This is a genomic window from Pseudomonas sp. zfem005 (assembly GCF_032621735.1).
Taxonomy (GTDB): Bacteria; Pseudomonadota; Gammaproteobacteria; order Pseudomonadales; family Pseudomonadaceae; genus Metapseudomonas; species Metapseudomonas solani.
Map to the genome: position 1 here is coordinate 1 of NZ_JAVYJE010000008.1, position 222,047 is coordinate 222,047.

General features: G+C 65.1%; 210 protein-coding genes, 6 pseudogenes and 1 riboswitch (1 of these 217 running past the window's edge). Of the genes and pseudogenes, 90 read left to right on the forward strand and 126 right to left on the reverse strand.

The window, feature by feature from the left end; translation table 11 throughout:
• Positions 1-561 precede the first annotated feature (561 nt).
• The gene (locus RTW82_RS18025) at positions 562-1,770 is read left to right on the forward strand and encodes a sugar transporter (RefSeq protein ID WP_316925908.1); all 1,209 of its coding nucleotides are present in this window, start codon (positions 562-564) and stop codon (positions 1,768-1,770) included.
• Between the two features lie 95 nt (positions 1,771-1,865).
• Positions 1,866-2,213, forward strand: a complete 348-nt coding sequence (locus RTW82_RS18030; protein WP_271658114.1) for a hypothetical protein — start codon at positions 1,866-1,868, stop codon at positions 2,211-2,213.
• A gap of 437 nt (positions 2,214-2,650) precedes the next feature.
• Here the strand turns inward: RTW82_RS18030 and RTW82_RS18035 are convergent, their stop codons facing one another.
• Complete coding sequence (locus RTW82_RS18035; protein WP_316925909.1) at positions 2,651-3,301, reverse strand: sel1 repeat family protein; 651 nt, start codon at positions 3,299-3,301, stop codon at positions 2,651-2,653.
• A gap of 51 nt (positions 3,302-3,352) precedes the next feature.
• Positions 3,353-4,084 carry a carbon-nitrogen hydrolase family protein gene (locus RTW82_RS18040; protein ID WP_316925910.1) on the reverse strand — a complete coding sequence of 244 codons (732 nt, stop codon included), beginning with the start codon at positions 4,082-4,084 and terminating at the stop codon, positions 3,353-3,355.
• Between the two features lie 203 nt (positions 4,085-4,287).
• On the opposite strand from RTW82_RS18040, the gene RTW82_RS18045 reads away from it, so the two are divergent.
• Positions 4,288-5,391, forward strand: a complete 1,104-nt coding sequence (locus RTW82_RS18045; protein WP_316925911.1) for a DUF2855 family protein — start codon at positions 4,288-4,290, stop codon at positions 5,389-5,391.
• 125 nt (positions 5,392-5,516) lie between these two features.
• Positions 5,517-6,710 (forward strand): GGDEF domain-containing protein, encoded by a 1,194-nt coding sequence (locus RTW82_RS18050; RefSeq protein WP_316925912.1) that lies wholly within the window; start codon positions 5,517-5,519, stop codon positions 6,708-6,710.
• Between the two features lie 261 nt (positions 6,711-6,971).
• On the opposite strand, the gene RTW82_RS18055 is transcribed toward RTW82_RS18050, so the two are convergent.
• The gene (locus tag RTW82_RS18055) at positions 6,972-8,225 is read right to left on the reverse strand and encodes an OprD family porin (RefSeq protein WP_316925913.1); all 1,254 of its coding nucleotides are present in this window, start codon (positions 8,223-8,225) and stop codon (positions 6,972-6,974) included.
• A gap of 197 nt (positions 8,226-8,422) precedes the next feature.
• Here RTW82_RS18055 and RTW82_RS18060 point away from each other — a divergent pair, with 197 nt between their 5' ends.
• Positions 8,423-8,602, forward strand: a complete 180-nt coding sequence (locus tag RTW82_RS18060; RefSeq protein WP_316925914.1) for a hypothetical protein — start codon at positions 8,423-8,425, stop codon at positions 8,600-8,602.
• 529 nt (positions 8,603-9,131) lie between these two features.
• Positions 9,132-10,184, forward strand: a complete 1,053-nt coding sequence (locus RTW82_RS18065) for an NAD(P)-dependent alcohol dehydrogenase (protein WP_021220015.1) — start codon at positions 9,132-9,134, stop codon at positions 10,182-10,184.
• A 247-nt stretch (positions 10,185-10,431) separates the two neighbouring features.
• Here the strand turns inward: RTW82_RS18065 and RTW82_RS18070 are convergent, their stop codons facing one another.
• A complete protein-coding gene (locus tag RTW82_RS18070) occupies positions 10,432-11,874 on the reverse strand; it encodes a SulP family inorganic anion transporter (protein WP_316925915.1) in 1,443 nt (480 codons plus the stop codon).
• Positions 11,875-12,340: 466 nt separating this feature from the next.
• Positions 12,341-12,958, reverse strand: a pseudogene (locus RTW82_RS18075) (NAD(P)H-dependent oxidoreductase).
• A 95-nt stretch (positions 12,959-13,053) separates the two neighbouring features.
• Here RTW82_RS18075 and RTW82_RS18080 point away from each other — a divergent pair.
• Positions 13,054-13,677 carry a TetR/AcrR family transcriptional regulator gene (locus RTW82_RS18080; protein WP_316925916.1) on the forward strand — a complete coding sequence of 208 codons (624 nt, stop codon included), beginning with the start codon at positions 13,054-13,056 and terminating at the stop codon, positions 13,675-13,677.
• Here the strand turns inward: RTW82_RS18080 and RTW82_RS18085 are convergent, their stop codons facing one another.
• Positions 13,678-15,090, reverse strand: coding sequence for an MFS transporter (locus RTW82_RS18085; protein WP_316925917.1), 1,413 nt, complete (start codon positions 15,088-15,090; stop codon positions 13,678-13,680).
• 130 nt (positions 15,091-15,220) lie between these two features.
• On the opposite strand from RTW82_RS18085, the gene RTW82_RS18090 reads away from it, so the two are divergent.
• A complete protein-coding gene (locus RTW82_RS18090) occupies positions 15,221-16,129 on the forward strand; it encodes a LysR family transcriptional regulator (protein ID WP_316925918.1) in 909 nt (302 codons plus the stop codon).
• On the opposite strand, the gene RTW82_RS18095 is transcribed toward RTW82_RS18090, so the two are convergent.
• From RTW82_RS18095 to RTW82_RS18105, 3 genes are all read right to left on the reverse strand, one after another.
• A complete protein-coding gene (locus tag RTW82_RS18095; RefSeq protein ID WP_316925919.1) occupies positions 16,114-16,749 on the reverse strand; it encodes a hypothetical protein in 636 nt (211 codons plus the stop codon). The genes RTW82_RS18090 and RTW82_RS18095 overlap by 16 nt on opposite strands.
• Before the next feature lie 151 nt (positions 16,750-16,900).
• On the reverse strand, positions 16,901-17,113 hold the full coding sequence (locus RTW82_RS18100; RefSeq protein WP_021220022.1) for a hypothetical protein: 213 nt from the start codon (positions 17,111-17,113) through the stop codon (positions 16,901-16,903).
• A gap of 10 nt (positions 17,114-17,123) precedes the next feature.
• Positions 17,124-17,375, reverse strand: a complete 252-nt coding sequence (locus RTW82_RS18105; protein WP_316925920.1) for a hypothetical protein — start codon at positions 17,373-17,375, stop codon at positions 17,124-17,126.
• A 166-nt stretch (positions 17,376-17,541) separates the two neighbouring features.
• Between RTW82_RS18105 and RTW82_RS18110 the strand changes: the two genes are divergently transcribed.
• Positions 17,542-17,742: a hypothetical protein gene (locus tag RTW82_RS18110; RefSeq protein WP_316925921.1), complete on the forward strand. Its 201-nt coding sequence runs from the start codon at positions 17,542-17,544 to the stop codon at positions 17,740-17,742.
• 44 nt (positions 17,743-17,786) lie between these two features.
• Positions 17,787-18,338, forward strand: a complete 552-nt coding sequence (locus tag RTW82_RS18115) for an ATP-dependent Clp protease proteolytic subunit (protein WP_316925922.1) — start codon at positions 17,787-17,789, stop codon at positions 18,336-18,338.
• 189 nt (positions 18,339-18,527) lie between these two features.
• On the opposite strand, the gene RTW82_RS18120 is transcribed toward RTW82_RS18115, so the two are convergent.
• Positions 18,528-19,034 (reverse strand): DUF4142 domain-containing protein, encoded by a 507-nt coding sequence (locus RTW82_RS18120; RefSeq protein WP_081711470.1) that lies wholly within the window; start codon positions 19,032-19,034, stop codon positions 18,528-18,530.
• Between the two features lie 179 nt (positions 19,035-19,213).
• On the opposite strand from RTW82_RS18120, the gene RTW82_RS18125 reads away from it, so the two are divergent.
• Entirely contained in the window at positions 19,214-19,522 is a 309-nt protein-coding gene (locus RTW82_RS18125) for a DUF2061 domain-containing protein (RefSeq protein WP_316925923.1), read from the forward strand.
• A 29-nt stretch (positions 19,523-19,551) separates the two neighbouring features.
• A complete protein-coding gene (locus RTW82_RS18130; protein WP_316925924.1) occupies positions 19,552-19,899 on the forward strand; it encodes a DUF2892 domain-containing protein in 348 nt (115 codons plus the stop codon).
• Between the two features lie 5 nt (positions 19,900-19,904).
• Here the strand turns inward: RTW82_RS18130 and RTW82_RS18135 are convergent, their stop codons facing one another.
• The gene (locus tag RTW82_RS18135) at positions 19,905-20,366 is read right to left on the reverse strand and encodes a DNA methylase (RefSeq protein WP_316925925.1); all 462 of its coding nucleotides are present in this window, start codon (positions 20,364-20,366) and stop codon (positions 19,905-19,907) included.
• 161 nt (positions 20,367-20,527) lie between these two features.
• On the opposite strand from RTW82_RS18135, the gene RTW82_RS18140 reads away from it, so the two are divergent.
• Positions 20,528-20,833 (forward strand): hypothetical protein, encoded by a 306-nt coding sequence (locus RTW82_RS18140; RefSeq protein ID WP_316925926.1) that lies wholly within the window; start codon positions 20,528-20,530, stop codon positions 20,831-20,833.
• A 6-nt stretch (positions 20,834-20,839) separates the two neighbouring features.
• Here RTW82_RS18140 and RTW82_RS18145 read toward each other — a convergent pair whose 3' ends face one another.
• Both RTW82_RS18145 and RTW82_RS18150 read right to left on the reverse strand, forming a co-directional pair.
• The gene (locus RTW82_RS18145; RefSeq protein ID WP_316925927.1) at positions 20,840-21,154 is read right to left on the reverse strand and encodes a hypothetical protein; all 315 of its coding nucleotides are present in this window, start codon (positions 21,152-21,154) and stop codon (positions 20,840-20,842) included.
• 100 nt (positions 21,155-21,254) lie between these two features.
• On the reverse strand, positions 21,255-21,488 hold the full coding sequence (locus RTW82_RS18150; protein WP_316925928.1) for a hypothetical protein: 234 nt from the start codon (positions 21,486-21,488) through the stop codon (positions 21,255-21,257).
• Between the two features lie 124 nt (positions 21,489-21,612).
• Between RTW82_RS18150 and galU the strand changes: the two genes are divergently transcribed.
• Positions 21,613-22,509 (forward strand): UTP--glucose-1-phosphate uridylyltransferase GalU, encoded by an 897-nt coding sequence (galU, locus tag RTW82_RS18155; protein WP_316925929.1) that lies wholly within the window; start codon positions 21,613-21,615, stop codon positions 22,507-22,509.
• Positions 22,510-22,537: 28 nt separating this feature from the next.
• Here galU and RTW82_RS18160 read toward each other — a convergent pair whose 3' ends face one another.
• Genes RTW82_RS18160 through RTW82_RS18175 form a run of 4 tightly spaced genes read right to left on the reverse strand, consistent with a single transcriptional unit; the run spans position 22,538 to position 25,345 of the window.
• Positions 22,538-22,789 carry a carbon storage regulator gene (locus tag RTW82_RS18160; RefSeq protein ID WP_184490186.1) on the reverse strand — a complete coding sequence of 84 codons (252 nt, stop codon included), beginning with the start codon at positions 22,787-22,789 and terminating at the stop codon, positions 22,538-22,540.
• Positions 22,786-22,932: a hypothetical protein gene (locus RTW82_RS18165; protein WP_316925930.1), complete on the reverse strand. Its 147-nt coding sequence runs from the start codon at positions 22,930-22,932 to the stop codon at positions 22,786-22,788. Before RTW82_RS18165 ends, RTW82_RS18160 begins: the two co-directional genes overlap by 4 nt.
• Before the next feature lie 24 nt (positions 22,933-22,956).
• Positions 22,957-23,922 (reverse strand): class I SAM-dependent methyltransferase, encoded by a 966-nt coding sequence (locus RTW82_RS18170; protein ID WP_316925931.1) that lies wholly within the window; start codon positions 23,920-23,922, stop codon positions 22,957-22,959.
• 10 nt (positions 23,923-23,932) lie between these two features.
• The gene (locus tag RTW82_RS18175) at positions 23,933-25,345 is read right to left on the reverse strand and encodes an iron-containing redox enzyme family protein (protein ID WP_316925932.1); all 1,413 of its coding nucleotides are present in this window, start codon (positions 25,343-25,345) and stop codon (positions 23,933-23,935) included.
• 194 nt (positions 25,346-25,539) lie between these two features.
• Here RTW82_RS18175 and RTW82_RS18180 point away from each other — a divergent pair, with 194 nt between their 5' ends.
• Complete coding sequence (locus RTW82_RS18180; RefSeq protein ID WP_316925933.1) at positions 25,540-26,685, forward strand: carboxylate-amine ligase; 1,146 nt, start codon at positions 25,540-25,542, stop codon at positions 26,683-26,685.
• A 49-nt stretch (positions 26,686-26,734) separates the two neighbouring features.
• On the opposite strand, the pseudogene RTW82_RS18185 reads toward RTW82_RS18180, so the two are convergent.
• Positions 26,735-26,890, reverse strand: a pseudogene (locus RTW82_RS18185) (general stress protein); the annotation flags it as partial.
• A gap of 304 nt (positions 26,891-27,194) precedes the next feature.
• Here RTW82_RS18185 and RTW82_RS18190 point away from each other — a divergent pair.
• Positions 27,195-27,419 carry a PLD nuclease N-terminal domain-containing protein gene (locus RTW82_RS18190; protein WP_316925934.1) on the forward strand — a complete coding sequence of 75 codons (225 nt, stop codon included), beginning with the start codon at positions 27,195-27,197 and terminating at the stop codon, positions 27,417-27,419.
• Positions 27,420-27,736: 317 nt separating this feature from the next.
• On the opposite strand, the gene RTW82_RS18195 is transcribed toward RTW82_RS18190, so the two are convergent.
• Positions 27,737-28,234, reverse strand: a complete 498-nt coding sequence (locus RTW82_RS18195) for a Bro-N domain-containing protein (protein ID WP_316925935.1) — start codon at positions 28,232-28,234, stop codon at positions 27,737-27,739.
• A gap of 313 nt (positions 28,235-28,547) precedes the next feature.
• Complete coding sequence (locus RTW82_RS18200; protein ID WP_316925936.1) at positions 28,548-31,124, reverse strand: PAS domain S-box protein; 2,577 nt, start codon at positions 31,122-31,124, stop codon at positions 28,548-28,550.
• Positions 31,125-31,308: 184 nt separating this feature from the next.
• Between RTW82_RS18200 and RTW82_RS18205 the strand changes: the two genes are divergently transcribed.
• Entirely contained in the window at positions 31,309-31,521 is a 213-nt protein-coding gene (locus RTW82_RS18205; protein WP_316925937.1) for a hypothetical protein, read from the forward strand.
• 24 nt (positions 31,522-31,545) lie between these two features.
• Here RTW82_RS18205 and RTW82_RS18210 read toward each other — a convergent pair whose 3' ends face one another.
• Positions 31,546-32,586 (reverse strand): sensor domain-containing diguanylate cyclase, encoded by a 1,041-nt coding sequence (locus RTW82_RS18210; RefSeq protein WP_316925938.1) that lies wholly within the window; start codon positions 32,584-32,586, stop codon positions 31,546-31,548.
• Between the two features lie 559 nt (positions 32,587-33,145).
• The gene (locus tag RTW82_RS18215) at positions 33,146-33,808 is read right to left on the reverse strand and encodes a M24 family metallopeptidase (RefSeq protein WP_316925939.1); all 663 of its coding nucleotides are present in this window, start codon (positions 33,806-33,808) and stop codon (positions 33,146-33,148) included.
• Positions 33,809-34,016: 208 nt separating this feature from the next.
• On the opposite strand from RTW82_RS18215, the gene RTW82_RS18220 reads away from it, so the two are divergent.
• Positions 34,017-34,934, forward strand: a complete 918-nt coding sequence (locus RTW82_RS18220) for a bestrophin family protein (RefSeq protein ID WP_316925940.1) — start codon at positions 34,017-34,019, stop codon at positions 34,932-34,934.
• 25 nt (positions 34,935-34,959) lie between these two features.
• Here the strand turns inward: RTW82_RS18220 and RTW82_RS18225 are convergent, their stop codons facing one another.
• On the reverse strand, positions 34,960-35,298 hold the full coding sequence (locus tag RTW82_RS18225; RefSeq protein ID WP_316925941.1) for a carboxymuconolactone decarboxylase family protein: 339 nt from the start codon (positions 35,296-35,298) through the stop codon (positions 34,960-34,962).
• 113 nt (positions 35,299-35,411) lie between these two features.
• On the opposite strand from RTW82_RS18225, the gene RTW82_RS18230 reads away from it, so the two are divergent.
• The 3 genes from RTW82_RS18230 to katG all read left to right on the forward strand — a co-directional run bounded on the left by RTW82_RS18230 (position 35,412) and on the right by katG (position 40,032).
• Complete coding sequence (locus RTW82_RS18230; protein ID WP_316925942.1) at positions 35,412-36,323, forward strand: AraC family transcriptional regulator; 912 nt, start codon at positions 35,412-35,414, stop codon at positions 36,321-36,323.
• Between the two features lie 283 nt (positions 36,324-36,606).
• Positions 36,607-37,425 (forward strand): alpha/beta hydrolase, encoded by an 819-nt coding sequence (locus tag RTW82_RS18235; RefSeq protein ID WP_316925943.1) that lies wholly within the window; start codon positions 36,607-36,609, stop codon positions 37,423-37,425.
• Positions 37,426-37,767: 342 nt separating this feature from the next.
• On the forward strand, positions 37,768-40,032 hold the full coding sequence (gene katG, locus RTW82_RS18240; RefSeq protein WP_316925944.1) for a catalase/peroxidase HPI: 2,265 nt from the start codon (positions 37,768-37,770) through the stop codon (positions 40,030-40,032).
• A 268-nt stretch (positions 40,033-40,300) separates the two neighbouring features.
• Here katG and RTW82_RS18245 read toward each other — a convergent pair whose 3' ends face one another.
• A complete protein-coding gene (locus tag RTW82_RS18245) occupies positions 40,301-40,936 on the reverse strand; it encodes a TetR family transcriptional regulator (RefSeq protein WP_316925945.1) in 636 nt (211 codons plus the stop codon).
• Positions 40,937-41,031: 95 nt separating this feature from the next.
• Here RTW82_RS18245 and RTW82_RS18250 point away from each other — a divergent pair, with 95 nt between their 5' ends.
• Positions 41,032-41,703, forward strand: a complete 672-nt coding sequence (locus RTW82_RS18250) for an O-methyltransferase (RefSeq protein ID WP_043242110.1) — start codon at positions 41,032-41,034, stop codon at positions 41,701-41,703.
• A gap of 61 nt (positions 41,704-41,764) precedes the next feature.
• Here RTW82_RS18250 and RTW82_RS18255 read toward each other — a convergent pair whose 3' ends face one another.
• From RTW82_RS18255 to RTW82_RS18300, 10 genes are all read right to left on the reverse strand, one after another.
• Positions 41,765-42,151: a hypothetical protein gene (locus RTW82_RS18255; protein ID WP_316925946.1), complete on the reverse strand. Its 387-nt coding sequence runs from the start codon at positions 42,149-42,151 to the stop codon at positions 41,765-41,767.
• A 62-nt stretch (positions 42,152-42,213) separates the two neighbouring features.
• A complete protein-coding gene (locus RTW82_RS18260; RefSeq protein ID WP_316925947.1) occupies positions 42,214-43,323 on the reverse strand; it encodes a peptidase C39 family protein in 1,110 nt (369 codons plus the stop codon).
• 55 nt (positions 43,324-43,378) lie between these two features.
• The gene (locus RTW82_RS18265) at positions 43,379-43,525 is read right to left on the reverse strand and encodes a hypothetical protein (protein ID WP_021220067.1); all 147 of its coding nucleotides are present in this window, start codon (positions 43,523-43,525) and stop codon (positions 43,379-43,381) included.
• 71 nt (positions 43,526-43,596) lie between these two features.
• Positions 43,597-44,544 carry a magnesium transporter CorA family protein gene (locus tag RTW82_RS18270; RefSeq protein WP_316925948.1) on the reverse strand — a complete coding sequence of 316 codons (948 nt, stop codon included), beginning with the start codon at positions 44,542-44,544 and terminating at the stop codon, positions 43,597-43,599.
• 13 nt (positions 44,545-44,557) lie between these two features.
• On the reverse strand, positions 44,558-46,138 hold the full coding sequence (locus tag RTW82_RS18275) for a RimK family protein (RefSeq protein ID WP_316925949.1): 1,581 nt from the start codon (positions 46,136-46,138) through the stop codon (positions 44,558-44,560).
• Between the two features lie 299 nt (positions 46,139-46,437).
• On the reverse strand, positions 46,438-46,956 hold the full coding sequence (locus RTW82_RS18280; RefSeq protein WP_316925950.1) for a GNAT family N-acetyltransferase: 519 nt from the start codon (positions 46,954-46,956) through the stop codon (positions 46,438-46,440).
• On the reverse strand, positions 46,953-47,306 hold the full coding sequence (locus RTW82_RS18285; RefSeq protein WP_184490152.1) for a VOC family protein: 354 nt from the start codon (positions 47,304-47,306) through the stop codon (positions 46,953-46,955). The genes RTW82_RS18280 and RTW82_RS18285 overlap by 4 nt, the downstream gene beginning before the upstream one ends.
• A 65-nt stretch (positions 47,307-47,371) precedes the next feature.
• Positions 47,372-48,271, reverse strand: a complete 900-nt coding sequence (yddG, locus tag RTW82_RS18290; protein ID WP_316925951.1) for an aromatic amino acid DMT transporter YddG — start codon at positions 48,269-48,271, stop codon at positions 47,372-47,374.
• Between the two features lie 30 nt (positions 48,272-48,301).
• Positions 48,302-48,745 (reverse strand): NUDIX hydrolase, encoded by a 444-nt coding sequence (locus tag RTW82_RS18295; protein ID WP_316926199.1) that lies wholly within the window; start codon positions 48,743-48,745, stop codon positions 48,302-48,304.
• Positions 48,745-49,236 carry a GNAT family N-acetyltransferase gene (locus RTW82_RS18300; protein WP_263402390.1) on the reverse strand — a complete coding sequence of 164 codons (492 nt, stop codon included), beginning with the start codon at positions 49,234-49,236 and terminating at the stop codon, positions 48,745-48,747. Before RTW82_RS18300 ends, RTW82_RS18295 begins: the two co-directional genes overlap by 1 nt.
• A gap of 693 nt (positions 49,237-49,929) precedes the next feature.
• Between RTW82_RS18300 and RTW82_RS18305 the strand changes: the two genes are divergently transcribed.
• The 5 genes from RTW82_RS18305 (at position 49,930) to RTW82_RS18325 (ending at position 55,151) form a co-directional block, all read left to right on the forward strand.
• Positions 49,930-50,841, forward strand: coding sequence for a LysR family transcriptional regulator (locus RTW82_RS18305; protein WP_410478815.1), 912 nt, complete (start codon positions 49,930-49,932; stop codon positions 50,839-50,841).
• Complete coding sequence (locus RTW82_RS18310; protein WP_316925953.1) at positions 50,838-51,728, forward strand: LysR family transcriptional regulator; 891 nt, start codon at positions 50,838-50,840, stop codon at positions 51,726-51,728. Before RTW82_RS18305 ends, RTW82_RS18310 begins: the two co-directional genes overlap by 4 nt.
• A 467-nt stretch (positions 51,729-52,195) precedes the next feature.
• The gene (locus tag RTW82_RS18315) at positions 52,196-52,825 is read left to right on the forward strand and encodes a glutathione S-transferase (RefSeq protein ID WP_316925954.1); all 630 of its coding nucleotides are present in this window, start codon (positions 52,196-52,198) and stop codon (positions 52,823-52,825) included.
• A gap of 55 nt (positions 52,826-52,880) precedes the next feature.
• Positions 52,881-54,941, forward strand: a complete 2,061-nt coding sequence (locus RTW82_RS18320) for a pyridoxamine 5'-phosphate oxidase family protein (RefSeq protein ID WP_316925955.1) — start codon at positions 52,881-52,883, stop codon at positions 54,939-54,941.
• 12 nt (positions 54,942-54,953) lie between these two features.
• Positions 54,954-55,151 carry a hypothetical protein gene (locus RTW82_RS18325; RefSeq protein WP_316925956.1) on the forward strand — a complete coding sequence of 66 codons (198 nt, stop codon included), beginning with the start codon at positions 54,954-54,956 and terminating at the stop codon, positions 55,149-55,151.
• Between the two features lie 165 nt (positions 55,152-55,316).
• Here RTW82_RS18325 and RTW82_RS18330 read toward each other — a convergent pair whose 3' ends face one another.
• The 6 genes and pseudogenes from RTW82_RS18330 to RTW82_RS18350 form a co-directional block, all read right to left on the reverse strand.
• Positions 55,317-56,045 (reverse strand): GntR family transcriptional regulator, encoded by a 729-nt coding sequence (locus RTW82_RS18330; RefSeq protein WP_316925957.1) that lies wholly within the window; start codon positions 56,043-56,045, stop codon positions 55,317-55,319.
• Positions 56,046-56,054: 9 nt separating this feature from the next.
• Positions 56,055-59,678 carry an urea carboxylase gene (gene uca, locus RTW82_RS18335; protein WP_316925958.1) on the reverse strand — a complete coding sequence of 1,208 codons (3,624 nt, stop codon included), beginning with the start codon at positions 59,676-59,678 and terminating at the stop codon, positions 56,055-56,057.
• A gap of 18 nt (positions 59,679-59,696) precedes the next feature.
• Entirely contained in the window at positions 59,697-61,511 is a 1,815-nt protein-coding gene (gene atzF / locus RTW82_RS18340; protein ID WP_316925959.1) for an allophanate hydrolase, read from the reverse strand.
• Positions 61,512-61,709: 198 nt separating this feature from the next.
• Positions 61,710-62,573: a methyl-accepting chemotaxis protein gene (locus RTW82_RS32220; RefSeq protein ID WP_410478823.1), complete on the reverse strand. Its 864-nt coding sequence runs from the start codon at positions 62,571-62,573 to the stop codon at positions 61,710-61,712.
• Positions 62,565-63,329, reverse strand: a pseudogene (locus RTW82_RS32225) (MCP four helix bundle domain-containing protein); the annotation flags it as partial. The gene RTW82_RS32220 and the pseudogene RTW82_RS32225, both read right to left, overlap by 9 nt.
• Positions 63,330-63,459: 130 nt before the next feature.
• Positions 63,460-64,530, reverse strand: a complete 1,071-nt coding sequence (locus tag RTW82_RS18350) for an MASE2 domain-containing protein (protein ID WP_316925960.1) — start codon at positions 64,528-64,530, stop codon at positions 63,460-63,462.
• A gap of 248 nt (positions 64,531-64,778) precedes the next feature.
• Here RTW82_RS18350 and RTW82_RS18355 point away from each other — a divergent pair, with 248 nt between their 5' ends.
• From RTW82_RS18355 to RTW82_RS18365, 3 genes are all read left to right on the forward strand, one after another.
• Positions 64,779-65,333: a TetR/AcrR family transcriptional regulator gene (locus RTW82_RS18355; protein WP_316925961.1), complete on the forward strand. Its 555-nt coding sequence runs from the start codon at positions 64,779-64,781 to the stop codon at positions 65,331-65,333.
• A 161-nt stretch (positions 65,334-65,494) separates the two neighbouring features.
• Positions 65,495-65,980 (forward strand): DUF2165 family protein, encoded by a 486-nt coding sequence (locus RTW82_RS18360; RefSeq protein ID WP_316925962.1) that lies wholly within the window; start codon positions 65,495-65,497, stop codon positions 65,978-65,980.
• A 29-nt stretch (positions 65,981-66,009) separates the two neighbouring features.
• A complete protein-coding gene (locus tag RTW82_RS18365; RefSeq protein WP_316925963.1) occupies positions 66,010-66,726 on the forward strand; it encodes an SDR family NAD(P)-dependent oxidoreductase in 717 nt (238 codons plus the stop codon).
• Between the two features lie 48 nt (positions 66,727-66,774).
• Here the strand turns inward: RTW82_RS18365 and RTW82_RS18370 are convergent, their stop codons facing one another.
• The gene (locus tag RTW82_RS18370) at positions 66,775-67,725 is read right to left on the reverse strand and encodes an acetoacetate decarboxylase (ADC) (protein ID WP_316925964.1); all 951 of its coding nucleotides are present in this window, start codon (positions 67,723-67,725) and stop codon (positions 66,775-66,777) included.
• A 772-nt stretch (positions 67,726-68,497) separates the two neighbouring features.
• Between RTW82_RS18370 and RTW82_RS18375 the strand changes: the two genes are divergently transcribed.
• The gene (locus tag RTW82_RS18375) at positions 68,498-69,310 is read left to right on the forward strand and encodes a crotonase/enoyl-CoA hydratase family protein (RefSeq protein ID WP_316925965.1); all 813 of its coding nucleotides are present in this window, start codon (positions 68,498-68,500) and stop codon (positions 69,308-69,310) included.
• Positions 69,311-69,501: 191 nt separating this feature from the next.
• On the opposite strand, the gene RTW82_RS18380 is transcribed toward RTW82_RS18375, so the two are convergent.
• Genes RTW82_RS18380 through RTW82_RS18390 form a run of 3 tightly spaced genes read right to left on the reverse strand, consistent with a single transcriptional unit; the run spans position 69,502 to position 73,264 of the window.
• Positions 69,502-71,160, reverse strand: a complete 1,659-nt coding sequence (locus RTW82_RS18380) for an ABC transporter ATP-binding protein (RefSeq protein ID WP_316925966.1) — start codon at positions 71,158-71,160, stop codon at positions 69,502-69,504.
• A 12-nt stretch (positions 71,161-71,172) separates the two neighbouring features.
• Entirely contained in the window at positions 71,173-71,847 is a 675-nt protein-coding gene (locus tag RTW82_RS18385) for a lasso peptide biosynthesis B2 protein (RefSeq protein ID WP_316925967.1), read from the reverse strand.
• Between the two features lie 16 nt (positions 71,848-71,863).
• Positions 71,864-73,264: an asparagine synthase-related protein gene (locus tag RTW82_RS18390; protein WP_316925968.1), complete on the reverse strand. Its 1,401-nt coding sequence runs from the start codon at positions 73,262-73,264 to the stop codon at positions 71,864-71,866.
• A gap of 462 nt (positions 73,265-73,726) precedes the next feature.
• Here RTW82_RS18390 and RTW82_RS18395 point away from each other — a divergent pair, with 462 nt between their 5' ends.
• Positions 73,727-74,002 carry a hypothetical protein gene (locus RTW82_RS18395; RefSeq protein ID WP_316925969.1) on the forward strand — a complete coding sequence of 92 codons (276 nt, stop codon included), beginning with the start codon at positions 73,727-73,729 and terminating at the stop codon, positions 74,000-74,002.
• A 66-nt stretch (positions 74,003-74,068) separates the two neighbouring features.
• Here the strand turns inward: RTW82_RS18395 and RTW82_RS18400 are convergent, their stop codons facing one another.
• Complete coding sequence (locus RTW82_RS18400; protein ID WP_316925970.1) at positions 74,069-76,264, reverse strand: OsmC domain/YcaO domain-containing protein; 2,196 nt, start codon at positions 76,262-76,264, stop codon at positions 74,069-74,071.
• Positions 76,265-76,648: 384 nt separating this feature from the next.
• Here RTW82_RS18400 and cobF point away from each other — a divergent pair, with 384 nt between their 5' ends.
• Both cobF and RTW82_RS18410 read left to right on the forward strand, forming a co-directional pair.
• Complete coding sequence (gene cobF / locus RTW82_RS18405; protein ID WP_316925971.1) at positions 76,649-77,416, forward strand: precorrin-6A synthase (deacetylating); 768 nt, start codon at positions 76,649-76,651, stop codon at positions 77,414-77,416.
• Positions 77,417-77,584: 168 nt separating this feature from the next.
• Positions 77,585-78,757, forward strand: coding sequence for a hydroxymethylglutaryl-CoA reductase (locus RTW82_RS18410; RefSeq protein WP_021220097.1), 1,173 nt, complete (start codon positions 77,585-77,587; stop codon positions 78,755-78,757).
• Here RTW82_RS18410 and RTW82_RS18415 read toward each other — a convergent pair whose 3' ends face one another.
• Positions 78,758-79,258, reverse strand: coding sequence for a hypothetical protein (locus RTW82_RS18415; protein WP_316925972.1), 501 nt, complete (start codon positions 79,256-79,258; stop codon positions 78,758-78,760).
• A gap of 152 nt (positions 79,259-79,410) precedes the next feature.
• On the opposite strand from RTW82_RS18415, the gene RTW82_RS18420 reads away from it, so the two are divergent.
• A complete protein-coding gene (locus tag RTW82_RS18420; RefSeq protein ID WP_316925973.1) occupies positions 79,411-80,298 on the forward strand; it encodes an AraC family transcriptional regulator in 888 nt (295 codons plus the stop codon).
• A 55-nt stretch (positions 80,299-80,353) separates the two neighbouring features.
• Entirely contained in the window at positions 80,354-81,373 is a 1,020-nt protein-coding gene (locus tag RTW82_RS18425; RefSeq protein WP_316925974.1) for a hypothetical protein, read from the forward strand.
• A gap of 75 nt (positions 81,374-81,448) precedes the next feature.
• Here RTW82_RS18425 and RTW82_RS18430 read toward each other — a convergent pair whose 3' ends face one another.
• Both RTW82_RS18430 and RTW82_RS18435 read right to left on the reverse strand, forming a co-directional pair.
• The gene (locus RTW82_RS18430; RefSeq protein ID WP_271658044.1) at positions 81,449-81,700 is read right to left on the reverse strand and encodes a hypothetical protein; all 252 of its coding nucleotides are present in this window, start codon (positions 81,698-81,700) and stop codon (positions 81,449-81,451) included.
• The gene (locus tag RTW82_RS18435; protein ID WP_316925975.1) at positions 81,697-82,164 is read right to left on the reverse strand and encodes a Bro-N domain-containing protein; all 468 of its coding nucleotides are present in this window, start codon (positions 82,162-82,164) and stop codon (positions 81,697-81,699) included. Before RTW82_RS18435 ends, RTW82_RS18430 begins: the two co-directional genes overlap by 4 nt.
• A gap of 541 nt (positions 82,165-82,705) precedes the next feature.
• Here RTW82_RS18435 and RTW82_RS18440 point away from each other — a divergent pair.
• Positions 82,706-83,128, forward strand: a complete 423-nt coding sequence (locus RTW82_RS18440; RefSeq protein WP_316925976.1) for a GNAT family N-acetyltransferase — start codon at positions 82,706-82,708, stop codon at positions 83,126-83,128.
• A gap of 160 nt (positions 83,129-83,288) precedes the next feature.
• Here RTW82_RS18440 and RTW82_RS18445 read toward each other — a convergent pair whose 3' ends face one another.
• The 4 genes from RTW82_RS18445 to RTW82_RS18460 all read right to left on the reverse strand — a co-directional run bounded on the left by RTW82_RS18445 (position 83,289) and on the right by RTW82_RS18460 (position 88,137).
• Complete coding sequence (locus RTW82_RS18445) at positions 83,289-84,314, reverse strand: fumarylacetoacetate hydrolase family protein (protein WP_316925977.1); 1,026 nt, start codon at positions 84,312-84,314, stop codon at positions 83,289-83,291.
• A gap of 34 nt (positions 84,315-84,348) precedes the next feature.
• Positions 84,349-85,146 carry a cyclase family protein gene (locus RTW82_RS18450; protein WP_271658035.1) on the reverse strand — a complete coding sequence of 266 codons (798 nt, stop codon included), beginning with the start codon at positions 85,144-85,146 and terminating at the stop codon, positions 84,349-84,351.
• Between the two features lie 131 nt (positions 85,147-85,277).
• Positions 85,278-86,897, reverse strand: a complete 1,620-nt coding sequence (locus tag RTW82_RS18455) for an AMP-binding protein (protein ID WP_271658034.1) — start codon at positions 86,895-86,897, stop codon at positions 85,278-85,280.
• A gap of 1 nt (position 86,898) precedes the next feature.
• Positions 86,899-88,137 (reverse strand): thiolase family protein, encoded by a 1,239-nt coding sequence (locus tag RTW82_RS18460; protein WP_271658033.1) that lies wholly within the window; start codon positions 88,135-88,137, stop codon positions 86,899-86,901.
• A 383-nt stretch (positions 88,138-88,520) separates the two neighbouring features.
• On the opposite strand from RTW82_RS18460, the gene RTW82_RS18465 reads away from it, so the two are divergent.
• The 7 genes and pseudogenes from RTW82_RS18465 to RTW82_RS18495 form a co-directional block, all read left to right on the forward strand.
• Entirely contained in the window at positions 88,521-91,115 is a 2,595-nt protein-coding gene (locus RTW82_RS18465; RefSeq protein WP_316925978.1) for a LuxR C-terminal-related transcriptional regulator, read from the forward strand.
• Between the two features lie 95 nt (positions 91,116-91,210).
• Positions 91,211-92,455: a thiolase C-terminal domain-containing protein gene (locus tag RTW82_RS18470; RefSeq protein WP_316925979.1), complete on the forward strand. Its 1,245-nt coding sequence runs from the start codon at positions 91,211-91,213 to the stop codon at positions 92,453-92,455.
• 48 nt (positions 92,456-92,503) lie between these two features.
• The gene (locus tag RTW82_RS18475; protein ID WP_410478816.1) at positions 92,504-94,414 is read left to right on the forward strand and encodes a DUF1302 domain-containing protein; all 1,911 of its coding nucleotides are present in this window, start codon (positions 92,504-92,506) and stop codon (positions 94,412-94,414) included.
• Between the two features lie 20 nt (positions 94,415-94,434).
• A complete protein-coding gene (locus RTW82_RS18480; RefSeq protein ID WP_271658030.1) occupies positions 94,435-95,793 on the forward strand; it encodes a DUF1329 domain-containing protein in 1,359 nt (452 codons plus the stop codon).
• A gap of 102 nt (positions 95,794-95,895) precedes the next feature.
• The gene (locus RTW82_RS18485; protein ID WP_271658029.1) at positions 95,896-96,966 is read left to right on the forward strand and encodes a WD40/YVTN/BNR-like repeat-containing protein; all 1,071 of its coding nucleotides are present in this window, start codon (positions 95,896-95,898) and stop codon (positions 96,964-96,966) included.
• Between the two features lie 24 nt (positions 96,967-96,990).
• The gene (locus RTW82_RS18490) at positions 96,991-99,483 is read left to right on the forward strand and encodes an efflux RND transporter permease subunit (protein ID WP_316925980.1); all 2,493 of its coding nucleotides are present in this window, start codon (positions 96,991-96,993) and stop codon (positions 99,481-99,483) included.
• Positions 99,484-99,765 (forward strand): annotated as a pseudogene (locus RTW82_RS18495) (catalase); the annotation flags it as partial.
• 321 nt (positions 99,766-100,086) lie between these two features.
• Here RTW82_RS18495 and RTW82_RS18500 read toward each other — a convergent pair.
• Positions 100,087-101,040 carry a FecR family protein gene (locus RTW82_RS18500; RefSeq protein WP_316925981.1) on the reverse strand — a complete coding sequence of 318 codons (954 nt, stop codon included), beginning with the start codon at positions 101,038-101,040 and terminating at the stop codon, positions 100,087-100,089.
• Positions 101,033-101,572, reverse strand: coding sequence for a sigma-70 family RNA polymerase sigma factor (locus RTW82_RS18505; protein WP_316925982.1), 540 nt, complete (start codon positions 101,570-101,572; stop codon positions 101,033-101,035). The genes RTW82_RS18500 and RTW82_RS18505 overlap by 8 nt, the downstream gene beginning before the upstream one ends.
• A gap of 178 nt (positions 101,573-101,750) precedes the next feature.
• Between RTW82_RS18505 and RTW82_RS18510 the strand changes: the two genes are divergently transcribed.
• On the forward strand, positions 101,751-104,678 hold the full coding sequence (locus RTW82_RS18510; RefSeq protein ID WP_316925983.1) for a TonB-dependent receptor: 2,928 nt from the start codon (positions 101,751-101,753) through the stop codon (positions 104,676-104,678).
• Between the two features lie 145 nt (positions 104,679-104,823).
• Here the strand turns inward: RTW82_RS18510 and RTW82_RS18515 are convergent, their stop codons facing one another.
• Together RTW82_RS18515 and hchA are read right to left on the reverse strand one after the other, a co-directional pair.
• Positions 104,824-105,543, reverse strand: a complete 720-nt coding sequence (locus RTW82_RS18515) for a PA1136 family autoinducer-binding transcriptional regulator (protein WP_316925984.1) — start codon at positions 105,541-105,543, stop codon at positions 104,824-104,826.
• Positions 105,540-106,418: a glyoxalase III HchA gene (hchA, locus tag RTW82_RS18520; protein WP_316925985.1), complete on the reverse strand. Its 879-nt coding sequence runs from the start codon at positions 106,416-106,418 to the stop codon at positions 105,540-105,542. Before hchA ends, RTW82_RS18515 begins: the two co-directional genes overlap by 4 nt.
• 468 nt (positions 106,419-106,886) lie before the next feature.
• Here hchA and RTW82_RS18525 point away from each other — a divergent pair, with 468 nt between their 5' ends.
• Positions 106,887-107,429 (forward strand): ProQ/FinO family protein, encoded by a 543-nt coding sequence (locus RTW82_RS18525; RefSeq protein ID WP_021220113.1) that lies wholly within the window; start codon positions 106,887-106,889, stop codon positions 107,427-107,429.
• Between the two features lie 24 nt (positions 107,430-107,453).
• Here the strand turns inward: RTW82_RS18525 and RTW82_RS18530 are convergent, their stop codons facing one another.
• The gene (locus RTW82_RS18530) at positions 107,454-107,996 is read right to left on the reverse strand and encodes a GNAT family N-acetyltransferase (RefSeq protein WP_316925986.1); all 543 of its coding nucleotides are present in this window, start codon (positions 107,994-107,996) and stop codon (positions 107,454-107,456) included.
• 152 nt (positions 107,997-108,148) lie between these two features.
• Here RTW82_RS18530 and RTW82_RS18535 point away from each other — a divergent pair, with 152 nt between their 5' ends.
• Both RTW82_RS18535 and RTW82_RS18540 read left to right on the forward strand, forming a co-directional pair.
• Entirely contained in the window at positions 108,149-109,354 is a 1,206-nt protein-coding gene (locus tag RTW82_RS18535; RefSeq protein ID WP_316925987.1) for a hypothetical protein, read from the forward strand.
• A gap of 231 nt (positions 109,355-109,585) precedes the next feature.
• The gene (locus RTW82_RS18540; protein WP_316925988.1) at positions 109,586-110,758 is read left to right on the forward strand and encodes a GGDEF domain-containing protein; all 1,173 of its coding nucleotides are present in this window, start codon (positions 109,586-109,588) and stop codon (positions 110,756-110,758) included.
• A gap of 32 nt (positions 110,759-110,790) precedes the next feature.
• Here RTW82_RS18540 and RTW82_RS18545 read toward each other — a convergent pair.
• The 6 genes and pseudogenes from RTW82_RS18545 to RTW82_RS18570 form a co-directional block, all read right to left on the reverse strand.
• Positions 110,791-111,024, reverse strand: a pseudogene (locus RTW82_RS18545) (adenylate kinase); the annotation flags it as partial.
• A gap of 27 nt (positions 111,025-111,051) precedes the next feature.
• Positions 111,052-111,582 (reverse strand): M15 family metallopeptidase, encoded by a 531-nt coding sequence (locus RTW82_RS18550; RefSeq protein WP_316925990.1) that lies wholly within the window; start codon positions 111,580-111,582, stop codon positions 111,052-111,054.
• A gap of 210 nt (positions 111,583-111,792) precedes the next feature.
• Entirely contained in the window at positions 111,793-112,371 is a 579-nt protein-coding gene (locus RTW82_RS18555) for a hypothetical protein (RefSeq protein WP_316925991.1), read from the reverse strand.
• Positions 112,372-112,704: 333 nt separating this feature from the next.
• A complete protein-coding gene (locus RTW82_RS18560) occupies positions 112,705-113,649 on the reverse strand; it encodes an AraC family transcriptional regulator (protein ID WP_316925992.1) in 945 nt (314 codons plus the stop codon).
• A 28-nt stretch (positions 113,650-113,677) separates the two neighbouring features.
• Complete coding sequence (locus RTW82_RS18565; protein ID WP_316925993.1) at positions 113,678-114,511, reverse strand: oxidoreductase; 834 nt, start codon at positions 114,509-114,511, stop codon at positions 113,678-113,680.
• Positions 114,512-114,698: 187 nt separating this feature from the next.
• Positions 114,699-115,439, reverse strand: coding sequence for an SDR family oxidoreductase (locus tag RTW82_RS18570; protein WP_316925994.1), 741 nt, complete (start codon positions 115,437-115,439; stop codon positions 114,699-114,701).
• 98 nt (positions 115,440-115,537) lie between these two features.
• Between RTW82_RS18570 and RTW82_RS18575 the strand changes: the two genes are divergently transcribed.
• Positions 115,538-116,479 carry a LysR family transcriptional regulator gene (locus RTW82_RS18575; RefSeq protein ID WP_316925995.1) on the forward strand — a complete coding sequence of 314 codons (942 nt, stop codon included), beginning with the start codon at positions 115,538-115,540 and terminating at the stop codon, positions 116,477-116,479.
• Positions 116,480-116,604: 125 nt separating this feature from the next.
• Positions 116,605-117,048, forward strand: coding sequence for a hypothetical protein (locus tag RTW82_RS18580; RefSeq protein WP_316925996.1), 444 nt, complete (start codon positions 116,605-116,607; stop codon positions 117,046-117,048).
• A 126-nt stretch (positions 117,049-117,174) separates the two neighbouring features.
• On the opposite strand, the gene RTW82_RS18585 is transcribed toward RTW82_RS18580, so the two are convergent.
• A complete protein-coding gene (locus RTW82_RS18585) occupies positions 117,175-117,459 on the reverse strand; it encodes a hypothetical protein (protein WP_316925997.1) in 285 nt (94 codons plus the stop codon).
• Positions 117,460-117,493: 34 nt separating this feature from the next.
• Positions 117,494-117,793, reverse strand: coding sequence for a hypothetical protein (locus RTW82_RS18590; protein WP_316925998.1), 300 nt, complete (start codon positions 117,791-117,793; stop codon positions 117,494-117,496).
• 247 nt (positions 117,794-118,040) lie between these two features.
• Between RTW82_RS18590 and RTW82_RS18595 the strand changes: the two genes are divergently transcribed.
• Entirely contained in the window at positions 118,041-119,018 is a 978-nt protein-coding gene (locus RTW82_RS18595; RefSeq protein WP_271658013.1) for a lipid A deacylase LpxR family protein, read from the forward strand.
• Between the two features lie 30 nt (positions 119,019-119,048).
• On the opposite strand, the gene RTW82_RS18600 is transcribed toward RTW82_RS18595, so the two are convergent.
• On the reverse strand, positions 119,049-119,723 hold the full coding sequence (locus RTW82_RS18600; protein WP_316925999.1) for a TetR/AcrR family transcriptional regulator: 675 nt from the start codon (positions 119,721-119,723) through the stop codon (positions 119,049-119,051).
• A gap of 257 nt (positions 119,724-119,980) precedes the next feature.
• On the opposite strand from RTW82_RS18600, the gene RTW82_RS18605 reads away from it, so the two are divergent.
• The 3 genes from RTW82_RS18605 (at position 119,981) to RTW82_RS18615 (ending at position 123,795) form a co-directional block, all read left to right on the forward strand.
• A complete protein-coding gene (locus RTW82_RS18605) occupies positions 119,981-122,425 on the forward strand; it encodes a PAS domain-containing protein (protein WP_316926202.1) in 2,445 nt (814 codons plus the stop codon).
• A gap of 194 nt (positions 122,426-122,619) precedes the next feature.
• Entirely contained in the window at positions 122,620-123,171 is a 552-nt protein-coding gene (locus RTW82_RS18610; RefSeq protein WP_021220133.1) for a GNAT family N-acetyltransferase, read from the forward strand.
• A gap of 153 nt (positions 123,172-123,324) precedes the next feature.
• Positions 123,325-123,795 carry a hemerythrin domain-containing protein gene (locus RTW82_RS18615; protein ID WP_031287989.1) on the forward strand — a complete coding sequence of 157 codons (471 nt, stop codon included), beginning with the start codon at positions 123,325-123,327 and terminating at the stop codon, positions 123,793-123,795.
• 347 nt (positions 123,796-124,142) lie between these two features.
• Here RTW82_RS18615 and chrA read toward each other — a convergent pair whose 3' ends face one another.
• Together chrA and RTW82_RS18625 are read right to left on the reverse strand one after the other, a co-directional pair.
• A complete protein-coding gene (gene chrA / locus RTW82_RS18620) occupies positions 124,143-125,348 on the reverse strand; it encodes a chromate efflux transporter (protein WP_316926000.1) in 1,206 nt (401 codons plus the stop codon).
• 133 nt (positions 125,349-125,481) lie between these two features.
• Positions 125,482-127,320, reverse strand: a complete 1,839-nt coding sequence (locus tag RTW82_RS18625) for an ATP-binding protein (protein WP_316926001.1) — start codon at positions 127,318-127,320, stop codon at positions 125,482-125,484.
• Between the two features lie 408 nt (positions 127,321-127,728).
• Between RTW82_RS18625 and RTW82_RS18630 the strand changes: the two genes are divergently transcribed.
• The 4 genes from RTW82_RS18630 (at position 127,729) to RTW82_RS18645 (ending at position 130,795) form a co-directional block, all read left to right on the forward strand.
• Positions 127,729-128,712, forward strand: coding sequence for a DUF1852 domain-containing protein (locus RTW82_RS18630; RefSeq protein ID WP_316926002.1), 984 nt, complete (start codon positions 127,729-127,731; stop codon positions 128,710-128,712).
• Positions 128,713-128,738: 26 nt separating this feature from the next.
• Positions 128,739-129,767 carry a methionine synthase gene (locus RTW82_RS18635; RefSeq protein WP_316926003.1) on the forward strand — a complete coding sequence of 343 codons (1,029 nt, stop codon included), beginning with the start codon at positions 128,739-128,741 and terminating at the stop codon, positions 129,765-129,767.
• A gap of 102 nt (positions 129,768-129,869) precedes the next feature.
• Positions 129,870-130,379, forward strand: coding sequence for a flavin reductase family protein (locus RTW82_RS18640; protein ID WP_316926004.1), 510 nt, complete (start codon positions 129,870-129,872; stop codon positions 130,377-130,379).
• Positions 130,380-130,474: 95 nt separating this feature from the next.
• Positions 130,475-130,795 carry a hypothetical protein gene (locus tag RTW82_RS18645; RefSeq protein WP_316926005.1) on the forward strand — a complete coding sequence of 107 codons (321 nt, stop codon included), beginning with the start codon at positions 130,475-130,477 and terminating at the stop codon, positions 130,793-130,795.
• Between the two features lie 717 nt (positions 130,796-131,512).
• On the opposite strand, the gene RTW82_RS18650 is transcribed toward RTW82_RS18645, so the two are convergent.
• Positions 131,513-132,073, reverse strand: coding sequence for a type 1 glutamine amidotransferase domain-containing protein (locus RTW82_RS18650; RefSeq protein WP_021220141.1), 561 nt, complete (start codon positions 132,071-132,073; stop codon positions 131,513-131,515).
• Between the two features lie 259 nt (positions 132,074-132,332).
• Positions 132,333-133,088, reverse strand: coding sequence for a hypothetical protein (locus tag RTW82_RS18655; RefSeq protein WP_184490083.1), 756 nt, complete (start codon positions 133,086-133,088; stop codon positions 132,333-132,335).
• Between the two features lie 347 nt (positions 133,089-133,435).
• On the opposite strand from RTW82_RS18655, the gene RTW82_RS18660 reads away from it, so the two are divergent.
• Complete coding sequence (locus tag RTW82_RS18660) at positions 133,436-133,930, forward strand: hypothetical protein (protein WP_184490082.1); 495 nt, start codon at positions 133,436-133,438, stop codon at positions 133,928-133,930.
• Positions 133,931-134,011: 81 nt separating this feature from the next.
• Here the strand turns inward: RTW82_RS18660 and RTW82_RS18665 are convergent, their stop codons facing one another.
• The 15 genes from RTW82_RS18665 to RTW82_RS18735 form a co-directional block, all read right to left on the reverse strand.
• A complete protein-coding gene (locus RTW82_RS18665) occupies positions 134,012-134,257 on the reverse strand; it encodes a hypothetical protein (RefSeq protein WP_021220144.1) in 246 nt (81 codons plus the stop codon).
• Between the two features lie 1,320 nt (positions 134,258-135,577).
• Positions 135,578-136,132, reverse strand: a complete 555-nt coding sequence (locus tag RTW82_RS18670; RefSeq protein ID WP_184490080.1) for a putative natural product biosynthesis protein — start codon at positions 136,130-136,132, stop codon at positions 135,578-135,580.
• A gap of 159 nt (positions 136,133-136,291) precedes the next feature.
• Entirely contained in the window at positions 136,292-136,696 is a 405-nt protein-coding gene (locus tag RTW82_RS18675) for a DUF2946 family protein (protein WP_316926006.1), read from the reverse strand.
• A 9-nt stretch (positions 136,697-136,705) separates the two neighbouring features.
• Positions 136,706-137,065 carry a hypothetical protein gene (locus tag RTW82_RS18680; RefSeq protein WP_021220148.1) on the reverse strand — a complete coding sequence of 120 codons (360 nt, stop codon included), beginning with the start codon at positions 137,063-137,065 and terminating at the stop codon, positions 136,706-136,708.
• Between the two features lie 125 nt (positions 137,066-137,190).
• The gene (locus RTW82_RS18685) at positions 137,191-137,571 is read right to left on the reverse strand and encodes a DUF2946 family protein (RefSeq protein ID WP_316926007.1); all 381 of its coding nucleotides are present in this window, start codon (positions 137,569-137,571) and stop codon (positions 137,191-137,193) included.
• Positions 137,572-137,668: 97 nt separating this feature from the next.
• Positions 137,669-138,157 (reverse strand): copper chaperone PCu(A)C, encoded by a 489-nt coding sequence (locus RTW82_RS18690; RefSeq protein ID WP_316926008.1) that lies wholly within the window; start codon positions 138,155-138,157, stop codon positions 137,669-137,671.
• A gap of 55 nt (positions 138,158-138,212) precedes the next feature.
• Positions 138,213-140,252 carry a TonB-dependent receptor gene (locus RTW82_RS18695; RefSeq protein WP_316926009.1) on the reverse strand — a complete coding sequence of 680 codons (2,040 nt, stop codon included), beginning with the start codon at positions 140,250-140,252 and terminating at the stop codon, positions 138,213-138,215.
• 177 nt (positions 140,253-140,429) lie between these two features.
• A complete protein-coding gene (locus RTW82_RS18700; RefSeq protein WP_316926010.1) occupies positions 140,430-140,813 on the reverse strand; it encodes a DUF2946 domain-containing protein in 384 nt (127 codons plus the stop codon).
• 52 nt (positions 140,814-140,865) lie between these two features.
• Positions 140,866-142,146, reverse strand: coding sequence for a hypothetical protein (gene mbnM / locus RTW82_RS18705; protein ID WP_316926011.1), 1,281 nt, complete (start codon positions 142,144-142,146; stop codon positions 140,866-140,868).
• Positions 142,125-142,694, reverse strand: a complete 570-nt coding sequence (gene mbnC / locus RTW82_RS18710; RefSeq protein ID WP_316926012.1) for a methanobactin biosynthesis protein MbnC — start codon at positions 142,692-142,694, stop codon at positions 142,125-142,127. Before mbnC ends, mbnM begins: the two co-directional genes overlap by 22 nt.
• The gene (mbnB, locus tag RTW82_RS18715; RefSeq protein WP_316926013.1) at positions 142,687-143,499 is read right to left on the reverse strand and encodes a methanobactin biosynthesis protein MbnB; all 813 of its coding nucleotides are present in this window, start codon (positions 143,497-143,499) and stop codon (positions 142,687-142,689) included. The genes mbnC and mbnB overlap by 8 nt, the downstream gene beginning before the upstream one ends.
• A gap of 66 nt (positions 143,500-143,565) precedes the next feature.
• Positions 143,566-143,661, reverse strand: a complete 96-nt coding sequence (mbnA, locus tag RTW82_RS18720; protein ID WP_236234024.1) for a methanobactin — start codon at positions 143,659-143,661, stop codon at positions 143,566-143,568.
• Positions 143,662-143,712: 51 nt separating this feature from the next.
• Positions 143,713-144,912, reverse strand: coding sequence for a methanobactin export MATE transporter MbnM (locus RTW82_RS18725; protein ID WP_316926014.1), 1,200 nt, complete (start codon positions 144,910-144,912; stop codon positions 143,713-143,715).
• Positions 144,909-145,784, reverse strand: coding sequence for an MbnP family copper-binding protein (locus tag RTW82_RS18730; RefSeq protein ID WP_316926015.1), 876 nt, complete (start codon positions 145,782-145,784; stop codon positions 144,909-144,911). Before RTW82_RS18730 ends, RTW82_RS18725 begins: the two co-directional genes overlap by 4 nt.
• Before the next feature lie 11 nt (positions 145,785-145,795).
• Positions 145,796-147,856 (reverse strand): TonB-dependent hemoglobin/transferrin/lactoferrin family receptor, encoded by a 2,061-nt coding sequence (locus tag RTW82_RS18735; RefSeq protein WP_316926016.1) that lies wholly within the window; start codon positions 147,854-147,856, stop codon positions 145,796-145,798.
• A 347-nt stretch (positions 147,857-148,203) separates the two neighbouring features.
• Positions 148,204-148,400, forward strand: a riboswitch (cobalamin riboswitch).
• Positions 148,401-148,460: 60 nt separating this feature from the next.
• On the opposite strand from RTW82_RS18735, the gene RTW82_RS18740 reads away from it, so the two are divergent.
• A complete protein-coding gene (locus tag RTW82_RS18740) occupies positions 148,461-149,144 on the forward strand; it encodes an energy-coupling factor ABC transporter permease (protein ID WP_316926017.1) in 684 nt (227 codons plus the stop codon).
• Positions 149,145-149,186: 42 nt separating this feature from the next.
• On the opposite strand, the gene RTW82_RS18745 is transcribed toward RTW82_RS18740, so the two are convergent.
• The 6 genes from RTW82_RS18745 to RTW82_RS18770 form a co-directional block, all read right to left on the reverse strand.
• Positions 149,187-149,627, reverse strand: coding sequence for a copper uptake system-associated protein (locus tag RTW82_RS18745; RefSeq protein ID WP_316926018.1), 441 nt, complete (start codon positions 149,625-149,627; stop codon positions 149,187-149,189).
• A 35-nt stretch (positions 149,628-149,662) separates the two neighbouring features.
• Positions 149,663-151,585, reverse strand: a complete 1,923-nt coding sequence (locus RTW82_RS18750; RefSeq protein ID WP_316926019.1) for a TonB-dependent receptor plug domain-containing protein — start codon at positions 151,583-151,585, stop codon at positions 149,663-149,665.
• A gap of 136 nt (positions 151,586-151,721) precedes the next feature.
• Positions 151,722-152,129 (reverse strand): DUF2946 family protein, encoded by a 408-nt coding sequence (locus RTW82_RS18755; RefSeq protein ID WP_316926020.1) that lies wholly within the window; start codon positions 152,127-152,129, stop codon positions 151,722-151,724.
• Between the two features lie 54 nt (positions 152,130-152,183).
• A complete protein-coding gene (locus tag RTW82_RS18760) occupies positions 152,184-152,474 on the reverse strand; it encodes a c-type cytochrome (protein WP_043245594.1) in 291 nt (96 codons plus the stop codon).
• 85 nt (positions 152,475-152,559) lie between these two features.
• Complete coding sequence (locus RTW82_RS18765) at positions 152,560-154,662, reverse strand: TonB-dependent copper receptor (protein WP_410478817.1); 2,103 nt, start codon at positions 154,660-154,662, stop codon at positions 152,560-152,562.
• A gap of 59 nt (positions 154,663-154,721) precedes the next feature.
• Positions 154,722-155,093, reverse strand: coding sequence for a DUF2946 family protein (locus RTW82_RS18770; protein ID WP_271657989.1), 372 nt, complete (start codon positions 155,091-155,093; stop codon positions 154,722-154,724).
• 878 nt (positions 155,094-155,971) lie between these two features.
• On the opposite strand from RTW82_RS18770, the gene RTW82_RS18775 reads away from it, so the two are divergent.
• The 10 genes from RTW82_RS18775 (at position 155,972) to RTW82_RS18820 (ending at position 165,705) form a co-directional block, all read left to right on the forward strand.
• Positions 155,972-156,934, forward strand: coding sequence for a fimbrial protein (locus tag RTW82_RS18775; protein WP_316926021.1), 963 nt, complete (start codon positions 155,972-155,974; stop codon positions 156,932-156,934).
• Between the two features lie 214 nt (positions 156,935-157,148).
• A complete protein-coding gene (locus RTW82_RS18780; protein ID WP_316926022.1) occupies positions 157,149-157,703 on the forward strand; it encodes a fimbrial protein in 555 nt (184 codons plus the stop codon).
• Between the two features lie 88 nt (positions 157,704-157,791).
• Positions 157,792-158,310: a hypothetical protein gene (locus RTW82_RS18785; RefSeq protein ID WP_316926023.1), complete on the forward strand. Its 519-nt coding sequence runs from the start codon at positions 157,792-157,794 to the stop codon at positions 158,308-158,310.
• 109 nt (positions 158,311-158,419) lie between these two features.
• On the forward strand, positions 158,420-160,960 hold the full coding sequence (locus RTW82_RS18790; RefSeq protein WP_316926024.1) for an outer membrane usher protein: 2,541 nt from the start codon (positions 158,420-158,422) through the stop codon (positions 160,958-160,960).
• A 34-nt stretch (positions 160,961-160,994) separates the two neighbouring features.
• Positions 160,995-161,750, forward strand: coding sequence for a fimbria/pilus periplasmic chaperone (locus RTW82_RS18795; RefSeq protein WP_316926025.1), 756 nt, complete (start codon positions 160,995-160,997; stop codon positions 161,748-161,750).
• 33 nt (positions 161,751-161,783) lie between these two features.
• Positions 161,784-162,275, forward strand: coding sequence for a fimbrial protein (locus RTW82_RS18800; RefSeq protein WP_316926026.1), 492 nt, complete (start codon positions 161,784-161,786; stop codon positions 162,273-162,275).
• The gene (locus RTW82_RS18805) at positions 162,272-162,763 is read left to right on the forward strand and encodes a fimbrial protein (RefSeq protein ID WP_316926027.1); all 492 of its coding nucleotides are present in this window, start codon (positions 162,272-162,274) and stop codon (positions 162,761-162,763) included. Before RTW82_RS18800 ends, RTW82_RS18805 begins: the two co-directional genes overlap by 4 nt.
• Positions 162,764-163,059: 296 nt before the next feature.
• Complete coding sequence (locus tag RTW82_RS18810; RefSeq protein WP_316926028.1) at positions 163,060-164,022, forward strand: hypothetical protein; 963 nt, start codon at positions 163,060-163,062, stop codon at positions 164,020-164,022.
• A 29-nt stretch (positions 164,023-164,051) separates the two neighbouring features.
• Complete coding sequence (locus RTW82_RS18815; RefSeq protein ID WP_316926029.1) at positions 164,052-164,678, forward strand: response regulator transcription factor; 627 nt, start codon at positions 164,052-164,054, stop codon at positions 164,676-164,678.
• 157 nt (positions 164,679-164,835) lie between these two features.
• Positions 164,836-165,705: an alpha/beta hydrolase gene (locus tag RTW82_RS18820; protein WP_316926030.1), complete on the forward strand. Its 870-nt coding sequence runs from the start codon at positions 164,836-164,838 to the stop codon at positions 165,703-165,705.
• Positions 165,706-166,437: 732 nt separating this feature from the next.
• Here the strand turns inward: RTW82_RS18820 and RTW82_RS18825 are convergent.
• The 6 genes from RTW82_RS18825 to RTW82_RS18850 all read right to left on the reverse strand — a co-directional run bounded on the left by RTW82_RS18825 (position 166,438) and on the right by RTW82_RS18850 (position 174,608).
• A complete protein-coding gene (locus RTW82_RS18825; RefSeq protein ID WP_316926031.1) occupies positions 166,438-167,691 on the reverse strand; it encodes a methyltransferase in 1,254 nt (417 codons plus the stop codon).
• A complete protein-coding gene (locus RTW82_RS18830; RefSeq protein ID WP_316926032.1) occupies positions 167,688-168,308 on the reverse strand; it encodes a TetR/AcrR family transcriptional regulator in 621 nt (206 codons plus the stop codon). Before RTW82_RS18830 ends, RTW82_RS18825 begins: the two co-directional genes overlap by 4 nt.
• 914 nt (positions 168,309-169,222) lie before the next feature.
• Positions 169,223-172,834 (reverse strand): transporter substrate-binding domain-containing protein, encoded by a 3,612-nt coding sequence (locus RTW82_RS18835; RefSeq protein ID WP_316926033.1) that lies wholly within the window; start codon positions 172,832-172,834, stop codon positions 169,223-169,225.
• Positions 172,835-172,897: 63 nt separating this feature from the next.
• A complete protein-coding gene (locus tag RTW82_RS18840; RefSeq protein WP_316926034.1) occupies positions 172,898-173,305 on the reverse strand; it encodes a response regulator transcription factor in 408 nt (135 codons plus the stop codon).
• A 103-nt stretch (positions 173,306-173,408) separates the two neighbouring features.
• The gene (locus RTW82_RS18845) at positions 173,409-174,182 is read right to left on the reverse strand and encodes an OmpA family protein (RefSeq protein ID WP_316926035.1); all 774 of its coding nucleotides are present in this window, start codon (positions 174,180-174,182) and stop codon (positions 173,409-173,411) included.
• 9 nt (positions 174,183-174,191) lie between these two features.
• Complete coding sequence (locus tag RTW82_RS18850; protein ID WP_316926036.1) at positions 174,192-174,608, reverse strand: DUF4398 domain-containing protein; 417 nt, start codon at positions 174,606-174,608, stop codon at positions 174,192-174,194.
• Positions 174,609-175,209: 601 nt separating this feature from the next.
• Here RTW82_RS18850 and RTW82_RS18855 point away from each other — a divergent pair.
• From RTW82_RS18855 to RTW82_RS18875, 5 genes are all read left to right on the forward strand, one after another.
• The gene (locus RTW82_RS18855) at positions 175,210-175,557 is read left to right on the forward strand and encodes a metalloregulator ArsR/SmtB family transcription factor (RefSeq protein ID WP_021220155.1); all 348 of its coding nucleotides are present in this window, start codon (positions 175,210-175,212) and stop codon (positions 175,555-175,557) included.
• Positions 175,558-175,577: 20 nt separating this feature from the next.
• Positions 175,578-176,861 (forward strand): arsenic transporter, encoded by a 1,284-nt coding sequence (locus tag RTW82_RS18860; RefSeq protein ID WP_316926037.1) that lies wholly within the window; start codon positions 175,578-175,580, stop codon positions 176,859-176,861.
• Between the two features lie 28 nt (positions 176,862-176,889).
• Entirely contained in the window at positions 176,890-177,363 is a 474-nt protein-coding gene (locus RTW82_RS18865) for an arsenate reductase ArsC (RefSeq protein ID WP_316926038.1), read from the forward strand.
• An 84-nt stretch (positions 177,364-177,447) separates the two neighbouring features.
• A complete protein-coding gene (locus RTW82_RS18870) occupies positions 177,448-177,714 on the forward strand; it encodes a PepSY domain-containing protein (RefSeq protein WP_316926039.1) in 267 nt (88 codons plus the stop codon).
• Complete coding sequence (locus RTW82_RS18875; RefSeq protein ID WP_021220159.1) at positions 177,714-178,265, forward strand: cytochrome b/b6 domain-containing protein; 552 nt, start codon at positions 177,714-177,716, stop codon at positions 178,263-178,265. The genes RTW82_RS18870 and RTW82_RS18875 overlap by 1 nt, the downstream gene beginning before the upstream one ends.
• Here the strand turns inward: RTW82_RS18875 and RTW82_RS18880 are convergent.
• From RTW82_RS18880 to RTW82_RS18925, 10 genes are all read right to left on the reverse strand, one after another.
• A complete protein-coding gene (locus RTW82_RS18880; RefSeq protein WP_021220160.1) occupies positions 178,262-179,647 on the reverse strand; it encodes a sensor histidine kinase in 1,386 nt (461 codons plus the stop codon). The two genes, RTW82_RS18875 and RTW82_RS18880, sit on opposite strands and share 4 nt — an antisense overlap.
• Positions 179,644-180,306 (reverse strand): response regulator, encoded by a 663-nt coding sequence (locus tag RTW82_RS18885; protein WP_021220161.1) that lies wholly within the window; start codon positions 180,304-180,306, stop codon positions 179,644-179,646. Before RTW82_RS18885 ends, RTW82_RS18880 begins: the two co-directional genes overlap by 4 nt.
• 17 nt (positions 180,307-180,323) lie before the next feature.
• Positions 180,324-180,959, reverse strand: a complete 636-nt coding sequence (locus RTW82_RS18890) for a tetratricopeptide repeat protein (RefSeq protein WP_316926040.1) — start codon at positions 180,957-180,959, stop codon at positions 180,324-180,326.
• On the reverse strand, positions 180,956-181,762 hold the full coding sequence (locus RTW82_RS18895; RefSeq protein ID WP_184490055.1) for an SDR family oxidoreductase: 807 nt from the start codon (positions 181,760-181,762) through the stop codon (positions 180,956-180,958). The genes RTW82_RS18890 and RTW82_RS18895 overlap by 4 nt, the downstream gene beginning before the upstream one ends.
• Complete coding sequence (locus RTW82_RS18900; protein WP_021220164.1) at positions 181,749-182,420, reverse strand: TenA family transcriptional regulator; 672 nt, start codon at positions 182,418-182,420, stop codon at positions 181,749-181,751. Before RTW82_RS18900 ends, RTW82_RS18895 begins: the two co-directional genes overlap by 14 nt.
• Positions 182,421-182,428: 8 nt before the next feature.
• Positions 182,429-183,898: an AMP-binding protein gene (locus RTW82_RS18905; protein WP_316926041.1), complete on the reverse strand. Its 1,470-nt coding sequence runs from the start codon at positions 183,896-183,898 to the stop codon at positions 182,429-182,431.
• Positions 183,888-184,565, reverse strand: coding sequence for a thermostable hemolysin (locus tag RTW82_RS18910; RefSeq protein ID WP_184490053.1), 678 nt, complete (start codon positions 184,563-184,565; stop codon positions 183,888-183,890). Before RTW82_RS18910 ends, RTW82_RS18905 begins: the two co-directional genes overlap by 11 nt.
• 113 nt (positions 184,566-184,678) lie before the next feature.
• Entirely contained in the window at positions 184,679-185,752 is a 1,074-nt protein-coding gene (locus tag RTW82_RS18915; RefSeq protein ID WP_316926042.1) for an HD domain-containing phosphohydrolase, read from the reverse strand.
• Positions 185,742-188,609, reverse strand: a complete 2,868-nt coding sequence (locus RTW82_RS18920; RefSeq protein WP_316926043.1) for an ATP-binding protein — start codon at positions 188,607-188,609, stop codon at positions 185,742-185,744. Before RTW82_RS18920 ends, RTW82_RS18915 begins: the two co-directional genes overlap by 11 nt.
• Positions 188,610-188,647: 38 nt before the next feature.
• Positions 188,648-189,418 carry an MCP four helix bundle domain-containing protein gene (locus tag RTW82_RS18925; protein ID WP_316926044.1) on the reverse strand — a complete coding sequence of 257 codons (771 nt, stop codon included), beginning with the start codon at positions 189,416-189,418 and terminating at the stop codon, positions 188,648-188,650.
• Between the two features lie 685 nt (positions 189,419-190,103).
• Here RTW82_RS18925 and RTW82_RS18930 point away from each other — a divergent pair.
• Positions 190,104-190,640, forward strand: a complete 537-nt coding sequence (locus RTW82_RS18930; protein ID WP_031287997.1) for a hypothetical protein — start codon at positions 190,104-190,106, stop codon at positions 190,638-190,640.
• A 185-nt stretch (positions 190,641-190,825) separates the two neighbouring features.
• On the opposite strand, the gene RTW82_RS18935 is transcribed toward RTW82_RS18930, so the two are convergent.
• Positions 190,826-191,569 carry a class I SAM-dependent DNA methyltransferase gene (locus RTW82_RS18935; RefSeq protein WP_184490050.1) on the reverse strand — a complete coding sequence of 248 codons (744 nt, stop codon included), beginning with the start codon at positions 191,567-191,569 and terminating at the stop codon, positions 190,826-190,828.
• A gap of 200 nt (positions 191,570-191,769) precedes the next feature.
• Between RTW82_RS18935 and RTW82_RS18940 the strand changes: the two genes are divergently transcribed.
• The 6 genes from RTW82_RS18940 to RTW82_RS18965 all read left to right on the forward strand — a co-directional run bounded on the left by RTW82_RS18940 (position 191,770) and on the right by RTW82_RS18965 (position 196,352).
• Entirely contained in the window at positions 191,770-192,606 is an 837-nt protein-coding gene (locus RTW82_RS18940) for a TIGR02285 family protein (protein WP_158480982.1), read from the forward strand.
• 28 nt (positions 192,607-192,634) lie between these two features.
• Complete coding sequence (locus tag RTW82_RS18945) at positions 192,635-194,242, forward strand: diguanylate cyclase domain-containing protein (RefSeq protein WP_316926045.1); 1,608 nt, start codon at positions 192,635-192,637, stop codon at positions 194,240-194,242.
• Positions 194,243-194,358: 116 nt separating this feature from the next.
• Positions 194,359-194,784, forward strand: a complete 426-nt coding sequence (locus tag RTW82_RS18950; RefSeq protein WP_043245332.1) for a GNAT family N-acetyltransferase — start codon at positions 194,359-194,361, stop codon at positions 194,782-194,784.
• Positions 194,785-194,912: 128 nt separating this feature from the next.
• Positions 194,913-195,350, forward strand: a complete 438-nt coding sequence (locus RTW82_RS18955) for an HIT family protein (RefSeq protein ID WP_021220176.1) — start codon at positions 194,913-194,915, stop codon at positions 195,348-195,350.
• A gap of 117 nt (positions 195,351-195,467) precedes the next feature.
• The gene (locus RTW82_RS18960) at positions 195,468-195,863 is read left to right on the forward strand and encodes a hypothetical protein (protein WP_316926046.1); all 396 of its coding nucleotides are present in this window, start codon (positions 195,468-195,470) and stop codon (positions 195,861-195,863) included.
• Between the two features lie 294 nt (positions 195,864-196,157).
• Positions 196,158-196,352: a hypothetical protein gene (locus RTW82_RS18965; RefSeq protein ID WP_184490039.1), complete on the forward strand. Its 195-nt coding sequence runs from the start codon at positions 196,158-196,160 to the stop codon at positions 196,350-196,352.
• Positions 196,353-196,747: 395 nt separating this feature from the next.
• Here the strand turns inward: RTW82_RS18965 and RTW82_RS18970 are convergent, their stop codons facing one another.
• On the reverse strand, positions 196,748-197,206 hold the full coding sequence (locus RTW82_RS18970; RefSeq protein ID WP_316926047.1) for an anti-virulence regulator CigR family protein: 459 nt from the start codon (positions 197,204-197,206) through the stop codon (positions 196,748-196,750).
• 714 nt (positions 197,207-197,920) lie between these two features.
• Here RTW82_RS18970 and RTW82_RS18975 point away from each other — a divergent pair.
• Complete coding sequence (locus RTW82_RS18975; protein WP_316926048.1) at positions 197,921-199,999, forward strand: phosphocholine-specific phospholipase C; 2,079 nt, start codon at positions 197,921-197,923, stop codon at positions 199,997-199,999.
• Positions 200,000-200,689: 690 nt separating this feature from the next.
• Here the strand turns inward: RTW82_RS18975 and RTW82_RS18980 are convergent.
• The 10 genes and pseudogenes from RTW82_RS18980 to RTW82_RS19025 all read right to left on the reverse strand — a co-directional run bounded on the left by RTW82_RS18980 (position 200,690) and on the right by RTW82_RS19025 (position 209,446).
• Positions 200,690-201,343 (reverse strand): hypothetical protein, encoded by a 654-nt coding sequence (locus tag RTW82_RS18980; RefSeq protein WP_316926049.1) that lies wholly within the window; start codon positions 201,341-201,343, stop codon positions 200,690-200,692.
• Positions 201,344-201,584: 241 nt separating this feature from the next.
• Complete coding sequence (locus tag RTW82_RS18985; RefSeq protein ID WP_316926050.1) at positions 201,585-202,028, reverse strand: type II toxin-antitoxin system HicB family antitoxin; 444 nt, start codon at positions 202,026-202,028, stop codon at positions 201,585-201,587.
• A gap of 46 nt (positions 202,029-202,074) precedes the next feature.
• A pseudogene (locus tag RTW82_RS18990) lies at positions 202,075-202,261 on the reverse strand (type II toxin-antitoxin system HicA family toxin).
• A 334-nt stretch (positions 202,262-202,595) separates the two neighbouring features.
• Positions 202,596-202,901 carry a hypothetical protein gene (locus RTW82_RS18995; protein WP_316926051.1) on the reverse strand — a complete coding sequence of 102 codons (306 nt, stop codon included), beginning with the start codon at positions 202,899-202,901 and terminating at the stop codon, positions 202,596-202,598.
• Between the two features lie 413 nt (positions 202,902-203,314).
• Positions 203,315-204,208 (reverse strand): hypothetical protein, encoded by an 894-nt coding sequence (locus RTW82_RS19000; protein WP_316926052.1) that lies wholly within the window; start codon positions 204,206-204,208, stop codon positions 203,315-203,317.
• An 860-nt stretch (positions 204,209-205,068) separates the two neighbouring features.
• Positions 205,069-206,160, reverse strand: coding sequence for a hypothetical protein (locus tag RTW82_RS19005; RefSeq protein ID WP_316926053.1), 1,092 nt, complete (start codon positions 206,158-206,160; stop codon positions 205,069-205,071).
• A gap of 405 nt (positions 206,161-206,565) precedes the next feature.
• A complete protein-coding gene (locus RTW82_RS19010; RefSeq protein ID WP_316926054.1) occupies positions 206,566-206,985 on the reverse strand; it encodes a hypothetical protein in 420 nt (139 codons plus the stop codon).
• 272 nt (positions 206,986-207,257) lie between these two features.
• Entirely contained in the window at positions 207,258-208,616 is a 1,359-nt protein-coding gene (locus RTW82_RS19015) for a DUF4041 domain-containing protein (protein ID WP_316926055.1), read from the reverse strand.
• 270 nt (positions 208,617-208,886) lie between these two features.
• Entirely contained in the window at positions 208,887-209,135 is a 249-nt protein-coding gene (locus tag RTW82_RS19020; RefSeq protein ID WP_316926056.1) for a helix-turn-helix transcriptional regulator, read from the reverse strand.
• A 41-nt stretch (positions 209,136-209,176) separates the two neighbouring features.
• Entirely contained in the window at positions 209,177-209,446 is a 270-nt protein-coding gene (locus RTW82_RS19025; RefSeq protein ID WP_021220194.1) for a helix-turn-helix domain-containing protein, read from the reverse strand.
• 135 nt (positions 209,447-209,581) lie between these two features.
• Between RTW82_RS19025 and RTW82_RS19030 the strand changes: the two genes are divergently transcribed.
• Positions 209,582-210,400, forward strand: a complete 819-nt coding sequence (locus RTW82_RS19030; protein ID WP_316926057.1) for a helix-turn-helix transcriptional regulator — start codon at positions 209,582-209,584, stop codon at positions 210,398-210,400.
• Between the two features lie 492 nt (positions 210,401-210,892).
• Here RTW82_RS19030 and RTW82_RS19035 read toward each other — a convergent pair whose 3' ends face one another.
• From RTW82_RS19035 to RTW82_RS19045, 3 genes are all read right to left on the reverse strand, one after another.
• Complete coding sequence (locus RTW82_RS19035) at positions 210,893-211,339, reverse strand: GNAT family N-acetyltransferase (protein WP_316926058.1); 447 nt, start codon at positions 211,337-211,339, stop codon at positions 210,893-210,895.
• A 155-nt stretch (positions 211,340-211,494) separates the two neighbouring features.
• The gene (locus tag RTW82_RS19040; protein ID WP_316926059.1) at positions 211,495-212,184 is read right to left on the reverse strand and encodes a GNAT family N-acetyltransferase; all 690 of its coding nucleotides are present in this window, start codon (positions 212,182-212,184) and stop codon (positions 211,495-211,497) included.
• Positions 212,185-212,260: 76 nt separating this feature from the next.
• Entirely contained in the window at positions 212,261-213,034 is a 774-nt protein-coding gene (locus RTW82_RS19045; RefSeq protein WP_316926060.1) for a helix-turn-helix transcriptional regulator, read from the reverse strand.
• Positions 213,035-213,183: 149 nt separating this feature from the next.
• Here RTW82_RS19045 and RTW82_RS19050 point away from each other — a divergent pair, with 149 nt between their 5' ends.
• Positions 213,184-214,401, forward strand: a complete 1,218-nt coding sequence (locus tag RTW82_RS19050) for an MFS transporter (RefSeq protein WP_316926061.1) — start codon at positions 213,184-213,186, stop codon at positions 214,399-214,401.
• 21 nt (positions 214,402-214,422) lie between these two features.
• Here the strand turns inward: RTW82_RS19050 and RTW82_RS19055 are convergent, their stop codons facing one another.
• A complete protein-coding gene (locus RTW82_RS19055) occupies positions 214,423-214,884 on the reverse strand; it encodes a methyltransferase family protein (protein ID WP_184490017.1) in 462 nt (153 codons plus the stop codon).
• Between the two features lie 150 nt (positions 214,885-215,034).
• On the opposite strand from RTW82_RS19055, the gene RTW82_RS19060 reads away from it, so the two are divergent.
• Both RTW82_RS19060 and RTW82_RS19065 read left to right on the forward strand, forming a co-directional pair.
• Positions 215,035-215,238, forward strand: a complete 204-nt coding sequence (locus RTW82_RS19060) for a hypothetical protein (RefSeq protein WP_263401461.1) — start codon at positions 215,035-215,037, stop codon at positions 215,236-215,238.
• 34 nt (positions 215,239-215,272) lie between these two features.
• Complete coding sequence (locus RTW82_RS19065; protein WP_316926062.1) at positions 215,273-215,665, forward strand: GFA family protein; 393 nt, start codon at positions 215,273-215,275, stop codon at positions 215,663-215,665.
• A 62-nt stretch (positions 215,666-215,727) separates the two neighbouring features.
• Here RTW82_RS19065 and RTW82_RS19070 read toward each other — a convergent pair whose 3' ends face one another.
• Complete coding sequence (locus RTW82_RS19070) at positions 215,728-215,958, reverse strand: hypothetical protein (protein WP_316926063.1); 231 nt, start codon at positions 215,956-215,958, stop codon at positions 215,728-215,730.
• Between the two features lie 301 nt (positions 215,959-216,259).
• On the opposite strand from RTW82_RS19070, the gene RTW82_RS19075 reads away from it, so the two are divergent.
• Positions 216,260-217,582 (forward strand): OprD family porin, encoded by a 1,323-nt coding sequence (locus RTW82_RS19075; RefSeq protein WP_316926064.1) that lies wholly within the window; start codon positions 216,260-216,262, stop codon positions 217,580-217,582.
• Positions 217,583-217,982: 400 nt separating this feature from the next.
• Here RTW82_RS19075 and RTW82_RS19080 read toward each other — a convergent pair whose 3' ends face one another.
• Positions 217,983-219,371, reverse strand: a complete 1,389-nt coding sequence (locus tag RTW82_RS19080; protein ID WP_316926065.1) for a heavy metal sensor histidine kinase — start codon at positions 219,369-219,371, stop codon at positions 217,983-217,985.
• Positions 219,368-220,042 carry a heavy metal response regulator transcription factor gene (locus RTW82_RS19085; protein WP_043245376.1) on the reverse strand — a complete coding sequence of 225 codons (675 nt, stop codon included), beginning with the start codon at positions 220,040-220,042 and terminating at the stop codon, positions 219,368-219,370. Before RTW82_RS19085 ends, RTW82_RS19080 begins: the two co-directional genes overlap by 4 nt.
• A gap of 459 nt (positions 220,043-220,501) precedes the next feature.
• On the opposite strand from RTW82_RS19085, the gene RTW82_RS19090 reads away from it, so the two are divergent.
• Both RTW82_RS19090 and RTW82_RS19095 read left to right on the forward strand, forming a co-directional pair.
• Positions 220,502-221,758: a TolC family protein gene (locus RTW82_RS19090; RefSeq protein WP_410478824.1), complete on the forward strand. Its 1,257-nt coding sequence runs from the start codon at positions 220,502-220,504 to the stop codon at positions 221,756-221,758.
• A 67-nt stretch (positions 221,759-221,825) separates the two neighbouring features.
• On the forward strand, positions 221,826-222,047 hold the 5' end (the start) of the coding sequence (locus tag RTW82_RS19095; protein WP_410478818.1) for an efflux RND transporter periplasmic adaptor subunit. The gene runs 1,293 nt beyond the window's last position; 222 of the gene's 1,515 nt are visible here — the first part of the coding sequence; it begins with the start codon at positions 221,826-221,828; the stop codon falls past the right edge of the window.

The following is a 222,047-nucleotide window of genomic DNA, read 5'->3' on the forward strand; positions in this document are numbered from 1 at the left end:
CCCGGCGCAACGACTGCGTTCGGCCTCCTGGAGGGGCGTTGGCGGCTGCTCCAACTTTCTTCGTCCAGCGCATCGCCACGTGGTGCGCACGAGCTTTCGTAGGATGGTGTAGAGCGAAGCGAAACCCATGCGGTGGAGGTGGCAGAAATACTTCGGTGCCCGGAAAGCACCGTGCTTGAGAGCCTGCATCAAAATCACAACAGCTAACGCAGACAGAGCCAATTCATTCGCCCAGCAGACCGCAGGTCTGCCCCGCTCGTTGCCGCAGGCGACTTCACCGTGGGAGCGAATTCATTCGCGAAATATGCCGTGCCGGTCCTCGCGGTTGAAACCGCTCCCACCACTCGCCGGCCCACTCCGGCGACCCACCGGTCATTCGCCGTGGTGCCCCGGCCGCTGGAGGCGTAGAATCGCCGCTTCCAGGCCGTACCCCCTCCCATTCCAAGAACAAACCCTGCCGCAGCCGTCCGCCCCGTGCCTTGCTCCCCGGGTGGCCCCTGGCATGCGCGGTGGAGGCGCATCGACCCTGTCCCGACCCCAGCCTCAGCCCCGGAACAGCCCTTGAGCCCTGAACGCCCCACCCTCGACCCAACCCCCGAACCCCGCGCCGGCAGCTGGCTGAGCGTGATCGCCCTGGCCCTGGCCGCCTTCATCTTCAACACCACCGAATTCGTTCCGGTGGGGCTGCTCAGCGACATCGGCCGCAGCTTCGAGATGCCCACCGCCCAGGTCGGCCTGATGCTGACGCTCTACGCCTGGGTGGTGACCCTGGCCTCGCTGCCGCTGATGCTGCTCACCCGTAACATCGAGCGGCGCAAGCTGCTGGTGTGCGTCTTCCTGCTGTTCATCGTCAGCCACCTCCTGTCCAGCGTGGCCTGGAGCTTCGGCGTGCTGATGCTCAGCCGCATCGGCATCGCTTTCGCCCATGCGGTGTTCTGGTCCATCACCGCGTCGCTGGCGGTGCGCGTGGCGCCGCCGGGCAAGCAGGCCAAGGCCCTGGGGCTGCTGGCCACCGGCACCATCATGGCGATGGTCCTGGGCATTCCCCTCGGTCGCGTGGTGGGCGAGGCCCTGGGCTGGCGCACCACCTTCCTCGCCATCGCCGGGCTGGCGGTGCTCACGGCGCTGTGCCTGGCGCGCACCCTGCCGTTGTTGCCAAGCCAGAACTCCGGCTCCCTGCGCAGCCTGCCGATGCTGCTCAAGCGCCCGCCGCTGGTGGCGCTCTATGTACTCACCGTGCTGGTGATCACCGCGCAGTTCACCGCCTACAGCTACGTCGAGCCCTTCTCCCGGGACGTGGCCGGCATGAGCGGGCAGATGACCACCCTGTTGCTATTGCTCTCCGGCGGCGCCGGCATCTTCGGCTCGGTGCTTTTCAGTCGCTACAGCGACCGCTTCCCCCGGGGGCTGCTGCTGGTGGCGGTCAGTACCCTGGCGGCGAGCCTGCTGCTGCTCCTGCCGCTGGCCCAGCACCATGGCTGGCTGCTGGGCATGAGCATGCTCTGGGGCATGGCGATCATGTGCTTCGGCCTGGCCCAGCAATCCAGCGTGCTGCGCCTGGCGTCCGACGCCACGGACGTGGCCATGGCGCTGTTCTCCGGGCTGTACAACGTCGGCATCGGTGGTGGCGCGCTGCTGGGCAGCCTGGTCAGCCAGCACATCGCCCTGCAGCAGGTGGGCAATGCCGGTGCGGTGCTCGCCGTGACGGGTCTGGTGCTGGCGCTGTTCGCCTGCTGGAAGTTCGCCGATGCCCTGCGGGGTGGGCGCTGAGCAGAAGGGGACCGGCTTCACGGCAGCGGCGGGCGGCGCTTGCTAACGTGGCGCCGCTGGCACTCCGCCCCCCACCCCACCGAGAAGGATTTCCCATGGCGCTCCGTTCCCTGCTGCTGATCGGCTCCCTGCTGCTGCCCGTCGCTGTGCAAGCGACCACCCTCGACGCGGCCCAGTCGCGCTACCGGGGCGCGGTGTCCTGCATCGACCGGCTGTTCTACGACGGCGGCTATGACGTTGGCGATGCCAAGCGCGAGGCGCTGATCACCGAATTCCTCGCCCACTACCAGCTGCCCGCCTATGACGAGGCCCGCTACGCCGCCGGCGAAGGCGCGGACATCGACCGGGACGCCTACATGGCGGGCTACATGCTGTGTGACGAGGATGTGGACTACGTCGACAAGCTGGGTGCCAAGCACGGCCGGCATCTGCCCAGCGAGTAAGGGCTGAAGGCAGACGCGGTCTGCGTTAAATGTGGCTGGGAGATTCGAACTCGGTTGATTGCCGAGTTCTGCTGATGCTTCTGGTTTCGCCCACCCGGGCGAGTCCCTTTTGACAATCGCCTCAAAAGGAACCAAAAAGGCTTGCCCCTGCATACGGGTCTGGCTTCGCCAGACTTCCCTCGCTCCATCATCGTTCCAGGGGCACGCCGCGAAGGGCCATCCCTGGCCCATCGCGGCTCTCGCGACATCCATGTCGCTCAACCCCCTACACGACGATTCGCTCGGCCTCCTGAAAGGGGCGTTGGCGGCTGCTCCAACTTTCTTCGTCCAACGCATCACGACGTGGTGCGCACGGACTTTCGTAGGATGGTGTAGAGCGAAGCGAAACCCATGCTGTGGGTCCAGAACGGTGGGCTCAGGCATGGCGGGACGCGTCGTCAATCGGCCGGCTTGGCCTCATCCAGCGTCTTCCTGATGCTCGCGCCGAGCTGGAGGGCGTTGCTGCAGGCGGGGTCTTCCTCGCCGTGCTTGCAGGATTTCTTCATCACTTCCAGGGCCTTTGGCAGGTCCTTCTTCACGCCGATACCGCGAGCCAGGTACATGCCGAGCATGGTGCAGGCCCAGGGGTCGTCCTGGTCGCAGGCTTTGGTGAAGCTGCGGGCGGCGCAGGCCTGCACGCGCTTGTTCTGCATGTCGGCGCGGTACAGCCCGGCGGCGTGGTTGGTGCAGCCGGAGGCGGCGCCCAGCTTGCAGGCGCGCTGGTACAGGGGTTCGAAGCCGGCGGGGTCGCCGCCGAGTTGCTGCAGAGTCACGGCCGTGCGCAGGCAGGAGTAAGCGTCCCCGGCGGTGCAGAGCGTGAGGCAGCCATCCAGCTGGTCGGCGGTATTGCAGTCATGGACGTTGATTTCCAGTGCCCGGCGAGTGGGCATCAGGTCGGCCGGGCATTGTTCGGCCTCCTGGGTCCATTGCGCGTTGGCGCGGACCTGGGCGTCGATGCGCTCGACGATCTGCGCGTCCTCCTCGGCCACGGCGGTTTGCAGCAGCGAGAGTGAAACGGCGGCGAGAAGCATCAGCTTCCTGATGACCATGGGAATTCCTTTGCGTGAAAGAGGGTTGTTGCACGCCCCGCAGCGGGGGCGTCAGGGGCCGGGAATCAGCTCGACGCGCTCGCTTTCCAGGTCCAGCAGCATCAGGCCTTCCTGTCCGTCGGGGAGGGTGCCGAGGCAGTCGCCCTGGCGGTTCCAGGCGGCGGATTGGCCGGTGGTGAGGAAGTCTTCCACCGGGCCGATGCTGTTGCTCATCAGCAGCGGCATGCCATGGCGGCGGGCCATGGCGGGGTAGTGCTGTTGCCCGGCGGCGATGCCGTTGGCCGATTTGGCGACGCTGACCAGATAGAAGTCGGCACCCGCCGCGACGGCTTCGTCGGCGTGCTCGGGGAGCATGGATTCGTAGCAGATGGCCGGCGCCAGGTTGTGTTCGCCGAGGCGGATCAGCGCCTGGCCTTCGCCGGGGCTGAACCAGGGCAGCTCGTCGGCGTGCAGGCGCTGCTTGCAGTAGAGGCCGCGGGGCTGGTGGGACTGGAAGATGACCATGCCGATGCGCGGCAGCGGCGCGCCGGTCACCGGCAGGCCGGCGCAGATGATGATGCCGTGCACGTCGGCGAGGTGCTGCAGGGCGTCGAGGCGTGGGTCGTCGGGCGTGGTGGCCAGGCCCTGGGCCAGGGACGGCGCGTAGTGGGTCAGCGAGAGCTCGGGAAACAGGATCAAGGCGGCGCCCTGTTCCACCGCCCGCCGGATGAACGCGCAGTGCTTGCCGATATTGCCTTCGATGTCGCCCGTGATCGACGACAGTTGCGCGGCGCAAAGCTTCACGTGGTGTGCTCCTGCAGATGAGGCCGCCATGCTAAATCGCCGTGGCAGCCCCACGCCAGAGCCTTTTCGAGGGGTGGCCCATGCACCTGTACCGTGTGCACGTCATTCAGCGGCTGATTGATCCATGGCGGCATCTGGACGCGCTTCCGGCGCCTTTCTAGACTGGCTTTCCGCTGGCCGCCCACCCCACAAGGAACCGCCCCATGAGCACCTATCAGGAACTGCGGATCAACCGCACGCAGCTGGACGATTGCCAGTCCCACCGCCGCGAACTGGCCGTCGAGCTGGATGAGGGGCAGGTGCTGCTGGGCGTCGAGCGCTTCGCCTTCACCGCCAACAACATCAGCTATGCGGCGCTGGGCGATGCCATGGGCTACTGGCGCTTCTTCCCCACGGTGGAGGGCCAGGGGCTGATCCCGGTCTGGGGCTTCGCCGTGGTGCTGCAGTCGCGCTGCGAGGGTGTCGCCGAGGGTGAGCGCTTCTACGGTTACTACCCCATGGCCAGCCATGTGGTGATGGAGCCGGGGCGCGTCGATGCCCAGGGCTTCACCGACACCATCGCCCATCGCCAGGGCCTGCCGGCCATCTACAACCAATACCTGAACTGCGCCACCGACCCGCTCTACAGCGACGACAGCGAGGCCCCGCAGATGCTCCTGCGGCCGCTGTTCACCACGGCCTTCCTGCTCGACGAATTCGTCGCCGGCAACCAGGCGTTCGGCGCGCGCCAGGTGATCATCACCAGTGCCTCGTCCAAGACCGCCATCAGCCTGGCCTACCTGCTCAGCCGGCACCGTGCCGAGCGTGGCCAGGACTACGAGGTGATCGGCCTGTCCTCGACGGCCAACCGCGCCTTCGCCGCCGGGCTGGGTTGCTATGACCGGGTGCTGGAATACGGCGAGGTGGAATCCCTGGCCGGTGACGTGCCGTCGATGGTCATCGACCTGGCGGGCAACAGCCAGCTGCTCGCCCGCCTGCACGGCCATCTGCAGGCGGCGTTGCGCTACAGCTGCCAGGTCGGCGCTTCCCACTGGGACCAGCGCCAGGCGCTGCCGAACGGCCTGCCCGGGCCGAAACCGGTGTTCTTCTTCGCCCCCAACGAGGGCAAGCGCCTGCACCAGCTGTGGGGATCGGAGGCCTTCGCCCGCACGCTCGCCGAGCGCTGGCAGGCCTTCAACGGCTTCGCCCGCTCGTGGCTGATCTTCGAGTACGGCCACGGCGCCGAGGTGGTGCGCGAGCGCTATCTGGCGGCCTTGCAAGGGCAGCTGGAACCCCAGGTGGGTGTGGTGCTCTCCCTGGCCGAGTGAGCCGTGGGGCAGGGCGCGCGGTGAGGGCGGAATGATTCTCGTCCCAGTAGACGCGGCCCGCGCGCCTGCTTAGACTGGCCAACTGCTATGACCGCCGCCCCGGCGGCATCCCAGGCTAAGCGCCCATGACCCTTCCCGAGTCCCCGACAGTACCGGCCCGGCACCGCCGAGGGCGCATTCCCGACGTGTTGCAGCCGGCGTTCCGCGCCTATGTGCTGGAGCACCACCGGGGCTTCCTGCTGGCGATCAACTTCATCGCGATGATCGCCTACGACTCCTACGTGCTGGCCGACGCGGTGCTGATCCCGGACATGGCCATGGAGTCGCTGGTCACCCGTGGCCTGCTCAGCCTGCTCGGGCTGCTGAATATCTTCCTGGTGTTCCGCTACAGCCGCAGCGTGCTGCTGATGGACATGCTCATGCCGCTGCATGACATCGTCTCCACCGTCGCCTGGTTCGAGCTGCTCAAGCGCAGCGACTCGCCCGATGTGGCCACCTTCCTCTATGCCTCGGTGGTGTTCATCGTGCTGGGCAACCTGGGGGTGCGCTACTCGTTCCGAGGCATCCTGGCCTGCTCGCTGGTCATCTCCGGGGTGATCCTCTACAACGTCGCGCTGCTCCATCCCGGCGATACCAAGGCGCTGCTGATCTTCACCCTGGTCTACCTGCCGGTGCTGGTCTTCAGCCTGTTCATCAGCTGGACCAATATCCGTGGCGTGCGCCAGGCCTTCCTCGCCGACCAGGAGGGCCGCCGCCAGCGCGCCGAACTGGCCACGCTGAACAGCCGCCTGCACGAACTGGCCAGCACCGATGCGCTCACCGGCGTGGGCAACCGCCGCGCCTTCGATCGCGTGCTGGAGGAGTACTGGTACCAGATGAGCCTGCACGGCCGGCCCTTCGCGCTGCTGCTGGCGGACATCGACTACTTCAAGCCCTACAACGACCACTACGGCCACCTGGCCGGCGACCGCTGCCTGCGCGAGGTGGTGGACAGCCTGGTGCACACCCTGCGCGACGGCCAGGCGAAGGTCTTCCGCTATGGCGGCGAGGAATTCGTCGTGCTGTTGCAGGTGAGCTGCCAGGCCGAGCTGGAGCACATCACCGAGCGCCTGCGGGTGCAGGTGGCGGGCCTGGACATGGAGCACCTGCACCGCCCCGATGGCCTGCGCCACCACACCATCAGCCTGGGCGCCTCGCTCTCCAGCGGCGAGGGCCTGGTCCAGGCCCAGGACCTGCTGGCGCGCTGCGACCAGCTGCTCTACCAGGCCAAGCAGGAAGGCCGCAACCGTGCCTGCCTGGCGGCCATGACGCTCTGCTGAGCGGGTTAGGCAATGCCCGGGTGAAGCAGCGCTGTGTTGGGCCTCGCTGCACTTGGCGCCAACCTACGGGTACCGGGGCACGATCCCGTAGGAGCGAGCCCTGCTCGCGAAGCGCTTGCGGGAATCTGTAGGAGCGAATTCATTGGCGATGGAATAACCGGCCACCCGCAGCCTTGTGCCGGCGGCGAGTCTTTCGCGGCTGAAGCCGCTCCTACGGGGAACGCCTGAGCGCGCCGGATTGCCCGGCGCACATGCGGGTGATCAGAGGATGCTGATCGGGTACTCGACGAAGGCGCGGATTTCGTTCAGGTCCGGGCCCACGTTGTTGTCGGCGCGGTAGATCGAGTTGCGCAGCTTGAGGGACAGGTCCTTGGCCGGGCCGTCCTGCACCACGTACTTGAACTGGTTGAACAGCTCGCGCTCGGTGCCGTCGCTCTCGCCGCCGGCCTCGATGTTGCTGCCGCGCACGTAGGCGACCTTGTAGCTCAGGCCGGGTACGCCGTAGGTGGCGAAGTCCAGCTCGTAGCTCGCCTGCCAGGAGCGCTCGTTCTTCAGGTTGAAGTCGGAGTAGTAGGAGTTGGCTACGTAGATGGTGCTGCCGCCGTCGCCGTAGTCGTACGCATAGCCGGCGTCACCGGTGTTGCGCTGGTGAGCGATGATGAACGCGTGGGCGCCGACGCTGTACTTGGCGGCCAGGCTCCACAGTGTGTTCTTGTCGTTGTTGCCGTCACCGCCGAAGTCCAGCGCGGCATCGGAGTTGTCGTCGTAGTCGGTACGGTAGATGTTGAAGTCGAAGTTCAGGGCCTGTTCCGCGTTGAACGGAATGGTGTAGTTCACGTTGCCGTAGTACTTCTTGAAGGTGTCTTCGACATCGGAGTGGTACAGGGCCACGGACAGCGCATCGTTGACGACGTAGCTGCCGCCGATCACATCGATGCTCTTCAGGCGATTGGGGTCGCGTGCCGGGTCGCCCATGGGGCTGTCGGCGGTGAAGCGGCCGACGTTCAGTTCCAGGCCTTCGATTTCCTTGCTGGTCACCAGGGTGCCGGTGAAAGCTTGCGGCAGCAGGCGGCTGTCGTCATAGGCGAGCACGGGCAGGGAGGGGAACTGGTTGCCGTACTTGAGCACGGTGTTGGAGAAGCGCAGCTTCACCGCGCCGCCGGCTTCGGAGAGGTCATCCACCGGGTGGCCGTCGCTGTCGGTGTCGAAGAAGGCGCTGTAGTTACGGCCCCGGCCGCTGTCCAGCTTGATGCCGAGCAGGCCGTACGCGTCCACGCCGAAACCGATGGTGCCCTGGGTGAAACCGGACTCGAAGGTACCGATGAAGCCCTGGCCCCAGACCTTGGCGTCGTTGGTCTTGTCCTTGTAGTCACGGTTGAAATAGGCGTTGCGCAGCAGGACCTTGAGGCTGGCGTCTTCGACGAAGCCCTTGGCGTCGGACTGCTCGCTGGCGTGGGCCTGGGCGATGCTCAGGGCCAACAGCGTGCAGGCGGCTATATAGTTTCGGTTATGCATGGATGCTCCCAGATATTGGTTTTTTTGATGGCTTGGAGTCGGCAGGAAGAGACCGCTTATTCAATTGCCGATCGACCGGGAAACTGTAGATTCCCAACCGTGACAGTGCGAACTAATTGTTGCTTATAAGGTCCGCAGAATAAGTGGCGGGTAACAGTTAACACGCGCGCGCAAGTAATCCGTAACTGATGGGGTTGATGATTAATATCAATGAAATTAATAATTTGCGATTGGGTGTGGCGCGTATTCTGGCGGCGATGAATACCTCAGGGCGCTGCTCCAGTTCGTTGTCGGAGTGGCGCCTTGCTCCATTTCATCATCCTTTGGTTTATTTGCCGCTTCTCTTGAAGCGGCTTTTTTTTGGCCGCGATTTATAGGCGCGAGAAGAGGATTGCTGCACTCGCCAAGTTGCACTGTTGGACTATCGGGCAATTGGTTAAATATCGGTTCGAGCGAAACGCGTGCAATGCATCTTACATATATAAGTCTGGGCAGTTGATTGCTCATTCACTTCCGCCCTATGCGTCATGGCGCCGCACAAGCTAACCGCATGGCCAGGTTTTTCGCCGCCTGGCGGGCAGGGTGGGTCGATTCCCCGGAGAGCCGGTCCGGCGCTCCACAAACCTCGTATCAGAGCTTGGCAGAGGCCTCGCCGGGCTAATGCCCCATCATCGACACGGCGAATGGCCAAGCGCCCCGTTGCAGTATCAGGCAATGCGTCGAGCGCTCTGGAATGCACCTTTCAAGGCATTCGACGATTGGCAGGAATGGGCAATCACGCCGGAGTAGTCGGCTACCGGACAGACCCCGCCGACGCTTAATCTTCGCTCCTGGCCGGATTCCGGGCCCGTCTATCCCATCGAAGGCCGACGCGTCGGCTGATCCTCAACCCCTGGAGTACTGCTCATGTTCACAATCGGTTATGCCGCGCAAACCGCCGCTGCACCGCTCGCGCCCTTCAAGTTCGAGCGCCGCGAACTGCGCCCCAACGACGTGGCGATGGAAATCCTCTACTGCGGCGTTTGCCACTCCGACCTGCACCAGGCCCGCAACGACTGGGGCTTCAGCCTGTACCCCATCGTGCCCGGCCACGAGATCATCGGCCGGGTCATCGAGGTGGGTTCGGCGGTGACGCGCCACAAGGTCGGCGACAACGTGGCGGTGGGTTGCATGGTCGACTCCTGCATGCAGTGCGACCAGTGCCGCAAGGGCGAAGAGCAGCTGTGCCGCGAGCGCAACACCCAGACCTACAACAGCCGTGACCGCATCACCAAGGAAGTCACCCTGGGCGGCTACTCCAAGCACCTGGTGGTGCGCGAGGAGTTCGTCCTGCGCGTGCCGGAAGGCCTCGACCTGGCCAAGGCGGCCCCGCTGCTGTGCGCCGGCATCACCAGCTACTCGCCGCTGCGCACCTGGAACGTCGGCCCCGGCAGCCGCGTGGGCGTGATCGGCCTCGGCGGCCTCGGCCACATGGCAGTCAAGCTCGCCGTCGGCCTGGGTGCCGAAGTCACCGTGCTCAGCCGTAGCGCCGACAAGGCCGACGACGCCAAGGCCCTGGGCGCCGACCGCCTGCTGGTGTCCTCCGACAAGAAGGCGATGACCGCCGCGCAGTCCAGCTTCGACCTGATCATCGACACCGTGCCCTCGCGCCACGACGTCTCGCCCTACATGTCGCTGCTGGATATCGACGGCACCCTGGTGATAGTCGGGCAGATCGGCCCCATCGACGAACAGCTGACCATCCCCTTCGTCCTCGGCCGCCGTCGCCTCGCCGGCTCGCCCATCGGCGGCATCGCCGAGACTCAGGAGATGCTCGACTTCTGCGCCCGCAAGAACATCCTCCCGGACTGCGAAATGATCCGCATGGACCAGATCAACGAAGCCTTCGAGCGCATGGAGAAATCCGATGTGCGCTACCGCTTCGTGATCGACATGGCCTCGCTGTCCGAGGCGGGTTGATCGACGCCTAGCCCGGCCCGCAAGGGCTAAGGCACAAAAAAATGCCCGGCCATCGCATCAGCGGTGGCCGGGCATTTTCATGGGTGCAGTGGCTCCGCTGGTGGATGAAAAAGGCGTCATCCACCCTACGCAAGAACCACCCACGCAGCGCGGTCCCATCTGCGGCACCTGTAGGGTGGATGGTGCTCTTCCCATCCACCAAGCGGTGTCGATGCTTGCACCTCTATCCCAGGAAGAAACCTGCCACTCAGTGCTGCACACCTGCCCGCTTGAGCAACTGCTTGCAACGCTCGGATAGGTGCACCACGCGCAGGTGCTTGCCGGCCTTGGTGTAGCGCTCGCGCAGGGTCATCAGCGCGGTGAGGGCCGAGTAGTCGACGAAGCTCAAATGGCGGCAGTCCAGGGTCACCTGGGCCGGATCGCCCGCCGGGTCGAACTGGGCGAGGAAGGGCGTGGTGGAGGCGAAGAACAGCGTGCCGTGCACCTGGTACAGCTTGCTGCCGTCGGCTTCCAGGTGGCTGTCGGCGTAGAGCTCGCGGGCGTGCTGCCAGGCGAAGTTGATGGCGGCGATGACGATGCCCAGCATCACCGCGGTGGCCAGGTCGGTGAACACGGTGATCACGGTCACCGCGATGATCACCAGCATGTCGTTGACCGGCACCTTGTGCAGGACCCGCAGCGAGGCCCAGGCGAAGGTCTGCTGCGACACCACGAACATCACGCCCACCAGCGCGGCCAGGGGGATGCGCTCGATCAGCGGCGAGAGGAACAGCACGAAGAGCAGGATCATGCCCCCGGCCACCACGCCGGAGAGGCGGCCACGGCCGCCGGAGCTGAGGTTGATCACGGTCTGGCCGATCATCGCGCAGCCGCCCATGCCGCCGAACAGGCCCGAGGCCATGTTCGCCGCGCCCAGGGCCACGCACTCGCGGTCCGGGTAGCCCCGGCTCTCGGTGATCTCGTCGGTGAGGTTCAGGGTCAGCAGGGTTTCCAGCAGCCCGACCATCGCCATCAGCAGCGCATAGGGGGCGATGATGCGTAGCGTCTCCAGGCTCCACGGTACCTCGGGCAGCGCAAAGGCCGGCAGGCCGCCGGCGATATGCGCCATGTCGCCCAGGGTACGGGTGGGCAGGCCGATGAAGTACACCAGCAGGCCGACGCCAAGGATGGCCGCCAGGGCCGGCGGGATGGCGCGGGTCAGGCGCGGCAGCAGGTAGACGATGGCCATGGTCAGCGCCACCAGGCCGAGCATGGTCGCCAGGGGCATACCCGACAGCCAGGCTTCGCCGGCCTTGAAATGCTCCAGCTGGGCCAGGGCGATGATGATCGCCAGGCCGTTGACGAAGCCCAGCATCACCGGGTGCGGCACCATGCGCACCAGCTTGCCCAGGCGCAGCAGCCCGAAGGCCATCATGATCACCCCGCCCAGCAGCACCGTGGCCAGCAGGTACTGCACGCCGTGCTGAACCACCAGCGCCACGATCACCACCGCCATCGAGCCGGCCGCGCCGGACACCATGCCCGGCCGCCCGCCGAACAGCGCCGTCAGGGTGCAGATGATGATCGCGCCATACAGACCCATCAGCGGATTGAGCTGCGCCACCAGGGCAAAGGCGATGCACTCGGGCACCAGGGCGAAAGAAGTCGTCAGGCCGGCCAGGACGTCGGCGCGAATGCGGGCTGGTTTCATGGATTACCGGGGGAGGGCGGGACAAGGGAAGGGGCGGCGGATTCTACGGAAACTCCCCCGCCCGGGCCAGTTGCCCCGGTCGGCTGGCCCGAGCCGGACGTCCACCCCACAGCCCATCTCGTGGGAGCGAATTCATTCGCGATGGAATACCCGGCCGCTCGCAGCTGGGTGCCGGCGGCGAGTCTTTCGCGGCTGAAGCCGCTCCCACAGGGAGAGGCCGCCGCGAGACCGGACATGGCGGTGTTGGGCCTCGCTGCGCTCGGCGCCAACCTACGGCACCTTGCCCAATCCAAGCCAGGAAACCGACCGGTGGGTAGGGTGGATGACGCTCTTTTCATCCACCGAGCGGTGCTGCCTGGGAACACGATGCTGGGGCAGCCCTGCGGACTGCTTGGCGACTGAAGTCGCCCCTACAAGTCGCCCCTAGAGTCGCCTCGACAGGTGGGGGCCGCCTTGGGGGAGGGCTTCATGCCTCCACGGGGCGGGCTGCGGGTGCCTGGGCGAACAGCGATTGGCCGAGGCTGCGGGCTGCCCGAAGGTAGTCGCCCGGGTCGCGGCTTTACGATTCCAGCAGCAGTTCGGAGCTGAGCACCTGGGCGCCGCAGTAGTCAAAGATGCCGTGGTCGATCTGCGCCTTCATCGCCTCCAGGTAGCCGTGGCGTTCATAGGTGCCGGCGTCAGCGCCGCCGACCCCGATCAGGTGCACCTTGAGGTGGCCGAGCTTCTTCTCGAAGCGCTGGTCGAGGACGAAGTCGAAGGCCCAGCCGTTGCTGAACACCCGGTCGATCCAGCCCTTGAGCAGGCCCGGCATTGACCACCAGTACACCGGGTAGACCAGCACCAGGGCGTCGGCGCCGTCGATGCGTGCCTGCTCGGCGAGCACATCCGCCGGCGGCGTGGCCTGGTGGCGGTGCACGGCGTGGTCGGCGGGGTTGAAGCGGGGGTCGAAGCCTTCCTGGAAGAGGTCGGCGGTTTCACTGCCGTGGCCCGGCGCGGACTCGGCCACGCCACGGGCGACTTCGGCGGCGATGGCATGGGTGAGCGACTCGGGATCGTGATGGGCGACAACGATAAGGGCGTGCATGTCGGTGGCTCCTGTGGCTCGATTGCGGGAGAGCTGAAAACGCTTATATACTTTCAGTAAGTTACGATTGGTAAGTTACTTTTGGTAGGTTTCCCATGTCAAGCGATGAGAAGCAACAGGATTCCGCCGCGCAGCCGCGCCGTCGGTTGTCCCGCGAGGAACGGCAGAAACAACTGCTGGAAGCGGCCTGGCGCCTGGTGCGGGAGGAGGGCAGCGATGCGCTGACCCTGGGCCGCCTGGCCGAGCTGGCGGGTGTGACCAAGCCGGTGGTGTACGACCACTTCGGCACGCGACAGGGCTTGCTGGCGGTGCTCTACCAGGATTTCGACGCGCGGCAGACGGCGGTCATGGATGCGGCACTGGACACCGCCGAGCCAACGCTCGAGGGCATCGCCCGGGTCATCGCCTCGTCCTACGTCGCCTGCGTGCTGCAGCAGGGGCGCGAGATCCCCGGGGTCACCGCGGCCCTGGCCGGCTCGCCGGAGCTGGAGCGGATCAAGCGTGAATACGAGGCGATCTTCCTCGCCAAATGCCGCGCAGTGCTGAGCCCCTTCACCGGGCAGGGCGGCCTCGGCGCCCCTGGGTTGCGGGCCATGCTCGGCGCGGCGGAGGCGCTGTCCCACGCCGCCGCCGCCGAGGAGATCACCCCCGCCCAGGCCGAGGAAGAACTCTTCGTCACCCTCGTCGCGCTGGTGCAGCGCAGCCAGCGGGCGGGCTGATCAAGGCGCGCGACACGGGCGATCGGCGAGGGCCACCAGCAGGGCGATGAGCACCAGCCCCAGGGCGACGAAGAAGGTGCCGCGCATGCCGGCGGCGATCGCCTCGGGCGCCGCGCGGGTGATGTCGTCGCTCGCCGCGCCCAGGGCGAACACCGCGCCCAGGGCCGAGGCACCGGTGACCAGGCCCAGGTTGCGCGACAGGTTGAGCAGGCCGGAGACCAGGCCGCGCCGCTCCGACGGCACCTCCGCCATCACCCGGGTGTTGTTGGCCGCCTGGAACAGCGCATAGCCGGCCGTCAGCCCCGCCAGTGGCACGATATAGCCGAGCACGCCCAGGTGCGTCGGCAGCAGCGGCAGGGCCAGGGTGGCCAGCGCCATGCCCAGCAGGCCGATGCGCACCATGGGCGCAGCGCCGAGGCGATCCACCAGGCGCCCGGCGGGCACGCCCATCAGCGCCGACACCAGCGGCCCGCAGGACATGGCCAGCCCCACCTGGGCCGGCGCCAGATGCAGCGCGCCGGAGAGGTAGAAGGGGCCCAGCACCAGGGTCGCCATCAACACGCTGGTGACCAGCGCCCCCATGGCCAGCCCGGCGCGCAGCTGCGGGTCGCGGAACATCGCCAGGCGCAGCAGCGGCGAGGCGACGCGCCGTTCCACGCGGATGAACAGTGCCAGGCCCAGGCACGCCGCCAGCAGCAGGGCACCGTTGAGCGAGCCGAAGTGGCCGTGGCCCAGGGTCAGTCCCAGGGCATAGGCGGCCAGGGTCAGGGCCAGCAGCAGGGTGCCGGGGATGTCGAAGCGGGTGCCGCCGTCGTTCACCCGGTCGCGCGGCAGGTGGCGGTGGGCGAGGGCGAAGGCCAGCAGGCCCAGGGGCAGGCCGACCAGGAACAGCGCCCGCCAGCCGGGCCCGGCCAGCAGCAGCCCGCCGAGGGAGGGGCCCAGCGCGGTGCCGATGGCCGACAGGGTGCCGAGCAGGCCCATGGCACTGCCGGTCTTCGCGCGAGGCACCGTCTCGCCGATCAGCGCCATCGCCAGGGTCATCATCATCGCCGCGCCCAGGCCCTGCAGCGCGCGGGCGCCGATCAGCCAGCCGAGGGACGGCGCCAGGCCGCACAGGGTGGAGGCACCACTGAACAGCAGCAGGCCCGCCAGCAGCAGGCGACGGCGCCCCAGCAGGTCGCCGAGGCGGCCCGCACCCACGCTCAGTGTGGTGATGGCCAGCAGGTAGGCCAGCACCACCCACTGCACGTTCTGGAAGGGGGCGCCGAAGGCTTCGGCCAGGGTCGGCAGGCCGACGTTGGCGATGCTGGTGCCCAGGGAGGCGAGCAGGGTGGCCAGGGCAAGGCTGGCCAATGCCCATTTCGAGCCGCTCGCCTGTTCGGTGGTCGCTGGGTTGGCTGTGGGGGTCTGCATGGCGGGGCTCCGTGGGGTGGGTCGCCAGCACAGTCTGGGCGCGGTGCTGATAGGGCGGAAGGCGCAGCATTTGCACTTTATTCATGCACCAGACGCCATAGATAGGCTGGCCGTGCTAGTTTTTCCGTCCATGAGCCATCCCGATTTCAACCTGCTGATCACCCTCGACGTGCTGCTCGCCGAAGGCAGCGTCGCGCGTGCTGCCAAGCGCCTGCACCTGAGCCCCTCGGCCATGAGCCGGGCCCTGGCGCGGCTGCGGGAAACCCTCGGTGACCCGCTGCTGGTACGCGCCGGCCGCGGTCTGGTGCCCACGCCCCGGGCGCTGGAGCTGCGCGAGCAGGTCAGCCAACTGGTGCTGGGGGTGGAGGGCGTGCTGCGCCCGGTGGAGCACCTCGACCTGCAGCGCCTGGTGCGCACCTTCACCCTGCGCGTGGGTGATGGCTTCGTGGAGAACTTCGGCCCGGCACTGATCGGGCGCATCGCTGCCGAGGCGCCGGGCGTGCGCCTGCGCTTCGTGGCCAAGGCCGACAAGGACAGTGCGCCCCTGCGTGACGGCAGCGTCGATCTCGATACCGGCGTGGTAGGCGCCGACGCCGGCCCGGAGATCCGCACCCGTGCGTTGTTCCAGGACCGCTTCGTCGGCGTGGTGCGCGAAGGTCACCCGCTGACCCGTGGTGCCATCACCGCCGAACGCTATGCCGGCGGGCGCCATGTGCTGGTGTCGCGCCGTGGCAAGGACCGGGGCCCGGTGGACGACGCTCTCAAGGCTGCCGGCCTCGAACGGGATGTCGTCACCCTGGTGGGCGGCTTCTCAGCCGCCCTGGCGCTGGCCCGCGCCACCGACCTCATCGCCACCGTGCCCGAGCGCCACAGCGGCAGCCTGCGCGCGGGGCTGTTCAGCTTCCCGCTGCCGCTGGATGTAGAGCCCATCAAGGTCTCCATGCTCTGGCACCCACGGATGGATGCCGACCCCGCACACCGCTGGCTGCGCGAGTGCGTGCGGGGCGCCTGTGGGGAGGGCGGTCAGCCCAGCGGGTAGACGCGGCTGCTGCCGTCGGCGTTGTACACCGTCAGCACCGGGGAGGCGCACTCGCTGCGCCGTTGTGGCGGGGTGCCGGCCTGGCGGCCGATCTTGCCGGGGCTGTTGCGCAGTGTGTGCAGGGTGGTGCAGACCATCACCTCGTTGAAGGCCCGGGCCAGCGGCCCACTCCGGGGCGCGACGAGCTGGCGGCCGCTGAACTGCCGGGCGCTGTCTTCCAGCCCCTGCAGCACCACCACGCAGAGCAGGCGCTCGACGTTGCGGGGGATGCGCCGGCGGTGCGTCGGGTTGACCCCGAGCAGGTCCAGCAAGCGGGGCGTGTCCAGCTCGTCCAGCACCTGCGGTTCGTTGGCGATCAGCAGCTGGCCGGTGGAGCGCAGCAGCGCCTGGTAGGAGGCCAGGTGCGCGTGCTGGGCGGCTTCGAGTTCCTTGAGGGTATGGCGGGTGAAGGGCAGGTGCTCGCGCATGCGGCGGCGCTGGTCCCACAGCTTGCCCTGCTGCAGGTCGTGCTGCTGCGCTGCCTTGCGGATCGCCATGCGCGTCGCGGCCAGGCGGTTGGCCCAGCCCCGTTGCGGGTCATTGGCGATGCTCAGCAGCTTCTCGAAATATCCAGGTACCACGCTTCGGCTCTCCGCCTACTGACTTCAACCTCACCTCGGGCACCATCCGGGTGCCCGTTTCAGCCGCATAGACACCACGATCCAGGCCTTGCGCTCAAGGAGTTTATTGGCACCGAGTCAATTGCGCAGGGGGACATTGGTCGATAGGGGCTCAGGGGCGTTGCCCGATGTGCCGGCGCAAGGCGGCCTGGGCGATCAGCGACGCAGCCTGGTCGGAGCCGCTCTTCAGCGCCGAGGTGGCGATGCCCCGGGCGGCGGCGAGCAGGTCTTCGCGATCCACACCGGCTTCTTCCGCGGCCGCCAGGGTGGCCTCCAGCGCTATCCACAACGCTTCCTGCAGGGCTGCCGTCCGCACTGGGTTCATGTCCCGCTCCTCAGTTCAGGGTGACGATATTGAGCGTGCGCCCATCCTGGTAGGTGATCAGCCCCTCCACGCTGAGGCCGTTGGGCAGGGTGATGCGCAGCGAGTCGGCATCGCCCAGGTCCAGGTCGCAGGTGAGGCTGAAGATGCCGGGGATGGTTTCGTCGAGCACGACGGTGGTGCTGCAGGCGGTCGGCATGGTCGACCTGCCCTGGTGGCCGGGCGCGTAGACGAGGGTGGCCTGGCCTTCATAGTGGGTGTGCATGGTGCGGTCCTCCGAGGGTCATGCTGGAGTGACTGCGGCGGCTTCGACGGAGTTCAGGCAATGGGATGGCCGGGGCTGCCGAGGGCCGCCACCGGCCGACGGATTGACGGAACGACAAGCGGCGCGAGCGGCTCCACCGAACCTGAGCCATCCACTGGAGACGACCATGAACGACCTTTCCCGCACTCCTGATAACCAGAGCGTCGAATCGAGCCCGGGCAGCGACCGCGAGGCGCCCGCCCGCGAGCGCGAAGGCATTCCGCCCGAACTGCACCCGGAGTGGCAGGCCCCGCGCAACCCCTCCACCGAGGATCGCCCCGGCAGCAGCGACGCGCCCGACCGCCCGCGCCAGGCAGGCGCGAGCTGACCTGACAGAGGCCACCACCCAGACAAAAAAGGAGGAGGGCAGCCATGGCCAGCCACATCGTGCATTTCACCGCGCCGATCAACTCCACCACCAGCGGCCAGCTTATCGAGCGCTGCACCCAGGCCGTGCAGCAGGGCGCGGACGAACTGGTGATCAAGATCGCCACCATGGGCGGGGAGTGCAGCTACGGCTTCTCCCTCTACAACTTCCTCATCTCGCTGCCCATCCCCGTGCGCACCCACAACCTGGGCACGGTGGAATCCATGGGCAACATCATTTTCCTCGCCGGGCAGCGACGCAGCGCCTGCCAGCACAGCAAGTTCCTCTTCCACCCCTTTCACTGGAACCTCAACGGCTCGGTGGACCACGCGCGGATGTCGGAATACGCCATGAGCCTGGACTACGACCTGCACCTCTATGCGCGCATCGTCGCCGAACGCACCCCAGCCGGCGCCGAACCGCTGGACATCCTCGACTACCTCAAGGCCGCGCCGCGCATCCTCGACGCCGAGGCGGCGCTGGCCACCGGGATGATCCACGAGATCGACTGCCTGGGCATGGCCGCCGACGCCGTTACCTCGTCTATCCATGCCTGAGGGAGTGGTCGCTGGGCCTGTCAGGTTGCACCCGATCTACAGGCTCGAGACGCCCTATCGCCTGCATGACTGCGGAGCGGCTTTTCGAAGGGTGGACAACGCTCTTTTTGTCCACCAGCGGAGCCCCGGTTGGAGCAGCGGAGGTGGACGCCACTACCTGCATCCACCCAGGTCGCTGCTGCCGCTGCATCAGGGCTTCTTGTGGGTGGCGGCGAGGTCGCGGGCCATCTGCAGGTGATGCTCGAGCTTGGGCAGGGTCTTGGTGGCCCAGGCGGCGATTTCCTTGTCATCCGAAGCGGCGGCTTCCTTGAACAGCTCGATGGTCTTCTCGTGGGCCGCCACCTGGTTGTTGGCATAGGCCTCGTCGAAGTTCTCACCGTCACGCAGCTTGAGGATCAGGGCCTTGGCCTTGCTCATCAGCTCGGCTTCGGTGGCCACCTCCAGCTTCTTCTCGCGGGCCAGTACCGCCAGCTCGCGGTTGGCCGCGCCGTGGTCGTCGATCATCTGCTGGGCGAAGGTCTTGACGCTGGCCGAGGAGGATTTCTCCAGTGCCAGCTTGCCGCCCTCGATCTCGGCGATGCCGCCGGCACTGGCTTCGTCGACGAAGTCGTCCGCGTCGATCGTGTCGGCGGCGAACAGCGGGGCGCTGAGGGAGGCGCAGAGCAGGGCGGGTAGAGCGAGTCGGGCGAATCTCATGGCGATCTCCTGGGATCGTGGGTGCATGGCAGTAGAAGCGGCGCCCCGGCGGAAAGTTGCAGCAATCGGATGGGCGTCGCGCCCGTGCCCAACCGGGCACCACCCGCCCGATTCCCTGAACCTCGACCGGGCCCTTGCCCTTCCAATCCATAGCGACCGACAGAACCAGGAGAAGGCCCATGGCGATACGCAACGAACGCTCGACGAACACGGCACCGCCCCGGGCGACGCCGCCCCAGCGCCGCCAGCCGCTGGCCAAGACGCTGAGCTTCGCCGTGCTGCACTTCACCATCGCCTTCACCGTGGCCTACCTGCTCACTGGGAGCCTGCTGACCGGCGGCCTGATCGCCCTGATCGAACCGGCCTGCAACACCATCGCCTTCTATTTCCACGAGCGTGTATGGGAGCGTTTCGGCGTGCGCGCCGCACCGCAGAAGGGGCACGGCCACGGCAACCTTTCCCATGACTTGCGGCGCGCCTCGCGCTAGCGCCGCCTCAACCTTCAGGAGACAGCCTCATGTACCCACAACCCCATAACGTCCATGGCGTCGAGCGCGCCTTCTCGGTCGCCGCCGGCTTGGTTTCCATCGCGTCCGGTGTTTACCGCGGCGGTGCTCCGGGGGTGATCAAGGCCCTTAGCGGTGCCGCATTGCTGCTGCGCGGGGTCAGCGGCCACTGCAGCATGAAGGGACTGGTGTTCGACCCCGATACGGAGCTGGAGTACCTGCGCCAGCGCGTGGCCGCTTTGCGCGCTGCACTGCCGCGCATCGAAGACCACCCGCTGCGCAGCCAGCGGGCCCTGGAGGCCAAGGTCGATAACGCCGTGGAAGAGACCTTCCCTGCAAGCGACCCCATCTCGCCCTGAGCGGCTCAACCGTGCCGGGCCGCCCTGCCGAACAGCGCAGGGCCGGCCTCGCGCATGAAGATCTCCACGGTCTTCGGCCCGATCCCCTCGAACGCCAGCAGCCGCTTCTCGCACTCGGCCCGGTCGGCGCTGCGCTCGACCAGGGTGCCGAGGCGGTCGCCGTATTCGTTGTGCAGCTTGCCGCACAGCTTGAGCAGGCGCTCGGCGGTGGAATTGTCGTAGCGCACGTAGTGCGCCTGGCCGAGCATCCGCACCAGCTCGGCGTGGCTGCACTGGCCCAGCTTGCGCGGTGTATCGCGCCCGTGCTCCTCGACTATCACCCGATAGGCCTGCACGGCGATGGCCTGCTGGATGGGCTTGCCGAACAGGAAGCTGGCGATCAGCCATTTGAACAGGGCGCTTTCCTCGGCGCGGGCCAGTGCCTGGTCCAGGCCGAGCTGGTGGGCGGTGATGCGTTGGGTCGCCATGGCGGTTACCTCGTCCGGGGGGCTTTTCTGGTCTGTCCGGCCTTCCGCTGAAACGTTCAGGGAATCCGCCTCGCCGGCACCTGCGTGGGGCCAGGGCGAAATCTGCAACTCGGGCCGCTTCCCGCGTGTCACTGATGAAACACCTGCGCTCAGGAAGCCCCATGCGAACGCTCACCCGCCAGGACCTGGCCGGGCTGGAACTGGCTCTGGAAATAGTCGCCGCCCCGCATTCACGGGGGGAAGAACCGCTGCAGGCGTTGCGGCGGCTGATTGCACGAGCCCGCGCAAGCGGCGAGGGCAGTGCCGCGGAGACGGAATTGCAAAGGCTGGCCGAGCAATTGCGGGAGGCGGGGGCGGTAACGGAGGTGGTCGGTGGCACCGACCCCTTCGACGCGGGCATCGGCGCCGCCCTGAAACTGATAGAACGGCGGCTGGAGGAGCTGCGCGCGCTCCAGCCGCCGCCGTGAGCGACGTTACGGCGCGGGCTGTTCCGGCTGCGATGCCTCCGCCTCGCGCTTCTGGCGGTAGTAGGGCTGCGGGCGGGAAAACGCTATCGGCTGTAGCCCCGCTCGATCATCCCGCAGCAGGCTGATGTCCAGAATCTCCAACCCGCAGCTGGCGAGCCAGACCACTGCGGACAGGTTGCCGAGCGGCCTGGGGGGCTTGTCGCCGAAGGCGTGTTCCACCACACAGCGGGCAGCCGTCTTGTGGTTGGGCAGATGGCCCGAGCGAATGGTGACCGACTTCTCCTGACCTTCAGCGTTGCGGTAGCTGATGAGCCAATCCATATCTCCTCCTGATTGCAATGACCCACGGGAAGGGGCGGACAGCGCTATAGAGCGGAGTGGCCAGGAGAATGTTTCAGCAAAAAAACAGACGAACCGACGATCAGGATTTCGCCTCGGCCACCTTGGCCAGCTCGTGCTCGATGCTATCGGTGATGCGCTGGATGATCTGGCTGTATTCCTCGCCCTCCACCAGCTCGCACAGCTGCATCGCCGCCGCCATGCCGATGGCCACGGAGTAGGAAATCTGCCGGGCAGGGAAGGGGCCGCCGCGCTGGGAGTCGAGGGTGGCCTGGATCGCGTCGTTGAGACGGTTCTTCATCTCGTCCTGGGTCATGGCGTTCTCCGCTGGCTGGGAAAAACAAGCATAGACCGCGCCCGCGCTCAGCCCATTCTCCTTGAACCGAGCGGCGATGCCGGCAGTCAGCATCTCACTGCACCCATACCAAGGAGATGCCCCGATGATCAGGAAATGCCTGTTCCCCGCCGCCGGCTATGGCACGCGCTTTCTGCCCGCCACCAAGTCGATGCCCAAGGAGATGCTCCCGGTGGTGGACACGCCGCTGATCCAGTACGGCGTCGAGGAGGCGCTGGCGGCTGGGCTGCACCAGATCGCCATGGTCACCGGGCGCGGCAAGCGCTCGCTGGAGGACCACTTCGACATCAGCTACGAGCTGGAGCAGCAGATCAGCAACACCGACAAGGAGCGGGCCCTGGGCGGCATTCGCCGGCTGATCAGTGAATGCACCTTCTCCTATACCCGCCAGGTGGAAATGAAGGGGCTGGGCCACGCCATCCTCTGCGGCCGCCCACTGATCGGTGATGAGGCCTTCGCCGTGGTCCTGGCCGACGACCTGTGCCTCAACCCTGGCGGTGATGGCGTGCTCGCGCAGATGGTCCAGCTGTACAACAAGTTCCGCTGCTCCATCGTCGCCATCGAAGAGGTGCCCTGGGAGGAGACCGGCAAGTACGGCATCATCGTCGGCGATGCCCTGCGCGACGACCTGGTGCGGGTCGAGCGCATGGTGGAGAAACCCAAACCGGAGGATGCGCCCTCCAACCTGGCCATTATCGGCCGCTACATCCTCACGCCGGACATCTTCGAACACATCGAGCGCACTGCACCGGGCAAGGGCGGCGAAATCCAGATCACCGACGCGCTCATGGAGCAGGCCCGGCAGGGGTGCGTGCTGGCCTACCGCTTCAAGGGGCGGCGCTTCGACTGTGGCTCGGCGGAAGGGTACGTAGAGGCGACCAACTTCTGTTTCGAGAACCTCCATGGCCACAAGCGCGCGGCGAAGGCTGCCGAACCCGCGGCCAACGAACACCTGCCCGTGCAGGTCGAAGTGCCCGCCTGAGTCCAGGGCGCCCGCTGCGGTTCGCCCGTCAGGGTTCGCGGGCGCCCGTGGCCTTGCGCTGCTCGGCTTCCAGCGCCTGCTGGATGCGCCGGTAGATTTCCTCGCGGTGCACCGGTACGGAGCGCGGCGCGCCGATGGCCATCTTCACCGAGAAGCCGCGGATCTCGGTGATGGTGATCACCACATCGTTGCCGATGTGGAACTGCTGGTCCTTCTCACAGGTGATGATGCGCGTCCGGCCCTCGGCAGCCTGCTCGGGCGGTACCGGGGCGGGCGTCATTGCGGGTCCTCCGAGCCGTCGTCGCCCTGAATGTTCGGGTCGTCCGGGTGCACCTCGGCATCGTCCTCGGGCCGCCGCTCGACGGCGGAGCCGGGGTCTTCGTTGCCGGGGTCGTTGATGGGATCGTCTTCGTCCTTGTGCATGGCGTGGTCCTCGTCGTGGGGCACTCAGCCATTGGCCGGGCGCGTCAGCTCCAGCACCACCGCAGCGATGCGGTCGGCCTGGGCATAAAGGGGGTTGTCCAGTTCCTCGCCGAACACGTCCGGGTCCATTTCCCGGTAGCGCCACGGCCAGGCATGGGCGTCGAGCAGCGGCTGGAAACTGTCGCGAAACGGGTCGCGGCCACCGAACATCGCCACCCCCGTGTACAGCAGCAGCGAGCCGCCGGGGGCGAGGCGTTCCAGCGCGGCCTCGATGATCGCCTGCGAGAGTCCGGCGCCATGCTCGCCGCCGCCGTGGCGATAGGCGCGCTCCGCCGGGTCCAGCATGTAGGGCGGGTTGGCGATGATCAGGTCGAGCGCCCCGTCCACCTGGTGCAGCAGGTCGCTGTGCCGCGGGATCAGGTTCGCCGCGCCGGCCAGCCGCGCATTGACGGCGGTGCAGGTCAGCGCGCGGTCGTTGATGTCCAGGGCCAGGACCTCCGCCTGGGGCTTGGCCAATGCCGCCAGCAGGGCGCCCGGGCCGGCGCCGCAGCCGATGTCGGCGATCCGCAGGGCGGTGCGCGTTTCGCCCGCCAGGTGCTGGTGCAGGGCCTGGGCGAAGCGGTAGGTATCGGGGCCGAAGAACACCGCGTCGGCGTCGGTGGTCGGGTAGCGCGAATGCACGAACAGGTGGCCGTCGAGGCTGGACCAGCGGACGCGGCTGGACCACAGCTCGCCCTGGGCTTCCAGAGCGTCCGCGTCGCGCAGCAAGGCGAACAGCTCATCGCCCACCAGCGACTCCCGGAAGGGGCGGCTCCAGCCGAAGACGTCCTCCAGGGTGCGCGCTTCCCGGTTGCCCGGCCGCGCATTGACGCGCTGGTGCGACAGCGGGGTGATGGTGGTGAAGCGGTAGCCGCGCTTGGCCAGCAACTGGCCCAGGCGCAGCAGCGGGTGGTCGGCCGCCACGCCGAGGTGATCCAGGGGGTAATACAAGGTGCGCTCCTCAGCGGGTCAGTTCGGAGAACAGCCGGGTGGCGAGCAGCCCGGCCGGCGTCCAGTGGGTGGCGGGGCCCTGCAGCTCGATCAGCCGCGCTTCGTAACGGGCTTCGTCGAGCCGCTGCAGCTCGTCCAGCAGTTGGCGCTGCTCGGGGTTTTCCCGGGGTTGCAGCGAGGGGCGCTGGCGCTCCTGGGAGGGCAGGTGCGGCTGCCGGTGGCGGCTGCGGAACACGCCATTGAGGGACAGCGCGCCCGTGCCGGGGCGCTCCCAGGTGCCGGCGATCCAGTCATGCAGCAGTTGCTGCTCGTAGAGCGAGAACACGCCGAACATCGCCGCGCGCTCACCTTGCACCAGCTGCCAGAAGCGGCTCTCGGCGGGGTCGTGGTGGCGGCGTATCCAGCCCCGGCGTTGCAGCGCCGAGAGGAAGCCGGCGATGCCTTCGTCGGCGGCGAGCCACTGGTTGACGGTGCGCCCTTCGATGCGGCAGTAGTCGGAGTGCACCTGCCCGGCGACGCTGCGCTTGCGCTCGAACATCTCCAGCAGCTCGCGCTCCAGGTCGAAGTCGGCGATCACCGCGCGGGAGCCCAGGCCCAGGTCGTTGAGGCGATAGCCGAGGCTGACGCGGCGGTAGAAGTCCTCGGCGTCGGCCACCAGCGGGTGGTTGCCCAGCACCGCCTGCACGGCCCTGTGCGCATGGCCGGTGGCGCTGTTGTCGATGGTCACGTGGAGCTGGAAGTAGTACGGGTCGATGTCCAGCTCGTCGAGCTCGAAGGCACTGATCAACAGGTGCAGCGGCAGCTGTTCGTAGCCCAGGTTGTAGCCGATGACCTCGGGCAGGAACTCCTCGGCCAGGGCGCCGAGCGCGAGCTGGGTGGCGCCCTGCAGGTAGTGCGCATCGCCCAGCCCGGTGAGGTCGTCGCAGCCGTGGCTGGCGAGCAGGCGGCGGTACAGCAGCACATGGTTCTGCGCGGCCACGCCATCGCCCAGCTCCTCGAGAAAGGTGCGCACCAGCGGGGTGAAGCGGGTGTCGCGCCAGTGGCGCAGGGTGCCATGGAGCCAGGCGCCATCCACCAGCTTGGTGGGCGCTACGCCACGGAGGAAGTACAGCGCATGGGCGCGGTCGCCGAAGTAGCGGCGGCCCGCACCGTTGCGGCGCTCTTCCAGGTAAGCCGCGTATTGGTGGGTGACCTGGGCGGCGTTGCGGCGGGACCAGGCCGCCAGGTCGGCGGGCTCGCTCGGCAGGTCGCAAGGCAGCGCGGCGGCCTGCCGCAGTTGTTCGTGAAGGAAGGCCCGCGCATCGTCCAGGTTGTCCGCAGGCTGTTGCAGCAGCTCCTGATACAGGCGCTGGGCGGGGCCGAGCGGGGCCATGGCCAGGGGCACATCGGCCTGGGTGGTATCGACTGGGCTGAGAACGGACATCGGCAGTTTCTCCGGAACGGGCAGGACCTCGCGAAGCGGGCGCTTCGCTGCTCTCGTACGGGCGCTTTTGCACCTCTTGGTTGTGAGGGGGCCAGGCCGGAAAAGATTCCGACTTAATTCGCCAGGCGAAACGACTGGAACCGGGCAGGGGCGACGGGCGTCCTCTTGGGATGCATCACTGAAGGAGAATGCTGATGGCAACCGATTCGCCGGGTGGCTTCGGGATAGAAGAGGAGTACTTCATCACCGACCTCGCGACGCGCGGGCTGGCCCGGCGCTCGGTGCAACGCTACGTCGACGCCTGCCGGGAAGCGCTGGGCGAGCGGCTGGCGACCGAGATGTTCACCACCCAGATCGAGATCGCCACACCGGTGCTGTACCGCCTGGACGAGGCCCGCGACTGCCTGGCTGGTGTACGCGCCACGCTCGACGCGCTGGGGCGCCCGCACGGGCTGGGTATCCTCGCGGTGGGCACCCATCCCCTGGGCGGCTGGCGCCAGCAGAGGAGCAGCGCGCCGGCCCGTTACCAGCAACTGTTCGACGATCATCAACTGGTGGCCAGGCGCAGCGTGGTGTCCGGCCTGCACGTGCACGTGGGTATCGCCGAGGGGCTGGACCGCATCCGGGTGATGAACCGGGTCACGCCCTGGCTGCCCTTGCTGCTGGTGCTCAGCGCCTCCTCGCCGTTCTGGGAGGGGCGCCCATCCGGGTTGCTGAGCTATCGCCAGGCGGCCTGCGGGGAATGGCCGCGCATGGGCATACCCGATCACTTCACCGACGAGGCGGCCTATGACGATTACCGGCGGTTGCTCCTGGGCTCCGGGCTGATCCGCACCGAGGCCGATGTCTGGTGGGCGCTGCGGCCTTCCGCGCGCTTCCCCACGCTGGAGCTGCGCATCGCCGATGCCTGCCCGCGGCTGGATGACGTGCTGTGCATCGCCGGGCTGTTCCGCGCCATGGTGGCGGTCGCCTCCCAGGGCGACGAGCCCCATTGGGTGAGCGACCCGCTGACGCGCCTGATCACCCGTGAGAACCATTGGCAGGCCATGCGCCATGGCCGCCACGGGCGCTTCGTCGACCCGCACACGCGTGTCGTCACCGGTTTCGGGGCCTGGCTGGAGTCGGTGCTCGGGCAGGTCGGCGAACAGGCGCGGGCCGTGGGCGACGAGGCGGCGCTGAGCCGGGCGCGATGGTTGGCCGAGGTGGGCAGCGGGGCGGAGTTCCAGCTTGGGTTCTATCAGCGCAGGAGAGGCGAGGGGCGGAGCGGACGGCAGGCCCTGGCGGACCTGGTGGATGCGTTGCGGCGGCAGATGGGCCTGGAAGGTGGCGAGGCGGATTGAGGTCCAGCCCCGGCTTCGCCTGAGCGAAGCCCGGGCTGCGTACTACGACTTACGCGTTACGGTTGCCACCGCTGCTCTGGCCGCCTTTGCGGCCCGCTTCGGAGGCTTTCTCGCGGTCATTGGCGAAGTTGTTGCCGCCGCTGCTCTGGCCACCCTTGCGGCCGGCTTCGGAGGCTTTTTCACGGTCGTTGCTGAAGTTGCCGGGGTTCTTGTTGCTCATGATGGTGCTCCTTTCAGGCAGGCCGGGATTGGCCCTACCTGAACTCTGAACGGAGCCCGGCGGAATTGTTCGCCTCGCCTCGCGCTTCGCTAAGCGATTGATCGACAAACGGTTTTCGTGATGACTCGGCGATGGCGCGGTGATGTTCACGCGGTGGCGAAGGCCCACCCTGGTGGCTTTTCAGGGCTCGATTCCCTGAACCTGTGGGGTGGCAGGCTCTTCCAATGTTGCAAGGGGGAGCGCTGTGTGCGGCGGCTCCCCGTCATCGCCACCAGCGGAGGAGACAATCATGTCCGCACCCTTTTCCTATTTCTGGATCGCCATGGCGGCGATCCTGATCCTGCTCGATATCTGGGCCATCATCAGCGTCTTCCGCAGCGACAAGAGCGTGGGCACCAAGGCGCTCTGGGCCCTGGGCATCTCGCTGTTCCCCATACTCGGCCTGGTCTACTGGGGCATCGCCGGGCCACGGGGCGTGGTGGAGGGGCCGTCGTCGCCGGAGCACAGCAAGTAGCCTGAACCTATCGAGCCGGCCCGCCCTCCCACTAAAGGTGTGACCTTCACCTCTTCATCCACCCGGGTTTTCACTTGGCCCAGGTGGATTTTTTTTGGCTATGCCTGGATGTGCGCATCACCACCGCGTATGCGCCGCGGCTGGCGGCTTTCGTAGGATGGTGTAGAGCGAAGCGAAACCCATGGCTGGGCGTTCCAGGAATCCAGAAAGACGCTTCAAGCACTGTTCTTGAGCCTTTTCATTGAATTCACAACAGCGAACGCAGACAGAGCCATTTTTCTCCCACCTGCAGGCATAGCCCGGGTGCGCCCCTGCCGTCAGCGCAGGCGCTTCCAGCTCGGTTCATCGCTCAGTGCGGGGTCATCGTGGGCGGCGAGGAACACCGGCAGGTCGCCCCGGGCGATCCACAGTTCGCCCTGCCACTTCAAGGCGTTCACCGGGTGTTCGGCCCACACCATGTAGGCCCGCCGTGGCGTGGCCTCGTCATCGCGGTACTGGTCATACAGGGTGGGTACCACCTCTTCGCTGAGCCAGCGGCTGATGCCGCGATGCTCGGGGTGGTTGAAGCGATACAGCAGGCGATAGGCACCGGCCTCGCTGATGGCCAGCACCTCCTCGCGGCCACCGCTGGCGTGGCGCAGCACCACGACACGGCGCTGGTGCGGGTCCACCAGGCGGGTCATGCGGTAGGGGCGCAGGGCGCCGATCAGGCGGGCGAAATCGTGGGCGACGAACCAAGGCTGGTTGTCGACCATCACGATGCGCAACTGGTGGTTGTGGCGTTGGAAAACGATGGGGATGGATGCGTCATGCATGGTGGAGCTCCAGTATGAGTTGGAAGACTGCCACCAACGTCGTCAAACATTAGGGTGGCAGACCGCGCAGGGTTGACGAACCGGCATACTGGAAACCGGCAGACCCGCGAGGGTCTCCCTGCGCGATCTGCCATAGAGCAGAGCAGCTAAAAACTGCATGCGCGCCGATGCCTGCAAAAAACGTCCGCCGTTTTTCGCATGCGCCTTGGCTACGCATTCGCGCCAGTATGTTCGGGTCGTCAAACCCGGCCGCGGGATTGACCGCGACCGGCGCAGGATAGGGAGCGAAGCGGAGGAGGGCAAGGGGCCGGGGTCAGCCGGCCGCCTCCACCAGCCGGGCGAGGCGCTCGGCCAGCTCCGCGCGGCGGAAGGGTTTGCTCAGCACCTCGGTACCCTGGAGTTGCGCCGAGGTGAGGGTGGCGAAGCCGGTGATGATCAGTGCCGGCAGGGCGATCTTGCGCTGGCGCAATTCCTCGACGAGCTGGGCGCCGGTCTGGTCGACCATGATGTGGTCGGTGACCAGCACATCCGGCAGCGGGCCCTGTTCGATGATGCGCAACGCGGCGCTGGCCGAATCGGCTTCGGTCACCTGGTAGCCTAGGTCCTGCAGTTGCAGGGCGACGGTCTGGCGGACCATCTCCTCGTCGTCCACCAGCAGCACATGGGTGGGTTTCTGTGGCGCTGGCGCGGCGTCGGCGAGGGGCGTCTCGTGGCTGCTCTGCTCGGCGCTGATGGGCAGCCACAAGGTCACCCGTGTGCCCTTGCCGGCTTCGGAGCCGATCGTGATACCGCCACCGGATTGCGCGGCCAGCCCCTGCACCATCGACAGGCCGAGCCCAGTGCCCTTGCCCACGCCCTTGGTGGTGAAGAAGGGCTCCAGGCAGCGGTCGAGGGTGACTTCGTCCATGCCGCTGCCGGTATCGCTGACGCTCAGGCTGACGTAGCGGCCCTCGGCGAGGCCCGACACCCGGCCGGCGGGCACGGTGTCCAGCGCTGCGGCGAGGGTCAGCTGGCCACGGCCCTCCATGGCGTCGCGGGCGTTGACCGCGAGGTTGAGGATGGCCAGTTCGAGCTGGTGCGGGTCGACCACCACGGCCGGCAGGCGGCCGGGGATGTTCACCTCGACGTCTATCATCGGCCCCAGCGAGCGCTCGATGAGTTCGCGCATGTCGTTGACCAGCACGCTCAGGGCCACCGCCCGGGGGTTGAGCGTCTGCCGGCGGGCGAAGGTCAGCAGCCGGGCCACCAGCACCCGCGCGCGGTCGGAGGCCTGCAGGGCGCTGTCGATGAGGGTGCGACTGCGCTCGTCATCCACGCGCCGGCGCACCAGTTCCAGCGAGGCCATGATCGGTGTCAGCAGGTTGTTGAAGTCGTGGGCGATGCCGCCCGTGAGCTGGCCGATGGTTTCCATCTTGCGGGCTTCGTGCAGTTGCGCCAGCGCCGTTTCGCGCTGCGCGACCATGGCCGTGACGCGGGCCTCCAGGCCCTCGTTCAGCTCCCGCAGCTGCGCCTCGGCCTGGATGCGCGAGCTGATGTCCATGCACACGCAGAGCATGCTGTTGACGCTGCCCTGCTCATCCACCAGGGGGGTGATCTGGCTGTGCACCCAGGCCGGTTCGCCGTCGGGGCGGGTGTAGCGCTCGGTCATCTCGAAGGGCGAGTCGGCGTCGAGGGGGTGCAGGTGCAGGTGCGCGGAGGGGCTTTCCGGGTGGGCGATTTCCTGCAGGCTCAGGCCGAGCAGGGCTTCGCGCGGGCGGCCGACGATCTGGCAATAGCGGTCGTTGACCAGGGTGAAGTGCCACGTGCGGTCGTACACGGCAATGCCGGCGCTGGCCTGGTCGAACATGGCCGATATCTGCGCCGAGCTGGCGTGCAGGGCGCGTTCGGCACGAGCGTGGCTGATCAGCATCCAGGCCAGCTTGGCGGTTTCTTCCACCAGCCGGCGTTCCTGTTCGGAAAACACATGGGGGTGCGCGTGGTGGATGACCAGCATCGCCTCCAGTTGCTCATGGCGCAGCACCGGTACGTGGAGCGTGGCGGCCAGGCCAAGCTCGTGGGCCAGTGCCCTTTCGCCGGGGCCCAGGCCGGAGTCCTGGTGGAGGTCGTCGCGCGCGACGCTTTCGCCCGCCTGCAGCGAGGCCAGCAGGTGGGCGCCGAAATTGCGGTAGCGGTGGTGGCCGGCGGCGGAGCGGGCGTCGCGGAGGTATTCATGGCGCACGCTGAAGGTCTGCCCGTCGCCGTTGTCCTCGCCGAACAGCACCCGCGCTGCGCCCAGCTCTTCGCCGAGGCGGCGCGCGGTGAGGATGGCGATGCGCTCGGGATCGGTGATCGAGGGCAGGGTGCGGCCCAGTTCGAGGAGGAAGGCCTGGCGGTGCTCGAAGCGCACCCGTTCGGTGGTCTCGTTGACGATGCACAGCACGCCGCCCACCGCGCCATCCTCCTCGCGCACCGCCGAGTAGGAGACGTCGAAGTACACGGTCTCGCCGTGGCCGTGGCGCTCGATGTAGAAGGGGCGGTCCTTGGCGTGAAAGGTCTCGCCGGTCTCCCGCACGCCGCGCAACAGGGGTTCGAGGTCGTCCCAGAGCTCGCTCCAGTTTTCCTGCGCCGGGCGGCCCAGGGCCCGTGGGTGCTTGGTGCCGATGCTCGGCGCGTAGGCGTCGTTGTACAGCGCCACGTAGTCAGGGCCCCAGAACAGCACGATCTGCGCCTTGGCCGGCAGCACCATGGCCATCAGCGTCTTCAGCGCCGGGGTCCAGTCTTCGGGCGGGCCGAGCGGTGAGTCCTTGCAGTGGCCGTGTTGCAGCAGCGCAGCGATCTCGCCGCCGTTGCGCAGGAAGCCGGGGGTGGCCGGCAGGGCATTCTCGCGGGGGGTGTCTTGAGGCGATTCCATGTCGTGGGTCAGGTTCCGCGCGTGGGCTGGTCAACAACTATGAGCGGCGAAGTCGGCCAGGCGTTCAGTCCATCTGCGCCTGAAACGTGAGAAGAAAAGCAGCCGCGACGGCCGGCGGCAAGGCGGGGGAGCGGGGTTGCCCGACTGGTCTACCCTTTCCCTCTCTTGCAGAAGGACGAGACTGATGGAAGACATTCGCCACACCGCCGTGAACGACGCCCTCTGGGTGGCCCTGGAGGCCGTGCTGGCTGCCGCCGTGGACGCGGGGCTGGACCGCGAAAAGCTGGTTCGCGCGGCCAAGCGCGAAGCCGCCACCGGGCTGAGCGCCAATGCCGTGCAGGCGCCGGAGTTCATCGAACTGGCGGTGCTGCGCCGGCATATCGGCCCGAAGATCTGAGCGCCCACCGACGGGCGCCCAGGCTCAGTGCATGGTGGCGGCGTTGCGCTTGCGTTCCTGTTTGATGCGGTACATCTCGCGGTCGGCGCGCTTGATCGCTTCCTCCGCGTCGACGCCCTCGGGCAGCAGGGCCACCACGCCGGCGCTGGCACCGCAGTAGTCGATGCTGTTCTCGCCGCTCAAGGTGTAGTGCCCGACGGTGGCACTGGCCAGACGCTGTTGCAGGTGCGTGGCGGCACGGCTCATTTCGCTGGCCAGGTCCTGTTGCTCGCCACGCGGGCCCAGGGCCACGACGATGAACTCGTCCCCACCGGTGCGGCCGAGCATGTCGCTGGTGCGTAGGCCGTTCTGCAGGTTGGTGGCCACCTGGGTGAGGAACAGGTCCCCGGACTGGTGGCCGTGTTCGTCGTTGATGGCCTTGAAGCCATCCAGGTCCACCACCCCCACCAGCAGGTAGCGCTCCTCGCGCCGGGCCAGGGCCAGCAGGCGCGGAATCTCCGCGAGGATGGCGCGGCGGTTGTAGAGCCCCGTCAGTGCATCGGTCAGGGCCAGCCGGGCCAACTCCGCATTGGTGCTTTGCAACTGCTCCACGAGGATTTCCCGCTCCAGGGAAAAGCTCAGCAGGCCGGACATCAGCAACAGTGTCGGTTCCACTTCCGGCGCGCGCGCCATCTGGCTGGCGCTGGCCGCGCACACGGTGCCCAGCAGCCGACCGTCGCGGGCCCGCAGCGGAGCACTGACATAGGTGCGGATGCCCAGCGCCTTGGCCGCCTCGGAGTCCCCCCAGCATTCGGAGACATCGTCCGAATAAAGGCGGTTCTCATCGAGCGCGCGTTTGCACAGGGTGTCTCCCCAGGGCACGGCGAGCCCTTCGGGAATCTCCATATCCCCCGCGTTGCGGGCGAACTCCACCCGCTGGACGCCGGCATCGAGGTCGATGGTGGTGAGGTAGGTGGACTCCATCCCGGTGACCTTGCTGAGCAGTGTCAGCAACGGACGAGTGAGTTGCTCGACGGTCTTGGCGTCGGGAACGGTTTCAGAAAGCAGAGACAGTAGGTTTTCCATGCTGAACTTCACTGGCGCATGACGGCGAGAATTGTTGCTCAACCTCCTTCCCGGTGAGTAGCTCCGTAATGCCGCGGTCTTCGAATATGCAGATTAGTCGACTTTTCCAGCGGCTTCGCTTGGTGTCGACCAACGACAGAACCCGGCCTCGCGGCGGGCTCCCTGTGGGAGCGGCTTCAGCCGCGAAAGACTTGCCGCCGGCACTTGGCTGCGAGTGGCCGGAGGCTTAATCGCGAATGAACTCGCTCCCACGAGGTGGGCTGCGAGATCGTTTGGTGGATGAGAAGAGCGCCATCCACCCTACGCACCGGTCGGCGCCGTGGTGCGGGTTGGGCAGGGTGCCGTAGGTTGGCGCCGAGCGCAGCGAGGCCCAACGCAGCGATGTGTGGCCTCGCAGCGGCTTTCCCGTGGGAGCGGCTTCAGCCGCGAAGGACCCGCCGCCGGCACCCGGCTGCAAGTGGCCGGGTGTTCCATCGCGAATGAATTCCCACTTGGCTTCGTGGTTCGGGCTGGGCACGGCGCCGTAGGTTGGCGCCGAGCGCAGCGAGGCCCAACGGTGCTAGGCCAACAGGTCCTCGTAGAACGCACCGAAGGGCCGCTGCGGGTGGGCCAGCTGGATTTCCAGGATCCACAGGCCGACGTTGGGGCAAGCGGCGAAATCGCCCAGGTCGCCCGCGCGGTAGATGGCGTGGGGGAAGTCGCTGACGCGGTGGCCCTTGATGTCGAGGTTGAGCACCCAGCCCATGGCCTCGGCCTGTTCGGCGGCGTAGCGGTACAGCTCCTGGCCGGCCACCTGTTCTTCGCGCCAGTAGCGCTCGACCTGGTCGAAGAGGGTCTTGCAGGCGGCGGCACAGGCCAGCATCTCGGGGTCATTGCCGGTGGTGAAGGTGGCGCCGGCGTCGCCTTCATGGCCGTCCCACACCGCGCCCAGGTCGATGAAATAGATGTCGTGCTCGCCGAGTCGCAGGTCGCCGTCGGAGCGCTGCTTGAAGGTCTTCAGGGTATTGGCGCCGAAGCGGATCAGCAGCGGGTGCCAGATGCGCTGCATGCCCAGGTCGGTGAGCACCTGCTTGCCGAGGGCGGTGGCCTCGGATTCCAGCATGCCGGGGCGAATCAGCTCCGAGAGCTGTTCGATGGCGCGCCAGGTCATGCTCTGCGCGTACTTCATGGCGTCCAGGCTGTAGTGCTCGCCCACGGCTTCCTTCGCTGCTGATGCAGTCATTCTTGCCCTCCAAGGCTGTATCGGCACGGTACCGAAGCGCAGTATTAAATTTTATACAGCGATGCCGATCAATGCTCAGTTGCGAACGGCCGGAGCGGTACACTTTGCGTTGCCCGCACCTCGGGTGCTGCTGTGCGTCGCAGGCCAAACGGGGTCGCCAGGCTCTATAGTTGCGCCCATCCCCGCCGTACCTGCCGAGCCCTATCCGATGATCACGCGCCCCCAGAATCCTTCGATCCCGGTCCTGCTGTTCTCCCTCAAGGGGTCGATCATCCCGGCCATCTGGCGCAAGGTGCTGTTCACCGTGCTGATCAGCTCGGTGGTGGTGGCCACCCACGGCACGCTCTATCACTACAAGGTGATCCTCACCGCCACGCCCTTCACCCTCTGGGGGCTGACCCTGGCGATCTTCCTCGGCTTCAGGAACACCGTGGCCTACCAGCGCTTCTGGGAAGCGCGCACGCTGTGGGGCGAGCTGCTGATCGTCACCCGCAACCTGACCCGCCAGCTGCTGAGCCTGACCCCGACCATGGCGCCAACCGAGCGCCGCCGTCTGGTGGATGCGCTGGCCGCTTTCAGCCATGCGTTGCGCGACCACCTGCGTGGCGGTGGCGACGGTGCCGATATGCAGCGCCTGCTGGACGAGCCCACCCGTGCGCAACTGGCCGGCAAGGGCAACGTGCCCAGCGTGCTGCTGGGCCTGATCGGCCAGCGGGTGATGGCGGCGAGCCGCGAAGCGGGGGCGGGGGAGATGGTCCAGGCCACCCTCGACGAGCAGCTCTCACGGCTGTCGTACGTGCTGGGCGGTTGCGAGCGCATCAAGAACACGCCCATTCCCTATCCCTACATCCTCATGCTGCACCGCATCGTCCACGTGTACTGCTTCCTGCTGCCGTTCTGCCTGGTGGACGCCATCGGCTGGTTCACGCCCTTCGCGGTCTGCGTGCTGGCGTACACCTTCTTCGGCCTGGATGCCCTGGGCGACCAGATATCCGACCCCTTCGACACCCAGCCCAACGACCTGCCGCTGAACGCCATGTGCCGCAACATCGAGATCACGGTGCTGGAGCTGCTGGACGAGCCGGCGCCCGAGCCGGAGCAGCCGATCAAGGGCGTGCTGCTCTGACTCCGGCGTCGTTCAGCTACCGGCCTCAGGCCGTCTGCTCGAAAGCCTCCAGGGCACGCAGCGAGTAGATGTAGGCGGCACCGGCATTGAGCGAGATGGCGGTGGCCAGGGCCTGGGCCAGTTCGGCCTCGGTGGCGCCGGCCTTGCGTGCGGCCTCGGCGTGCACGCCGATGCAGCCGTCGCAGCGGGTGGTGACGGCCACGGCCATGGCGATCAGTTCACGGGTCTTGGCGTCGAGCGCGTCGCCATCGCTGGCGGCGGCGCCCAGGGCCTGGTAGGCGGCGAGCATCTTGGGATGGGACTTGCCGAGCTTGCCGAAGGCTTTTTTCACGGCGGGAACGTAGTCGGACCAGTTGAGCAGCATGGCGGTTTCTCCTAGTTTTGCACGGGGCCGGTGATCGGCCGGTGAGGAGAGTGTCCCGCCGGCGCGTTCCCGGCGTTTTGCATTCCTGCCCATCCCTTTGCCGAAACGTCCCAATGCATGCATTCGACCACCTGATCGACCTGGCCAACCTGCGTGGCGTGCTGGACCTGCGCTGCCAGCTGCACGGCAACTGGGCCCTGGACCACCCACGCCTGCCGGCGGGCCAGGCCAGCTACCACATCCTGCTGCGCGGCGAGTGCCGCCTGGAACTCGCCGGCCAGCCGCCCCGACGCCTGCGCGCGGGGGAGATCCTGCTGCTGCCGCGTAGCGACTCCCACCTGTTGCAGGCAGACCAGACGGGATGCGTGCGCACCCCGCCGCCGCCGTACCAAGAGCCCGGGCGCATCCCGCTGCTGCGCATCGGCCAGGGCGGGGAGGGCTTCGAGATGCTCTGCGGGCGCATCCACTACAGCCCGGGTGCGACCCTGCTGGAGGCACTGCCGGATGTGCTGGTGGTGCCGGCCGGGGAGGCCATGCAGGGCCGGCTGGCCGCCGTGGTGGAACTGATGCGCCTGGAAGCCGAAGGCGAGGAGGTGGCCAACCAGGCGATGGTCGATGGGCTGTCGGTGATCCTCTTCACCCTGGTGATGCGCGCCTACCTGGAGGAGCAGCGTGAATTGCCGGGAATCTTCGCTCTGCTGCGTGACCGGCGCCTGGGCAAGGCGGCGCTGGCGCTGCTGGCGGACCTCTCGCGGGAGTGGCCGGTGGAGGCCCTGGCGGCCGAGGCGAACATGTCCCGCTCCAGCTTCATGCGCAGCTTCACCCAGCTCGCCGGCACCTCGCCCGGCGCCCTGGTCACGCGCCTGCGCCTGGAGCGTGCGCAACAGTTGCTGCTGGGCACGGCGATGAGCATCGGCGCCATCGCCCTGGAGGTCGGCTACCCGAGCCAGGCCTCCTTCAGCCGCGTGTTCCGCCAGCACCTCGGCGAATCGCCCGCAGCGTTCAGGCAGCGCAAGCGTGGGTAAGCGGGCCTGGGGCCGCAGGGTATCTCCTGTGGGAGCGGCTTCAGCCGCGAAAGACCTCCAGTAGACACCCGGCTGGGAATGGCCGGATGCGCCATCACGAATGAACTCGCCCACGACGGGGATGGCAGCGGTGTTGTCTGGGGCACCTTCGCAGGGTGGCGTAGAGCGCAGCACACACGTGCAATCCCTCTGTTACCTGAGGAGGGGATAGTGCGGGCTTGAGCGGTTGCGCATAGCCCGCTCCAGCACCACCGATCCCAACAACGTTCAACTGGAGGTTTGCATGACCACGTTCGTGACCCGTGATGGCACCGAGCTCTATTACAAGGATTGGGGCAGCGGCAAGCCCGTGCTGTTCAGCCATGGCTGGCCGCTGGATGCCGACATGTGGGAATACCAGATGCAGTACCTGAGCAGCCGCGGCTACCGCACCATCGCCTTCGACCGCCGTGGCTTCGGTCGCTCCAGCCAGCCGTGGAATGGCTACGACTACGACACCTTCGCTGACGACATCGCCCAGCTGATCGAGCACCTGGACCTGCGTGACGTGACCCTGGTGGGCTTCTCCATGGGCGGTGGCGACGTCAGCCGCTATATCGGCCGCCACGGCACCGGCCGCGTCGCCAAGCTGGCGCTGCTGGGCGCGGTGACGCCGATCTTCGGCAAGACCGCCGACCACCCGCTGGGCGTCGACCAGGCGGTATTCGACGGCATCAAGACCGGCCTGCTGAAGGACCGCGCGCAGTTCATCGCCGACTTCGCCGCGCCGTTCTACGGCATCAACCACGGCCAGCAGGTTTCCCAGGGCGTGCTCACCCAGACCCTGAACATCGCCCTGCTGGCGTCGCTCAAGGGCACTATCGACTGCGTGACCGCCTTCGCCGGCACCGACTTCCGTGGCGACCTGGCCAAGGTCGATGTTCCCACCCTGGTGATCCATGGCGACGACGACCAGATCGTGCCTCTGGAAGCCACCGGCAAGCTGGCGGCGGAGCTGATCCCCGGTGCCGAGCTCAAGGTCTACGCCGGCGCACCCCATGGCTTTGCCGTGACCCACGCGGAGCAATTGAACGAAGACCTGCTGGCCTTCCTCGCGCAGTAGTTACACCGCTTCGAACATCGGCTCCGCGCCAGTAGGGCGTGGAGCCGATGAGCCTGATGGACCCGATCGGATGCTGGCGGCTGAAAGAGCCAGGCTATCGACCCCCAATGCTCGCTCTATTAGACCTCCGGTACAGGGGGTCTAGTCTTGATCTGGCGTTGGGCTTGGACCGACGCCAACTGATGAAGGGATAACAACAGAGTCCTGCTGCAACCGTGGTTGGAACACCCTGCCAGTCAGCGCTCCCGTGTGGCCGTGACGGCCTTGCGTCGGGTCCGCTCCTCGGTGTTCCGGCCTGCGCGGGTTGGGCAGATGGACCAACGCGACCCGAGGTGGATCAAAATGTCGACCGAATCGAAATGCCCGTTCAACCATGCCGCTGGCAGTGGCACCAGCAACCGTGACTGGTGGCCCAACCAGCTCAACCTGAAAATCCTCCACCAGCATTCCTCCCTGTCCGACCCCATGGACCCGGACTTCGACTACGCCAAGGCCTTCAAGAGCCTCGACTTCGCTGCGGTCAAGCGCGACCTGACCGCCCTGATGACCGACTCCCAGGACTGGTGGCCCGCCGACTTCGGCCACTACGGCCCGCTCTTCGTGCGCATGGCCTGGCACAGCGCCGGCACCTACCGCACCGGCGATGGCCGTGGCGGCGCCGGCACCGGCCAGCAACGCTTCGCCCCGCTCAATAGCTGGCCGGACAACGTCAGCCTGGACAAGGCGCGCCGGCTGATCTGGCCGATCAAGCAGAAGTACGGGCGCAACCTGTCCTGGGCGGACCTGATCGTCCTCACCGGCAACGTCGCCCTGGAATCCATGGGCTTCAAGACCTTCGGCTTCTCCGGCGGCCGCCCCGATGTGTGGGAGCCGGACGAGGACGTCTACTGGGGCACCGAGACCGTCTGGCTCGGCGGTGACGAGCGCTACGGCAACACCAAGGCGGTGCAGGAGCCGGGCGACGGCACCCTGGTGGCTGAACCCGAGAAGCATGCCCAGGAAGAGAGCCGCACCCACCAGGGCGAGCGCAACCTGGAGAACCCCCTGGCCGCCGTGCAGATGGGCCTGATCTACGTGAACCCGGAAGGCCCCGAAGGCAACCCGGACCCGCTCGCCTCGGCCAAGGACATCCGCGAGACCTTCGGCCGCATGGCGATGAACGACGAGGAAACCGTGGCGTTGATCGCCGGCGGTCACGCCTTCGGCAAGACCCACGGCGCCGGCCCGGCCGACAACGTCGGGCCCGAGCCCGAGGCGGCAGGCCTGGAAGAGCAGGGCCTGGGCTGGAAGAACGCCTTCGGCAGCGGCAAGGGCGGCGACACCATCACCAGCGGCCTGGAGGTGACCTGGACCTCGACCCCGGCGCGCTGGAGCAACGAGTACCTGGAGAACCTCTTCGGCTACGAGTGGGAACTGACCAAGAGCCCGGCCGGCGCCCACCAGTGGCGGCCCAAGGGCGGGGCGGGCGATGGCAAGATCCCCGACGCCCATGACCCGAGCAAGCGCCGCGCGCCGTCGATGCTCACGTCCGACCTGGCGCTGCGCTTCGACCCGATCTACGAGCCGATCTCGCGGCGCTTCCTGGCCAACCCGGACCAGCTCGCCGACGCCTTCGCCCGCGCCTGGTACAAGCTGATCCACCGTGACATGGGGCCGCTGTCCCGCTACCTGGGGCCGGAGCTGCCTGCCGAGGAACTGCTGTGGCAGGACCCGATCCCCGCCGTGAACCACCCGCTGGTCAACGATGCCGACGTCGCCGCGCTCAAGGCCAAGGTGCTGGGCTCGGGCCTGTCGGTGGCGCAGCTGGTGTCCACCGCCTGGGCGGCCGCGTCGAGCTTCCGGGGTTCGGACAAGCGCGGCGGTGCCAACGGCGGGCGCCTGCGCCTGGAGCCGCAACGTTCCTGGGAAGCCAACCAGCCCGAGCAGTTGAAGAACGTGCTGGCCATCCTCGAAAGCATCCAGGGCGAGTTCAACGGCGCCCAGGCCGGCGGCAAGAAGATCTCCCTCGCCGACCTCATCGTCCTGGCCGGCAGCGCTGGCGTGGAGCAAGCGGCGAAGAGCGCCGGGCACAGCATCACCGTGCCCTTTACGCCGGGGCGCATGGACGCCTCCCAGGAGCAGACGGATGTGGAATCCTTCGGCTTCCTGGAGCCCATCGCCGACGGCTTCCGCAACTACCTCAAGGGCCGCTACAGCGTTTCTGCTGAGCAGCTGCTGGTGGACAAGGCGCAGCTGCTGACCCTCTCGGCACCGGAGATGACCGTGCTGGTGGGCGGCCTGCGCGTGCTCGGGGCCAACGTCGGGCAGAGCAAACACGGCGTCTTCACCGATCGCCCCGGGGTGCTGAGCAACGACTTCTTCACCCACCTGCTGGACATGGGCGTGGAATGGAAGCCGGCCTCGGCCACCAGCTACGAGGGGCGCGACCGCAAGACCGGCCAGGTGAAATGGACCGGCACCCGTGTCGACCTGGTGTTCGGCTCCCACGCGCAACTGCGCGCCATCGCCGAGGTGTATGCCAGCGCCGACGGCAAGGACAAGTTCGTCAAGGACTTCGTCGCCGCCTGGACCAAGGTGATGAACCTCGACCGCTTCGACCTGCGCTGATCCACCCGCAAGGCTGAACCACGGCGCCTCCTTCGGGAGGCGTCGTGCATTCGGGGTGCGAGTGCCCGTCACTCGGTGCTGCATTCGACTCCGCCTGGTGGATGAAAAGAGCGTCATCCACCCTACACACCGGTCGGCTCCGTAGGGCGGGTGAAACCCGCGTGGAGGGGGCGGGGGTGTCGGGTTGCACCCGACCTACAAAGGGCTCGGTGCTGTAGGTTGGCGCCGAGCGCAGCGAGGCCCAACGGTGCGGTGTTCGGTTCCCCCTCTATCCCCGCGCGGCGACCGATTCCAGGTAGGCGCAGAGCATGTCGGCCATGGCGTCGGCGTAGCGCTCGATCTCCTCCTTCGTGCGCGGGCGTTCGGAGAATTGCTTGCCCACGGTGCCGAGGGTGGTGGTGATCAGCTCGCTGGCCAGGGTGCGGGCGGCTTCGGAGGCGTGGGGCAGGACCTCTTCCATGAAGGTTTCGAAGATGCGCCCGGCCGCGGCCTTGGCTTCCCGTGCCTCGGGGGCGTCGCGGTAGAGGGGGGCGGCATCGTCGAGGGCGATGCGCATGTCGGCCTCCTCGCATTCGGAGTGGAGGAAGGCGTGGACCAGGGTGCGCAGGCGTTGCAGCGGCGGGGTGGCGAGGTCTTCGAGGATGCGCCGCAAGAGCTCGCTGGTCTGGCGCCACTCGTCGCTCTGCAGGCGGAACAGGATGGCCGCCTTGTTGGGGAAGTACTGGTACAGCGAGCCGACGCTGACGCCGGCGCGCTCGGCCACCCGGGCGGTGGTGAAACGCTGCGCGCCTTCCTTGGCCAGAACCTGAGTAGCGGCCTGGAGGATGGTGGCCACCAGCTCGTTGGAGCGGGCCTGCTGGGGTTGCTTGCGCGAGGAAATACGCGGGTTCTGGCGTTCGGTCATGGCGGGGCCTGGCAATGCGAATAGTAAAATCTGACGGATTGATCGCATTCTATTCCGGCGCCAACGATGCGCTCAATGAATCCTGGAGACCTTGCATGAACACCCTGACCGATACCCACCTTGCCGCCCTGCTGGACCGCCTGTTCGCCGAGGCCGACACGGCCTGGCAGACCCTGGCGAGCACCCTGACCGACCTCCCCGAAGGCGAGGTGGCGCGGCTGATGCGGAGCAAGACCGAATACCGCGAGTTCTACGGCCGCCTGAAGGATGTCGCGCTGCCCGTTTCCCGCGAGACCGGGCGCCTGCTGTACCTGCTGGCGCGCAGCAGCGGCGCGCGCACCATAGTCGAGTTCGGCACCTCCTTCGGCATCTCCACGCTGCACCTGGCAGCGGCCCTGCGCGACAACGGCGGTGGCCGCCTGATCACCAGCGAGTTCGAGCCCACCAAGGTGGCGCGGGCCCGGGGCAACCTCGCCGCCGGCGGTCTGGAGGACCTGGTGGAGTTCCGCGTGGGCGATGCGCTGCGCACCCTGGCCCAGGACCTGCCCGACTCCATCGACCTGCTCCTGCTCGACGGTGCCAAGGCGCTCTACCCGGAGATCCTCGCCCTGGTGGAAAGCCGCCTGCGCCCCGGCGCGCTGGTGATCGCCGACAACGCCGACCACTGCCCCGAGTACCTGGCGCGGGTGCGTGAGGCCAACAGCGGCTACCTCTCGCTGCCCTTCGCCGAGGACGTGGAGCTGTCCATGCGCCTGGCGGTGGATTGACGCTGCAGCCAAAGAAAACCCCGCGCCAGGCGGGGTTTCAGGTTGGTGCTGCGGTGGCCAATCAGATGAGGATCGGAGCCGGGGCGGGCGCCGGGGTCTTGTGGTCGTCGTCGCTGTTGGACCAGCCGCCACCGAGGCCGAAGTCGACCGACTGGCTGTCCAGGTTGTAGCCGACATCCGCGCCGCTGAAGTAGCCCTCGCCCTGGTAGGCGACACCGATGTTCGGGCGGAAGGCACCCGATTGCACCAGGTAGTCCAGGCCCAGGGAGCCGACGGTTTCGTTGTCCTCGTCGTTGGAGAAGGCCTTGACGCCCACGGACAGGCCGCCCCCGTTGCCGAAGACATAGCTCAGGCCGACGCCGAAGCCGACATCGGCACTGGCGAGGGTCGGGGTGAGAGCGCTGCCCAGCAGGGCCGCGCAGGCTAGCGCGATTCGGAGTCTGTTCATGGGGTGGGCTCGCTGCATGGGGAAGGTGCTTGAACGCTAGTCGGCGGATGGGCGTTCGTCCATCAAGGCAGGTTGCCAGCCTGGCTGTAGAGCACCACCGAGGCACGCAGCTTGCTGCCGCCGAACAGGCGCATGCGCTGGAAGCGCGCGTGGCTCACCGGCATGTGCTGGCAGTCCAGCGCCTGGCGGTGGCGGCTGTGGTCGATGTCCGGGTCGTGGAGGTAGACGAAATCCTCGTCGCAGCCGGTGACCAGCACCCAGTGCGGGGCCTTGGTGCGGGTCAGCTGGTAGCTGCTGATCAGCACCAGCGGCAGGCCGCCTTCGGCGAGTAGCGCCCGCAGGTCCTGGCGGCTGGCGGGCACCTGTTCCACGTCGCTGGCGCGCAGCTCGTCGCAGAAGGCCTCGTGCACCAGGCGCATTACCTCGCGCTTGCCTTCGCTGCGTACGCCGGCGAGGAACAGGGGGCCCGCCACGCTGACCTGCAGGCGCACGCGAAAGCCCCGGCGCCAGGCGGCCAGGGCCAACCCCTGGGGGCTGCAGCCGCCGTGGCCGGAGGTCATGAACACCGTGGTCGCCTCGCGCCACAGCTGCACTTCCTCGCGCCGCAAGAGGGGGCGGCCGGGCTGCAGGCCGGCCATGGCCATCATCAGGCAGGCCGGGCCGCAGGTGAATTCGGTGCTCTGCTGGTAGTAGGGCACCGCCCGCGCGGCGTCGAGCGGGCGCTGGACGATGCGCTTCTCGTAGCGCAGGGCCTGGGCGTGGTCCTCGTAGTAGTCGTCGACACAGGCGAAGCGGCGGTAGCCGGCCTGCTCGTAGAGGCCGATGGCGGCCGGGTTGTCCGGGCGTACCTCCAGGCGCAGGTAGGCGCAGTCGTGGTCGCGGGCGCGGCGTTCGGCCTCCGCCAGCAGCGCCTTGCCCAGGCCGTGGCCACGGGCCTGCGGGGCGATGGCGATGGAGTAGAGCCGCGCCAGCGAGGTGCCGCGGTGGAACAGCAGCAGCGCGTAGCCCATGACCCGGCCGGCGGCCTCGGCCACCGCCAGGCTGGCGTGGGCGCGGGCGATCATCCACTGGAAGCTGCGCGGCGACAGGCGATCGAGTTCGAAGCACTGGTTCTCCAGGTGGAGCAGGGCGTCGAGGTCGTCGGGGCGGGCATCGCGAAAGCTGAAATTCATGGCGCTTCCTGGCTCAGGCAGGGGGCCGGGCACGGTTGCGCCCGGCGCGAGGGGCTTAGCGGCGGGGTGTCCGTCGCGACGCCTTGTCGCGCGCCTGTCGCGCCAGGTCGCCGGGCTTCATGCGGCTGTCGACGTAGTTGATGGCGATGCTCAGGGCGACGATGGCGACGAGGACGCTGAGGGCGATGTGCAGGGGTTCCATGGGGCTTCCTTGGGGTGAGTGATGCCAGTGGGCGGGATGCCCGGCGGCGGTTGCGAGTGGGAGGGGTTGCGTCAGCTGGCCGGGGGCGATGCGCGGGCGGCCACCAGCCGGCGCAGGGCCAGCAGCATCACGCCCGCCAGCACAGCGAGGGCGAGGACGAACAGCGGGTAGGAGAGCCACCAGGGGATGGCGGCGGTCATCATGCTGAACTCGGACATGCCGCCGATGCCGGCGATCAGGTTGAGCGGCAGGAAGACCACGTTGATCAGGGTGAGCTTGCGCAGCATCTCGTTCATGGTGGTGTTAAGCAGGCTGCCGCGCGCCTCCATGAGGCCGGCCAGCACCGTGGAATAGATTTCCGCCTGCTTGATGCACTGGTCGTTCTCGATGATCAGGTCGTCGAGCAGCTCCAGGCTTGCCGGGGGGAAGCCCAGGCGCTCGCCCTGGCTGCGCAGGCGGGCCAGCACCGCGCCGTTGCCGTGGATGGCGTTGAGGTAATACACCAGGCTTTCGCTGAGGCCGAGCATCTGCAGCAGGTGGCGGTTGTGCTGGCTCTGGTTGAAGCGCTGCTGCAGTTCGCGGGCGACCAGCTTGATCACCTTGAGGTGGCCCTCGTAGTGGTGGATGTTGCCCAGCAGGATGGCCAGCAGCACATCCAGCGGCTGGCGCAGGTCATGGCGCCCGGCGAGGCCGCCGAGCAGCGAGTCGGCGTTGGAGATCAGCACCAGTTGGCGCTCGTCCAGGAGCATGCCGAAGGAGGACACCTCGAAGGCGAAACGCTCGCCGCCGGAGTAGTTCTCCGGGCGCTTCCAGATGAGGAACAGCGAGCCGGCGCGGAACTCCACGCGGGCCACCTCGTCCGGGTCCAGGGCCGAGGCCAGGGCGTGGGCGTCGAGGCCGAAGTGGCTGCGCAGCCACTCCAGCTCCTCGGCCTCGGGGGCGATGCACAGCTGCAGCTGCGCCGCGTCGTCGGTGCAGGGGCGCAGGGTGCCGTCGGTCAGCCTGTAGCTCTGGCGCATGGGCCGTGCTCCTTCAGTGGGCGCCGCCACGGCGCTTGAGTTCGAGGCGGCGGATGAAGTCCTCCAGCACCAGGCTATAGAGCTCATCGCGCAGGTGGGCGTCCTCGATGCCGGCGTCGAGGTTGGGGTTGTCGTTCACCTCGATGACCTTGACGCTGCCGTCCACCTCCTTGAGGTCGACGCCATAGAGCCCGTCGCCGATCAGGTTGGCGGTCTTCAGCGCCAGCTCCACCACCGCCTTCGGCGCCTGTTCCACCGGCAGGGTGCGGCATTCGCCGATCACCTCGGTGCCCTGGGCCTTGTGGTTGACGATCTGCCAGTGACCCTTGGACATGAAGTACTGGCAGGCGAAGATCGGCCGGCGGTTGAGGATGCCGATGCGCCAGTCGTACTCGGTGAAGAGGAATTCCTGGGCGAGCAGCAGCACCGAGTGCTCGAACAGCCCGGCGCTGGCCTCGCGCAACTGCTGCAGGTTCTCCACCTTGATCACCCCGCGGGAGAAGCAGCCGTCGGGGATCTTCAGCACCAGGGGGAAGCCCAGGCGCTCGCCGACCTTGTCCAGCTCCTGGGGGTTGTCACGGTAGAGGATCTCGGTGGCCGGCATGCTCAGGCCGTGGCTGCGCAGCAGGTCGGTGAGGAACACCTTGTTGGTGCAGCGCAGGATCGAAGCCGGGTCGTCCATCACGATCAGCCCTTCGCTTTCGGCCTTCTTGGCGAAGCGGTAGGTGTGGTCGTCGACGCTGGTGGTCTCGCGGATCAGCAGCGCGTCGTACTCGGCCAGGCGCGAATAGTCCTTCTTCTCGATCAGGTCCACTTCGATGCCCAGGCGCTTGCCGACCCGCACGAAGTTCTCCAGGGCGCGGGCATTGGAGGGCGGCAGCGGCTCGTCCGGGTTGTACAGGATGGCCAGGTCGTAGCGCGCCACCCGGCGCGAGCGCGGCAGGCGCCAGACCTTGCGGTTGAAGCCGTCGAGGGCGCTGGCGAACTGGTCTTCCTGGGCCTCGCGCAGCTTGTGCAGCGAACCCGGGCGCAGGCCGGCGATGCGCCAGGTGTCGCCCTTGCGCACGTCCACCAGGAGGATGGGGCAGGGGAAGGCCTCGAACAGCTGGCGGGCGATGTCCTGCAGCGGCTCGAAGTCGGTGCGGCCGAAGTACAGGCTGAGGGTGAAGCCTTCGGTGTTGGCCCAGGGGTGCTGGGCGAGGGCCTCTTCCAGGGACTTCTCCAGGTCGTCCAGGGCCAGGCCGTAGAGCGACTTGCGCGCCAGCTCGCTGATGGTGCGCACCGAGGGGATGACCTTGTGCCCGCGCGCCTCGGCCAGCAGCGAGCAGTAGTAGCCGTGGCCCAGGTACTTGTAGTGGCGGCACAGGTTGATGACCTGGACCTTCTTGTCCAGCTCGCCGCCGCGCGACTGTTCGAGGTACTCCCGCGCGGTGAGCATCTCCTCGCTGGGGATGTAGGAGGACCAGTCCTCCCGGCGCTCGACGATGATCAATACCTGGCCGCCGTCGCGGCGCTGCAGGAGGCCCTCGGCGAGGCCGACGGCCTGGAGTGGGTCGGGGGGAATGCTGCTGAGACTGGCTTGAACCGAAGACATCTTCACGGGCCCGCTTGAGAGGTGGTGCGCCTCAATTAAGCAGCAAGCCGGGGCCCTGTCTCGCGTCGTTACGCAGGCTTTACGGGGGCTGTGGCGATCCTTATGCAAACGCTGCGCGGCGGTCGTTTACGGGCTTGGTGGGGGGCCGGGTTGGCAGTCGGACCCGTATTCCGGCTTTCCCTCCAGCTACGGCAGCCTGGCGCTGGCCAGCAAGCCGGGCGACGTCACGGGCGTTATCGACGGCTGGGCCAAGGACATGAACCAGAGCTACCAGAAGCTCAAGGCGAAGTAGCGCGCCCTCAGCCCGCCCTGGCGGGCAGCTCCAGCTCCATGGCCTGGGCCAGCAGCGCGGAGCCTTCGCGCAGCGGCTCCGGCTCGCCGACGGGGCGGAAGCCGTGGGCGCGGTACAGGCCCATGGCCGGGCTCTCGGCCAGGGTGACGCCGAGGCGCACGCGGCGCACGCCCAGGCCTTGCGCCCAGGCCAGGGCATCGGCCAGCAGCGCGCGGCCGGCACCGAGGCCACGGCGCGTCGGGTCGACCCACATCTGGTAGAGGTCGGCCACGGTGGGCTCGCTGGCCGAGCGGCGGCACCAGAGCAACCCACAGGCAGCGTTCTCGTCGAGCGCGAACAGCACCCTGTCATTGCCGGAGGCAATCGCGTTGGCGATCCGGCTCGCCCAGGCGTCGTCCGACCGCGTGTGTTCCGCCGCGAAGGTGCTGCCGAAGGCATCCGGCGAGTCGCGCAGGGCCCGCAGGCGCAGGTCGCGGTAGGCCGGCCATTCGCCGGCTTCGATCGGGCGTATGCGCAGCGCCGTCATTCGGCGGTCCACACCGCCAGCTCGTAGCCGTCCGGGTCGATGAAGTGGAAGCGACGCCCGCCGGGGAAGGCGAAGGTTTCACGGCTGATGGTGGCACCAACGGCCTGCAGGCGGCTCTGGGTCTGTGCCAGGTCGTCGGCGTAGAGGATCACCAGCGGGCCACCCGGGCGCACCGGCTCACCCGTGGTGAAGCCGCCAGTGAGGCGGCCGTCGGTGAACTCGCTGTAGGTGGGGCCGTAGTCGGTGAAGGTCCAGCCGAAGGCCGCGCCATAGAAGGCCTTGCTGCGGGCGATGTCGGTGACGTTGAACTCGATGTTGTCGATCTGGCGGTCGTTCCCTCGGGTGCTCATTGGCGGCTTCCTTGACGTGTGTGGAGGGCCATCTTAGAGCCCTCCGCCCGCGATCGGAAGCGCGATCAGGGTTCGCCTTTGCGCTCCCGGGTGGCGTGCCAGCAGATCAGCGAGCCGGCGGTAACCAGCACCGCACCCTGCCAGAACTGCAGCGTCAGGCTGGCGCCGAGCCAGGCCGCGGCGAAGGCCGAGGAGAGCACCGGGGCGAAGTAGGAGGCGGTGGCCAGCAGGGTGAGGTTGCCGCGCAGGATGCCGATGTTCCACAACGCGTAGCCGCCGGCCATGGCGATGCCGGCGGCGAATAGTTCGGCGCCGCCACGCAGGGTGAACTCAGGCAGTGCCTGGCCGGCGAAGGCGAACTTCAGCCAGAGCACGGCCGCCGTGAGGATGAAGAAGAACGCTACGTGGTTCTCGCCCCGGGCATAGCGCCGGGTGACGTTGCAGTAGAGCGCGAAGGTGATGGCGCAGGCCGCCGCCAGGCTGTAGCTCAGCGGGTTGGATTGCACGTTGGCGATAAGGCTCGGTAGCGACAGCCCATCGGTGCTCACCACCCAGAGGATGCCGAACAGCGCGATGGCGGTGCCGGGCAGGATCAGCCAGCGCGCCGGCTGGCGGTTCATGACGATGGCCAGCAGCACCGTGAGGCTCGGCCACAGGTAGTTGACCACGCCGAGCTGGATGGCCTGGTTGCTGTCGAGGGCGTAGCCCAGGGCCAGGGACAGGCAGATCTCGTAGGTGACGAACAGCGTCGTGCCGATGACCAGGTAGAAGCGCGAGCTGGAGCGCAGGCGCGGCCGGCCCAGCAGGGCGATGAGCAGGAGGGCGCCGAGGCTGTAGATCAGCGCCGCACCGCCGATGGGGCCGAAGAAGCCGCTCACGCTGCGGATCAGCCCGGAGGCGGTGCTCCACAGGAGGATGGCCGCCAGTCCACACGCCGTCGCGCTTCGCCCACTGCTGATCCGCATCGTTCACCCACAGGAAAAAAGGCGGTGATTCTACAGGCCCGAGCGGCTCAGGGGGCGGTTTGCGGCCGTCTCCGCCAGCCGCTGCCGGATGACGGCCAGGGCGTCGCGGAAGATCGGGTGCCATTCCTCGGTGGGGAGTTCGTCCAGCGGGTGCCAGAAGAAGCGGAACTCATGGCCGCCGTCGTCGGCCGTGTGGTGGCTCCAGGCATCCGCCAGGTCCGCGGCCACCCGGCAGAGGTGGAAGGCCCAGGTGTGCCCGGTGGTGGTGGCTTGCCAGGTGCCCAGGTCGAGGATCACCTCACCCTGGATGCCGGCCTCTTCGGCCAGCTCGCGAACGGCCGCCGCCGCGCTGCCTTCCCCGGGCTCGACGCTGCCCTTGACCAGTTGCCGGCCCGCCAGGGGGTGGAGGAAGGCCAGTACCTCCAGCCTGTCGCGCTGGCGCAGCACCACGGGGCAGGCCTTGTCGACTGCGATCACAGGGTCATGACCATCTCGTGCCAGGCCATGCCGCCATGGTCGGACGGGGAGGGCCGCACATAGGCGTAGCCCATGCGCCGGTACAGCTCGACGTGGCGTTCCTTGCACATCAGGTGGATGGTCGCCTTGCCCATCTCGCGCATGCGCTGCACGAAGGTGCGCATCAGCAGCGTGGAGAAGCCCTTGCCCTGCTGCGCCGGGTCGACCACCACCGACATGATCACCACGTTCGGCGCGGCGGCGTCATGGCCCACCAGCTCCTTGAAGGCCTCGTCGGACATCACCACCTCGTGGGCGCAGCCGCTGTTGATGAAGCCCACCACCTCGCCGTCCTGCTCCAGGATCAGGAAGCCTTCCGGGTACTGGGCGATGCGCGTCTCGATCTTCTCGCGGGTGGCGGCCTCGTCGCCTTCATAGGCGGAAATCTCGATCTGGTAGCAGCGGTCGGTATCGGACAGGGTGGCGTTGCGGAAACTGGGCGTGCTCATGGAAGACCTCGATGCAAGTGCGGCGCGGCATGGTAAAGCAGGCGCCGGAGCCTGGACAGGTACCGGAGCCCGCAGCAGGCGACGCCGCAGTTTGGGTTGGGCACGGTGCCGTAGGTTGGCGCCGAGCGCAGCGAGGCCCAACGCAGCCATGTCCGGTCTCGCGGCGGGCTCTTCCTGTGGGAGCGGCTTCAGCCGCGAAGGACCCGCAGCCGGCACAAGGCTGCGCGTGGGCGGATATTTCATCGCGAATGAATTCGCTCCCACGGGGCGGGCGGCGGTGTGGGCTGCAAGATCGCTTGGTGGATGAAAAGAGCGCCATCCACCCTACATACCGGTCGGCACCGTGGTTTGGGTTGGGCACGGTACCGTAGGTTGGCGCCGAGCGCAGCGAGGCCCAGCACCGCCATGTCCGGTCTCGCGGCGGGCTCTCCCTGTGGGAGCGGCTTCAGCCGCGACAGACCCGCAGCCGGCACAGGGCTGCGCGTGGGCGGATGTTCCATCGCGAATGAATTCGCTCCCACGAGGCCGGTAGCGGTGTGGGCTGCAAGATCCTTTGGTGGATGAAAAGAGCGCCATCCACCCTACACACCGGTCGGCGTCGTGGTTCGGGTTGCGCTGTCTCTCGTCTTCGACCGGGGCCGGGCGCTAAGCTGTGGCCCTCTCGAAAATGGGGCGTGATGCCGGGCGGTGAGGGTGGACAGGTTCCAGGAAATGAAGGTGCTGCTGGCGGTGACCGAGGCGGAGAGCTTCGCCGGCGGCGCCAAGCTGATGGGCATGTCGCCACCCGGCGTGACCCGCGCCATCGCGGCGCTGGAGGCGCACCTGGGCACCTTGCTGCTGGCCCGCAGCACACGCAGCCTGCGCCTGACCGAGGCCGGGCGGCGCTACGTGGAGGACTGCCGACGCATCCTGCTGGAACTGGAAGAGGCCGAGGAGCTGGCCGCCGGCAGCCATGTGCGCCCGCGCGGGCGGCTGACGGTGACGGCGCCGGTGATGTTCGGCGAGCTGTACCTCATCCCGCTGATTGCCGAGTACCTGGACGCCTACCCGGAAGTGGAGATCAACGCGCTGCTGGTGGACCGCGTAGTGAACATGGTGGAGGAGGGCGTGGATGTGGCGGTGCGCATCGGCCACCTGCGCGAGGGCGAGCAGGGGGCGCTGCAGGTGGGGCAGATACGCCCGGTGGTGTGCGCGGCACCCGGCTACCTCGACAAGGTGGGGCGGCCGCGCCGACCGCAAGAGCTGCAGGACGCGCCCATCGTCATGTCGTCCGCCAGCGGGCTGTTGCGCCACTGGCAGTTCGAGGGGCCCGATGGCCCCTTCGGCTTCACGCCCAGCCCGCGCCTGCTGGTCAGCTCCAACCAGGCGGCGATCAATGCCGCGCGCCTGGGCTGGGGCTATACCCGGGTGCTGTCCTACCAGGTGGCGGGCGCTGTGGCCCGGGGTGAGCTGGAAACCGTGCTGGATGCCTTCGAGACCGCGGCGTTGCCGGTGCACATCATCCAGCAGGGCGGGCGCCGGGAGTCGGCCAAGGTGCGCACCTTCATCGACCATTGCGTGACGCGCCTGCGGGCCGACAGCGCCCTGCGCGCGGCCGGGCGATGAGTAAACACCGCGAGATGCAGGTGTTCCTGGCCGTGGCCCAGGCCGGCAGCCTGGCGGCGGCGGCGCGGGCGCTGGAACTGTCCCAGGCTACGGTGATGCGCACCGTCGCCGCGCTGGAGGCGCGCATTGGCTCGGCCCTGCTGGTACGCAGCCCCCGTGGCGTGAGCCCGAGCCCGGCCGGCGAGCGCTTCGCCGAAAGTTGCCGGCGCATCCTCGAACAGCTCGGCGAGGCGGAGCGTTCCGTGGCCGGGTTGCACGCGCAACCCGTGGGGCAACTGACCCTGGCCATGCCGCTGCTCATGGCGCACCAGGTGTTCACCCCCATCGCGCTCGATTACCTCAATGCCTTCCCCGAGCTCTCGCTGAACATCCAGGCGTGCGAGGCCCTGCCCAGGTTGCTGGAGGAGGGCGTGGACGTGGCCCTGGTGGTTGGCCAGTTGCCGGATTCCTCCGGCTTCGCGGTGCCGGTGGGGCGGGTGCGACCGGTGGTGTGCGCGGCCCCGGCCTACCTGGCGCGCCGGGGGCGCCCGCAAAGCCCCGAGGCGTTGCAGGAGCACCGCACCATCGCGACCTCATCCACCGGCCATGCAGGGGATTGGCGCTTCGCCGGCGGCGCGGTGAAGGTCGTGCCCCGCTTGATCTGCAGCACCCCCCAGGCGGCTATCCGCGCCGCCGTCGCCGGCTTCGGCCTGGTCCATTGCCTGAGTTACGAGGTGCACCAGGAGCTGCAGGATGGCCAGCTGCACAGGCTGCTGGAGCCCTTCGCCGCCGAGCCCGTACCGGTGCAGCTGTTCTACCGCGAGGGACGCCGCGCCGCCGCCCGGGTGCGCAGCTTCCTCGACTTCGCCGTGCCACGGCTGCGCGCGCACCCTGCGTTCGAGGGCTGAGCCGGGTTGCACCCGACCTACAAGGGCACGGTGCCGTAGGTTGGCGCCGAGCGCAGCGAGGCCCAACACAGCGATGCATAGCCCCGCAGGTACCCCTCTGTGGGAGCGGCTTTAGCCGCGAAAGGCCCCCAGCCGGCACGGGGCTGCGCATGGGCGGGTATTCCATCGCGAATGAATTCGCTCCCACGATGGCGGCGCTGCGCGCCGCTGGGCGAATGAATTCGCCCCTACAGAAGGCCGTTGCACGGACAGGGCCGCTGCGTAGGGTGGAGGTCGCTTTTTACCTCCACCGGGCGGGGTCGCATGCGGCACGCCCGTCCATCCCTTTATTTCAGAAACTGAAAGAGTGGATTGCCTTTGATGGTGATTCTGCTCAGCGGTGCGTGGGCTCAACATGGCTCCATCGTCGTGAACGCCCAGCCGGGCGGTTCACGGTGAACCACCCGAACCCATAAGGAGCCACCGCCATGTCCCGTCCCGCCATCAAGCTGTACCGCCACCCGCTGTCCGGCCACGCCCATCGTGTGGAGCTGATGCTCTCGCTGCTGCAGCTGCCCACCGAGCTGGTCTTCGTCGACCTGGCCAACGGCGCCCACAAGCAGGCCGACTTCCTGGCCATCAACCCCTTCGGCCAGGTGCCGGTGATCGATGACGCCGGCACTGTGGTCAACGACTCCAACGCCATCCTCGTCTACCTGGCCAAGCGCTACGGCGAAGGCCGCTGGCTGGCCGAAGACGCCGTCGGCGCCGCCCAGGTCCAGCGCTGGTTGTCGGTGGCCGCCGGCCAGGTGGCCTATGGCCCGGCCGCAGCGCGCCTGATCACCGTGTTCGGTGCGGCGTTCAACGCCGATGAAGTGATCAACCGTGCCCACGTGCTGCTCACGGTGATGGAAGGCGAGCTGGGCTCGACGGCGTTCCTGACCGGCACCGAGCCCTCCATCGCCGACGTGGCCAACTACAGTTACATCGCCCATGCGCCGGAGGGCAACGTGTCGCTGGAGGCCTACCCGAATGTGCGTGCCTGGTTGGCCCGCATCGAAGCGCTGCCGGGCTTCGTGCCCATGCAACGCACCGCCGCCGGCCTGCAGGCCGCCTGAGCCGACCCGAGGCTGCCGGCCCGCCCGGCAGCCCTTTTCACAAGGAGGGCAAACCATGGAACCGATTCCCAGCCAGCGCCCCTCGCCCTGGCATGCCGGTGAAAAGCAGCTGCAGGAAACGGTCGGCGTGGCCGAGCGGATGGAAGCCCACGGGCAGAAGGTCATCCGCGACTACATGCCCGACCAGCACCGCGCCTTTTTCCATCAATTGCCCTTCCTGATCGCCGGTGCGGTGGATGGCGAAGGCCGCCCCTGGGCAACCCTGGTCGAAGGCCCGGAAGGCTTCGTCACCTCGCCCGACCCCAAACACCTGGTGTTCGACCTGGCCGCGCGCCCGCTGGACCCACTGGACCCGGCCACCCCCGGCCTCGGTGCCGGCGCCGCCCTCGGCCTGCTCGGCATCGAACTGCACACGCGGCGGCGCAACCGCCTCAATGGTTCGATCGGCCAGGCTTCGGCGCAGCAACTGGAGGTGCAGGTCGAGCATTCCTTCGGCAACTGCCCGCAGTACATCCAGCTGCGTGAATGGAGCAGTTCCCCCGAGCCCCGTGGCACGGTCCGCCAGGACGCCAGCGAGCTGGACGAGCGCGCCCGGGCGATGATCCTCGCTGCCGACACCTTCTTCGTTGCCAGCTACGTCGACCACGAGGACGGTGGCCGCGCCGTGGACGTTTCCCACCGTGGCGGGCGCCCCGGTTTCGTACGGGTGGAAGGCAACCGCCTGACCATCCCGGACTACGCCGGCAACCTGCATTTCAATACCTTGGGCAACCTGATCAGCAACCCGCGCGCCGGCCTGCTGTTCGTCGATTTCGAGCAGGGCAATGTGCTGCAGGTGCAGGGCCGTGCCGAGGTGATTCTCGACAGCCCGCTGATCGCCGCGTTCGAAGGGGCCGAACGCATCTGGACCCTGGATATCGAGCAGGTGGTGTTCCGCCCCGGCGCGATGTCGCTGCGTTGGGCCTTCGACGAATACGCCCCCACCAGCCTGATGACCGGCACCTGGGCCGAAGCGGAAGAGCGCCTGCGTGAGGGCGAACGGCGGCGCCAATGGCAGCAGTGGCGGGTGCTCAGCCAGCAGCAGGAGAGCGCCGATATCCGCTCCCTGGTCCTGGCCCCGGAAGACGAGGGCGAGGTGAACTTCACCCCCGGCCAGCACATTCCCCTGCGCCTGCTCACCGCTGACGGTGAAGCCCTGGTGCGCACCTACAGCGTCTCCAGCGCGCCGAGCGACGGTTACCTGCGCATCAGCGTCAAGGCGCAGGGCAAGGGCTCGCGGCACCTGCACGAACAGGTGCAGGTCGGTGATGTGCTGGAGGCGCGCCCGCCCCTGGGCAGCTTCACCCTGAAGACCGACAGCCAGCGCCCGGTGGTGCTGATCGGTGCGGGGGTGGGCATCACCCCGATGGTTTCCATGGCCCGTGAGCTGGTGGCGCTCAACGAGCGGCAGGCGCAGGGTCGGCGTATCCACCTGTTCCAGGGCGCCCGGACGCTGCACGACCTGCCGTTCCAGGCCGAGCTGCAGGCCCTGGTGCAGCGCGGCAATGGCTTGCTGAAGCTGACCCGCGCCCTGAGTGCCCCCGAGGCCGAAGCACAGTCGGGGCGCGATTTCGAGCTGAGCGGCCGGCTGGGCCTGGCGCAGATCCAGGCCGCCCTGTCCTTCGATGACTACGACTTCTACCTGTGTGGCCCGGGTGGGTTCATCCAGGCCCTCTACGACGGTTTGCGCGGGCTGAATGTCGCCGACGGCCGCATCCATGCCGAAGCCTTCGGCCCCTCGGCCCTGCAGCGGCACAGCGAGGCCCAGGCCGCGGTGCCGTCCCAGCCGCCGGCAGCGACCACGGCGGTGCCGGTGTACTTCACCGCCTCGGCCAAGGAAGCGCGCTGGACGCCCGAGAGCGGCAGCCTGCTGGAACTGGCCGAGAGCCGTGGGCTGACCCCCGAGTTCAGTTGCCGGGGCGGTTCCTGCGGCACCTGCAAGACGCGTCGGGTCAGTGGCCAGGTGCATTACCCCAACCCGCCGGCGGAGTTGCCGGAGGCGGACATGGTGCTGATCTGCTGCGCCGTACCGGCCGAGGGCGAGGATGGCCCGCAGCCCCTTGTGCTCGATCTCTGACGAGGTGATGACATGTTCGACAAACCGCAAGCCAATGCCCGCCCCGTCGCGCTCCTGCAATGGAACGACGCCCCGGATCAACCCGCCCGCGACGCCTCAGGTGTGCAGCGCTGGGCGGAGTCGGAAGCCGGTTACCTGCTGCCGCAGCTGCTGTTCCACATGGAGTGCGTGGCGCCGGCCCAGCCGTTGAACCACACGCCGTTCATCTGAGCATGGTCATGAGTCATCTGAGAACTCGGCAGGATGAGCGCGTGCCGTAGGGTGTGCCGTGCGCACCTCCGCTCGGTGCCTCCGGCGAATTCCAGGTGCGCACAGCACACCCTACGTCCGGAGTGAGCGGCGGCTGCACGTTCCAGGCACCTTGATGTGTGCGCATCAATCCGCTCCGTCCCTGTCGCCAGTCCGCTGCCGGGCGCAGTGCAGCCTGTGCAGGGTGATCGTGCGCACCTCCGCCTTGCTCATTTCTATGTGCTCGCGCAGCAGCTGGCAGGCCGGCTCGGCGTGCCGTTGCAGGATGGCCTCGAGGATGCGCCCGTGCTCGTCGTAGGTGGCGGCGATGCGTGGCTGCTGGGTGAAGTCCAGGCGCCGGATGATGCGGATCTTCTCGCTGATCTCGCGGTGCGTGCGGGCCATTTCGCGGTTGCCGGCGGCTGCCACCAGGGCGCAGTGGAAGGCTTCGTCCAGCTCCGATACCGCGCGCCCATCCGTTAGCCGCTGGTGCGCGTCCACCTGCCAGGTGCGGGTCAGTTCGCCCAGGCGCTGCGGCAGCTCGGCGCCCATCTCGCACAGGCGCCGGACCGCCGCCAGCTCCAGCACGATGCGCAGGTCGTAGAGCTCCTCGAAGCGCTCGAAGTCGAAGGGCCGGACCTGCCAGCCGCTGCGGAAGTGCACCTCCAGATAGCCCTCGCGTTCCAGCCGGTGCAGGGCCTGCCGCACCGGGGTGCGGCTGACCGCCGTGCGCGCGGCGATGTCGCCTTCGCTGAAGCGATCACCGGGCAGCAGGCGGAACTCGAAGATGTCGTCCTTCAACACCTGGTAGATGCGCTCGACCAGGTTGTCGGGCCGCTCCCTGGCGGCCCGGGTGGCGGTGGTGGCGAGTTGCATGGCGCCTCCTCAGGCCACGGGGTCGAGCAGCATCAGGGTGTCCCCCGGCAACACGGCCTTGCCTGGCTGGCAACGCACGGCGCGTACGGTCCCGCTGACGGGCGCGGTAACGGCCAGCTCCATTTTCATCGCCTCGACAACGATCAGCGGCGTGCCTGCCTCCACCGCCTGGCCCGGCTGCACCAGGACCTTCCAGACGCTGCCGCACATATCGGCGCTGACCACGTGAGCGCTGTCGCCTTCGTCGGCTTCCTGCAGGTGCTGCACTGGTGCCAGCACCTGCTCGTCGTCTTCTTGCCAGCGCGCCACCTCCGCATCGAACGCAGCCTTCTGGTGCGCCTGGAAGGCGGCGATGTCGGCTGCATTGTCCTGCAGGAAGTGCTGGTACTCGGAGAAGTCGAAGACGCCCTGCTCGATGCGTATCTCGGCGCGCCCTTCGCGGAAGGCTTCGCGGAAGTGCTCCAGCTCCGCTTCGCTGACCGGGTAGAACCTGACCTGGTCGAAGAAGTGCAGCAGCCAGGGCTGGCCGTCCTTGAACTGGGCGTTCTTCGAGAAGCGGTTCCAGATCGGCAAGGTCCGCCCCACCAGTTGGTAGCCGCCGGGGGAGTCCATGCCGTAGATGCACATGTACATGCCGCCGATGCCCACGGTGCCTTCGGCCGTGAACGTCCGCGCCGGGTTGTACTTCGAGCTGAGCAGCCGGTGGCGCGGGTCCAGTGGAACGGCACAGGGTGCGTCGAGGTAGACATCCCCCAGCCCCAGGATCAGGTAGCTGGCATCGAAGAGGATGTCGCGCACCGCCTCGCGGGTGGCCAGGCCGTTGGCGCGCTGGATGAAGTCGACGTTGTTCGGCAGCCAGGGCGCTTCGCTGCGAACCGTCTCGCTGTAACGCTGGACCGCTCCCAGGGTGGCGCTGTCTTCGAACGCCATGGGCAGGTGAATGATCCGGGTCGGAATCCTAACCCGATCCACATCCGGCAGGGTGGCTTCCAGCTTCAGCAGGTGCTCGAGCAAGGCCGCCTGGTGCAGAACCCGGCTGTTGTAGCGCAGTTGCAGCGAACGCACGCCCGGGGCCAGCTCTTCCAGGCCGGGCAGGGCGGCGGCCTTGAGTGCTTCCATCAGCAGGTGGACGCGCAGCCGCAGGGCGAGGTCGAGCACGTTGTCGCCGTACTCCAGCAACAGGTAGGCATCACCGGCTTGGCGATAGGTGACGTGGGGCCGGTTGGCACTCGCGGGCAGCTCCGCCAGGACCGCAGCGGAGACCGTGTCGGCCGGAAGCAGGCTGGGCGCGGGCAGGGTGACGGCTGAAATGGCGGCCAGCGACGCGATGCTGCCGAGTTGGGCCTGCTCCAGGCTTTGCGCCTGCTGGAAGCTGATGGGGTGGAAGCGCAGCCTGTCTCCTGGCTTGACCTGGCCGACCTTCCACAGCTCGGCCTTGGCGATGGTGACCGGACAGACGAAGCCGCCCAGGCTCGGGCCATCCTTGGCCAGGATCACCGGGAAATCGCCGGTGAAGTTGATGGCGCCGATGGCGTATTCGCAGTCATGGACGTTGGAGGGGTGCAGGCCCGCCTCGCCACCATCCGCGCGTGCCCAGCTCGGTTTGGGGCCGGACAGGCGAACGCCGAGCCGGTTGGAGTTGTAGTGCACCTCCCATTCGGCGGCGAAGAATTCGTCGATGGCCTCCTGGGTGAAAAAGTCCGGTGCGCCATGGGGGCCGTACAGCACGCCGATGTTCCAGGTCTGGCCGTAGTGCGGGATCAGGCTGTCGTCCAGCGCCTGGGGGCTGCTCACCGGTGCCGGTGTGGTGCAGGCGGCCAATGCCGGCTGGGAAATGGCGAGCATGTCGGCGGGGCGCAGGGTGCGCCCCGCGTGGCCGCCGAACTGTCCGAGGGCGAAGGTGGAACGGCTGCCCAGGTAGACCGGTACATCCAGGCCATTGCGTACTGCCAGGTAGCTGCGGCAACCGGACCGTGCCCGGCCGAGCTTCAGCACCTGGCCGGCCTTGACGCTGATCGGCGCCCAGTACGGCATGGTTTCGCCATCCAGTTCCGCAGGGCAGTCGGCCCCGGTGAGGGCGATCAGGCAGTCGCTGTGGAAGCGCAGGGTCGGCCCCAGCAGGGTGAACTCCAGCCCGGCGGCGCTCTCGTGGTTGCCGACGATGCGGTTGGCGAGGCGGAAGGCGAAATCATCCATGGGGCCGGATGGCGGCACGCCGATATCCCAGTAGCCGAGCCGGCCCGGGTAGTCCTGCACGCTTGAGTAGGTTCCCGGCTCCAGTACCTCGATGACCTGAGGCCGGTAGTCGAAGGTGTCGAGCAGCCGCGTCCATACCGTGCCGTCGTGGAAACGCGGCTCCGCCACCACCTGGCGCAGGTAGTCTAGGTTGGTGGCGATGCCGTGCAGGCGAGTGGCCGCCAGGGCTTGCTGCATGCTGGCGATGGCCTGCTGGCGATCCTCGGCATGGACGATCAGCTTGGCGATCATCGGGTCGTAGAAGGGCGATACCTCGCTGCCGCTGGTGACCCAGCCATCGACCCGCACACCTTCGGGGAAGTGCACGTCGGTCAGCAGGCCCGGGCTGGGCTGGAAGTTCTTCAGCGGGTCTTCGGCGTAGATCCGTACTTCGATGGCCGCGCCGGTGGGCGCGCGCAGCAAGGCCGGCCAGTCGAGGCCGTCGCCAGCGGCGACCCTCAACATGCACTCGATCAGGTCGAGGCCGGTGACCATCTCGGTGACCGGGTGCTCCACCTGCAGGCGGGTGTTCACCTCCAGGAAATAGAAGTCGTCACGGGCGGCGTCGTAGATGAACTCGACGGTGCCGGCGCTGCGATAGTTGACCGACTCCCCGAGCTGGATGGCCGCCGCGTGCAGCCGGTCCCGGGTCGCTTGTGGCAGGTTCGGGGCGGGCGTTTCTTCCACCACCTTCTGGTTGCGCCGTTGCAGCGAGCAGTCACGTTCGCCGAGGGCGGCGACGCGCCCGTAGCCGTCACCGAAGATCTGCACTTCGACATGGCGGGCCTGGTCGACGAAGCGCTCGAGAAAGACGCCCGCATCACTGAAGAACTGCTCACCCATGCGCTTTACGCTTTCATAGGCATTGCGCAGGGCATCGGCGTCCGCGCAGCGGGTGAGGCCGATACCGCCACCGCCGGCGGTGGTCTTGAGCATCACCGGATAGCCGATCTGATCGGCGGCGGCGAGTGCATCCTCCAGGCTTTGCAGCAGGCCGGTGCCCGGTGCCATCGGCACCTGGGCGTCGGCGGCCAGCTCGCGTGCCCGGTGCTTGAGCCCGAACTCCCTGATCTGCTGGCCGGTGGGACCGACGAAGACGATGCCGGCCGCTTCGCAGGCGTCGGCGAACTCCGCGCTTTCGGAGAGAAAACCGTACCCGGGGTAGATCGCCTGGGCGCCGCTTTCCCGTGCTGCGGCGAGGATCTTCTCGATCCGCAGGTAGCTGTCGGCGGGCTTGTCGCCGCCGAGGGCGATGGCGATATCGGCATCGTGCACGTGCTGCGCGTTGCGGTCGGCGTCTGAGTAGACGGCCACACTTCTGACGCCGAGGCGCTTGAGGGTGCGGATGGCGCGTACGGCGATTTCGCCGCGGTTGGCGATCAGGACGGTATCGAACATGGCTCTCTCCTTAAGCGTTTAAGCGGGTTTGCGGCTGGCGATGAAGGCGCGCCAGCCACCGAAGGCGGTGATGTCTTCGGCGTTGTGCAGGGCCCAGGGCTCGCAGATGAAGCCCTTGACCCAGCGACCGTCCTCCAGCTGCAGGTTGCCGATGCCCAGGGGCGGCGGAATCTCCGCGACGAACTCGCCGAAGCGGGCGAGGGGGATGTCCCACAGCTCGACGATAATCGACGCGCCTTCGGCGGCCCTGGCCAGCCCCGGCTTGGGCGGCACCGAGCCGGGCAGCGCGTAGAGGCGGTAGGTGGGGGCGGTGAGGGTCTGCTCCACCAGCACCGCATTGCGGGTGACCAGTTGGAAGTTCAGCGGCATGCCGGTGAGGTGCGCGCCAACCACGGCGACCCGCACGCTGCCAGGGACCTGCACGGGCGTGGCGGCGGGCGGCAAGGGGCGACCGGTGGCGCCCAGGGGCAGGCCGAGGGCGGCTTGCCAGCGCTTGCCCAGGGAGGCCAGGGCGTGGTCGTGCCAGGCCGGGGCGAGCAGGGTGATGCCGGCGGGCAGGCCGTCGTCGCGCAGGCCGGCGGGCAGGGCCAGGGCGCTGAGGTCGGCGAGGTTGGTGAAGTTGGTGTAGGTGCCGAACTGCGAGTTGAACAGCACGGGCTCGGCGGCCATTTCCTCCAGGGTGCGCAGGGTGGGGGAGGTGGGCACCACCAGGGCGTCGAAGCCGGCCAGGGCGAGGTTGATGGTCCGGCTCAGCTCGGCCCGCAGGTACTCGGCGCGGTAGGCGTCGCAGGCGCTGTAACCGAAGCCCTTCTCGACGATGCCGCGCACCACGGGGTCAATCGCCTCGGCGGCGTTTTCCAGCATGCCGGCCATGGCCACGGTGCGCTCGGCCACCCAGGAACCCTGGTAGAGCTGTTCGGCCAGGCGGCGGAAGGGCGTGAAGTCGATGGGCACCAGCTCAGCGCCGAGCTCGCGCAGGCGCTCCAGGGCCTGCTGGAAGACCGCCTGGTTGCGGGCGTCGCCGTGGAATTCGAGGGCATCCGGGATTGCCAGGCGCGGCTTGGCGCCGATGGCCACCGGCGCTGTGCCGGGGTTGGTGCGGGAGTAAGCGTCGGCGGCGTCGTAGCCCCCGGCGATGTCGGCGACGTGCTCGGCGTCCTCCACCGTCAAGGCGAACACCGAGATGCAATCCAGGGTGCGGCAGGCGGGCACCAGGCCCTTGTTGGACAGCCAGCCCCGGCTGGGCTTGAGCCCGACGATGTTGTTGAAGCCCGCCGGCACGCGGCCGGAGCCGGCGGTGTCGGTGCCGAGTGAGAAGGGCACCAGGCCACGCGCGACCACCGAGGCGGAGCCGGAGCTGGAGCCGCCGCTGACGTAGGCAGCATCGAAGCTGTTGGGCACCGCGCCGAAGGGCGAGCGGGTGCCCACCAGGCCGGTGGCGAACTGGTCGAGGTTGGTCTTGCCGATCAGTACCGCCCCGGCGGCCTGCAGGCGCGCGACCACGGTGGCGTCCTCACCGGCTGGGTAGGCGAATGCCGGGCAGGCGGCGCTGGTGGGCCAGCCGGCGGCGTCGATGTTGTCCTTGATGGCGAAGGGCACGCCATAGAGCGGCAGCCGGGAGAGGTCACCGTCGACGGCGGCCAGCTGCTCGGCGAGGGCGGCGAGGCGTTCGCTCAACTGCACAGGGGAGGCGAGGACGATCCAGGCCGGGTCTTCGTCCTGCAATTGCTGCAGCAGCTCGAAGAGGATGGCGGGGCTGAGGGTGGCGTCGCGGTAGGCGGCCTGCCATTGGCCGAGGGTCCAGCCGAGGCTGTGCGGAGTCGCGGATTGCATGAGGTGCTCCATCTTGTATCCAAGTTGGAGTGCAGGGTTGCAACCGCCGGGCCAAGGTCCTGTAACCCTTGTAGGGCCTGGCGCGGGTGGATTCGGGTAAGCGCTGGATGCAGCCTGGATGCTGACGATTGGTGCAAGCGTGCATGGATGTGGTGCGCAGAGCGCGCCTGCCGCGATGGCGGCAGGCGCGGGCCGGCATCAGACGCGGAAGCGGGTGACCATGCCGCTGAGCTCGATGGCCAGGCGCGACAGTTCCTGGCTGGAGGCGCTGGTCTGGTTGGCGCCGGCGGCGGTCTGCAGGGACAGGTCGCGGATGTTGGTGAGGTTGCGGTCCACCTCGCGGGCCACCTGGGCCTGCTGTTCCGAGGCGCTGGCGATGATCAGGTTGCGCTCGTTGATGTGGGTGATCGAGGCGGTGATGCGCTCCAGTGCCATGCCGGCGTTGGCGGCCGACTTGAGCGTCTGCTCGGCCTGCCCGGCACCGGCGAGGAGGGCGTCCACGGTGCCCTGGGTGCCGGTCTGGATGTTGTCGATCATCTCTTCGATTTCCTCGGTGGAGCTTTGCGTGCGCTGCGCCAGGGAGCGCACCTCGTCGGCGACCACGGCGAAGCCACGGCCGGCCTCACCGGCACGCGCGGCCTCGATGGCGGCATTGAGCGCCAGGAGGTTGGTTTGCGCGGCGATGCCACGGATCACGTCGAGCACCGTGCTGATGTCGCGGGTCTGGCTGGCCAGTTCCGAGGCGCGGACGGAGGCCTGGGTGACCTGGCCTGCCAGGGTGCGGATCGAGGTGATGGCGTCGTTGACCTGGATGAAGCCCTGGCGGCCGGCTTTGTCGCTTTCCTTCGAGGCGGCGGCCGTGCTCACGGCGTTGCGCGCCACTTCTTCCACGGCGGCGGTCATCTGGTTGACGGCAGTGGCGGCCTGCTCGATCTCGGCGTTCTGCTGGTGCAGGCCACGGTTGGCGTCTTCGGTCACTGCGTGCAGTTCTTCGGAGGCGGAGGCCAACTGGTCGGACGAGCTGCCGATCTGCTGGATGGTGGCCCGCAGGTTGCCCTGCATGGTGCGCAGGGCGGCCAGCAGCATGGCCGGCTCGTCCTTGCCGATGACCGTGATGTCGCGGGTCAGGTCGCCGCTGGCCACGCGTTCGGCGATGACCACCGCCTCGCCCAGCGGAGTGACGATGCTGCGGGTCAGCACCAGGGCGACGGTGACGGTGACGCCGAGGATCACTACCAGGGCGACCAGGGCGAAGAAGAAGGCGTCGTCCGATGCCTCGTCGCTGCGCTTGGCCGCTTCGGATGCCCCGGTGGAGTTGAAGCGGATCAGCTCGCCCAGCGCACTCATAATCGCGTTGGCGTAATCCACCAGGGGGCCATTGACCAGGCGGTCGGCCTCGTCGAGGTGGTCGTCATCGATGGCGTCGAGTATCTGCTCCTGCAGCCCTCGGTAGGTTTCGTAGGTGTGGATGAAGCGCTTGAAGAGTTCGCGATCCTGCGCCTGGGCGATGGTGCTTTCATAGGCGGCGAACTGCCCAGGCAGTGCGGCCTGGATGCCTCGGATGGTGGACACGGCGCGGAGCTGCTCGGCCCGCTCGTCGACGATGATGCCGCGCAGCGTCAGTGCTCGCCCATTACCGATGGCGGTGCCTATTTCGCTCAGTGCGATGATCCCGGGCAACCAGGTGCCACGGACCTCGATCGACGCGTTGTCCATCCTGTTGGTTTGGTACAGGTTGCTGCCGCCCATGGCCAGGACCAGCAGGGCCAGCAGTGAAAAGATAAGTCCCGCGCGTTTTCCGATGGCAAGGTTTCTCAACTGAATACTCCTTCAAACGACAGTTGGTGGTGGCTGAAAAGGCTGAAAGCCGGGTGCAGGCGAGCGCCAGCGGGTGGCCGGAATCGGTGATCAGCGATCAGGTGTCGCTGCGTGTGGCAGTGGGGCGCAGCTAGGGAACGGGCAGGGGGCCGGCGGCCGGGGTGGCTCGCGGGGCTTCTTCCAAGGGGCGCAGTGCCTGGGGCCGGGGCTGGCCCGAGCGCTGTTCCGCCAGGCGCAGCCATTCGTTCTCGCTGGCCAGGCTGTTGCTGAACTCGGCGAGGCCAACACGGATGCGCGCCTCCGGCAGCCCGGTGCCGCCGGCGAAACAGTGGGCGAAACCGTCTTCGATGCGGTCGGTGAGGGATTGCGCGCCGAGCCGCCTGGCCTGCAACAGAAGCACCAGGAATTCCCCCCGGCGCTTCATGCACAAGAGGTCGGTGCTGCGTATCCCGGCCTTGATCAGGTGCCCGAGCCGAACGCTCAGTGCGTCCGCCACCAGCGCACCGTGGCGCTCGCGCAGCAAGGGGAATTCATCGATGCGGATATGCGCCACGGTGGCCTGGCCGGAACCGCAGCGGCAGCGCAGGAAGACCCGCGCCAACTGGTACATCCAGCGGTTGTGGGAGGTGAGCATGCGCTCGTCGAAGCCGCTGACGATGGACAGCGCCTTCTGCTGCCTGACCAGCCGCTGCGTCAGGCTGTAGCTCGTCCAGCCGACCACGAAGGGGTAGATCACCAGCATCGGCAGGCAGGCCCAGACCACGGCCGGCGGGGTTTCCAGCGCCACTTCGAAGCCGAGGGCGGCCCCGGCCAGGGCCATCCCCAGCAGGTTGGCGGCCAGGCCGTAGAGCATGAAACGGATGCCCTTGGCGCTGACGCTGTTCATGGCGACCATCGACAGGAGCAGCAAGGATGGCAGCACGCTGAACTGCATCGCAGCGACCCAGCCGCCGGCGAAGACGCAATCGAGCAGAAGATTGCGCAGCTCGGTGCGGTAGGGCACGCGGGCTCGCACTGCCAGCTGGTACGCCAGGCAGGGCCAGATGAAGGCATTGAGCAGCATCAGCACCCAGAGCGGCGAGGGACCGGGGTAGGTGGTGGTGGCGACGAAAATAAAGCTGAGCGCGCAGCCCAGGGCTCGTGGTTTGTAGACGCGGTTGGCAAAGCCGATACCCGCGCCCCTAGTACGATCAAAAGCCATGAGCCCTCGCGGATTGGCGGTAAAATTACCGCTGTATGCCTTGAATAAACCGGGGTGCGCGGGTGTGGGGTTCCCGAGGGAATTCGCCAGCGATTCCGGTCGATGGGCAGAGGTGCATTCGAGCGCGCGCCGTAGCCTGGTCCTGTAACGGGCGAGGCACGTGCCATAAGCGGGATGGACCTCACTGTGAGCCCCGGTGAGGGGGTGGAAAATAAAAATACGATCGTATTCTAATTCGAGAAAGCCTGATGAGTAAACGCCCTGTGATCGACAGGAACCTGGTGCTGGATGCCGCCATATCGGTGGTGATGGACCAAGGCATTTCTGCATTGAGCATTGGTGAGGTGGCCAAGGCCGCCGGCATAAGCAAGGGCGGCGTGCAGTCCTGCTTCGGTACCAAGGACGGCCTGGTCGAGGCCATGGTCAACCGCTGGAAGGCCGACTACGAGGCGTCGGTGATGGCCCGGCTGGAACCGGATGCGGGGGTGCTGGAGTTGTTGACCGCGCAGATCCACATCATCGCCATCCCGGACGAAGAGCTGAGCAAGCGGGCGGCGGCGATCCTTACGGCGATGTTCAGCCAGGACAGCCTGCGCGCCCAGGCCAACGACTGGTACCGCTCCCTGCTGCTGGGCGGAGCGTTCGAAAGCGAGCGCGGCAAGCGCGTGCGGCTGGCCTTTCTCGCGGCCACCGGGGCCTTCTTCCTGCGCTCCTTCGGCATCATGGAAATCTCGGAAGCGGAGTGGAAAACCTTCAACGAGGACATCGCCCGGTTGCTGCCCGCCGACGCCTCCGCGCCCTAGGTGACCGCCCCCTTGCCCCTTCCCAGGGGCTGGCCATCGCGCTTGTGCTGCGCTTGTTGACCTCAAGCTAGGTTGAGGTTTTAGAGTGCCGCTCGGCTCGCCTGTCGCTGCCCGCCCGGGTTCGCTTCAGGCGCTTCCGAACCCACGCACAAGGACCAGGAATGGATACCCAGACCTCACTGATGATTTTCCAGGGCACCTGCTTTCTCGGCTTCAGCCTGTGGCTGAGCGTTGCGCTGATCAACAACCTGCACGCCTTCGCCAGTTCGGTCGGGGCCATCGGCGCGACCATGTCCATGGCGCCCCTGCGACAGCCGCCGGTGATCGACATCCCGCTGCTGCGGCGTGGCTTGGATTCCCCCTTCATGCATCGCCTGGCGCTGCTGGTCATCGTGGTGTTGCAGGCGGCTGCCGTGCTCGCGGCCTGGGCCGGTTGCTACCACCTGCTGCTCGGCACCGGGCTGGAGGCCGCCCGGCCCTGGCTGAACCTGGCCCTGAGCGCTGCACTGGGCTTTCTGTTCGCCATGCTGCTGGGCGGGCTCTGGTTCGGTTACTGGATACGCCAGGAAGGGCTGCAGCTGACCCACCTGGTGCTGGTCATCTGGGTGTTGCTGGATTTCGTCGTGCTCAACCTGCGTTGGGCCTAGCGGGCAAGGAACGGACAAGGAGCAATGGCATGAAGATGATGATCGTAGGGGCGAGCAGGGGGCTGGGCCGGGCGCTGGTGGAAGGGCTCGGCAAGCCGGGTGACGAGGTGATAGGTGTCTCGCGCAGGCGGCCGGAGCACCTGCCTCTGGCTCCGGGTGTCGAGCTCGGCTGGATCGAGGCGGACCTGGCCAACCCCTCGGTGGCCGTGGCGCAGATCGAGGCCGGGGCGCCCGCCGCGCTCGATGTGCTGGTGTGCAATGTCGGCATCTGGGAAGAGCACGCCTTCAGCGAGCACTACGACTTCCTCGGCGACAGCGATGAGTCCATCAGCCGGCTGGTGGAGGTGAACATCACCGCCACGCTGTTGCTGCTCAAGCGGCTGGTGCCCCGGTTGCTGGCGTCCGCCAGGCCGCAGCTGATCCTGATTGGCTCCACCTCGGCCCTGCGCCAGAGCGGGCGCCCGGAAGTGGCGTTCGGCGCCTCCAAGTTCGCCCTCAATGGCATGGCCGATGCGCTGCGCGAAGGCTTCCGTGATCAGCGCCTGGCGGTGACCGTGCTGCACCCGGGCTACCTGAATACCGACGATCCGCTGTCCACGCCGCTGGCGGCAGCCGCCGCGCGCGGGGAGGGGCAGTTGGTGCCGGTGCATGACGTGGTGACGATGGTGGATGCGCTGCTGCGGCTCTCCGCCGCTTCGTTCGTGCGCGAGCTGACGTTGCCGGCGATCGGGGATGAGCGTTTCTGAGCGGCGGAGCCGGGGGCCTGGCCCTCGGCTCGCGGGCCGCGCTGCGGGTCAGTCGTTCAGCATCGACTGCAGCGGGGCGGGTGCATAGAGCGCGCTCTGGAAGCTCGGCACGTACTCGTATTTCATCATCGTGCCCAGGTCCAGGGCCTTGATGTAGGTCGACAGGCTGCCGTCGCCGAGCACCAGCTTCACTGTGCTCTCGTCGCTGCTGGAGGCGTGGCTCAACTGACGGGAAACCGCGTAGCCGTAGGTCAGTTCGCCGTCGTGCCCGGTGTTGGTGAAGCTGTTGGTGACCAGCTCGGCCTCGCTGGAGAGGTCGCCCAGCTTGTCCGTTTCCAGGGTGACGTCGACCTTGCCCGTCTGGCTGTCGATGATCTCGTAGACCACCGTCTTGTCGTGGTCCTTGTGGTGGATGCCGGTCAGCCACTTGGGCAGGTTGTAGCCCACCACGCCACGCACCCTGGCGAGCTCGGTGTCCACCGGTAGCTTGAGCACGTAGCCCCAGAGATCCTTCGACATCGATTGGCCGACCAGGGATAACGGGCCCAGGTTGGCGTTGCCGGGCTTGTTGGTGACGATGGACAGCGAGACCTCGTTGTAGCTGTCGTTGTCGCAGTACTCATAGGTGTAGGCGGTCAACGCCACCAGGCCGCGGCCGGGCCACACCTGCAGTGGCTGCACCTGCTCCAGCACCTTGGCGGGCATCAGCGACTTGAGCGTGGCCAGGTCGGCGGTGAACACCGCCGTCACCTTGCTGTTCTTGTAATAGAAGTTCGGCGAATAGGACTCGAAGCCGATGTCGACCTTGGTTTTCTGCAGGGTCTTGAACCAGCTCAGGTCCACATCCGGTGCCTCGGAGGCGATGACGGAAAGCGGTGGGTTGGAGTGGAAGCGGTCATACAGGCCGCCCGCCAGCAGCGGCACCGTGTGGCCGGCGATCACGGTGCTCGCGGTCCCGACCGGATGCGTGGCCGGCACCTCGGTTGCCCATGAGGTCATCGCGATGGTGCTGAGGAAAATACCTGCCGCTGCTGCAAGCCTGGTGGATCTCATGTCTGTCTGTTCTCCGCGTCGTGATGGGGTCCATGCCCCTGGAACCCCGGCATATCTGCCCCCGGAAATAAGCCCGGGAGATGGGGTGCGGAAACCCTAACGTTCAACTCAACTTTAAGGTCAAGCGTAGTTTTCAGGCCGTTTGGCGTTCCCGTCGCGGTATCGATTGGCTGAATCCCTGGTAATAACCGGGAGGCGTATCGGGTTGCCCAGGACGGGCCCGGCAGGACGTGTTCATGCCCAGTGCATCGCCGCGAGCGGACCTATCTGCGAAGCCTTGCCGCCGGCCAATCACGGACCAACACGCGGGGTGGGGCATCTACGACTAGCCGCCTGTAGGTCGGGTGCAACCCGACAGGTTCGGCGCTGGGGATTCGCGGGTTTCACCCGCCCTACGACGTGCCGCAACAGCCAGCACGGAGAGGGTCCATGTGTAGGGTGGACCACGCTTTATCGGTCCACCTTTCGGGCTCGCCGGGCGCTCCGCTGGTGGATGAGAAGAGCGTCATCCACCCGGTCAATTCCGTGCAGCTGCACAGCATGGGTTTCGCAGAGCTCTACCCATCCTACGGGCCTCCACGTTGCACCGGCCTTTGGGTTGGCCGGTTTCCGGCCGGCCCTTTTTTGCCATGCCCACCGCCCCCAAACCGCCGGAGCGCGCTTACCATGACCGGCGCAACGCCTACCCACCCTTCCAACCGAACGAGGACCTGCCGGCGTGACCCAGCCCGTGTGGAACCATGTAGACCTGAGCTATGACGGCGCCATCGCCACCGTGCGCCTGAACCGCCCCGACAAGCACAACTCGATCAGCACCCAGCTGCTGCTGGAGCTGATCGCCTGCGGCGAATTCCTCAAGCGCGACCGGGCCGTGCGCGCGGTGATCCTGGCCGGCAACGGCCCGTCCTTCTGCTCCGGCATGGACCTCAAGGACATCGTCACCGGCAGCCCGCTGAAGAAGATCATGGCCCTCCTGCCGCTGTGGAAGCCCAGCATGAACCGTTACCAGAAGGTCTCGCTGGTGTGGCGCTCGCTGAGCGTTCCGGTCATTGCCGCCATCCACGGCAACTGCTTCGGCGCCGGCCTGCAGATCGCCCTGGGTGCCGACATCCGCGTCGCCGCGCCCACCGCCCAGCTGTCCATCATGGAGTCCCAATGGGGCCTGGTTCCGGACATGGGCGGCACCGTGCTGTTGCGTGAGCTGCTGCCCAAGGACATGGCGATGGAGCTGACGTTCTCCGGGCGCATCATCGACGCCACGCAGGCCCACCAGCTGGGCCTGGTCACCCACCTGGCCGAAGACCCGCTGGCGCAGGCCCGCGCGCTTTGCCTGGAATTCGCCCAGCAATCGCCGGATGCACTGGCCGCCGCCAAGCACCTGCTGATCGGCGCCTGGAGCACCTCGGAATCGGCTGCCCTGGGGCAGGAGCGGTTGTGGCAGCGGCGGGTGATCGGCCGCAGGAACCAGGCCACCGCCGTGAAGCGCCGCTTGCAGAAATCCCAGGACGCGTACTGCGAGCGGACCTGGTGAGGGGAAGAGGGGGCAGGTAGATACGGCCCCCGCCCGAGAAGGGGCGAGGGCCGCTGGCGACCACAGAACAGCCCTCGCTCGACGCCGATCAGGGCAGGAGTGCCTGCGTGGCCGTTAACAAGAGTCAATGACTGAGGTAAACCACAATGAGCGTCTCGGTGTAACGCCATGCCGGCGCGTTGAGCACCCCGTTAATAGGCTGGACTAGCGGAGCCATGTAGCTCTACCGCTATTCCGTGTTGCTCTTTTAGTTTCTCGTCATGAGTGACGATTATCAGGCAGCCAGTTTTCAGGGTCAGCCAATCAATGATTCGTTGCGCCGTTCTCTCATCTAATGCTGAAGTCGGCTCATCCAATATCAGGGTTGTTTTCTCTCTCAGAATCGCACGGCCTATGGCAATTCGTTGTCTTTCTCCGCCACTGAGTCCGCTGCCTGAAATGTCTATGTTCATGGCGAGTAATGCGTCGACATTAGTAGTGTTCTGGCGGTTGAATCCTAAGAGCTCGACCACTTGCCGCAACCTCTGCGGGTCTACCTTGCCGGCGCCGTAGAGTAGATTGTCTTCAAGGGTGCCCGATATCAATACAGGCCTCTGTGGTGCCACTGATACATCGGAAAGTATGAATTCGCTCAGGGAGCCATTTATCGGGTGCCCCTTGTAATAGGCTGTGCCCGTATAGTTTTCCTCAAGGCCCAGAAGCGTGTTTATGAGTGTCGTTTTTCCTGCACCTGACTTACCAGAGACTATATTCACGCCCTGGCCAAGTTTGCAGTGGATATTATCGAGAATTAGGTGCCCATCTTTTACGAGTGACACGCCTTGAAGAACAAAGCCTGGGGTGTTGTCGTAGTGCTTTGGGTGGTATTGCTCTTCAATGCTCTCTTCAAGGTATTTGATGCCGTCATTCAACGAAATAAGATGAGCTTGAAGGTTGAATAATGTGCCTGCGAGCAGATGCAGCTGAGACGTGAGCATGGTGATGTACCCCACGATCATAATGAAGTCTCCTGCTGTGAGGCTTGTGCGGTAATACACGCCCGACAGTGTTACGAAGAGGACGAGCACTGCACCAATAGCGAGCCCTTGATAAGCGATTCGAAGACCCATTCGTAAATTGGATTTTCTGATTGACTTGACGTAGTTGTCGAAGAATTCTCTGCCTGAGGTGAATTCCTTGGTAAATGTATTGTTCAGCTTGATGTCGTACGTTCTGTTGAGCCTCTCAACTGTATAGCTTGAGAGGCTGTTGTCAGCCTCAAACAATATCCGATGAATATCAGCGCTGGTCTTGGCGATGTAAATGGATATGAAGGCCAGTACTGCGGATGAGACCAGGAATAGTACGGCATACAGTGTACCCATGATGGTGTAGAGCACGCTAATAGCTATGAAGATCTCCACTGCAATAGGTGCAATTGTCCAAAAAATTCCAACCGTGACCATGCTGAAACTGCTGGCAGACCTGTTGATGTCGGCGACTACATACCCTGGGTCCAGCGTTTGCTGTTTTTTGTATGGGTACTTGAGAACTCTGGTGATAATTGCTTCATACAGCGTCGCGTCGCACTTGGCGAGTATCCAGGCTGATCCCACTCCACGCATGCTGGAAAGTACCTGTGAGAAGGTCCATAGGATCGCATAAGCCCCAGAGAAGATTAAAAACTGTGTGTGTAGGCTGTTGATCTCTCCAAGAGAGTTGGCAGCATTTCTAAGCAGTACGGGGAGTAGTGAGTTCAGTACGCTGCAGAATATGAACGTCGCCGATACGCCAATAAAGCTAACTGCGAACCATTGGTAGTTTCTTGATATTATTCTGAAACTTTTTAAATAGTGATTTATCCATTCCATGGCGCGATTCCACTATATAGACAGGATTTTGGGAAGTTTGCTTGAAAGGTGTTGGTCGTCAGATACCACTTTTTCATCAATTTCTACCCATGCGTGCGAGAGAAAATCAAACAATTGAACTCCAATAAAAAAATTGCAATTCTCTCCGTTTTTAATGGCGTAGTTGAATATGCAGATTGAGGATTCTAAGCATTTGACTTTGAGGGGTAGGAGCAGTGATGCATGGTGGACACTGTTTACATAGTTTTTCAGTGCTTCTTGAGATAGTGTGCTGCCGTTCTTTTTGTTGATTTTTGCTTTTCTCATGCTGTTAAGCACGTACCCAAGCCCATGTTTCTTTAGGCTTATCTTTAGGCGCAATAGATCCAGAAGAGCCCATATGGTTGGTAACAGGCTAAGGCTGCTTGAGGAGCTGCACCTACTTATTCGCCATGTGTAATTGTCTATCCCTTCGTATTCTTCGTCGACTCTGTTTAGTGCTTGGCTATAGGGCGTGCGGTGTATTAGATTTAATTGAGTGAGTTCGTTGAGGAGATTTTCATATTGTGCGCATGATTTACTGCTTTCTGTTAGTAAAGTGGTTTGGCTCTCGCTAAGGATCATGAAATGATCTTTCTTTTCATCAAGTAGGATAATTTGATTGTGCATGACGAGGTGGTGTATGTGGGGCTGGAATGAAAAGCTCATCTAGCTATCCTCGTTGTCAAATTTTGATCAAGGCTGCGCAGGCTATCTTTATAAGCGTTTGGTCTGCCCCTCCAAATCCCATTGACGAATAGCGTATTGCTTTTTTTATATGTGAGATATTGATGAGTTTTTCTTGCGTGAGCCAACTGCTTTCTAAACGATCAATAATGTGATTTGAATGGTATTTGAGTGCCTTCTGGTAAGCGCTAGTAATGTGCCCCTTGTCACGTCTTAGCTCTATATTTGGGTATTTTGCATTGGCTGCGCGCCTTAGTGGTAGTCGAGTGTTGTAATTATCAAACATGTCATATGGGTCTTGGCTTAAGGCATATTCAATCATTCCTTTGCTGGTGAAAGGGTACAGGATATCTGTACTAATATTTGAGTGCGTGGTGTTCTGATAGATAGCCTGTGCTATGGCTTGCAAGTATTCTTCTTTTAGGCTTCTCGGTCTTTCTATTGCAGGTGGCGGTGTGATGTGTCTTGTGAAAAACTGACTGCGCTGATAATTGTCGTGGTTGCGCTGTTTGTAGCTGCTAATTAATGCCTCATAAAAACTCAAGCCGGATAGTTTGGAGAACATTGAGAATGCTTTTGCTGCTTTTATTATTTTCTTTTCCCTAAGCAGGCTCTGGTATGCAGCGGGTGGGACGGGGTCTAAAAATAAGTGATCGCCTCCGTGGCCATCCAATATGATGAAATCACCATTTATCTTGCTGGATATGAATTCTATTTCTTTTTCAAAGACCTTATTGGAGGCCATGCTGACACTGATGGATATATGGTCCTCAAGGTTGATTTCTTGAAAAAAGTACCAAGGCTCGAATTTGAATAGTAAATGGCTAATATTTAGTTTTTCGCACAAAGCTGTGGCAGCTTTTAAGTCTGCATTTGCACTGCTTTTTTCATCAAGCCAAGTTATGGCAGTAACGCGGTCTGCCCCTACTGCTTCAATTGCAGATAGAAGAATACATGTCGAGTCGACTCCACCAGACAGGCGTACTACGAGACGTTTGTAATAATTGGTTTTACACCTGCTACTAATGGAGGATGTCAGTATTTCTAATGGGGTGTCGGTTGTTTCTTTTTTCGTGTTGAATAGATCTATTTCTAATTTCCCGGAGTGGGAGCTGTGGTTGTACGTATACCTGCAGCCTGGAGGGAGTAGCGAAAAATTCTCCCAGTAACTGGACATTGGAATCCTCTCGCTGTACGCGATCTGCGAGAGAGTTACCTCTCTATCAAGTTTCTTGAGTGGGTTTTTGTTTAAGTCGCTATTGGTGGCTAGCTCGCCAGTGAGCGTGTTGACGAATATGATTTGGGAGGATGAGGCGGGGTTTGTATAAACTGTTTCTTTTTTTGAGGTTTCTGTTGCGTTGTGAGTAGGTGTCTGATTGGTGTTTTCTCTCTTGCTCACGACCGGTCCTTGGCGTTGTGGTTTGGTATGGCTTATCACTGAGTACCCGCTATCAGGTACTCAGTGATTGCTGATTTATACGGATGGGCAGTTAGTGCATCCAGCTCTCCAGACCATATATTTCCCCTCGTATATAGCGCCACCACTTTGGCCGTTTATTGTGGTGCTGGCTTTGAATGTTAGAAATTTTTTGGCTGAGGTGGTCTGGGTATGCTTTTTCCATTTGAACATGATTTATTCCCTTGATTGGTTTTTGGTTGTATGCCAGTTAGGCCTGGGAATGAATATCGCTGCTTATTGGGGGTGTCAAGCGGTTTGCTTAATTAGGAGGTTTCCTACATGCGAGTGAGTATCAGCGTACAGGCTCTAGGCTATGTGGTAATAGTCCTAGTTCCATTTTTCTTTATATATGTAGCTCTGAAAATTTTGGACTGTTAATGCAGTAACTCTCCAAAAAACTAGGTGTTTTCTGTTGAGTTTATTTTCGTTAAGCACATCAAGCAGCAGATCGCGCTGGACGCGGATATCTGCACGGTCGCGTCCATCGCCCAGCAATCGCCGGATGCACTGGCCGCCGCCAAGCACCTGCTGATCGGCGCCTGGAGCACCTCGGAATCGGCTGCCCTGGGGCAGGAGCGGTTGTGGCAGCGGCGGGTGATCGGCCGCAGGAACCAGGCCACCGCCGTGAAGCGCCGCTTGCAGAAATCCCAGGACGCGTACCGCGAGCGGACCTGGTGACGGGAGGAGGGGGCAGGTAGAGACGGCCCCCGCCCGAGAAGGGGCGAGGGCCGCTGGCGGGTCGGGTTACTTGGCTGCTGCCCTGGCCCGCGCGGCGTGGAGCTTCTTGTAGCTCTCCACCAGGCGCTGGTGCCGGTCGAGGCCTTCCAGCTTCATGCTGGTGGGCGTCAGGCCGTAGAAGCGCACGCTGCCGTCCAGCGAGCCCAGCACCGCGTCCATGCGCGGGTTGCCGAACATGCGGCGGAAGTTGGCTTCGTAGTCGTCCATCTCCAGGTCGTCGTCCAGCGTCACTTCCAGCGCCGCGTTCAGGGCCTGGTAGAACAGCCCGCGCTCGACGGTGTTGTCGTTGTACTGCAGGAAGGCTTCCACCAGCTCCTTGGCGTCTTCGAACTTCTTCAGCGCCAGGTGGATCAGCAGCTTCAGCTCGAGGATGGTCAGCTGGCCCCAGACGGTGTTGTCGTCGAACTCGACGCCGATCAGCGTGGTGATGTCGGTGTAGTCGTCGACCTCGGTGTTGTTGAGGTTCTTCAGCAGGGACTTCAGGCCACGGTCGGGCAGGCTGTGCAGGTTGAGGATGTCCGCACGGAACAGCAGCGCCTTGTTGGTGTTGTCCCAGATCAGGTCCTCCACCGGGTAGATCTCCGAGTAGCCCGGCACCAGGATGCGACAGGCGTTGGCGCCGAGGTCGTCGTAGGTGGCCACGTACACTTCCTTGCCCATGTCCTCGAGGATGCCGAACAGGGTGGCGGCTTCCTCGGCGTTGCTGTCTTCGCCCTGGCCGGAGAAGTCCCACTCGACGAACTCGAAGTCGGCCGTGGCGCTGAAGAAGCGCCACGACACCACGCCGCTGGAGTCGATGAAGTGCTCGACGAAGTTGTTCGGCTCGGTCACCGCGTGGCCTTCGAAGGTGGGCTGTGGCAGGTCGTTGAGGCCTTCGAAGCTGCGGCCCTGGAGCAGCTCGGTGAGGCTGCGCTCCAGCGCCACTTCGAAGCTGGGGTGGGCGCCGAAGGAGGCGAACACGCCGCCGGTGCGCGGGTTCATCAGGGTCACGCACATCACCGGGAATTCACCGCCCAGGGAGGCGTCCTTCACCAGCACGGGGAAGCCTTGTTCTTCCAGCCCACGGATGCCGGCCAGGATGGAGGGGTACTTCTCCAGCACGGCCTGGGGCACGTCCGGCAGGGCCATCTCGCCTTCGAGGATTTCGCGCTTCACCGCGCGCTCGAAGATTTCCGACAGGCACTGCACCTGGGCTTCGACCAGGGTGTTGCCGGCGCTCATGCCGTTGCTGAGGTAGAGGTTCTCGATCAGGTTGGACGGGAAATACACCGTCTCGCCATCCGACTGGCGCACGAAGGGCAGCGAGCAGATGCCGCGCACGGTGTTGCCGGAGTTGGTGTCGTACAGGTGCGAGCCGCGCAGCTCGCCGTCCGGGTTGTAGATTTCCAGGCAGTGCGCATCGAGGATCTCGGCCGGCAGCGCGTCCTTCGGGCCCGGCTTGAACCAGCGCTCGTTGGGGTAGTGGACGAAGTCGGCGTTGGCGATGTCCTCGCCCCAGAACTGGTCGTTGTAGAAGAAGTTGCAGTTCAGCCGCTCGATGAACTCACCCAGGGCGGAGGCCAGGGCGCTTTCCTTGGTGGCGCCCTTGCCGTTGGTGAAGCACATCGGCGAGGCGGCGTCGCGGATGTGCAGTGACCAGACGTTGGGCACGATGTTGCGCCAGGAGGCGATCTCGATCTTCATGCCCAGGCCGGCGAGGATGCCGGACATGTTGGCGATGGTCTCTTCCAGCGGCAGGTCCTTGCCGGCGATGTAGGTGCTCTGCTCGCGGCTGCTCGGGATCAGCAGGGCCTGGGCATCGGCGTCGAGGTTCTCCACCTCTTCGATGATGAACTCGGGGCCCTGCTGCACCACCTTCTTGACCGTGCAGCGGTCGATGGAGCGGAGGATGCCGAGGCGGTCCTTCTCGGAAATGTCCGCCGGCAGCTCGACCTGGATCTTGAAGATCTGCTGGTAGCGGTTCTCCGGGTCGACGATGTTGTTCTGCGACAGGCGGATGTTCTCGGTGGGGATGTTGCGCGTCTGGCAGTACAGCTTCACGAAGTACGCCGCGCACAGGGCCGAGGAGGCCAGGAAGTAGTCGAACGGCCCCGGTGCCGAACCGTCGCCCTTGTAGCGGATCGGTTGGTCGGCGATGACCGTGAAGTCGTCGAACTTGGCTTCGAGACGAAGGTTGTCGAGAAAGTTGACCTTGATTTCCATGCGGGGGTACCAGCGTAAAAAGTGGAGCGATGAAGGGGGGCGCACTGAGCAGCCGGGACGATCGGCCCCGTCGGCAACGCGCGTGGCCAGGCCAGGGCGTGCAGGTTCCAGCGGAGGGAGCGGGGCGGGATCGGGCTGCGCAGGGCGTGCATGGAAGCGGTCCTGTGACCGGCATTCGATGCCGCAGTGGGTTCGCCGGCGGGAAGGATAGGGGAATTGGCGGCCAGTGCCCAGGCTGACCTGCCCGGATGCAGCCATTACCCGACCGTTGCGACGGCCGGTGTCGGGCTGGCGCGGGTGGTTGCAGGCCCTGGGGCTGTGCCTCTTTCATCACCATCGCCTTTGCGCTCAACATGGCGGACTGTGAACGGGCGAGGAGCCGCCATGAAGAAACTACTGGTCATTGGCATCGGGGCGGGCGATCCCGACTACGTCACCCTGCAGGCCGTGAAGGCGCTCAACCAGGTCGATGTGTTCTTCATCCTCGACAAGGGCAGCAGCAAGGACAAGCTCATCCACCTGCGCCGGGAAATCTGCGAGCGCTACATCACCGGGCGCGACTACCGCTTCGTCGAGGCGGGCAGCCCCGAGCGCGAGCGCGGCGGCGAGTACGACGCGGCCGTCAAGGACCTGAACCTGGCCAAGCAGCAGGTGTTCGAGCGGCTGATCGGCGAGGAGCTGGGGGAGGGGGAGTGCGGCGCCTTCCTGGTCTGGGGCGACCCGTCGCTCTACGACAGCACCCTGCGCATCCTGCAGGCGATCCTCCGGGGCGGGCGGCTGGCGTTCGAATACGAGGTCATCCCCGGCATCAGCAGCATCCAGGCGCTGGCGGCCCGGCACAAGGTGCCGCTGAACCGCATCGGCCGGTCCATCGAGATCACCACCGGCCGGCGCCTCGCCGAGGGCTTCCCCAGCAACGTCGACAGCGTGGTGGTGATGCTCGACGCGGAAGACACCTACACCCGCCTCGACGCCCCCGACCTGCACATCTACTGGGGCGCCTACGTGGGCACGCCGGATGAAATCCTCATCGCCGGCAAGCTCAAGGACGTGGCCGCCGACATCGCCCGCACCCGCCAGCAGGCGCGCGAGGCCAACGGCTGGATCATGGACACCTACCTGCTGCGCCGGGGGGATGACGAGGGGGTGTGAGGCGCGGCCCTCCATCCGTGGTTCTGGCGCCAGCGGCCATCCTCACTAAGATTGACGCGTTGGATCACCTGATTGGCGTGATCGGTCATGCCAGCTCCGGCGCCCTTGGGCACACTCGGGGCAACGGATTTCACCCAGGGCGATCCGCCCGACCATCAGGAGAGCACGATGTCCAGAGGCGCCCCGATTCCCCGCAACCCCGAGAACGATTACTCCAACGAGCAGGCCGGCGTGCGCCGCGACTTCATCAAGGCGCAGACCGGCGCCGCGCTGGATGTGGTGGGCCAGTACGCCATCGACCCGGCCGTCACCCAGGGCAATATCGAGAACTTCATCGGCGTGGTGCAGATGCCCCTGGGGCTGGCCGGCCCGCTGCGCATCGAGGGCGAGCACGCGCGTGGCGACTTCTACGTGCCCATGGCCACCACTGAGGGCACCCTGCTGGCCAGCTACAGCCGGGGCATGCGCGCCATCAGCGCTTCCGGCGGGGTGAAGACCACGGTGGTCAAGCACTCCATGCAGCGGGCGCCGGTGTTCATGTTCGAGGACGCGTTGCAGGCCCGTGAATTCGGCGTCTGGCTGGTGCGCGAGTTCGAGGCGATCAAGGCGGCCAGCGAAACCACCACCCGCAGCGGCAAGCTGTTCGAGATCGAGCAGTACCCGGTGGCCAACATGCTCTACACCCGCTTCTGCTACACCACCGGCGATGCCGCCGGGCAGAACATGACCAGCAAGGCCACCTACGCCGCCTGCGAGTGGATCAAGGCCAACCACCCGCTGCAGCCGCGCTACATCCTCTCCGGCGCCATCGACACCGACAAGAAGCACTCGGCAATGAACATGATCCAGACCCGTGGCAAGCGGGTGATCGCCGAGTTCACCCTCAAGCGCGAGGTGGCCCACGAGCTGCTGCGCGTCGACCCCGCCAACCTCTACCGCTACCGGCAGATCGCCGCCGTGGGCGCCTTCCAGGCCGGCTCGGCGTACAGCGGCGCGCACTCGGCCAACGGCCTGGCGGCGCTGTACATCGCCACCGGGCAGGATGCCGCCAACGTCGCCGAATCCCACGGCGGCATCACCTACGGCCAGTTGCTGGACAACGGCGACTACTACTGGTCGGTGACCCTGCCTGCCGTCATCTGCGCCACCCACGGCGGCGGCACCGGCCTGCCGACCCAGCGCGAATGCCTGGAGCTGCTGGGCTGCTACGGCACCGGCAAGGCGGACAAGCTGGCGGAGATCATCGCCGCGGTGGTGCTGGCGGGGGATGTGTCGCTGACCTCGGCCATATTGGCCGGCGACTGGGTCAGCAGCCACGAGGCGCTGGGGCGCAATCGCTGATCAGGCGTTGCCGGGCGTGCCGAGCCGCGCGCCCTGCCGGCGCAGGTAGACGACCTGCGCCGTCACGCCGAGAACCAGTGCTACCAGCAGGCTGCCCTGGGCGCCCACCAGCAGCGGCGCGTGCAGGTCGGTCACCAGCGGGTGGCCATCCGGCACGCGGCGCAGCACCTCGGTGACGGTGGGCAGCATCAGCAGGAACGCCGTCAGGCTCAGCAGGATGGTTTCCAGGTACACCCGCGCGCGGCCCAGTGCGCTTATCCGCCCAACCCCGTAGCCGGCGACCAGCAGCACCAGGGTGACCACCGCGATGGCGTTGCTCACCGGTTGCCGCGCAACCAGGAACACCGTGCCGGCACCCAGCAGCATCGAGACGAAGTAGGCCAGGCCCGACCCGGAGCGCGGCACGATGCGGCCATGCCGCGCGAACATGTAGAGCGCCAGTGGAATGGCCGGCAGGCTGCCCAGGGTGTGCAGCCAGCCGAGGGGGGAGATTCCGAACATTCGCTGTTTCCTTGTGGTTGGAAGATCGGCATAGCCGCTGCCGCCAGTCACGGTGCCGCATCGCTTCTGCAGGGCCGTGCCGGAGCGCTATGATTCAGGCCCCAGGTTATTCAACACGCGGCCGGCTCGACATGACGGATTCACTGGAAAATTTGACCATTCTTCCGGAAATGCAGCTGGAGGGCCTCGCCACCGGGGACCTGCTCTCCCAGGTGCTGGCGCAGATCCGCCTGACCGGCGACCGCGTCTACTCCTCCGCGCCGGGCAGTGGGGAGCGCCTGCTGCTGGACAGCAACAGCGCCCACATCTGCGTGCTGCAACAGGGGCGCTTGCACATTCGCTGCACCAGCCAGCCGGCGGTGACGGTGGAGCAGGGCGACATCCTCCTGCTGCCCCACGACCCGTCGGAGTTGAGCATCACCGCAATCAACGAGCCGGCGACCGTGATCATCTGCCGCTTCTGGTTCGACGCCGGCAGCTTCCAGGCCATGCTCTTCGCCCTGCCGTGGCTGATTCACATCCGCCAGATGGACGCAGCGGCCTGGTCCGAGGGGCTGATGCACTTCATGTTGCTGGAAACCCATGACGTCCAGCCCGGCGGCGCCTTGATGATCTCGCGCCTGATCGACCTCACCGTCATCCGCATCCTGCGCACCTGGGTGCAGCAGGGCGCCGCCTCCGGCTGGCTGGGCGGCCTCGCCGACGCGCGCATCGCCCGGGTGCTGCGGGCCATTCACGAGCAGCCCGTGCAGCAATGGCGCATCGACGCCCTCGCCGAGCTGGCCGGCATGTCGCGCTCCAGCTTCTGTGAGCGCTTCAGTGCGCTGGTGGGGCGCTCGCCCTTGCGCTACCAGAACGAATGGCGGCTGACCCTGGCGAAAACCATGCTCGCCCGGCATGACAGTCGCATCGGCGAAATCGGTTTCGCCATCGGCTACGAATCCGAAGCCGCCTTCAGCCGCGCCTACAAAGCCTTCTTCGGCCGCTCACCGCGGGATGACCTGAATGCGCGGGGTGTGGCGGAGGGGAAGGGCGCCTAGCCGCTCGGCAGTCCGTGAACTGCATCCGGGTGTGAGGCAGCGCACAGCGATGCAAATGGGCCGCCTCTTCATCGCGCCATCGCTGCACTATCGGTGCATCCAGGGACGAAAGCTTCGCCAGCCATCAAAGGACTCCATTCACGTGAGTGACACACGCCAGCACACCACTGATGAGCGCAAGGCGCTCTGGGCCGATATCAAGTTCCGGCTGCAATACGCCAAGCAATCGGTGGCCCTGAAAGCCTTTGAGGCTTACTTCATGAAGGGCAAGGAGCCCAACCTGCACCCCATGCGGAACGACCCCATTCCGCTGGTCTATCGCCTGTGGCTGGCGCCTGACCAAAGCATCGAAGGCTGGGTCGCGATCACCGAGCGGCTGCTCGCCGGCCCCGAAGCCTGGAAAACGACCGTGAGCATCGAGCCCACGGGCGATGGCGAGTCCTGGCGGGAACTGAACAATGGGCATGCCTGGGGCTGGCATATCGATAGAAGCCTGGCGGACTCCTATCAGATTCTGGTGCAGCACGCCGGGGCCCGTCATTACGACGGTAGCCAGCCGTATGAGGGGGCAGACGTGGTGCCGCCATTGGGCTTCATGGGGGGCATCGAGAAAAAGCTCTACCACTTCCTCAACGGGCAGACCCTGGGCAGCGAGCACCTGCTCTACAACGGCAAGAGGCTGTTCGAGCCCAGTTCATACTTCGGCCATATCTACTACTACGAAACCTGCCTGTGGCTGGACGGCACCAAGCCGACCAACACCTACTGCCTCTACAACTACATGGGCGCCCACTGGGTGCGTTCGATGACGGCTGGCTACATGCGTGAGATCGAAGAAAACCAGGGGATCCAGGCCTATATGAACTGCTTCCTGCCGCTGGTTGCACGCTACCCGCAAACCGGCGGGGACCCCGAGCGCGCAGCCTACTGCCAGGAAGTGCGCCAGTTGCTGGACAAGGGCCCTCTGCTGGAGCCGCTGCAGACGATGTGGAACCAGGCAAAAGCCAGCCAGGCGCGCATCGACCTGAATGCCTGGATGCAGGAGGAGCCGTTCTTCATCGGTGAGTTCCTGTAGGGGCGATTTCAATCGCCCAAGGGCAACGCAGTTGCCCCAAAGGCCCCTCCCAGTTCCGAGAGGGGCCAGCCCAAATCAGTCTCTAAAGAGCGGCAGCTTCTCCAGCTTCATCAACTGCCAGAAATCCTGCTGGTTGCTCTGGCACAGGTCCACCATCACATCCATCAGCGCGCCCTCGCGGACGTCGTTCAGAAAGGGCCCGGGGATGCCCTCGCGGCGGCCCGCATTGTCCTGGATGATCGCCGCGATCATATGCACCGCGTTCAGCCGTGAGTCCAGGCGCTCCAGCAGGTCGTACAGGCGTTGCTGCTCCACATCCCTGCTCATGCCGTCACCTCCTTGTCGCTGGCCATGAACAGCGGCAAGTCCCGCCAGGCCACCCACAGCTCACCCTGCCAGCGCACCACATCCAGCCGGCGGCTCTCGTAGGTCAGTGTTTCTCGACTGGGGGCCGCATCGGGCGTGCGGTGATAGTCATGCATCGTCGGCACCAGCACTTCGTTCACCCAGCGGCCCACATCGCCGTGCTTGGGCTTGCCGAACTGGAACAGCTCCCGGTAGGCGCCGATATCGCTGATCACCACCACCTCTTCATGGAAGTCTTCGGTGTAGCTGAGGGAGAGGGTTTGTTGCTCGTGCGGCTCCAGGGCCGGGAGCAAGGGGAGGGCATCGGCCAGGCCGATCAACTGCGCGAAATCATGGGCGACGAACCAGGGCTGGTTGTCGACCATCACCGCGCGCAGGCGTTGTTGGTGGTGATAGAAAACGAGAGGGGTGAATACGTTTTTCATGGCAAAGCTCCTGATGAGTGAGGAAGCTGCCACCGTTCGCTGTCAGTCAAAGGGTGGCAGACCGCGCAGGGTTGACAGACCGGCATCAGGAACCGGCAGACCCGAGGGTCTCCCCGCGCGATCTGCCATAGAGCAGTGCAGTTGAAAACTGCATGCGAGCAAAGGCCTGCAAGAAACATTCGCCGTTTCTCGCATGCACCTTGCGGCGCAATCGCGCCTGATGACGGGCTGTCAAACCCGGCCACGGGATTTACCGTGGCCGGGGCAGGATAGGGAGGCGGGCGCGGGAGGGCAAGGGGGCAGCCGGTTCGATACATGGCGGCGAGGCAGGAGGGGCGGAGCACCGGTTCCTCGCCCGCTCCAATGTCCGCAGCTACCTGCTCCTGATACTTCGCGGATCGATTCACCATCCCAGGGCAAGCCCTGTACAGTCAGCGAGCGGCTTCTTAGCCTCCGGGCTGAAGAGCTTCTGTCCATGGCGGGGCCATCTGGCTTACCAGCCAACGGCTCGACTACCTCGAACTCAACCAGGGTGACTCGATTGACTGACTATTCCTGCCTGCTGGAGACGCCTTCCGTCCAGGTCTACCAGGCGCTGCGCACGGGCTCCGGCCTCAGCGGCAAGACCGATGAGGCTGCGTTGCGGGGGCTGCCCAACACGCTATTCGCCGTGCAGATTCTCCATCAGTCGCAACCCGTGGGAATGGGGCGGGTGATCGGCGACGGCGGGTGCTTCTTCCAGGTCGTGGATATCGCCGTTCTCAAGGCGCACCAGGGCCAGGGCCTGGGCAAACGCATCATGGGTGAGATCCTCAAGTACATCGAAGCCCATGTTCCGGAAAGCGGCTACGTCAGCCTCATCGCGGATGGCCAGGCACAGGACCTCTACGCGCAGTTCGGCTTCGTGCATACCGCGCCGCGCTCGGTGGGCATGGCCTATAGGCGACCGGAGCTGGGCGCCTGATCGGCAATCGCGCCAGGGGGCAGCCCGCTGCGGCGGCGATACGTCGCGTGGTGAAAGTCATCTTCTCGCAGATACCCCGCTATTGGTCTGCATCATGGGCAGGCTCGGAGGAAATCGTCGAGCCCTGGGGCCCGACGGGGCAACGTTGAGAGCAGCTGGCTCAGCCGCGATATTTCTGCAGTGCTTGACGCAGTGGCCACCGGCTGGGGAGCAGGTGCTTGGGCTCACCGAAGCGGCAGCGCAGAGTGCCGAGTCTTTCGATGCTGATACGGATGTCTGCGCCTGGGTCAAGGAAGTCGTCGTGGTCAAGACCTGTGCAGTCGGGAATGGTGCCCATGCCCATCACCGAGCCCGGCTGTAACGGACAGATCAGCCCCAGCCAAGCGAACACGTCTTCTACCGGATGGCTGATCTCGCGGGTCGAGCCCTGAAAGCGCGGTGCTCCGTCGACTGCCACATGAACGGCCAGGTCCAGCGGATTTCCGACCTCGTCTGCAGTCACCAGCCAAGGACCAAGTTGGTTACCGCTTGTCATGTCCTTGGTCAGACAGAAGCCGCCAATGATCTCCAGGGCCTGCACGTCACGGGCCGAGATGTCATTGAATATGCAGTAGCCGGCCACCGGCTGGTGCGCATTGCCATAAACCACTGCCAGCTCCGGCTCGATGTCCAGGCGTGAGGTGTAAACCGGCCAGGGGACCTCGACGTCGTCGCCGACGATGGAGTTGAGATTACCCTTGTAGTAAGACAATCGCTCCGGCACGCCGGGACTGGGTTTGGCGCGAGGGGCCAACAGCATTTTGCGGAAGGCCGCGAGCAGAGGGCCGGTATCGGGGTTGTCCTTTTCGTAATGGACCAGTGTGTCGCCCGAGTTGCTCAGGTGACGTGGGGTCAGTCCCAAGTCGAATAGCGCCCTGACCTCGATGGGCGCGTGCAAACGCACATTATTCAGTAGCGGCTTTTCTGCTGCACTGAAGCTCTCTAGATGGGCTTCGGCCCAGGTCTGCAGTTCACGTGCGAGCAGCTCGCTTTGCGGCAATGCGGCTAGGTAAGCGTCACTGCTATCGAGGCAGGTATGACGGCGGCCACTGCTTGCCTGAAGGCTGGCAAATGAGATGGCGTGTTCGCCGATCACCAGGCCGAATTCGGGGGCGGTTTCACCGCGGGCAAAACGAATGAGCTTCATATGATCTCTCCGTTGAGTCGAGGGATGATCGAGCTCAGTCGACGAAGGCGACAACGCGAGCAGGAGCAGCGCTGCAGTGGGCCAGCTTGATCGGGAAGAAGCCGACCATGAATCCACTCAGGGGCAAGGCGCCGAGGTTGGTCATCTGCTGCACGATAAAGGCTTCGCGTTGAACGATGGCCTTGTGGCCATCCCAGAGTACGGTCTGGTCTTTGGTTTCCTGATACTTGCGCGCCATGATGCCGAACGGCAGATCCCAGCCCAGCGCGTCAGTACCGAGAATGGTGGCGCCCTGACTTGTCAGGTGCAGGGTTGCTTCGCGTGTCATGCCGGGCTGCTGATAGAACTCAGGATCAGTCATGCCGTAGCGTTCCTGACCCGTACGGATCAGCACGGCATCACCTTGTTTGATTTTCTGGCCGGTAGCATGCATCGCAGCGTCTAGCATCTCGATTGTGATGGGCTCGCCGAGTTTCGCCCACGGTCGAACGTCGAGCACCAGGCCGGGTCGGTAGAGCTCTTCCAGGTCGATGTCGGTGATAGTCCGAGCAGGCGCGCCTTCGATCTGAGAGGCGCTGTGAAGAGGTGCGTCGACGTGTGTGCCGCAATGGGATGACATGTCGCTGAGCATCTCTGCGCCCCAACCCTCTCCGCCAGGTAGTTCGTCGTGGGTGCAGCCGAGATAGCGGCAGAAATCATCGGCGCCCTTGGTGGCTGGATGGAGGTACTCGATCAGCGGGGCCACCACAGGCGCTGCGCCTGCCAGTGGAGGCGGTAGCTTGGCGCGGTTGTCTGGGTCCAGCGTCTGGGTCAGATCAATCAATCGGGGCATGGTCTATCTCCTGGGATGGGGCGGCGGCAGGCCAGTAGACTGGGCGCCGCTGGCGTTAGTGGCGCTCTGGTTTGTGGGGAAAACGATTCCGGCCGGGAGACACCGGCAGGACCCTGGAGCGGGCTGTCATCTCAGCGCTGCTCCTGGTGCACGTCTTGAGGATTGTTTTGTAACTCCTCGACCAGGAAGCGCTCCTGGGGCTTTTCCGAGGCAGTTTTGGGAATCTGTGCCAATACCTGGATATGGCTGGGCACGAAGTTGGCTTCCAGCCCCGCGCGGCAGGTACGGAAAAGCCCTTGCACATCCAGCCCGCGATGCTTGGCTACTACAGCTGCCACTACATCCTTCTCGCCGGGCACACCATTCGCCGAGGGGATGCCGTAGACGAAGACGTCATCTACCTCCGGTTGCTCGGCAATCAGCTTCTCGATGAAGGCGGCGTTGATAAAGTCGCCATTGCGGCGAATGCCATTGCCCTTGCGAAACATGAAATACAGCCAGCCGGCCTGGTCTTCGCGTACCACGTCGCCCATGTGCAGCCAGCCACCGGCGCATTTCTTGGTACTGGCTTCGGCATTGCCGTAGTACTCGACGTTAAACGGTGTGCCGTCCTTGTGGCGGAACAGCAGTTCGCCGATACGTTCGCCCTTGGCATCTGGCTCGACATCCCGACCTTCGTCGTCGACCAGGCGGTAGTCCAAGCTGGGCACTGGCTTGCCGATGCTGCCGATCGGGCCGACACCGGCCGGATTGCCGATCAGGCCACCCTCGGCTGCGCCATAGAACTCGAACAGGCTGACGTTGAAGCGGTGTTCGAAGTCTTCCCAGATCGCCGCCGGCATACCGGCCGAGACGATGAGGCGCACCGGATTGTCGGAGTCCTCAGGTTTTGGGGGCTCGGCATAGATAGCTGTGATCATGCCTCCAAGCAGGGTGAAGCTGGTGCAACCGTATTGGCGAACAATTTCCCACAGTCGCGATTTGGTGAAGCGGCGCGACAGTACGCAGGGAATGGCATTGGCCAATGCGGTGCCGAGGGTGATCAGTTGGGCGTTGGCGTGGGTCAGCGACAAACCGGAATACAGGCGATCATCGGCCCGGAAGCCAAACACCGCGGGCATCATGCGCGCAGTTTCGACATAGCGCCGGTGCGTCATGACGATACCCTTGGGGTCACCGGTGGTGCCGGAGGTATAGATCAGCTCTAACGCGCTGTCGGGGTGGGCTCCGGGCATCGCGTCAACCTCTTCCAGGCTTTCCTGCAGGCTGGCATAGGCAATCGTATTAATTTCGTGCAGTTGTCCACTGGTGGATCTGCCTTCATCGCTGGGCAGACCGATCAACCAGTTCAGGCTGGCGATCCTATCTCGCACGGCACGCACCTCGGTCAGCGCGTAATCGCCGGCCACCACCGCTTTGCAGTGGACCGAACCGAGCATGTAGATCAGTTTGTCGCCCTTGGTGCGCGGGTCGATCGGTACAAGAACGAGGCCCAGCAGCGATGCTGCGACCATCAGCTCGACGAACTCGGCGTGGTTGGCCAGCAAGGTGCCGAGCTTGTCGCCGGGGCGCAAACCCAGGTGTCTTAGACCACAGGCAAGACGCTGGCCGAGTTCCCACAACTGGGCGTAGGTTCGAGTATCGTCGGGTCGTACACCGGCACCCTCGATTGTCAGCACGGTTAAGTCAGGATTCGCAGCGACCTGTAGCTGGATCAAGCCTGCCAGGGTCAAGGGATCGTATTGCATCATCTCAAGCTTCCCGCATCAGCAGGCTGACTACGGTGGCAGCGGCATCGGTGCCAATGGCGCCGCCGCCGTTGTGTGCGAGGGCTATACGCGCTCCCTCAACCTGGCGGTGACCCGACTGGCCACGCAACTGTTCGGTGAGCTCGACTATCTGGGCGCAGCCGGTGGCGCCGACCGGGTGGCCTTTGCGCAACAAACCGCCTGAAACATTGACCGGGATGCGCCCGCCCAGGTAGGTGGCGCGAGTTTCGATCAGCTTCGCGCCATCGCCAGGTGCGCACAGGCCCAGATACTCGTAAGCGGCTACTTCAGATGGTGCCGAGGCGTCATGCAGCTCCACACAGGACAGTTCATTGGGGGGGATCCCGGATGCTTCGTAGACTTGCTGGGCGGCCAGGGCGCCGACCGACTCGCCCGGGCCTGTGAAGTCCCAGCCGGATACCAGAGCAGAAGCCGCTACTTTGATCCGCTGGCGCAGGCCAAGCTCGCGGACCTTACGATCGCTGACGATGATCACCGCCGCAGCGCCATCGCCGATGGGCGAGCACATCGGCAGGGTTAGCGGGCCGATGATCGAGCGAGCGGTCAGCACCTGCTCCACGGTTAGCAGTCCCTGATACTGGGCGCGGGGGTTCATGCTGCCGTGAAATGAGTTCTTCGCCGCCACCATGGCGAAGTGCTCCTGTGTGCTGCCGTATCTCTGCATGTGTTTCTTGGCCATCATCGAGTAGATGTCCATGAACACCGAGTGATTTACCGCTACAGCTGACGCATCAAAGGGTTCGCCGATCTCCATCGCGATGCGTTTGACCACGTTCGCAGCACCATCCGGATCCTCAATATCCACAGCGCTGGAAAAGGCACCCAGGCTCCTGCTCTTGTCTTCGTGGTAGAGCTTCTCGCTGCCGCAGGCCAGAACAATGTCGTACAGCCCGGCACTGACCATGGCGCAGGCTTGCTGGAAGGCGGTGGAAGAGGAGGCGCAGGCGTTCTCCACGTTGACCACCGGAATCCTGCCAATGCCCATATTGCGCAGCACCACCTCACCGCGAATCATTTCCTGGCCAGTGACCACTCCAGCCGCGGCGTTGCCCATCCACGCCGCCTGGATCGCCGACTTGTCCAGCCCCGCATCGACCAGCGCCGCTTGGATGGCTTCGCCGGCAAGGCCCTTGAGAGTCTTGTCCAGATGCTTGCCGAACTTGGTCATGCCGATCCCGGCGATGTAGGCGTTCATTTTCATGTGTTTGATTTCCTCGGACGGGCCCGCAGGGTGCTCTTCGTAGCTGGAGCGAATGACCGCGGGTGGGTTTCTGCATGCCCACCGAGAATAGGGTTTGCCGGCAATAGCCCAACCCCAGCGCCGGGGGGGGAGGGGTGGGCTATAGGGGGGGAGGAGAGGGGGAGTTCGGCATCTGGACGCATGCGTCCGGGAGAGGCCATACTGAAAAAAGGTACTGCGCCCGTGTGCCTGACCTGCCAAACAAAAAATAATCATAAGAACGTTCAGCGAGGCAGACCTTCGAATGGGTCGCCCACTAGCGTAGAGAACAGCACTTGAGCCTAGTTAGTACGGAACCAGGCCTGATCCTCAAAACCACTCCACCGCGCCTGCTGAAGGCGGCAATGCAACGCAGCCGCCTGAACCTCGATGCCATAGGCCTGGCAGACAAGATAGTGCTGTCGTTGCAGGCTCCGCCTGGGTTTGGCAAAACCCAGCTGCTTGCCCAGTGGCGACGCGAGTGGTTGGCCAAGAGCGGCGTAGTGATCTGGCTGAGCCTGGATGAACGGGATGTACCTCTACGGTTGGTCCATGGCCTTGCCGTGGCTAAAGCGGTCGGCAGCGGCCGCCCTGTGCAGCCCCTGGCGGCTCACCAGCGGCTAGGCCAAGAGGCTAACGAACTCGATGAGCTGACAAACTGGCTGGCGGAGATCGCCGAGCTGGGCGCCGAGACTTTGCTGATTCTCGATGACGCCCACAACCTTCCAACCGCAACCATCCGCCATTCCCTGCCTTACTTGCTGCGCAATGCTCCGGCCAACCTGCACGTGGCTATGGCCTCACGCGGGCGCATTGGCTTGTCCACAGCAGAGTTGCTAGTCAATGGCCAACTGCGATCGATCGGCGTCGACGACCTGCGCTTCACACTCGACGAAACCTTGGTTTTGCTCAACGGCCGATTTGGCGAACGCCTGGAACTGGACGACAGCGCTCGCCTGCACGAACTCACCGAGGGGTGGCCTCTGGGTCTGCAACTGGCGATCTCTGCCATCGAGCAAGCCACCGACTTGCACGTCGCGACCAATAACCTGGCTTCAAGCGGCGGCAACCTTCAGCAGCATCTGGTTGATTCTCTGTTGGCTCAACTGTCACCGGAGCAGGTCGAATTCCTGACGCGGATATCCCTGTTCGAGATGATTCATCCAGACCTCTGCGTGGTATTGCTCGATGATGAGCGAGCCAGGGTCTGGCTCAAGGAGCTGCTGGCCAGCACTCCGATCCTGGTTGAGGGAGACGACAGCGACTGGCTACGCATTCACCCTCTTGCCCGCGAGCTGTTGCACCAGCGATTCGCCGTACTGCCAGAGGCTGAACGTCAGTCCCTGCATCAGCGAGCCTCTGCCTGGCTGGCGGAGCATGACCTGGTCGAGGCCGCCGCCCGCCAGGCATTGCTGGGCGGACAGAACGACCGTGCCTACAGCCTGGCAGAAGCCTGTCTCTACGACCTGATGCTTCGTGGTCACTTCTCCCGCGTACTGGACTGGCTTGAACAGTTGCCAGCCGAGGAGCTGAAGTGCCGTCCGCGCCTGCGCCTGGCGGCTGCCTGGTCGTTGGCCAGCAGCGAGCGTCAGGCTGAGGCTCTGCAACTGGTCGAGCAGATCAACGCCGATGCCCAGGCTTCCGACGAGGAACAGTTGGAGGCGACGGCCATTGCCTCGACCGCAGCTCTCTTCGCCGATCAGCCGGACCGATCCCAGGCCATCATCGATACTTGGTTGCAACGCCCGTCGGCCAAGTCACCCGACCTGCAGGCCGTGCTGACCAACCACCGGGCACTGCTGGCTCTCACTGCCGGTCAGCCCGAGCTGGCCCGCTACTACTGCCAGCAGATATCGCGCGCGCAGGCGGCAGCGGGCACCAACGCCATGTCAGGTTATCGCGAGTGGATCTTCGGCCTGTCCTACCTGAAAGAGGGCCAAGTGCTCAGTGCTGAACGCTTCCTTCGGGCCAGCTTGAGTAAGGCTGATCAGGAGCTGGGCCGGCGCAACGGCATCTCCGTACTACTGGCCGCCACCCTTGCCGCAACACTGCTTGAGCGCAACGCCCCGGAGGAAGCCGGCCCCCTGCTCGCCAATCGTATGGATGTACTGGCTCACCTGGCTGCGCCGGAAGGAATCCTGCTCGGTTACCTGACCTCCGCGCGCCTGGCCGCCCTGCAAGGGCAGACCCACCGAGCTCATGACCTGCTCAACGAGCTCTACGCACTGGGCGAAACTCGGCAAATGCCCCGCCTTTCGATTGCCGCCCAGGCTGAACAGATTCGTCTGCATGCCCTCCGCGGGCATGGCGAGACTTGTCAGTCGCTGTGGCAGCGCCTTGAGCGCCGGCTGCCCGACTTCGTCCGCGATGAGCGCGGATTGCAAGGGCCGGAGCTGGCCTTGCAGGTACAGTTGGCACAAGCTTTTTCCAGTGCTGCACGTGGCGCATGGCAGCAGATGCTCGGGCCGTTGGAGCAGGCTGCACGCCTTGCAGACCAGCAACGCCATAGCCGCGAATCGGTTCAAGTCAGGTTGCTGCAGGCCCTGGCGAAACAGCGCCTAGGCGAAGACGGTCTGCCGTCGCTGCGCGAGGCGATCAGCCTCGCCAAGGAACTGGGCCTTGAGCGCATTCTTGAAGATACTCACCCGGACCTGCCACATTGGGCCCGGCAAACAGAGCAGAACAGCCCGGCCGGGAATGACGAGGAGCGCCAACCCCAGACCCCGGCGCCTGCCAGGAGCTTCGTCAGTGTTTCACCAAGCCGCATGCTCACCCCGAAGGAGCGTGAGATCCTCCAACTGCTGACGCAGAACATGTCCAACAAGCAGATCGCCCTCGCCCTGGACATAGGAGAGGAAACAGTGAAGTGGCACATGAAGAATCTGCTCAGTAAGTTCCAGGCGAGCAACCGCAAGCATCTGGTCGATCGGGCTTATCTGCTTGGCATACTGCAGTCCTAGCCGTTCATCCCCCCCCTAAGCCCCCCTTCGAAGTCACGCCCCCCCCCTCGCCGCTGGGGTGGGGGGATTGCGCTGGCTCTTTATCCTGAAACCCCATGAAAAGCTGCCTTCCACAAGCGTGGACGGCTTGCGATCCGCCGCGAATGGCGATCCGAATCGGCAACGGGGTGACGGTGATGAATCAACAGGTACTGCTCGCTGGCGTGGGGGTAACACCCTTCGTGCCGCTCGGCCAGGGTGATGCCCGTGCCTTGGCAGTTTGCGCAGTACGCATGGCGATGGCCGACGCCTCAATCGACTTCGAGTTGATAGACCACATAGTCCTGGCCTGTGCCCAGGGCGGTGCTGGGAACGGCGAGCAGCTATTAGCGCCTCTGGGCTTCAGTGGTATTCCCTTGATCAATCTCAGCGATGGTTGCGCTTCCGGTCACGCTGCATTCCATCTGGCACGCCAGAGCCTGCTGTCTGGGGAAAGCGCGTGCGCTTTGGTAGTCGGCTGCGACGCTATGCCTGTCGAAATAGGCAGCCACGCCTTTTTCGGTCTGCGAGAGCCGTCACCCGACTCCCCCTGCCAGGCGGTTGGAGGCGGCCTACTGCAGCAGCGCATCGCGAGCCGACAGCAGCCACTAGAGCTCTACGCCGCTCAGACCCGCCAACTACTGCAAGACTTCGGCCTCAGCGCCGAATGTCTGCAGCAGGTGCTCAATGCAGCTCGCCAGCGTGCCCTTCTCGACCCCAGCGCGCTGCTCGCTGGACTTCCTGGAAGCGGCTGGCAGCAACCCTACCTGGCAACACCGGCCTGTGGTGCCGCTGCCCTGATGATGTGTACCCCGGCCTTTGCCCGGCGTTATGGCATCCAGGCTGATATCGCCTGCCTGGCGAGCTTGCGTGGAGCCGATTTCGACGACGACCTCGACCCGCCCAGCGTTTTCGACGCACTCGGCCGCTCCACCACCCATCGCCTTGTCAGGCAGATATACGACCAGGCCGGTCTTGGTCCTGAGGATGTCGATGTGGTGGAGCTGCATGACCAGAGCGTTGGCGACTACCTGATCAACAGCGCCGCCTTGGGGTTTTGCCGCGATGAGCAATTGGTGAGCTTTGCCCAGGATGGTTTTGGTCGCAGCCCAGGGGGTGCAGTTATTTGTCCTTCCGGCGGACTGCTCGGTCGCGGCCACGCTCCAGGAGCCACAGCCATCGCCCAACTGGTTGAGCTGTCCCTGCAACTGAGCGGCAGAGCCGGAGCGCGCCAGGTCACGCATGCCCGCACGGCGCTACAGCACAGCATGGCCTTGGGCCGCGCGGTATCCCTGACATTGCTGCAGCGAACCAGCAGCTAATTCGATGACTGCCTACTAAAACCCACAACAAAAAAGGTATCTCAGCCCATGAAGATGGCTCCCCCCTGCCACTTGCGCCGCAGTTCGCTGGCCGTCGCCATTTTGGTGGCCGGCATGCCTGCCGCCCAGGCTTTCGAAATCGACACAGGCAGCACGCACTGGTCGATACGATTCGACAACACCATCAAATACAACTACGGGGTGCGTACCCAGAGTGCCGACACCCGGATGCTGGGGACCCCCAACAACAATGATGGCAATTACAACTTCCGTAAGGCCGGCACCAACATCACCAATCGGATCGATCTTCTGACCGAACTCGATGTGGTGTTCCAGGAGCGCACGGGCTTTCGTGTCAGTGCAGCCAGTTGGTACGACAAGGCTTACGACAACGCTGGATCCAACGCCAATCCGATGGTCAACGGCAACGATGCCAACTCCGGATACATCACCGCAGCCAACCCTCTCGGAGGAGCCGGCCGCGCAGCTGATGGGTTTGGCAGCGCGCATCTGAGTCGTTATGCCAAGCGCTATTACAGCGGACCGTCCGGTGAAATTCTCGATGCTTTCCTGTTCTACAACACCGAGGTAGGTGATGGATCGCTTCTGGGTCTCAAACTCGGCCAGCACAATGTGTTCTGGGGGGAGACCATCCTCAGCGCCGCGCACTCCCTGAGCTACGGCCAGGCTGGTCTGGACCTTGCCAAGTCTGCTGCTTCACCAGGCATTGAGGCCAAGGAACTGTTTCTGCCGCGTAACCAGATTTCCGCCACTTTCAATCTCAACCCCGAGCTGAGTTTCGGTGCTCAGTACTTCCTCGACTGGAGCCCTGCACGGCTTCCTGAGGCTGGTACTTACTACGCAGGTTCCGATGTCGTGGGCGAAGGCGCACAGAACCTGTTTATCGGGAACGGCTTCGTACCCACTGTGTTGCCATTTATCGACCCAACAGCAGTCCCAAATGTGCAGAACCAGATCACTCTGCGCCGCGGTGATGATTTCACTCCAGATGACCGTGGTGACTGGGGCGTGATGGCCAAGTGGTCTCCGGAGTGGCTCGACGGCACCCTCGGCTTCTACTACCGCCAGACCTCCGACATCATGCCGCAGGTCACGCTGGATACTCGCATCACTCCTGGTCTGCCCAATTTGACCTATCAGTTTGCCTATAACGACGACATCGACATCTATGGCATCAGCCTGTCGAAAAACATCGGTGGCGTTTCGGTAGGCAGTGACCTGAACTATCGCGAGCATATGACCCTTGCCAGCATCGCGCCCAACTACAACCCAACCAGTTACGCGGCCCTGGCAGCAGCGGGGATCAACCCAACAACTGCAGGTGTGGTGAATACGCCGTTCAAAGACGGCAACCCGATGGCCGCCACAGGCAAGACCCTGCACTGGACCCTCAATGGCCTGGCAACTATCGGCGAAACCCCACTATTCGATGCGGCCAGCCTGCTTGGTGAGCTGTACTACAGCAACCTGCTGAGCCTGGATGGCAAGAACGAGGCTCTATACAAGGGCAAGAACACCTACAACGGCGTTGATCAGCCCACCCGCGACAACTGGGGCATCGCGGTCAACTTCACCCCAACCTGGTACCAGGTCTTCCCGGGTGTCGACATGAACATGCCGCTCTCCATCAACTATGGCATTGATGGAGTTTCGCCAGTTGCCGGAGGGGGGGCCGAGAACACCGGCACCTATTCGGTGGGCGTCGGCGCCGTCATCTACAACCAGTACTTCGTCGACCTCAAATATGTGGATGCCTTCGGCGAAGCGAGCAAGTGCGACGACCCAGTCCGTGATGGCGCGCAATTGCTACCGACTGTGGGAAGCGGTGTGGCTCGCGTTGATTACACCTGCTATCCCGGCGGCTATTCATCTTTCTCTGGTGCAGGTGCTACCGAAGATCGTGGCGCTGTCTACCTGACCCTCAAAACCACCTTCTGATGCATAGCGGAGCACACGCGATGATGTTCATGAAAAGCCTTCTGGCGGCCTCGCTGGCCGTCATCGGCAGCGGCCAGGCCCTGGCCGCTGTTTCCCCTGCCGAAGCTGCCAAGCTGGGCAATGCGTTGACCCAGGTTGGGGCTGAGAAATCCGCTAACGCCGACGGTTCTATTCCGGCATACGAGGGCGGGCTGACCACCGTGCCGGCCGGTTTCAAGAGCGGTGATGCCTTTCGCCCCGATCCCTTCGCAGGCGAGAAACCGCTACTGGTAATCGATGGTAGCAACGTCGAGCAATACAGGGACAAGCTGACGGCGGTAACCGCCGAACTGGCCAAGCGCTTCCCAAGTTTCAAGGTCAACGTCTACCCAACCCACCGCAGTGTCTCCCTACCGCAGGGTGTGCTGGACAACACAGTGAAAAACGCGGTCAACGCCAAGTCGCTGGAAGGTGGCAATGCAATCGAGAACGTGCTGCCGGGCGTGCCCTTCCCGATCCCGCAGTCCGGCGCCGAGGCCATGTGGAACCACCTGCTCCGCTACCAGGGCGTGAATACGTCGTCCAAGTTCGACTCTTGGAACGTCGATTCTGCTGGTGTGGCTACCCTGGCTACCACCGGTAGAGGTTTCATCAACTACGCGTCCTACAACGATCTGAACAAGCCGATCCAAGGCTCCGACACCATCTATCTGATCAAGCTGTACTACACCGGTCCGGCTCGCCGTGCTGGAGAAGCCACTTTGCTGCGCGATGCAGCCAACCCGCTGGAGCAGCCACGTCGCGCCTGGTCCTACTTGCCGGGTGTGCGCCGCGTGAAGATGGCTCCAGACCTGGCGTACGACACTCCCAACCCCAGTACCTCGGGCGCAGCAGCGTATGACGATTCCTTTGTCTTCGCCGGCGCACTGGACCGCTTCGACTGGAAGCTGGTCGGCAAGCAGGAAATGTACGTGCCCTACAACACCTACACGCTGACCTATGTGAAAGACCCCAAGCAGCTCACCACCCCGAACTTCCCAAATCCAGATCTGGTTCGCTGGGAGAAGCACCGTGTGTGGGTTGTGGAAGGCAGTCTCAAGGAGGGTAAGCGTCACATCTATCACAAGCGCCGCTTCTACCTGGATGAGGACAGTTGGGTCGCCCTGGCTTCTGATCAGTATGACGCTCGCGGCCAACTCTACCGCGGATCATTCGCCTTCCTGACCCAGAGCTACGACCAACAGAACCCGGATGCCACACCGACCTTGATCCACGATCTGGTCAGCGGCTCCTACAACATAAACGGCTTGGTCGGTCCGCATGGTGGCATCACATACGGAGAACCGCTCAGTGATATCCAGTGGGCCCCCGAGTCGCTGGCGGGAGCCGGCATCCGCTGATAGCCGTCAATCGGCTACTCCTCTCGTCCGGTTGCTAGCCGGGCGAGCTTTAGGCCGGATTGCCGCCCTTTGGCAATCCGGTTTCTTTAAGAGGACAAATTGATGTGCTCCTTCAGAAAGTCCCTGCTTTGGCCTCTGGTCCTCTACATCATCCTTGGGGGTACCGCTCGGGCAGCTGCCTATGTGGATGTGTTGGAGCTGCCCGCGCGCCCCAGCGAGCTGGCCGTACGCAGCCCCCTGCTTGATGTGACCCAGGCTGGATCTCGGCTAGTCAGCGTTGGCCAGCGCGGGCACATACTGTATTCCGATGACGCTGGCCAGACCTGGAAGCAGGCACAGGTTCCGGTCAGCGTCGACCTTAACGCCGTGCATTTCCCAACCGCCCAACAAGGTTGGGCAGTGGGCAACGATGGGGTGATCCTGCACACCAGTGATGCGGGGCAGAGCTGGAGCAAGCAGCTCGACGGCCGCCAGATTGGCGACCTGCTTATCGACCACTACGGTGCACGGGCGTCAGCCGAGCCGGAGAATGAGCAGTGGCCATTGCTGGTCGCCGAAGGTGAGCGCCTCAAGGCCGAGGGTGCCGATAAGCCTTTTTTGGATGTCTGGTTTGAGAGCGAGCGCAGCGGCTATGTCGTCGGCGTATTCAACTTGATTCTTGCCACCACCGACGGTGGGCAGACTTGGACACCATGGCAGGATCGCACCGACAACCCGCAGGGCCTGAACCTGTTTGCCATCGACAACACAGGCGATGCGCTCTATTTGGTTGGCGAACAGGGCCTGGTACGCCGGCTCGACCAAGGGACACAGACCTTCGATCGGATCGAAACGCCCTATCAGGGCAGTTTCTTCGGCGTCACCGGCCAGCATGGCGAGGTATTGGTTTATGGCCTGCGCGGCAACGTACTACGCAGCCTTGATAGAGGCGCCAGCTGGCAGACGCTGCAATCCGATCTGGAGGTGAGCTTCACCGCCGCAACTAACGGCCCACATGGCAGCTACCGACTGTTCACCCAGGCCGGCCACCAATTGCTCGCCGAACCTGGCGCAAGAAAACTGCGCCTGCTGCCCCTGTCCGAACCTGCCCCGATTGCTGGTGCGCTGCAAACTACCGAAGGCCCGCTGATCCTGGTTGGCAACCGTGGCGTTCGTCGACTTTCCGCTGAATAAATACAATTTAAGCGAGTAGCTGAAATGGGCACTATCAAACAAGAACAATGGCCGGTGATCTCTGATCTACGGGACTTCGACCCGAGCAGCGGCAACCTGATCGAGCGCCTGGTGTTCAACCACCGTGGCCTGTTCGTCATGCTCATGGCACTTCTTACCCTGCTGCTTGGCTACAAGGCGGCCACCCGCCTGGAACTGCGGCCCAGCTTCGAAAAGATGATTCCGCAGAGCCAACCCTACATTCAGAATTACCTGGAAAACCGCACCTCGCTGCGCGGCATGGGGAACTCGGTGCGGGTGGTGGTAGAGAACACCAACGGCGACATCTTCGACCCCGCTTACCTGGAAGTACTCAAGCAGGTCAGCGACGAATTGTTCCTCACCGCCGGAGTCGACCGCGCCTGGATGAAGTCGTTGTGGACCCCGACCGTTCGCTGGACCGAGGTCACCGAAGAAGGCTTCCGAGGTGGCCCAGTGATGCCCGACAGCTATGGCGGGCGACCAGCGGACATTGAACAGCTCAAGCAGAATATCAACCGCGCCGGCATCACCGGCAGTCTCGTCGCCGGTGACTTCCGCTCGAGCATGATCATCGTCCCTCTGCTGGACAAGGACAGCGCCAGCGGCCAGAGCATCAACTATTACGAGTTCGCCAAGAAACTCGATGCAATGCGCGATAAGTACGAATTCAACGGAGAGCGTGCCACGCGTCTTGCTGGTGAAGAAGGCCATGGGCAGTACAAGATCCGCGTAATCGGCTTCGCCAAGCTGATCAGTGAGATGATCGACGGCTTGTTCCAGGTCATGATGTTCTTCAGCCTGGCAGTGATCAGTGCCTTCGTCATTATCCTCGTCTACACACGCTGCCTGCGCAGCACCCTGCTGGTAATCGGCTGCTCGCTCATGGCGGTGATATGGCAGCTGGGCATCATCTCCTGGTTGGGCTATGCCATCGATCCGTACTCGATTCTGGTGCCCTTCCTCATCTTCGCTATTGGCGTGTCTCATGCTGCCCAGAAAATGAATGGCATCATGCAGGACATCGGTCGTGGCACCCACCGCTTGGTGGCAGCACGCTACACCTTCCGCCGCTTGTTCATGGCCGGGGTTACTGCGCTGCTGTCCGATGCGGTGGGTTTTGGCGTGCTGATGCTAATCGACATCCCGGTGATCCAGGAGCTGGCTATCACCGCCAGTATCGGCGTGGCCGTGTTGATCTTCACAACCCTGCTAATGATGCCTGTGGCGCTGTCCTTCGTCGGTGTCAGCACCAAAGCTGCCAAGCGTGCACTTATCGTTGACGCGAGCACCGCCCATCATCACGGCCTGGGAAAGCTTTGGGATCTGCTTGACCGATTCACCACCCGTCGCTGGGCGACCTGCGCGGTGCTGGTTTCCACAGCGCTTGGAGTGGCCGGATTCTTCTACAGCCAGAGCTTGAAGATTGGTGACCTCGACAGTGGCGCCCCGGAGTTGCGCCAGGACTCTCGCTACAACCTCGATAATGCCTACATAACCAGCCACTACAGTCTCTCCAGCGACCTGTTCGCAGTGATGATCAAGACAGGCCCCGAAGGTTGCCTGAACTATCACACCCTTATGCTCGCCGATAGGCTGGCCTGGGAACTGCAGCAACTCCCGCACGTGCAGACCATGGTTTCGCTGGTCAACGCGGTGCGCCAGATCACTGCCGGCTCCTTCGAAGGCAACCCGAAAATGGCCAGCATCCAGCGCAACCAGGACATGCTCAACTATGCGGCGCAGCAGGCCTCGGTCAATGCCTCAGAGCTACTCAATACAGAATGCTCGATGATGCCGGTGATTGCCTTTCTCAAGGACCACAAGGCCGAGACCCTGGATGACGTGGTAGCCGTCGCCGATAGATTCGCCAAAGAAAACAGCACTGACGACCGCCAGTTCCTCCTCGCCGCTGGTAGTGCCGGAATCGAGGCTGCCACGAACATCGTGGTACGCGAGGCGAACCGCACCATGCTGCTCTACGTTTACCTCGCGGTGTTCGTCTTCTGCCTGATTGCGTTCCGCAGTCTGGCTGCGGCGCTGGTGGCCATGCTGCCACTGGTTCTGACCTCCATCCTCTGCGAGGCATTGATGGTCTACATGGGCATTGGCGTGAAAGTCGCTACCTTGCCGGTGATCGCTCTTGGCGTCGGTATCGGCATCGACTACGCGCTGTACCTGCTTAGCGTGCAGTTGCACTACCAACGTCAAGGTATGTCACTGTCCGACGCCTACCGGAACGCTGTGGCCTTCACTGGCAAGGTGGTCTGCTTGGTTGGCGTGACACTAGCCATTGGCGTTGTCTCTTGGGCCTGGTCGCCGATCAAGTTCCAAGCCGACATGGGTATGCTGCTGACCTTCATGTTCATCTGGAACATGCTCGGTGCGTTGATTCTGATTCCGGCATTGTCGTGCTTCCTGCTGCGCTCGACGACGGTCCGAACCCCACCGCCACAGGTCGACGGCACCGCAACTCCAACGGCCGAAGTGCTGGCTTAAGCAGGGTTCCCGGTCGCCGCACCTGAGGCGACCGGTCTCCGCGGCCCGGCCTTGCGGCAGGACATCTGTGGCCTGGAGAAGCTGGCGCGCTTCGACCGCGAGGTGATCCGGGAGCAGGGCATGCACGCCAAGGGCTCGGGCGCCTACGACACCTTCACGGTCACCGGCGATATCACCCACTAAAGCCGCACCGCGCTGTTCGCCAAGGCGGGCAAGCGCACCGGCTTCTTCGTGCGTTTCCCCACCCTGGCCGGCGAGCGCGGTTCCGCCGATGCCGATCGGGTGGAGCAGGTTGCCGTGCATCGGCTCCACGCCTTGCAGGCCGGGTCCGCAGGGGGCTTGGCCGAAGCAGCCAGCGGCGCCCTGGGCTGCCCCTGATGCGAGACGACTCGAAAGAACCACAGCCCGTTCGATGCGTCCGATGTGATTCATGCCGGCCTCGATGGTCAGTGCATGGGGCAGGGGATGCTATCGCTTTCCCATCGAGACAAAAGTCGGACTCGGCCAATACCGCTGTAGCCGAACTGCCTCGTTCGATAGCACTGTTCTCGCAGCCTTACGACGCCAGAGCCTGTACGCCAGGCGTCAGGCTTCCCGCTCGACTCATCGTCCAATAAACATCCCCTTCGCCCCCGCCTGAACCCGCAACCCATGACTCTGCGCCAACATCGCCAGCGCCAGCGGCAGGTCGTCGAGGGGGAAGGTGCCGGAGACGCGCAGGTTCGCCAGGGCAGGGGAGCAGGTGATGTTTTGGGCGCTGTAGCGCATCAGCTCCTGGATCCATTGCTGCAGGGGCATGTCGTCTGCAACCAGCAGGCCGTTGCGCCAGGCCAGTGAGGTGTCGCGGGCCGCTTCGAGGGGGCCGAGGCGGTCGCGGCTGAAGCGGACCTGCTGGCCGGCGTGGACGATGCTTCCCTGTGGCGCGCCAGCGAGCTGTACCTGTACGGCGCCTTCATAGACGGCGAGCAGGGTTTCCTGCGGCAACTGGCGCACGCTGAAGCGGGTGCCCAGTGCCTGCATGAGGCCGTGTTCGCTTTGCACCCTTAGCGGGCGAGGAGGGGCGTGCCGGTCCGCCGCCGTGGCGATGTAGAGCTCGCCGTGGCGCAGGTGCAGCAGGCGCTGTTCGGCGCTGAAGCGCACGGCCAGGGCGGTGTCGCTGTTGAGCGAAACCTGGGTGCCATCTTCCAGCACCAGGTCCCGGCGTTCGCCCAGGGCGGTGAGGTAGTCGATGCCCGCGCTGCTGCGCTGCCATACCCACCAACCCAGGGGCGCGGCCCCCATGAGCACGAGCAAGCCGCGCAGGACGGTGCGGCGGCTGGCGGCCGGGCGGTCGAGGGTTTGCCTGGCCAGTGCCGGCGGCAGGGTGCCGAGGCGGGCGAGCAGGCTTTGCGCGCGCTTCCAGGCCCGTTCGTGTTCCGGGGCGAGGTGCCGCCAGCGCTCCAGTTCAGCCTGTTGCGCAGGGCTCAGTGGCCCTTCCTGCATCAACAGCAGCCAGGAGGCGGCCTGGGCGAGCACGGCCTGGGCGATGGGTTCGCCATTGGCGCTGACGTCATGCATCGGGCATCTGGCTCAGGCAGGCCACGTAGCCCTCATGGATGTACTTCTTCACGGTGGGCAGGGCGATGCCGAGGGCTTGGGCGATGTCTTTCTGTTTCATGCCGTCCAGGGTCGCCATGAGGAAAGCCTGCCGAACCCGTGGGCGCAGGGCGTCGAGGAGGGCGTCGATCTCATGCAGGGTTTCGAGGATGACGCTCTGCTGCTCGGGGGATGGATGCTCCGGCTCGGGCAGCAGTAGCAGCGCTTTGATCCAGGCCTGCTCCAGCGAGTTGCGCCGCCGCCAGCTGACCAGCACGCAGTTGGCGATACGGGTGAGGTAGGCCCGTGGCTGGCGGATGGCTTCGGGTTGGTTCGCCTCCCGACTGACCAGCACGCGCAGGAATACGTCCTGGGCCAGGTCGTCGGCCACGCCGCGCCCCCAGGACCTGAGCCGGTACGTCAGCCAGGTGCGCAGCCAGGCGTGGTTCTCGACATAGAGCGTCGTGAGGGCGCAGCGGTCGGTGAGCAGAGGCGGGGCGTCGAGGGGGTTCATGGTGAGCTGAATCGGCAGGCGGTTGTCGCAAATGAAAACAATTATCACTAAAATCTTTTGCGCCACAAGCCCAGATGAAAATACGAATATTCCGCATATACCTTTTTTGATCTCGTGCGACAGAGGGAGTGAGAGCCCGCATCGAGTGCCGGGCACACACCCTACGAGCGAGAGACGCATGCCCGCAGTACACCGGCTTTCCCCTGTTCCGCGCCCCCCGCAACGCCTGTCCCCGGTCGCCCTGGCCATGGGCTGCGCCATGATCGGCTGCCTGCTGGCGAGCGGTGTGCCCATGAGTGCCCACGCCGCCGGCACCACGGCGACCACCGCCACCCGGCTGGACGATGCCACGCCCCGGGACTACGACATCGCCCAGGGGCCGCTGGGTACGGTGCTCGGCCGCTTTGCCAGCCAGTCCGGCCTGCTGCTGTCCTATGACGCCGAGCTGACCCGTGGCCATACCGCGCCGTCGCTCAGGGGGCGCTACACCGTGCTCGAAGGCGCCCAGCGCCTGCTGCGGGGCTCCGGCTTGCAACTGTTGCCGAGTTCCCCCGGCACCTATGTGCTCGTGCCCCAGGGCGCGGAGCCGAAGGCCGCGCTGGAGCTGACGCCCACTGTGGTCGGCGCCACCGGCCTGGATGAGCAGGACACCTACCGCGCGCCCCGTTCCTCGGTGCGCCTCTCGCGGGAGGACATGGACCGCTTCGGTACGGTGTCGGTGGGCGACACACTCAAGGGCGTGGCGGGTGTGCAGGTGGGTGACAGCCGCAACGGCGGTGCGCTGGACGTGAACATCCGTGGCATCCAGGGGCAGAGCCGGGTCGCGGTGCGGGTCGACGGCTCGGAGCAGGCGCTGGATGTCTACCGGGGCTACGGCGGCACCCAGCAGCGCAGCTACATCGACCCGGACCTGCTCAGCAGCGTGACCGTGAACAAGGGCCCCAGCCTGCGCTCCGGGGCCATCGGCGGTGCGGTGGAGATGACCACCCTCGGCGTGGACGACATCCTGGTGGACGGCAAGGACATCGGTGTGCGCTTCACCGGCAACCTGTGGAACAACGGCGTCGAACCTGCCCACCGCAGCCGCCATTCGAAGGACGAGGAGCTGAGCACCGTGCCGCGTGACGACCGGGCCAGCCTGTTCGGTTCGGCGGCCGAGTCCGGCAGCGCCGCCTTCGCCTACAGCCATGAGCGTTTCGACCTGGTCGCCGCCTATGCCCACCGCAACCAGGGCAACTACTTCTCGGGCAAGCACGGGCAGGAGCGCTATCGCCTCTACGACCGCTGGGGCGACGAGCAGGCCAGCGTGGCCAACACCTATGAGCCTGGCGAGGAGGTGCTCAACTCCTCGGCGGAGACGGATTCCTACCTGTTCAAGACCACCTGGCGCCTGGCCGACGAACACACCCTGGACCTGGGCTACCGGCGCTTCGACGGCAACATGGGCGAGATCATGCCGTCGGACATCTTCCGCTACGGCACCGCCGGCATCTATCAGTACCCCACCAGCGAGGTACGGATCGACGGCTACACCGCGCGCTATCACTACCTGCCCGAAGGCAACCCGCTGGTGGACCTCACCGGCAACCTGTGGATGACCGACTCGAAGATCAGCACCCTGAGCGCGGCCTGGATGGCGCCGAAATCCCAGCTGTTCCGCACCGACCGCAGCTGGGCCCGCCAGGACAACCGACGCATCGGTGGCGACCTCAACAACATCTCGCGCTTCGCCACCCGCCACGGCGATTTCACCCTCGACCTGGGCGGCGGCTTCCAGCTCGAAGACCTGCAGCCGCAGAAGAGCGTGGTCACCACCCAGCACGACATCAACGCCAACCGCGGCCTGCGGGATGCCTCGCGCCAGGAGTTCAGCTTCAACGGCAAGCTGGAATACCAGCCCATCGAGGAGGTCACGCTCTGGGGCGGCGGCCGCTACAGCCATTACCGCACCCAGGACAACACCCTGCTGGCCGAGGCCCGGCGGCAGGACCGGCAGATGCGCTGGATCACCGTGAGCAGCCCCACGAGCTGGGGCAGCATGATGTGGTTCCCGGACGAGAACGGGCAGTACACCGACGCCACCGACCCGCGCCTGAACAATGGCATCGTCTTCGGCAACAGCAACGAGCCGTTCAATGGTGTGCCGTTCAACGAATCCGGCGCCACCAACGTGACCGTGCACCCGGAAGGCGTCAGCAACGTGGTCACCGGCTACGACTACACCCCGCAGCGCGGCAGCAGTGGCGGTGGTTTCTCGCCGGCCTTCGGCATCAATGTCGAGTTCCTGCCCGACACCTTCGTCTACGCCTCCTACACCCGGGGCCTGCGCCTGCCGTCGCTGTTCGAAACCAGCCAGGGCACCCAGCAGGTCACGCCGGGCAAGCACCTCAAGCCCGAGCGCGCGCGCAGCTGGGAAGTGGGCGTCAGTGCGCTGCGCAGCGACCTGCTGGTGGGCGGCGACTCGGCCTCGGCCAAGCTGGCGTACTTCGACAACGACATCCGCAACTACATCACCCGCTACTACGACCCGAGCCCGGGGCTGTGGGGGCAGATGACCTTCAGCAACACCGACAGCTACAGCACCCGGGGCCTGGAGCTGCAATCGCACTACGACGCCGGGCGCGTGTTCGCCGACCTCTCGGCCACCTACTACCTGAAGACCGAAACCTGCGACGCGGCCTTCGCCGCCAAGCTGCGCGCCTCCGCCAACCAGTACCAGCCCACGCAAGACACGCCCGACTGCACGCCGGGCAGCTACATGGGCTCGTACACCAACACCCAGAACCCGCCGCGGTACTCGGCCAACCTGCTCGCCGGGCTGCGCTTCTTCGACGAGGCCCTGACCCTGGGCGGGCGCATGACCTACAGCTCCGGCCCCACCGCGCAGATGGACAAGCCCTGGCAGACCGGCGCCACCACCCCGCAGATCGACTACCGCTCGGTGACGCTCCTCGACCTGTTCCTCAAGTACCAACTGCTGGAGCACACCGAGATGAATGTCTCGGTGCAGAACCTCACCGACCGCTACTACCTTGACCCGCTCGCGCAAAGCTTCATGCCCGCACCGGGGCGCACCTGGCGGGTGGGGCTGCAGACGCGGTTCTGAGTGGGGGGCTTTCTGCCTGGCTGTTGCCGGTGCCCGCATCCGGCCGGAGGCGGGCGCTGGTGAGAAGGCGCTGTCGGCCAGGCGCGGACATGGCCATCAGGCAGGCTGATCCGGTTGCAGCGCACAGGTGCTCACCCTGCGGTCCCTAGCCCTCCAGATCGCCGTTGCGCATGGCAAAGGTAATGGCCTGGGCAGTCGTTGCAACGCCAAGACGGCGGCGCGCCGAACGCAAATGGTTTTCCACCGTTCGCTCTGACAGGCCCAGTGTTGCGGCAATATCCGCCTGACGCTTTCCAGCAGCAGTCCAAGCCAGAACTTCGCGCTCGCGTTCGGAAAGCTGCCTGAACACCTCGCCTGCCGGCGCCTCGAGCAAGCGGCGTGCGGCGAAGAAGGCGGCCCTGGCCACAATGCACAAGGCCAGGCGAACCCAGGGAGCCGACTCCACCTGCTCCCCGCCAAGACTCATGGCGCCTTCAAGCCCCAGAGGACCGAATACGGGTATTTGCATCCCATGAACCCCGGGGCCCGTTGGCGTGCGTACCACCCGGTACAGCTCGCCGCCATTGCCTTTCACCTTGCTCCAGAAAAAGGGCTCGCGGGCCTCGAGGATATGACGGGTCACCGGACAATGGCGGACATAGGTCTGTGCGTCGACCGTCGCCTGGTCATCGAACCAGTTCCCCTCCACCCAGTAGACGCGCTCGACCACTTCGTCCCTTGCGGATGTGGCGGAAAACAGGACAAAGCGGTCGTAGCCAAAGGGCATGGCAAAGGCGCGGACCGACTTTTGGATCACCGCAAGCGTCTGCGCACGCTCGATCTCAAGGACGACTCGAAATGCCGCCTCGGCCACGTTCTGATTCACCCCGCGGCAACCTCTTTCAGCAACGCGGCGGCTGCCAGCTTGCCCAGGGCGTTGCCCGCGAGCGGGCTGTCACCCGTGAGCAGTTTTCGGTCCTGGTGGGTTGCTCCCGAGATGTCCTTGTTGATGATCTCGAGGCCCAGCGCCTGAAGTTCTTCACCGAACTTCCAGGTCAGATGGCCAGGCATGTAGCCGATGTTTGGGGTCTTCGCGTCAAGATCATCGGGGAACGCGCAGATCTTGTAGCCGTTGTAGATGCAAGTGTCCCGGCTTTCACCGATGCCTGCTGCGAGCAGGGCCGCAGGGCCATGACAAAGGGAGATCACGAACTTGTCGTTGGCCGCAGCCCACTGAAGGACTTTCTTCACGTCTTCGCTCTCAGGCAGACCGATCAAGGCCCCGTGCCCGCCCGGAATGAACACGCCGATATAGTCGGAGTCTTCGCCCAGCTTCTGCTCGATCACATCAGCCAGCTTGAGCGGGCTCTTGAACTGATCGCGATACTTGGCGTATTGCCCTTTTACCTCGGCATCTTCGGAGGGCATGGCCCAGAACTCGAATTTAACCGGGTTTCCGGACAGGGTCGCGATGTCGAAGGCAAACCCGGCCTTATCTAGGTGGTACATGGGCAGCAATGTCTCTACGGGGTGGTTTCCCGTCGAAAACAGGGTGCCGTTGTCCGTCAGCAAATAACGCTCATCGGCTCCGATCATCAGGACCTTCCAACGCCCGCCGCGATAGGGGTTCGGATAGTCGGCACCGCTGAGGTCGGATTTGGGGGACGTGAACTGGCTGAGCGAGTACGGCGAAGGGAAGAAGGCATTGTCCTCGGCCGGATCAGGGGTCGGGCGCTTGTCGTCAGTTTGTGCGGTAGCCATGGTTTTTCTCCGTCGATCGGGTCGATTACCCGGAGCCATCCTAGGGAGGCGCAACACCGCCAGACAATGAGGGATTTCCCTCAACGCCCACGCTGAATCACACGAGGCGGATGCTCATCTGAACTGCAAACGGTAAGTCTAGCCGCCCAAGCGAGCCTTCTTCAGGCTGACATCTGCCCGTCGCGACACGACCCGCCCGCAGAGGGCGGCTATGGGGCGAAAACGGCGGCTCTGTCTGCATTAAAACCACAACAGCTAACGCAGACAGAGCCTTCTATTTCGGGTTCAGGACGGCCAATAGGGGTCAGTTGCGCACCGTTCCGAACCGCTTTGGGGCGCGCGCGGCCTGTGTCCCATTCATCGTCAATTCGTCTGGAATTGATGCTTACCGCGCTGTCCCATCGCCTACAGGCGACCGCATGGGATAATCTTGCGCCACGAAACAACCATGAAGCGGTGATTTGAACGATGGGTTTTGAGCAATTAGCTGAGCTACGGGACCGCCTGCGGGCTGAAAAGCAACAGGCACAGGGTGAGCGCCCCGAGCGCCCTGAACGCCCGAAACAGCGCAAGCGAGACGCCGCGCCCCAGCAGGCCAAGCCGCGTGAGCAGGACCCTGCGGTGGAAGCGATCTGGCGGTTGCAGAAGCACTTCCCCCTGGCCTTCCCGGTCAACCCCGCCCCCAAGGTGCCGCTCAAGGAAGGCATCCTCAAGGACGCCGAGCAACACCTGGCGCTGCTGGGGTTGAGCCTCGAACAGCTCAAGCTGGGCGTTGCCGCCTGGTGCACGAGCAGTCGCTACTGGGCAAGCATGGTGGAGAACGCGCCCCGTCTGGACCTCAACGGCCAAGCCGTTGGTACGGTGACGGCCGGGCAGGCGCTGCACGCCAAGCAGCAGGCTGCGCGGAAGCGTGGGCAAGCGCGCCGCAAGCAGTCGAAGCGCAAAGAGAGCCCCAAAGAGAGCCCTCAAGCGCCCGCCGTCGATGCCGAGGCGCAGCAGCCCGCGAGCTGACGGCTCCGGCCGGGCACGAACCTGCTACGGCTTCTGGCCAGTGGCAGTTCCAGTGCCCGGCGCCAGCCAGGCGTAGACATGGTCGAGTGCGCCGCTTTCATCCCGGCGCTGCTTCACCAGCCGCATGCCGGCCTTCAGCAGCACGCGCTGCGAGGGCAGGTTCTCCGGCGCGACCGTGGCGATGATTCTTTCGAGCCCATGCCTGGCGTGCCCATAAGCCAGCAGCGCCGGAATGGCCTCGCTGGCCAGGCCTTGCCCCCAGGCCGAGCGGAGGAGGGCGTACTTCACTTCAGGCTCGACCTGCCCGCCAGGGTGAACCAGGCCGCAAAAGCCGATGATCGCCCCTGAGTCGATGCCTTCCAGCGCAAACATCCCATAGCCCCGCTCGCTGTAATTGGCCCAGGTGACTTCCAGCCAGTGTTCGCAGGCGGTGCGGCTGATCGGCTGCCCGTCGCCCACCCAGCGCATGGCCTCCGGGTCGGAATAAACCGCGTGAATCACGTCGAGGTCCTCGGCCGCCCACTGCCGACAGCGAAGGCGAGGGGTGATGAACAGGAGGCGGGTCATGGGGCGTATCAGCCTGCGCTTTGGGTGGCTGCTGATTTAGCAACCAGGATTCACCCAGGCGTCCTTCGCCTGCTCGTGCAAGGGTGGCAGAATCTGCTTCGATTACCTGGCCGGCCAGCTTGCGGCCCCTCCCTCTCAACGGTCCCATCGCCATGAAAACCAGCCTGCCCTGGCTCGCCCCGTTGCTCGCCATCTGCCTGGGGGCGCCCCTGCCGTGCGCCGCTCAGGGTCTTGCTGCCGAAAACCATCGCGTCGGCGTGCAGGTGCTCGACCCCGATGTACCCGCCGTCGGCACCTGGCGGGTCAAGGTGCATGCGACCTACCGGCCATTGGTGGAAGGCTCGCCGAACACCACGGAGACCACCACCTCTCGCGCCAACTGCCCGTCGTCGCGCTTCAGCGTGCCGTCACTCAAGCGCTGTACCCGCACCTGGAGCCGGACGGTGTGGCTGAAGCTGCCCGCCGCGCAGGTCATGACGGCAGGCCCGCACGCCCTGGACCTGGACTTCGCCCCGGTAATCGAGGACCACGGCGGCACCTTCCGGATCGACAGCCTGGCCCTGGAATACATGACCTGCGCCAAAGGCTGCGAGATCGAGCGCGTGGATATCCCGCTCAGTTGCTATGCCGACGACACCGAGCCGGGCGAGGTGCTCGCCGCCGGCCTGCTGCTCAGTTACTCACGCGGCGCCAAGGCTGCTCGGGAGGTGGCCGAGTGCGGGCTCAAGGTCGGCCGGGAAGTCAGCTGGGCCAACCGGGAGACGGTAATGGCGCGCGTGCGTGGCCACTTCGGCGACGAGCAGCAGATGGTCAGCAGCGAGCTGCTCAACGCATTCCCGGCAATCCCGGGCGCCGACCATCGCTGGCGGTGGAACCCGGCGACGGACCGCGATCTGCTCGACGATCGCTGCCCGTTGCCGGCCAACCAGAGCTACGTGAACAGCACCTACTTCGCCACGCTACCGGTCGCCACGGGCTGGCCGTACCGGCATGAGGCCGAGGTTTACGTCACCAGCAAACCGAATGGCGAGGTGTGCAACATCTGGCTGACGGGCACCGGTGATGAGATGTACCTGCGTTATTTCTACAGCTACCAGGCGGGCACGCTGATACAGGCGGCCACCGACGGTGAGGCGGACCGGGTATCACGCGAGTGGCGCTGGGCGAACCGGGAACCCTGGGAATATACGCGGCGGCAGATGCCGGACTCGGTTGCCGGGCACGACGCCATCCTCTACTGGCACAGAACCGCTGCCGAGCAGTGGCCCAAGCGCATGGACTACACACCCGACTTCGAAGAGTTCAAGGCTCTGAACGCGTTCTCCCAGCAGTTGCTCAAACGTTTTCCGGCGAAGTAGAGGCAGGATCATCACAGGGGGCGTGTAGATTGCCCATGCCAGGATGCGGCGCGACAGCGAAGCAATACCCTGGCACTTTCATCGGAATAACTTGAGGCGATTGATCAGGCTTTGCGATATTAAATGGCCATGCCGAAAGTGTAGGAAGCGTTCCTCAGCCCTTGGCACATACGCTTCCGTCATTCCTCCACCCCCTGGCTCCCCTTGCCACTCCACTCGTTGTGCAACTACATGGTCGCTACCGTCATCCTCGGCATGCTCTGCGTGCACCTGCTGTGTTTTTGCGTGATGTTCCTGCTGATCAGCACCCGGCTGAACAGCAAGAAGATGGGCATGGAAGTCTTCGCCCTGGGCAATTTCCTGCTTGGGCTCGCCTACATCCTGCAGTTGGTGGACGGCCCTGCGGGCTGGGGGCTGGTGAGTGTGGTCAACCACTCGCTGACGCTGTGCGCCCCTGTGGCCTATGTGCTCGGCGCCTTGCGCTTTTTCGACCGCCCGACGCCTGTGGTGCGCCCGCTGCTGATCCTCGCCGGCACCTACACCGTGGTGCAGGTGCTGGTGCAATGGGCGCTGGGCAGCGAGGCGCGCTATGCACTGCTGGCGGGGGCCTGTGCGTTGCTCTTCCTGGGCATGACGGGGACGTTGCTCTATACGGGACGGACCATTGCCCGGGACCTGCGCGTCGAGATGGCCGTGTTCGCCGTCCTGGTCGCCGGCATCTGCGGCCTCAACGCCGCGAAGCTCGGCATGATCCTCACCGGCGGCATGGCGGCGCTGGATATGAACACCGGCTTCCAGAAGATCTTCTACATCTACATGTCTTTCCTGGCGACGGTGCTGCCGCCATGCGCCGTGTGGCTGGTGCTGCGCCGCCTCACCGATGAGCTGCGCAGCATGGCCGCCCATGACCCGCTCACCCGCTTGCTCAACCGTCGGGGGCTGATGGAGGGCCTGGACGCGCATTTCCGCTCCCGCAGCGCCGGGCCCGCATACCTGCTGATCGTGGACATCGACCACTTCAAGAACATCAACGATAGCCATGGCCACAAGATGGGCGATCTCGTTCTGTGCCGAGTCGCCGACGTCCTCAAGGCCACCGCCCGCCAGGGCGACCTGATCTGCAGGCTGGGCGGGGAGGAGTTCGTGATCATCACCCTGGACACCGACAGGGCGGGTGCCTTGCAACTGGCGGAGCGCACCCGCGCGGCCATCGAGAGCAGCGAGGCGCCCGGCGACGATCAGCAAGCGCCGATCCGCTGCACGGCCACCATCGGTGTTTCGGAAGGCTTCACCCACTCGCAAGCCCTCGACGGGGTCATGCAGCAGGCGGACAAGGCCCTGTATCAAGGCAAGGCCTCGGGGCGTAATCGGGTCGAATGGGCGGGGCGCTCGATAGGTTTCTAGAGGTGCCCGGCTACGACGCCGGGCTGCCTCGACTAGCGTGACACCTGCGATAGGGCGTGAATGACCTTCGCCGTCATCGCCTCGGCGCTGCTATCGCCGTCGACCCTCAGAATCGGTGCCGTTTGCCCGGCCAGCCACGCCTCGTGCCAGGCCCGGTTGCGCCCCTCGAACTCCGGGTTGTCGTATTGCGAAGCCCACTCGCGAAAGGCCACCTGTATGCCGTGCATATCGCCGTCGGGGGCGACCCGCTCGCCAAGGCGTTCCTTTCACGGATCTTATTGGGTTACGGCTGCTCAGACCGAGCTGGGGGTGAACCGCCAATGCCAGGGCTCATAGTCGAAACCGTTCGGGTTGCCTCGCGGGTACGACAACTGGAAGCCGAACGCCGCTGCGTGTTTTTCCAGCCAGGCGAACGCCGGTGTGTTTTCAAACTCGGTCTCCAGCGCCGGGCAACCCGGCGTGCCGATATCCACCGCCAGCCCCGTGTGGTGCTCACTGAAAAGTGGCGGTGCCGACACGGCCAGGATCTGCTCGAGGCTCAGCCCGGCCTCGAGCTTTCGCTCGATGATCGACACCTGCCGCGCCACGCTTCTGAAGGCCGAGACGATATGCAGGTCGACTCCATCCGCGCTTGCGCCGGATTTGAGCCTTGTCCAGGCCTGTGCGGCGGGCGGTGCTAGCTGGTGTTCCCTGCCATTCGCATCGACTTCGGCCACCTCCAGAACGGTCGCCTCGGTGAACTCCAGTAGGCCTTTGGCAACAACCAGCCCGACGGGGATTCCCAGCTTGTCGAGCATGGCCAGAGCGGCGGCGGAATAGTGCATGTGATGGCCTATGGGGGAGGGCATGACTCGGTGGGCGTGGTGCCTTGGAGTAAAGCGGAGGGGCTTGTCATTAGTCGAGGGCTGGGTGCGCTTCTGGTCGACAACTGCTCATTGCGACAGGTTGCTATCGGCCATTAGTGGTCACTAGGTTGGGGCGACTGACTTGAGCAAGTTGTTAGATACGAGTGGCCTTGAGCGGGGGCATGGATATCACACCGGCACGACGGCTGTTCCTGTCCTGCTCTCGGTGGCAAATTTTATAAGCACTTGACCACACTTAGATCTCTCGATCATTTCCGGCGAGACGGGAGTCTTCAATCGGACCCATGTGCTATCTCTGCTGCCAGGGTCTAAGAGTGTGTAAGCGGTCTTGTTGTTCAGACCGAACTTGATTTGTAGTGAATTCTTAAAGATGCCGGACTTAAAGTTTGAAGCAACCGATGCACCAGCGTGCGAGAAGAAGCAAAATCTGCGCACACGTGGCCGGAATGCCGCAGCCGCTAAGAAAACTGGCGCGCCTGTCTCGTTGATGATCTCAATGTGAAGGACAGGTTGAGGGGAGTCAGGAGATTTTGCGCCAACCTGATCTTGGGGCTCGTTGAAGACGGCATGCTCGACATATACGTGAGCTGTCAAACCTCTGAGGCCACGGCCTTGATAGTCGAGCAGAGTTGTTTGGAGGCGGAGCCAGACCCAAGCTAGTACCGCAACGGCCACGCCTACCAAGCCTTTTGCTACCTCGGCTGGAATCGACTCAAGGATCTTCTGTAGCAGTTCAGCCATGGTCATTGTTGCCATCCCCGCTGGCTTGTTCAGAGTGATCTGGTGATGCCTAGCGTTCGCCGCCTCACATATAGGGCCGTCGGTTTGCAGCGAACGGTTAGGAATAAAGCCAGTCAAGTACTTCCTTTACTTTCAGAGGAGCAGCGGCAAGACCTCCGTGGAGATTAGAAAGCCTTTGGCAGTGTGTCCACAGTCTGCTTTTGGCGGATAACTGCCGCCTCTACCGATCCGTTTACCTCCAGCAAACACCTCATGCAGTTCCGCGCACTGGGACGACTCGGCGGCCCCACTGCGTGTACACCGGCCACGTCCAAACACCAGGCCCAATCGGCTCGAAACTCAATGCGACGACACAAAAGGCGAGGGGCCCGTCGGTGCCGGCAGCGCATAGGCCTGTTTCATCCAGGCCACTTCCGCCAGTGGCGTGCGGCCGAACAGGCGCTTGAAGTCGCGGCTGAATTGCGAGGCGCTTTCATAGCCCACCAGGAAGGCCGAATTGGCGGCCGTCAGGTCGTTGCGCAGCATCAGCAGGCGCGCCTGGTGCAGGCGTGTCGACTTGAGGTATTGCATGGGCGAGGTGTCGGTCACCTTGCGAAAGTGCAGGTGGAAGTTGGGCACGCTCATCTGCGCTTCCCGGGCCAGGGCTTCCACATCCAGGTGCTCGTGGTAGCAGCTGTGGATCTTGTGGATGGCCCGCGTCACCTTGCCGAACTGGCCCTGCTGGGCGATGGCCGCGCGCAGGGTGCCGCCCTGTTCGCCGGTGAGGATGCGGTAGTAGAGTTCGCGCAGCATCGCCGGGCCGAGGATCTGCGCGTCGCTGGGGTCGTCCATCACTTCCAGGAAGCGCAGGGTCGACTTGCGCAGCGGCTCGTCCATGGGCGAGGCGTAAATGCCCATCGGCTGGGCCGCGGTGAAGCCCCGAACTGCATCCACCTGCTGGATCAGCTCGCCAGCCAGGGTGAAGTCCAGGCGCAGGTACACCGCCAGCATGGGTTCCGCCTCGCTGGCGTCGGTCTCCATGGTGAAGGGCACCGGCACTGACACCACCAGGTAGTGCTGGGCGTCGTAGACGTAGATCTCATCGCCCAGGTAGCCGCGTTTCCGTCCCTGGCAGAGGATGACGATGCCCGGCTCGTACAGCACCGGCGTGCGCGTCAGTGGCCGGTTGGAGCGCAGGAAGCGCACATCGTCCAGCGCGCTCAGGTTGTAGCCTTCCTGCGGCGCCAGCCGGCCCATCAGTTGCACCATGCGCGCTGCGCTCGAGTCCTCGGGCTTTTTAGCCATCGACTGCACCGTTCTCCATCTTTGTTGCTCAACCGTCGGTAGAACGGCTGAGCGCCTCCCATTGCTCAATACTCTCCGCCGTGCGCTGCAGCTTGTCACGCACCAATGCCAGGGCGTCGCTGCCCAGCAGCAGGTGGGCCGGTGGTGTGGGGCTGGCGATGAGGGTCAGCATGGCGCGGGCGGCCTTTTGCGGGTCCCCCAGCTGGCGGCCGCTCTTGTCCACGCGGGCCTGGCGCACCGGATCGAAGCTCGCGTCGTAGTCACTGATGCTGCGTGGCGTGCGTTGCATCGAACGGCCCGCCCAATCGGTGCGGAACGACCCCGGCGCCACGGCGGTGACGAAGATGCCGAAGGGGGCGAGCTCCTTGCTCAGGGTGTCGGAGATGCCTTCCAGCGCAAACTTGCTGCCGCAGTAGTAGGCGATACCCGGCAGGGTGATATGGCCGCCCATGGAGGTGATGTTGAGGATGTGCCCCGCTCGGCGTTGGCGGAAGTAGGGCACGAAGGCCTTGGTGATCGCCACCGCGCCGAATACGTTCACATCGAACTGGCGACGCATCTCCTCCAGCGGCGACTCCTCGAAAACCCCTTCATGGCCGTAGCCCGCGTTGTTCACCAGCACGTCCACCGGGCCGTGCCGTTCCTCGACGGCGGCGACCACCGCGTCAATAGCCTCGAAGTCGGTAACGTCCAGCATCACGCCGTGGGCCCGCTCGGGGCTGAGCGCCTGGAAGGTCGCCAGGGCGGCTTCGCTGCGAACGGTGCCGATCACGCGATGGCCCTGGGCGAGTGCCTCCCTGGCCAGGGCCTGGCCGAAGCCGCTGCTGACGCCGGTGATGAACAGGGTTTTTGCTGCATTCATGGTTCGCACTCCGGTCGATACGAGGTGCGGCCATGCTAGGGCGAGGGACGGAGATGGGCGATGCCGGATCGGATTTAGATATTGCCTGTTCCTATCAGGGCTGTGAGTGGTCGACTGGGGAGGGACAGCTACCCCGGGGGAGTCGCCAGGCACCTGCCTGCGCTCCCCACGGACCTCAGCGTGCCGCTCACACCAGTCTCGCACCCCCATCGATATTCAACGTCGCACCGTTCATGAAGCCGTTGCTCATCAGGAACAGGGTGGCCGCGCCGGCTTCCGTAGCGGTGCCCAGGCGATGCAGCGGCAGCGTCTGCTCCAGCGCTGCGACGAAGGCATCGCGGCCGTCTCCCAGTGCCTTGCTGAAGATGGGCGTGTCGATGGGCCCGGGGGATAGGGTATTGACCCGGATCGGCGCCAGCTCCAGGGCGAGGCCCCGTGCCAGGGCCTCCATGGCGGCGGATGCGGCCGCCAGCACTGCGGTGCCGTGGGCGTTGGGACGCTCGGAGAGCATCCCGGAGATGAAGGTGATGGAACCGTCCTTCGCCATGCGCTCGCCCAGGGCGCGTATGGCATGCACCGAGGCCCACATGCGCTCGTCGAATGCCCGGTGGAGATGGTCGATCCCCGCATCCATCACCTTGCCCACCACGTAGGTGCCGGCCAGCAGCACCAGGTGGTCCACGTTCGGGATATCCGCCAGGGCGGCTTGGATGGCATCGCTGTCGGTCACGTCGGCGGCGCGCCAGGCGTCCAGGCCGTTGTCGCGGGCGGCTTGTTCGGCGCGGGTGGCATCGGAGCCGATCACGGTCACCCGTGCGCCGGCGGCCTTGGCCTGGATGGCGGCGGCCAGGCCGATGCCGGACGTGCCCCCGCAGATCACCACGGTGCGACCGTGCAGGTTGGTGGGGAGGGCGGGTACAGAGGTCATGGTTTCATCTCCTTGAACGCCGGGATGGCGTCGATGGGAGAAGGCTAAAGCGTCGCCTCTGGATTGATAATAAGGGCCTTTGTCGCTTTACTTATGCCATGAAGGAACAGATAGGGTTGGACCGCCTCACCGGTCTCATCGCCTTTGCCCGCGCCGCCTCCCTCGGCAGCTACACCGCTGCCGCCCGGGACCTCTCGGTGTCGCCATCGGCCATCAGCAAAAGCGTGCAGCGCCTGGAGCAGCATTTCGGGCTCAAGCTGTTCAGCCGCACCACCCGTTCGCTCACCCTCACGCCGGAAGGGCGTGACCTGTATGAGCGGGCGCTGCGCATCCTGCGCGAGGTGGAGGACATCGACCAGGCCGCCGTCGCCTCCCGCGCCGAGCCCTCCGGCACCCTGAAGGTCACCGCGCCGCCGCCCATCGGCCTGAATATCCTGGCGCCGGCCATCCCCAGGTTTCGTGAACGCTACCCCAAGCTCGCCATCGACCTGCGCCTGGGCGACCCCTATGCCGACATCATCGAGCAGGGCATCGACGTCGCGGTACGCGTGGGCAACCCGGTGGACTCGCGGCTGATCTCGAAAACCCTTGGCCCCCATCGCATCGCCGCCTTCGCCTCACCGGCCTATTTGGCCAGGCGCGGCACGCCGCTGGAGCTCAGGGACCTGGCGAACCACGACTGCGTGAACTTCCGCTATCAGAGCTCGGGCCAGGCATTGCGCTGGCCCTTCAGCGTGGACGGCAAGGTGGTCGAGCTGGTGCCGGATGCGACCATCGTCATCGACGCCAGCGACGCGGTCGCCGCAGTGGTGGCAGCGGGTGGCGGAATCGGTATTTCGCCCACCTACGTGGCGGCGCCCTATGTGGCCCGTGGCGAGTTGACGCCGCTGTTCCCGGAGTTCGCGGTGGACCGCTCCTCCATCACCGCGCTGTGGCCGGAAAGCCGGCGGGGCAGCCCCAACGTCAAGGCCTTCGTCGGCTTTCTCGAGGAGCTGTTCCCGAACCCCACGACCTGGGACGAGATCGTTAGCAACGCGTGAGTCGAGCGCTAGGGCGGATGTGCTAATTGCCCCCCTATCCCGCCACTTCTAGATTCCCAGCTTTTGCTCTGCGTGCGGGGAGGGCGCCTGCCCGAGTCGCCGCCGTTTTCTACAGGGAGTTACACATGCTATCGCTCACCCGGATGTTCTCCGCCGGCCTGCTGTTCGCGCTGGCCGCCACTCACGTTGCCGCCGCCTCGGTGGATGAGATCTTCCGCTCGGAAGACACCGACGGCGATGGCGCGCTGTCCGTGGTGGAAGCCCAGGCTGCTGCCCCCAAGACCTTCCGCGCCATGGACAGCAACGGCGACGGCGTGCTCAAGGTGGACGAAATCGCCGCCTACACTGCCGTCGAAAGTGGGCCCGAGATGGTCTGGCCCGCCGAGGTGCTGGCGTCGGTTTCACAGAAGACCCTGGAGTACTGGGACGGCAACCACGACGGCAAGGTGACCGAGCAGGAGTATGTGAAGGCTTCGGTCGACATGATGCTGCTGGCCGACTCCGACGGTGACCGCAAGGTGACCCGTGAAGAGCTGCAACGCTTCCGGGGTGAAGCCGTTACGCCGTGATGGTTTAAGCGCTTGGCTGTGGTGGCGTGAGCCCCGAGGCTCCAGGCCGACATAAGCCTCCGATGCGGCGTGGTTTAGCACGCCGCAGGTGGAAGGCTGATCGGCATCAGCGGATGCGTTCGGGCCTCACCCCAGCAACCCACCCAAGCCACGGTAGGCCGGCTCATCGCTCGAGGTCACCAGGGTCGCGGTCTGGCCCGTCTGGCAGAGCACCTTGCCCCTGTAGACCTGGCCGTTGGGCAGGGTCACCGTCACCTCGCCGGCCTGCCTGAGGTCAGCGCTGCAGGTGATGTCGTAGACGCCGGGTGCCGTTCGCTTCAGGAGGATGCGCGTTCGGCGCTGGAAGGTGCCGGCGAGCTCGCCATGGGTTCCCGTGTAGGTGAGGATGGCTTGTCCTTCGTACCTGGTCATCTGCAGCTCCTCCTTGCTGGCAGCGCTGCTTGCGCTATCCACGTTGCTCCTGGTGCCTGGCCTGCTCGGGGCGATTGGGCGCGGTTTCCTGCCCGGCTGCCACCAGGGTCACGACCTGGCCCTCCTGGACGGCCACCGTGCCGCTGATGTGCTGCCGCTCGGGCAGCGTGATGCGAACCTCTTCAGCACCCCTGAGGTTCAGCCCACAGGTGAGATTGAAGACGCGCGGGGCGGTTTCTTCGAGCCCGATTTCGGTTCGCCGGCTCTGGATGCCGAGCATCTGGCCCGCACGCCCGCTGAAGGAAACGATGGCCTGCCCGTGATAGCTGATCATGCTGGTCTCCACTGCGTTCCTGGTGCATTGGAGGCCCGTGAGCGGGTGCGGTTCAGCCCGGCCCGCCCCGGGGTGACGGGCGGGTTGGCGGGGTTCGGAGCGCTGCAAGGCGCGCACGGCCTGGCCTTGGCCGGAAACTAGAATCCATCGTCTATTTTTGTTGAACGGTTTTTCGCGCCGGCTTTCATAGTTTTGCGGCCCAGCCGCCTGCCCCTCGGAAGCCACTAAAAACAACCTGGAGCCCCCCATGAAAGCCTCCGCTATCAGCGCGATGTTCGTCACTTCCCTGCTAGTTGCCAGCGGCGTGAACGCCGAAGTCTTTTCGCTGAAGGTCGAAAACGATGTATTCACCGGCGGCCAGGACGGCCACTACACCAACGGGATCGAGGGCTCCTTGGCTTTCGAACCCGAGCAGGCGCACTGGACGCGCAACCTGGCAGGCGTGCTGCCCGGCTGGTCCACCAGCGACCTGAGCTACGCCGCCTACCGCTTCGGCCACCAGCTCTACACCCCCGAGGAGATCGAGACCGCCGAGCTGCAGGAGCAGGACCGCCCCTACGCCGGGCTGGTGTTCGGCGGGGTGACACTGTTCGCCGATGAGCAGCGGGAAGGGCTGCGCATGAGCGACACCTTCACCCTCGACGCCGGCCTGGTCGGCCAGGGCGCGGGCGGCAAGCGATTGCAGCGGGCGGTGCACAAGGTCACCGGCAGCGATGCGCCGGAGGGCTGGGACAACCAGCTGGAGAACGAACCCTTCGTCAACCTGGGCTACGAGAAACGCTGGTGGCTGCAGCATCAGCTGGGTGGCCTGGAGCTGGAATACGGCCCCAGCGTCGGGGGCGCGGTGGGCAACCTCTACACCTACGCCTCCACCGGCGCGGGCGTGCGCTTCGGCCAGGGGCTTTCGCGCAGCCTGAGCCAACCCGCCGTCACGCCGGCGCCCAGCGGCGCGCAGTACTTCAAGCCCGGTGAAGGCTTCGGCTGGTTCGTGTTCGCCAACCTCGAAGGGCGCTTCATGGCCCACAACATGCTGCTGGACGGCAACACCTTCAAGGACAGCCATTCCGTGGACCGCGAGAAGTGGGTGGGCGACGCTCAGTTGGGGTTCGCCATGCTGTGGGACCGCTGGCAGCTGTCGTTCGCCAACGTCTGGCGCAGCCATGAGTTCAAGACCCAGCAGGAGCACGACCAGTTCGGCTCGGTCACCCTGTCCACCTGGCTGTGACGAGCGGGGCGCCTGCAGGCGCCCGGCACCTCAGGAGGCGTCGCGCCCCTGGCTCGCCTCGATGGCCTGGATGTAGGCGGTGAGCGCCCGGGGGATTTCCTCGTGCAGCACCGCGGCCCGCATGTCCTTGTCGTAATCCACCATCAGGTCGGTCACCAGGCCCAGGGGCAGGCCGAGCAGGGTGGCCGCATAGGCCTTCCTGGCACGCTCGTCGGTGCCTGGCAGGCGCAGCGTCAGGATGCGTATGCACAAGGCCTGCAGCAGGGGCTGGACGGGGGTGTCGGTGGGGGACTTGCCCGCCGCCCTGTCGAATCGGATCAGGGACAGCAGCACCGGGTTCTGCGCCACGTAGTCCAGCAGCGGCTTGACCAGCAGGGTGATCAGCCGCTCTGCGCTGGCGCCCTGCCAGGTGGCGTCGTCGATGCGGCCGATCTCCTCGGCGACCGCCTGGATGGCCAGCTCGTGGCGTTCGGAAAGGGCGAGAAGCATGCTCTGCTTGTTCGGGAAGAAGTGGTAGAGCGAGCCGATGGAGGTCTCCGCTTCCGCCGCGATCCGGTGCATGCCGAGCGCCGCTTCGCCTTCCTCCACCAACAGCCGCTCGCAGGCCTCCAGGATGGCCGTGACGCGCTGCTCGCCACGGCTTTGCCGGGGCTGGCGCTGGGCCTTGCGCCGGGGCGTGCGGGTGGGTTCTTTGACGAGAGGCATGGGGCACCCTGGGAGTCCGAGCAACTAAAGACAACGGCCTGGTCGATTTGTGCGCGCGCAATGCGTCGAATCCCCAGCGGCACAGCCACCTCGTGCAAACCGGCCTGGATTTTGGTCTGATGCAGGCGCACCCGATGCGACCCCTCCGTCCATCCAACACCACACGCGAGTACCGGACCCTGAACAACCTGACCCGAGAAGAACTGCAGGCCGAGGTCGCCCGCCTGCGCGCCGCGCTGGATGCGGCGCAGGCGGGTATGCGGCAACCCGCCGAACTCGCGCGGGACGAAACCCTGGAGCGTTACCGCCTGGCCGCCAAGGCCACTAACGACGCCATCTGGGACTGGGACCTGCTCGCCAACCACGTGCTGTGGAACGATGCCCTGGAGCACGCCTACGGTTACCCCGCCAATAGCGTCGAGCCGACGGGCGACTGGTGGATCGCGCAGATCCACCCCGATGACCGGGAGCGCATCAGCGCCTCCATCCACGCGGTGATCGACGGCACCGGCACGGCCTGGTCGGACGGTTACCGCTTCCGCTGCCACGACGGTTCCTACGCCGAGGTGCTCGACCGCGGCCATGTGATCCGGGACGCGCAAGGCCGGGCGCTGCGCATGATCGGCGCGATGCTGGACCGCACCAAGGTACGCACCGCCGAGGCGGCGTTGCTGCGCAGCGAGGAGCGTTTCAGAACGGTGCTGGAAACCACCGAGGCGGCCTTCGCCATCGTGCAGGTGAAGTTCGACGAAAACGACGAGCCGGTGGACTACCGCTTCGTCGAGGCCAACGCGGCGTTCGAGCGCGAGTCGGGTGTGAACCTGCGCGGCAAGTGGGTCACCGAGTTCGCCCCCGATCTCGAGCGCTTCTGGTTCGAAACCTACGGCCACGTGGCCAAGACCGGCGAGCCGGCCAATTTCGAAAACTACGCCAAGGCCTTCGAGCGCTGGTTCGACGTACGCGCGGTGCGGATCGGCGAGCCGGCCGAGCGCCAGATCGCCATCATCTTCAGCGACGTCACCCAGCGGCGTGACGCCGAGGAGCGCCTGCGCATCAGCGAGGCCCAGGCCCGCGAGAACGGCGAGCGCGTGCAACTGGCCCTGGCGGCCGGCGCCATCATCGGCACCTGGCACTGGCACCTGCCCACCGATAGCTTCACCGTCGACAAGCCCTTCGCCGACTCCTTCGGCCTGGACCCGGCGCTGGGCCGCGAGGGCCTTGCCCTCGAACAGATCATTGCCAACGTGCACCCCGAGGACCGCGAAGGCCTGATCGCGGCAATAGACGAAGTCATCGCCCGTGGCGGCGCCTACGCCCACCAGTACCGGGTCCGTCGCAGAGACGGCAATTACTACTGGATCGAAGCGAACGGGCGCGTGGAGCTGGCCAATGACGGCAGCCCGCTCAACTTCCCCGGCGTGCTCATCGACGTCGAAGGGCGCCGCGCCGTCGAGGCCGAGCGCGACCGGGCGATCGCCGCCCTGCGTGCCTTCACCGACACCCTGGAACAGCGGGTCGCCGAGCGTTCGGCCGAGCTGATGCAGGCCGAGGAAAAGTTGCGACAGTCGCAGAAGATGGAAGCCGTGGGTCAGCTCACCGGCGGCTTGGCCCACGACTTCAACAACCTGCTGGCGGGCATCTCCGGCGCCCTCGACCTGATGGGCCTGCGCATCGCCCAGGGGCGCTGGCAGGACATCGAGAAATACATCGGCACCGCCCAGGGCGCGGCCAAGCGGGCAGCGGCCCTGACCCACCGGCTCCTGGCCTTCTCCCGGCGGCAGACGCTGGCTCCGCGGGCCACCGACGTTAACCTGCTGATTGCCGGGATGACCGAGCTGATCCAGCGCACCGTGGGGCCCAGCATCCGTGTCGAGACCTCCGGCGCGGCCGGCCTGTGGCGTGCGCTGGTGGACGCGAGCCAACTGGAGAATGCGCTGCTCAACCTGTGCCTCAACGCCCGCGATGCCATGCCCGAGGGCGGCTCCATCACGGTTGAAACCACCAACCTGATGCTGGACCCGAGTGCGGCCCGCGTACTCGACCTCCCCGAGGGTGAATACCTGTGCCTGTCGGTGACCGACAACGGCATCGGCATGACGGCGGAAACCATGGCCAAGGCCTTCGACCCGTTTTTCACCACCAAACCCATCGGCCAGGGCACTGGCCTCGGCCTCTCGATGATCTACGGCTTCGCCCAGCAATCCGGCGGGCAGGTGCGCATCCACTCGACGCCGGGTCGGGGCTCCACCGTCAGCATCTACCTCCCGCGCTATCACGGCGACATGAGCGGGGAGGAGGCCGAGACGCCCGGCAACCCTTCCGCCCGTGCCGAAACCGGCGAAACCATCCTGGTGGTCGACGACGAGCCGTCGGTGCGCATGCTGCTGACGGAAGCACTGGGCGACCTGGGCTACACCCTGATCGAAGCGGCCGACAGCCTGGCCGGGCTCAAGGTACTGCGCTCGGATGTGCACATCGACCTGCTGATCACCGACGTCGGTTTGCCCGGTGGCATGAATGGCCGACAGATGGCGGACGCCGGGCGGGAGATCCGCCCTGGCCTGAAGACCCTGTTCATCACCGGCTACGCCGAAAATGCCGTCTTCGAACCCAGCTACCTCGGCCCGGGGATGGAGGTGCTGACCAAGCCCTTCACCCTCGAAGCGCTGGTGGCGCGGGTGCGTGGGTTGGTGGTGGGCTAGTCAAAGCACCCTGGGGTTGTGGTACTTCTTCTGGTTGAACGCCGGGGATCACAGCAGGCTGCTTGCGGCCCTGGCTGTATAAAAACGCTGCGGCTGATGGATAGCTGCATATTGAATGGTTTTAGTCGCTGGCCAATCAGAACACCCCGGCAGCCGGCACTCTTGAAACACCTTGTCCCACAGGCGGTTCATTCATGCAGACATACTCCATAAACGCTGTTTCACCTGCCGACTTCGATGCGTTCATGGCCTATCTCGACGATCACCTGCGCGAGAACGGCTCGCCGGAAGTCGGCTATTTCCAGCCGTTGTCGCGCAGCGCGTCCTCCTACCCGCCTGAGCGGAAAGCGGCGTTCCGCGCTGGCTTGGAGATAGCGCTCGGCGAGCCCGGTTGGCGCCGGGCCTGGGTCGCGCGAGCCGAGGATGGGCAGATCGCCGGGCACATCGACCTCCGCAGCCACGCTGAGCGCTACGCGACTCATCGCTGCCTGCTGGGCATGGGTGTGCACTGTGCCCACCGACGCCGTGGGTTGGGTGCTTTGCTGATCGAGCAGGCTGGGCGATGGGCTGCATCCACGGCCCTGCTGGAGTGGATCGACCTGCAAGTGCTTGGCAGCAACGCAGCAGCCATTGCCCTCTACCGGCAGGCAGGCTTCATCCAGGTGGGAGAGGTGCCGCAGATGTTCAAGATCGATGGGCAGTCTTTCTCGTACACGACCATGACGAAGCGCTGTTCGAATCAGTAGTACCGCTCCTGGCCGGACGCCAACCGGGTGGGCGCGATGCCAATCCAATTTCCCCGGCCTTGCAAACACCTTGAACAAGCCGAGGGCACACGCGTCAGTTCTTATGAGAGGCGCCGGCATGAACCGGCCTCCACAACCGATGAGGACATGACCATGAATGCCATCGAACTGCTCAAGCAGGACCACGTCACCGTGAAAGCCCTTCTCGAACGACTCGGCAGCACCACCGAGCGCGGGGTGAAGACGCGCACCGAGCTGCTGCGCAAGATCGAGGTGGAGCTGCTGGTGCACACCACCCTCGAAGAACAGATTTTCTACCCCGCCTTCAAAGCCGCCGGCGGCAAGGACGAGACCATCATGTCGGCCGAGGCCAAGGAGGAGCACCGCACGGTCGATTCCCTGGTGCTGCCGGACCTCAAGCAGACCTCGCCGTCTTCCCTCGAATTCGCCGGCCGCGCGAAGGTGCTCAAGGAGTTGCTGGAGCACCACATCGAGGAAGAGGAAACCGAGATGTTCCCCAAGGCCGCCAAGCTGCTGGGCAAGCAGAAACTCGCCGAGCTGGGGGCCGAGATGGAGGCGCTGAAAAAGTCCATGAAGCAGGATCTGCAACGCCACGCGGCCTGATCCGCGACCAGCCTTTCACGCCGCAGCCCAAGACTGCGAAGCTGCTTTTCGGGTGGACAACGCTTTTTTGTCCACCAACGGAGCCCCGGTCAAACGCGCTTGGTGGATGTAAAAAGCGACATCCACCCTACCTCCAGGCATGACTGCGGAGTGGCTTTCGTAGGGTGGACAACGCTCTTTTTGTCCACCAACGGAGCTCCGGTCGAGCGCGCGTGGTGGATGTAAAAGCGCCATCCACCCTACCTCCAGGCATGACTGCGGAGTGGCTTTCGTAGGGTGGACAACGCTTTTTTTGTCCACCAGCGGAGTTCCGTTCGAGCACCCAGGTGGAATGTGAAACGCGACCGTCAGCCCACCACCGACAACGCCCAACCCGCCGCGCTGCTGGCGATCACCACCAGCCAGGGCGGCAGCTTCAGCCACGTCAACGCCAGTAGCGCGGGCAGTGCCAGGGCGAGGTCCGCCGGTTGGTGGATGGCACTGGTCCATACCGGGTCGTAGAGGGCGGCCAGCAGCAGGCCGACCACGGCGGCGTTGAGGCCCATCATCGCCGCCTGCATGCGGGTGTTGTGGCGCACCTGCTCCCAGAACGGCAGCGTGCCGGCCACCAGCAGGAAGGCAGGGAGGAAGATCGCCGCCAGGCAAACCAGCCCGCCCACCCAGGGCGACGGGAAGTGGCTCATGGCCGCGCCCAGGAATGCCGCGAAGGTGAACAGCGGCCCCGGAACCGCCTGCGCGGCCCCATAGCCGGCCACGAAGGTTGTCTCGCTGACCCAGCCCGGCGGCACCACCTCGTTGTGCAGCACCGGCAGCACCAGGTGGCCGCCACCGAACACCAGGGCGCCACTGCGGTAGAAGGCGTCGATGATGGCCAGCCAGGGGGCAGGGTAGAGCCGGCTCAACAGCGGCAAGGCCACCAGCAGGGCGAAGAACAACCCCAGCCACAACACGGCGGAGCGCTTGCCGATGCGGATCGGCAGCGGGTCATGGGTAGCACCCGGGGTAGGGCAGAACACCAGCAGCCCCAGCACCGCAGCGCCGAGCATGATCGCCACCTGGCTCCAGGCAGGGGGCGCCAGCAGGGTAAGCCCCGCCGCCACGGCCATGATCGCCACGCGCGGCGCGTCCGGGCACAGGTTGCGTCCCATGCCCCACACCGCCTGTGCCACCACGGCCACCGCCACCACTTTCAGCCCGTGCACGGCACCCTCGGGAATGGCATCGCCATGCTCCGTGATGCCCAGGGCAAGCAGCATCAGCAGCACCGCTGATGGCAGGGTGAAGCCCACCCAGGCCGCCAGTGCGCCGAGGTAGCCGCAACGGCCGAGTCCCAGCGCCATGCCCACCTGGCTGCTGGCCGGCCCGGGCAAAAACTGGCAAAGCGCCAACAGATCGGCATAGCTGCGCTCGCTCAGCCAGCGCCGGCGCGTGACGAACTCGTCACGGAAATAGGCCAGGTGCGCCACCGGCCCACCGAAGCTGGTGAGCCCGAGGCGCAGGAATATCAGAAAGACGGCCCAGGGCGTCGGGTCGCGGTGCGCAGGCGGTGTCATCTCATGGGGTTCTGAAAACGGTGCGGCTGATTATGCGGCGCGGCCGTGTCGGTATTCCATGGGTTCCTGCGGCCCAGGCCGGAGCGATTCCAATCGCCCTGGGCAACGCCCTTGCGCGGCGGGGACGCGGCCGCTAGAGCGCCAGCAGCTCGCGCACCCGGCTGCCGAGGGCATCCACGGAAAAGGGCTTCGTCAGCACGTGCATGGCCGGCTGCAGCGGGGTACTGCCGGTGAATACGCTCTCGGCGTAGCCGGTGATGAACAGGGTCTTGAGACCGGGGCGAAGCTCGCGGCCGGCATCGGCCATCTGCCGCCCGTTCATGCCGCCGGGCAGGCCCACGTCTGTGATCAGCAGGTCGATCAGCACATCGGAGCGCAGCAGCTTCAGCCCGGCAGCGCCGTCGGCCGCCTCGATCACCGTGTACCCGAGCTCGTTCAGCACATCGGCCATCAGCATGCGTACCGCCGGCTCGTCGTCCACCAGCAGCACCGTCTCGCCGTGCTGCGTGATCGCCGTGTCGGTTACGCAGGGCGCATGCTCATCATCGGGGGCGTCGCCGTCGTGGCGGGGCAGGTAGATCACCACCCGGGTGCCTTCACCCACCGTGGAGCTGATGCGCACCTGCCCACCGGATTGCTGGGCAAAGCCGTAGATCATCGAAAGCCCCAGCCCGGTGCCCTGGCCGATGGGCTTGGTGGTGAAGAAGGGCTCGAAGGCATGGGCCATCACATCGGGCGTCATGCCGGTGCCTGTGTCGCTCACGCACAGGCTGAGGTAATACCCCTCCGGCATGTCGTGGACCTGGGCCGCCTCGCGGTCCAGCGCCAGGTTGGCCGTCCTGAGGGTGATGCAGCCGCCATCCGGCATGGCGTCGCGGGCGTTGATGCACAGGTTGAGCAGGGCGTTCTCCAGCTGGCTGGCGTCGACGAACGCCGGCCACAGCTCCGGGGCGTTTCGCGTTTCAAGCTGGATGGCGGGCCCCACGGTGCGGTTGATCAGCTCCGTCATCCCATGCACCAGTGCGTTCACATTGGTGGGGCGGGGCTCCAGCGTCTGCCGGCGCGAGAAGGCGAGCAGCCGGTGGGTCAGCGCTGCGGCGCGCTTGGTGGCGCTCTGTGCCATCGCCATGTACTTGTCGATGTCGTTGACGCGGCCCTGGCCAATGCGCTTGCCCATCAGCTCCAGGGAGCCTGCGATCCCCGCCAGCAGGTTGTTGAAGTCGTGGGCGAGGCCGCCGGTCAGTTGGCCGACCGCTTCCATTTTCTGGGACTGGCGGAGCTTTTCCTCGGCATGCATCAGCTCGGCCGTACGCTCGGCCACGCGCTGCTCCAGCGTCTCGTTGAGGCCGCGCAGGTCGACCTCGGCCTGGCGCAAGGCCTCCTCGGCCATGGTGCGCTCCAGCAGGTCGGCTGCCTGCCGCGCCAGGATGTCGAGCAGGCGCCGGTCCCGCTGCGAAGGCTCGTGGGGCTCTCGCCAGTGCGTGGAGATCATCCCCAGCAGGTTGCCGCTGCGTGAAATCAGTGGCGTTGTCTGGGCGGAGCGGATGCCGGTGCGACGGAAGGCGAGCAGGTCTTCGGTGCCGGCGATGGCGTCCCATTGCTCGAAGTCGGGGATCACCGCCCGCTCGCCGAGCTTCAGCGCCATGGTGCAGCTGCTGTAGGCGTTGGGGCTCACCCATTGCCAAAAGCCAACTGCCTCGGGCGGCAGCCCGCGTGAACACAGAAGCTGGAGTTCACCCCCGTGCCCTGAGATGTGGCCATCAGGGCAAAGCCGCTGCATCGTCCCGAACTGCGAGCCGGTGATGGTCACTGCCGCGTCGACGATCTTGCCGTAGAGCGCTTCGCGATCCTGCTCGCCAATCAGGGCGATGCTGATCTGGTGCAGGAGTTCGATGTCGGAAAGGTCATTCCCCGAGCTGCCGGAAACGGCCGAAGAAGGCTCCGCCGAGGCGGTGGGGGACGGGCAGGGCATGGGGGGCTCCTGGGGAGCTGGAGGCAGGTTGGCGCAGCCTAGCAATAAACGCCTGCCAGCGCGACGCGGTGGGCCGTTGCGTCAGCGTCATCCACTGCAGAACTCCCATTGACGCCGGCCTGGTCGCGGTTGGAGTGCTGCCTGCCTGTCGCTCTTTCTCTACAGGGGCAGCAGGCATTCCAGAGCCTGATCATCCGGCCGTTAAGCCCGTGGAGGACGTCATGAGCGTGACTAATGACCCGCTGAGATCATTTCATTTTCAATCAATTAATGGCGCTGCTTAGAATGGTTTTACTTTCAGTGAATATAAATATCGCTGAGCGGAAACAACCAGAAGAAGGCTGAAAAGTGCTGCGTAACTACAGAGCAGACTCAGGTTTCTCTCACGTATTCAGGTGCCGGATTGCGATGAACAACGACTTCACCTTTGCCATTAAGAGCATTCGTTTCGACGAGCATTACCACCCCGCCGAAAACACGCGCGTCACCACCAATTTCGCCAACCTGGCCAGGGGTGAGAGCCGCCAGGAGAACCTGCGCAACGCGTTGAAAATGATCGACAACCGTTTCAATGCCCTGGCGCATTGGGACAACCCCAAGGGCGATCGTTATGCCGTCGAGCTGGAAATCATTTCCGTTGCAATGAATATCGATGTGGCGGGCCGCGACAATGCGCTGCCGCTGATCGAGATATTGAAAACCACTATCGTCGACCGCAAGACCGGCGAGCGCACTGAAGGCATCGTGGGGAACAACTTCTCCTCCTATGTGCGCGACTATGACTTCAGCGTACTGCTGCTGGAACACAACAAGAGCCAGGCCGGGTTCAGCACGCCAGACGATTTCGGCGGGCTGCACGGGAAGCTGTTCAAGTGCTTCGTGAATTCGGATGCGTACAAGGCGCACTTCAAGAAATTGCCGGTCATCTGCCTGAGCGTTTCGAGCAGCCGGACCTACCACCGCACTGAAAACCAGCACCCCGTACTGGGCTTTGAATACCTGCAGGATGAGTACTCCCTGACGGATGAGTACTTCCAGAAGATGGGCCTCAAGGTGCGCTACTTCATGCCGCCTAACAGCGTGGCGCCATTGGCCTTCTATTTCGCTGGCGACCTGCTGGGTGACTACACCAACCTTGAACTGATCAGCACCATCAGCACGATGGATACCTTCCAGAAGATCTACCGGCCCGAGATCTACAACGCGAACTCTGCGGCGGGCAAATCCTATCAGCCGAGCCTGAAGCACGAGGACTACTCGCTGACCCGGATCGTCTATGACCGGGAAGAGCGCAGCCGGCTGGCTATCGAACAAGGGAAGTTCGTCGAAGAGCACTTCATCAAGCCGTACCACAGCATTCTTCAGCGGTGGTCCGCCGGCTGCGCTCTTTGACTCATCAACCTACAAGGTCATCCATCGTGAAAAAATTGCTCCCCACGTCGACTGCCGGCAGCTTGCCCAAACCCTCCTGGCTGGCACAGCCCGAGACGCTGTGGTCCCCCTGGAAGTTGCAGGACGAGGCGTTGCTCGAAGGCAAGCAGGATGCGCTGCGCCTGTCGTTGCAGGAACAACAACAGGCCGGAATCGACATCGTCAGTGATGGCGAGCAGTCGCGTCAGCACTTCGTCACCACTTTCATCGAGCACCTCGACGGCGTTGATTTCGAGAAGCGCGAGACGGTTCGAATTCGTGATCGCTACGACGCCAGCGTGCCGACGGTTGTGGGCGCTGTGAGCCGGCAGAGGCCGGTCTTCGTGGAAGATGCCAAGTTCCTGCGTCAGCAGACCCAGCAACCCATCAAGTGGGCGCTGCCAGGCCCCATGACGATGATCGACACGCTGTACGACGCGCACTACAAAAGCCGTGAAAAACTGGCCTGGGAGTTCGCCAAGATCCTCAACCAGGAAGCCAAGGAGCTGGAGGCTGCCGGCGTCGATATCATTCAGTTCGACGAGCCCGCCTTCAACGTGTTCTTCGATGAGGTGAATGACTGGGGCATCGCTGCCCTGGAACGCGCTGTCGAAGGGCTCAAGTGCGAAACCGCCGTGCACATCTGCTATGGCTACGGCATCAAGGCCAATACCGACTGGAAGAAAACCCTCGGGTCGGAGTGGCGGCAATACGAAGAGATCTTCCCCAAGCTGCAAGCGTCCAGCCTCGACATCATTTCGCTGGAATGCCAGAACTCCCGCGTGCCCATGGAGCTGCTGGAACTCGTGCGGGGCAAGAAGGTGATGGTGGGGGCCATCGACGTGGCATCCGACAGTATCGAAACCCCGGAGCAGGTCGCCGACACCCTGCGCAAAGCCCTGCAGTTCGTCGATGCCGACAAGCTTTGCCCGTGCACCAACTGCGGCATGGCGCCCCTGTCCCGTCGGGTTGCACGGGGCAAGCTCAATGCCCTGAGTGCCGGAGCAGATATCGTCCGCAGGGAACTCCTGGCCTAGTGCCGAATTGAATTCGGACGCGGTGCAGGGGAGGGCTGAAGCCCGTCGCCGCTCAAACCCTCCTTTGCACCTCCGAGCTGCACCCACTGTCCAGGACCTGCCATGTCACTCCCTCGTACGGCCATCGAGCCCTGCCGCTTTCGCGAAGCGCTCGGGCATTACGCATCCGGTATCACGGTGATCACCTCGCATCACGATGGCGAGCCGGTCGGCTTCACCTGCCAGTCGTTCTACAGCGTGTCGATGAGCCCACCGCTGGTGTCGTTCAGCGTCATGTGCAGTTCGGCCAGCTACCCCAGAATCCGCCAGGCCGGTCGCTTCCTGGTCAACATCCTCTCGGGTGAACAGGCCACCCTGTCCAACCAGTTCGCCCGCAAAGGCACGGACAAATGGCAGGGTGTCGAATGGCAGGAATCGCCGTTGGGCAACCCCATCATCGCCGGCAGCCTGCATTGGCTGGATTGCGAAATCCACGCCGAACACGCCGCCGGCGACCACCTGATCGTGATCGGTGAAGTGAAGGCGTTGAGCCTGCCGGATGCCGCGGCCACGCAGCCCCTGCTGTACTTCAAAGGGCAGTACCGCAACCTGGCCAGCCATAGCGCGGTGTGAGCGGCGCCGCGCTGTTCGAATGGGTGCGGGGCACTGGTAACGATCAAGGCACAACAGTGAACATAGGCGATGGACTGAAGCGCAGGTTCCCGAGGATGCAGTCGCCCAAAAACTGGTTGGGCGAGAAGGAAAGTGTGTTTGAAGCGTTCGACCACGACCCGTTAAGCGTCGTAGAGGAAATGGTGCAGGACTTCCCTAAGACCAACAGCTTGACCCCCGAGAGGGTCGCCGCCGTGGTGCTCGTCGCTGTCCAGGTCCAGGGCAGCCAGGAGGCGGTGATGAACGGGCAAAAGCCTGTGCCGGTAATGCTCACCGTGGTGATGCTTGCCGTGTTGCTGGTGCCCGTCGTGCCGGAGAGGCTGATGTTGCAGGTTGTGGTCGGGATGGTTCCGGACTGCAATGTAAACATGCCGTAGGCCGTGAACGGCGTGCTTGGCGGCAACAATGTCGCTGCTTGGGCGATGCTGCAAAGGGCTGCCAAAACGAAGGCGCATAGCGGTTTGAAATAGGCGTTCATGTCGTGTCCCTGTTCGCTCTGATCTTGCAGAGGTTCGCGCGTTCTTCCCTGCAAACTGCCGTTTGGATAACTGCTCCTTCTCTCCAGCGTTGCTGGACAGTCCGTTGAGGCTAGGTGAGGCCTGCCGGCTGTAAGCCAAGCCAAAGGCTGGGGTGCGGCGCGCTCGCCTTCAGCGGCGGGCACCTGGGTAACAGGCAGGTTCAGGGGAGGGCGGGCGAGTGTGTGCTGGAGACTCAACCGGGCCGGCGCGCATTCACGGACCACGCGATGTGCTCGCCAGTGGCACCGTTCGGTGGATGAAAAGAGCGTCATCCACCCTACACATGGGTGGGCATAGTGGGTGGTGTCAGCGCCGTAGGATGCGTCGGGCGGCGCTCCGCGAGCGCAGCGAAACCCATCACCGAAACGCCGGGTTGCACCCGACCTACAGGCCAATCACGATCGGCGCCATGTACTCCCGGCGGCACCCCGGTTGGGGTGGGCGTCGCAGGTTGGCGCCGAGCGCAGCGAGGCCCAACGGTTCGTCGGTGAAGCTGATCGCGGATGAATCCGCTCCCACAAAGAGGTGGCCCTGGCTCGCCGCCGTGACGTGCTCGGCGGCGCTCTTTGTAGACGATCAGGCCGCCTGCAGGGCCTTGCCGATGGCCGCGTTGAAGGCGGGCAGGTCGTTGGGGTTGCGCGAGGTGATCAGGGTCCAGCCCTTGCCCGGGCAAACCTTTACTTCTGCATCTACCCAGCTCGCACCGGCATTGACCAGGTCAATGCGCACGCTGGAGTAGGACGTCAGTGATTTGCTGTCGACCACGCCGGCGTCGATGAGCAGCCAGGGCCCATGGCAGATCGCCGCGACTGGCTTGCCCGCCGAGGCGAATTCCTGCACCAGGCGTTGGGCGTCCGCATCCTGGCGCAGCGTATCGGCATTCACCGTACCGCCCGGGATCACCAGCAGGTCGAAATCGCTCGCGCCCAGGCCCTTGAGGGTCGTGTCCGAATTCACCGTCACGTCTTTTTCACTGTCCTGGACCCAGGTCTGGGCTTCGCCACCCTTGACCGTCGCATGCATCACCTTGGCTCCCTGGGTCTTCAGGGCCTCCATGGGCTTGAGCAGCTCATCGCGCTCGATCCCGGTGTTGGCGGTGATGAATAGAACCTTCTTGCCTTGCAGATTCATGCTCATGATGGACCTCTTCGCAGAAGCGCCTCGCGAGGCGCGGGGACACGTGTTGGAGAACACGCGAGTCTTCTGAATGGGCAGAGGCGATGCCGATAAGTTCGAATGATTCGCCCAGCGGGTACCCGATTCGGGCGTGCAGTGTTCCGTCGTGATCGCTACGCCCCCGGTATTCGCTTTTCGGGCGGGAGCGGCATCGCGCGTCGGATGAAAGAGCGCCATTGCCCGCCGAGATGAACGCCCGCACCAGCGCGATGCGCTGAAGTCACCCCTGCATCTCTGCCAATGCCCTGCGCAAGGGGGCGTCCGATATCTGGATGGGGCCGTGGAAGGGGATGTCCATGTCCAGCACCAGATACACGGAGGTGGCGATCAGCAAGGAGGACACGGTGAACATGCCGATCACCATTGGGTTGCGTGGCGCTCGATAGCCGAAGCTTGCGTAGATAAGCGTCAACCACGCGACGAGCATGCCTATCAGCGGCATCGGAATCGTGCCTTCGGATTGCTCCACGATTCTCCAGCGCTGCTCGATGAGCGAGTGATATTGGCGACGAAGATCGGTGAGCTGGGTTTCCTGATACCGGCTCCCAGGTGTGATGGCCGCAAGAGCCACGCCGATGTTGTCGAGAAACTGCGTGGCGGGGCTGTTCCGATGCTGGAGCGCCTCATCCCCACGGTAGGGATTGGCAATGGCGCGCTCCACATACGCAGCCAGGCGCAGGCGGGTTTCCTGTGCCGCTTCTCCGTAATTCTTCAAGGTGCGATCAAAGATGATCAGGCTGGTGGCGTAGGCGTGCATGTTGGTGTCGATGGCTTCGAAGGTGTTCTTTGCTGAATTGATCATGAGGCCGAACACCAGTGAGGTCATGACCACGAAGATATTGGCCACCAGGCGGACCACCGTGTTGGTTTCTTCGTCCTTGTGACGGGCCGAAAGCTTGGGATACCAATGCATCATCAGCAGGGAGGCCAGTATCAGGCATACGAAGACGCCCGCTGCGATCAGGACTGATTCCATAAGTACCGCCTTCGGTGTGTCGTTGACAGGTCGTGGTCCGGGAAAGCCGATTCACCCGCGTCATCGTCTCTCCAGCATCTGCTGCTATCGGAAGGTAGTTGGAAGACAGACTTTTCGCCCGCCCGCAATGGGGCCGACCGGTGGGGTGACAGCCGTTGCGCCATCGCACCGATGTGCTTGGATTGTCCTATCCAGCCAGGGATGGGCCCGCTGCAGAGGCTCGCCTGGCGTGTAGCCCGGATTGGGTAGTGCCGCGCACGTCCCGGCCCCGGGCAACTGATGAACATCCACACGCGGAGAGGGAGAGTCCAATGCCGAGCGTAAAGGTAGGGTTGAACGAATGGGTCGTGCTCGACACAACCGGCCACAACGACCTATCACTCTGGACGGACGGGTTGTCCGGTTGCGTCGGGGTGGGGGTGATAGTCCCACCGAAGATCTTCGTGACCCATATCAGCAGTACGTTCAGTGCACAGAGCTGGACGCAGAGCGTCGAAGCCCCCTTCCTCCAAGCGTTGAGCAACCTCGGCAGCATCAAGACGGCCAAGGAAATCTCGGTCGTGATCGGCGATGACGATGAAACGCCGCTCTCCAAGGCTGTTCTCGCTACCTTGTTACAGCTCTGCGAGACCAACGATCTCGATTTCGAGCCCTCGCTGACCGACTCGCGAACGGGGCTGCGCATCTACCAACACTCGGTCTCCGGCTCCATCAGCCTGATGATCCAGTCGCTGGCGAAGATGGGGCACCTAAGCACATGGGGCACCAGCCAGAACTCCACCAATGGAACCGGTGTGGTTGCTCAGGGCTTCTTCAGCGGTGGCAGGGTCGCGGATATCTAGCGGCTGGGTAATAGGGAGAGGCCAGGTTCTTTGAGCCCGGGCCTTTTACAGGCGTACCCGGGCAGCAAAGTCCCAATACCCTCAACGCAACGGCAACTGCGCCAGCTTCGCCACGTGCTGGAAGTCTTCCTGGTTGCTGCGGGAAAGGTGAATCACCGCCTCCATCAGCGCGGCCTCTCGCACGTCATCCAGGTAGGGCCCGGGTATGCCTTCGCGCATGGCGGCGTTGTCCAGGATGACCTCGGCGAGCACCTGGACAGTATTCAGGCGCGATTCCAGGCGGTCGGCCAGTTGATGCAGACGGCGGTGTTCGAGGTCGCTGTTCATGCCGATCTCTCCTTTTTGATGCGCAGGAGCGGCAGGTGCGGGTGGGGGAGTTTGATGGAGTTCATGGTCGTAGCCTCTTGGAGCCAAGAACCGCTCCCTGACGCCAATCAGGGTGGGCGGACCGTGCAGGTTGGCGTAACCGTCAAGAGAACCGGCGCATCCGAAGATGCCCTGCACGGTCCTCCCATGAAAAACACGGGTGCGACCATGCCAGGAGCTGAACCGAGGCCCATGCTCCTTCTCTTGATCGGGACGCCAATCCCGGCTGCCCAGGTTGGGCAGCGGGGCAACGTTATGGATTCGGGGGCGGGGTGTCAATCGGAGGGCCGGAGGTCAGCGGTGAGGCTGATCGCGGATGAATCCGCTCCCAAAAGAAAGGCAGCCCGGATCAGCGTAGGGCGGGTGTAACTCGCGAGTGCCTGGTACCGGCGTTGTTGGGTTGCACCCGACCTAAAGGCCTGCCAAGGCCCATGCAATGCGTTCGTCGGTGGCACCGTTTGGTGGATGAAAACAGCGCCATCCACCCTACGCATGGGTGGGCATCTTGGGTGGGGGTGGCGCCGTAGGTTGGCGCCAAGCGCAGCGAGGCCCAACGTTTTGTTGGCGAGGCTGATCGCGGATGAGTCCGCTCCCGCAAAAGAGGCAGCCCGGATCGGCGTAGGGCGGGTGAAATCCGCGAGTGCCGGGTACCGGCGTTGTTGGGTTGCACCCGACCGACAGGCCTGCCACGGCCCATGCAATGCGTTCGTCGGTAGCACCGTTTGGTGGATGAAAAGAGCGTCATCCACCCTACACCTCGATCAGCTCCGCGCAGGGTCAAAGCGCACAATGCCGGCCGGGCGCACACCCTGCCGGCAGGTGGCAGCGTTGCGCACCTTTATCTTTTGCGTGATGTGAAAAGGCCGAGGCTTTTTGAGCCCCGGCCTTTGACCAGACGTACCTGCCAAGGAAACCGTCGTGTCACGGAAACGTTAGCACCCGGGCCTTTGACGGGCGAGATGCGACAACTTGCCACGCTCGTTGCGCAGGCGGGCGTCGAGCCCAGAGGCCGTCAGCTAGCTGCCATGAGGTGCGGCAGCCTGTCGCACCCTGCGCACAATAAAAAGCCCTCCGTGAAGAGGGCTGGTTTTGCAGAGCGTCCCCGCTCCTTGTCGCTGCTTCGGGCTAACCGTGGAAGCCTCTTTCCTGCATCCGCCCTCGGCAGTCGAACTCTAGGGGGCGGGCCTGGTTGCCGCCACTGCGACAGCCTGACACAGCCCCACCCGCCGTCGCGCGCCGTGACGCTTCGGGCGGCGGCTGCGGCGGGCTGTCGCAGTCGGCTCAGCCGGGAATCGGCAACCAGCGCCGGAACCCGTTCGCTCCCCGCCCGGCCAGCGGGCTCCAGGCAAAGTCCCAATGGGGTGCGGGCAGTTCCTCCTCGGCCTCGACCATCGCAAGCGCCCGGGGCGCGACCTTCCAGTCGGTCACCGTCACCGCGGTTTCACGCCAGATGAGGATGAGCCCCCGGGCCTGGCTGTCGTCGGTGTTCACCCAGCGTGCCGCGGCGGCTGCCATGAACGCCTCCACATGCTCCTCGTGCACCTGTTGCCGGTACTCGGACTCCAGCAGCCAGCGGCAGACGCTCAGGTAGTAGGTCCAGTCCAGCGGGGGATGGCGGCGGTAGGCCCAGGTCATGAAGCTGCGGAACAGATTGAGGCCCTCCGGTGCGTCCAGCTTGAGCAGAGCCGGGCACACATCGAACAGGGTGTGCCAGTAGGGCAGCAGGCGTGCGTCCAGGTGCACGAAGCTGCGTGCGTTGCAGGGGTAGTCGGGAAAGGGCAGCAGAAAGTCGCCACGGTTTCCGCTTGGGCGGGTGGCAAGGGTCGGCGAGCGCATCTGTCCTCCTGCCCCTCGTTGGGGGCTGGGGAGGGATGGCGTCGGAAGGTCGTTTCTTCGGGTGGCAAGCCTGTTGTGGAGCATGTCGTGTCGTCCTTGCAGAGGCGTGGTCTACCTCGGGGCGGATGGGCGTTGAAGCCCGTGCCCGAGGGGTTGCTATCAGGGGCAGCCAGGCAGGACGGGAGAGGCTCGGGGGTTGATCGAGGGCCAGCGCTCGCGGGGCGAGACCGCGAAGGGATGGGCGGCGGGCGTCGGGCGCAGTGCCGCGAGCCGCCCCGGTGCAGCCAGAGTCGACGGCGGCAGGGGGGCCGCGCCGACGGATTGTGAGCAGCAGCAGTGGGACGTGCCACCTGCGTCGGGCGAGCCGGAACTGTCCTTGTCGAGTACCAGGGCGCTCTGCTGCAAACCACCCGACGAGCAGAAGCTCCCGGCAAGCAGTTGCTCCAGGCTGAGCGATCCGAAGGCCGTGGCCATCGGCAACGCCATGACCTTGAGCACGATCGCCAGGAATGCCGCCACCCAGGCATTGTGATGCGCCTCACGGCGCATGCCGCAGCAGATCATCGCGCGTCCCTAGGCCGCCCGGACGGCTCTGCAAGGCAGGTCGTCCTGGCGTACCTCCAGCAGGTGCAGGGCGTCCGGGAGTACGGCCGTGACCCGGTAGTAGCGACGCATCTTGATGCGCCCCTGCCGTTGGTAGGCGATGGCGAACTCGACGTAAGCCCCTTCCAGCAGATTCGCCACGAACAGCGTGCGGCCCTCGCGGCTGGAGGCGAGGTACTCGCGCAGCACGCCTCCCGGTTTCTCATGGTCTCGCCAGACGATCGCTCCCCAGCGTCTGATCCCGGCAATGCGCTGCGCCGTGGACGCGCGGGCGGGATTGCCGATGGTGCCCTCGGCGATCGGCAGAACCAGTACCTTGGTGTCGTTCATGACCTGTCTCCTTCACGGTACCCGGCACCGTGCCTTCTCGGCGAAGGCGCGCGGGCCGGGTGTCAGTCGAACGGCAGCGGCCGCCGTGTAGCGGCAAGCGACTGCCGGTGCAGGGAAAGGGAAGGTCAGGCGGGGGAGGCGCGGGGGTTGGCCGAGGGCCAGGTGAGGCGAGGGTGGGTATGGCCCTCGACGACGCCGGGGTGCGGTGGATGGCCGCCAGGCCTGCCAGGCAGCAACAGGCCGCCCAGCAGGAGGGTGGTGAGGGTGAAGGCGCTGCACAGCGGGCAGCCCATGGCCGGCATCGACGAAGCGCCGCCGGTGCCGACCGGAGTCTTGCTCGGTGACGCACCCAGGTCGCCGTTGGCTGTGCAGTAGAGCCCGCCGATACCGCTCAGCGCCAGGCCGCTCTGCTGGCCATGCCCCAGGCTGCAGGCGAACGCGCTGTACAGGACGCAGGCGTAGAGCATCCAGGCGATCATCGAGCGGTGACGGCGTACGGCACTCATGGTCCAGGCTCGCAGGGTCGGTGGGTGGCGGCGAGAGCAGCGCTCGCATCAAGCATAGTCACGCCTGAGGCGTGCGCTCGCTGTCGCGTGCCCGTCACTAGTGGCTGTGCTCGGCTCCGTGCTCATGCTCGCCATGGGCCTGGGGTGCGTCCTTCTGGACGGCGATCTCGACCTTGAGGTCGCCCGCTTTCTCGAAGTGCAGCGTCATGGGGAAGCGCTCGCCTTCCGCCAGCGGCTGTTTCAGGTCGAACAGCATCACGTGGTAGCCCATGGGTTCGAACCTCGCCTCGCCGTGGGCGGGCACCTCCACGGCCTGGACGTGCTGCATCTTCATCAGCCCGTCCTGGTGTACGTGCTCGTGCAGTTCGACGCGACCGGCGGCAGCCGTCTCGGCACCCAGGAGGCGGTCAGCAGCGGTTCCCTTGTTGTGGATGATGAAGTAGGCCGCCGCCGTCGGTGCGACCGGAGGCGTTGCGCGCGCCCACGGATGGTCGACATGCAGGTTGCCCACGTCGTATTCGTGAGCGCCGGCCATCAGCGGCGATGCCATCAGAGCGCTGAGCAGAACGGCCTTGAACAGTGTCATCGGGGTGTCTCCCTTGCGTTTGGAATGAATGGCCGCCCGCCTGGGCGGCCCGGTGTCAGAAGTCCAGTGTCAGCCCTGCATACAGGGCACGGCCATCGCCTGGGGCGTGCAGGGACTGCTGGACGCCGGCGGTCGAGTCGTACCAGACGTACTCGTAGTAGCGATTGGTGACGTTCTTCACCTGCATGTCGAGGCTGAGGTTTTCGCTGACCTGGTAGGTCGCACCGAGGTTGAGCAGCACGAAGCCACCGAACGAGCCCGTGCTGTTGGTGCGCTCCAGGTAATAGTCGCTCTGGCCGTTGACCCAGGCGCTCAGTTGCAGCTTCTCGCTGGCCTGGTACTCGGTGCCCAGGGCGTAGAGGTGATGCGGTACGTGGTCCATCTCCTTGCCCTTGCTGTCCGGCAGGTTGGGGTTGGGCTGGAGGATTTCGGAGAACTGCCGCGAGTACGACAGCCAGATGCGGGTGCGCTCGTCCGGGTTCAGGTTCAGCTGCAGGTCATAGCCCCGGCGCAGGGTCTCGCCGACGTTCTCCGAGTCGCCGATAGCGTCGTTGAGCTTGCGCTGCACCTCGTCGGTGGCGTGCTGCTCCCAGTAGGCGATACGGCCGTCGAGCCACTGCACAGGGCTGAATTTCAGGCCGGTCTCCCAGCCTTCGTTGATCGAAGGCTTGAGGTCGTCGCTCTGGTTGGCCAGGCGATAGGCGCCGGAGCCGACGCCCACCTGGAAGGTGCGCCCCCAGTTGGCGTAGAGGCTCGCCTCGCGCCAGGGGCTGTAGACGATGCTGAACTTGGGTTGGCGGATGCTGCCGTAGTCGTTCACCTCGGCGCGTTCGCCGGTCAGGCCGTTCTTGTAGTCGCCATACAGGCGGTCGACCCGGTAGGCGGGTACCAGCCGCAGCGATTCCACCGGCTCGATCACCGTCTGCACGTAGGCGCCGTAGATGTTCAGGTCGAAGCGCTGATCGCGGGTCTGGGCCAGGCGTGTGCGCTGACGGGTGCGGTAGCGCAGGCTCTCGTTTTCCTGCCGTTGGACTTCCGCTCCACCCTCCAGGGCGAAGTCATGCAGGCCGCTGACCACCGGGCGCCAGGTCAGGCTGCTGAGTGCGCCGTACTGGGTCTCGTCGGCGACCCGTTCCTGCTGGCTGACAGTGCGCCAGTACTGGGTCCAGCGCTCGTCCTTGAAGGTGTTCACGTAGCTCTTGGCGGACCACGCGAGGTCGTCGGCCAGGTCGGCGTCCAGGTGCAGGCTGAGCTGGTTCATTTCCCGGTTGCCCTGGTCGGTCGCGTTGTTGGCGTAGGACTGACGCGGGTCGTCATGGGCGTCGGCGCGGCCGAGGTAGCCGGCTTCCAGGGCATCGGCGCTGTAATGGCGGGCGATCAGGCCGGCGCGCCAGCCCGCGTCGGCGGTGTAGAACCATTTGCCGGCAAAGCTCTGGCGCTCGCTGTCGGCGTGGTCGCGGTAGCCACCGCTCTTCTGGTAGGCGACGAAGTAGTTCTGCGACCAGTGGCCGTCTTCGATGCCCGTGCTGGCCTGCAGCTCCTGGGTATCGAAGCTGCCGCTGCGCAGGCGCACCTGGCTGTCGTTGCCGCCCTGGCGGGTGCGGATGCTGGCATTGCCGGCGATGTTGTGCAGGCCGTAGCGCGGATCATTGGTGCCGCGCACCACTTCGATGTCCTCGATGTCGGCGGGAAACAGCATGTCGATGAAGGGCATGTTGCCGTCGTTGGTGTTGCTGGGGATGCCATCGATCAGCAGCTTCACCGCGTTGACTTCACCCTCGCCGTTGAAGCCGCGGAACGACAGCTTGCCGGAGGTGGTGCCCTGGTTGAACTGGGTGAGCATCACGCCGGGCGCGCGGTTGAACAGTTCCCAGCTGTACTGGACGGGCTGCTGCCGCAGCAGGTCGCTGCCGAGGATGTCCACGGAGCTGAGAATGTCACGGCTGGAGAGGGGGCCGCTCTGCTGGCCCGATACTTCGACCGTGCCCAGGGTGAGCGTGCTGTCGGCATGGGCGGCTGGGCACAGCAGTGCCGCGGGCAGGGCGGAGCAGGTGAACAGGCTGGCCATGAGGCCCGCACGGGAATTGAACGGCATAGGGTCGATCAGCCTTGCGAAGGCGCTGATGGCGCCTGATACGAGCACGGGTGGGGCGCTCCCAATGGGGGATGCGCGCATGCCGCGTGTGCTTCGAGGGTAGGGACGACGCTTCAGCCAACGCTTTTGGCGCTGTGGTTGTTCTGGCGAAGCCGTGCATCCCCGCTGGGGGGCGTATCAGGCCAGGTGTGGCGAGGCTCGGGGGTTGGCGAGAAGCCAGGCCCGAGGCGGGCGGTGCAGGTGCGGGCGTCTGGGCAATGACCAGTCACGGGTGGGGGCGAGCAGGGCCAGCAGGCCGAAGAAGGCTGCAAGGATGAGGGCGCCAAAGGTGGAGCTCAGCGCGCAGCCTTCACCTGAGGCGAGGCTGCCGATCGGCATGCTGTCGTCACCGAGCGTCTTGCCGCTGCTGGTTCCATCGAGGGAGCAGAATTGCCCGTCGATTCCACTGAGGGCAAGGCCAGCCATCTGCCCGTGACCGATGGCGCACGCGAGCGCGCTGAGCAGGATGCTGCAGTAAAGCATCCAGGCGAGCAGCGAGCGATGTCGGCGGGCCAATATCATCGGTGGGTGTTCTCTGCTATTCCAAGTGCACTGTAGGACAGCGCGCCGGATGCTAGCAGAATTCCGGCTGTTTTGTGTGGGCTCTCTGCAGGGCTGCAAGGATGCAGAGCTCCGGCAGCAACAGGTGCACATAGGCCAGAAGCGGGCTGTTCATGGCGAGGCCGGCCAGCAGTGTCGGCAGCCCGATCAGCCAAAGGAGCCTGGCGTCGAGCCGGCCGACGATCGCGAACTCGCCTGCGGCCTGCCGCTGCGCACGGCGGAGGTTGCCGAGTACACGTACGGGCAGCGAGGCGGCGAGGATCAGCACGTAGGTCGTCCACCAGGGGCCGGCTTGCCCGTAGAGCGCACCCAGCATCGGGGCGGAGAGTGCGAGCAGGGCCGCCCCGGTGATGGCGATCGGCAGAACACGATGCGTCACCTGGCGGATCGCCTCGGGATGGGCGTCGGCAGGCGAGGCGGCCAGGCGCATGCTCAGGAAGCGCAGCAGGGCACTGAGTGGCGCGAATACCAGCAGTGCCAGGGTCAGCCCGCTGGAGAAGGCATCCAGGCGGCCAGGCGCTGGCGGCCAGCAATGCTCGGCGGCGAATAGCGCAACCGCCAGCAGGCCGAAGGCCTGGATGGCGAGCAGGCGCTGGCTCTCCCAAGCGCAACCACGCAAGGCCCGGGAGCGCCAATCGCGCCGTGGCCACCAGGGCTGGCCCGATGAGGCACGCGCCAGGTGCCGGGTGAGCCAGAGAGCGGTGCCGAGGTTGAGCAGCAGCCCGGTGATGAAGCACCCGCCCAACCCCATTCCCAGGCCCTGGATCAGCGCCACGCCGAGCAGCAGCCTGGCCAGCAGCTCCACTGCCTTGCAACGCAGCGCCAGAGGCCCTTCTCCGCGGGCGTGCAGCAGGAACGCGGCACAGCCGTTGAGCAGCCGCAGCGGTGCGGCGACAAAGAACCAGGGCAGTGCGGCCAGCGCCGTGACCACCTGCCCGGGGTCGCCGGACAACAGACGCGGTAGCAACAGGTAGCCGGCCAGGCCGCCGAGCAGGCCCAGCGGCAGCCCGACGCCGGCGGCGAGGAGCAGCGAGGGCCGCAGGCCTTCTCCAGGCAGCCCGCAGCGCTCGCCGCGGGCTGCCAGTACCGACAGGCTGGCGCCCAGTGCCATTGTGATGACCAGTTCGAGGATCGCCAGCCGGGTCACCAGCACATAGAGCCCCGACACGCCCTGGCCGGCATGGGCCAACAGCGCCAGGTCGAGCTGCGGCCCGAGCTGACCGGCGGCGAAGGCCAGCAGCAGGGCGCCGAAACCTCGCCAGAAGCCCGTTTTCATCGGGGCGTCTGGGTCCATCCGGGGAAGCCACCTGAGAGGTCGGGCTGCTCGCAGGTGAAGTAACCATGGGCCGTGCCTGGCGGCGGCAGGGGCTCTTCCAGCTCCAGGCGCTCGACCTGGCGACCGGCCTCGAGGCTGGTGGCTTTCCAGCCGCATACCAGGTCGGGCAGGTCGGCCGCTCCCAGGACGATGCCCCGCTGGGACGAGCGATCACCCGTCGCCCAGCGGGCCGCCGAGGCCGCCATCAGGCTGTAGCGCAGCTCGTCTTCCACCTGCTGGTGAAAGGGCGACTGGCGCAGCCAGAGGTCGACCCACAGGTACCAGGCCCAGTTGAACGACAGCTCCTGCTCAACGGCCCAGGCCATGAAGGGGCGGAAGATCGCCAGGCCATCGGGGCCGGAAAGGGCGAGCAGGCCGGGGCAGATGTCGAACAGGCTGTGCCAGTAGACCCGCAGGCTGGTGTCGATGCGCACGAAGGCCTTGGAGTCCCGGGGGTAGTCGCCCTGGCGCTGCGGGTGGAAGAGTGCGTGCAGGAGCTGGCTGTCGGTACGCGGGTTGTCAGGCATGCAGGCGGGCCTCCGCAAGGGGGAACAGGGTGCGCAGGCGCTTCAGGTCGGCGTCGATATCCCGGTCGACGAAGGCGTCGTCGCGCTCGTAGGTCAGGGTGGCCCCGGGGTGCTCGAAGCGCGTGCGATAGCGCTCGATGAAGGCCAGGGTGTCGTCCGACAGGGGCTGGTCGTGGGTGTCCAGCACCAGGTGCGGCTGGAGGATGGAGAGGTTGTAGCCGGCCACGTGGAAATGCCGGGATGCGTCGATCACCGGCAGCCAGGCGTCCAGGGGCAGGCCGCAGTTGCGGTGCGCGCAGACCGCATTGGAGATGTCGAACAGCACCCCCGCCCCGGTGTCCCGGCACAGGCGTTCGAAGAACCTTGGCGCATCGCGGCCGCCGTCCAGGATGGAGGGGTAGTTCTCCAGCAGCACCTGGCAGCCGAGCAACTGCTGCCAGGTGTCCACGCGCCGGCGCACCTGCTCGTAGTCCGCGGCATAGTCGATTTCGGCGAGGTGGTAGAGCTGGCGGCCCTGGTGGCTGAAGCGCGCCACATGGTCGGAGACGTAGAGCGGTTGCACGCGGTCGATCAGCTGGCGCAGGCGCCTGGCCATGTCGGCGAGGGCGGCCTCTTCGGCTTCGATGAAGCGGGAGAACATGATGTGGAAGCCCATGGGCGCGGGAAACGCGGTGGCGATGGCGTCGGGCTCCAGGGTCAGGAAGTTGTCGATCAGCAGTTCCACGTAGTCGATCCGCCCTTCGGCCAGCAGGCGACGGACCAGGGGGGTGGTTTCCCCCAGGGTGAAGTTGAATCCCAGGCGCATGGTTTCTCCTTGGCGCGGCTTCCCTGGATGGACCGCGTCGGTGCGGGGCACCGACGCGGGCTGGGCTCAGTTCACCCCGACCGGGGCGCAGCAGGCGCCACAGCAGGCACCGGCACGGCCGGCGACGGTGAGGGTTTTCTTGCTGGCGATCTTGATGTTCATGGTGGTTCTCCTTGATGGATCAGCAATGAAGGGTGTTCGACGGCCAGGCCGTCATGGGTCCGTGGTGAAGCGGTTGGCTTTTTGGGGTTGCGCGACCTCCTGGGTGTGGGTGGGTAGGAACTCCGTGCCCGCCGGCCAGGGGTTGGCGTGGCGGGGGTCGTTGGGCAGGCTCAGGTCGGTGAGGCTGCCGAGAAAGGCTTCGAGGTCGCCCAGCTCCGCTTCGCTGAGTTCGATGCGGGCAATCAGCCCGCTCTTGTGCCGGTTGAGGCGACCGTCTCCCTTGAGCGGCCCGTCGGTGATTGCCCGGCCGCCGGCCGAGTAGATGCGCAGCACCTCGCGCAGGGTGGCCGCACTGCCGTCGTGGAAGTAGGGCGCAGTGAGGGCCACGTTGCGCAGGCTGGGGGCGCGGAAGGCGCCCATGTCCTGTGCCTGGGCGGTCAGCTCGAAGACGCCCCGGTTGGGGTAGGGGTAGGCGCCCTGGCCATCCAGGTCGTAGAGCCCGGTGTTGTGGAAGGGCGTTTCCACCTCGCGGGTGCGGGCGTGGACCACCTGGTCGTTGAAGTTGAAGCTGCCGTGGCAGTGGTGGCATTCGGCGCGCTCGCCGAAGAACAGGTTCATGCCGCGCTGTTCAGCGGCGGTCAGTTGCAGGCGACCCTGCAGGAAGCGGTCATAGCGGCTGTCGGCCGACACCAGGCTGCGTTCGAAGGCTGCGATGGCGCGGATCACCGACGCCATGCGGATGGGCTCGGGATCGTCCGGGAAGGCCCTGGCGAACAGCGCCGGGTACAGGGGCTCGTCGCGCAGGCGCTGGAGAATCCGCGGGCGATTGGCATCGTTCACGCCCATCTCCACCGGGTCGTCGCCGAACAGCGGGCCTTCCATCTGCCGCTCCAGGGATACCACCGCCGGGTTGGCCCAGTTGTAGGTGGCGTTCCAGGCGACGTTGGTCAGGCCGGGTGCATTGCGATGGGTGGCGGCGCCGCTGCTGCCACGGGAGCGCGGCGTGCCGTCGCTGAAGGCCCGGGCCTGGTCATGGCAGCCCGCGCAGGCGAGGGTGCCATTGCCGGACAGGCGCGGGTCGTAGAACAGCCGGCGGCCCAACTCCACCTTGGCGGCGCTCATGGGGTTGTCGGCGGGGACCCGTGGGGCCGGCACGTGGCTGGGCAGCTGCCAGTCCCATTCTTGCGCCTGTACGCCGGCCGCCAGCAGCGCCATGACGGCTGCCAGCAGGGCGCGATGGCCCGGCTTCATGGGCGCGGCACCACGCGGAAGACCACCTGGCCGGCGGGCAGCGGTTGGCCGCTGGCCAGGTCGAGGCCGAGGCGGGTGAAGACGGCGGGGCATTCGGGGTCGTCCGGGCCGCTCATGCAGCCCACCGCGCCGCCCAGGTCGCGGCCGACCTGGCTGCCGGCCAGGAGGCTACCGAGGTCCAGGGCCACGGCGTCGCGCGCCGGGTCGAAGCGGGGCAGCGTCACCGGCACCCGGTTGCCCCGCAGGCAGGCGACCGTCTCGCCGGTGAGCGGGTTGCCGCTGCAGCCCGTGGAGCCCAGGTGCAGGTACCAGCTGGCGGCGCGTGAGCCGTCGGCCTTGGCCACGCCCCCTTCCGGGTTGACCTCGAGCTTGGCGAACTTGCGCCCCGCCTGCCAGCTCCAGCCCATGGCGGCGATATCCAGGGGCGGTCCCTGCAGTTCGGTGCTGGTGTGGTTGAGCGCCTCGGGCACGCCGAGGCTGAAGGCCAGCCCGACATAGTCGCCGGCTGCCACCTGGCCGCGTATCTGGTGGCGCGTGGCGGTCGTGCCGCCCTGGCAGGCGCCGCTGGCGTCCTCAAAGTCCAGCAAGGCCACCTGGCCGTCCTGCCAGTCGTCCCGCTCCAGCGCCACCGACTCGTGGCTGCCGTCCGCGCGGATCAGCGCCAGGTCCTGCACGTAGAAACGGGCATCGCGCAGGGTCGCCGGGCGGGCGTCCACCCCCAGTGGCCCCAGCGTGGCATCGCAACGGGCGGGTTGGCCGTTGGCCTGGAGGGCGAAGTCGATCACCACCGTGCGAGGGCCGGGCGGTGGAGGGCTGGCGCAGGCTCCGAGCAGGGCGGCGAAGGCGAGGAGGGTGAGGCGGGCGGCGGTCATGGCACGGTCTCTCAGAAGCGCGAGCTGAGGGTGAGGTTGACGCTGCGGCCTTCCTCGTAGGTGAAGGTATTGGCCTGGCTCTGCTGGTAGGTGGCGTAGGCCTGGTCGAACAGGTTGCTGACGCCCAGGTCCACGCGGTAGGGGTCCTGCTCCCAGGTCAGGCCGATATCGTGCAGGGCATAGCCGTCGCGGCGACGCAGCAGGGTGTCGTCATAGTCCTGTGCGCGGACGAACTGGCTGCGGTAGTTGACCGACCACTCCTCATCCAGGCGGTAGTCCAGGGTGAGGGCGAGCTTGTCCGGTGGGGCGTAGAGGTCTGCTCCGGTCTGGGCGTTGCGCGAGCGCAGGCGTGAATACCCCAACCCGAGGGTGAGGCGGTCGTACTCGTAGGCGGCCTCGACCTCTCCACCACGGCGCTCGGCCTTGGCGACATTGCGGCGCTGGAAGATCAGGCCGGTACCGGCGAAGGGCGCCTGGCGGGTGTAGGTGCCCACGGTCTGCTGGTCGATGAGGTCTTCCACCTCCTCGTCGAACCAGGTGGCCTTGAGGCGAAAACGGTCCTCGGGGGCCAGCAGCTGGCCGAAGTCCAGGGTGAAACCGCCTTCCCAGGTCTTGCTGGCCTCGGGCTTCAGGTTCGGGTTGGCGCGGAAGTTGAACAGCGCCCTGTTGGTGTTCAGGTTGCCGTACATCTCGGTCATGGTGGGGGCGCGGAAGGCTTCCCCGTAGCTGACGAACAGGCCCAGGGCATCCAGCGGCTGGTACTTGAGCGCCAGCTTCGGCGAGAGCCGGTCATGGTGGGTGCTGTCCTGCCCGGGGGAGGAGAGCTTGTAGTCGTCATGGCGCAGCGCCGCGATGAGCGTCCAGCGCTGGAACAGCTCCTGTTCGCTCTGCAGGAAGCCGCCGCGCGCGCGCATCTTGCCGTCCGGCAGCACCGAGTTGGCCTGGCCGGCGGAGGTGTTCTCGGCAGTGTCCTCGTAGTAGTCCAGGCCGTAGGTGAGGCGTTGGCGGTAGTCCTCGCCCAGTTCGAAGGTGGTGGTGTTCTGCAGGCTGCCGCCGTCCGTGCGGGTCATGCCCGAGGTGTCCGGCTGGGGCGGTGTGGAGCGGCTATGGCCCGACAGGCTATAACGGGTGCGATAGAGGGAGAGCCTGCCATCCAGCAGGGCCCGGTCGGCATCGTGGAACAGCCAGTTGCCGGTGTACTGCTCCTGGCGGCGGTGGCTGTCCTGATCGAAAGGGAAGAGCAGGTTGCCGCCGGGGTTGGTGGGGCCGGTGAAGTCGTCGTCGAAGGTCTGCCGGCCCAGCTCCAGGCGGTTCAGGTCCCCCAGGTTGAGCCCCGCCTTGAACAGGCTGGCGGTGAGGTCGCCATCGTTGGGGTATTCGGCATCCGTACCGCCCTTGGCAGTGTGAATGGTGCCGTAGTCGCGGTAGGTGGCGCTGGCGAGCACATCGCCCTGGTCGTTCAAGGCCGCAGCGGTGAGGTTGGTGGAGGCGGATTCGTCGCCGCTGCGATAGCTCACTTTGGCGCGGCCACCGAAGGTTTGCCCGGGGGCGACGAAGTCCTCCGCCGCCAGTGTCTCGAATGCCATTACGCCACCCAGCCCGCCGCTCCCGTAGGCGGCCGACATCGGGCCGCGCACCACGTCGATCTGGCGGATGAAGTCCGGGTCGAGCAGCAGGGGGCTGTTCACGCCGCCTTCGTTGTTACGCCGGGCGCCATCCACGCTGAGGATGATGCGCGGCCCTTGCAGGCCACGGATGGCAGGGCTCTGCGAAGCCGGGCGCGGGCCGCCGCCGACGTTCACGCTGGGCAGGCTGCGCAGTACGCGGGAGAGGGTGTCCGCCTGGGCGTCGTCGAGGTTCTCGCGGTCGACCGTGGAGACCGAGGCGGGCAGGGCGAAGCTGCTGTTGGCGCTGCGTGTGGCGGTGACCGTGGTGCTGTCGAGCACCAGCGTGGGGCGCTCCTCGGCCTGGAGTTGCCCGCATGCCGCCAGCAGCAATGGCCAGGCCGTGGCAGGCCCCATGGACAGCGTGCGGCGCAACCACAGGGGACGAAACGATGCAGAGACAACCATGCCTTTTCCCTTCTCTCGCAGACTCTCGGGCGCCTTTGCGGGTGCACCGGTTGATCCGGGAACGGCGGCGTGCCTTGAGCGCCTCGAGGTATCCGATCCCTGGATGGTGGCCGGGCACCCGAGGGGTGCCCGCATGCGGTCGGGCTGCCGATCCATGGGATTGGTCAGCCCGGGACGGGAAACTAGCAAGGCCGGCGCCGGGGCTTAACTGCGACGTTCCACCGCAGGCAGCCGTGCCGCTCGTCCCGAGCGACCGCCTCAGGCCCCGTGCGTGATGACCCTGTGGCGAGCTGTCGCACCCCCGGTGATCGGGGGGCAAGGATTTCTATGCCGCCGTGGCGGGAATCGGTACCATTTCCGCCGATGGTTTTCCGGGTTACCCCCGGAACTAAGAGGGAACATGGTCGGCGAGATGCCCAAGCCATGGCTGCCCCCGCAACTGTGAGCAGAGCGCGATGCCCGATGTACCACTGGCGACGGCTGGGAAGGTGGGTGGAGCGGTGAACTGCGAGCCAGGAGACCTGCCATCAGCAAGCGGGCGAAAGCCCGGCCCCCCTTAGTCATCCCTATCGTCGCGCGGTGGGCGCGGCACGGAGCATCCCCCATGCATATCGAACCTGGCGTCGTAGAAGGCGCGAAGATCTTCCTCAGTTATGGCACGGCAGTAGCGGCTTTCGGCCTGACGGCCAAGATGGCCCTCGACAGCATCCGCCGCAACGGCGGTGTGACCGCGCTGGCGCTGCGCAGTTTGATCACCACCGCCCTGGTGTTCTGCTTCTTCGAGGTGCTACCGCACCACGCGGTGGGCGTCTCCGAGGTCCACCTGATTCTCGGCTCGACCTTGCTGCTGATGTTCGGTGCGGGGGCGGCGGCGGTCGGGCTGGCTGCCGGGCTGCTCATCCAGGGCCTGTTCTTCGCGCCCTTCGACCTGCCCCAGTACGGCATGAACGTCACCACCCTGCTGGTGCCGCTGTGGGGCATCAGCCTGCTGGCGAACCGTCTCATTCCGTCTGCTACGCCCTATGTGGAAACGCGCTACACCCAGGCCTTGGCGCTGTCCACCGCCTATCAGGGCGGCATCGTCGCCTGGGTCGGGTTCTGGGCCTTCTACGGGCATGGTTTTTCCAGCGAGACCCTGGCCTCCGTCGGCACCTTCGGCATCGCCTATATGAGTGTGATCCTGGTGGAGCCCCTGATCGACCTGGGCGTGCTGGCTCTGGCCAAGGCGCTGTCGCGCTACAGCAAAGGCCCGCTGTTCAACGTGCGTTTGCACCACGCGGCTGCTTGAGTGCAAGCCGGGTGCATGTCCTCGCATGCACCCGGCCCCAGGTCAGTGTTGCGGGTCACCGTGCCCGGCGTGAGCATCCACGCGCACGGTGCCCTTGAAGCGCGAGAACTGCCGGACCCGTTCCGGCGCTATCAACGACTCCGCCGTGCGTACGGCTCGCAATAGGTCGCTCGCTTCTCGCTGGGCCAGCCCGGCATCCTTCAGGGTCGCTTCGTCGAGCAGCCCGTCGCCCGCGCACAGCACCACCTTCCAGTGATCCTGCACACGTGTGAGCAGGGCGCGCCCACCTCGTTCCGCTTGCGTCCAGCCCGCTATGGCGTAGTCGCCTTCCAGGGTCACCGGGCCGACGTCCAATGCCGCCTCCGGGCGCTCCCAGGTGTGTTTCATCAGGTGCTCGATGGCTTGTCGGTCCGCTTGGCTGTCGGCCAGTGCGTAGCCGCCGGTGAGCGCCCAGAGCACGATCAGGTGTCTTGTCCACTTCATAAGCTTGTCTCCTCGATGAGCCAGGTCGTGAAATTTCAGAAGCCCATCCTCACGCCCACCTGGGCTGAGGTGCCGGGCATGGGGTAGCCGGTGCGGTACGCGTAGTCACGGTCGAACAGGTTCTCGACGGCCAGGAACACCTCGCCCTCCTCGCCGAGCTCGGGCAGGGCATAGCCCAGGCGCAGGTTGACCACGGTGAAGCTGTCCACCTGCTCGAAGTTGCTCGCGCCCTCGACCCGCTCCTGTTGCAGCACGTACATCCCGCTCTGGTACTGCGCGTCTGCGCTCAGGCGCCAGGGGCCGGTCGTGTAGGTGGTTCCCAGCGAGAAGGAGCGTCGCGGCGCGTAAGGCAGGTTGCGCAGGCTGGGGTCGAGCCAGGTGAAGCCGAGGAAGCTGCTCCAGCTCTCGTTCCAGCTCTGCTGCCAGGAGGCTTCGGCGCCCTTTATCTCGTAGTCGCCCAGGTTCACGTAGGCGGGCTGGGTCACGGCCGGGGGGAAGGCGAACAGGTAGCGGTTCTGCAGCTTGTCCTTGAATACGGCCAGGTCGAGGGTCGCGCTCTGGGTGGGGTTGAACTTGACCCCCAGTTCCCTGTGGTCCATGCGCTCCGGCTCCAGCTCACGCCAGCTTTCACCCAGGGCTGGAATCAGGTGCGAGAGAACGGAGGTTTCCAGGCCGGGGTAGTTGACGCCCCTGGAGAGGTTCGCCCGGAACTCGAGGTTGTGGGTGGAAAGCAGCAGTCCGGCATGGGGTGCCGTTTCGCTCTTGTAGACGTTGTGGTCATAGCCACGGATGCCGGCCGAAGGCGTGAGCGTCCAGTCCGGGGTCAGTTCGATCGCCTGGCTGAGCCCCAGGTGCGGGGAGATGAGTCGCAGGGTGGGCGTATCAAAGTCGTCACGGGGAGCCGGCGCCACGCGCTTGAAGGCCACCTGGCCTTCCATCTGGTCGATATCCAGCCCCATTGCGATCTCGCCGCCATTCCAGGGCATCAGGTTTTCGGACCAGCGCAGGCCCTGCATGCTGAAGTCGGTGATGGTGTCGCCGTCGAGTCCGGTCTGGTCGAGGGCGCTGCCGCGACCTTCGTTGTAATAGAGCTTGAGGCTGCCTCGGGACTGCTCGTGTTCGTGAGCGAGCGTCATCGATACCAGGCTGCCACGGGTATTGAACTCGCCGGTCCTGGTGTCGGGCCGCCCTTGTTGGCCGGGGTCGGAGGCACGGTTGTCCGCGTGCAAGGCGAGCAGCGCCACCGACCAGTTGTCATCGAGCTGGTAGCTGAAGTTGGCGAGGCCATTGTTCAGGCGGCCGTCGCCATCGGCACGGTCACCGTCCGAGCGGGCGGTGCCTTGCGCCAGGCTGTAGCCCAGTGCGCCGCTGCGCCCGGTCAGGCTGGCCTGCTCGGTGAACGTGCGGAAGCTGCCTCCGGTCAATTGGAGTGTGCCGTTCTGGTGGTCACCCGCTGCGGCCGCGCGTGGCGTCAGGTCGATGGCGGCGAAGGTGTTGCCGAAGTTCTGCGGTTGCGGGCCCTTGTAGACGCTGATTCGCTCCATGCCATTGATGGGCAGCAAGTCCAGCAGCGGATGGTTCCAAACCGGCATGTAGAAGGGAACGCCGTCGATGAAGGTCTTGATCTCGCTGCCGGGGCGACTGGCCCCCATGCCCCGGATGTAGACCGCCCCACCTTCGGCTCCGCCGAACGAGCCGACCGGGTTGAAGCGCGACACCGTCACCCCGGGCGTGCGACGCAGCGCGGACGACAGGTCCAGCGCGTTGAGGTCGCGGATCTGCTCTTCGCCCACAAGGGTCGCCATGCTGGCGAAGGCGTCCACGGCGTTTTCATCGATAACCGCTTTCCCCGTCACCTTCGACTCGGGTAGCTCGATCGGGTTGACCTGGGCTGCGGTGGCACTGGCCATTCCCCACAAGGCGAGGGAAATGCCGTAGCTCAGACGTTTGATCAACATGCCACTTACTCCTTGATTCTGCTTTTTATTCAGCCGCCGCCCGCACCGGGCTTTGCCGTCTGGCGGCGTGCAGGCTGTGTGCTTCTCTGAACGGGCGCCGGAGCACGTGCAGTGCCCGGCGTAGCGCAATGGATGTTCAGCAGGGTGCAGGCGGAGCCCGTGGGCTGGCGGGAGGCCACGCATGGCGGGGAGGTGCACTCGGACGGGGGCGCGGCCGTGGGTGTGGCGCATGGCCGCCGCGCAACAGCCAAGACAGGCCCAGCAGCAGGCCGATGCCGAGTGGCACCGAGGCGCAAAGCGGGCAGGTGAAAGAGGCCAGCCAAGCAGCTGGCAGCGGGAGGCTCGTGCCTGACCCGGCAGATGGCTGGCCGTCGGCGCTGCAGAACGGTGTCTCCAGCCCGCTCAATTGCAGGCCAGCCGCCTGGCCATGGTGGATGCCGCAGCTGAATACGCTGTACAGGACGCAGGCGTAGAGCATCCAGGCGATCAGGGAGCCTGGTCTACGACGGGCGCTCTTCAGGTGTGGGCGGGCAGGTCTCTGCATCGGGACGAGGGCGGTGGATGGGTTCGCCCGCCGGGAGCGAACCCAGGCACAGCGTTACTGGGCCATCCAGTGGATCACGGCCTTGTAGTCCTCGGGGCTGCAATCCATGCACAGGCCGCGCGGCGGCATGGCGTTGAAGCCCTGGGTCACGTGCTGCACGAGTACCTCGTCACCCTTTTCCAGGCGGGGTTTCCAGGCCGCGGCGTCGCCCTTCTTCGGCGCGGTGGGCAGTTGCCCGTTGTGGCACATGCCGCAGGCGCGGGTGAATACCGCCTCGGGTTCCTGGGCCGCCTGGGCCAGGGGGAGGGCCAGCAGGCAGGCTGCGAAGAGCAGGGATTTCTTCATGATCAACTCCTGTTTTTTCAATTATCGGTAGGCTTTCAGGTGGAGCACGGCAGCCGACTCACGGATCGGCTGCGCGCGTGCCGCTTCAGAAACTCAGGTCGACCTTGGCCCAGAGGGTGCGGCCCGGCTCGTCGATGGCGACGCGTTCGGCGGGGTAGCCGAAGCCGGCGTCACCGGCGAGGTTGAGGTGTTCGGCATAGTCCTTGTCGAACAGGTTGTCGACACCCGCGCTCAGTTTGACGTTCTTGCTGACGCGATAGGCGCCGTTGAGCGAGAAGACGCCAAAGCCCGCGCTGCTGCCGAAGTCCTGGCCCACGACGTTGCCCTTGCCCTCGGCCACCCGGCCCTGTTGGGCGACCAGGCGCCAGAGCGCGCCGGCGCTCCAGTCATCCTGCTCGTAGGTCAGGCCGAGGCGGGCCTCCAGCGGCGGCATCTGCGGCAGCGCTTCGCCGTCGGAGCTGTTCTTGCCCCAGGCATAGGCGAGAGAGCCGTCGGTTTTCCAGTGTTCGCCCAGCTTGTAGCTGGCCCCCAGCTCGCCGCCCATGATGCGGGCGTCCACGTTGCCGGCCGAGGAGCTGGTCATGCCCATCATCCCGGTGTTGTAGCTGAACAGGATGTAGTCACGCACCTGGCCCACATAGGCGGAAGCCCAGGCGTCGAGGTTCTCGCCAGCGTATTGCACGCCGAAGTCGAGCTGGGTGGTCTTCTCGGGCTTGATGCCGTCAAAGGCGTTGGCACTGCCGGACGGGCCGCTTTCCGCCGAGAACAGTTCCCAGTAGTCCGGGAAGCGCTGCACATGGCCCAGGCCCGCATACAGGGTGGTGGGTGACTCGGCCAGGTCGTGCTCGTAGCGCACGAAGCCGCTGGGCAGGGTGTCGGCGCGGGTGGCCCCGGCGGTGGGGTTGTCGACGGTCATCATCCCGCTCCACTGGAACGAGCGGAAATCCTTGGCACTGGACCTGTCCAGGCGCGCACCGCTGACCACGCGGTTGCGCTCGGCGAGGTACCAGGTGGCCTCGGCGAAGGCACCATAGTTGTGGGTGACGGCGTCCTTGTCCCAGGGTGACTGGTCGGTGTCGATGTAGTCGCCGGTCATCATGTCGGCGCTGGAGTTGCGCCAGCGGTGCTCGCTGCGCAGCGCGTCGACGCCGGTGACCAGTTCCACCTCGCCCAGGTTGAAGGTGGCGGCGAAGCGGGCGCCCAGCGTGCGGCGGTCGACCTGCGCGGCCATGGGCATCGGCATCATGCCGGATGGGTCCGGGTCACGCAGGCTGAAGTTGTCCATGATGTGGTCGGCGTAGTTGTAGTAGACCTGCGCCTCCACCTTGGTGAGGACGTCGCCGAGGTTGCTCTTCTCGAAGCGCAGCCCGAGGCTTTCCCGGGTGAACTGGGCGCCGTCCATGCTGCGACCGGCGTAGCGCGCCTCACCGTCGCCCTTGCCGGCGGTGAGCTCCAGCAGGGTGTCTTCATCGGGTGTCCAGCCGATGGCCAGGTCGCCGTTCCACTTCTTCCAGCGCGAGGGCACGGTGTCGCCGTCGCCATCCTCGTAGTCATCCGACTGCGCCTGGTTGCCGGTGAAGCGCACATAGCCTTCGCTGCCGCCGACCGCACCATCGAGCACCTTGTCGAAGCGGCCGTTGGAACCGACCAGGAAGCTGGCATCCAGCCGGCTGCCCAGCTCGCCGAAGTGCTCCGGGCCGCGCTCGAACAGTACGGTGCCTGCTGAAGCACCTGGTCCCCAAAGCACGGTTTGCGGTCCCTTGATGACCGTCAGCTTGTCGTAGGTTTCCGGGGCGATGTACGAGCTCGGAGCATCCATCCGGTAGGGGCAGGCGCCCAGCATCAGGCCGCCGTTGGTGCGCAGGTTGATGCGCGACCCGAACATGCCGCGCAGCACCGGGTCGCCGTTGCTGCCGCCGCTGCGGATGGCGGCGAAGCCGGGGATGGTCTTGAGGTAGTCGGTGGCATCGCTGGCCGGCACCGGCTGCCGGGCGTCCTTGGGGTTGGCCACGATGGTCAGCGGTGAGCTTTGCTGGACCGCGGTGATCACGGTGGGGGGCAGTTCGTCCTTATCGTGCTGTTGCTCTTCGGCATGCAGTGAGGGCATGGCCACGGCCAGGGCCAAGGCGTGAAGCAGGAAAGGCACGCGCAGGGCGGCGCGACCCGGACGGGAAGGGATTGCAGACATGATTGTTCCTAAATGGATGAACAGCAGTACGCCTTCGCAGGAAGGCGCGCTTCAACGATTCAGGAAAACGAAGGGGGCGCCCGGTTGGGAGGCGCGAGCAGGAAGGGCGGGGCATTGGCCGGGGGCGCAAGGTGCCGCGCGGGTTGCGTCGCCAGCGCGGGCGGTGGCGCCGGCGGGGTGAACGGCAGGCTCTGCAGCGCAACCGACTGCAGGCCGCACTGGGTGCAGGGCAGTTGCTGGCCGGCGAGCCCGTCGTCCTTGTCGCCGAGCTGCCACTGCATGCCCTGGGAGGTGCACATGAGCATGAAGCCGCCACCGCTCATCTGCGGTATCGCCCACAGCGGCATGGTCACGCGCAGCAGCATGCCCACCAGGGCAAAGGCGTAGAGCCAGTCGCGAAGGTTTCGGCTGAGTGGGTTCAGGGCGGGCATCCTCGAAGGTGCGCGGAGTATAGATTCATTTCGCCCGGGTTCAACACGGCGGATTGCCGCAGCATCGCGGCGAGGTTGATCGCGGATGAATCCGCTCCCACAAAAGAGGCCGCCCGAATCGGCGTAGGGCGGGTGAAACCCGCGGGTGCCTGGTACCGGCGCTGTCGGGTTGCACCCGACCTACAAGAGCAGGGTGCCGTCGGTTGGCGCCGAGCGCAGCGAGGCCCAACGCAACCCTGTCCGGTCTCGCTGCGGGCACTCTCTGTGGGAGCGGCTTCAGCCGCGAAAGAACCACTGCCGGCACTGGGCTGCGAGTGGGCGGATGTTTCATCGCGAATGAATTCGCCCATGAGGTGGGTGGCGGTGCTGGCTGCAAGATCGCCTGGTGGATGAAAAGAGCGCCATCCACCCTACACACCGGTCGGCGTCGTGGTTTGGAGTGGGCGCGGTGCCGTAGGTTGGCGCCGAGCGCAGCGAGGCCCAACGCCACCCTGTCCGGTCTCGCTGCGGGCGCTCTCTGTGGGAGCGGCTTCAGCCGCTAAGGGCTTGCAGCCGGCACATGGCTGCGAGTGGCCGGCTATTCCATTGCCAATGAATTCGCTTCCACGAGGCGGCGCCGTGGGATGCGTCGGGCGGTGCGCCGCGAGCGCAGCGAAACCCGTCAATCGATCTCCCGGGCTGAAGCCCGGGCTACGGGGGCGGTGTGTTCGATGCGCCAGCCTGCCAGGGCGCTTTTTGCGTGCATGCGGCACAGTTTTCACTCTTTCGGGAAGGGCCTACAGCACGGAAGAGACAGCACTGATTTGGGCGACCACGCGTCGTCGCTAGCATGGCCGCCTCACTCAGCAGATGAAGGTGGGGCGGCTATGGTCGGCTACATGGGTTGTGTTCTTTCACTCACGCTTCTGGCGTTCGCCAGCCAGGCCTGGGCGTGTTCGCTGGATACCAAGCGCGAGACCCGTCACGCCTTCCCGGCGGCCCTGAGCTTTCCCCGCGACCTGCCTGTCGGTGGCGTGATCTACGACACCCGCGGCTGGGTTGGGTCCGGTGAGGCCTATGTGAGATGCATGGAGCTATACCAGCACTACATAGGCACTGGTTTCACCTCAGGCACCAGCCCGGTGCCCGGGTTGAAAGGGGTTTACACCACCAGCCTGCCAGGCGTTGGGGTGCGGGTCGGTTGGGCGCAGAACGCCAACAACCTGCCCGCCGACATCATGGCGGGGGAGCTGATGCAGTACCCCCGCCCGCGCACCGCGATCCCGCGCAACCACTATGCCCCGGGGCAGCGCTGGTGGATTCAGCTGATCAAGACCAGCGCTACACCGAGCAATGGCTCGCTCAGCATCGAGCCGGTGCGGATCTACTACGACGACGAACTCACCAACGAGCTGATCTTCACCCCCACGATGCTCACGCTGGATATCCGCACCTGCCGCCTGGGCAAGAAGAACATCGACGTCCCGCTGCGCACCTCCTACATCAATAGCTTCAAGGGCGTTGGCTCCACCTCCCGGCCGCTGCCATTCGACATCCCCCTGATGTGCGACCCGGAAATCCGCGTCTCTTACACCATCACCGGGTTGTACGACGACCTGAACCGCAGCGTGCTGAAGAACACTGCGGGTCCCGGGCTGGCCAAGGGCGTTGGCGTGCAGGTGCTCAAGGGCTATGGCGACCTGGCGCCCATCCAGCTGGGGCACAAGACGCTCTTCGGCAACTCCGGCCCTGTAGGCGGCAACCAGTCGATTCCCCTGGTGGCGCGCTACTACCAGACCGAAAACAGCGTCTCGGCCGGGCAGGTCAACATCCTGGCCTTCTTCAACCTCTTCTACGAGTAATGCTGGCATCTCCCCTGGAGGCTCCGTTCTAGAGCCTCCGCGCAGACATTGGGCGGATGACGCTTCATCCGCACCCGCTGAATTTTCCTACGCCAAAGCTGAAATTTCTTGCAGAGCGCCATTGGGGTGCTCCCCGACAATTCTCCCTGTCAGCGGATGAGAGCCAAGTCGTAGGACTGATGCCTTAGCCCGCTCTAGCCAAGGAGATAACGAAATGAAAAAACTACTGCTCGCCGCGATGATCGCCGGCGCTTTCGCGGGTGCTGCTGTGGCTGCAGAGGATGAGAGTGGCGCTGGTGGTTCTGTGACCAACCAGGGTTCCGGCACCGTGACCTTCACCGGTTCCATCATCGACGCGCCGTGCTCCATCGATGCCGAATCCGCCGACCAGAAGGTCGAGCTGGGCTCGATTTCCAATGTGGCCCTGCAGGCTGACAACGGTGCCGGCACCTCCCGTCCGAAAACCTTCCAGATCAAGCTGAGCGACTGCAGCGTCGCCACCGGCAAGTCGGTGCAAACCACCTTCACCGGTCAGGAAGGCGTCGACGGCCACCTGGCGCTCACCGGCCAGGCCAAGGGCGCTGGCATCGTGCTGGAAGACCTCAACGGCAAGGTTCTGAAGCTGGGCACTCCCTCCGCTGCAGCCAAGCTGCAGAACGGCGAGAACCAGCTGCAGTTCAGCGCCTACCTGCAAGGCGATGGTGACAAGGATGCGATCGTCCCCGGTGATTTCCAGGCCGTGGCTGATTTCCGTCTGAGCTATCAGTGAATAGCCGGGGCGTGTGCGTTGCTCCTGTGCTCGCCCCGTTTTTTTACTGCCTTGAATCGCTGAGTGTGGGTGCTGGATGTTTTCGTGCATGGGTATCAGGGCGGTGCTGCCGCTGGTGGGTTTGTTGGTTGTCAGCAGCGTGCATGCATCGGATGAGGGGCGGGTCAGCCTCCGTGGTGCCGTACTCGAATCCGCCTGTGCCATCAGCACCCTGACTCGCGACCAGGTCATCGAAGTAAAAAGTCTGTTCACCCGCGAATGGCTGGGTGGCGGGCGCAGTGAGGCCAACCCCATTTCATTGCGGCTGGACCACTGCACCCTGTCTTACCCGGGCAAGGCGTTACCCGCTTCGCGCTTCTTCCGCATCGCCTTCGACGGGCGCTCATCCCAAGGGTTGTTCGCGGTGGAAGGGCAGGCCAAGGGCCTGGCCCTGCAAGTGGGGGATGGCCACGGCAAGGTGTTTTTGCCGGGGGTGTTGCTGCCCATGACGGAGCAGATACCCGAAGACCGGGTGCTCAGTTACTCGATGCGGCTGGTGGCCGATAGCGAGGCGGTGGTGTTCGGTGATTACCACTCCACCCTGCGTTTCAAGATGGATTACTTCTGATGCCGAGCGGCCGCGTGCCGCATGTTGGAGATGGCGGCAGTCCCGTTGGTTGAGTGAGTCGCAGGGCGCAAGGCTCTTGCTGTTCGCGCAGTAGAAAAAGGTTTTGGCAATGCTCTCCTCTCGTTCCGGGGCGGTATTCGCTCGTGCGCTGACTGGCTTTTTGGTTACTGCCCTCACGGGGCCCATTGCAGATTTTTCGCTCGCGGAAGACATCCAGTTCAACACCGAAGTGCTGGACCTCGAAGACCGCAGCAACATCGACCTCGGGCAGTTCGCCCGGGGCAACTACATCATGCCGGGTGAATACGAAATGACCGTTCGCATCAACAAGGAGGAGCTGCCAGAGCACAAGATCGCTTTCCGCGCCGCCGAAGGTGATGCGGGCGACAGCCTGGCCTGCCTCAACCCCGAGCTGGTGGAAGAGTTCGGCCTCAAGCCCGACGCCACCGCGCAGCTGAAGTGGTCGGCCGATGGCCAGTGCCTCGACCTCGCCAGCCTGCCCGGCGCCACCGCCCGTGGCGACCTGAGCGCGGCAGCCCTCTATGTGGAAGTGCCCCAGGCCTTCCTGGAATACACCTCCGAGAACTGGGACCCGCCGTCCCGCTGGGACGACGGCATTTCCGGCCTGGTGCTGGACTACAACTTCAACGCCCAGTCCCAGCACCTGGATGGCGGCCAGAACAGCAACGACATCAGCGGCAACGGCGTGTTCGGCGCCAACCTGGGCGCCTGGCGCGTCCGTGCCGACTGGCAGGCGCGCTACGACGACCGCCCCGGCAGTCAGCGCGGTACGCAATTGGACTGGAGCCGCTACTACGCCTACCGGGCCATCCCCAGCCTGGGCGCCAAGCTGACCGTGGGCGAGAACTACCTCACCTCCAGCATCTTCGACAGCTTCCGTTTCGCCGGCGCCAGCCTTGCCACCGACGACAACATGCTGCCGCCCAACCTGCGCGGCTATGCGCCGGAAGTCACAGGCGTAGCGCGCACCAACGCCAAGGTCACCGTCAGCCAGCAGGGCCGGGTGCTCTACGAAACCCAGGTGGCCCCGGGCCCGTTCCGCATCCAGGACATCAACGAAGCCGTACAGGGCCAGCTGGATGTGCGGGTGGAAGAGCAGGACGGCAGCGTCCAGGAATTCAAGATGGACACCGCCGACGTGCCCTACCTGACCCGCCCCGGCACCGTGCGCTACAAGTTCTCCGCCGGCCGTCCCTCCGACTGGGACCACCACATCGAAGGCCCGGCCTTCGGCGCCGGCGAGTTCTCCTGGGGTGTGAGCAATGGCTGGTCCCTCTATGGCGGCGGCCTGGGCGGCGAGGGCTACACGGCAGCGGCCATCGGTATCGGCCGCGACCTGATGCAGTTCGGCGCGCTGTCGTTCGACGTCACCCAATCGTCCGCCGACCTGGAGCGGGAAGGGCGCCTCAGCGGCCGCTCCTACCGTATCAGCTACTCGAAGAGCTTCGACGAGCTGGACAGCCAGGTCACCTTTGCCGGCTACCGCTTCTCCGAGCGCGACTACATGACCATGAGCGACTACCTCTCGGCCCTGGAATACGGCCAACGCGGCTGGCAGAACAGCAAGGAGATGTACACCGTGATGTTCAACCAGCAGTTCCGCGAGCTGGGCCTCTCCGCCTACCTCAACTACGGCCACCAGACCTACTGGGGGCAGCAGGCCACCGACAACTACAGCCTGTCGCTGTCGCGCTATTTCGATGCCGGTCGCTTCAAGAACCTCAGCGTGTCGTTCACCGCCTCGCGCAGCACCTACAACGGCATCCAGGACGACAGCTACTACGTGTCGCTGTCCATGCCCTGGGACGGCGCCGGCTCCGTCAGCTACTCCAGCTCGGTGAGCAACCACCAGGTCGACCACCAGCTCAGCTATTACGACCGCATCGGCGACCACGACAGCTACCAGGTCAGCGCCGGCACCGGCGACAACGGCCACTCCGCCAGCGGCTACCTCAGCCACCGCGGCGACGCGGCGGAAATGAACTTCAGCGCCAGCTACCAGGAAGGCCGCTACTCCACCGTGGCCATGTCGGTACAGGGCGGCGCCACAGCCACCCTGCAGGGCGCGGCGCTGCACCGCACCGGCGTGCAGGGCGGCACCCGCATCCTTCTGGATACCGACGGCGTGCCCGGCGTACCGGTGCACGGCTACGGCGAAACCACCGAGACCAACCACTTCGGCAAGGCCGTGGTGGCCGACATCTCCAGCTACTACCGCAACCGCCTGAGCATCGACCTCGACGGCCTGCCGGACGACGCCGAAGCCATCCACTCCGTGGCCCAGGCGACCCTCACCGAAGGCGCCATCGGCTACCGCCACTTCGACGTGGTGGCCGGCAAGAAGGCCATGGTGGTGGTGCACCTGCCGGACGGCTCCGCGCCGCCCTTCGGCGCCACCGTGGCCAACGACCGTGACCAGGCCGTGGGCATCGTCAGCGACGCCGGCAGCCTCTACCTCAGCGGCATCCAGCCCGGCGGCGAGATGACCCTCAGCTGGGACGGCGAGCAACGCTGCAAGGTGCACCTGCCGCAGCAGCTGCCGAGCATCGACCACGCCTGGCCGCTGGACTGCATGCCCCTGGCCGTCGCCGCCAAGAACAGCACCGGCCAGACCCTGGCCCAACACTGAAGCATTACCGAAGCATTCAACCGAGAACCGATCCATGAACCACCGTCACTTCACTCCTTTTATCGGCTCCCTGCTGCTCTGCGCCCTGGGCGCCCAGCAGGCCCAGGCCGCCATCGCCCTGGACCGCACCCGCGTGGTGTTCGAGGCCGGGCAGAAGTCCGTCAGCCTCAGCGTCAGCAACGAGAACAAGCAGCTGCCCTACCTGGCCCAGGGCTGGCTGGAAGATGCCAGCGGCAAGAAGGTCAACTCCCCGCTGGTGGTGCTGCCGCCGCTGCAGCGCATCGAGCCGGGCGCCAAGAGCCAGCTCAAGGTGCAAAGCCTGCCCGCCGTGGCCCAGCTGCCGCAGGACCGGGAAAGCCTGTTCTATTTCAACCTGCGCGAAATCCCCCCGCGCAGCGACAAGCCCAACTCCCTGCAGATCGCCCTGCAAACCCGCATCAAGCTGTTCTACCGGCCCGAGGCCCTGGTCCCGGCCCGGGGCGAACAGGCCCCCGCCTGGCAGGAGCAGCTCACCCTCACCCGTGAAGGCGACAGCTACCGGGTGAACAACCCCACGGCCTACTACGTGACCATCGTCGACGCCGCCAGCAGCCCCAGCGGCGAAGCGCCGGAAGGCTTCGAACCGTTGATGCTCGAGCCGCGCGGCAATGCCCCGCTCAAGGTGCCGGCCGCCACCCTGGGTGCCAGCCCGGTGCTCACCTACATCAACGACTACGGCGGCCGCCCGCAGCTGCGTTTCGATTGCAACGGCGGCACCTGCAAGGCCACGCCCGTCGAGCCGCAAGGCTAGCGGCGCCGGCACAGGCTGAGAGAGGAGAGCGGCGTGAAGCGAATCAAGGCACTGGCCCTGGCGGGCGCCTGCCTGGCTGCGGTTGCAGTCGCGCCGGCCCAGGCGGCTTCGACCACCTTCAAGGTGACCGTCACTGTGGTCGCGCGGCCCAACTGCGTGATCAATGGCAACAAGCCCATCGAAGTGGACTTCGGCGAAGTGGTGACCACTAAGATCAACGGCAGCAACTACAGGGTGCCCGTCACCTATGGGCTGCAGTGCACCGGCACTAACAACAAACGCCTGGCACTCCGTATTGCCGGTGCGCCAGCAACCTTCGATGCAGCCGCCTTGCGCACCAGTGTCGATGGGCTGGGCATCCGCCTGTACGTGGATGACGAACTGCTGGACGTAAACAGCGGTTCTCACTCATTCGACTATTCAACCAAACCTGCCCTGTTCGCGGTTCCGGTCAGGCAGGCCAATACCCAGCTGCGCGGTGGCGAGTTCACGGCCGCAGCCACTCTGAAAGTGGAGTACTCATGAAAAGCAATCTTGTAACCCTGGCACTGCTGTTCGCAGCCATGACCCAGCACGCCGTGCCCTCGATGGCCGCCGAAAGCGACAACATCAAGTTCGTCGGCAAGCTGGTGGAGCCGCCCGCCTGTACGTTCAACGGCGGCAAACCGATCGAGGTGAATTTTGGTGAGGTACGGACCGACAAGATCGACGGTACCAACTTCAAGAAAACGGTGGACTATGGGCTCAAGTGCGAGCGTGCCGACGGCAAGGTGCTCAAGCTTTCACTGACCGGAGGTGCCTCGGGCTTCGATCCGACCGTGCTTGCCACGAGCGTGACGGACCTTGGCATCAAGCTGTTCCTTGACGACACCGTGCTGGAAGTCAACAAGTCTCGTGATCTCACCTACCCGAAGACTCCCGTGCTGACTGTGGTCCCGGTCAAGAAGGATAAGGCCAACCTCAAGGGCGGTGACTTCAATGCCAGCGGCAACCTGAAGATCGAATACATCTGAGTTGAGCGGCCACCGCCGAAGGCGGTTTCAGTGTGCACCCGGGCAAGACCCAGCTCGGCCGAACGGCCAAGGGGTTCGACTGGCTGGGTGCATGGTTTACGCCCGATGGGGTGGGTATCGCCCCACGGGCATTACACAACCACCGTGAACGACGCGCGCGGCTTTATGAGCAAGCCATCGCCAGGGGACTTGGGAGAGCCGAGGCTTTGGAGAGGGTACGGGTGTATGAGGAGCGGTGGGAGAGGTGGATGAGTTACCCGAGCTACTGTGCTCGCCGCCCATAACATGGTGTAAAAATGAAAATGATCTCAACCGCTGCGGCCCGCCCCACTGCGATCGCTTGGATTATGCTCGTAACTTGCATGCTCACCGCAGAGATGTGCGACGCCGCCGAAGTAGACGGCCCCCCGGCCCTTGTGCCGGGCGACGTGGTGTATGTGTCAGGTGCCGAATCGTCCGACATCAGGACCTGGACCGGTCCGTCCCACGCCTTACCACCTCCCGGTGCTGACTGTGAACAGGTGAATCACATCGGGTCGGACTGCACGGCGAAGGCTTCTTGTGCGTATGCGAAAAGCCTGACCGGGCCGGGCGACGTAAAGACATCATGGTACGCGCTGGTTCGCCTGACTGGCTTCATGCTCTACCCGGACTACCTTGCGTTCCGCGCCACCGGGGTGAACGGCGTCCACGCGCTGGCTGGGCCTAACGCGTCCGAGAGTGAGGTGACCGGCCTCCTGAAGGCCGAACAAGAAGCACCGATAAAGGGGTTGGTCACCGCGACGGGACGGGGGCCGACCTACACAGGCGCTGTGATCTCCGTCCAGGCCGGCGCCTGCCGATTCGAACGGATGGGGAACATCGAGACATACTATACGGCGTGGGCCGTGAACAAATATAACCCCGCGCACCTCACCCACACGGGGTGCACCCTCGACGGGGCCGATGCAACACTAACGCTGGGTGGCGGAGAGACTCGGACAGTCGACATCCCGTCAGGGGTTCGATGTGATAGTGACGGCACACTCGGTGTGCACGTTTACGGAATGGGGGCGAATGGCGAAATCAAATTTGATGGTGCAGGACTGACTGGAACCGTCACCCTAGATGGGAAGGATGCCACGCACTCCCCTGTGCAGATCCAGGCTCGCGCCGGAGTGCGCACCCCGCTGCCGATCTCTGTCAAAGTTACAGCCAGCCCCACCGCCTCTGCGGGCAAATGGAGTGGGTCCGTCATCATCCTAGCAACCCCTGCGTGATCGAGTGCTTGTCCGTATAGGTGAACTGAATGGCAAAAATCCTCCTGATCGACGACCACCCCATCGTCCGCATGGCCGCCCGCATGTTGCTCGAGCGCGAGGGGCACCAGGTGGTGGGCGAGGCGGCCGATGGCGTCACGGGCCTGAGCACGGCCCGGGAAACCCAGCCCAAGCTGGTGCTGCTGGACCTGGATATTCCCGCCCTGGGCGGCCTGGAGTTGATCGCCCGCTTGCGCACCCTGGAGCCGGCGCCGCGCGTGCTGGTGCTCAGCGCCAAGGACCCGGGCTTCTATGCCTCCCGCTGCCTGCGGGCCGGCGCCCATGGCTATGTGTACAAGCGTGAAGACATGGCTGATCTGGCCACCGGGGTGAAGGCGGTGCTGGCGGGCTACCGCTACTTCCCCGATGCCTTTATGACCACCGACGACCCTAACGCGCCGCTTAGCAATGAGGCGAAGGTGCTCGACAGCCTCTCCGACCGCGAACTCACGGTGCTGCGCTACCTGGCCCTGGGCTACACCAACAAGCAGATCGCCGACCAGATTCTGATCAACAACAAGACCGTCAGCTCCTACAAGGCGCGCCTGCAAGAAAAGGTGGGTGAGCAGAGCCTGGTGGGCCTGGTGGAGTTCGCCAAGCGCAACGGCGTGGTCTGACTCCCGGCGCGGCATGCGCACTCATGACGCCTTGCCGGTGGTTGCCGCACCCTGAGCCGGGCGGCTGACCGCCCACCTTCAAACCCTTAGCAACGCTTTGCCCTCACCCCGAGCGGCAGGGCCGGCCATTGCCCGTTGCAAACCAAGGAGTAGAACCATGCAGTACGAAGATGTCTCCATTCCCAGCGCCGACCACCAGCCACTGGCTGGCCGCGTGTATGGCCAGCTCAAGGCCAAACCAGCACCCGTGGTGGTGCTTTGCCATGGCTTTTGCGGGATACAGGACATTCTCCTCCCGGCCTATGCCAAGGCCTTTGCCGAGGTGGGCTACCTGGCGGTGACCTTCGACTACCGCGGCTTTGGCGCCAGCGGCGGCGAGCGTGGGCGGCTGGTGCCGCAGCAGCAGGTGCTGGATGTGCTCACGGTGATCGACTGGGTGAAGGCGCAGAGCTGGGCCGATGCCGAGCGGGTGGCGCTGTGGGGCACCAGCCTCGGCGCCTGCCATGCGGTGGTGGTGGCCAGCCGGCTGCCGTCGCTGAAATGCCTGCTGCTGCAAATGCCCTTCGCCAACGGCGAGACGCTGATCACCGGGCGCCTGCCCGAGGCGGAGCGCGCACCCTTCCTGGAAACTTTGGAGAAGATGCAGGCGCGCCGCACGAGCACCGGCAAGGACCTGTTCGTGCCCATCCCCAAGGTGATGTCGGACCCGCAATCCCGCGCCTTCTTCGAACGCTGCAAGGCCAGCCACCCGGAAATGGACGTGAAGATTCCCTTCCTCACCGTCTGGGAGATGGCCCATTACAAACCGGTGGACGTGGCCATTCGCGTGGTCACGCCCACCTTGGTGGTGGTGGCTGGCGATGACCAGGTCAACCCGGCCGAGCAAGGCCTGGAGCTGTACGGCCGCATAAGGGGCCGCAAGGCGGTGCAGGTGATCGACAAGGCCGGGCATTACGACCTGTACCAGGGCCGGGCCTTCGACACGGCCGTCGGCTTCCAGCTGGATTGGTTGGCGCAATACCTCTAGCCGCATCGGCGGCCACGCAGGGCTGCCAGCGCAGGTGCTCCCGGCGACATCGCCTGGTGGATGAAAAGAGCGCCATCCACCCTACACACCGGTCGGCGTCGTGGTTTGGGGTGGGCATGGTGCCGTAGGTTGGCGCCGAGCGCAGCGAGGCCCAACGCAACGATGTTCGGCCCCCGCTGCGGGCTTCTCCCTGTGGGAGCGGCTTCAGCCGCGAAAGCCCCTCCGCAGGCACGAGGCTGCGAGCGGCCGGATGATCCATCGCGAATGAATTCACTCCCACGAAATGTGCCCCCCAACCACGACCCCTGTAGGGGCGACTTCAGTCGCCAAGCAGCCCGCAGGGCTGCCAACGCAGGTGCCCCCGGAGAGATCGCCTGGTGGATGAAAAGAGCGCCATCCACCCTACGCAGAGGTCGGCATTGTGGCATGGGTTGGGCGCGGCGCCGTAGGTTGGCGCCGAGCGCAGCGAGGCCCAACGCAACGATGTTCGGCCCCGCTGCGGGGCCCTCCTTGTGGGAGCGGCTTCAGCCGCGAAAGACCTCCTGCAGGCACGAGGCTACGAGCGGTCGGATGCTCCATCGCGAATGAATTCCCACGAAATGTGCCCCTAACCACGACCCCTGTAGGGGCGACTTCAGTCGCCAAGCAGCCCGCAGGGCTGCCAGCGCAGGTGCTTCCGGTGACATTGCCTGGTGGATGAAAAGAGCGCAGCCACCTCAGGTAGCCCGGGCTTTAGCCCGGGAGCGTTTCACACCGATGCTCGGGTCGTGCCAGGCGACCGGAGTCTGAGTCAGTGCGAATCTGGAAGATGGACGCTGGAGGCCGGAATCCAGACGGCCTATGGCGTGCGCCACGGTTCACTGCACCCTCCGCCAACCCTGGCCTCAGCACCAGCAGCTTGGCCAGGGACCGGGTATCCACCACCTGCTCGACCTCCATGCCACCGCTGTGGCAGAGCGCATGCCATTCCCGCAGCGTTCGCTCACGACCGTAACCGCCCATGAACATCTGCATGTCGCACAGCGCGCTGGCGAGGTCTGCACGGTCTTCGGGCACCACCATTTCCATCAGAATGACCCGCGCGCCGCTCTGGCCGATGGCCTGGCGCAGGCTGTCGAAGGCCCGAATACACGTGGCGTCGTCGAAACCATGCAGCACCGCCGAGAGTAGGTAGACATCGTGGCTGTCTTTGGCACCGGGCAGGTTATCGAGCAGATCGCCGGCCATGAACTGCAAGCGCTCCAGGCCGGGCTCGCTGCTTTCATGCCAGTAGCGACCCGCTTCGGCGATGACCTGTGGCCGGTCCACCACCAGTGCCTCCAGGTGGGCATGGCGGTGGAGCAGGGCCAGGGACTTGCGCCCACGGGAGCCCCCCACATCGATCACCCGCCGGAAACGGCTCCAGTCCAGGTCGGTGGCGAAGCTGTCGCCGGCAAGGGCTTCGACGCTGTCCATCGCTGACGAGAACAGTGCGTCCAGTTCGGCGTCTTCATCCAGGTGCTCGAACAGCGTGCGTCCGTGGCTGAGCACGAAGGGCGGCACGCCGCGGCGGATGCCTGCCTCCAGCTGTCGATACCAGGGCTCGCTCATGGCGCCGGTGTTGTGCAGCAACACCATGGCGCGAACGCTGCTGGCATGGTCCCGTCGCAGATAGCTGGAGACGGGCGAGTTGCGGAAGACCCCAGGCGCGCATTCGCAGAACACGCCACTGGCGGCCAGCAGTCGCAGCAGCCGGGCCAATGCGTCTGCCGACACGTCCAGGCGCCTGGCCAGGCTTTCCACTGCCAGCGCCTCGCCGCCCAGCAAGGTGGCGACATCCAGCCGGGCGGCGGCATGCAGGGCTCGCGACAGCCAGAAGGCCGAGCCCATCTGGATCAGCCGAAAAGGGGGTGGCACCAGGTTGCCGGCGGCCCGTTGCAACCAGGCACCCAAGCGCATGGCCAGTTGGAAGCCCCCCACGGCGAAGGCATTGCGCTGCAGGCTCATGGCAACACCTCCCCGGGCGGGGTGAGCCCGACACTGAACAGACGGCCGTTGAGCGCCGCCAGCCCGTCGAGAAAGTCGGCGTCCATGGGCCGGCCCATCTGCTCTTCGAATACATCCCGTAGCAGCATCGGCGTCATCGCCAGGCTGACGAAGGCCATGCGCAGCATGTCCGGGTCGGTCTCGGCGGTGACCTGCCCGGTACGTTTGAAGTCGGCGATCTTGCGGGCGCCGCCGTCGCGGCCCCGGTCGAGCAATTGCTGGAGAAAGCGTCGCCCCGGACCTCGGTTGAGCGCCAGCACCTTCAGCACCAGGCGGGGCAGCTCCGGCTGCATCGCCATGGCCGCGTAATACAGGCGCAGGAAGTCGGCGAAACCGTCGACCGACGCCAACAATGGCCCGTCGAGAACATCCAGCAGCGGCTTGAAGGCCTCGCTGAGCATCTCCTCATAGAGCCCCTCCTTGCTGCCGAAGTAGTAACGGATCATCGACTGGTTGGCGCCCGCCTGCTCGGCGATCCGGCGCGTGGTGACCTGGTGATAGTCGTCCCCCAGGAAGCAGGCCCGGGCGGCCTGAAGCAAGCGATCCCTCACCGGCGAACTGGCATCCTTCTGGTGCATGGCGAACCTCTCCAATTACATCGACAGGGAGGCTAACACCCGGTGCGGATGGGGCTGCGGGGTATCGTCAATCAGAAACGGCCCGGTGATTGAAAACGGGCCGCAGGGCTGCCAGCGCAGGTGCTCCCGGGGAGATCGCCTGGTGGATGAAAAGAGCGCCATCCACCCAACGCAGTGGTTGGCATTGTGGCGTGGGTTGGGCGCGGCGCCGTAGGTTGGCGCCGAGCGCAGCGAGGCCCAACACGACGATGTTCAGCCCCGTTGCGGGCCCCCCTGTGGGAGCGGCTTCAGCCGCGAAAGCCCTTCCGCCGGCACGAGGCGGCGAGTGGTCGGATGTTCCATCGCGAATGAATTCGCTCCCACAAAATGTGCCTCCCAGCCACGACCCCTGTAGGGGCGACTTCAGTCGCCAAGCAGGCCGCAGGGCTGCCAACGCAGGTGCTCCCGGGGAGATCGCCTGGTGGATGAAAAGAGCGTCATCCACCCCACGCAGCGGTCGGTGCCAAGGCGTGGGTTGTGCGCGGCGCCGTAGGTTGGGCCGAGCGCAGCGAGGCCCAACGCAACAATGTTCAGCCCCCGTTGCGGGCCCCCTGTGGGAGCGGCTTCAGCCGCGAAAGACCTTCCGCAGGCACGAGGCGGCGAGTGGCCGGTTGCTCCATCGCGAATGAATTCGCTCCCACAAAATGTGCCCCCCAATCACGATTCATGTAGGCGGGTAGGGCGGGTGAAACCCGCGTGTGGTTCGGTGGCACGAGCTGTCGGGTTGCACCCGACCTACGGTTGTGGGAGCGGCTTCAGCCGCGAAGGACCTTCCGCAGGCAAGAGGCTGCCAGCGGCCCGGATGCTCGTTCGCGAATGAATCCGCTCCTACGGCTTCAAGCTTCAAGCTTCCAGCTCCCATCTTCCAGCTGCTCTTACGCTAACAACGCGATCAATTCCTCATCCAACTCGAGCATGATGGCCTCCAGGTCGTGCAGGGATCGGCGAAGGTCGTCGCGGCTGGCGTTGTTGCGGTAGGCGGCTTCCAGCTGTTCGCAGGCGTCGATCAGCCCGTGGGCGCGGATGATGCCGGCGGCGCCCTTGATGCGGTGGGCGAGTTCGACGATGCCGTGCTGGCTGCCGGATTCCAGCAGGCCGCGTACCTGCTGCAGGTCGATGCGGTGGCTTTGCAGGATGCCTTCCAGCGCCCGCTGGGTGAGCGCCGGGTCGCCGCCGGTGAAGTGTTCCAGCTCCTTCACGTCGAAGCGCGGCTTGGCCGTGGCGGCGGGCACTTGCTCGGGCTCCGGGCTGGGTGCATGGCGCGGGGTGATGCGCCGGAGCCGCCCATCCAGCTCGCCGAGGGCGATGGGTTTGAACAGGCAATCGTCCATGCCGGCGTCGAGGCAGCGTTGGCGCTCGTCGGGCTGGGCGTTGGCGGTGAAGCCCCAGATCAGCGTCGGCTGCTCGCCCTGTTCCTGTTCGCGGATGCGCTGGGCCAGCTGGTAGCCGCTGAGCACCGGCATGTTGCAATCGGTGATGACCAGGTCGAAGGCCCCGGGCTGCCACAGGCCCAGGCCCTGCTGGCCGTGCTCTGCCTGGCTCACCCGGTGGCCGAGGTAGGCGAGCTGGTCGCAGAGCAGCTTGCGGTTGGCGTAGCTGTCGTCCACCACCAGCACGCTCAGCGCATGGCGCACCGGTTCGGCGAGCTGCTCGATGGGCCGCAGCGGCTCCGCTGCGAGGGGCTCCAGCCGGCTGAAACGCAGCGCCAGGACGATGCGCGTGCCGGAGCCCAGCTCGCTTTCCAGCAGCAGCTGGCCGCCCATCATTTCGCAGAGGGTGCGCGAAATCATCAGGCCCAGGCCGGTGCCGGAACGGGTGTTGAGGCTGTTGCCGGGCACTTGGGCGAAGGGCTGGAAGAGCTTCTGCTGGTTGTGGGCGGAGATGCCGATGCCGGTGTCGATGACTTCGATCTGCACGCGCAGGTCGTCGCCCTCCGGCTCGGTGCGGGCGATGACGCTGACCGAACCCTGGTCGGTGAACTTGATGGCGTTGCTGACGAGGTTGGAAACCACCTGCTTGAGGCGTTGCGGGTCCAGCAGCACATCGTCGTTGGCGCTGTTGTCCAGGTTGAGGGTCAGGCGCAGCCCTTTCTGCCGGGCCAGGCCGTCGAACACCCGCACCACGCCCTCCAGCAACTGGCGCAGGTTGGCGCGCTCGGGGCTGAGGGCGAGGCGGCCGCTTTCGATGCGGGCGATATCGAGGATGTCGCCGATCAGCGCCAGCAGGCCCTGGGCCGAGCCATAGGCCACCTCTATGCTGTCGCGGTCGAGCCGGCCGCTTTCGGCGTGCTTGAGGGCGAGCTCGAGCATGCCGATGACCGCGCTCATGGGCGTGCGGATCTCGTGGCTCATGGTGGCGAGGAAGGTGCTCTTGGCGCGGCTGGCTTCGTCGGCGGCTTCCTTGGCGTCTTGCAGCTGGGCGAGCAGTTGCTGGCGTTCGCTGATGTCGATCCAGCCGCCGATGATGCCGACGAGGGCGCCTTCGGCATTCCGGAAGGGCAGCATCCAGTGGTAGATGGCCAGGGTGCGGCCGTCGATGTGCACCACGCGGTCCTTCAGCACCGGTTGGCCGCCGGCGAGGATGCCCTTGAAGTCGTTGTCGAACTCGGCCTGTTCCTCCACCGGCAGGTTGTTGATGGTGGTGCCGATCACCTCTTCGCGTGTGCGCTGGAAGGTCTGCAGGTAGCTGTCGTTGCACAGCACCATGCGCCGCTCCAGGTCGCGCACGTAGATGGGGTTGGGGGTGCCGTCGATCAGCGCCTCCATGAACTGCATCTGGTCGCCCAGGGCGCGCTCGGCCCGCTGGCGCTGGCGCACCTGGCGGCGCATGGACAGGCCCCAGGCCACGGCGATGAGCAGCAGCACGGCACCCACCGCGGCCATGAGGTAGATGAGCGTGATGTAGTCGCGCCAGCTGGGGGCGGCCACCGGGGCCTTGGTGCGCCAGTGGTTGACCAGCTCGGTGCGGGCATCCGGCGGGACGCTGCGCATGGCTTTTTCGAGGATGCCGAACAACTCGAACTCGTCGCGGCGCACCGCCAGGGCCTGGGTGGCCAGGGGCAGGTCGAGGGCGCCGGCGATGCGCAGCTGCTCGCGGGGGATGCGCAGCAGGTTGTGGCTGGCCACCACCTCGGGCAGCACGGTGGCGTCGATGCTGCCGTCGCCCAGCAGCGCGAGGGATTCCAGCGCGGAGCCCACCTCGCGGATGTGGATGGCGGGGTGGCTGTGCTGCAGCAGGGGGATGAGCGAGTCGCCCCGGGTCAGCGACAGGGTCTTGCCGGCCAGGGCGTCGAGGCTGGTGGGCGCATCGGGCGTGGCGCGGGTCACCAGCAACTGGGGCGAGTAGAGGTAGGGCCGGGTGAAGTGGAACAGCCGCTCGCGGGCCTGGTCCGGCTCCAGGTCGGCGACCAGCTGGATGCGCTTCGCCTCGGCAGCGTCGTAGATGCCCTGGAAGCTGTCGAAGGCTTCCACCTCGAAGCGCAGGCCGGTCTTGGCGGCCAGCAGCGCGAGCAGGTCGGAGGCGATGCCCAGGTGGTTGCCCTGCTTGTCGTAGTAGGAGATGGGCGCCAGGTAGCGGGCCACGGCGACGCGCACCACCGGGTTGCGCTTGATCCAGTCCGCTTCCTCGTCGTTCAGGGGCAGCGGCGCGAGGCTGAGCATCAGCCGGTCGCCCCAGCGCCGGCGGATGCTCATCGCCTGGCCTTCGGGGATGCGTTCCAGCACGGTGTTGAACAGGCGCTCGAGGCGCGGTTCGCCCGGGTTGAGGGCGAAGGCGTAGCCGCGCCCCTCCGGCGGCAGCGTGCGGACGATACGCACATAGTCGGAGTAGGCCTTGCTGATGAGGAACTGGGCGGAGAGGGCATTGCCGAGCATCACGTCGGCCTGGTCGAAGGCGACCGCAGCCATGGCTTTGTCTTCGGCGGCGAAGGGCAGGAGGGTCGCCTCCGGGTAACGCGCCTTCAGCTCGGCGAGGGGGCGGTAATCCCGCGCCACCGCCAGGCGCAGGCCCTTGAGCCGCTCCCAGTGGCGGGGCTCCAGGTCCTGCCGGGCCACCAGCACGGGGTTGTCGACCACGTATTGCTGGGTGAGCGGCAGTTTGAGGCGGGCGGCTTCCTCGGCGGTGGCGTTGCCGAGCAGGTCCAGCTCGCCGCGCTGCAGGGCCGCCAGCGCCGCCTCGCGATCAGGGTAGGCGCGCAGGCGCACGCTGAGCCCGAGGGCTTGCGCCACCAGGCCGAGGTAGTCCGCGGTGACCCCTTCGTAGTCGTGGGTGGCGTTGGTCATTTCCAGCGGGTGGAAGTTGGGCGGGGCGGTGCCCATCACCAGTTCGTGCTTGTCGTGCAGCCAGCGCAGGTCGTCCTCGTCGAGGGGCAACGCCATGTCCTGGGCGCCGGAGTGGCTGAGCAGCACGGGTTGTTCTTCGGCCGTGGCGAAGGGCAGGTACAGGCAGGTGAGCAGCAAGGGCCACAGGAGCGAAAACAGGCGCGGCATCGTGACTTTCCATAGGCTGGGGCAGGTGCCTGACACGGCTCGGCTTGCGGGGGCGAGGCGGCGTTAGTCGGGCGGTATGCTGGAAAGGTAGTCACTTTGCGCGGTCACCGAAACCAGCGCGGCGACAAGTTGTTCGGCGCTGGCCTTCTTGCTGACGTACGCAGCGGCACCGAGCTGCTTGCAGGGGTGAGCGAAGCGGTCGGCGGGCAGTGCGCTGAAGACGACCACGGGAACCTCGAAGGGCATCTCCCGGATCGCGGCCAACACCGAAAGGCCGTCCATGTCGGGCAGGTCGAGGTCGAGTATCACCAGGTCGGGGACCAGGGTGCGGACCAGGCGCAGGGCGATGTCGCCCCGGGTGCTTTCCCCGATGATGTTGAAGCCTTTGTCGCGCAGCACTTCGCGGATGGCCAGCCGGACGATGGGCTGCACGTCGACAATGAGAAGGGTGTGGATCGGTTCATCTTGCATGGCGTGGTGCTCCGTGCGTGCCGGCATCGTGGGCCGGCCCTGGCCTTGGATGAAGAGCGGGAACCGAGGGGCGGCGGTGGCGCCCCTCGGTGAAGCCGTGCCGTTAGCTGCGATCGCTCACGGGGGCTGCGCTGTTGGAGATGATCACCTCTACGCGGCGGTTGAGCTGGCGGCCCTGGATGGAGCCGTTGTCGCTGACCGGGAACTCGGGGCCGTAGCCCTTGGTGATCAGGCGCTCGCGGCCGATGCCCAGGCGCTCCAGGGCGCGGGCCACCGATTCGGCACGGTGCTCGGAGAGGCGCAGGTTGAGCAGCTCGCCACCGGTGCTGTCGGTGAAGCCTTCGATGCGCACCTTGCGCTCGGGGTTCTCACTGAGGAAGGTGGCCAGCTGCTGCAGGTTGCGCTGGCTGCCGTACTTCAGCTCGGCCTTGCCGGTGTCGAACAGCACATCACCGAAGGTGACCACCTGGCCGCGCTCGCTGGGCTTGGCGTTGAGCGCCTGCAGGGCCTTGAGCTGCTGGGTGCGGACTTCCAGCTGCACCTGGGTGCGCTCGTTGTCGGTTTTCTTCAGGTCGGCGGCGGCCTTGCGGGCGATGATGGTTTGCTCCGCCAGCTCGATCTTGCGGTTGGCCAGGTAGGCGAGGTGGTCGATTTCCGGGGCTTCGCGGTCCAGCTCGGAATACACCTCGACATCGTTCAGGGCCTTGCTGGCGACCTGGGTCTGCAGCGCGGCCAGGGTGCTGGATTCCGGTTTGCTGGTGAGCTGGGCAAAAGCCTCGCGGGCCTTGAGCAGGTCGGGGTTCTCCGGCGGGGTGGCGCAGCCGGCAAGGGCGAGGCCAAGCGCGGAGAGTAGGGGCATCACTAGGACTGGGCGCATGGGCGATCCTTATTTGGCAGCGGGGGAGGTAGGCGCGGTCGGCGAGGAGGGCGCTTCGAGCATCTCCTTCTTCAGCACGTCGATACCGTCGCGCGCTTGCTTGAGGGCCTCGGTCTCACGCACGGCGATGGCCTTTTGTTCCGCCAGGTTGGCGTCGGCTTCGGCCAGCTGCGCGAGCTTCTCGGCCTCGGCGTACTTCATGGCGCCGAGCGCGCGCTCCATGAGGAAGAGCTTGTCTTGCGCGGCTTTCATCTCCAGGGGCGCGTACTGGGTGGCTTCGGCCGCGACCGCGCGGCTCACCGCATCGCGGGACATGGAAACCTGTTGGTCCGGGCTGGGCAGGCTGGAGCAGGCGGCGAGGGCGGTGCACGCCGCCGCCAGGAGTGCGCCCAGGCGGGCGCGCTGGTAGGGGATTCGAGGAAACATCAATGACTCCGGGGTAGTGCTTCGGATGCCGTCCGTTTGGGGGCGTACTCGCGGCCCGTTACTCGGAACGCGGTGGCAGCGAAGCGCCGGTGGGGCTCACGCGGCGGCTGCTCACGGATTCAACCTAGCGCCAGATGCCGGTCGGGGTATGCGGGAAATTTCGCTGCTGCCGGGCGAATTTTCACGATGCACAGCCCCGGCGCCGTGCTCCCCGGCGGCACCGCCTGGTGGATGAAAAGAGCGTCATCCACCCTACACACCGGTCAGCACCGTGGGTTGGGTCGGCGCCGTAGGATGGTGTGGAGCGCAGCGAAACCCATCACCGCAAACGTCGGGTTACACCCGACCTACAGGCTGGCTCGCGACCCATGTAGGGGCGACTTCAGTCGCCAAGCAGGCCGCAGGACTGCCCCAACGCGGTGTTCCCCGGTGGCACCGTTTGGTGGATGAAAAGAGCGTCATCCACCCTACATGTCGGTCAGCGCCCGAGCTGCGGGCGGCGGGCAAAAAAACCGCACAGGCGTGAGTCCGGACGGCGAAATGTCTTTTCTGGATATATGGAAATCCGTATATTCGATTTCCCATATGTTCTGGCCCTCCCATGATCACCCCGACCGACGTCTTCAAAAGCCTCGCCGATGAAACGCGCGCCCGCGCCACGCTGCTTATCGCCCACCTTGGCGAGTTGTGTGTCTGCGAGCTGATGTGCGCCCTGGATGACAGCCAGCCGAAGGTCAGCCGCCACCTTGCCCAACTGCGCAGCAATGGCTTGCTGCTGGATCGCCGCCAAGGCCAGTGGGTGTATTACCGCCTCAACCCGGAGCTGCCCGCCTGGGTGCACGAGATGCTGCAGGTGACGCTCAAGGCCAATGCCGAGTGGCTGCGGGAAAACGCCTCGCGCCTGCACAACATGGATGACCGCCCCGTCCGTGCGGCCGCCTGCTGCTAAGCCTGTTGGAGCGCTGGTTCATGCTTGTCGCCATTGCCGTGTTCGTCTTCACCCTGGTGCTGGTCATCTGGCAACCCAAAGGCCTGGGGGTGGGCTGGAGCGCCACCCTCGGCGCGGTCATCGCGCTGGGCGTGGGGGCGGTGTCGCTGCACGACATCCCCGTCGTGTGGGCCATCGTCTGGAACGCCACCGCTACCTTCATCGCCGTCATCGTCATCAGCCTGCTGCTGGATGAGGCCGGTTTCTTCGAGTGGGCGGCGCTGCATGTAGCCCGCTGGGCCAAGGGCAGCGGTCATCGCCTGTTCTGCTTCTGCGTGCTGCTGGGCGCCGCGGTTTCGGCGTTGTTCGCCAACGACGGCGCGGCACTGATCCTCACGCCCATCGTCATGTCCATGCTGCTGGCGCTGCGCTTCTCGGCGGCCACCACGCTGGCCTTCGTCATGGCGGCCGGGTTCATCGCCGATACCGCCAGCCTGCCGCTGGTGGTCTCCAACCTGGTGAACATCGTTTCCGCCGATTACTTCGGCCTGGGCTTCAGCGAGTACGCCGCGGTGATGGTGCCGGTGAACCTGGCCAGCGTCGCCGCCACGCTGCTGGTGCTGTGGCTGTTCTTCCGCCGAGACCTGCCCCGGCGCTACGCCCTGGAGGCGTTGCCGGCGCCGGAGACAGCGATCCGCGATCGCGCCACCTTCGTGGTGGGCGGGTGGACCCTGCTGGCGCTGCTGGTCGGCCTCTTCGCCCTGGAGCCCCTGGGCATTCCGGTCAGCGCCGTGGCGGCCGCCTGTGCGGCGACCCTGTTCGCCGTCGCCGCGCGCGGGCAGCGGATCGCCACCCGGCGCGTGCTGCGCGAGGCGCCCTGGCAGGTGGTGGTGTTCTCCCTCGGCATGTACCTGGTGGTCTATGGCTTGAAGAACGCCGGGCTGACGGACCTTCTCACCCAGGTGCTGGACCGCCTCGCCGCGCAGGGGCTGTGGAGCGCCACCCTCGGCACCGGCGCGCTTTCCGCCGTGCTCTCCTCGGTGATGAACAACATGCCCAGCGTGCTGATCGGGGCGCTGTCGATCCAGGACAGCGGGGCCGAAGGCGTGGTGCGCGAGGCGATGATCTACGCCAACGTCATCGGCTGCGACCTCGGCCCCAAGATCACCCCCATCGGCAGCCTGGCCACGCTGCTCTGGTTGCATGTGCTGGAGCGCAAGGGCATGCGCATCACCTGGGGTTACTACTTCAAGGTCGGCATCCTGCTGACGCTGCCCGTACTGCTTATCACGCTGTCGGCCCTGGCGCTGCGCCTGAGCCTTTGATCGCCGCCCGGGGCGGCAGGAGCCATCGATGCGAGTCCTGTTCATGTGCACGGCCAACAGCTGCCGCAGCATCCTGTCCGAAGCCCTGTTCAACCACCTGGCGCCGCCCGGGTTCGAGGCGGTGAGTGCCGGCAGCTTTCCCAAGGGCCAGGTGCTGCCACGCAGCCTGGCCACCCTGCAGCAGGCGGGCATCGACACCCGGGGGCTGCGCAGCAAGGGCAACGAGGCCTTCGCCGACAACCCGCCGGATGTGGTCATCACCGTGTGCGACAAGGCGGCCGGCGAGGCCTGCCCGGTGTACTTCGGCCCGGCGCTGAAGGCCCACTGGGGGCTGGAGGATCCCTCCGAGACGGGGGGTGACGAGGGCCAGGTGGAGGCGGCCTTCCGCGCCACGCTGGCCTGCATCGAGCGGCGCTGCCGGGCCTTCCTGGCGCTGCCGTTCGCGAGCCTAGAGCGCGACGAGCTGCAGCGCGAACTGTCCCGTATCGGCACCTTGCCGTAGCGGCCGGACGGGGCGTTCGGGCCTCAGAAATCCTTAAGCTTCGGCGCGCAGAGTGAGGCCTCCATACCCCAAAGGAGCTTCACCATGCGCTTCATGCTGCTTCCCGCCTTGCTGATCGCCAGCGGCGCCGCCCTCGCTTCACCGCAATGCACCACCGCCGACCGCTCCACCTGGAAGGACCCCGAGCAGTTCCAGGCGCAGTTGAAGGCGCAGGGCTATCAGATCAACAAGTTCAAGATCACCTCCGGCAACTGCTACGAGATCTACGGCCTCGACAAGGACAAGCGCAAGGTCGAGATCTACCACGACCCGGTCACCGGGCAAGCGGTGAAGAGCCGGGTGGAAGACTGATGCGCGCGGCGACCATCCGCCTCTGGGACCCGCTGGTCCGGCTGTTCCATGTCTCGGTCGCCGGCGTCTTCTTCGCCGATTACTTCTTCACCGAGGAAGGCGACCCCTGGCACGCCTGGCTGGGCTACTACGCCTGCGCCTGGCTGCTGGTGCGCGTGGCCTGGGGCTTCATTGGGCCACGTAGCGCGCGCTGGCACGACTTCTGGCCGACGCCGCGACGGCTGGCGGCGCACCTGCGGGCACTGGTCAGCGGTGCGCCCTGCCACCGCCTGGGGCATTCGCCCCTGGGGGCGCTGGTGATGGTGCTGATGATGGGCGCCATCGCGCTGCTGGGGCTCAGCGGCTACCTGATGCAGGAGGTCGATGCGCTGTGGGGCGTCGACTGGCCCCAGGACCTGCACCGCTGGAGCGCCAATGGCCTGGCGTTGCTGGTGGCGCTGCACCTGAGCGCTGCGGTGTTGGAGAGCCTGCGCCTGCGGGACAACCTGCCGCTGTCGATGATCACGGGCCGGCGCCGCCCGCTGCCGGAGGAGGAGCAGGGGCCGGGCTAGGCCGGCCCGGCGGGCCGCTGGCGCAGGGGGAACATCAGGATGGCGCGCAGACCGCCGCCGGCTGCGTTCTCCAGGCGCACGTCGCCGCCCAGGTGCTCCATGATGGTCTTGACGATGGACAGCCCGAGGCCGGCGCCGCCCTCGTGGCCATCGCTGAAGAAGCGTTCGAAGACCAGGGCCAGGCGTTCTTCGGGGATGCCCGGTCCCTGGTCCTCCACCGCCAGCTCGATGTGCTCGGCGGCGTTGCGCAGGCTGATGGTCACCACGGCGTCGGCCGGGGAGAAGTCCACGGCGTTGCTCACCAGGTTCTGCAGGGCGATGCCGATGCTCATGGCGTCGCCACGCACGGGGTAGGTGCCGGGCTGGATGTCCAGCACCGGCTCGACGTTGTGCTCCAGCACCCAGGGGGTCATTTCCACCAGGGTGTCGGTGGCGACCTTGGCCAGGTCGAGGTCATCGCCCGGGTGTTGCCCCAGGCGCGGCTCGATCCGTGCCAGGGTCAGCAACTGGTTGACCACGCGGCTCAAGCGGTCGACGCCGCCGATCAGGTAGCCCAGGGCGCGCTCGCGGTCTTCCTCGGTCCTGGCCTGCTCCACGTTCTGCGCATGCAGGCGCAGGATCGCCAGCGGGGTGCGCATCTCGTGGGCGGCGTCGGCGATGAAGCGCTGCTCGCGGCGCAGCAGGTCGCTGACCTGGCCGAGCAGCCGGTTGATGGCCGCCTGCATGGGCTCCAGCTCGCTGGGCAGCGGGGCCAGCTGCAGGGGTTCGAGGGATTTGGCATGGCGGCCGCGAATGACGTTGGCCATGTTCTGCAGCGGTTGCAGCCCCCAGCCGATGGCGAACCAGACCAGCAGCGCCAGCACCAGCCCGCCCAGCAGGAAGGGCAGCAGGGTGTGGCGCACGATGCGGTTGACCAGGTCGCCGCGCACGTCCTTGCGTTCGCCGACCCAGATCACCACCTGCTGCTCGCTCACCGGCAGCAGGAAGCCGCGCCACTGCTTGCCGTCGAGGGTGATGTCGGAGAAACCAGGGGTGCGCTGCTGGGGGCCGATGCGCGGGGCGCTGGGGGTGTTCACCAGCAGTTCACCGTCAGTGCTCCAGACCTGGAATGCTAGCTTGTTCTCGTAGGGGTGGCCGATGCCGGAGCGGCCTGCCTGGAGCAGGGCGGCGTCGAAGGCGCCGTAGAGCTTCTGGCGGTCGCCGGCGGCCAGCGGCAGGCTCATCACGCCCTGCAGCAGCCGGGCGTTCTGCGCCAGGTGGGCGTCGTAGACCTCGGCGATCTCGTGGCTGCTGTCGCGGTAGTTATAGTAGGCGAGCAGGCTGGTGCCGGCGATGAGCAGGATGAACACCCGCCACAGGGTACGTTGACGCAAGGAGGTCATAGTTTGCTTTCCACCAGGTAGCCGATGCCGCGCACGGTGCGGATCAGCTCGCCGAAGAGCTTCTTGCGCAGGTGGTAGATGTGCACTTCGAGGGTGTTGCTTTCCGCTTCCTCGTCCCAGCCGTAGAGCAGCTGGGTCAGGCGCTCGCGGCTGAAGACCTTGCCCGGCTGGGCCAGGAGTTCGTGCAGCAGCATGTACTCCTTGGGCGTCAGCGAGACGGGCCGGCCCTGGTAGTGAACCTGCTGCGAGACCGGGTCGAGGCTGACGCCGCCGTGTTCCACCAGCACCTGCGCGCGGCCGCTGCTGCGTCGCAGCAGGGCACGCAGGCGGGCCTTAAGCTCGTTGAGGTCGAAGGGCTTGATCAGGTAGTCGTCGGCGCCGGCATCGAGGCCGGCGATGCGGTCCTCCATGCCGTCGCGGGCGGTGAGGATCAGCACCGGCAGCGCCGACCCCGAGCCGCGCAGGCGCTTGAGGACGTTGAGGCCGTCCAGGCGTGGCAGGCCGAGGTCGAGGATCACCAGGTCGAAACTCTCCTGGGTCAGGGCGTGCAGTGCGCTGGCGCCATCCTGCAGCCAGTCGATGGTGTAGCCCTCTTCGCGAAGGCCGGTGCGCAGGCCTTCGCCCAGCGCGCTATCGTCTTCAACCAGCAACAGACGCATGCTTGGTCCTAGTTGTCCTAGTTGTCCTTGAGGTTCTTGAGTAAAGCATTGATCTCATCCCGTCGCCCCTGGTCAGCCAGCTCGCGCCCGGGGCGCGGGGGGGCCAGCAGGGCCTGTTCCAGGGCCTGGCGGGCTTCTGTCGGGCGGTCCTGGCGGTACAGATGATCACCCCAGAAGTACAGGCTGTCGATGCCGTGCGGGTTGATGCGCAGGGCTTCCTGCAGCAGCGCCTCGGCTTTCTTCGCGTCGCCGAAACCGATGGGCCAGCCGGGCACTCGGTCATAGAGCGCCGCCAGGCTGGTGTAGGCCGAGCCCTGCAGGGCTTGCGGGTCCAGCGCCAGGGCCTTTTCCAGGCTGGCGCGTGCCTCCTTGACCTTGCCCAGTGCGCCCAGGCCGCCCTCGGCCCCGGCCCAGCTGCTGGTGACGATACCGTTCCAGATCCAGGCTTCCGCCGCCGTCGGTTGCTGGCGGGCGAATACCTCGCTGTCGGCCGCCAGCTTGGCGAAGGCCGTCTCGCGTTCGGCCTCGGGCGTGCGGTACTGGATCTGCGCCCAGCGGGTCTGGATGTCGGCCAGGCGTTGCTGCCCGGCGTCGTCCAGGGACCAGGCCAGGGGCGAGGCGATGAGCAGTGCGATGAGCAGGAGTCGTTTCATTTGCTGGTTTCCCCGGTGGTTGCGCGACTGTGCTGGCGGATGACCGGCAGCTGCTTGCGCAGCGCCCGGTCCACCAGCCCCGGTAGCAGGTGGTTGAGGCGCACGAAGAGCTTTTCCGGCCAGCCCAGGTAGAGCTCGCGGAGGTTGCGTTCGATCGCTTCGAGCACGGCGATGGCGACGTCCTCGGGGGCGTCGGTGCCCACTTTCAACGCGTCGTTCAGCGCGGTGGCGGCGGCGCCGTTCATGGCTGTGCGGGTGGCCCGCGGCGCCACATAGAGGACGTCCACCGAGGTGTCCGCCAGCTCCCGCCGCAGCGCCTCGGAGAAGCCGCGCAGGGCGAACTTGCTGGCGCAGTAGGTGGCGTAGCCGGGGTAGCCGATGGAGCCGTAGGTGGAGCCGATGTTGGTGATCAGCGCGTGCTCCTGCCGGCGCAGCAGGGGCAGCAGCAGGCGGGTGAGCTGCAGGGTGGCCTTGAGGTTGAGGTCGAGCAGCTCGTCCAGGCGCGCGTCGTCGATCTGCTCGAACAGGGCGAAGTGGTTCACCCCGGCGGCGTTGACCAGCAGGTTGACGCCGCCCAGCTGCCAGGCCGAGGTCAGCACCTGGTGGCGGTCGGCGCTCTGGGTGAGGTCGGCCTGCAGCCAGCGCAGCTGGTGCGGGTACTGCTGGCGCAGGGGCGCCAGGCTGCCCTCGTGGCGGCTCACCGCCAGGACCTGGGCGCCGGCCTCGCAGAGTTGCCGGGCCAGTTGCAGGCCGATGCCGCCGCTGGCGCCGGTGAGCACCGCACGGCAATCAGACAGTCGCATGGCGCACCTCTGCACGGGGCAGGCCGCGGAACATGTCGGCATAGAGGCCGTAGACCACCTGCGAGGTGTGGATCACCGCGGCCTGGTCTTCGGGCTGGTCGAGGCGGTCCATCAGTTTGCGGTAGGTGGCCATGTGGTCCTGGTCCAGCTCGCCGTGGGAGCTGAGGTAGCTGAAGGCCGTCGGTGGCAGGCCGAGGGAGCTGCGGATGCTGCCGGCGGCGTGGGTGGCCAGGGCGATGCTGGTGCCCTCCAGCACGTTGACCATGCCGAACAGCCCCACCGGGTTGTGCCGGGCGATGGTGTCGTAGAGGAAGGCCACCATCAGCTCGATGGACAACGATGGCCGGCTGTCGCGCACGCGCTCGGGGTCGCCGCCGCAGGCCGCGATGTCGTTGAGGATCCACTGCTCGTGGCCGTACTCCTCGTCGATGTATTCGCACACGGCCTTGCGCAGCCACTCCAGGCGGCTGGGCAGGCGCGCGCCGCAGGCCATCATCAGCGGCGCGGTGTGGCGTACGTGGTGGTAGGCCTGGGTGAGGAAGGCGATGTAGCCCTCCAGGCTGACGGTGCCGCCCAGTGCGTCGCGGATCACCGGTACGGCGAACAGCGCCTGGCGTTCGGTGTGGGTGGCGCTTTGCAGGGTGTCGAAGAAGGACATGGGAAACCTCAGGCGTTGGCGAGTTGGTTAAAGGTGGTCTGGTAATGGAGGAAGATCGCCTCGCGGCGCGGCCGGCCGTTGCCGGTGAGCATGCCGTTGGCGGTGGAGAAGGGCTCGGGCAGGCGCGCCCAGCGGTGCACCCGGGCGTAGTCCGGCAGCCCCTGGTTGCAGCGCTGCACGGCGGCTTCCAGCTCGGCGGTGGTGGTCTCGACGGCCAGCGGCCAGAGCAGCGCCAGGTTGTGGCTCAGGCCCTCGCCATGGACGAAGGCCTGGAGGATGGTGCCGTCCTGGGTCAGCTCGGCCTCCACCCATTCCGGGTTGACGTTGCGGCCGAAGCTGGTGATGAACTGGTTCTTCTTGCGCCCGAGGATGCGCAGGTAGCCGTCCGCATCGAAGTGGCCGAGATCACCGGTGGGCCACCAGGGCGAGGCGGGCGGCGGCTCGCCCAGGTAGCCGAGCAGGATGGCGCCGCGCACCAGCACCTCGCCGTCTTCGGCCAGGCGCACCTCGACGTGGGGCAGGGGCCGGCCCACCGTGCCGGGGCGGCTGTGCCCGGGCAGGTTGAGGCACACCACCGAGGCGCATTCGGAGAGCCCGTACCCCTCGTACACCGGCAGGCCGATGGCCTGGGCGCGAGCCAGCAAGGCCTCCGAAACCCGCGCGCCGCCGACGGCGACGAAGCGCAGCTCGCCGACCTGCATCAGGCCGCGCTCGATGGCGGTGACCAGGGCCAGCAGCAGTTGCGGCACCAGGATCAGGCTCTGCGCGCCGCTGAGCATGATGCAGCCCAGCAGGCGCTTGAGGTCGATGCCGCTGGCGCCGTTGAGGCCGAGCTGGGCCAGGGGCAGCAGGGTGACCTGGGCGCCGGCGATCAGCGCGGCGTAGGTACCGAGGTTCTCCAGCAGTACGCCCAGGGGCAGCACCGCCAGATACTGGCGCGGCGCGGTGGGGCGGCTGGCGGCTTCCAGGGCCTGGGCGACCTCGAGCATGGCGGCGGCGGACAGGCACACGCCCTTGGGGGTACCGGTGCTGCCGGAGGTGTAGGTGATGCGCGCGGTGCCTTCCGGCAGGGCGGCGGCGTGGCTCGCCGGGCGCTGCCAGAGGCCGTCCGTGTATTGGTAACCGGCGGCGGTCAGTTCCTCGCCGTGGGCGTCGTCGTCCGCCAGCACCAGGGTCGCCTGGCTTTGCTGCAGGCAATGGGCCCGCTGGGCGGGGCTGAAGAAGGGCGGCAGTACGATGCACGGGCGCTGGCTGAACAATGCCGCCAGGTCCCAGAACAGTGCGTCCGGCCCGTTGTCCAGGAGCAGCACCAATGGCCCCGCCGGCAGCTCGCCCAGGCGGGCCTCGCGCTGCGCGACCTCGGCCAGCAGCTGTGCATAGCTGAAGCGCTGCTGGGCGCCCCTGACGGCCGGGCGCCGGGCGTCGCTATCAGCGTGCCGTTGCAGGATTTCACGGAACCCCTTCAGGTCAGGCCGCATTGCCGTTCTCCCCGTGCAAGGAGGGGAGCCCCAGGCGGTGGAACACGCCGTGGCGCTCCAGCTTGTGGTAGCCGTTGCCGATGTCGCCGGCGAATACCTGCGGGCGTTGTGCGTAGTAGGTGCCCCAGTTGCTGTCTGGGTCGGCCAGGCGCTCGGCTTCAGCCCGGCCCAGGGAGATCGGCTCCAGGCCGAGGCGGTGGAAGCTGTTAACCAGGCTGGCGGTGCCGGTGAAGGCGACCCAGCGCAGCCCCCGGGTGGCCAGGAGCCAGGTCACGGCGATGATCAGCAGGCGGGCGCCGCCGGCGGACAGCGACGACAGATTGCCGACCTCCACCAGGGCCGCGCGGGTGACGGCGGCTCCGGCCAGGCGGCTCACCGCCGCTTCCATGGGCTCGTCCAGGTACTGTTCGAGGAACAGCGGCCCGGTGTCGGCCAGGCGGAGGCCGACGGCGGCGTCCAGGTCGCCGTGGCGGTCATGGAGCCCGAGCATCTCCGGCAGGAAGTGCTGGACGTCGGCGTCGTGGGCCGCTTTGAAGCTGCGCTGGACGAAACCTTCCAGTGCCTCGCGGCCCGGGTCCCCTGGGCGTTGCAGGGCCAGGTAGGCGTGGCGTTGGCCCAGGCTGCCAAAGTGAAGTGGGAACAGCGTTTCCCATTGCGACTGGATCATGTCTTGCCCCCATCGTTGGTTCGAGTGGGGGCAGTATCCGCAGCGAATCTGAATGGAGTCTGAAGCCGGCCCAAACGTTCTGGGGGTTGCCTTCAGCCGTTATGCGCAGCCGCTCAAACGATGTGGGCGTGCAGGGCTTCGCGGTCTTCCAGCAGGGCTTCGATGTCGGCGAAGCGGGTCTGTAGCGCCTCGACCAGTTGCGGGTCGAAGTGCCGCCCCGATTGCTCGAGGATGTGCGCCCGGGCGCGTTCGGGGCTCCAGGCGCGCTTGTAGGGCCGGTCCATTCGCAGGGCGTCGTAGACGTCGCAAAGCGCGACGATGCGGGCGGCGAGGGGGATGGCGTCGCCGGCCAGGCCCCGGGGGTAGCCGCTGCCGTCCCATTTCTCGTGGTGGCAGTAGGCGATCTCCGCGGCCATGTCGATGAGCTCGGTGCCGCCTTCCTCATGCAGGATCGAATAGCCGATGCGCGGATGCTCCATCATGGCGGTGCGCTCCTCCAGCGTCAGCGGCCCCTCCTTGAGCAGGATGCTGTCGGCGATGCCGATCTTGCCCAGGTCGTGCATCGGGGCAGCCAGGCGCAGCGTCTCGCACCAGCTTTCGGGCATGCCGATGGTGGCGGCCAGCAGGGCGGCGGATTCGCCGATGCGCAGGATGTGGTCGCCGGTGTCGTTGTCGCGGTAGCAGGCCGCGCGGCTCAGCGCGCGGATGCCGGCGCGGTAGCTTTCCTTCAACTGCGCGGTGCGGGTGCGCACCTTGGCTTCGAGGTCCTGATTCATGTTCTCCAGGTGCTCGGTGGCGTAGGCGAGCTGCAGGCAGTTGCGGATGCGCAGCAGCAGCTCGGGCAGGTCCACCGGTTTGGTCAGGTAGTCGTTGGCGCCCAGTTCGAAGCCGCGGCGCCGGCTCTCCGGGTCGCCGAGCGCGGTGAGGATGATGACGGGCCGGCGCGAGCGGTTCCTGTCGCCGAGGCGCCGGAGGATCTCGAAGCCGTCCGGGGCGGGCATGTCCAGGTCGAGTATCAGCAGGTCCCAGGGGTTGTGGATCAGCCATTCCAGGCCTTCGGCCGAGTCGCTGAAGCCCTGGACGTGATGCAGCCCGAAGGCCCGGGTACTGGATTCCAGTAGGCGCATGTTGGCGGTGATGTCGTCGATGATGACGATGCGGGTTTCCTTGGGGATGCTAGTGAACATGAGGCTCCTCCTTGACCAGCAGCGAACTCGCCAGTTCGCGCAGCTCCTCGACGTCTATCGGTTTCAACAGCACGGCTCTGAAAGCATAGAAGCTCAACCACGAAGGGTCGGGTTTTGCGGTGAGCATGACGACGGGCACATCGGCCCCGCCTTCGATGCCGTTGAGCTGGCTGATCGCGGAGGCACCATCCACGCCGAGGTCCACGAGGAGCATGTCCGGCAGGCCTTGCTGCAGCGCCTCGGCCAGTTGCCCGCCGTGGTCCAGCGAGGCGACGTCGGCGACGCCGGCCAGGGCCCTGGCGACCCTCCGTCGGCTGGGCTCGTCGTCATCCAGGTGGATGACCCTCGGTCGCCCCGAGCGCTCCACGCGGCCGACGCTGGAGGGCGTATTCGCGAGGGGCAGCTCGATCCAGAAGCGGCTGCCCACGCCGAGTTCGCTGTGCAGGCCCATGCGACCCTGCATCAGTTCCGCGAGCTCGCGGCACAGCGAGAGGCCGATGCCCGTTCCCTTGATCGCGGTGTTTTCCTTGCCCAGGCGCTGGAAGGGTTCGAACAGCTCCCCCTGCAGGGCCGGATCGACCCCCTCGCCGCCGTCCTCCACATAGATGCGCAGGTGCTCATCGCAAGGCTCGACGCCCAGCAGCAGGCGCCCGCCGGGGCGGTTGTACTTGATGGCGTTCGACAGCAGGTTGATCAGCACCTGGCGCAGGCGCCTGCTGTCCGCCATCACGTGCGTGGGGGCCTCGGGCAGCCGCACCTGCAGCTCCAGGCCGACGGTCTCGGCCTGCCCGCGCACCATCTCCGCGCACTCGTGCATCATCCGCCCGGCATTCACCGGGCGCAGGGTCAGCTTGGGAGCCTCGGCCTGGAGGCTGGACCAGTCGAGCAGGTCGTCCACCAGTTGGGAGAGATGACCGCTGGCCAGGAGTATCTCGTCCAGCGACTGGGTGTCTGCGCCCGTCTGGGTCGCCTGCATGTGCATCAACTGGGCGAAGCCGTGGATGGCGTTCAGCGGTGTGCGCAGCTCGTGGCTGATGCTGGAGATGAAACGCGACTTGGCCTGGCTGGCCGCCTGGGCCTCGCGGGTGCGCTGGAGCAGGTCTTCCTCCACCTGCTTGAGCTTTTCGATGTCGACGAAGGTGCCGGCCACCAACGTGTGGGTGGCCTCGCCTTCGAGTTCGAGCTTGCGCCCGCGGCACAGCATCCACACCTCCGAGCCGTCGGGGGCGAGGAAGCGCAGCTCCAGGTCGATGCGGCTGATGACGCCCAGGCGCAGGGCGTTCAGGGCCGAGTCCAGGCGCGGCGCATCATCGGGGTGGATGTGGGGGGGCAGCCGGTGGCGCAGGAGTTCGCAACCGGGCAGGTTGAAGCGCGCAACGAACTCTCCCCGGAGGTGCAGGCGGTCCTGTTCCAGGTCGTACTCCCAGAGCCCGGCGGTGACGCTTTCGGCGACCAGCTCCAGGCGTTGCTGCGCGGCGTTGCGCTGGTTTTCGCTGATGCCCAGCTGTTGCCCCATCACCAGCACCGATTCGGCCATCCGGTCCAGCTCGAGAATGGGGGATTCGGCGCGTCTCGGCTGCCACTGGCCGAGGCCGATCTGCCGCAGCATGTCGGCGATGCCATCGATGGCGTCACGCAGCCGGTGGCTCAGGTGGCGGGCGCGCAGCCACATGTAGGTGAAGAAGCACAGGTAGAAGCCGACCAGCCCGGCGATCAGCAGGTAGCCGATATGTCGGTAGTGCCCGGCGAGGTTGTTGGTGGCGGCCATCACCTCGCTTCTGTCCGCCAGGGCCACCAGGCGCCACCCCGAGGGCTGGATCTCGTTCCAGGCCACCAGGTGTGTGCGCCCCTTCAGGTCGATCTCGGCGCGGCCGTTCGGCGCCTTGGCCAGCGTCTTGGCCAGGTCGGCCGTATCCGGGCGCATGCCCAGGTTGAAGTCGGCCGGCTTGAAGCGCTCGCTTTTCACGGCTTCCTGTGGGACGTGGCCGGTCAGCTCCTGCAGGTCGAAGTCGTGCTCGGCGGCGTGGGGGAGGGCCAGGATGTTCATGTCCGGGCCCACCAGGACCAGGTAGCCGCCCCAGCCGATGTGGAGCCGGGATATCTCCTCGAGGATGCCGCCCACCGTGACGTCCATGCCCACCACGCCTTCGAGGAAGTCGCCGCGGTACACAGGGGAGATGGAGGAGGTCATCCAGCCCTGGCCGGCCGGGTCGAGGTAGACGTCGGTCCAGCGTTGCAGGCGCCCCGGGTTATGCGCCGCATCCGCCAGGTAATAGAAGCTGTACTCGGGGATGCGCATGTCGTGGGGATACTGCTTCTGCGTCTCGAACCAGGGGAAGATGCGGTTGTAGTTGTCCCAGCTGTTGAAGTAGAGGCTGGCCACCAGGGGCTGGTGGTTCTTCATCTCCTCCATGAGCGAATCGAGCGACGCCAGGCTGCCGACCTTGCCCAGGTCCTGCTTCTCCAGGGGCGTGGCGGCGGAGTAGAAGGAGGCCGCGCCGCCGAGGTTGCGCGGGCTGTAGCGCGCGCCATCGGCAGTGGTGGCGAAGCGCTCCGGCGGCGTGTGGGCGGGGTTGGCCAGGGCCTGCTCGACTATGTGGGCGAAGAGGTCGGTGTTGGCGGCGATGTGGCCCAGGTGGTCCTGGATGCTCTGGGCGTTCTGGTCCGCCGTGGCGCTGAGGCTGTCCATCGCGTTCTGCTCCAGGTACTGCACCTGGGCGTCGCGGATGGCCTGGTTGCTGAGCAGGTAGCAGGCGATCAGCACGGTCTCCACCAGCACCAGGGGCAACAGCGCGCTCTGCACGTAGGCCCGCCAGAGCCATCGGCGCAGCCCGATCTTGTTGTGGGGTTCCGACATATCCGTATCCTCTTGCATCGCCTTGCGGCTGTCCTTGTCTAGAGCCGGAACGAGGCGACCACGGCATTGAGCTCCACCGCCAGGCGCGACAGGTCACGGATGTTCACCAGGCTGCGGTCGACTTCCCGGGCGACGGCCGCCTGCTGTTCCGCCGCACTGGCGACCTGCACGGCCCGGGACAGGGGGCGGACGATGCTGCGGGGCAGCACCAGCGCCATCAGCACCGCGCCGGCGAGAGTGAAGCCCACCAGCAGATTGGCCCGCTGGTAAGCGGATGAACTGGCCGGTGCCGCATTTTTGGCGCCGTCCTCATTCAACTTCGTCAGCGCGGCCAAGTCCGTGTTCATTAAGTGGCCTTGTTCATTCAACTTCTGGTTGACGAGTTGTTCGGCGTCGGCAAGTTGGTTGGCGGACAGGTGCTCGATAATCGGGTTTTGAAGGCTGAGGTAGTTTCTCAGGTCCGCGTCGAACCTGTTGTGCAGGGGCTGCTCTTCGGGGCTGGATATATAACCTCGATAGGTGTCGCCGGCGCGTGCAAGTTCGGCCTTTTCATTGTCCAGTTTTGTCGCCGTAGTGGTGTCGAAGGACGCCAGCGCCCGAAGTGTCGAAGCGCGTATCTGCCAAGTGGCCTGGTCGAGGTGGCTGATGGCGATGATGCTGGGAAGCCAGTTTCCCTCGACCTCCCCTGAACTGCCGTGCATGCCCTGCATCTGCCGCAGCGACCCAGCGCCCACGGCCACCAGCAGCATTACCAGAGCGGCGAAACCCACGTTGATGCGGGTGGCGACACGCAGATTGCGGATGGACATGACGACTCTCCCGGTCCTGACTGCCACTGATTGGCGTTACGATCTTGCATGCCTGCCGGGTGCTAACTGAAGTGTGGGCCTGGCCCCGTTTTAATGCCGTGAACGGCCCGTCGCATTTATTCGTGCAGGGGCGAATCTGTATCAAATAAGTCCATTTTCTCAGTTGGATGTCGGCAGTGATATCAATATGCCTGTGCTGTTTATAGTCAGGCGCAGTGGGCGAGTCTTCAGCGAAGCGACGAGTGGTATTCGCCTTTGGTGGAAGTTTGTTTAAAGGGTTTTTAATTCATCGGAAGTTGTGGTGAAAGTGTAGGGTTGATGTGAAATAAGTGTGAAAATAACGAGATTAAAGGGTGCTTGGTTATTGCCGATCGAAGTAACCATATTGAGGGATTATTGACCTAACACCTTGCCTCGACCTGTCGGGGCGACTTCAGTCGCCAAGCAGGCCGCAGGGCTGCCCTGACAGGGTGCCCCTGGTGGCATCGCTTGGTGGATGAGAAGAGCGCCATCCACCCTACCCATCGCTCAGCACGTGGTTGAGGGCAGCGTCGTAGGTTGGTGTCGAGCGCAGCGAGGCCCAACGTCAAAAGCGCTGCATGCTCGGCTGTTTTCGGACGGCGCCTATGCTAAAAAGCTGCCCAGGAATCCGCGGCCGTACGGCGCAGACAAAGGAGCAACGAGCATGGGCAACAGTTCAAGGATTGGCGTGGCATTGGCGCTGCTGCTGGGCGCGACCACGGTGTGGGCCGAAGAGCCGGCGGAAGACGCCAGCACCCTGAAGGAGTCGGCCAAGGCTGCCGTTTCCACCGCCATCTCCGCCGGCAAGAACCTGCTGGGTGGCGCCTCTCAGGGCATCACCGAAGGCCGCGAATCCGCCCAGGGCGCGGACGGTGCCATCGTCATCTCCCAGCTCGACCAGTTGGAAGGCAAGGTCGAGGTCAAGCTGCTCAAGGTCGATACCACCGACGAGAACTTCGGCGCCTTGCTGGGCTTCAAGAACCTCACCGAAAAGCCCGTGCGCCTGATCAACCTGCTGCACAACGGCGCTTTGCTGGCTATCGATCAGGATGACTACTCCAGCAATCTGGTGCCCATGGAAAACCCCGAGGAAGTCACCGTGCCGCCGAAAACCGGCGTACGGCAGCGGTTCGTGTTCCAGGGCCCGGTGGAAGGGCCCAAGGCCGTGCGCCTGTGGGGCCGCGAGTACAGCGTGAAGTAAGCCGCTGCGCATGAATGCCTGCCTCTGCTGGAGGCGGGCGTTGGTGTACAGGAATAGTCACTGCAGCCGCGCCTTCCTCAGTCTTGAGCCCGGCGCGACGGGCAATCTACGGTCCATTTCCCCCGCCGGTATTGCTCGACCAGACCGCCTGGGCCTCAGGCCTGCTTCCGTAGCGGCGGTGACGCTCAGCGCTTCACGCAGACGAACAGGGCATTGCCGGAGGTGCCAGCCCAGGGGGTGATCCGCTCGTAGTCGTGCTCGAACACCTGCACCTCGAAGTGCGGCTGCAACAACTGCTGCAGCTCGGCGAAGGTCAGGGCGACCATGGGGTGTTCGTCCTGCCAGCTCTGGGTGATGCCGGCGGTGGTTTTCTCGATGCTCAGGCGCAGTGCCTGGCGCTCGCCTTCGCCGCTGTAGTACCAGCCGGAGCCGAAGCTGAACTGGCTACCGTCGTGCTCCGCGCTGTGGCGCACGAAGGAGCGGTTGTCGATCTGCCCCTTGTCCACCGTGTTGAAGCAGAACACGCCGCCCTCCGCCAGCGCGGCGTGGATGCTGGCCAGGCAGGCGCGCAGCTGCTCCAGCCCGGGGTTGTAGTGGATGGAGTAGAGGAAGCAGGTGATCAGGTCCTGGGGCTCGTCGACGCGGAAGCTGGCCATGTCCTGGCAGCTGAACTGCGCGTCCGGGCAGCGCTGCTGGGCGAGGTCGAGCATGGGCTGGTTGATGTCCAGGCCGGCGCTGCGATATCCGAAATCGAGGAAGTGGCGCACATGCGGGCCGGTGCCGCAGGCCAGGTCCAGGTGCCGACGCCCCGGGGTGCCGAACAGTTGGTGCAGGCGGCGCACGCAGTGGCTTTGCGCCTGGTAGTCGATGTCGGCGCACATCAGGTCGTAGTAGGAGGACAGGTCGGTGTACAGCGCGTTGGAGGACATAATCGGCCAGGGCGTGGGATTTTCGGCGCGGCATGTTAACCCAGCTGCGGCCAGGGCCTGGCGAAAACCGGACGCGCCGCAGCGTCAGGCGCCAAGGCTTTGGGGCCTTGGTTCGCGCAAGCCGCTTCGCTTTGCTTTACTGGAACAACACCTCCTTGGAGAGGGTTGTGGTCGTGCTGGCTCGAATCCTGGGTTGCTGCTTGTTGTTCGCCGTAAGCGCCGCCAATGCCGATGGGGAGCGCCTGCGCTGGTTGATCAACGATTTCCCTCCCTTTACCGAGGTGGGGCCGCAGATGCCCGGCCCGGGCATCGCCGCCGACATGCTGCGCTACCTGCAGCAACACATGCCGCAGTACCACCATGAATTCGAGGAAGCCAGCTTCGCGCGTGCCTATGCGCTGATGGAGCGTGGCGAGCCGGTGTGCCACTCCACCACGCTCAAGTTGCCCGGGCGCGAGAAGGCCATGCTGTTTAGCCGTCCGGTGTTCTTCCTGTCGGCCCAGAAAGTGCTGGTCCGCGAGGACCGCATCCCCCAGGTGGCCCCTTACGTCGATGGCGCGGGGCGGGTGGATGTGCGCCGGTTGCTCGCCGATACCCAGCTGGTTACCGCCGTCAGCGAGCGGCGTGGGTATTCCCCGAAGATCAACGCCGCGCTGCGCGAGGTGGGCTACCCGCCGCAGCTGCTCAAGGCCGGCGTCAACTTCGGGGCGCCGCTGCAGCAGTTGGCGGCTGGCTGGATCGACTACCTGTTCGCCTACCCGCTGGAGGTGGGCTGGTACCAGCGGCAGCACCCGGAAATGGCCGGTACCGCGCTGCGGCAGCTGGCGGTGGCGGGTGACCCGCCCTACACGCTTGGCTACATCGCCTGCGTGCGCAGCGAGTGGGGCGAGCGGGTGATCCGCGACATCGATGCGCAGCTGGTCAAGGCCGGGCCACGCCCCCCCTGGATAGACATGTTGATCGACTATCTCCCCCTAGAAGAGCGCCAGAGTTATGAGCAAGCTCTCGTTGAACACAAGCCTTTCGCGCAACCCTGAAACACCGGTTCGCCCCCTGGCGAGGCGGATGCTGGCCTGGGTGCTGCTGATCAGTGCAATCAACGCGGTACTGGCGACGTCCGTGCAGCTGTATCTCGACTATCGACGTGACCTGGCGGACCTCGAAGAGCACCTGAATTTCGTCCGCGACAGCCATCTGCAAGGGCTCGCGGCGGCCGCCTGGAACTTCGACCGCCCTCTGGTGGAGGCGCAGCTCAAGGGGCTGGTGGGCTCGCCCTGGGTGGCTGCCGCAGAGCTGCGCTACGGGCGCACCGATGAGCAGCGCCTGGCCATTGGCGAAAGCCTCGACGGCAAGGAGGGCGTGAAGGCGTTCCCCCTGGAGTACGACCTGGGCCCACGCACAGTGGTAGTCGGCCAACTACGGGTGCTGCCCAACCTGGCCCTGGTCTACCAGCGGACCCTGGATCGCGGGCTGATCGTCGTCCTCACCCAGGGGGTGAAGGCGTTCGTGTTCTCCATCGCATTGCTGTGGCTGTTCCACTGGCTGGTGACGCGCCGGCTGACCCGCCTCAGCAGCTTGTTGAGTGGCTTCAGCCCAGGGGCGGCGGGCCTGCTGCCGCTGGTGACGGAGGAAGACCGGCGCGCGAACGACGAGCTCAGCGTGCTGGCCGGCACCCTGGAGGATGCGCAGACGCGGCTGGATGCGTACCAGCGCCAGGAAATCGCCCTGCGTGAGGCCTTGGAAGACGAGGTGGCGCGCCGCACCCTGCACCTGGACCAGGCGCTGCTGGAGCAGCAGGCGATCTTCGACAACTCCCTCACCGGTATCGCCTTCATCCGCCAGCGCGTGATCCTGCGTTGCAACGCCAGCTTCGAGCAGATGTTCCGCTACGGCCCCCGTGAGCTGACGGGCAAGTCGACGCGGGTGATCTTCACCAGCGACAAGGCCTTCGAGCAGGAGGCGTCCTTCTTCATGCCGGTGCTGCTGCGCGGCGGCACCTACGTCGGCGATTGCGAGCTGCTGCGCAAGGATGGGCGCACCCGCTGGTTCACCCTGCAGTTCAAGCTGCTGGATGTGGACGATCCCGAGCAGGGCGCGGTGCTGACGCTGCACGACATCACGGTGCGGCGTGACGCCGAGCAGGCCCTGGAGCGGCTGGCCCGGCTCGACGGCCTGACCGGCATCGCCAATCGGCGCACCCTCGACGAAGCGCTGCGGGTGGCCTGCCGCAAGGCCAGCAGGGACAGGAGCCCCTTGAGCGTCGCGTTGCTGGATGTCGACTTCTTCAAGCCGTTCAACGACCACTACGGGCATGCGGCCGGCGACACGGCCTTGTGCTCGGTGGCGGATGTGCTGCAGAGCGCCATGCGCCGCCCCTATGACCTGGCGGCGCGTTATGGCGGCGAGGAGTTCGCGATCCTGCTGCCGGCCTGCGAAGACCCCGCGCCCCTGCTGGAGCAGTTGCGCCAGGCGGTGGTGGCCCTGGCCATTCCCCACGGCCACTCCCAGGCCGGCACGGTGGTTTCGGTGAGCATCGGTGCGGTCAGCGTCAGTGGCACCGACCGCTGCGAACCGGGGGACCTGCTTGCGACGGCCGACGCCATGCTCTACAGGGCCAAGGAGGAGGGGCGCAACCGGGTGGTCTGCCAGCTTATGCCGGCAGAGGTGGCGTAGAGAGGCGCAGCGATACGGGACCATTGCGCGCCAACGCACGGCCCGACATAGTGGCCCGCCGCGGCTCGTGGAAGAGCCGCTCGCAACCCCATGAATAGCCTCTAAAGGACTAGCCCATGAGCCCCCGCATCGACATCACGGCAACCCCCAGCGAGGAAGACCGCGCGGCCATCCTCAGGCCGCTCCGGGCCCATAACACGGCCAGCGCCGGGGACCCGCAGCGCGCCACCCTGGCCCTGCTGGTGCGTGACGAGCACAGCGATGAGGTCATCGGTGGGCTCTACGGCGAGATCTTCTATGGCTGGCTGTACATCGAGCTGCTGGCCATCCCCGAACAGGCCCAGGGGCAGGGTACGGGGTCGCGGCTGATGGTCATGGCCGAAGAGGCCGCCCGCGAGAAGGGCTGCGTCGGCATCTGGCTGGACACCTTCGATTTCCAGGCGCCGGACTTCTACCAGAAGCACGGCTATACCGCGTTCGGCGAGATCGCCGACTTCCCGCCGGGGCACACGCGCTTCTACTTCCAGAAGCGCCTCGTTTGATTCGCGCCAATGCCCGTGCTTGAGCGGTGCGGGGGTTCCCTGCTGGCCGCTGCCAGTGGTTTACTCCAGCCCCCGGTGCGCAGGCCTGGTCCATGCATCGCCGACCCCATCAGCAGTAAGGACGACCGATGTCCCTGATTTCACAGCGTGTGGAAATGGCCCGCAACGGCACTAATGACAAGGTGATCTGCCGCATGCCATCCGGCTGGGCGGTGATGGGGGACGTGCAGTTCCTCACCGGCTATTGCCTGCTGCTGCCCGACCCGGTGGTGCCGAGCCTCAACGACCTGGATATCGAGGCCAGGACCCAGTATCTGCTCGACATGGCCCGTATCGGCGATGCGGTGCTGCAGGCCACCGGCGCCGCGCGCATGAACTACGAGATTCTCGGCAACTCCGAGCCGGAGCTGCACTGCCACCTGTTCCCGCGCTACCCCACGGAGCCCGAAGAGAAGCGCCGCATGCCCGTGTGGTTCTACGACTGGAAGAACGCGCCGCCCTATGACGAGAACGTGCATGGCGAGCTGCGTAAAAAGATCGCGCAATTGCTGCAGGCGTCTGTCTAGGGGCGAACGGAGGAGGGGAAGGGGCCGACTGCGCCATTGGGGCCGCTGGTCATCTGTGGTTCATGCAGCCTGGATGCCCGTGTAGAATCCCGCGCCCCAAAATCAGGAGACAACACGTTGGTAATTCACTACTCCTCCTCTCCAGAGACCGCCGCCTGCGGCCGCGCCGCCACGAGCCAGAACAGCAGCGCTGATACCGCCCAGGTGTCCTGCAAGCTCTGCCTCCGCTCCATCGAGAAACAGGCCGTAGAACCCGTACGCAAAACCCCGAGCCTCGCCGAGCTGCGGGCCGCCGCCAAGGCCGAAAAGGCTGCTGCGGCACCGGTCGCTGCGCAAGCCTCCGTTGCTTCCGCTATTCCTGCCAAGCCTGCAAAACCCGCAACTGTCGTCGTTGCCGAAGTGGCGCAGCCCGCTTCCGTCAAATCGGCCCGCGCCGAATGGCAGCAGCGCCTGGCGCAGATGCCTGGTCGCAATCGCCTGCCGCGTGGCAAGGCCCGTCAAGCCTTCATCTGACCGGACCTTCGCTGGTGAGCGCCCGCTGCTGATCGCAAGCGGGTGCCCAGCATCGGAAGCACGCGGGCAGGCGTCGCCTTGCCTGCATGCCGACGGCTCCACTTTCGTTTTTATCCCTATCCGCGGCTTTCATCCTCGACCCCGCATAACACGAGCATTCTGCAGTCACCGAATCGAGCGCGCATGGGCCTCCATGCCGGCTACCCGGTTCGGTTGTGCCCAGTAAATCCTGCTGGCGAGTCTGTGGATCCGCGTCTAGATTGCTGGCTTCAATCCTTGCTTTGGAGCGGATTCATGGACGAGCAGCTCAGCACAATTATCCAATTCGCCGAAACCTACCTGGGGCGTCCGTTGACCGAGGCTGAGCTGCAGCAGCTCATCGCCTTCGTGCGCTCCAAACCAGAGCTCCAGTCCGGCAGGCTGCTTGGTGCGGCCGCCGAGGGGAGCCAGCCCGAGGATGCGCTCTCAGCGTTCCTGGGCACGCTTTAGCCGGTAGGTCGGGTGCAACCCGGTTTGCTGTGATGGGTTTCGCTGCGCTCTACACCATCCTACAGTGTCGCCCCAACCCACGGTGCTGACCAATGTGTAGGGTGGATGACGTTCTTTTCATCCACCAAACGATGCAGCCGACGGGCACATGGTTATGGCAACACTGCGGGCTGCTTGGCGACTGAAGTCGCCCCTACATGGGCTGTGGTGGGCGCGTGTGCAACCCGGCATTTGCTGTGATGGGTTTCGCTGCGCTCTACACCATCCTACGGTGTCGCCCCAACCCACGGTGCTGACCGATGTGTAGGGTGGATGACGCTCTTTTCATCCACCAGGCGAGGCCGTCGGCGGGCACGTAGCCCCATGGTTTTCGCGGGTTTCACCCGCCCTAGGGTTCAGTCCAGCACGTCATGCAGGACTTCGTAGATCACGCCCGTGGCGATGGTCACCAGCAGCAGGTCGGTGCCGGCTTGCTGCCACTCATAACCCTCGTAATGGGGCAGGCGGCCCAGCAGGCGGCCGTCGAGCTTCTTGGCGATGCCCGGTGGCAGCGGTTTGCCCCGCGCCAGGTTCTTCTGGATGCCGGGCGGCAGCGAGGGACCGGGGTTCCAGTAGCCGCGGTTGTCGTTGAGGATGATCCGTACGCCGCCGATGTCGATCGAGGGGCTGCCCTGCCAGTTGTCCTGGCCATGCTGTCCCTGGTTGCCCTGGTTGCCCTGGTTGCCCTGGTTGCCGTGCTGGCCGCCCTTGTCGTGTTTGCCTTTGCCGTTGCCCGGGTCGGCCAGCAGCGCCGGCGCCGACCCGACCAGGGCAAGGCCGAGAATCACGGATAACACTGCATTACGCTTGAACATCACATCACCTCCGAGGGCACCTGCTGAACGAACCGGCTCTTGCAAGTGTAGTGGGCGCGAGTCTGGTCAGGTATGGCTTGCCGTGCGTAGGTCGGGTGCAACCCGGCATCTGTGGTGATGGGTTTCGCTGCGCTCGCGGAGCGCCGCCCGACCCATCCTACGGTGTCGCCCCAACCCACGGTGCTGACCAATGTGTAGGGTGGATGACGCTCTTTTCATCCACCAAACGATGCAGCCGACGGGCACATGGTTATGGCAACCCAGCGGGCTGCTTGGCGACTGAAGTCGCCCCTACAGAGGGCCTGTAGGTCGGGTGCAACCCGACGGTACGTCCACCAGCCTGAAGGCAGGCCTCCTGTGTGGGCGCCATTGGTCTCTACCACGGTGGCACTTGGCCGCCTCGCTCGGGTGAATGGGTGAAGGCGGCGGTGCACGTGGGCTACAGGGCGTTGGTGGATCGCGAGCCCCGGGCTAGAGCGGGGGAAGAGTCTATGGGCGGGGCTGTCAAGTAAAAGCTGGCCTAGACCAAAAACATGCATCAGAAATGTGATTCCGTTGGCATGAAGAGTTGTTGCAAAGCGTGTTGAAACCAAAGCGTCTTTTTCCATCACTAGCGTCGCCTGGGTTCGAACATCTCGCTGCCGAGTGAGCCTGCGGGCGTCATGGAAGCTCTCAGCAGCCTTATGCCACTCATACGACCTGGTGAGTTCCTCGATGATTTCGAAAAGCAGAAGAAGCTTCATCCAGCTGGCGGCCGGCACGGTCGGCGCCACCGTTGCCAGCAGCCTGCTGCCGGCCAGCATCCAGGCGGCGCTGGCGATCCCCGCGCACCGCCGGCACGGCAACCTCAAGGACGTCGAGCATGTGGTGATCCTGATGCAGGAAAACCGCTCCTTCGACCATTACTTCGGCACCCTCAAGGGCGTGCGCGGCTTCGGCGATCGCATGGCCATCCCGCTGCCCGACGGCCAGCGCGTGTGGCACCAGAAGGGCAGCAAGGGCGAGATCCTGCCGTACCACTTCGACACCAGCACCACCAGCGCCCAGCGTGTGGACGGCACCCCGCACACCTGGCCCGACGCCCAGCAGGCCTGGAACGAAGGGCGCATGGACAAGTGGCTGCCGGCCAAGACCGAGCGCTCCCTGGGCTACTACAAGGAACAGGACATCGCCTTCCAGTTCGCGATGGCCAACGCCTTCACCCTCTGCGACGCCTACCACTGCTCCTTCCAGGGCGGCACCAACCCCAACCGCCTGTTCCTCTGGAGCGGTACCAACGACCCGCTCGGCCAGCACGGCGGCCCGGTGACCACCAACGACCACGACAGCAACGGCCCGGTGGAGCAGGGCTACACCTGGACCACCTACCCCGAGCGCCTGCAGGCCGCCGGCATCAGCTGGCGCGTGTACCAGGACATGGCGGACAACTTCTCCGACAACCCGCTGATCGGCTTTCGCCAGTACCGCGCTGCCGGGCCGGACTCGCCCCTGATCGTCAACGGCCTCAGCACCTGGAAGCTCGACGCCCTCAAGCGCGACGTGCTGGCCAACACCCTGCCGCAGGTGTCGTGGATCGTGGCGCCGGCCAAGTACTCCGAGCACCCCGGCCCGTCGAGCCCGATCTGGGGCGCCGAGTACACCGCCTGGGTGCTGGACGCGCTCACCGCCAACCCCGAGGTGTGGAGCAAGACCGCGCTGCTGGTGATGTTCGACGAGAACGACGGCTTCTTCGACCACATGGCGCCGCCGGCCGCGCCGAGCCTCAACGCCGATGGCACGCTGAACGGCAAGACCACCGCCGACGCCACCCTCGAATGGCACACCAAGGGCGACACGCGCTACCGCAACCAGCCCTATGGCCTCGGCCCGCGTGTGCCCATGTACGTGATCTCGCCCTGGAGCAAGGGCGGCTGGGTCAACTCCCAGGTGTTCGACCACACTTCGGTGATCCGCCTGCTCGAACAGCGCTTCGGCGTGATGGAGCCCAACATCAGCCCCTGGCGCCGCGCCGTGTGTGGCGACCTGACCTCGGCATTCGACTTCAGCAAGCCCAACGACGGCGCCTTCCCGGGACTGCCGGACACCAGCCAGGCCGACGCCATCGTCGCCAGCCAGATCAAGCTGCCGAAACCCAAGCCGCCGGCCGTGGCCGCCATGCCCGTGCAGGAAATGGGCATCCGCCGCGCCCGCGCGCTGCCCTATGAACTCGGCGTGCACGCCCGCTACCGCGCAGGCGAGGAAGCCCTCAGCCTCACCTTCGCCAACACCGGCAAGGCGGGCGCGGTGTTCCAGGTGTTCAACCTGCTGGACAGCGTCAGCGCGCCCAAGCGCTACACCGTTGGCGCGCACCGCCGCCTGCACGACAGCTTCCCGGGCAACGCCAGCGGCGACTACCACCTGGAAGTGCACGGCCCGAACGGCTTCCTGCGCGTGTTCCGCGGCAACCTGCGCCGCGACGCGGCGGACCGCAAGGCACCGCTGCCGGAAGTGCGCATCGACTACCAGCCGCTGCTCGGCAGGCTGCAGGTGCAACTGATCAACCGTGGGCGCCAACCGCTGAAGCTGACGATCAAGGACAACGTCTACTTCCGTGGCGAAAGCCAGACCGTCACCGTCCCGCCGGGCCAGCGCAGGGAAGTGCGCTACTCGCTGCGCAGCAGCTGCAACTGGTACGACTTCAGCGTCCGCGCGCAAGGCGTGGAAGGCTTCCTGCGCCGCTTCAGCGGGCGCATGGAAGACGGCCGCACGGGCTTCAGCGACCCGGGCATGGGGCTAGGGTCGTTGACCTTCTGAGGGGGAGGCCTGGCCCGCTTTGGCGGGCCAGGTCGGGGAGGGCGGTTAGGGGTTTCCTGCGATCGGGAGTCACTGCGGTGGGCATTCGAGACTGGGCAAGGACCCTGTCCGGAATGGCCCTCTTGAGGCTCTGCATCGTCCACGAACGTCCACATGCTCCCATCGAATTTCAGCGTGCCGCGAACGATCCCGCTCGGGCAGCACAGCGCATCTTCGCCTCTGAGGTTCCTGCCTTCGTAGCGCAGTGCGCCATCCTCCAGATAAAGCCGGTCGACGATTCTTGGGGGCCTATTCGCGATTCGGGAATGCTCAGGGCTGATATAGAGCTTGTCGTAGCTCCCATAGGTCACGACCGCTATCTGAGTTGCCTGCATCTGCGAGCCGCCACTGCACCCCCGGTCCAGGGCATACAGCGCTACGTGAACCCTCCGGTCGAGGGTGTAGGGCACGACGTTCTTGGGGTCCATCGCATAGCTGCAGCCGAGGGTGCTGGCGTAGCGCTCCACCAGTGACGGGATATTCTCGATCTCCTCAGCGATACGCTGTTCCTGGAGGCGAACGTATGCCGCCACGCTTTCCTCGGTATCCCCAAGCGCCACCGGCGAAAGCAGGCTCAGCAATACAGCACAGGCTCCCAGGCGCTTCCGTTCAAACCTGCCCATCCGCAATTCCTTTGCCATGGTGGTGTGATCAGTCCCCTCGAACCTGCTTCAGCCAGTTCCAGAAGGGGTCGGTCGACTCATCGTCGTCCATGCTCGCGGTGCTCTGGACGATCTCCTTCGCGCGCGCCGGGATGCTCAGGCCCAGCGTGCGCTCGACATGCTCGCGGAACAACTGCGGAGGCGGCGGGTAGTCGGCGTCTTCGTAGTCGATGTCTTTGATCTGCTGGGGCGTCACCCCGAACTGCTCCGGCCAGCAGAGCTCGTCGTAACCGATGGCCAGCAGGCGCAGCAGGTCTTCCACGTTCTGCGTCAGCACGCAGAGCATCACCGACCCGGAGCCCGAGCCCAGGTGCACGATGCGTTGCTGCCCCTCGTCGTCCAGCCACAGCCCTGCCCAGGAACCATCCCCGCCGGTTCTCAGGAAAATCCGCAGGCGCTCGTTCACCGCCGGGTCATCGCTGTTGGTCCAGCTGGCGGTATCGGCCAGGTCCGGCACGTGGAAGGAGGTGGTGGAGATCTCGCTGTACTCGGGCTCCGGGTGCAGCGTCATGTAGCGGGTACCGCTGTACTCGATGGTGCGTACGCAACCGTGCGCCTCCATCAGTTGCATGGCTTGCAGCAGTAAAGCGGGCATCGGGTTGGCGGCCGGAAAGGCGGCAGCGACTTCATCGGAGAACTTCATTTCGTCCCTGATCCAGGTCTGTAGCGGGTGGGGGTAAGAGCGTGGGGGCAGATTAGCCTGAGTGCTGATCGGGGGGCGTTATGGGGCTCACATTGTCGAGTGGGAGGTGATCAGTTCGGCGGGAGGGTGGTAGGGGGCGAGGAGGCCATCGCCAAGAGCAGGAGATAGAAGAATTCCGTTGTAGCCTGTCCCACACGAAAAGCCCCAGCCTTTGCGCCGGGGCTTTTCGTTTCTCGCCGGATCATGCGCTTCGCGACCATTCCCCTGCTTCGATACTTACAGCCAGCCGCTTACCCAACTTCGCCAGCGCGGCCTCGACGGCCTCCATCTTCGAGGTATGGAGGAAGTCCACCAGTCGATCTACCTGCATGGGGGCGACACCGAGCAAGCGGCACAGGTCTGCCTTGCGCAGGCCCTGTTCCATCATGGCGTTCCAGAGGTAGATCTTGGCCACGGTGACGGCGGGAAGCCGAATCACATGCTCGCCAGCTTCGGCGGGGCTTGCCGTCGGAATCGTGCGGCGCTGGTCAACATAGAGGGAGAGGGTGGACTCGATGGCGTCCACGGCTTCAGCCAGCGCATGCGCAACGTCATCGCCATAGCTGTTCAGCTCAGGAAGGTCACGGCAGAAGACTGCCAACCCTGGAGTGTCATCGGCCTCAAGCCGGATTGCGTAGTCGTGCATGGGCGCTCCTGGATGAATCACTCGATCTTCAGTGTCGGGGCAGGGTTCACTCGGTGAGCCCCAGTTGCTTGACGATTGCCTTGCGGGTCGGTTCTTTCATCTCCTTTGCACCGTGATCCGCGAAGATCGTCGTCTTGCCGTTGGGGGGCTGTGATCTTGAAGTGGCTTCCTTTCGCCGCTTCGAAGATGACCCCCTGGGCCTTTAACCATTGCCTGAATTCGCTGTGTTTCATCACCTCGTCTCTGTGATTCGGGTGGGGTGAAGATACAACAAATATGTTGTTATGCAACATCCGTGTTGTGTAGGTCGTTTCCCTTGATATGCCTGTTAACGCTCCCGCTCCGGGAGGTTTTGAGGCCCGCAGATGCCCGATAAGCCCGAGAGCTGGGCGCGTTGCTCGAATGGCTGCTTCGTGAGCGGCTGCGGGGAGGAGAACTGCGAGATCGAGGCTGCTTATTCGATATCAAGCTGTGGAGGAGTTGGTATGGCGAGACTCAGGGCATTGCGCCCCAAGTCTCTCTGCGTGGCGCCAGAGCAGAACAGCTGCGCCTGGCAGCTGTTCAGCACTATGCGCAGTCGATCGTCATGGAGCCGCCGCACAGGGTGACGGCATCCTTGAGCTCGATGGGTTCGCTGCTGGGGCGCTTGTTGTGGTACTGGCAGAACGGGACGATCCACACGATGCGCTTGTCATCGTCATCCCGCACATGGGCGCCGACCTGGGTAACGTTTCCGCAGTACTTCGCTACGCATTTGGCGGGGAGAGTAAGGCCGGTTCCTCTCTCCCAGTGGCCTAGCCAGGTTTTTGGAATGGTTGAGCACTGGCACTTGCGCGAGGACGTGCCGTCGATGTTGTAGACAAAGTGGGGCATGGGCGTCGACTCCTTTTGACGTTTTAGATGCGGGTATTTCGCCTGATGGGTATAGCACGTGGCTGTGTCGAAGGTGATACGACGTTGGCGGTTCCGGCCACTGCTCTATTGATCAACAGTAGTCGCTGTTGAATCAGGTGCGGCGTCTACGTCGGGGCAGAATATAAACTATCAGCTTATCGCTGGGGCTATGCCATAGAAATGCGCTTTGCCGCGTAGTAGCAAATAAGACTTCAGCATGGCACATGCAGGTCAGCTGTATAGGCTGCGGAGAATTAAACCCGCGCTCGGGTTTGCTGAGCTTGTAAGGAATTGACCTGGCCCACAGGGCGGGTCAGGTCAACTGTAAAAACACGGTAGCAGCTGTAGTGATAGCTAACTTTCATATCACTCCCCGTGTTTGCGGAAGAAAGTCACTCCGTAGGGGCGATATTTACGGGTTTGGTTGTGTCAGATGGAACAGCGTTGGGCTTTGTAGTTGTTGAGGGTGCAGGATTTTCTGAGAGTGGGGGAGTGGTTTTTTGTAGTAGAGAAGTTGCTAGAATTTCTCTGCGTTTCGTAAGGTCCATTATTTGGTCGCGTAGCTTTTTTTTCTCACTATCACTTAAGGATAGCTCCGTAGATTTCAATAGCTGAGATTGTTTTTGTATTTCGTTGTCAATATTGTCAATTGCTGCATTGTAGTCGAGTTGTTTTGTTGCGTCTTTCTTGTTGATTAGACGTACCAATGCGACAGGGATTGAGCATAAGTTGTGGTATCTTACGGCGTCCATGATTGCTGTTTGGTAGGGGTACTTATCTATTGATAGTTTCTGTCTTTCGTATATTTGCTCGCTTAGCTCTTCTCTGCGGGACATGATTTCGCCGGTTAGAGTAGGAGCTAGTATGCCGCTGTAAAATTCTTGATTTAAATTGTTTTGGTAGTAACCAAGTACGGAGGATGCTCCGGCAAGATTCTGTCCTGCACGTCCTGAAACAATGGCTGCGGCAGTTGATGCAATATTCGAGTACGTTCCGATCATTAGGTTTTGTGCAGCTCTCCCCATGTGGGTTTTTTCTATGAAAATCCCGCAGTTTATTTCAGAATTTGCGAGTAATTGACCTTGAATTTTGTTTCTTTCAGTAGAACTGGTTATGTCTTTTTTTAATAATTCTTGCAGGTCTTGGGGCTTTGCAGCCTCCTGAGAAACTATGTCGGGAGAAGAGGACATCTTTCGATATTCATCAAAAGCATTTTTCTCCATTTTCTCCTCAATGATGGTGCAGCCAGAAATGAGAATGGGTGCTAACAGTATGAGTGTGCGCATATGCTTCCCTGCAGTCAGTTTGTCATCAAATGGATATCAAATGGCTATCGCTATATTTTTTTAGCTGAGCTACCAAGGAAATGCAAGGTTGGGAAAGCGTTGATGAAATGCTTGCCTAGGGCAGTGGTGGTCGATATAGCGAGCAGTGAGTCGGTGCTTACTAGCTCTCCAACTGGACTTACGACTGGATCAAGGCGAGGACATTGGTACCATCAGACTTGGGCATGATCAGCATATGGGGGCGGCACCACCGACGGACGATGCTGAGCTACGATTTGCCGTGCTCTTATGCCGTGGGCCAATGGTCGAGCTCCTCCTTGCTCTACTCGCGAAGAATTGGGTCGGAATGCTTCGCCATCCTTTACAGTGCCACCTTTGATTCGGCCATACCCATGCGGCCAGCGCGTACGCGCCCTTGTGCTGAAAGGCGTTGAGATTATTCCAGCCTATGACCTACTCGAACCTCATCTCCGCAGCTTTGGCGATAGCCGTCGTGATGCAGGGCTCTCCAATCAACTCCAGTTCGAAAACGATGTCTTCATGGGTCTCACCCAATGCTCCAAGCAGCTTTGCAAACAGTGGGGGGTAGCCTGATCGTAGCGAGTGCCTTTAGGGCGGCGTCGATATCGCGCAGGTGGAAGGCGGAGTGGGAGAGGTCGAGCGGGTTGTTCATGAGGGATATCTTTGCGTGGATAAGGAGGCGAGCTGATTGATCCACCCGGTTTAGAAGAGGGATAGCTATCGGTCAAAATCGTACAGTTACGCATGGTTACCGGTGGTGTGCGTTGATTAGAGTTGGAGGCCAAGACTGTTAAGTTCTGGAGGTAATATGATCTCTGTTGCTACCTAGTTATTGTGTTTTAATCTTTCTTTTGTTGTGTGGTTTTTGAGTTTTTGCTCTGTTCTTTTGTTATGGATAACACGAATTTGCTTGGTATTGTAATATCTATATTTTTTTCATCGCCCCCGAGCGAGAGTCTGTAGGTGTCACCTATAGACCATATGATCTTGGTTTTGCTTAACATGCAATTTTCTCCAAGTTTTGTCAGCTTTGGAAATATGGCTTCGCTGCAAATTTCTTTTTTAAGATGTATAGAGTCGGCTGTGTAGTTTCCGATGCCGAGAATTTTTACGATTATGGCTGGTAAGGAGAACCACATGTTCGTGAATATAGATAATAGAAGAGAAAATATTGCACTGAAAAATACCGTATGACTTCGGCTAATAGTCATTGCAGCAAGAGCGCTTATAGAAAAAATCATGGGCATAAGCAGAATAACAAAAACGGCAGCCCCCACCTGGAATATGTCGTCCTCGCTAGTCATGTAGGCCCTAACCGTGGCTAGTGCAAAGCCAAGGCTAATCAAGCTTGCGATGAACATGGCGAAGTAATTTACGAGGGTTGCTATAAGAAGATTTAGAACGGACAGATCATATTCTCTCTTAAGGTCTACGGTTAGTAGTATGGTCGTTGCTAGTGTTGTGCCGAGGAATATGCTTATTTGCTGAGTGGAGCTGTAATCACCCGTCAGACAAAGTATGGCTGTCATGCCGCTAAGAATGCTTGGTACAGCAAAGTATTTCTTTATCACCAGGAATAATTTATCGTTTCTTTTCTTTTTGCTATCTTGAGGCAGAAAATACTCTAATTCTCCCATTATGTCTTTATTCTTGAAGAATGAGTCTACCCAGAAGAATGCTGGGAAGGAAATGCAGAGTGCAATTATGAAGAATACCGCTGCTCCAAATATGAAGGCGGAGATTAGCAGTGACCCTAATGAGAAAATATCAAAGCTTGGGAAGAAATGGTTTTGGCAGAAATAAATTAAAAATAAAGTAAATCCAACTGCTATGGGGACTGTTTTTAAAAGTGCTCCTATATTTTCTTTTATAAGACTAATGAGTTTTTCAATGGCGTCGATTGTTGCTTCGTTAGTGTCTGGATTTTTCATCCGAAACCTTCCTTGTCTCTCGATGTTCTTTAGGGGGACTGGCCTCAAATAGAGATCGTGGTCGGCCTTTATGTTGTCTGTTATATGCTTTCAATCATGGGCAGGAGTCAGTATCTACCACCGCCAGAGCTTCCGTAGAAAATTTCTACATTTGCTATGCGTTCTATATCTTCCGGGGGATCAATGCTTTTAAGGACAATAAATTGCCCCTTATTACTAGATGAGGATCCATTTATTTAACCTTTACTCGTCCCGAGACTTCTAGAATTTTACTCCGCGTGATGGCAAGTGGCCTAGATAATCCTGCTGCTTGGCTCTGAGGCTCTTGCCGCGGCTTGCCGGGAAGCGGCCTGACAGGCGGCTATTGGCTGAACGCGGCCACTCATACGTAAAGATATGCAGGCATTATTTTGAGGTTGAGCCAGCCATCCTCTCTAAAACCCCTTCCCCCAAAACAAGCCCCAAATCCCCCTCCGGCACCCCCTCTTTAATCTCCTCCAACGTCTGCCATCTGAGTTGCCCACCCTGCAATGTCGCCTTTCCTCTAACAACCGCCCCATTCCTGGCGCTGGTGACATACAGAACAGCCTCCGAACCCGTAACCGTTCCTTTGACTTCCCCACCTTCGTTGATCCGACCGCAGTTGACCGTGGCGAAGTAGTGGGTGCCGGTTACGGTGTTGCCTTGCTGCACCAGTTCGAAGCCAGCGCCGCCGCATTCAGCCTTGGCCTGTATCTGTTCGGGCGTGCGCAGGTCCAGGTACCAGCTGCCTGTGAAAGAGGACTCTGCGGCGTACAGGGCGGGGAAGGTGTTGATCAGAAGCACTGCCGCGACTGGGATTTTCAGACGATGAGGGGCTCGGTGGCTGAGCGGGTGGCTGCTTGATACAGCTGGTTCTGGGTGTTGCTGCATAACGATCCTTGTTGCGTGGCTTTTCAAGGGGGCGTAGAGGGCGGTGCCATAACCGAAGACGCTGGATTGCGTTGGCTTTTGGTTGTGGCTGACGGCCGCTGGCTGCCCTGATGAGTGTTTGCTTTAGGCAAAGTAAACATGAGTAGGCAGGCTTACGAGAGCGTCGAGGCCTGTCCCCGGAACTACTAACTCTGCGCCGCAAAATGCTCTGCTTGTAGGATTGCGGCCTTGGGCAACTCCATGCGCAAGCTTTCGCGATACTGCTCGGCTGGTGCTTCGTGAGTAACCTCGACGGCGGCATCGTAGCTTTGTCGGATGACCGACTCGATCTCAGCTATGTCCGCTCGGAAGAATTCCTTGCGCCCGTTTACCTTGTTTAGGCGGCCCGCAGCAAAGCGTTCATGTAGTTTTGCCTCCAGCGCCGGGGCGTTATCAGAGAAGACCATTGCGTGCACATCAAACCAAAACGGCACCGATGCATCTCCCAGCTCATCGACACGATCCATTGGTTCCAGGCGGCGTGTCATACCAATCTTGTAAATCCCCTCGCCGAATGCCCCGATATTCGAGATCACGTACACATAGCCGGCCTTGGCATTTTGTTCGCGATAGTCGATGAGCTTCTCTTCGCTTTCCAGCGCGGTCCGGCCAGCCTCAACTTCAGCAAGCTTGGCCAAAAGGGGTAGGCGGTCCTCTTCGGATTCTGCTTTATCCAGGCGCGCTTGTAGGTCACGCAATGCGGTTGTGAAGTGCTTGCGCTCTTTGGCGATCTTCTCCCGGGCTGCACGAATCTCCTGTTCAAGCTTCTGCTGTTCTCGCAACTCTTCTCGGGCGCGCTTGGCTTCCTCTTTTTCCTCTTGCTTCTTGATCTGAAACTCGTGGGCAAGGTGTAACTCATCGATTTTTAGGCCTAGGTATTTGCGCGATATTTCCACGTCCATAATTTTGCCTAGGCGGTTGCAGGCTTCGAATGATTTGAGAATGCGCTTCTCACCCAGCTCTACGTTGTCAAATTTGACGTTGTCTACGCAGTAGTCTGCTTCGTTATTAAACGATCGAATGACCAGCTTGATCATGTCGGTCACAAGCTTGCGCCCTTGGGCTTGGCTGCCATTGACCGTCCAGGCCATGTTTCCGGTAGCCGCCGTACCAGCCTTTATCATCGTTTTTTGGTATTCACGCGTAGAGTCCAGCCGGGACTTGTACTCAAGGCTGGCATTCAGTTTGAATTTGGGTTCGTAGAGCGCGAAGCTCTCCAAAAGCAGCGTTTCCTCCCACACGAGGATCTGCCCTTGCAGATCAGTGGAGCGTTGCGCGAGCGCTGCTACTTCTTGGCCAGCACGTTGGACCTCCTGGCGGGCAGCAGCAAGTTTGGCCTTCTCTTGCTCAATCAGTTTCTGGACTTCCAGCACGTCCATGGCACCGATCTTCCTATTGAGCACCTGCAACTGCGCATAACGTGCCTGAAGCTCGGTAAGTTGGATATCCAGATCATCAGCCCGCTGTTTATGCGCTGGACCATTCCAGTAGTCACTAAAAGACATAGGTTCCTTCCTCTTTTCTGAATTGCAGATTCTTTAGTTTCAATTGCCATGAAGCGATTTCTAGCGCAATCCAAACGCAATAGTAGCTTCGCGAATTTCTACTGGTAAGGCTGGGAAAGCCCCTCGCAGTGTCCACTCTGGTAAGTGATATCAATCGAGATGGGGCTCTGATACCGCGCTCCATATTACTGGTGTATCTCTGGTTGCTACCTGGCGTCTTCTGAGCCTTCCCAAGCGGCAGCTTAAGTTCAGTAGGTGCTAAAACCTCGCTCAGAGACCCGCCTCGATAAGCAGATCGGAAGGGCTGCACTGCATGGCGGTGGCGATTCGAACGATGTTGAGGAATGTCACGTTGCGTTCGCCGCGCTCGATCTTGCCCATGTGCGAGCGGTCGATTCCGGCGGCATCGGCGAGCGCTTCTTGGGAGAGGTCGAGCGTCTTTCTGCGGGCGCGGACAGCGTTGCCCAGCTTCAAGAGGCTGCCTCCATCGTTAGCGTGTTCTACCGACACTCGTTCCATAAAGGGACCTTGCAAGGGAGTTGGCAGCTGGAAGCCTGGCTTCAGATTTCTTCAAGCTCCCGACGCAACTGCTCAAGCAGCTCATCCACACCCAGTTCCGGGTCTGCCAGCAGGTAGCTTTTGGCCAGAATCGTCAACGGGTGCACGCCCATGTTCTCCGCCAGCTCGGCCAGCTTGATCACCGAAGGGCTCTTGATGCCGCGCTCCACATCGCTGATGTAGCTCTGGCTCGCTCCCACCGTTTCCTGCGAAAGATCCTTGCTCTTTCTCAGTTCCTTGATGGCTTGCGCCAGTGCTTGCTTCAGTTCCATCCCGCCTACTCGCAAAAAGGAACGATGAAGCCTTCCGTCCGGTCATTAATCTATACTCAAAGGAGTATCTTTGGTCGAGTGAGATTTCCTCTTACGTGTTACCTCTCCAGGCCTAGATCAGGAGATTCCCGGCCAATGCATACCCACCCCAAAACATGGACCCACGCCATCACCACCATCCTCACCCAGTCCCCCGGCGAGCCACAGCTACGCGCCTTGGCCAACTGGCTGCACAGCTTCGCTCCCACCGACTACGTCGTGCTGTTCCTCTATGAAGGCAGCCACCTGCCGCTGCCCCTGTTTCACACCGTGCCAGCCGAGTTGCGCGCGACCTTTATCGATGACTACCGCGCCGGCCCCTATCTGCTCGATCCGTTCTGCCTCGCTTGCCTGTTCGATAACGCCGATGGGCTCTATGGCATGCGCGAGTTGGCGCCGGACAGCTTCCACAGCGGCCATTACTTCGATGCCTATTACCACCGCCTGCGCTTGAGCGATGAGCTGGGCTTTTTAGCCACGCCAGCGCCGGGTTGCCGGGCGGTGCTGTCGTTGATGCGCGGGGAGGGCGGGGCGCCGTTCGATGAAGAGGCGCTGCGGCTGTTGCGCGATGCGCTGCCGGTGGTGCAGGAGGTGGTGCGCATGGCCTGGGAGGCGCGGAGCCAGCCGCCGGCGGATGCCGTACTGCCCACGAGCCATGTGCGTGCGGTGTTCAGTTCCTTCGGGGAGGAGTTGCTGACGCGGCGTGAACACAAGATCGCCCAGTTGCTGTTGCAGGGCTATTCCAGCGAGCAGATAGCTGCGCAGTTGCGCATCACCCGGGGCACGGTGAAGGTGCACCGGCGCAACCTGTACGAGAAGCTGGAGATCAACAGCCAGGCAGAGTTCTTCGGGCTGTTCGTACGGGAGTTGATGACGGAGCCGACCTTCAGCCGACGCAGGCACTCGCGGCGCTAGGCAGCCGCGTGCGCAGCGCCGCTCGGTGCTTCCGGTGAAATCCAGGTGCGCACAGCACACCCTACGTCCGGAGTGAGTAGTGGCTGGGCGCTTCGAGGGCTGTAGGAGCGAATTCATCCGCTATGGCCACGCACCCCGCCATTCGCGGTTGAAACCGCTCCCACAAATGTTCCCTGTTGTTTTTCTCGTGACGATACGAGTCTCGGGCCCAGCAGGATGAACGGATGCCGTAGGGTGTGCCGTGCGCACCGCCGCTCGGTGCTTCCGGTGAAATCCAGGTGCGCGCAGCACACCCTACGTCCGGAGTGAGCAGTGGCTGCACGCTTCGAGGTTTATTCACACCCCGATGATGCAGCAGTATCGAAGGCTGCGAGGTGGCCAGGGGCATGTAGGGGCGACTTCAGTCGCCAAGCAACCCGCAGGGTTGCCACGCGTGCCTTCAGGGCAACGCCATTGCCCATGGGCTAGTGAACTCGCCCCAACCGACAACGGCTACCGCCCCCGCTGCTTCTCATAACGCACATCCCGCTCATCCACGACCCCGGCCAGGGTCCAGCCGTGGCGCTGGTAGAAGCCGTTGGCGCGGATTTCTGCGTGGCCATCGGTCACCAGCCAGATGCGCTCGTGGGCCTGGAACAACGCCTCTTCCGCCGCCTGCAGCAGCATGCGCCCCAGCCCCACGCCTTCGAATTCGGGGCGGATGAACAGGGCGAAGAGCTCACCCTCATCCAGGTCGATCATGGCGAAGCCGGCGGGCACGCCGTCCACCTCGGCGACCCAGCAGCAGGGCCTGGCGGCGATGGCGTCGGCCAGCACGGCCGGGGTGATGCCCAGCTCGGCCATCTGCTCGCGGGAGAGGTGGTTCTGCACGACGCTGGTGCGGATGGCGAAGAGCGCCTCGATATCCCCGGTGGTGGCCAGGCGCAGGGTGCGGGTCATGCTGTCATTCCTTTGCGGGTTGTCCTGTGTGGGGGCGGTCGCCGATGCCGAGTTGCAGCACTTCGCCGGCCGGGCTGATCACCCGCAACCGTGCCTATTGTCGTTCACCCATGGAACGTCCTCTCCCTGGAGCCTTGGTAGTGTCGAGCGGCAGATCAGTGAATGGTCGGGAAGCGCTCTTTCACCAGCGCCTGGGCGTGGAAGGCCATCTGGTCGAGCAGGCGGTCGCGCTTACTCTCGGCCTCGCTCAGGGCCTTCTGGCCGTTCTGCTTCACCAGGTAGGCGTGGATCTGCCGCACTTCCTTGGACTGGAAGATCGGCGCCAGGTCCTGCACCGCCACCATGCCGTTGGAGCGCTGGGCGCGGGTGTTGAGCAGCACGTGCGGCCCCTGTGCGGCCAGCACGCGGAAGCCCAGGGCCTCGAAGGTGGGCACCTTGCCCGCCGCGCAGGCCAGTTCGGCGTGGGGGCGGTGTTCGAGCATGCGGTGCACCAGAGCGCGGGCGATGCCATTGCGGCGGTGGCTGGCGGCCACGGCCAGGTAGGCCAGGGTGCAGGCCTCGGCGTCGTCCTGGCTGGGCAGGTACAGGGCGAAGCCCAGCACCTGGGACGGGTCTTCGTCCGCCAGGGCGAGCACCAGCCGCGCGCCGCTGGCCTGGGCGCTGTCCATGGCCTGCAGGTACAGGTGCACTTCGTAGCCGATCACGTACTGGTACAGCTGGTAGAGCGGGTTGCTGGGCGTCAGCGGAACCGGGCTGATGTCGCTGAAGTAGTCCACCACCATCTGCAGCACCTGGCTCTTCAGGGATTCGGGCGGCGGGTTATCCAGGGTTACGAGGGTGAACATGTGCAGCTGACTCCGGGCGTGCCCGATCGGGGAAATCGGCGCGGGCGCCATTGTAGCGTCGCCCGCCGCGGGCGGCTCACTTGAAGAAGTTGCTCGGCGTGATGCCGAACTGCTTCTTGAACATGGTGGTGAAGGCGCTGGGGCTTTCGTAGCCGAGCTGGCCGGCCACGTCGATGATCTTCTCGCCCAGGGCGATGCGCTCCAGGGCGAGCAGCAGGCGGGCCTGCTGGCGCCATTGGCCGAAGGTCATCCCGGTGCCTTTCTGGAACAGCCGCTGGATGGTCTTCTCGTCCAGGCCCAGCCGGGCGCTCCAGTCCGCCAGGGTGGAGCCGTCGCTGGGGTCCTGCTGCAGCGCCGCGCAGATGCCCTGGATGCGCCGGTCCGCCGGTTGCGGCAGGTGCAGGGGGAGGGTGGGGAGGATCTTCAGCTCATCGAGGATGAGGCTCATCACCCGTCCTTCGCGGGAGTCCGGCGCATAGGACTCGGTGATGCCGATGGAGGCCTGGATCAGTTCGCTGAGCAGCGCCGAGATGCTCACCGCCTTCGATTCGAGGGGCAGGTCCGGGGGGATGTCCGGGCGTACGAACACGCTGCGCATCTTCAGCGCGCCCACGCAGCGGATGGCGTGCACCTGCCCGCAGGGCATCCAGATGCCGCGGCTGGGGGGCACCGTCCACTGGTTCATCGCCGAGTGCACCACCATCACGCCCTGGATGGCGTAGATCAGCTGGTGCTTGTTGTGCGAGTGGGGCTGGATGAACCAGTCCGCCGGGTAGTCGGTGGCGCTGCTGCGCAGGGGCCAGGGCGCGGCGTCGATCTCGCTCAGGAAGGTGTCGAGGGGCTTGATCATGATGTCTTTTTCGCGATGGTTGTTGACCGGATTGCGCGAGACAGGCGGTTGAGCGGGCCTTAGGATAGCGCCGAATCCTGAGAACCAGCAGCGTGATTTCACGGCCAAAGCGTCCGTGGAGCGGCGTTGCCTTTGCCTGGAAGCGTGCCATGTCCATCAGCTCCACCGCCTCCCCCCTGGCGGCCCCTTCGGTCGCGAGCCAAGCCAGCCCGCTGGTCATGCGCGTGATCGGTGCCTGCGCGCTGGCGCACCTGATCAACGACCTGATCCAGGCGGTGCTGCCGTCGATCTACCCCATGCTCAAGGCCAGCTACGGGCTGAGCTTCACCCAGGTGGGGCTGATCACCCTGACCTTCCAGCTCACCGCCTCGCTGCTGCAACCCTGGGTGGGCTACTACACCGACCGCCACCCCAAGCCCTGGCTGCTGCCGGTCGGCTCGCTGTGCACCCTGGTGGGCATCCTGCTGCTGGCTGTGGTCGGCTCCTTCCCGGCCATCCTCATGGCCTCGGCGCTGGTGGGCATCGGCTCGTCCACCTTCCACCCGGAGGCCTCGCGCATCGCACGGCTGGCCTCGGGCGGGCGCTTCGGCCTGGCGCAGTCCACCTTCCAGGTGGGCGGTAACGCCGGCAGCGCCTTCGGCCCCTTGCTGGCCGCCGCCATCATCATTCCCTATGGCCAGGGCCACGTGGCCTGGTTCGGGCTGTTCGCGGCCTTCTCCATCCTCGTGCTCTACGGGCTGAGCCGCTGGTACCGCAACCACCTCAACCTGTTCCGCCTCAAGCAGGGCGGCGTCGCCACCCACGGGCTGTCCAAGCGGCGGGTGACCTTCGCCCTGGTGATCCTGGCGTTGCTGGTGTTCTCCAAGTACTTCTACATGGCCAGCCTCACCAGCTACTTCACCTTCTACCTGATCGAGAAGTTCGACCTCTCGGTGGCCAGCTCGCAGCTCTACCTCTTCCTGTTCCTCGGCGCGGTGGCAGCCGGCACCTTCTTCGGTGGCCCCATCGGCGACCGCATCGGGCGCAAGAAGGTGATCTGGTTTTCCATCCTCGGCGCGGCGCCCTTCACCCTGGCGCTGCCCCACGTCGACCTGTTCTGGACCGGCGTGCTGAGCATGGTCATCGGCTTCATCCTGGCCTCGGCGTTCTCGGCCATCGTGGTCTTCGCCCAGGAGCTGGTGCCGGGCAACGTGGGCATGATCGCCGGCGTGTTCTTCGGCCTGATGTTCGGCTTCGGCGGCATCGGTGGCGCGCTGCTCGGACACCTGGCTGACATCCACGGCATCGAGCACGTGTTCTTCCTCTGCTCCTTCCTGCCGCTGCTGGGCATCCTCACCGTGCTGCTGCCCTCCACCAAGGGGGTGTAGGGCAGGGCGTGCGGCGCGGGTTCAGAGCCAGCGCCGCACCCGTTTGCAGTAGCCCGCGTACTCGGCGCCGAACAACTCGGCCAGGGCGCGCTCCTCCGGGGCGATCTGCAAGCGGTCGAGGTACAGCACGAAGCCGGCCACGCCGAGCAGGCTCAGCGGGGCGGCCAACAACGCCGCCCAGGCCAGCAGCACCAGGGCGAAACCCAGGTACATGGGGTTGCGTGTGTAGCGGTAGATGCCGCTCTGCACCAGGGCCGTGGCCTGTTCCGGCGCCAGCGGGTTGACCGTGGTCTGCGCCAGCCGGAAGCTCGCCACCCCCGCCAGGCAGATGCCCAGCCCCACCAGCAGCAACACCAGCGCCATCACCAGGCGCCAGGCCTGCGCCACCCCGATGGGCGGAACCGGTTGCGCCAGCAGCGCCATCAGCAGGGCGAACGCACCTGCGACCATCAAGGGGGGGACGCGTTTCTCCAGCCAATCCATCGTCGTTTCTCCTGTGGGCTTTCCGCGCAGCATGAAGGCTGTAGCTACTCCAGGGTCAAGCCTGCGGTCGGGCCACGCCCGCTCTAACTTGCGCTCCGGGGCTCAGCGTCTACGCTCGACCGTTCTGCTTTTCAGTGATCAGGACGAGTGATGGAACATTCAGGCGCGACGGTTTTCACCAAGGGAGAGTTCAGCGTGGTGCAGTGGTTGGCGGTGCGGCAGGACGGTTCGACGGAAATCCGTGGCTATCGCCTCAAGGGGCCGGGCGCCCCGCAAACCCTGCTGCCCACGGCGGTGATCGCCAGCGCGATGATCCAGGAGCTGACCCGGCGCCGGCCCGGCCTGCGCATCTGAAACCACCCAGGGCCCTGCAGCGGAGGGACGGCACATGGAGCGATTCAGCGGCGGCTGCCTGTGCGGCAGCGTAAGGCTGGTGGCGAGCGGGCGGCCCTACCGGGTCGGCCTCTGCCACTGCCTGGATTGCCGCAAGCACCACGGCGCGCTGTTCCACGCCTCGGCGATATTCCCCGAAGCCGCCGTGGCCATCGAGGGCGAAACCCATGACTACGCCGGGCGCTGCTTCTGCCCGCGCTGCGGCTCGTCGGTGTACTCGCGCACGGGTGATGAAATCGAGGTGAACCTCGGCTGCCTCGACGCCCCCGACCAGCTGCTGCCCACCTACGAGAGCTGGGTCACCCGCCGCGAAGCCTGGCTGCCGCCATTCCCGCTCGCCCACCACTATCCCCACGACCGCGAAGGCACGGGCCGCTCCGAGGACTGACCTGCGTTGTTCTCCGGCACAAAAAAGCGCCCCGTGGGGCGCTTTTTTCATGGACGCTGGCATCAGCTGCCAGTGCGTTTCTTCTCCGAGGCGCTTGCCGGCGGCTCGCTGCGCTTGGCCGGCTGCTGGCCGGCGTCGGCCACTTCGGCGTTCTTCTTGCCCCACAGGCGCTGCTGGTCTTCACGCACCTTCTGGTTGAACTGGTAGGAACGGTCGAAGCCGTCGCCCCTGGCGAAGGCGGGCGCGCTGCCGAGAGCGAGCAGGGCGATGAGGGCGTAGTGGATCTTTTTCATGGGCAGGCCTCTTGAAGTTCGCATGTCGGATGGGGAGTTGCGATGCGAAGTGGGCCTGATGCTACGGAGGTGAAACTAACAGGGGCATGAGCCGGACATTACATTGCTGCAATCTTCCCGGTGCGCGGTGAAGGCCCCGGCGTTCAAGGCCTGGGCGGGGTGTTGCCTTTCAGAATTGTAATCTTCCAATCATCCTGGCGTTAGCTCCCGGCAGTGACGATAAGGCGCGGTCGCATTCATTCGAACAATCCATAACGGCCCGCCCAGATCAATAAGAACTGCCATTCGCCAGGAGCAATAGATGAACAGAAAAGCCAAGCTGTCGCTTGCCGTCGTGTCCGCCATTCTCGGGGTCAGCCCGCTCGTTCATGCCGAAGAGCAGAAAGAGGGTTTTATCGAGGGCAGCAGCCTGAGCGTCCTCAACCGCAACTTCTACTTCAACCGCGATAACCGCAATGGCGAGGAGGGTGCCGGCGGTGCGGGTTACTCCGAAACCTGGGCACACGCGGTGATCGGCAAGTTCGAATCCGGCTTCACCCAGGGCACTGTCGGCTTCGGCGTGGATGCCTTCGCCATGCTCGGCCTGAAGCTTGACACCGGCGGCGGCCGCAACGGCGCGCGCAGCTCCTTCGACGTGCTGCCCGTGGACAGCGCGGGCGATGCGCGGGACGAGTACACCAAGGTCGGCGGGGCGGCCAAGGTCCGCGCCTTCGACACCGTGATCAAGGTGGGTGACGTCTTCCCGGTCACGCCGGTGGTGCAGTACGGCGACTCGCGGCTGCTGCCCGAATCCTTCCGCGGCATCACCCTGGCCAACAACAGCATCGATGGGCTGACCCTGCAGGGCGGTCGCCTGCACGCCATGAGCCAGCCGGTGTCGAGCAACATGCGCGACAACTTCGCCACCTTCTATGCCGGTGGCGTCGATTCGCCCTGGGTCGGTTACTTCGGCGGCGACTATGTGCTGAACGACCACGTCAGCCTCAGCGCCTACAGCGCTCGCCTGAAGGATGTCTGGGACCAGTACTACGTCGGCACCTCCCTGAGCTACCCGTTGAACGACGAGGTTACGCTGATCGGCGGCTTCAACCTCTACAAGGCGGTGGACGAGGGCAGCCAGCAGCTCGGCGAGTTCAACAACACCATCTGGAGCGGCAAGGTCGGCGTGCGTTTCGGCGCCCATACCCTGGCCCTGACCCACCAGCGCAACAACGGCGACGACGACTTCGACTACCTGCGCCAATCGGACTCCATCTACCTCGACAACTCCATCCAGTATTCGGACTTCAACTCGCCGAAGGAGCGCTCGTGGATGGTGCGCTACGACCTGGACATGGCGGCATTTGGCGTCCCGGGGCTGTCGTTCATGACCCGCTACGGCAAGGGCACCGACGCCGACTACAGCAACGCCAACGCCACCTACATGCGCCGCGACGCGGATGGCAATCCGCTCACCGACCAGAAGCGCTGGGAGCGTGACATCGAGGCGAAATACGTGGTGCAGAGCGGTTCGCTGAAGGACATGTCGTTCCGCATCCGCCAGGCCAACACCCGCGCCACCCAGTTCGAATCGGACCTGGACGAGTTCCGCCTCATCGTCGAATACCCGCTCAGCGTGCTGTAGCGGGCCTTGGCGAAGATGACGGATTTGTAATTCGCCGACCACGGTCCCGTCATTTTCGCTTTCGCATACTTCCACTCATTCACCTTTGAAGCAGTGATGCTCCTTTGGAAGAGGTGAATCCTTGGGCGCCCTGGTGGGCGCCTTTTTTATGGGCGGAGTATCCGCCCGAGCGGGCGCGGGGTTGATTCGTGCGTAGGGTGGAGGTCGCTTTTCACCTCCACCAATCGGAGGTGAGCCGGGGCACGTAGCTCCATGACCCCCACGATGCCCCCGTAGGATGGCGTAGAGCACCGCGAAACCCATCGATCCAAGGCTCCCGTCCGCATCGTGCCCATTGGCAACCCCGGCAGCATGGGTTTCGCTGCGCTCTACCCATCCTACGGTTTGCGCTGGTCCCTGCTTATCCCCGTGCGGGAAACACCAAACGGAAGAGGGTGAAGCTGCCCGGCAGGCTGCTGGCTTCGACGCTGCCCTGGTGCAGGCTCATGATCGAACGCACGATGGCCAGCCCCAGGCCGGTGCCGCCCTCGGCGCGGGAGCGGCCGCTGTCCACCCGGTAGAAGCGCTCGAAGAGGTGCGGCAGGTGCTGGGCGGGGATGCCGATGCCGGGGTTGCCCACGGCGATGGAGACCTTGTCCGTGTGCCGTTCGATGACGATGGAGATCTGGCTGCCGGCCGGGCTGTGGCGGATGGCGTTGGACAGCAGGTTGGACAGGGCGCGCTGGATCATCAGCCGGTCGCCCCGGGTGGTGCCGCTGCCGGCGACGGCGATGTCGATGCGCCGCTCCTCCGCCGAGATGCTGAACAGGTCGGCCACGCGCCGCGCCTCGTCTTCCAGCGTGATGCTCTCGAAGGGCACCAGGGAGGCGGGGTGGCTGACGTGGGCGAGAAACAGCATGTCGGTGACGATGCGGGTGACCCGCCCCAGCTCCTCGGTGCAGCACTCCAGCACCTCCTTGTAGGCCTCCGGCGGGCGCTCGCGGGAGAGGGTCACCTGGGCCTTGCCCATCAGGTTGGTGATGGGCGAGCGCAGCTCGTGGGCAAGGTCGTCGGAGAACTGCGAAAGCTGCTGCACGCCTCCGTCCAGGCGGTGGAGCATGAAGTTGATGCCCTGGGCCAGGTCGGCCAGTTCCTGGGGCAGGCGCTCCACGGGGATGCGGTGGGTCAGGTCCTGGGTGGACACCAGCGAGGCCACCTTGCGGAACTGGCGCAACGGCCGCAGCCCGCGCTGGACGATCCACCAGGCGCCCATGCCGATCACCAGTAGCAGCAGGGGCAGGGCATAGAGCGTCGAGCGCAGGTAGGCGTTGAGCAGCGTCTGGTCGGCGGTGCGGTCCATGGTCAGCTGGATGATCACCGGCGTGCCGTCATCCAGGCGCACCTTGGTGGCGGCGGTGAGGGTGGCGTGGCCGAAGTCGTCGCGGGCCTCGTGGTAGCGGATCACCTCCGTCACCGCCGGCAGCGGGCCGCTGGCCAGGGCGCGGTCGCTCACGTCCAGCAATAGGCGGCCGTTGGCGCCGGCCTGGTAGATGGCCAGTTGCAGGTTGTCGTGGCCGAGCACCAGATCGAGCAGGCCGTGGGGCTTGCCGAGCAGGCCGGTGGGGGTGAGGCGGTCTTCCTCCAGGCGGTGTTCGATCTGCTCGATCTTGTCCCGCAGGCCGTCGCGGGCCAGGGACGAGAGTTCGTGGAGCAGCGCGAAATAAGCCGCCACCGCCAGCAGCACCACCAGCGCGGCGCCCATGAGCGCCACCGAAACCCCCAGGCGCAGCGACAGGCTGGCGGGCTTCATGGGCGGTCCTCCAGCACGTAGCCGACGCCGCGCAGGGTGTGGATCAGCTTGTTGTCGAAGGGGTCGTCGATCTTCGCCCGCAGGCGGCGGATGGAGACCTCCACCACATTGGTGTCGCAGTCGAAGTTCATGTCCCACACCAGCGAGATGATCTGCGTGCGCGACAGCACCTCGCCCGAGCGGCGCATCAGCAGGTGCAGCAGGGCGAACTCCTTGGTGGTCAGGTCGATGCGCTGCTCGCCGCGGAAGGCCCGGTGGCGGCCCGGGTCCAGCTCCAGGTCGGAGACCTTGAGCACGTCGGGGATGGGCACCTGCTCGGTGCGGCGCAGCAGCGAGCGCACCCGCGCCAGCAGTTCGGGGAATTCGAAGGGCTTGACCAGGTAGTCGTCGGCGCCCAGGTCCAGGCCCCGCACCTTGTCCGCCAGGCGGCCCCGGGCGGTGAGCATCATCACCCGCGTGTTGCTGGTGCGGCGGATGTTTTCCAGCACGCCCCAGCCGTCGATCTCGGGCAGGTTCACATCCAGTATCACCAGGTCATAGGCGTGCTGGCGGACCAGGTGAAGGCCATCGATACCGGTGGCGGCACGGTCGGTTACATAGCCACTTTCACTGAGGCCCTGGTGCAAGTAATCGGCAGTTTTAGGCTCGTCCTCGATAATCAGGATTCGCATATTCAAGTTACCTGGAAGTTCGAGGTTCAATTGATTCAAGCGCGCGGCTTGTATGCATTCATCGCGAGCGGATAGAGGCCGCTTCGTTGTTGTTGAGCGGAGGCTAAAGGCTGTAGTTGCTGCAGGGTCAAGCCCCGCCTGATGCGGCTGGCACGGGTGCGGCAAGCGGTCGCACTGGTCGGCTGGGTGGCGCTGGATCGTCAGTCGCGGGGGCCGAAAAGTTGCGCGGTTATTTGTTACGAGTCATGACGAAGTTCAACGGTCAATCACTCGGCCGGCGCATGTTAATACAGGCACTTTGTTAAATGCCGGTTGATTACATATTTGTAATTTTGCAGTCACCTTGACGATAAGGCCTGCCCACTAGATTGCCCCTCCATTGCGTATCCGGCGTTCATCCACCCCTCGGGTGGCCGGTGCCTGTTCTGGGTCTTTGGAGTGGAGCGACCTGTGTCTGTCATCGATCAATTACCGGCCGGTTTCCGGCGGTGCGCCCTGGCGTGCACCCTCGGCCTGGGCCTTTCCCTGGGGCAGGCGTTCGCCGCCCCCACTGCCTTGACCCTGGCCGATGCGCTGGAGCAGGCGCAGCGCAATAACCCTGATCTCGCCGCGGTGGGTTGGGCCTTGGGCATCGCCGAGGGCGAGCGCCAGCAGGCGGCGCTGCTGCCCAACCCGGAGCTTTCCTGGGAGCAGGAAGACACCCGCAGCGCCACCCGCACCACCACCGTGCAGATCACCCAGCCCATCGAGCTGGGCGGCAAGCGGGGCGCGAGGACGACGCTCGCCGAGCGGGGCATCGATGCCGCCGGGCTCGAGCTGGAGCGCAGCCGCAATGCGCTGCGGGCGGAGGTCATCCAGGCCTTCCAGGGCCTGCTGCAGGCGCAGGTGCGGGTCGGGCTGGCCGAGCAGTCCCAGGCGCTGGCGGGGCGCGGCGTGGTCATCGCCGAGGGCCGGGTCAAGGCCGGCAAGGTGTCGCCCATCGAACTCACCCGGGCCCAGGTGCAGCGCGCCGAGATCGCCCTGGAGCTGCGCCGTGCCCTGCAGGAGCAGGCCCGTGCGACCACCCAGTTGCAGCGGGTGCTGGGCGCTGACGTCGCCGTGCCGGTGGCCCTGGCCGGCGACGCCGCCGCGCTGCCGGGCATCCCGCCTGGCGCCCGACTGCTGGGCGCGTTGGCCGAGAGTGCCGAGCTGCGCCTGGCGCAGATGGGCATCGACCAGCAGGACGCCGCCTTCGAGCTGGAGAAGGCCCAGCGCATCCCCGACCTCAGCGTCAGCCTCGGCAGCCAGTACAGCGCCGAGGACCGCGAGCGGGTGAATGTGGTGGGGCTGTCCATGCCCATCCCCTTGTTCAATCGCAACCAGGGCAACGTCCTGGCGGCGGCCCGCCGTGCCGACCAGGCGCGGGACCAGCGTCGCGCCGTCGAATGGCGCCTGCGTGGCGAGGTGCGCGAAGCCCTGGAGCAATGGCAGGCGGCGAGCGCCGAGGTGGAAGCCTTCAGCGCCACCATCCTGCCCGCCGCCAGCAGCGCGGTGGACAGCACCAGCCGCGGCTTCGAGATGGGCAAGTTCGCTTTCCTCGATGTGCTGGACGCCCAGCGCACGCTGATCCAGGCACGCAGCGGTTATGTGCAGGCACTGGCCTCGGCCACCGAAGCCTGGGTGCGCCTGGAGCGCATCTACGGCGACGTCACCGCCCTTGGCGGCCCCGGCGCCTGAAGGCCCGGCCCATCCATCACCCGCGCCGCCCGGCGTGGGCCCTGTCTTTTGAATTTCGGGAGTACCTATGAGCAGGAAATTGGCCCTGGCGATCGCCTTCGCAACGGGGATCGGCGTGGTTGCCGGCGCGGTTGCATTCATGCCCGGTGGTGCGGCCGGGGAGAGCGCCAAGGCGCATGCCGGCCACGACGAGGCTGGGCACGACGATGAGGACGGCCACGGCGAAGCGAAACCCGTCGCGCGCGGCCCCAACGGCGGCGAACTGTTCCGCGCCGACGACCTCGATGTC

Excerpts from the sequence above, each read along its gene's own strand:
- RTW82_RS18180 (WP_316925933.1), top strand. The coding sequence starts at position 25,540 with ATGGCAACCGATTCGCCGGGTGGCTTCGGGATAGAAGAGGAGTACTTC.
- RTW82_RS18050 (WP_316925912.1), top strand. The coding sequence starts at position 5,517 with ATGACCCTTCCCGAGTCCCCGACAGTACCGGCCCGGCACCGCCGAGGG.
- uca (WP_316925958.1), bottom strand. The coding sequence starts at position 59,678 with ATGTTCGATACCGTCCTGATCGCCAACCGCGGCGAAATCGCCGTACGC.
- RTW82_RS18605 (WP_316926202.1), top strand. The coding sequence starts at position 119,981 with ATGCGGCAACCCGCCGAACTCGCGCGGGACGAAACCCTGGAGCGTTAC.
- RTW82_RS18455 (WP_271658034.1), bottom strand. The coding sequence starts at position 86,897 with ATGATGCAATACGATCCCTTGACCCTGGCAGGCTTGATCCAGCTACAG.
- RTW82_RS18200 (WP_316925936.1), bottom strand. The coding sequence starts at position 31,124 with ATGGAATCGCCTCAAGACACCCCCCGCGAGAATGCCCTGCCGGCCACC.
- RTW82_RS18850 (WP_316926036.1), bottom strand. The coding sequence starts at position 174,608 with ATGTTTCCTCGAATCCCCTACCAGCGCGCCCGCCTGGGCGCACTCCTG.
- RTW82_RS18610 (WP_021220133.1), top strand. The coding sequence starts at position 122,620 with ATGCAGACATACTCCATAAACGCTGTTTCACCTGCCGACTTCGATGCG.
- RTW82_RS18470 (WP_316925979.1), top strand. The coding sequence starts at position 91,211 with ATGAAAAGCTGCCTTCCACAAGCGTGGACGGCTTGCGATCCGCCGCGA.
- RTW82_RS18550 (WP_316925990.1), bottom strand. The coding sequence starts at position 111,582 with ATGCACTATTCCGCCGCCGCTCTGGCCATGCTCGACAAGCTGGGAATC.
- RTW82_RS18855 (WP_021220155.1), top strand. The coding sequence starts at position 175,210 with ATGATCACCCCGACCGACGTCTTCAAAAGCCTCGCCGATGAAACGCGC.
- RTW82_RS18770 (WP_271657989.1), bottom strand. The coding sequence starts at position 155,093 with ATGCCCGCCCTGAACCCACTCAGCCGAAACCTTCGCGACTGGCTCTAC.
- RTW82_RS18785 (WP_316926023.1), top strand. The coding sequence starts at position 157,792 with ATGGGTATCAGGGCGGTGCTGCCGCTGGTGGGTTTGTTGGTTGTCAGC.
- RTW82_RS18780 (WP_316926022.1), top strand. The coding sequence starts at position 157,149 with ATGAAAAAACTACTGCTCGCCGCGATGATCGCCGGCGCTTTCGCGGGT.
- RTW82_RS18820 (WP_316926030.1), top strand. The coding sequence starts at position 164,836 with ATGCAGTACGAAGATGTCTCCATTCCCAGCGCCGACCACCAGCCACTG.
- RTW82_RS18765 (WP_410478817.1), bottom strand. The coding sequence starts at position 154,662 with ATGTCTGCAATCCCTTCCCGTCCGGGTCGCGCCGCCCTGCGCGTGCCT.
- RTW82_RS18735 (WP_316926016.1), bottom strand. The coding sequence starts at position 147,856 with ATGGTTGTCTCTGCATCGTTTCGTCCCCTGTGGTTGCGCCGCACGCTG.
- RTW82_RS18835 (WP_316926033.1), bottom strand. The coding sequence starts at position 172,834 with ATGCCGCGCCTGTTTTCGCTCCTGTGGCCCTTGCTGCTCACCTGCCTG.
- RTW82_RS18935 (WP_184490050.1), bottom strand. The coding sequence starts at position 191,569 with ATGTCCTCCAACGCGCTGTACACCGACCTGTCCTCCTACTACGACCTG.
- RTW82_RS18570 (WP_316925994.1), bottom strand. The coding sequence starts at position 115,439 with ATGACCTCTGTACCCGCCCTCCCCACCAACCTGCACGGTCGCACCGTG.
- RTW82_RS18845 (WP_316926035.1), bottom strand. The coding sequence starts at position 174,182 with ATGCGCCCAGTCCTAGTGATGCCCCTACTCTCCGCGCTTGGCCTCGCC.
- RTW82_RS18565 (WP_316925993.1), bottom strand. The coding sequence starts at position 114,511 with ATGAATGCAGCAAAAACCCTGTTCATCACCGGCGTCAGCAGCGGCTTC.
- RTW82_RS18320 (WP_316925955.1), top strand. The coding sequence starts at position 52,881 with ATGGAACCGATTCCCAGCCAGCGCCCCTCGCCCTGGCATGCCGGTGAA.
- RTW82_RS18490 (WP_316925980.1), top strand. The coding sequence starts at position 96,991 with ATGGGCACTATCAAACAAGAACAATGGCCGGTGATCTCTGATCTACGG.
- RTW82_RS19020 (WP_316926056.1), bottom strand. The coding sequence starts at position 209,135 with ATGGAACGAGTGTCGGTAGAACACGCTAACGATGGAGGCAGCCTCTTG.
- RTW82_RS18600 (WP_316925999.1), bottom strand. The coding sequence starts at position 119,723 with ATGCCTCTCGTCAAAGAACCCACCCGCACGCCCCGGCGCAAGGCCCAG.
- RTW82_RS18280 (WP_316925950.1), bottom strand. The coding sequence starts at position 46,956 with ATGACGGCGCTGCGCATACGCCCGATCGAAGCCGGCGAATGGCCGGCC.
- RTW82_RS18350 (WP_316925960.1), bottom strand. The coding sequence starts at position 64,530 with ATGGCTTTTGATCGTACTAGGGGCGCGGGTATCGGCTTTGCCAACCGC.
- RTW82_RS18265 (WP_021220067.1), bottom strand. The coding sequence starts at position 43,525 with ATGGAACCCCTGCACATCGCCCTCAGCGTCCTCGTCGCCATCGTCGCC.
- RTW82_RS18165 (WP_316925930.1), bottom strand. The coding sequence starts at position 22,932 with ATGCACAAGGACGAAGACGATCCCATCAACGACCCCGGCAACGAAGAC.
- RTW82_RS19050 (WP_316926061.1), top strand. The coding sequence starts at position 213,184 with ATGTCCATCAGCTCCACCGCCTCCCCCCTGGCGGCCCCTTCGGTCGCG.
- RTW82_RS18485 (WP_271658029.1), top strand. The coding sequence starts at position 95,896 with ATGTGCTCCTTCAGAAAGTCCCTGCTTTGGCCTCTGGTCCTCTACATC.
- RTW82_RS18970 (WP_316926047.1), bottom strand. The coding sequence starts at position 197,206 with ATGTTCAAGCGTAATGCAGTGTTATCCGTGATTCTCGGCCTTGCCCTG.
- RTW82_RS18460 (WP_271658033.1), bottom strand. The coding sequence starts at position 88,137 with ATGAAAATGAACGCCTACATCGCCGGGATCGGCATGACCAAGTTCGGC.
- RTW82_RS19030 (WP_316926057.1), top strand. The coding sequence starts at position 209,582 with ATGCATACCCACCCCAAAACATGGACCCACGCCATCACCACCATCCTC.
- RTW82_RS18535 (WP_316925987.1), top strand. The coding sequence starts at position 108,149 with ATGAAAACCAGCCTGCCCTGGCTCGCCCCGTTGCTCGCCATCTGCCTG.
- RTW82_RS18250 (WP_043242110.1), top strand. The coding sequence starts at position 41,032 with ATGAACACCCTGACCGATACCCACCTTGCCGCCCTGCTGGACCGCCTG.
- mbnC (WP_316926012.1), bottom strand. The coding sequence starts at position 142,694 with ATGCCTGACAACCCGCGTACCGACAGCCAGCTCCTGCACGCACTCTTC.
- RTW82_RS18950 (WP_043245332.1), top strand. The coding sequence starts at position 194,359 with ATGAGCCCCCGCATCGACATCACGGCAACCCCCAGCGAGGAAGACCGC.
- RTW82_RS18160 (WP_184490186.1), bottom strand. The coding sequence starts at position 22,789 with ATGACGCCCGCCCCGGTACCGCCCGAGCAGGCTGCCGAGGGCCGGACG.
- RTW82_RS18190 (WP_316925934.1), top strand. The coding sequence starts at position 27,195 with ATGTCCGCACCCTTTTCCTATTTCTGGATCGCCATGGCGGCGATCCTG.
- RTW82_RS18150 (WP_316925928.1), bottom strand. The coding sequence starts at position 21,488 with ATGACCCAGGACGAGATGAAGAACCGTCTCAACGACGCGATCCAGGCC.
- RTW82_RS18435 (WP_316925975.1), bottom strand. The coding sequence starts at position 82,164 with ATGAAAAACGTATTCACCCCTCTCGTTTTCTATCACCACCAACAACGC.
- mbnA (WP_236234024.1), bottom strand. The coding sequence starts at position 143,661 with ATGAACATCAAGATCGCCAGCAAGAAAACCCTCACCGTCGCCGGCCGT.
- RTW82_RS18615 (WP_031287989.1), top strand. The coding sequence starts at position 123,325 with ATGAATGCCATCGAACTGCTCAAGCAGGACCACGTCACCGTGAAAGCC.
- RTW82_RS18650 (WP_021220141.1), bottom strand. The coding sequence starts at position 132,073 with ATGAGCATGAATCTGCAAGGCAAGAAGGTTCTATTCATCACCGCCAAC.
- RTW82_RS18665 (WP_021220144.1), bottom strand. The coding sequence starts at position 134,257 with ATGAACAGCGACCTCGAACACCGCCGTCTGCATCAACTGGCCGACCGC.
- RTW82_RS18775 (WP_316926021.1), top strand. The coding sequence starts at position 155,972 with ATGGGTTGTGTTCTTTCACTCACGCTTCTGGCGTTCGCCAGCCAGGCC.
- RTW82_RS18975 (WP_316926048.1), top strand. The coding sequence starts at position 197,921 with ATGATTTCGAAAAGCAGAAGAAGCTTCATCCAGCTGGCGGCCGGCACG.
- RTW82_RS18585 (WP_316925997.1), bottom strand. The coding sequence starts at position 117,459 with ATGACCAGGTACGAAGGACAAGCCATCCTCACCTACACGGGAACCCAT.
- RTW82_RS18810 (WP_316926028.1), top strand. The coding sequence starts at position 163,060 with ATGAAAATGATCTCAACCGCTGCGGCCCGCCCCACTGCGATCGCTTGG.
- RTW82_RS18695 (WP_316926009.1), bottom strand. The coding sequence starts at position 140,252 with ATGCCGTTCAATTCCCGTGCGGGCCTCATGGCCAGCCTGTTCACCTGC.
- RTW82_RS18790 (WP_316926024.1), top strand. The coding sequence starts at position 158,420 with ATGCTCTCCTCTCGTTCCGGGGCGGTATTCGCTCGTGCGCTGACTGGC.
- RTW82_RS18945 (WP_316926045.1), top strand. The coding sequence starts at position 192,635 with ATGCTGGCCTGGGTGCTGCTGATCAGTGCAATCAACGCGGTACTGGCG.
- RTW82_RS18730 (WP_316926015.1), bottom strand. The coding sequence starts at position 145,784 with ATGACCGCCGCCCGCCTCACCCTCCTCGCCTTCGCCGCCCTGCTCGGA.
- RTW82_RS18555 (WP_316925991.1), bottom strand. The coding sequence starts at position 112,371 with ATGACCATGGCTGAACTGCTACAGAAGATCCTTGAGTCGATTCCAGCC.
- RTW82_RS18195 (WP_316925935.1), bottom strand. The coding sequence starts at position 28,234 with ATGCATGACGCATCCATCCCCATCGTTTTCCAACGCCACAACCACCAG.
- RTW82_RS18890 (WP_316926040.1), bottom strand. The coding sequence starts at position 180,959 with ATGAAACGACTCCTGCTCATCGCACTGCTCATCGCCTCGCCCCTGGCC.
- RTW82_RS18540 (WP_316925988.1), top strand. The coding sequence starts at position 109,586 with ATGGTCGCTACCGTCATCCTCGGCATGCTCTGCGTGCACCTGCTGTGT.
- RTW82_RS18365 (WP_316925963.1), top strand. The coding sequence starts at position 66,010 with ATGAAGATGATGATCGTAGGGGCGAGCAGGGGGCTGGGCCGGGCGCTG.
- RTW82_RS18115 (WP_316925922.1), top strand. The coding sequence starts at position 17,787 with ATGGCCAGCCACATCGTGCATTTCACCGCGCCGATCAACTCCACCACC.
- atzF (WP_316925959.1), bottom strand. The coding sequence starts at position 61,511 with ATGCAATCCGCGACTCCGCACAGCCTCGGCTGGACCCTCGGCCAATGG.
- RTW82_RS18625 (WP_316926001.1), bottom strand. The coding sequence starts at position 127,320 with ATGCCCTGCCCGTCCCCCACCGCCTCGGCGGAGCCTTCTTCGGCCGTT.
- galU (WP_316925929.1), top strand. The coding sequence starts at position 21,613 with ATGATCAGGAAATGCCTGTTCCCCGCCGCCGGCTATGGCACGCGCTTT.
- RTW82_RS18590 (WP_316925998.1), bottom strand. The coding sequence starts at position 117,793 with ATGATCAGCTATCACGGGCAGGCCATCGTTTCCTTCAGCGGGCGTGCG.
- RTW82_RS18120 (WP_081711470.1), bottom strand. The coding sequence starts at position 19,034 with ATGAGATTCGCCCGACTCGCTCTACCCGCCCTGCTCTGCGCCTCCCTC.
- RTW82_RS18090 (WP_316925918.1), top strand. The coding sequence starts at position 15,221 with ATGAGCCATCCCGATTTCAACCTGCTGATCACCCTCGACGTGCTGCTC.
- RTW82_RS18580 (WP_316925996.1), top strand. The coding sequence starts at position 116,605 with ATGCTATCGCTCACCCGGATGTTCTCCGCCGGCCTGCTGTTCGCGCTG.
- hchA (WP_316925985.1), bottom strand. The coding sequence starts at position 106,418 with ATGGCTACCGCACAAACTGACGACAAGCGCCCGACCCCTGATCCGGCC.
- RTW82_RS18465 (WP_316925978.1), top strand. The coding sequence starts at position 88,521 with ATGCAACGCAGCCGCCTGAACCTCGATGCCATAGGCCTGGCAGACAAG.
- RTW82_RS18595 (WP_271658013.1), top strand. The coding sequence starts at position 118,041 with ATGAAAGCCTCCGCTATCAGCGCGATGTTCGTCACTTCCCTGCTAGTT.
- RTW82_RS18140 (WP_316925926.1), top strand. The coding sequence starts at position 20,528 with ATGCGAACGCTCACCCGCCAGGACCTGGCCGGGCTGGAACTGGCTCTG.
- RTW82_RS19060 (WP_263401461.1), top strand. The coding sequence starts at position 215,035 with ATGGAACATTCAGGCGCGACGGTTTTCACCAAGGGAGAGTTCAGCGTG.
- RTW82_RS18255 (WP_316925946.1), bottom strand. The coding sequence starts at position 42,151 with ATGAACAGACTCCGAATCGCGCTAGCCTGCGCGGCCCTGCTGGGCAGC.
- RTW82_RS19055 (WP_184490017.1), bottom strand. The coding sequence starts at position 214,884 with ATGGATTGGCTGGAGAAACGCGTCCCCCCCTTGATGGTCGCAGGTGCG.
- RTW82_RS18805 (WP_316926027.1), top strand. The coding sequence starts at position 162,272 with ATGAAAAGCAATCTTGTAACCCTGGCACTGCTGTTCGCAGCCATGACC.
- RTW82_RS18245 (WP_316925945.1), bottom strand. The coding sequence starts at position 40,936 with ATGACCGAACGCCAGAACCCGCGTATTTCCTCGCGCAAGCAACCCCAG.
- RTW82_RS18840 (WP_316926034.1), bottom strand. The coding sequence starts at position 173,305 with ATGCAAGATGAACCGATCCACACCCTTCTCATTGTCGACGTGCAGCCC.
- RTW82_RS19075 (WP_316926064.1), top strand. The coding sequence starts at position 216,260 with ATGAACAGAAAAGCCAAGCTGTCGCTTGCCGTCGTGTCCGCCATTCTC.
- RTW82_RS18690 (WP_316926008.1), bottom strand. The coding sequence starts at position 138,157 with ATGACACTGTTCAAGGCCGTTCTGCTCAGCGCTCTGATGGCATCGCCG.
- RTW82_RS18425 (WP_316925974.1), top strand. The coding sequence starts at position 80,354 with ATGGGCCGCCTCTTCATCGCGCCATCGCTGCACTATCGGTGCATCCAG.
- RTW82_RS18510 (WP_316925983.1), top strand. The coding sequence starts at position 101,751 with ATGCCCGCAGTACACCGGCTTTCCCCTGTTCCGCGCCCCCCGCAACGC.
- RTW82_RS18230 (WP_316925942.1), top strand. The coding sequence starts at position 35,412 with ATGCATGCATTCGACCACCTGATCGACCTGGCCAACCTGCGTGGCGTG.
- RTW82_RS18755 (WP_316926020.1), bottom strand. The coding sequence starts at position 152,129 with ATGCAGAGACCTGCCCGCCCACACCTGAAGAGCGCCCGTCGTAGACCA.
- RTW82_RS18910 (WP_184490053.1), bottom strand. The coding sequence starts at position 184,565 with ATGATCCAGTCGCAATGGGAAACGCTGTTCCCACTTCACTTTGGCAGC.
- cobF (WP_316925971.1), top strand. The coding sequence starts at position 76,649 with ATGAAGAAACTACTGGTCATTGGCATCGGGGCGGGCGATCCCGACTAC.
- RTW82_RS19035 (WP_316926058.1), bottom strand. The coding sequence starts at position 211,339 with ATGACCCGCACCCTGCGCCTGGCCACCACCGGGGATATCGAGGCGCTC.
- RTW82_RS19085 (WP_043245376.1), bottom strand. The coding sequence starts at position 220,042 with ATGCGAATCCTGATTATCGAGGACGAGCCTAAAACTGCCGATTACTTG.
- RTW82_RS18870 (WP_316926039.1), top strand. The coding sequence starts at position 177,448 with ATGCGCTTCATGCTGCTTCCCGCCTTGCTGATCGCCAGCGGCGCCGCC.
- RTW82_RS18880 (WP_021220160.1), bottom strand. The coding sequence starts at position 179,647 with ATGACCTCCTTGCGTCAACGTACCCTGTGGCGGGTGTTCATCCTGCTC.
- RTW82_RS18385 (WP_316925967.1), bottom strand. The coding sequence starts at position 71,847 with ATGAGCTTTTCATTCCAGCCCCACATACACCACCTCGTCATGCACAAT.
- RTW82_RS19005 (WP_316926053.1), bottom strand. The coding sequence starts at position 206,160 with ATGAAAAATCCAGACACTAACGAAGCAACAATCGACGCCATTGAAAAA.
- RTW82_RS18205 (WP_316925937.1), top strand. The coding sequence starts at position 31,309 with ATGGAAGACATTCGCCACACCGCCGTGAACGACGCCCTCTGGGTGGCC.
- RTW82_RS18400 (WP_316925970.1), bottom strand. The coding sequence starts at position 76,264 with ATGGAAATCAAGGTCAACTTTCTCGACAACCTTCGTCTCGAAGCCAAG.
- RTW82_RS18430 (WP_271658044.1), bottom strand. The coding sequence starts at position 81,700 with ATGAGCAGGGATGTGGAGCAGCAACGCCTGTACGACCTGCTGGAGCGC.
- RTW82_RS18795 (WP_316926025.1), top strand. The coding sequence starts at position 160,995 with ATGAACCACCGTCACTTCACTCCTTTTATCGGCTCCCTGCTGCTCTGC.
- RTW82_RS18210 (WP_316925938.1), bottom strand. The coding sequence starts at position 32,586 with ATGGAAAACCTACTGTCTCTGCTTTCTGAAACCGTTCCCGACGCCAAG.
- RTW82_RS18055 (WP_316925913.1), bottom strand. The coding sequence starts at position 8,225 with ATGCATAACCGAAACTATATAGCCGCCTGCACGCTGTTGGCCCTGAGC.
- RTW82_RS18300 (WP_263402390.1), bottom strand. The coding sequence starts at position 49,236 with ATGAGCACGCCCAGTTTCCGCAACGCCACCCTGTCCGATACCGACCGC.
- RTW82_RS18360 (WP_316925962.1), top strand. The coding sequence starts at position 65,495 with ATGGATACCCAGACCTCACTGATGATTTTCCAGGGCACCTGCTTTCTC.
- mbnM (WP_316926011.1), bottom strand. The coding sequence starts at position 142,146 with ATGGACCCAGACGCCCCGATGAAAACGGGCTTCTGGCGAGGTTTCGGC.
- RTW82_RS18325 (WP_316925956.1), top strand. The coding sequence starts at position 54,954 with ATGTTCGACAAACCGCAAGCCAATGCCCGCCCCGTCGCGCTCCTGCAA.
- RTW82_RS18930 (WP_031287997.1), top strand. The coding sequence starts at position 190,104 with ATGGGCAACAGTTCAAGGATTGGCGTGGCATTGGCGCTGCTGCTGGGC.
- RTW82_RS18085 (WP_316925917.1), bottom strand. The coding sequence starts at position 15,090 with ATGCAGACCCCCACAGCCAACCCAGCGACCACCGAACAGGCGAGCGGC.
- RTW82_RS18830 (WP_316926032.1), bottom strand. The coding sequence starts at position 168,308 with ATGCACCAGAAGGATGCCAGTTCGCCGGTGAGGGATCGCTTGCTTCAG.
- RTW82_RS18750 (WP_316926019.1), bottom strand. The coding sequence starts at position 151,585 with ATGTTGATCAAACGTCTGAGCTACGGCATTTCCCTCGCCTTGTGGGGA.
- RTW82_RS18080 (WP_316925916.1), top strand. The coding sequence starts at position 13,054 with ATGTCAAGCGATGAGAAGCAACAGGATTCCGCCGCGCAGCCGCGCCGT.
- RTW82_RS18135 (WP_316925925.1), bottom strand. The coding sequence starts at position 20,366 with ATGGCGACCCAACGCATCACCGCCCACCAGCTCGGCCTGGACCAGGCA.
- RTW82_RS18995 (WP_316926051.1), bottom strand. The coding sequence starts at position 202,901 with ATGCCCCACTTTGTCTACAACATCGACGGCACGTCCTCGCGCAAGTGC.
- RTW82_RS18640 (WP_316926004.1), top strand. The coding sequence starts at position 129,870 with ATGTCACTCCCTCGTACGGCCATCGAGCCCTGCCGCTTTCGCGAAGCG.
- RTW82_RS18500 (WP_316925981.1), bottom strand. The coding sequence starts at position 101,040 with ATGCATGACGTCAGCGCCAATGGCGAACCCATCGCCCAGGCCGTGCTC.
- RTW82_RS18860 (WP_316926037.1), top strand. The coding sequence starts at position 175,578 with ATGCTTGTCGCCATTGCCGTGTTCGTCTTCACCCTGGTGCTGGTCATC.
- RTW82_RS18110 (WP_316925921.1), top strand. The coding sequence starts at position 17,542 with ATGAACGACCTTTCCCGCACTCCTGATAACCAGAGCGTCGAATCGAGC.
- RTW82_RS19000 (WP_316926052.1), bottom strand. The coding sequence starts at position 204,208 with ATGCGCACACTCATACTGTTAGCACCCATTCTCATTTCTGGCTGCACC.
- RTW82_RS18285 (WP_184490152.1), bottom strand. The coding sequence starts at position 47,306 with ATGAGCACCCGAGGGAACGACCGCCAGATCGACAACATCGAGTTCAAC.
- RTW82_RS18825 (WP_316926031.1), bottom strand. The coding sequence starts at position 167,691 with ATGAGCCTGCAGCGCAATGCCTTCGCCGTGGGGGGCTTCCAACTGGCC.
- RTW82_RS18630 (WP_316926002.1), top strand. The coding sequence starts at position 127,729 with ATGAACAACGACTTCACCTTTGCCATTAAGAGCATTCGTTTCGACGAG.
- RTW82_RS18030 (WP_271658114.1), top strand. The coding sequence starts at position 1,866 with ATGGCGCTCCGTTCCCTGCTGCTGATCGGCTCCCTGCTGCTGCCCGTC.
- RTW82_RS18760 (WP_043245594.1), bottom strand. The coding sequence starts at position 152,474 with ATGAAGAAATCCCTGCTCTTCGCAGCCTGCCTGCTGGCCCTCCCCCTG.
- RTW82_RS18045 (WP_316925911.1), top strand. The coding sequence starts at position 4,288 with ATGAGCACCTATCAGGAACTGCGGATCAACCGCACGCAGCTGGACGAT.
- RTW82_RS18220 (WP_316925940.1), top strand. The coding sequence starts at position 34,017 with ATGATCACGCGCCCCCAGAATCCTTCGATCCCGGTCCTGCTGTTCTCC.
- RTW82_RS18525 (WP_021220113.1), top strand. The coding sequence starts at position 106,887 with ATGGGTTTTGAGCAATTAGCTGAGCTACGGGACCGCCTGCGGGCTGAA.
- RTW82_RS18330 (WP_316925957.1), bottom strand. The coding sequence starts at position 56,045 with ATGCAACTCGCCACCACCGCCACCCGGGCCGCCAGGGAGCGGCCCGAC.
- RTW82_RS18100 (WP_021220022.1), bottom strand. The coding sequence starts at position 17,113 with ATGAACCCAGTGCGGACGGCAGCCCTGCAGGAAGCGTTGTGGATAGCG.
- RTW82_RS19015 (WP_316926055.1), bottom strand. The coding sequence starts at position 208,616 with ATGTCTTTTAGTGACTACTGGAATGGTCCAGCGCATAAACAGCGGGCT.
- RTW82_RS18415 (WP_316925972.1), bottom strand. The coding sequence starts at position 79,258 with ATGTTCGGAATCTCCCCCCTCGGCTGGCTGCACACCCTGGGCAGCCTG.
- RTW82_RS18260 (WP_316925947.1), bottom strand. The coding sequence starts at position 43,323 with ATGAATTTCAGCTTTCGCGATGCCCGCCCCGACGACCTCGACGCCCTG.
- RTW82_RS18680 (WP_021220148.1), bottom strand. The coding sequence starts at position 137,065 with ATGAACGACACCAAGGTACTGGTTCTGCCGATCGCCGAGGGCACCATC.
- RTW82_RS18725 (WP_316926014.1), bottom strand. The coding sequence starts at position 144,912 with ATGAAGCCGGGCCATCGCGCCCTGCTGGCAGCCGTCATGGCGCTGCTG.
- RTW82_RS18670 (WP_184490080.1), bottom strand. The coding sequence starts at position 136,132 with ATGCGCTCGCCGACCCTTGCCACCCGCCCAAGCGGAAACCGTGGCGAC.
- RTW82_RS18225 (WP_316925941.1), bottom strand. The coding sequence starts at position 35,298 with ATGCTGCTCAACTGGTCCGACTACGTTCCCGCCGTGAAAAAAGCCTTC.
- RTW82_RS19080 (WP_316926065.1), bottom strand. The coding sequence starts at position 219,371 with ATGAAGCCCGCCAGCCTGTCGCTGCGCCTGGGGGTTTCGGTGGCGCTC.
- RTW82_RS18380 (WP_316925966.1), bottom strand. The coding sequence starts at position 71,160 with ATGGAATGGATAAATCACTATTTAAAAAGTTTCAGAATAATATCAAGA.
- RTW82_RS18125 (WP_316925923.1), top strand. The coding sequence starts at position 19,214 with ATGGCGATACGCAACGAACGCTCGACGAACACGGCACCGCCCCGGGCG.
- RTW82_RS18235 (WP_316925943.1), top strand. The coding sequence starts at position 36,607 with ATGACCACGTTCGTGACCCGTGATGGCACCGAGCTCTATTACAAGGAT.
- RTW82_RS18530 (WP_316925986.1), bottom strand. The coding sequence starts at position 107,996 with ATGACCCGCCTCCTGTTCATCACCCCTCGCCTTCGCTGTCGGCAGTGG.
- RTW82_RS18070 (WP_316925915.1), bottom strand. The coding sequence starts at position 11,874 with ATGAAACCAGCCCGCATTCGCGCCGACGTCCTGGCCGGCCTGACGACT.
- RTW82_RS18275 (WP_316925949.1), bottom strand. The coding sequence starts at position 46,138 with ATGTCTTCGGTTCAAGCCAGTCTCAGCAGCATTCCCCCCGACCCACTC.
- RTW82_RS18575 (WP_316925995.1), top strand. The coding sequence starts at position 115,538 with ATGAAGGAACAGATAGGGTTGGACCGCCTCACCGGTCTCATCGCCTTT.
- RTW82_RS18105 (WP_316925920.1), bottom strand. The coding sequence starts at position 17,375 with ATGCACACCCACTATGAAGGCCAGGCCACCCTCGTCTACGCGCCCGGC.
- RTW82_RS18815 (WP_316926029.1), top strand. The coding sequence starts at position 164,052 with ATGGCAAAAATCCTCCTGATCGACGACCACCCCATCGTCCGCATGGCC.
- RTW82_RS18410 (WP_021220097.1), top strand. The coding sequence starts at position 77,585 with ATGTCCAGAGGCGCCCCGATTCCCCGCAACCCCGAGAACGATTACTCC.
- RTW82_RS18355 (WP_316925961.1), top strand. The coding sequence starts at position 64,779 with ATGAGTAAACGCCCTGTGATCGACAGGAACCTGGTGCTGGATGCCGCC.
- RTW82_RS19065 (WP_316926062.1), top strand. The coding sequence starts at position 215,273 with ATGGAGCGATTCAGCGGCGGCTGCCTGTGCGGCAGCGTAAGGCTGGTG.
- katG (WP_316925944.1), top strand. The coding sequence starts at position 37,768 with ATGTCGACCGAATCGAAATGCCCGTTCAACCATGCCGCTGGCAGTGGC.
- RTW82_RS18655 (WP_184490083.1), bottom strand. The coding sequence starts at position 133,088 with ATGGAATCAGTCCTGATCGCAGCGGGCGTCTTCGTATGCCTGATACTG.
- RTW82_RS18145 (WP_316925927.1), bottom strand. The coding sequence starts at position 21,154 with ATGGATTGGCTCATCAGCTACCGCAACGCTGAAGGTCAGGAGAAGTCG.
- RTW82_RS18700 (WP_316926010.1), bottom strand. The coding sequence starts at position 140,813 with ATGATATTGGCCCGCCGACATCGCTCGCTGCTCGCCTGGATGCTTTAC.
- RTW82_RS18315 (WP_316925954.1), top strand. The coding sequence starts at position 52,196 with ATGTCCCGTCCCGCCATCAAGCTGTACCGCCACCCGCTGTCCGGCCAC.
- RTW82_RS18560 (WP_316925992.1), bottom strand. The coding sequence starts at position 113,649 with ATGGCTAAAAAGCCCGAGGACTCGAGCGCAGCGCGCATGGTGCAACTG.
- RTW82_RS18475 (WP_410478816.1), top strand. The coding sequence starts at position 92,504 with ATGAAGATGGCTCCCCCCTGCCACTTGCGCCGCAGTTCGCTGGCCGTC.
- RTW82_RS18060 (WP_316925914.1), top strand. The coding sequence starts at position 8,423 with ATGATTAATATCAATGAAATTAATAATTTGCGATTGGGTGTGGCGCGT.
- RTW82_RS18215 (WP_316925939.1), bottom strand. The coding sequence starts at position 33,808 with ATGACTGCATCAGCAGCGAAGGAAGCCGTGGGCGAGCACTACAGCCTG.
- RTW82_RS18895 (WP_184490055.1), bottom strand. The coding sequence starts at position 181,762 with ATGCGACTGTCTGATTGCCGTGCGGTGCTCACCGGCGCCAGCGGCGGC.
- RTW82_RS18370 (WP_316925964.1), bottom strand. The coding sequence starts at position 67,725 with ATGACCTCATGGGCAACCGAGGTGCCGGCCACGCATCCGGTCGGGACC.
- RTW82_RS18175 (WP_316925932.1), bottom strand. The coding sequence starts at position 25,345 with ATGTCCGTTCTCAGCCCAGTCGATACCACCCAGGCCGATGTGCCCCTG.
- RTW82_RS18885 (WP_021220161.1), bottom strand. The coding sequence starts at position 180,306 with ATGCGTCTGTTGCTGGTTGAAGACGATAGCGCGCTGGGCGAAGGCCTG.
- RTW82_RS18925 (WP_316926044.1), bottom strand. The coding sequence starts at position 189,418 with ATGTCCATCCGCAATCTGCGTGTCGCCACCCGCATCAACGTGGGTTTC.
- RTW82_RS18065 (WP_021220015.1), top strand. The coding sequence starts at position 9,132 with ATGTTCACAATCGGTTATGCCGCGCAAACCGCCGCTGCACCGCTCGCG.
- RTW82_RS19045 (WP_316926060.1), bottom strand. The coding sequence starts at position 213,034 with ATGATCAAGCCCCTCGACACCTTCCTGAGCGAGATCGACGCCGCGCCC.
- RTW82_RS18480 (WP_271658030.1), top strand. The coding sequence starts at position 94,435 with ATGATGTTCATGAAAAGCCTTCTGGCGGCCTCGCTGGCCGTCATCGGC.
- RTW82_RS18740 (WP_316926017.1), top strand. The coding sequence starts at position 148,461 with ATGCATATCGAACCTGGCGTCGTAGAAGGCGCGAAGATCTTCCTCAGT.
- RTW82_RS18905 (WP_316926041.1), bottom strand. The coding sequence starts at position 183,898 with ATGCGGCCTGACCTGAAGGGGTTCCGTGAAATCCTGCAACGGCACGCT.
- RTW82_RS19025 (WP_021220194.1), bottom strand. The coding sequence starts at position 209,446 with ATGGAACTGAAGCAAGCACTGGCGCAAGCCATCAAGGAACTGAGAAAG.
- RTW82_RS18900 (WP_021220164.1), bottom strand. The coding sequence starts at position 182,420 with ATGTCCTTCTTCGACACCCTGCAAAGCGCCACCCACACCGAACGCCAG.
- RTW82_RS18865 (WP_316926038.1), top strand. The coding sequence starts at position 176,890 with ATGCGAGTCCTGTTCATGTGCACGGCCAACAGCTGCCGCAGCATCCTG.
- RTW82_RS18505 (WP_316925982.1), bottom strand. The coding sequence starts at position 101,572 with ATGAACCCCCTCGACGCCCCGCCTCTGCTCACCGACCGCTGCGCCCTC.
- RTW82_RS18270 (WP_316925948.1), bottom strand. The coding sequence starts at position 44,544 with ATGCGCCAGAGCTACAGGCTGACCGACGGCACCCTGCGCCCCTGCACC.
- RTW82_RS18920 (WP_316926043.1), bottom strand. The coding sequence starts at position 188,609 with ATGTCGGAACCCCACAACAAGATCGGGCTGCGCCGATGGCTCTGGCGG.
- RTW82_RS18310 (WP_316925953.1), top strand. The coding sequence starts at position 50,838 with ATGAGTAAACACCGCGAGATGCAGGTGTTCCTGGCCGTGGCCCAGGCC.
- RTW82_RS32220 (WP_410478823.1), bottom strand. The coding sequence starts at position 62,573 with ATGCAGGGCAACCTGCGGGCCACCATCCAGCAGATCGGCAGCTCGTCC.
- RTW82_RS18445 (WP_316925977.1), bottom strand. The coding sequence starts at position 84,314 with ATGAAGCTCATTCGTTTTGCCCGCGGTGAAACCGCCCCCGAATTCGGC.
- RTW82_RS19040 (WP_316926059.1), bottom strand. The coding sequence starts at position 212,184 with ATGTTCACCCTCGTAACCCTGGATAACCCGCCGCCCGAATCCCTGAAG.
- RTW82_RS18915 (WP_316926042.1), bottom strand. The coding sequence starts at position 185,752 with ATGTTCACTAGCATCCCCAAGGAAACCCGCATCGTCATCATCGACGAC.
- RTW82_RS19070 (WP_316926063.1), bottom strand. The coding sequence starts at position 215,958 with ATGAAAAAGATCCACTACGCCCTCATCGCCCTGCTCGCTCTCGGCAGC.
- RTW82_RS18980 (WP_316926049.1), bottom strand. The coding sequence starts at position 201,343 with ATGAAGTTCTCCGATGAAGTCGCTGCCGCCTTTCCGGCCGCCAACCCG.
- RTW82_RS18985 (WP_316926050.1), bottom strand. The coding sequence starts at position 202,028 with ATGCACGACTACGCAATCCGGCTTGAGGCCGATGACACTCCAGGGTTG.
- RTW82_RS18955 (WP_021220176.1), top strand. The coding sequence starts at position 194,913 with ATGTCCCTGATTTCACAGCGTGTGGAAATGGCCCGCAACGGCACTAAT.
- RTW82_RS18745 (WP_316926018.1), bottom strand. The coding sequence starts at position 149,627 with ATGAAGTGGACAAGACACCTGATCGTGCTCTGGGCGCTCACCGGCGGC.
- RTW82_RS18450 (WP_271658035.1), bottom strand. The coding sequence starts at position 85,146 with ATGCCCCGATTGATTGATCTGACCCAGACGCTGGACCCAGACAACCGC.
- RTW82_RS18035 (WP_316925909.1), bottom strand. The coding sequence starts at position 3,301 with ATGGTCATCAGGAAGCTGATGCTTCTCGCCGCCGTTTCACTCTCGCTG.
- chrA (WP_316926000.1), bottom strand. The coding sequence starts at position 125,348 with ATGACACCGCCTGCGCACCGCGACCCGACGCCCTGGGCCGTCTTTCTG.
- RTW82_RS18675 (WP_316926006.1), bottom strand. The coding sequence starts at position 136,696 with ATGATCTGCTGCGGCATGCGCCGTGAGGCGCATCACAATGCCTGGGTG.
- RTW82_RS18965 (WP_184490039.1), top strand. The coding sequence starts at position 196,158 with ATGGACGAGCAGCTCAGCACAATTATCCAATTCGCCGAAACCTACCTG.
- mbnB (WP_316926013.1), bottom strand. The coding sequence starts at position 143,499 with ATGCGCCTGGGATTCAACTTCACCCTGGGGGAAACCACCCCCCTGGTC.
- RTW82_RS18130 (WP_316925924.1), top strand. The coding sequence starts at position 19,552 with ATGTACCCACAACCCCATAACGTCCATGGCGTCGAGCGCGCCTTCTCG.
- RTW82_RS18875 (WP_021220159.1), top strand. The coding sequence starts at position 177,714 with ATGCGCGCGGCGACCATCCGCCTCTGGGACCCGCTGGTCCGGCTGTTC.
- RTW82_RS18645 (WP_316926005.1), top strand. The coding sequence starts at position 130,475 with ATGCAGTCGCCCAAAAACTGGTTGGGCGAGAAGGAAAGTGTGTTTGAA.
- yddG (WP_316925951.1), bottom strand. The coding sequence starts at position 48,271 with ATGCGGATCAGCAGTGGGCGAAGCGCGACGGCGTGTGGACTGGCGGCC.
- RTW82_RS18685 (WP_316926007.1), bottom strand. The coding sequence starts at position 137,571 with ATGAGTGCCGTACGCCGTCACCGCTCGATGATCGCCTGGATGCTCTAC.